The organism is Sphingomonas mollis (assembly GCF_016427505.1).
Classification (GTDB): Bacteria; Pseudomonadota; Alphaproteobacteria; order Sphingomonadales; family Sphingomonadaceae; genus Sphingomonas; species Sphingomonas mollis.
Window position 1 is genome coordinate 1 of record NZ_JAELXS010000003.1, and the last position, 229554, is coordinate 229554.

General features: G+C 66.0%; 202 protein-coding genes, 3 tRNA genes and 1 pseudogene. 109 read left to right on the forward strand and 97 right to left on the reverse strand.

All coding sequences use genetic code 11. The features are described 5' to 3' along the window. Nucleotides 1–119 precede the first annotated feature (119 nt). The 3 genes from JAO74_RS05825 to JAO74_RS05835 all read right to left on the reverse strand — a co-directional run bounded on the left by JAO74_RS05825 (nucleotide 120) and on the right by JAO74_RS05835 (nucleotide 3480). Nucleotides 120–407 carry a UvrB/UvrC motif-containing protein gene (locus JAO74_RS05825; protein ID WP_199036115.1) on the reverse strand — a complete coding sequence of 96 codons (288 nt, stop codon included), beginning with the start codon at nucleotides 405–407 and terminating at the stop codon, nucleotides 120–122. A 42-nt stretch (nucleotides 408–449) separates the two neighbouring features. Then, on the reverse strand, nucleotides 450–1901 hold the full coding sequence (locus JAO74_RS05830) for a T6SS phospholipase effector Tle1-like catalytic domain-containing protein (protein ID WP_199036117.1): 1452 nt from the start codon (nucleotides 1899–1901) through the stop codon (nucleotides 450–452). Nucleotides 1902–2169: 268 nt separating this feature from the next. Further along, complete coding sequence (locus JAO74_RS05835; RefSeq protein WP_199036118.1) at nucleotides 2170–3480, reverse strand: lipopolysaccharide biosynthesis protein; 1311 nt, start codon at nucleotides 3478–3480, stop codon at nucleotides 2170–2172. A gap of 283 nt (nucleotides 3481–3763) precedes the next feature. Between JAO74_RS05835 and JAO74_RS05840 the strand changes: the two genes are divergently transcribed. Both JAO74_RS05840 and JAO74_RS05845 read left to right on the forward strand, forming a co-directional pair. Next, on the forward strand, nucleotides 3764–4792 hold the full coding sequence (locus JAO74_RS05840) for a glycosyltransferase family 2 protein (protein ID WP_199036121.1): 1029 nt from the start codon (nucleotides 3764–3766) through the stop codon (nucleotides 4790–4792). Between the two features lie 197 nt (nucleotides 4793–4989). Further along, a complete protein-coding gene (locus JAO74_RS05845) occupies nucleotides 4990–5301 on the forward strand; it encodes a nucleotidyl transferase AbiEii/AbiGii toxin family protein (protein WP_332908753.1) in 312 nt (103 codons plus the stop codon). A 352-nt stretch (nucleotides 5302–5653) separates the two neighbouring features. Here the strand turns inward: JAO74_RS05845 and JAO74_RS05850 are convergent. From JAO74_RS05850 to infA, 5 genes are all read right to left on the reverse strand, one after another. Next, nucleotides 5654–5729 (reverse strand) — tRNA-Phe (locus JAO74_RS05850). Nucleotides 5730–5758: 29 nt separating this feature from the next. Continuing rightward, complete coding sequence (locus JAO74_RS05855) at nucleotides 5759–5932, reverse strand: DNA gyrase inhibitor YacG (protein WP_416194294.1); 174 nt, start codon at nucleotides 5930–5932, stop codon at nucleotides 5759–5761. Then, on the reverse strand, nucleotides 5932–6876 hold the full coding sequence (locus JAO74_RS05860) for a ribonuclease (RefSeq protein ID WP_199036125.1): 945 nt from the start codon (nucleotides 6874–6876) through the stop codon (nucleotides 5932–5934). Before JAO74_RS05860 ends, JAO74_RS05855 begins: the two co-directional genes overlap by 1 nt. Next, nucleotides 6869–7453: a Maf family protein gene (locus tag JAO74_RS05865; RefSeq protein ID WP_233150727.1), complete on the reverse strand. Its 585-nt coding sequence runs from the start codon at nucleotides 7451–7453 to the stop codon at nucleotides 6869–6871. Before JAO74_RS05865 ends, JAO74_RS05860 begins: the two co-directional genes overlap by 8 nt. Nucleotides 7454–7521: 68 nt before the next feature. After that, nucleotides 7522–7740 carry a translation initiation factor IF-1 gene (gene infA / locus JAO74_RS05870; RefSeq protein WP_007403889.1) on the reverse strand — a complete coding sequence of 73 codons (219 nt, stop codon included), beginning with the start codon at nucleotides 7738–7740 and terminating at the stop codon, nucleotides 7522–7524. Between the two features lie 365 nt (nucleotides 7741–8105). Between infA and glmS the strand changes: the two genes are divergently transcribed. Continuing rightward, nucleotides 8106–9917, forward strand: a complete 1812-nt coding sequence (gene glmS / locus JAO74_RS05875) for a glutamine--fructose-6-phosphate transaminase (isomerizing) (protein ID WP_199036127.1) — start codon at nucleotides 8106–8108, stop codon at nucleotides 9915–9917. Nucleotides 9918–10016: 99 nt separating this feature from the next. Here glmS and JAO74_RS05880 read toward each other — a convergent pair whose 3' ends face one another. Next, nucleotides 10017–11960 carry an AI-2E family transporter gene (locus JAO74_RS05880; RefSeq protein ID WP_199036129.1) on the reverse strand — a complete coding sequence of 648 codons (1944 nt, stop codon included), beginning with the start codon at nucleotides 11958–11960 and terminating at the stop codon, nucleotides 10017–10019. A gap of 244 nt (nucleotides 11961–12204) precedes the next feature. Here JAO74_RS05880 and JAO74_RS05885 point away from each other — a divergent pair, with 244 nt between their 5' ends. Together JAO74_RS05885 and JAO74_RS05890 are read left to right on the forward strand one after the other, a co-directional pair. Next, complete coding sequence (locus JAO74_RS05885; RefSeq protein ID WP_233150728.1) at nucleotides 12205–13323, forward strand: YihY/virulence factor BrkB family protein; 1119 nt, start codon at nucleotides 12205–12207, stop codon at nucleotides 13321–13323. Between the two features lie 61 nt (nucleotides 13324–13384). Next, nucleotides 13385–16039: a porin family protein gene (locus tag JAO74_RS05890; RefSeq protein ID WP_199036133.1), complete on the forward strand. Its 2655-nt coding sequence runs from the start codon at nucleotides 13385–13387 to the stop codon at nucleotides 16037–16039. An 8-nt stretch (nucleotides 16040–16047) separates the two neighbouring features. On the opposite strand, the gene JAO74_RS05895 is transcribed toward JAO74_RS05890, so the two are convergent. After that, nucleotides 16048–16995, reverse strand: coding sequence for a phytanoyl-CoA dioxygenase family protein (locus tag JAO74_RS05895; protein ID WP_199036135.1), 948 nt, complete (start codon nucleotides 16993–16995; stop codon nucleotides 16048–16050). A 201-nt stretch (nucleotides 16996–17196) separates the two neighbouring features. On the opposite strand from JAO74_RS05895, the gene JAO74_RS05900 reads away from it, so the two are divergent. Next, nucleotides 17197–17550 (forward strand): hypothetical protein, encoded by a 354-nt coding sequence (locus JAO74_RS05900; RefSeq protein WP_199036138.1) that lies wholly within the window; start codon nucleotides 17197–17199, stop codon nucleotides 17548–17550. A gap of 30 nt (nucleotides 17551–17580) precedes the next feature. Here the strand turns inward: JAO74_RS05900 and JAO74_RS05905 are convergent, their stop codons facing one another. Next, entirely contained in the window at nucleotides 17581–19119 is a 1539-nt protein-coding gene (locus JAO74_RS05905) for an ABC transporter permease/substrate-binding protein (RefSeq protein ID WP_199036140.1), read from the reverse strand. Further along, on the reverse strand, nucleotides 19116–19868 hold the full coding sequence (locus JAO74_RS05910; protein ID WP_199036142.1) for an ATP-binding cassette domain-containing protein: 753 nt from the start codon (nucleotides 19866–19868) through the stop codon (nucleotides 19116–19118). Before JAO74_RS05910 ends, JAO74_RS05905 begins: the two co-directional genes overlap by 4 nt. A gap of 70 nt (nucleotides 19869–19938) precedes the next feature. Here JAO74_RS05910 and JAO74_RS05915 point away from each other — a divergent pair, with 70 nt between their 5' ends. Next, nucleotides 19939–20721: an SDR family oxidoreductase gene (locus JAO74_RS05915; RefSeq protein WP_199036144.1), complete on the forward strand. Its 783-nt coding sequence runs from the start codon at nucleotides 19939–19941 to the stop codon at nucleotides 20719–20721. Nucleotides 20722–20768: 47 nt separating this feature from the next. Here JAO74_RS05915 and JAO74_RS05920 read toward each other — a convergent pair whose 3' ends face one another. Together JAO74_RS05920 and JAO74_RS05925 are read right to left on the reverse strand one after the other, a co-directional pair. Next, nucleotides 20769–21461, reverse strand: a complete 693-nt coding sequence (locus tag JAO74_RS05920; protein WP_233150729.1) for a lipase family alpha/beta hydrolase — start codon at nucleotides 21459–21461, stop codon at nucleotides 20769–20771. After that, a complete protein-coding gene (locus tag JAO74_RS05925) occupies nucleotides 21446–22099 on the reverse strand; it encodes a TIGR02117 family protein (RefSeq protein WP_332908738.1) in 654 nt (217 codons plus the stop codon). The genes JAO74_RS05920 and JAO74_RS05925 overlap by 16 nt, the downstream gene beginning before the upstream one ends. A 52-nt stretch (nucleotides 22100–22151) precedes the next feature. Between JAO74_RS05925 and phhA the strand changes: the two genes are divergently transcribed. Both phhA and JAO74_RS05935 read left to right on the forward strand, forming a co-directional pair. Further along, complete coding sequence (gene phhA, locus JAO74_RS05930; protein WP_199036148.1) at nucleotides 22152–23036, forward strand: phenylalanine 4-monooxygenase; 885 nt, start codon at nucleotides 22152–22154, stop codon at nucleotides 23034–23036. Between the two features lie 226 nt (nucleotides 23037–23262). Next, nucleotides 23263–25065: a sensor domain-containing diguanylate cyclase gene (locus JAO74_RS05935; RefSeq protein ID WP_199036150.1), complete on the forward strand. Its 1803-nt coding sequence runs from the start codon at nucleotides 23263–23265 to the stop codon at nucleotides 25063–25065. 24 nt (nucleotides 25066–25089) lie between these two features. Here JAO74_RS05935 and JAO74_RS05940 read toward each other — a convergent pair whose 3' ends face one another. The 3 genes from JAO74_RS05940 to JAO74_RS05950 all read right to left on the reverse strand — a co-directional run bounded on the left by JAO74_RS05940 (nucleotide 25090) and on the right by JAO74_RS05950 (nucleotide 28332). Next, entirely contained in the window at nucleotides 25090–26028 is a 939-nt protein-coding gene (locus JAO74_RS05940; RefSeq protein ID WP_199036152.1) for a 50S ribosomal protein L11 methyltransferase, read from the reverse strand. Continuing rightward, the gene (locus JAO74_RS05945) at nucleotides 26018–26722 is read right to left on the reverse strand and encodes an SDR family NAD(P)-dependent oxidoreductase (RefSeq protein ID WP_199036154.1); all 705 of its coding nucleotides are present in this window, start codon (nucleotides 26720–26722) and stop codon (nucleotides 26018–26020) included. The genes JAO74_RS05940 and JAO74_RS05945 overlap by 11 nt, the downstream gene beginning before the upstream one ends. A gap of 263 nt (nucleotides 26723–26985) precedes the next feature. Further along, nucleotides 26986–28332, reverse strand: a complete 1347-nt coding sequence (locus JAO74_RS05950; RefSeq protein WP_199036702.1) for a methyl-accepting chemotaxis protein — start codon at nucleotides 28330–28332, stop codon at nucleotides 26986–26988. 182 nt (nucleotides 28333–28514) lie between these two features. On the opposite strand from JAO74_RS05950, the gene sdhC reads away from it, so the two are divergent. The 18 genes from sdhC (at nucleotide 28515) to JAO74_RS06040 (ending at nucleotide 46561) form a co-directional block, all read left to right on the forward strand. Next, nucleotides 28515–28925, forward strand: a complete 411-nt coding sequence (gene sdhC, locus JAO74_RS05955) for a succinate dehydrogenase, cytochrome b556 subunit (protein ID WP_199036156.1) — start codon at nucleotides 28515–28517, stop codon at nucleotides 28923–28925. Further along, nucleotides 28925–29308: a succinate dehydrogenase, hydrophobic membrane anchor protein gene (gene sdhD, locus JAO74_RS05960; protein WP_199036158.1), complete on the forward strand. Its 384-nt coding sequence runs from the start codon at nucleotides 28925–28927 to the stop codon at nucleotides 29306–29308. The genes sdhC and sdhD overlap by 1 nt, the downstream gene beginning before the upstream one ends. Next, nucleotides 29308–31110: a succinate dehydrogenase flavoprotein subunit gene (gene sdhA / locus JAO74_RS05965; RefSeq protein WP_199036160.1), complete on the forward strand. Its 1803-nt coding sequence runs from the start codon at nucleotides 29308–29310 to the stop codon at nucleotides 31108–31110. Before sdhD ends, sdhA begins: the two co-directional genes overlap by 1 nt. Before the next feature lie 437 nt (nucleotides 31111–31547). After that, a complete protein-coding gene (locus tag JAO74_RS05970; protein WP_199036162.1) occupies nucleotides 31548–32543 on the forward strand; it encodes a C13 family peptidase in 996 nt (331 codons plus the stop codon). Nucleotides 32544–32604: 61 nt separating this feature from the next. Then, entirely contained in the window at nucleotides 32605–33180 is a 576-nt protein-coding gene (locus JAO74_RS05975; protein WP_199036164.1) for an ATP-dependent Clp protease proteolytic subunit, read from the forward strand. 96 nt (nucleotides 33181–33276) lie between these two features. Beyond that, nucleotides 33277–34068, forward strand: coding sequence for a succinate dehydrogenase iron-sulfur subunit (locus JAO74_RS05980; protein ID WP_199036165.1), 792 nt, complete (start codon nucleotides 33277–33279; stop codon nucleotides 34066–34068). A gap of 19 nt (nucleotides 34069–34087) precedes the next feature. After that, on the forward strand, nucleotides 34088–34522 hold the full coding sequence (locus tag JAO74_RS05985) for a PaaI family thioesterase (RefSeq protein WP_199036703.1): 435 nt from the start codon (nucleotides 34088–34090) through the stop codon (nucleotides 34520–34522). Beyond that, on the forward strand, nucleotides 34519–35619 hold the full coding sequence (zapE, locus tag JAO74_RS05990; protein WP_199036166.1) for a cell division protein ZapE: 1101 nt from the start codon (nucleotides 34519–34521) through the stop codon (nucleotides 35617–35619). The genes JAO74_RS05985 and zapE overlap by 4 nt, the downstream gene beginning before the upstream one ends. A 228-nt stretch (nucleotides 35620–35847) precedes the next feature. Continuing rightward, nucleotides 35848–36810 carry a malate dehydrogenase gene (gene mdh, locus JAO74_RS05995; RefSeq protein WP_199036167.1) on the forward strand — a complete coding sequence of 321 codons (963 nt, stop codon included), beginning with the start codon at nucleotides 35848–35850 and terminating at the stop codon, nucleotides 36808–36810. A 35-nt stretch (nucleotides 36811–36845) separates the two neighbouring features. Continuing rightward, nucleotides 36846–37361, forward strand: coding sequence for a hypothetical protein (locus tag JAO74_RS06000; RefSeq protein WP_199036168.1), 516 nt, complete (start codon nucleotides 36846–36848; stop codon nucleotides 37359–37361). Further along, a complete protein-coding gene (sucD, locus tag JAO74_RS06005; protein WP_199036170.1) occupies nucleotides 37358–38242 on the forward strand; it encodes a succinate--CoA ligase subunit alpha in 885 nt (294 codons plus the stop codon). The genes JAO74_RS06000 and sucD overlap by 4 nt, the downstream gene beginning before the upstream one ends. 150 nt (nucleotides 38243–38392) lie before the next feature. Then, nucleotides 38393–41368, forward strand: coding sequence for a 2-oxoglutarate dehydrogenase E1 component (locus JAO74_RS06010; protein WP_199036172.1), 2976 nt, complete (start codon nucleotides 38393–38395; stop codon nucleotides 41366–41368). Nucleotides 41369–41445: 77 nt separating this feature from the next. Next, nucleotides 41446–42684, forward strand: a complete 1239-nt coding sequence (odhB, locus tag JAO74_RS06015; RefSeq protein WP_199036174.1) for a 2-oxoglutarate dehydrogenase complex dihydrolipoyllysine-residue succinyltransferase — start codon at nucleotides 41446–41448, stop codon at nucleotides 42682–42684. A 96-nt stretch (nucleotides 42685–42780) separates the two neighbouring features. Next, a complete protein-coding gene (locus JAO74_RS06020; protein ID WP_269845926.1) occupies nucleotides 42781–43068 on the forward strand; it encodes a GIY-YIG nuclease family protein in 288 nt (95 codons plus the stop codon). Between the two features lie 95 nt (nucleotides 43069–43163). Next, nucleotides 43164–44561, forward strand: coding sequence for a dihydrolipoyl dehydrogenase (gene lpdA, locus JAO74_RS06025; protein WP_199036176.1), 1398 nt, complete (start codon nucleotides 43164–43166; stop codon nucleotides 44559–44561). A gap of 162 nt (nucleotides 44562–44723) precedes the next feature. Continuing rightward, complete coding sequence (locus JAO74_RS06030; RefSeq protein ID WP_199036178.1) at nucleotides 44724–45026, forward strand: GCN5-related N-acetyltransferase; 303 nt, start codon at nucleotides 44724–44726, stop codon at nucleotides 45024–45026. Between the two features lie 268 nt (nucleotides 45027–45294). Then, nucleotides 45295–45858 (forward strand): sugar O-acetyltransferase, encoded by a 564-nt coding sequence (locus tag JAO74_RS06035; RefSeq protein ID WP_199036180.1) that lies wholly within the window; start codon nucleotides 45295–45297, stop codon nucleotides 45856–45858. 31 nt (nucleotides 45859–45889) lie between these two features. Next, nucleotides 45890–46561, forward strand: coding sequence for a PepSY domain-containing protein (locus JAO74_RS06040; RefSeq protein ID WP_199036182.1), 672 nt, complete (start codon nucleotides 45890–45892; stop codon nucleotides 46559–46561). Between the two features lie 3 nt (nucleotides 46562–46564). Here the strand turns inward: JAO74_RS06040 and JAO74_RS06045 are convergent, their stop codons facing one another. Together JAO74_RS06045 and JAO74_RS06050 are read right to left on the reverse strand one after the other, a co-directional pair. Then, entirely contained in the window at nucleotides 46565–48457 is a 1893-nt protein-coding gene (locus tag JAO74_RS06045; RefSeq protein WP_233150730.1) for a methyl-accepting chemotaxis protein, read from the reverse strand. Nucleotides 48458–48513: 56 nt separating this feature from the next. Further along, nucleotides 48514–48978 (reverse strand): hypothetical protein, encoded by a 465-nt coding sequence (locus tag JAO74_RS06050; RefSeq protein ID WP_233150731.1) that lies wholly within the window; start codon nucleotides 48976–48978, stop codon nucleotides 48514–48516. Nucleotides 48979–49055: 77 nt separating this feature from the next. On the opposite strand from JAO74_RS06050, the gene uvrA reads away from it, so the two are divergent. From uvrA to JAO74_RS06065, 3 genes are read left to right on the forward strand one after another with little or no spacing between them, the layout of a single operon-like run. Further along, nucleotides 49056–51968 (forward strand): excinuclease ABC subunit UvrA, encoded by a 2913-nt coding sequence (uvrA, locus tag JAO74_RS06055; RefSeq protein ID WP_199036186.1) that lies wholly within the window; start codon nucleotides 49056–49058, stop codon nucleotides 51966–51968. A 59-nt stretch (nucleotides 51969–52027) separates the two neighbouring features. Then, on the forward strand, nucleotides 52028–52516 hold the full coding sequence (locus tag JAO74_RS06060; protein ID WP_233150732.1) for a hypothetical protein: 489 nt from the start codon (nucleotides 52028–52030) through the stop codon (nucleotides 52514–52516). Beyond that, the gene (locus tag JAO74_RS06065) at nucleotides 52491–52691 is read left to right on the forward strand and encodes a hypothetical protein (protein WP_199036189.1); all 201 of its coding nucleotides are present in this window, start codon (nucleotides 52491–52493) and stop codon (nucleotides 52689–52691) included. The genes JAO74_RS06060 and JAO74_RS06065 overlap by 26 nt, the downstream gene beginning before the upstream one ends. Before the next feature lie 81 nt (nucleotides 52692–52772). On the opposite strand, the gene JAO74_RS06070 is transcribed toward JAO74_RS06065, so the two are convergent. The 3 genes from JAO74_RS06070 to JAO74_RS06080 form a co-directional block, all read right to left on the reverse strand. Continuing rightward, nucleotides 52773–53102 (reverse strand): BrnA antitoxin family protein, encoded by a 330-nt coding sequence (locus JAO74_RS06070; protein ID WP_199036190.1) that lies wholly within the window; start codon nucleotides 53100–53102, stop codon nucleotides 52773–52775. 98 nt (nucleotides 53103–53200) lie between these two features. After that, a complete protein-coding gene (locus JAO74_RS19040; RefSeq protein ID WP_269845927.1) occupies nucleotides 53201–53332 on the reverse strand; it encodes a BrnT family toxin in 132 nt (43 codons plus the stop codon). 163 nt (nucleotides 53333–53495) lie between these two features. Further along, nucleotides 53496–53837: a hypothetical protein gene (locus tag JAO74_RS06080; RefSeq protein WP_199036192.1), complete on the reverse strand. Its 342-nt coding sequence runs from the start codon at nucleotides 53835–53837 to the stop codon at nucleotides 53496–53498. A gap of 298 nt (nucleotides 53838–54135) precedes the next feature. Between JAO74_RS06080 and JAO74_RS06085 the strand changes: the two genes are divergently transcribed. The 6 genes from JAO74_RS06085 (at nucleotide 54136) to JAO74_RS06110 (ending at nucleotide 56476) form a co-directional block, all read left to right on the forward strand. Then, entirely contained in the window at nucleotides 54136–54348 is a 213-nt protein-coding gene (locus tag JAO74_RS06085) for a cold-shock protein (RefSeq protein WP_056526221.1), read from the forward strand. A gap of 88 nt (nucleotides 54349–54436) precedes the next feature. Further along, nucleotides 54437–54622, forward strand: coding sequence for a hypothetical protein (locus JAO74_RS06090; protein ID WP_199036194.1), 186 nt, complete (start codon nucleotides 54437–54439; stop codon nucleotides 54620–54622). A 104-nt stretch (nucleotides 54623–54726) separates the two neighbouring features. Next, the gene (locus JAO74_RS06095) at nucleotides 54727–55062 is read left to right on the forward strand and encodes a hypothetical protein (protein ID WP_199036195.1); all 336 of its coding nucleotides are present in this window, start codon (nucleotides 54727–54729) and stop codon (nucleotides 55060–55062) included. A 30-nt stretch (nucleotides 55063–55092) separates the two neighbouring features. Continuing rightward, the gene (locus JAO74_RS06100) at nucleotides 55093–55518 is read left to right on the forward strand and encodes an OsmC family protein (RefSeq protein WP_199036197.1); all 426 of its coding nucleotides are present in this window, start codon (nucleotides 55093–55095) and stop codon (nucleotides 55516–55518) included. A gap of 55 nt (nucleotides 55519–55573) precedes the next feature. After that, entirely contained in the window at nucleotides 55574–55987 is a 414-nt protein-coding gene (locus JAO74_RS06105; RefSeq protein ID WP_199036199.1) for a glycine zipper 2TM domain-containing protein, read from the forward strand. 159 nt (nucleotides 55988–56146) lie between these two features. Next, the gene (locus JAO74_RS06110) at nucleotides 56147–56476 is read left to right on the forward strand and encodes a hypothetical protein (RefSeq protein ID WP_199036201.1); all 330 of its coding nucleotides are present in this window, start codon (nucleotides 56147–56149) and stop codon (nucleotides 56474–56476) included. Between the two features lie 272 nt (nucleotides 56477–56748). On the opposite strand, the gene JAO74_RS06115 is transcribed toward JAO74_RS06110, so the two are convergent. Genes JAO74_RS06115 through JAO74_RS06130 form a run of 4 tightly spaced genes read right to left on the reverse strand, consistent with a single transcriptional unit; the run spans nucleotide 56749 to nucleotide 61441 of the window. Continuing rightward, nucleotides 56749–59580 carry a M16 family metallopeptidase gene (locus JAO74_RS06115; RefSeq protein WP_199036203.1) on the reverse strand — a complete coding sequence of 944 codons (2832 nt, stop codon included), beginning with the start codon at nucleotides 59578–59580 and terminating at the stop codon, nucleotides 56749–56751. Then, nucleotides 59581–59781 carry a hypothetical protein gene (locus tag JAO74_RS06120; protein ID WP_199036205.1) on the reverse strand — a complete coding sequence of 67 codons (201 nt, stop codon included), beginning with the start codon at nucleotides 59779–59781 and terminating at the stop codon, nucleotides 59581–59583. Further along, the gene (gene tgt / locus JAO74_RS06125; protein WP_199036207.1) at nucleotides 59778–60920 is read right to left on the reverse strand and encodes a tRNA guanosine(34) transglycosylase Tgt; all 1143 of its coding nucleotides are present in this window, start codon (nucleotides 60918–60920) and stop codon (nucleotides 59778–59780) included. The genes JAO74_RS06120 and tgt overlap by 4 nt, the downstream gene beginning before the upstream one ends. Further along, a complete protein-coding gene (locus JAO74_RS06130) occupies nucleotides 60917–61441 on the reverse strand; it encodes an EF-hand domain-containing protein (protein WP_233150733.1) in 525 nt (174 codons plus the stop codon). Before JAO74_RS06130 ends, tgt begins: the two co-directional genes overlap by 4 nt. A gap of 195 nt (nucleotides 61442–61636) precedes the next feature. Here JAO74_RS06130 and JAO74_RS06135 point away from each other — a divergent pair, with 195 nt between their 5' ends. Further along, nucleotides 61637–62314 carry a DsbA family protein gene (locus JAO74_RS06135; protein ID WP_332908740.1) on the forward strand — a complete coding sequence of 226 codons (678 nt, stop codon included), beginning with the start codon at nucleotides 61637–61639 and terminating at the stop codon, nucleotides 62312–62314. Here the strand turns inward: JAO74_RS06135 and JAO74_RS06140 are convergent. The 4 genes and pseudogenes from JAO74_RS06140 to JAO74_RS06155 form a co-directional block, all read right to left on the reverse strand. Then, nucleotides 62277–62714, reverse strand: coding sequence for a c-type cytochrome (locus tag JAO74_RS06140; protein WP_332908741.1), 438 nt, complete (start codon nucleotides 62712–62714; stop codon nucleotides 62277–62279). The two genes, JAO74_RS06135 and JAO74_RS06140, sit on opposite strands and share 38 nt — an antisense overlap. Nucleotides 62715–62718: 4 nt before the next feature. After that, nucleotides 62719–63471 (reverse strand): dienelactone hydrolase family protein, encoded by a 753-nt coding sequence (locus tag JAO74_RS06145; RefSeq protein ID WP_199036209.1) that lies wholly within the window; start codon nucleotides 63469–63471, stop codon nucleotides 62719–62721. Nucleotides 63472–63705: 234 nt separating this feature from the next. Next, nucleotides 63706–64860 (reverse strand): glycosyltransferase, encoded by a 1155-nt coding sequence (locus tag JAO74_RS06150; protein ID WP_199036210.1) that lies wholly within the window; start codon nucleotides 64858–64860, stop codon nucleotides 63706–63708. A 149-nt stretch (nucleotides 64861–65009) separates the two neighbouring features. After that, a pseudogene (locus JAO74_RS06155) lies at nucleotides 65010–65144 on the reverse strand (S-adenosylmethionine:tRNA ribosyltransferase-isomerase); the annotation flags it as partial. Nucleotides 65145–66023: 879 nt separating this feature from the next. Here JAO74_RS06155 and JAO74_RS06160 point away from each other — a divergent pair. Beyond that, the gene (locus tag JAO74_RS06160; protein ID WP_416194289.1) at nucleotides 66024–66827 is read left to right on the forward strand and encodes a P-loop NTPase family protein; all 804 of its coding nucleotides are present in this window, start codon (nucleotides 66024–66026) and stop codon (nucleotides 66825–66827) included. 127 nt (nucleotides 66828–66954) lie between these two features. Next, complete coding sequence (locus tag JAO74_RS06165; RefSeq protein ID WP_269845928.1) at nucleotides 66955–67932, forward strand: DUF4435 domain-containing protein; 978 nt, start codon at nucleotides 66955–66957, stop codon at nucleotides 67930–67932. A gap of 89 nt (nucleotides 67933–68021) precedes the next feature. On the opposite strand, the gene JAO74_RS06170 is transcribed toward JAO74_RS06165, so the two are convergent. The 4 genes from JAO74_RS06170 to JAO74_RS06185 form a co-directional block, all read right to left on the reverse strand. Continuing rightward, entirely contained in the window at nucleotides 68022–69182 is a 1161-nt protein-coding gene (locus JAO74_RS06170) for a tyrosine-type recombinase/integrase (RefSeq protein WP_199036212.1), read from the reverse strand. Nucleotides 69183–69411: 229 nt separating this feature from the next. Beyond that, nucleotides 69412–69855 (reverse strand): hypothetical protein, encoded by a 444-nt coding sequence (locus tag JAO74_RS06175; protein ID WP_199036213.1) that lies wholly within the window; start codon nucleotides 69853–69855, stop codon nucleotides 69412–69414. A gap of 216 nt (nucleotides 69856–70071) precedes the next feature. Further along, nucleotides 70072–71118 (reverse strand): VapE domain-containing protein, encoded by a 1047-nt coding sequence (locus JAO74_RS06180; protein WP_199036215.1) that lies wholly within the window; start codon nucleotides 71116–71118, stop codon nucleotides 70072–70074. Nucleotides 71119–71524: 406 nt separating this feature from the next. Next, on the reverse strand, nucleotides 71525–71872 hold the full coding sequence (locus JAO74_RS06185; protein WP_199036217.1) for a hypothetical protein: 348 nt from the start codon (nucleotides 71870–71872) through the stop codon (nucleotides 71525–71527). A gap of 510 nt (nucleotides 71873–72382) precedes the next feature. Between JAO74_RS06185 and JAO74_RS06190 the strand changes: the two genes are divergently transcribed. After that, entirely contained in the window at nucleotides 72383–72952 is a 570-nt protein-coding gene (locus JAO74_RS06190; RefSeq protein ID WP_199036219.1) for a hypothetical protein, read from the forward strand. Here the strand turns inward: JAO74_RS06190 and JAO74_RS06195 are convergent. The 4 genes from JAO74_RS06195 to JAO74_RS06210 all read right to left on the reverse strand — a co-directional run bounded on the left by JAO74_RS06195 (nucleotide 72947) and on the right by JAO74_RS06210 (nucleotide 74622). Further along, nucleotides 72947–73357 (reverse strand): hypothetical protein, encoded by a 411-nt coding sequence (locus tag JAO74_RS06195; protein WP_199036221.1) that lies wholly within the window; start codon nucleotides 73355–73357, stop codon nucleotides 72947–72949. The genes JAO74_RS06190 and JAO74_RS06195 overlap by 6 nt on opposite strands. 112 nt (nucleotides 73358–73469) lie before the next feature. Continuing rightward, nucleotides 73470–73850: a hypothetical protein gene (locus tag JAO74_RS06200; RefSeq protein ID WP_199036223.1), complete on the reverse strand. Its 381-nt coding sequence runs from the start codon at nucleotides 73848–73850 to the stop codon at nucleotides 73470–73472. Between the two features lie 74 nt (nucleotides 73851–73924). After that, nucleotides 73925–74155, reverse strand: coding sequence for a hypothetical protein (locus tag JAO74_RS06205; protein WP_199036225.1), 231 nt, complete (start codon nucleotides 74153–74155; stop codon nucleotides 73925–73927). Nucleotides 74156–74253: 98 nt separating this feature from the next. Further along, on the reverse strand, nucleotides 74254–74622 hold the full coding sequence (locus JAO74_RS06210; RefSeq protein ID WP_199036227.1) for a hypothetical protein: 369 nt from the start codon (nucleotides 74620–74622) through the stop codon (nucleotides 74254–74256). A 464-nt stretch (nucleotides 74623–75086) separates the two neighbouring features. Between JAO74_RS06210 and JAO74_RS06215 the strand changes: the two genes are divergently transcribed. Further along, nucleotides 75087–76049 (forward strand): toll/interleukin-1 receptor domain-containing protein, encoded by a 963-nt coding sequence (locus JAO74_RS06215; RefSeq protein WP_199036229.1) that lies wholly within the window; start codon nucleotides 75087–75089, stop codon nucleotides 76047–76049. Nucleotides 76050–76082: 33 nt separating this feature from the next. Here the strand turns inward: JAO74_RS06215 and JAO74_RS06220 are convergent, their stop codons facing one another. The 9 genes from JAO74_RS06220 to pyk all read right to left on the reverse strand — a co-directional run bounded on the left by JAO74_RS06220 (nucleotide 76083) and on the right by pyk (nucleotide 86454). Next, nucleotides 76083–77219: a reverse transcriptase domain-containing protein gene (locus tag JAO74_RS06220; protein ID WP_233150735.1), complete on the reverse strand. Its 1137-nt coding sequence runs from the start codon at nucleotides 77217–77219 to the stop codon at nucleotides 76083–76085. Nucleotides 77220–78162: 943 nt separating this feature from the next. Further along, on the reverse strand, nucleotides 78163–79188 hold the full coding sequence (gene queA, locus JAO74_RS06225) for a tRNA preQ1(34) S-adenosylmethionine ribosyltransferase-isomerase QueA (RefSeq protein WP_199036231.1): 1026 nt from the start codon (nucleotides 79186–79188) through the stop codon (nucleotides 78163–78165). Next, nucleotides 79185–79919, reverse strand: coding sequence for a peptidylprolyl isomerase (locus JAO74_RS06230; protein WP_199036232.1), 735 nt, complete (start codon nucleotides 79917–79919; stop codon nucleotides 79185–79187). The genes queA and JAO74_RS06230 overlap by 4 nt, the downstream gene beginning before the upstream one ends. Nucleotides 79920–80008: 89 nt before the next feature. Next, nucleotides 80009–80185 carry a DUF4169 family protein gene (locus JAO74_RS06235; RefSeq protein WP_199036233.1) on the reverse strand — a complete coding sequence of 59 codons (177 nt, stop codon included), beginning with the start codon at nucleotides 80183–80185 and terminating at the stop codon, nucleotides 80009–80011. Between the two features lie 10 nt (nucleotides 80186–80195). After that, nucleotides 80196–80951 carry a Crp/Fnr family transcriptional regulator gene (locus JAO74_RS06240; RefSeq protein WP_233150736.1) on the reverse strand — a complete coding sequence of 252 codons (756 nt, stop codon included), beginning with the start codon at nucleotides 80949–80951 and terminating at the stop codon, nucleotides 80196–80198. A gap of 52 nt (nucleotides 80952–81003) precedes the next feature. After that, a complete protein-coding gene (locus tag JAO74_RS06245) occupies nucleotides 81004–81186 on the reverse strand; it encodes a YbdD/YjiX family protein (protein ID WP_199036236.1) in 183 nt (60 codons plus the stop codon). Beyond that, nucleotides 81183–83225: a carbon starvation CstA family protein gene (locus tag JAO74_RS06250; protein WP_269845929.1), complete on the reverse strand. Its 2043-nt coding sequence runs from the start codon at nucleotides 83223–83225 to the stop codon at nucleotides 81183–81185. The genes JAO74_RS06245 and JAO74_RS06250 overlap by 4 nt, the downstream gene beginning before the upstream one ends. A gap of 20 nt (nucleotides 83226–83245) precedes the next feature. Further along, a complete protein-coding gene (locus tag JAO74_RS06255) occupies nucleotides 83246–84451 on the reverse strand; it encodes an MFS transporter (RefSeq protein WP_199036238.1) in 1206 nt (401 codons plus the stop codon). Nucleotides 84452–84990: 539 nt separating this feature from the next. Further along, complete coding sequence (gene pyk, locus JAO74_RS06260) at nucleotides 84991–86454, reverse strand: pyruvate kinase (protein WP_199036239.1); 1464 nt, start codon at nucleotides 86452–86454, stop codon at nucleotides 84991–84993. A 75-nt stretch (nucleotides 86455–86529) separates the two neighbouring features. Here pyk and JAO74_RS06265 point away from each other — a divergent pair, with 75 nt between their 5' ends. The 3 genes from JAO74_RS06265 (at nucleotide 86530) to JAO74_RS06275 (ending at nucleotide 88568) form a co-directional block, all read left to right on the forward strand. Beyond that, nucleotides 86530–86823: a DUF1244 domain-containing protein gene (locus JAO74_RS06265; protein WP_199036241.1), complete on the forward strand. Its 294-nt coding sequence runs from the start codon at nucleotides 86530–86532 to the stop codon at nucleotides 86821–86823. A gap of 48 nt (nucleotides 86824–86871) precedes the next feature. After that, nucleotides 86872–88173, forward strand: a complete 1302-nt coding sequence (locus JAO74_RS06270) for a metal-dependent hydrolase family protein (RefSeq protein ID WP_199036242.1) — start codon at nucleotides 86872–86874, stop codon at nucleotides 88171–88173. Nucleotides 88174–88325: 152 nt separating this feature from the next. Beyond that, a complete protein-coding gene (locus JAO74_RS06275; RefSeq protein ID WP_199036712.1) occupies nucleotides 88326–88568 on the forward strand; it encodes a DUF2312 domain-containing protein in 243 nt (80 codons plus the stop codon). Here the strand turns inward: JAO74_RS06275 and JAO74_RS06280 are convergent, their stop codons facing one another. The 3 genes from JAO74_RS06280 to JAO74_RS06290 all read right to left on the reverse strand — a co-directional run bounded on the left by JAO74_RS06280 (nucleotide 88569) and on the right by JAO74_RS06290 (nucleotide 92993). After that, entirely contained in the window at nucleotides 88569–89276 is a 708-nt protein-coding gene (locus tag JAO74_RS06280) for a hypothetical protein (protein ID WP_199036243.1), read from the reverse strand. 91 nt (nucleotides 89277–89367) lie between these two features. Further along, nucleotides 89368–91455 carry a catalase gene (locus JAO74_RS06285; RefSeq protein WP_199036244.1) on the reverse strand — a complete coding sequence of 696 codons (2088 nt, stop codon included), beginning with the start codon at nucleotides 91453–91455 and terminating at the stop codon, nucleotides 89368–89370. A gap of 80 nt (nucleotides 91456–91535) precedes the next feature. Continuing rightward, nucleotides 91536–92993 (reverse strand): helicase HerA domain-containing protein, encoded by a 1458-nt coding sequence (locus JAO74_RS06290; protein ID WP_199036245.1) that lies wholly within the window; start codon nucleotides 92991–92993, stop codon nucleotides 91536–91538. Nucleotides 92994–93078: 85 nt separating this feature from the next. On the opposite strand from JAO74_RS06290, the gene JAO74_RS06295 reads away from it, so the two are divergent. The 6 genes from JAO74_RS06295 (at nucleotide 93079) to ruvB (ending at nucleotide 97505) form a co-directional block, all read left to right on the forward strand. Beyond that, complete coding sequence (locus tag JAO74_RS06295; RefSeq protein WP_199036247.1) at nucleotides 93079–93825, forward strand: YebC/PmpR family DNA-binding transcriptional regulator; 747 nt, start codon at nucleotides 93079–93081, stop codon at nucleotides 93823–93825. Between the two features lie 193 nt (nucleotides 93826–94018). Then, nucleotides 94019–94525 (forward strand): crossover junction endodeoxyribonuclease RuvC, encoded by a 507-nt coding sequence (ruvC, locus tag JAO74_RS06300; RefSeq protein ID WP_056524387.1) that lies wholly within the window; start codon nucleotides 94019–94021, stop codon nucleotides 94523–94525. After that, complete coding sequence (ruvA, locus tag JAO74_RS06305; protein ID WP_199036249.1) at nucleotides 94522–95118, forward strand: Holliday junction branch migration protein RuvA; 597 nt, start codon at nucleotides 94522–94524, stop codon at nucleotides 95116–95118. Before ruvC ends, ruvA begins: the two co-directional genes overlap by 4 nt. A gap of 29 nt (nucleotides 95119–95147) precedes the next feature. Next, entirely contained in the window at nucleotides 95148–95876 is a 729-nt protein-coding gene (locus tag JAO74_RS06310) for a ParA family protein (RefSeq protein ID WP_199036251.1), read from the forward strand. 73 nt (nucleotides 95877–95949) lie between these two features. Next, the gene (locus JAO74_RS06315) at nucleotides 95950–96408 is read left to right on the forward strand and encodes a hypothetical protein (RefSeq protein ID WP_233150738.1); all 459 of its coding nucleotides are present in this window, start codon (nucleotides 95950–95952) and stop codon (nucleotides 96406–96408) included. A gap of 77 nt (nucleotides 96409–96485) precedes the next feature. Further along, nucleotides 96486–97505, forward strand: coding sequence for a Holliday junction branch migration DNA helicase RuvB (gene ruvB, locus JAO74_RS06320; protein WP_199036256.1), 1020 nt, complete (start codon nucleotides 96486–96488; stop codon nucleotides 97503–97505). Between the two features lie 54 nt (nucleotides 97506–97559). Here the strand turns inward: ruvB and JAO74_RS06325 are convergent, their stop codons facing one another. Both JAO74_RS06325 and JAO74_RS06330 read right to left on the reverse strand, forming a co-directional pair. Continuing rightward, nucleotides 97560–97841 carry a CsbD family protein gene (locus JAO74_RS06325; protein ID WP_199036258.1) on the reverse strand — a complete coding sequence of 94 codons (282 nt, stop codon included), beginning with the start codon at nucleotides 97839–97841 and terminating at the stop codon, nucleotides 97560–97562. A 90-nt stretch (nucleotides 97842–97931) separates the two neighbouring features. Further along, a complete protein-coding gene (locus JAO74_RS06330; protein ID WP_199036259.1) occupies nucleotides 97932–98954 on the reverse strand; it encodes a spore coat protein U domain-containing protein in 1023 nt (340 codons plus the stop codon). A 182-nt stretch (nucleotides 98955–99136) separates the two neighbouring features. Here JAO74_RS06330 and ptsP point away from each other — a divergent pair, with 182 nt between their 5' ends. From ptsP to JAO74_RS06360, 6 genes are all read left to right on the forward strand, one after another. Continuing rightward, the gene (gene ptsP / locus JAO74_RS06335; RefSeq protein ID WP_199036260.1) at nucleotides 99137–101410 is read left to right on the forward strand and encodes a phosphoenolpyruvate--protein phosphotransferase; all 2274 of its coding nucleotides are present in this window, start codon (nucleotides 99137–99139) and stop codon (nucleotides 101408–101410) included. 119 nt (nucleotides 101411–101529) lie between these two features. Then, complete coding sequence (locus JAO74_RS06340; RefSeq protein ID WP_199036261.1) at nucleotides 101530–102459, forward strand: helix-turn-helix domain-containing protein; 930 nt, start codon at nucleotides 101530–101532, stop codon at nucleotides 102457–102459. Nucleotides 102460–102510: 51 nt separating this feature from the next. Further along, complete coding sequence (locus JAO74_RS06345; protein ID WP_199036262.1) at nucleotides 102511–103476, forward strand: tol-pal system YbgF family protein; 966 nt, start codon at nucleotides 102511–102513, stop codon at nucleotides 103474–103476. Further along, the gene (gene tilS, locus JAO74_RS06350) at nucleotides 103448–104470 is read left to right on the forward strand and encodes a tRNA lysidine(34) synthetase TilS (protein WP_199036263.1); all 1023 of its coding nucleotides are present in this window, start codon (nucleotides 103448–103450) and stop codon (nucleotides 104468–104470) included. The genes JAO74_RS06345 and tilS overlap by 29 nt, the downstream gene beginning before the upstream one ends. Before the next feature lie 82 nt (nucleotides 104471–104552). Continuing rightward, nucleotides 104553–106517, forward strand: coding sequence for an ATP-dependent zinc metalloprotease FtsH (gene ftsH, locus JAO74_RS06355; protein ID WP_199036265.1), 1965 nt, complete (start codon nucleotides 104553–104555; stop codon nucleotides 106515–106517). Between the two features lie 71 nt (nucleotides 106518–106588). Then, nucleotides 106589–106972, forward strand: coding sequence for a hypothetical protein (locus JAO74_RS06360; RefSeq protein WP_233150739.1), 384 nt, complete (start codon nucleotides 106589–106591; stop codon nucleotides 106970–106972). Between the two features lie 9 nt (nucleotides 106973–106981). On the opposite strand, the gene JAO74_RS06365 is transcribed toward JAO74_RS06360, so the two are convergent. Next, on the reverse strand, nucleotides 106982–108019 hold the full coding sequence (locus tag JAO74_RS06365) for a DUF3667 domain-containing protein (RefSeq protein ID WP_199036266.1): 1038 nt from the start codon (nucleotides 108017–108019) through the stop codon (nucleotides 106982–106984). An 88-nt stretch (nucleotides 108020–108107) separates the two neighbouring features. Between JAO74_RS06365 and JAO74_RS06370 the strand changes: the two genes are divergently transcribed. The 13 genes from JAO74_RS06370 to JAO74_RS06430 all read left to right on the forward strand — a co-directional run bounded on the left by JAO74_RS06370 (nucleotide 108108) and on the right by JAO74_RS06430 (nucleotide 117518). Beyond that, on the forward strand, nucleotides 108108–109367 hold the full coding sequence (locus JAO74_RS06370) for a glutamate-5-semialdehyde dehydrogenase (protein WP_416194290.1): 1260 nt from the start codon (nucleotides 108108–108110) through the stop codon (nucleotides 109365–109367). Between the two features lie 31 nt (nucleotides 109368–109398). Continuing rightward, nucleotides 109399–109665: a CopG family ribbon-helix-helix protein gene (locus tag JAO74_RS06375; protein WP_199036267.1), complete on the forward strand. Its 267-nt coding sequence runs from the start codon at nucleotides 109399–109401 to the stop codon at nucleotides 109663–109665. Then, nucleotides 109650–109940, forward strand: coding sequence for a type II toxin-antitoxin system RelE/ParE family toxin (locus tag JAO74_RS19240; protein ID WP_199036268.1), 291 nt, complete (start codon nucleotides 109650–109652; stop codon nucleotides 109938–109940). The genes JAO74_RS06375 and JAO74_RS19240 overlap by 16 nt, the downstream gene beginning before the upstream one ends. Further along, nucleotides 109937–110524, forward strand: a complete 588-nt coding sequence (locus JAO74_RS06385; RefSeq protein ID WP_199036269.1) for a nicotinate-nucleotide adenylyltransferase — start codon at nucleotides 109937–109939, stop codon at nucleotides 110522–110524. The genes JAO74_RS19240 and JAO74_RS06385 overlap by 4 nt, the downstream gene beginning before the upstream one ends. Continuing rightward, the gene (gene rsfS / locus JAO74_RS06390; RefSeq protein WP_416194291.1) at nucleotides 110517–110945 is read left to right on the forward strand and encodes a ribosome silencing factor; all 429 of its coding nucleotides are present in this window, start codon (nucleotides 110517–110519) and stop codon (nucleotides 110943–110945) included. Before JAO74_RS06385 ends, rsfS begins: the two co-directional genes overlap by 8 nt. Nucleotides 110946–110950: 5 nt before the next feature. Continuing rightward, nucleotides 110951–111373, forward strand: a complete 423-nt coding sequence (locus JAO74_RS06395) for a 23S rRNA (pseudouridine(1915)-N(3))-methyltransferase RlmH (protein WP_199036270.1) — start codon at nucleotides 110951–110953, stop codon at nucleotides 111371–111373. Between the two features lie 5 nt (nucleotides 111374–111378). Beyond that, nucleotides 111379–112536 (forward strand): murein hydrolase activator EnvC family protein, encoded by a 1158-nt coding sequence (locus JAO74_RS06400; protein WP_199036271.1) that lies wholly within the window; start codon nucleotides 111379–111381, stop codon nucleotides 112534–112536. Nucleotides 112537–112639: 103 nt separating this feature from the next. Further along, nucleotides 112640–113992, forward strand: a complete 1353-nt coding sequence (locus tag JAO74_RS06405) for a S41 family peptidase (protein WP_199036272.1) — start codon at nucleotides 112640–112642, stop codon at nucleotides 113990–113992. Nucleotides 113993–114002: 10 nt separating this feature from the next. Continuing rightward, nucleotides 114003–114485, forward strand: coding sequence for a disulfide bond formation protein B (locus JAO74_RS06410; protein ID WP_199036274.1), 483 nt, complete (start codon nucleotides 114003–114005; stop codon nucleotides 114483–114485). Beyond that, entirely contained in the window at nucleotides 114482–115015 is a 534-nt protein-coding gene (locus tag JAO74_RS06415; RefSeq protein WP_199036276.1) for a demethoxyubiquinone hydroxylase family protein, read from the forward strand. Before JAO74_RS06410 ends, JAO74_RS06415 begins: the two co-directional genes overlap by 4 nt. 14 nt (nucleotides 115016–115029) lie before the next feature. Then, entirely contained in the window at nucleotides 115030–115536 is a 507-nt protein-coding gene (locus JAO74_RS06420) for a hypothetical protein (RefSeq protein ID WP_199036278.1), read from the forward strand. Nucleotides 115537–115608: 72 nt separating this feature from the next. Continuing rightward, nucleotides 115609–116112 (forward strand): DUF2306 domain-containing protein, encoded by a 504-nt coding sequence (locus JAO74_RS06425; protein ID WP_199036280.1) that lies wholly within the window; start codon nucleotides 115609–115611, stop codon nucleotides 116110–116112. Further along, entirely contained in the window at nucleotides 116109–117518 is a 1410-nt protein-coding gene (locus JAO74_RS06430) for a glycosyltransferase family 39 protein (protein WP_233150740.1), read from the forward strand. The genes JAO74_RS06425 and JAO74_RS06430 overlap by 4 nt, the downstream gene beginning before the upstream one ends. Here the strand turns inward: JAO74_RS06430 and JAO74_RS06435 are convergent. Then, entirely contained in the window at nucleotides 117499–118134 is a 636-nt protein-coding gene (locus JAO74_RS06435) for a DedA family protein (protein WP_199036282.1), read from the reverse strand. The two genes, JAO74_RS06430 and JAO74_RS06435, sit on opposite strands and share 20 nt — an antisense overlap. Nucleotides 118135–118209: 75 nt before the next feature. On the opposite strand from JAO74_RS06435, the gene JAO74_RS06440 reads away from it, so the two are divergent. After that, nucleotides 118210–119004, forward strand: coding sequence for an aldo/keto reductase (locus tag JAO74_RS06440; protein ID WP_199036284.1), 795 nt, complete (start codon nucleotides 118210–118212; stop codon nucleotides 119002–119004). 243 nt (nucleotides 119005–119247) lie between these two features. Here the strand turns inward: JAO74_RS06440 and JAO74_RS06445 are convergent, their stop codons facing one another. The 3 genes from JAO74_RS06445 to JAO74_RS06455 are packed head-to-tail and all read right to left on the reverse strand — an operon-like array spanning nucleotide 119248 to nucleotide 124901. Further along, entirely contained in the window at nucleotides 119248–120717 is a 1470-nt protein-coding gene (locus tag JAO74_RS06445) for a carboxylesterase/lipase family protein (RefSeq protein ID WP_199036286.1), read from the reverse strand. Beyond that, a complete protein-coding gene (locus JAO74_RS06450; protein WP_233150741.1) occupies nucleotides 120714–121466 on the reverse strand; it encodes an SGNH/GDSL hydrolase family protein in 753 nt (250 codons plus the stop codon). The genes JAO74_RS06445 and JAO74_RS06450 overlap by 4 nt, the downstream gene beginning before the upstream one ends. Before the next feature lie 6 nt (nucleotides 121467–121472). Then, complete coding sequence (locus JAO74_RS06455) at nucleotides 121473–124901, reverse strand: glycosyl hydrolase 2 galactose-binding domain-containing protein (RefSeq protein ID WP_199036288.1); 3429 nt, start codon at nucleotides 124899–124901, stop codon at nucleotides 121473–121475. A gap of 168 nt (nucleotides 124902–125069) precedes the next feature. Here JAO74_RS06455 and JAO74_RS06460 point away from each other — a divergent pair, with 168 nt between their 5' ends. Beyond that, nucleotides 125070–127559, forward strand: coding sequence for a glycoside hydrolase family 3 protein (locus JAO74_RS06460; RefSeq protein WP_416194292.1), 2490 nt, complete (start codon nucleotides 125070–125072; stop codon nucleotides 127557–127559). 379 nt (nucleotides 127560–127938) lie between these two features. Here JAO74_RS06460 and JAO74_RS06465 read toward each other — a convergent pair whose 3' ends face one another. Together JAO74_RS06465 and JAO74_RS19045 are read right to left on the reverse strand one after the other, a co-directional pair. After that, entirely contained in the window at nucleotides 127939–128487 is a 549-nt protein-coding gene (locus JAO74_RS06465; RefSeq protein WP_199036290.1) for an NUDIX domain-containing protein, read from the reverse strand. Then, the gene (locus JAO74_RS19045; protein WP_269845930.1) at nucleotides 128484–130835 is read right to left on the reverse strand and encodes a hypothetical protein; all 2352 of its coding nucleotides are present in this window, start codon (nucleotides 130833–130835) and stop codon (nucleotides 128484–128486) included. The genes JAO74_RS06465 and JAO74_RS19045 overlap by 4 nt, the downstream gene beginning before the upstream one ends. A 91-nt stretch (nucleotides 130836–130926) precedes the next feature. On the opposite strand from JAO74_RS19045, the gene JAO74_RS06475 reads away from it, so the two are divergent. The 5 genes from JAO74_RS06475 to JAO74_RS06495 all read left to right on the forward strand — a co-directional run bounded on the left by JAO74_RS06475 (nucleotide 130927) and on the right by JAO74_RS06495 (nucleotide 134003). Further along, nucleotides 130927–131661 (forward strand): TlyA family RNA methyltransferase, encoded by a 735-nt coding sequence (locus JAO74_RS06475; RefSeq protein WP_199036292.1) that lies wholly within the window; start codon nucleotides 130927–130929, stop codon nucleotides 131659–131661. 96 nt (nucleotides 131662–131757) lie between these two features. After that, nucleotides 131758–132309, forward strand: coding sequence for a TspO/MBR family protein (locus JAO74_RS06480; protein ID WP_332908742.1), 552 nt, complete (start codon nucleotides 131758–131760; stop codon nucleotides 132307–132309). Between the two features lie 29 nt (nucleotides 132310–132338). Then, complete coding sequence (locus tag JAO74_RS06485; RefSeq protein ID WP_199036293.1) at nucleotides 132339–132602, forward strand: accessory factor UbiK family protein; 264 nt, start codon at nucleotides 132339–132341, stop codon at nucleotides 132600–132602. 91 nt (nucleotides 132603–132693) lie between these two features. Continuing rightward, complete coding sequence (locus tag JAO74_RS06490) at nucleotides 132694–133197, forward strand: type III secretion system chaperone family protein (RefSeq protein ID WP_199036294.1); 504 nt, start codon at nucleotides 132694–132696, stop codon at nucleotides 133195–133197. Continuing rightward, the gene (locus JAO74_RS06495; protein WP_233150742.1) at nucleotides 133194–134003 is read left to right on the forward strand and encodes a pyrroline-5-carboxylate reductase family protein; all 810 of its coding nucleotides are present in this window, start codon (nucleotides 133194–133196) and stop codon (nucleotides 134001–134003) included. The genes JAO74_RS06490 and JAO74_RS06495 overlap by 4 nt, the downstream gene beginning before the upstream one ends. Before the next feature lie 15 nt (nucleotides 134004–134018). Here the strand turns inward: JAO74_RS06495 and JAO74_RS06500 are convergent, their stop codons facing one another. Beyond that, nucleotides 134019–134507: a MarR family winged helix-turn-helix transcriptional regulator gene (locus JAO74_RS06500; protein WP_199036295.1), complete on the reverse strand. Its 489-nt coding sequence runs from the start codon at nucleotides 134505–134507 to the stop codon at nucleotides 134019–134021. Nucleotides 134508–134569: 62 nt separating this feature from the next. On the opposite strand from JAO74_RS06500, the gene JAO74_RS06505 reads away from it, so the two are divergent. The 3 genes from JAO74_RS06505 (at nucleotide 134570) to JAO74_RS06515 (ending at nucleotide 136226) form a co-directional block, all read left to right on the forward strand. Continuing rightward, the gene (locus JAO74_RS06505; RefSeq protein ID WP_199036296.1) at nucleotides 134570–135664 is read left to right on the forward strand and encodes a branched-chain amino acid aminotransferase; all 1095 of its coding nucleotides are present in this window, start codon (nucleotides 134570–134572) and stop codon (nucleotides 135662–135664) included. 70 nt (nucleotides 135665–135734) lie between these two features. Continuing rightward, a tRNA-Gln gene (locus tag JAO74_RS06510) sits at nucleotides 135735–135809 on the forward strand. Between the two features lie 96 nt (nucleotides 135810–135905). Then, nucleotides 135906–136226 carry a hypothetical protein gene (locus tag JAO74_RS06515; RefSeq protein ID WP_199036297.1) on the forward strand — a complete coding sequence of 107 codons (321 nt, stop codon included), beginning with the start codon at nucleotides 135906–135908 and terminating at the stop codon, nucleotides 136224–136226. 29 nt (nucleotides 136227–136255) lie between these two features. Here the strand turns inward: JAO74_RS06515 and JAO74_RS06520 are convergent, their stop codons facing one another. The 9 genes from JAO74_RS06520 to JAO74_RS06560 all read right to left on the reverse strand — a co-directional run bounded on the left by JAO74_RS06520 (nucleotide 136256) and on the right by JAO74_RS06560 (nucleotide 144642). Then, the gene (locus JAO74_RS06520; RefSeq protein ID WP_199036299.1) at nucleotides 136256–137284 is read right to left on the reverse strand and encodes a glycoside hydrolase family 43 protein; all 1029 of its coding nucleotides are present in this window, start codon (nucleotides 137282–137284) and stop codon (nucleotides 136256–136258) included. A 70-nt stretch (nucleotides 137285–137354) separates the two neighbouring features. Continuing rightward, the gene (locus JAO74_RS06525) at nucleotides 137355–137894 is read right to left on the reverse strand and encodes a hypothetical protein (protein WP_199036300.1); all 540 of its coding nucleotides are present in this window, start codon (nucleotides 137892–137894) and stop codon (nucleotides 137355–137357) included. Nucleotides 137895–137951: 57 nt separating this feature from the next. Further along, nucleotides 137952–139256, reverse strand: coding sequence for a nicotinate phosphoribosyltransferase (gene pncB, locus JAO74_RS06530; protein WP_199036301.1), 1305 nt, complete (start codon nucleotides 139254–139256; stop codon nucleotides 137952–137954). Nucleotides 139257–139362: 106 nt separating this feature from the next. Continuing rightward, on the reverse strand, nucleotides 139363–139959 hold the full coding sequence (locus tag JAO74_RS06535; protein WP_199036302.1) for a DedA family protein: 597 nt from the start codon (nucleotides 139957–139959) through the stop codon (nucleotides 139363–139365). Next, nucleotides 139956–140300, reverse strand: coding sequence for a hypothetical protein (locus JAO74_RS06540; protein ID WP_233150743.1), 345 nt, complete (start codon nucleotides 140298–140300; stop codon nucleotides 139956–139958). The genes JAO74_RS06535 and JAO74_RS06540 overlap by 4 nt, the downstream gene beginning before the upstream one ends. Nucleotides 140301–140329: 29 nt before the next feature. Beyond that, nucleotides 140330–141580 (reverse strand): arsenic transporter, encoded by a 1251-nt coding sequence (locus tag JAO74_RS06545; RefSeq protein ID WP_199036304.1) that lies wholly within the window; start codon nucleotides 141578–141580, stop codon nucleotides 140330–140332. Continuing rightward, on the reverse strand, nucleotides 141577–142704 hold the full coding sequence (locus JAO74_RS06550; protein WP_332908743.1) for a metallophosphoesterase family protein: 1128 nt from the start codon (nucleotides 142702–142704) through the stop codon (nucleotides 141577–141579). The genes JAO74_RS06545 and JAO74_RS06550 overlap by 4 nt, the downstream gene beginning before the upstream one ends. Then, entirely contained in the window at nucleotides 142701–143951 is a 1251-nt protein-coding gene (locus tag JAO74_RS06555) for an MFS transporter (protein WP_199036305.1), read from the reverse strand. The genes JAO74_RS06550 and JAO74_RS06555 overlap by 4 nt, the downstream gene beginning before the upstream one ends. Before the next feature lie 352 nt (nucleotides 143952–144303). Then, nucleotides 144304–144642, reverse strand: a complete 339-nt coding sequence (locus JAO74_RS06560; RefSeq protein WP_199036307.1) for a hypothetical protein — start codon at nucleotides 144640–144642, stop codon at nucleotides 144304–144306. 159 nt (nucleotides 144643–144801) lie between these two features. Here JAO74_RS06560 and JAO74_RS06565 point away from each other — a divergent pair, with 159 nt between their 5' ends. The 5 genes from JAO74_RS06565 to JAO74_RS06585 are packed head-to-tail and all read left to right on the forward strand — an operon-like array spanning nucleotide 144802 to nucleotide 149923. Continuing rightward, nucleotides 144802–145308 carry a 2Fe-2S iron-sulfur cluster-binding protein gene (locus tag JAO74_RS06565; protein WP_199036309.1) on the forward strand — a complete coding sequence of 169 codons (507 nt, stop codon included), beginning with the start codon at nucleotides 144802–144804 and terminating at the stop codon, nucleotides 145306–145308. After that, a complete protein-coding gene (locus tag JAO74_RS06570) occupies nucleotides 145305–146291 on the forward strand; it encodes an FAD binding domain-containing protein (protein ID WP_199036311.1) in 987 nt (328 codons plus the stop codon). The genes JAO74_RS06565 and JAO74_RS06570 overlap by 4 nt, the downstream gene beginning before the upstream one ends. Beyond that, complete coding sequence (locus JAO74_RS06575; protein WP_199036313.1) at nucleotides 146288–148621, forward strand: xanthine dehydrogenase family protein molybdopterin-binding subunit; 2334 nt, start codon at nucleotides 146288–146290, stop codon at nucleotides 148619–148621. The genes JAO74_RS06570 and JAO74_RS06575 overlap by 4 nt, the downstream gene beginning before the upstream one ends. A gap of 52 nt (nucleotides 148622–148673) precedes the next feature. Next, nucleotides 148674–149111 carry a GNAT family N-acetyltransferase gene (locus JAO74_RS06580; RefSeq protein WP_233150745.1) on the forward strand — a complete coding sequence of 146 codons (438 nt, stop codon included), beginning with the start codon at nucleotides 148674–148676 and terminating at the stop codon, nucleotides 149109–149111. Further along, nucleotides 149108–149923 carry an APH(3')-I family aminoglycoside O-phosphotransferase gene (locus JAO74_RS06585; protein ID WP_199036318.1) on the forward strand — a complete coding sequence of 272 codons (816 nt, stop codon included), beginning with the start codon at nucleotides 149108–149110 and terminating at the stop codon, nucleotides 149921–149923. Before JAO74_RS06580 ends, JAO74_RS06585 begins: the two co-directional genes overlap by 4 nt. Nucleotides 149924–149946: 23 nt before the next feature. Here JAO74_RS06585 and JAO74_RS06590 read toward each other — a convergent pair whose 3' ends face one another. The 3 genes from JAO74_RS06590 to JAO74_RS06600 form a co-directional block, all read right to left on the reverse strand. Further along, on the reverse strand, nucleotides 149947–150555 hold the full coding sequence (locus JAO74_RS06590) for a peptidylprolyl isomerase (RefSeq protein ID WP_199036320.1): 609 nt from the start codon (nucleotides 150553–150555) through the stop codon (nucleotides 149947–149949). Nucleotides 150556–150628: 73 nt separating this feature from the next. Next, the gene (locus JAO74_RS06595) at nucleotides 150629–152005 is read right to left on the reverse strand and encodes an aldehyde dehydrogenase family protein (protein ID WP_199036322.1); all 1377 of its coding nucleotides are present in this window, start codon (nucleotides 152003–152005) and stop codon (nucleotides 150629–150631) included. Beyond that, complete coding sequence (locus JAO74_RS06600; protein WP_332908744.1) at nucleotides 152002–153129, reverse strand: zinc-dependent alcohol dehydrogenase family protein; 1128 nt, start codon at nucleotides 153127–153129, stop codon at nucleotides 152002–152004. Before JAO74_RS06600 ends, JAO74_RS06595 begins: the two co-directional genes overlap by 4 nt. A 104-nt stretch (nucleotides 153130–153233) precedes the next feature. On the opposite strand from JAO74_RS06600, the gene JAO74_RS06605 reads away from it, so the two are divergent. Continuing rightward, on the forward strand, nucleotides 153234–153665 hold the full coding sequence (locus JAO74_RS06605) for an acyl-CoA thioesterase (protein ID WP_199036326.1): 432 nt from the start codon (nucleotides 153234–153236) through the stop codon (nucleotides 153663–153665). A 7-nt stretch (nucleotides 153666–153672) separates the two neighbouring features. Here the strand turns inward: JAO74_RS06605 and JAO74_RS06610 are convergent, their stop codons facing one another. The 6 genes from JAO74_RS06610 to JAO74_RS06635 all read right to left on the reverse strand — a co-directional run bounded on the left by JAO74_RS06610 (nucleotide 153673) and on the right by JAO74_RS06635 (nucleotide 159552). Next, complete coding sequence (locus JAO74_RS06610) at nucleotides 153673–154473, reverse strand: MetQ/NlpA family ABC transporter substrate-binding protein (RefSeq protein WP_199036328.1); 801 nt, start codon at nucleotides 154471–154473, stop codon at nucleotides 153673–153675. Nucleotides 154474–154482: 9 nt separating this feature from the next. Next, nucleotides 154483–155148, reverse strand: a complete 666-nt coding sequence (locus tag JAO74_RS06615) for a methionine ABC transporter permease (RefSeq protein WP_199036330.1) — start codon at nucleotides 155146–155148, stop codon at nucleotides 154483–154485. Next, the gene (locus JAO74_RS06620; RefSeq protein WP_199036332.1) at nucleotides 155145–155873 is read right to left on the reverse strand and encodes a methionine ABC transporter ATP-binding protein; all 729 of its coding nucleotides are present in this window, start codon (nucleotides 155871–155873) and stop codon (nucleotides 155145–155147) included. Before JAO74_RS06620 ends, JAO74_RS06615 begins: the two co-directional genes overlap by 4 nt. Continuing rightward, nucleotides 155870–156886, reverse strand: coding sequence for an LLM class flavin-dependent oxidoreductase (locus JAO74_RS06625; RefSeq protein WP_199036334.1), 1017 nt, complete (start codon nucleotides 156884–156886; stop codon nucleotides 155870–155872). Before JAO74_RS06625 ends, JAO74_RS06620 begins: the two co-directional genes overlap by 4 nt. Beyond that, entirely contained in the window at nucleotides 156886–157791 is a 906-nt protein-coding gene (locus JAO74_RS06630; protein WP_199036336.1) for an ATP-grasp domain-containing protein, read from the reverse strand. The genes JAO74_RS06625 and JAO74_RS06630 overlap by 1 nt, the downstream gene beginning before the upstream one ends. Before the next feature lie 120 nt (nucleotides 157792–157911). Next, nucleotides 157912–159552: a Na+/H+ antiporter gene (locus tag JAO74_RS06635; RefSeq protein WP_199036338.1), complete on the reverse strand. Its 1641-nt coding sequence runs from the start codon at nucleotides 159550–159552 to the stop codon at nucleotides 157912–157914. Between the two features lie 217 nt (nucleotides 159553–159769). On the opposite strand from JAO74_RS06635, the gene JAO74_RS06640 reads away from it, so the two are divergent. Beyond that, a complete protein-coding gene (locus JAO74_RS06640) occupies nucleotides 159770–162178 on the forward strand; it encodes a TonB-dependent receptor plug domain-containing protein (RefSeq protein WP_199036340.1) in 2409 nt (802 codons plus the stop codon). A gap of 97 nt (nucleotides 162179–162275) precedes the next feature. On the opposite strand, the gene JAO74_RS06645 is transcribed toward JAO74_RS06640, so the two are convergent. Then, nucleotides 162276–162368, reverse strand: a tRNA-Ser gene (locus tag JAO74_RS06645). Nucleotides 162369–162522: 154 nt separating this feature from the next. On the opposite strand from JAO74_RS06645, the gene JAO74_RS06650 reads away from it, so the two are divergent. After that, complete coding sequence (locus tag JAO74_RS06650) at nucleotides 162523–163266, forward strand: DUF1134 domain-containing protein (protein WP_199036342.1); 744 nt, start codon at nucleotides 162523–162525, stop codon at nucleotides 163264–163266. A gap of 296 nt (nucleotides 163267–163562) precedes the next feature. Here JAO74_RS06650 and JAO74_RS06655 read toward each other — a convergent pair whose 3' ends face one another. Further along, a complete protein-coding gene (locus JAO74_RS06655) occupies nucleotides 163563–164504 on the reverse strand; it encodes a glycoside hydrolase family 43 protein (protein ID WP_199036344.1) in 942 nt (313 codons plus the stop codon). Nucleotides 164505–164640: 136 nt separating this feature from the next. Further along, complete coding sequence (locus JAO74_RS06660) at nucleotides 164641–166839, reverse strand: GH92 family glycosyl hydrolase (protein WP_199036346.1); 2199 nt, start codon at nucleotides 166837–166839, stop codon at nucleotides 164641–164643. A 126-nt stretch (nucleotides 166840–166965) separates the two neighbouring features. Between JAO74_RS06660 and JAO74_RS19050 the strand changes: the two genes are divergently transcribed. Beyond that, nucleotides 166966–169752, forward strand: a complete 2787-nt coding sequence (locus tag JAO74_RS19050; RefSeq protein ID WP_199036348.1) for a glycosyl hydrolase 115 family protein — start codon at nucleotides 166966–166968, stop codon at nucleotides 169750–169752. Between the two features lie 239 nt (nucleotides 169753–169991). Here the strand turns inward: JAO74_RS19050 and JAO74_RS06670 are convergent, their stop codons facing one another. Next, nucleotides 169992–170786: a FadR/GntR family transcriptional regulator gene (locus JAO74_RS06670; protein ID WP_199036350.1), complete on the reverse strand. Its 795-nt coding sequence runs from the start codon at nucleotides 170784–170786 to the stop codon at nucleotides 169992–169994. Between the two features lie 83 nt (nucleotides 170787–170869). On the opposite strand from JAO74_RS06670, the gene manD reads away from it, so the two are divergent. The 3 genes from manD (at nucleotide 170870) to JAO74_RS06685 (ending at nucleotide 177264) form a co-directional block, all read left to right on the forward strand. After that, entirely contained in the window at nucleotides 170870–172081 is a 1212-nt protein-coding gene (gene manD / locus JAO74_RS06675) for a D-mannonate dehydratase ManD (RefSeq protein WP_199036352.1), read from the forward strand. Nucleotides 172082–172146: 65 nt separating this feature from the next. Next, nucleotides 172147–175182: a TonB-dependent receptor gene (locus JAO74_RS06680; protein ID WP_199036353.1), complete on the forward strand. Its 3036-nt coding sequence runs from the start codon at nucleotides 172147–172149 to the stop codon at nucleotides 175180–175182. Between the two features lie 135 nt (nucleotides 175183–175317). Beyond that, nucleotides 175318–177264 (forward strand): CocE/NonD family hydrolase, encoded by a 1947-nt coding sequence (locus JAO74_RS06685; RefSeq protein WP_199036354.1) that lies wholly within the window; start codon nucleotides 175318–175320, stop codon nucleotides 177262–177264. Between the two features lie 113 nt (nucleotides 177265–177377). Here the strand turns inward: JAO74_RS06685 and JAO74_RS06690 are convergent, their stop codons facing one another. The 5 genes from JAO74_RS06690 to JAO74_RS06710 form a co-directional block, all read right to left on the reverse strand. Next, nucleotides 177378–178688 carry a BNR repeat-containing protein gene (locus JAO74_RS06690; protein WP_199036355.1) on the reverse strand — a complete coding sequence of 437 codons (1311 nt, stop codon included), beginning with the start codon at nucleotides 178686–178688 and terminating at the stop codon, nucleotides 177378–177380. Between the two features lie 174 nt (nucleotides 178689–178862). Continuing rightward, nucleotides 178863–181796: a TonB-dependent receptor gene (locus tag JAO74_RS06695; RefSeq protein ID WP_199036356.1), complete on the reverse strand. Its 2934-nt coding sequence runs from the start codon at nucleotides 181794–181796 to the stop codon at nucleotides 178863–178865. A gap of 132 nt (nucleotides 181797–181928) precedes the next feature. Then, the gene (locus JAO74_RS06700; RefSeq protein WP_199036357.1) at nucleotides 181929–183314 is read right to left on the reverse strand and encodes an efflux transporter outer membrane subunit; all 1386 of its coding nucleotides are present in this window, start codon (nucleotides 183312–183314) and stop codon (nucleotides 181929–181931) included. Continuing rightward, the gene (locus JAO74_RS06705; protein ID WP_199036358.1) at nucleotides 183311–184471 is read right to left on the reverse strand and encodes an HlyD family secretion protein; all 1161 of its coding nucleotides are present in this window, start codon (nucleotides 184469–184471) and stop codon (nucleotides 183311–183313) included. Before JAO74_RS06705 ends, JAO74_RS06700 begins: the two co-directional genes overlap by 4 nt. A gap of 8 nt (nucleotides 184472–184479) precedes the next feature. Next, nucleotides 184480–186126, reverse strand: a complete 1647-nt coding sequence (locus tag JAO74_RS06710) for an MFS transporter (RefSeq protein ID WP_199036360.1) — start codon at nucleotides 186124–186126, stop codon at nucleotides 184480–184482. Between the two features lie 101 nt (nucleotides 186127–186227). On the opposite strand from JAO74_RS06710, the gene JAO74_RS06715 reads away from it, so the two are divergent. Continuing rightward, nucleotides 186228–186974: an SDR family oxidoreductase gene (locus JAO74_RS06715; protein WP_199036362.1), complete on the forward strand. Its 747-nt coding sequence runs from the start codon at nucleotides 186228–186230 to the stop codon at nucleotides 186972–186974. Nucleotides 186975–187128: 154 nt separating this feature from the next. Here the strand turns inward: JAO74_RS06715 and JAO74_RS06720 are convergent, their stop codons facing one another. From JAO74_RS06720 to JAO74_RS06740, 5 genes are all read right to left on the reverse strand, one after another. Further along, nucleotides 187129–189750, reverse strand: a complete 2622-nt coding sequence (locus JAO74_RS06720; protein WP_233150746.1) for a glycoside hydrolase family 2 TIM barrel-domain containing protein — start codon at nucleotides 189748–189750, stop codon at nucleotides 187129–187131. 57 nt (nucleotides 189751–189807) lie between these two features. After that, the gene (kduI, locus tag JAO74_RS06725) at nucleotides 189808–190644 is read right to left on the reverse strand and encodes a 5-dehydro-4-deoxy-D-glucuronate isomerase (protein ID WP_199036366.1); all 837 of its coding nucleotides are present in this window, start codon (nucleotides 190642–190644) and stop codon (nucleotides 189808–189810) included. Then, a complete protein-coding gene (locus JAO74_RS06730) occupies nucleotides 190644–191807 on the reverse strand; it encodes a glycoside hydrolase family 88/105 protein (protein WP_199036368.1) in 1164 nt (387 codons plus the stop codon). The genes kduI and JAO74_RS06730 overlap by 1 nt, the downstream gene beginning before the upstream one ends. Next, a complete protein-coding gene (locus JAO74_RS06735; RefSeq protein ID WP_199036370.1) occupies nucleotides 191804–193132 on the reverse strand; it encodes an MFS transporter in 1329 nt (442 codons plus the stop codon). Before JAO74_RS06735 ends, JAO74_RS06730 begins: the two co-directional genes overlap by 4 nt. A gap of 268 nt (nucleotides 193133–193400) precedes the next feature. Then, nucleotides 193401–194141 (reverse strand): FadR/GntR family transcriptional regulator, encoded by a 741-nt coding sequence (locus JAO74_RS06740; protein ID WP_199036373.1) that lies wholly within the window; start codon nucleotides 194139–194141, stop codon nucleotides 193401–193403. Between the two features lie 106 nt (nucleotides 194142–194247). Between JAO74_RS06740 and JAO74_RS06745 the strand changes: the two genes are divergently transcribed. Next, entirely contained in the window at nucleotides 194248–195177 is a 930-nt protein-coding gene (locus JAO74_RS06745) for a DUF4861 family protein (protein ID WP_332908745.1), read from the forward strand. Between the two features lies 1 nt (nucleotide 195178). Continuing rightward, entirely contained in the window at nucleotides 195179–196441 is a 1263-nt protein-coding gene (locus JAO74_RS06750) for a DUF2264 domain-containing protein (protein WP_199036374.1), read from the forward strand. A 38-nt stretch (nucleotides 196442–196479) separates the two neighbouring features. On the opposite strand, the gene JAO74_RS06755 is transcribed toward JAO74_RS06750, so the two are convergent. Further along, nucleotides 196480–196773: a hypothetical protein gene (locus tag JAO74_RS06755; protein WP_199036375.1), complete on the reverse strand. Its 294-nt coding sequence runs from the start codon at nucleotides 196771–196773 to the stop codon at nucleotides 196480–196482. 91 nt (nucleotides 196774–196864) lie between these two features. After that, nucleotides 196865–197194 carry a DMT family transporter gene (locus tag JAO74_RS06760; protein WP_199036376.1) on the reverse strand — a complete coding sequence of 110 codons (330 nt, stop codon included), beginning with the start codon at nucleotides 197192–197194 and terminating at the stop codon, nucleotides 196865–196867. Nucleotides 197195–197458: 264 nt separating this feature from the next. On the opposite strand from JAO74_RS06760, the gene JAO74_RS06765 reads away from it, so the two are divergent. From JAO74_RS06765 to JAO74_RS06780, 4 genes are all read left to right on the forward strand, one after another. Then, nucleotides 197459–198805, forward strand: coding sequence for a 2OG-Fe(II) oxygenase family protein (locus tag JAO74_RS06765; RefSeq protein WP_332908755.1), 1347 nt, complete (start codon nucleotides 197459–197461; stop codon nucleotides 198803–198805). A 103-nt stretch (nucleotides 198806–198908) separates the two neighbouring features. Further along, nucleotides 198909–201695: a M14 family metallopeptidase gene (locus tag JAO74_RS06770; RefSeq protein WP_233150747.1), complete on the forward strand. Its 2787-nt coding sequence runs from the start codon at nucleotides 198909–198911 to the stop codon at nucleotides 201693–201695. A gap of 249 nt (nucleotides 201696–201944) precedes the next feature. Beyond that, nucleotides 201945–204983, forward strand: a complete 3039-nt coding sequence (locus tag JAO74_RS06775) for a TonB-dependent receptor domain-containing protein (RefSeq protein WP_199036378.1) — start codon at nucleotides 201945–201947, stop codon at nucleotides 204981–204983. Between the two features lie 21 nt (nucleotides 204984–205004). After that, nucleotides 205005–206462, forward strand: a complete 1458-nt coding sequence (locus JAO74_RS06780) for an amidohydrolase (protein ID WP_199036735.1) — start codon at nucleotides 205005–205007, stop codon at nucleotides 206460–206462. Nucleotides 206463–206496: 34 nt separating this feature from the next. Here JAO74_RS06780 and JAO74_RS06785 read toward each other — a convergent pair whose 3' ends face one another. Both JAO74_RS06785 and JAO74_RS06790 read right to left on the reverse strand, forming a co-directional pair. Next, entirely contained in the window at nucleotides 206497–207480 is a 984-nt protein-coding gene (locus JAO74_RS06785) for a FecR family protein (RefSeq protein WP_199036379.1), read from the reverse strand. A gap of 1 nt (nucleotide 207481) precedes the next feature. Next, on the reverse strand, nucleotides 207482–208024 hold the full coding sequence (locus tag JAO74_RS06790; RefSeq protein WP_233150748.1) for an RNA polymerase sigma factor: 543 nt from the start codon (nucleotides 208022–208024) through the stop codon (nucleotides 207482–207484). Between the two features lie 350 nt (nucleotides 208025–208374). Between JAO74_RS06790 and JAO74_RS06795 the strand changes: the two genes are divergently transcribed. After that, complete coding sequence (locus JAO74_RS06795) at nucleotides 208375–210792, forward strand: TonB-dependent receptor (RefSeq protein WP_199036381.1); 2418 nt, start codon at nucleotides 208375–208377, stop codon at nucleotides 210790–210792. Here JAO74_RS06795 and JAO74_RS06800 read toward each other — a convergent pair. Continuing rightward, a complete protein-coding gene (locus JAO74_RS06800) occupies nucleotides 210764–211447 on the reverse strand; it encodes an arylesterase (RefSeq protein ID WP_332908746.1) in 684 nt (227 codons plus the stop codon). The two genes, JAO74_RS06795 and JAO74_RS06800, sit on opposite strands and share 29 nt — an antisense overlap. 52 nt (nucleotides 211448–211499) lie before the next feature. Between JAO74_RS06800 and JAO74_RS06805 the strand changes: the two genes are divergently transcribed. The 10 genes from JAO74_RS06805 to treY all read left to right on the forward strand — a co-directional run bounded on the left by JAO74_RS06805 (nucleotide 211500) and on the right by treY (nucleotide 229389). Next, nucleotides 211500–212183, forward strand: a complete 684-nt coding sequence (locus JAO74_RS06805; protein WP_233150749.1) for an ABC transporter ATP-binding protein — start codon at nucleotides 211500–211502, stop codon at nucleotides 212181–212183. Beyond that, complete coding sequence (locus tag JAO74_RS06810) at nucleotides 212180–214690, forward strand: ABC transporter permease (RefSeq protein WP_199036385.1); 2511 nt, start codon at nucleotides 212180–212182, stop codon at nucleotides 214688–214690. Before JAO74_RS06805 ends, JAO74_RS06810 begins: the two co-directional genes overlap by 4 nt. Before the next feature lie 62 nt (nucleotides 214691–214752). Beyond that, nucleotides 214753–215124 (forward strand): DUF4440 domain-containing protein, encoded by a 372-nt coding sequence (locus JAO74_RS06815; protein ID WP_233150750.1) that lies wholly within the window; start codon nucleotides 214753–214755, stop codon nucleotides 215122–215124. 121 nt (nucleotides 215125–215245) lie between these two features. Further along, nucleotides 215246–215611, forward strand: a complete 366-nt coding sequence (locus tag JAO74_RS06820; protein WP_199036389.1) for a DUF2934 domain-containing protein — start codon at nucleotides 215246–215248, stop codon at nucleotides 215609–215611. An 18-nt stretch (nucleotides 215612–215629) separates the two neighbouring features. Continuing rightward, the gene (locus tag JAO74_RS06825) at nucleotides 215630–217657 is read left to right on the forward strand and encodes an alpha-1,4-glucan--maltose-1-phosphate maltosyltransferase (RefSeq protein ID WP_199036392.1); all 2028 of its coding nucleotides are present in this window, start codon (nucleotides 215630–215632) and stop codon (nucleotides 217655–217657) included. Further along, on the forward strand, nucleotides 217654–220875 hold the full coding sequence (gene treS / locus JAO74_RS06830; protein WP_199036394.1) for a maltose alpha-D-glucosyltransferase: 3222 nt from the start codon (nucleotides 217654–217656) through the stop codon (nucleotides 220873–220875). The genes JAO74_RS06825 and treS overlap by 4 nt, the downstream gene beginning before the upstream one ends. A 351-nt stretch (nucleotides 220876–221226) precedes the next feature. Continuing rightward, a complete protein-coding gene (glgX, locus tag JAO74_RS06835; protein ID WP_233150751.1) occupies nucleotides 221227–223326 on the forward strand; it encodes a glycogen debranching protein GlgX in 2100 nt (699 codons plus the stop codon). After that, a complete protein-coding gene (gene treZ, locus JAO74_RS06840) occupies nucleotides 223305–225026 on the forward strand; it encodes a malto-oligosyltrehalose trehalohydrolase (RefSeq protein WP_233150752.1) in 1722 nt (573 codons plus the stop codon). Before glgX ends, treZ begins: the two co-directional genes overlap by 22 nt. Beyond that, the gene (gene malQ, locus JAO74_RS06845) at nucleotides 225023–227005 is read left to right on the forward strand and encodes a 4-alpha-glucanotransferase (protein ID WP_199036399.1); all 1983 of its coding nucleotides are present in this window, start codon (nucleotides 225023–225025) and stop codon (nucleotides 227003–227005) included. Before treZ ends, malQ begins: the two co-directional genes overlap by 4 nt. Beyond that, nucleotides 227002–229389, forward strand: coding sequence for a malto-oligosyltrehalose synthase (gene treY, locus JAO74_RS06850; RefSeq protein ID WP_199036401.1), 2388 nt, complete (start codon nucleotides 227002–227004; stop codon nucleotides 229387–229389). Before malQ ends, treY begins: the two co-directional genes overlap by 4 nt. Nucleotides 229390–229554 lie beyond the last annotated feature (165 nt).

The following is a 229554-nucleotide window of genomic DNA, read 5'->3' on the forward strand; positions in this document are numbered from 1 at the left end:
AAAGTCACACCCTCCTACGCGTGCGCGATCGTGCGCGGGGGTGGGTGGCGGGCGGTCTACGGTTAGAAAGAGCGGTTTCTTGACGGGATACCTTAGGGCCTCTCTGTAGGACATCCTTCCTAACGCCGTTCCGCCTTCGTCCGCCGGCGACCGGTGGTCATCAGGTCGGGTTTGGGCGGCGGTGTCCAGCCGGCGGGCGGGGCGACTTGCTGGCGGCTGGAGCCGAGCCCCATCGATCCGGGTTGCTGGCGGCGGATGCCGGCGGTTTCTGCGGTGGCCGCTTCGGTCATCGAGGCGCCGCCGCGGATCAGGTTGATCTGGTCGCGTAGGCGGCCGGCTTCCTCGAAGTCCATCGCCCGGGCGGCGGCCTCCATGCGGGCCTGAAGTTCCTCAATATTCTGCGCCATGGGGTAACAACGACCCGTGCCGCGAGTCCGATCCGGATGGCATCAGCCCGTATAATAGCTGGCGACGGTCTTGTGGTCGCGCAGGCTGGCGGGGCGGTAGGGTTTCATCTCGCCCATTTGCGGCACGGGGCCGGCGGCGAACCGTTCGAGCACGCTGGGGTGCAAAGGCGCGGCGGGATCGACCTTCCGCACCGTGCGCCGCCATGTCAGGCGGTCGCCGGTCACTCGCCGCAGCCATCGCGGCTGGCTGTCGAGCATCCGCTGCACCTCGTCATGCTGCAGGCCGGTGGCATCCGGGCTGGTGACCAGCAGATCGGCGCGGATCTTCACGCTGCCGGCCATGGCGGTGGTGAATTCGTCGACCATCCAGCGGAGCGCGATGTCGGACAGGCGCGATTCATCCTCCGGATAACTGCCGCCGATGTCGGAGTGATTGCCGGCGAACCAGCGCGGTCGCAGCCAGTCGGTGCGGCCTTCGGCCTCGTTCAGTCTGAGGTCCTGCGGACGCGCCCAGGGGACGAAGGGGAAGCGTGTCCGTTCCTCGTCCAGCGACAGGGCGTGGCGGAGATAGCGAACCTCGCGATCGACATAGCGGTCGTAATGCTTCCCGCTCCACCATGCGAGATGGCCGACGCGGATCGCGGCGATCCAGTCGAACGGGTTCCACCACCGCACGCGCCGGTTCGGATCGGCGAAGAAATACTTAAATTGGTCCGCCCATATACGCAGCAGCCATAACAGCGCCGCCGCCGGTACAAGTGCAGCGAGGCTGGTAAGCCACCACGGCGCGATCGATCCGATCGCCAAAGTCAGGCCGATCATCACCACGAAGCCCAGCGTCGCGATCAGCGTGGCGGTGCGGCTGCCGAGTGCGGCGACCGTGTCGAAGACGCCGATGAAATAGGGCTGCACATTGGCCTGCTTCTCGCCATCGATACCTATGCCTTCCGAGCCATAGGTCGTGCGGAAGCGTTCGGCCTTCGTCTCGCGCTGCCTTTCATATTGCGCGCGTTTCGCGCCGGCGCCGTGATTGTACACGTCTTTCACCGCCACGCTGGCGATGCGGCGCAGGGCTGCGCCGTAGCGCGGCACCGGCGTGCCATCGGCGGTTCTGGTCGGCACGCCGCACAGGTTCAGCACGTTCGCCAGCGCCCGGACGGTATAGGCGCCCCGGCTGAACCCGAACAGGCAGATGCGGTCGCCGGGCCGGTAATTGGCGATGATCGCGGCGTAACAGTCGATCACATTTTCATCGATGCCGGTGCCGACCGCCGCCGCCAGCATGTTGTGCAGCCGGCGAAAGGTCAGCCCGCCGACCTCGCCCGCGCCCAGACCGGGATCGTAAAAGGCATATTGTTCGTCCCAGCCCATCGGTGAATCGGGGCCGGGCCGCATCGCGCGATAGAGCTTGTAGATGTTGGACAGGCGCTGGTCCGGTCGCAACCCGCCGATCTGGCCGGTGCCGTCCGAAAAGATGAGCACGTTCTTCGCCATGTCGGCTCCGCCCCCCGATCCCGTCCCCGATCATTGCCGTCGCGATCCGCGAGTCGGTGATGCCAGGCCGGGGAGGATATTGTCGCTTCGGAAGGAAGAAGTCATTTCCCGGTCGGGCCTTCCCGGGTTCAGGCCCGCGAGCGGCAACTCGGTACGCATGTGGTCGCGCATCCCCTTCGCAGCATTCCAACGATGCTGCGCATCGCTGAAACCTTGGCCGGTTCCGCCCCGCTAAGGTCGGTCGATTCGATGCCGACGAGCACGTCGTTCAGCTCGGCTGTCTCGTCCTGCTGAGCAGCATCATGCCGGTAACGGTCAGCGATCCGGTCAATATGGCAGCGGCCATGCCGATTTCTCCCATAGAGGGAAGAAGGAGAATGGCTGTCGCGAACATCAACCCGGCGCCCAGAATTCTTATGAGAAACACACGGCCCGCCTCGCCGCGGGCAGTCATCAGGGTATCCAGGCCGATGGCGACCAGATCGACCGACCCGGCCGCCGCCATCCAGACGATGATCGACGATCCATGGACGAAATCGCGGCCTCCGACGAGCCGTAGCACCGGTTCTCCCAGCATGATGGCCAGAACCGTCGTGATCGTTCCGACGAGAATGCTGGCGGCGACCGTTCGGAGCGTGAGCCGGCGGATGACATCTTCCCGCTCCGTCCTTACGGCAAGCACGACCTGCGGCAATGCGGCTCTCGACATCATCTGCCCGAGCTTGGTCAGCGCCTGGGCCAGCTGCGATGCGAGGCGGAACGCGCCAGCCGCCGCCACGCCCAGTTCGCTTCCGACGATCAGCAGAGGTATCTGCTTGGTCGCCATCCCCAACGTCGCGCTCGCGTTCGTGCTGATCGCGAACTGGATGAACCGGGGATGCTCACGGATGCCCCTCGTAATGCTGCGTTCGCGCAGGATCAGGCGTAGATCTCCGGTTCGATGGACCATGTACCAGTACACCGCGCTGGTGGCGATCTCACCGGCCGCCCAGACGGCGAGGAAACCCTGGATCGTCGGATGGAACACCATGACCAGGACCGATCCGATGACCCTCACTACGGGCATCGTGCTGTCCGCCATGCTCGCCAGCGCGAACCGGTCCCGCAGCCGCAGGATGCCGACGGCCGAAGACCTTATCGCGAAGACCTGGATGACGCAGTAGATCAGCGCCGCCCTTTTGAGGGTCGGCCCGATGCCGAGCTGTTCGCTCCAGATTTCCAGGATCGCGAAGGCGAGCAGCGAGCCGATCACCGCACTGAAGACGTCGAGGAACACGCACGACCGGAACAGCCTGCCGAGCCTGGCCTCCGACTTCGGACTGATGGCCGTTCCGAACTGGATGACCACCTGCCAGCTCTGGAATGCGACGAGCGCCGAAAGAGCTTGCGCTGCACCCGATATGAGTGAGAACCGGCCGAACCCGGCGATGCCGAGGGAGCGAGCCGCGATCCCGAGATAAACGAGCGACAGAACTGCGACGAGACCTCGGCTGGCCAGCATCCAGCCGAGGTTCTGACCGATCGACCGCCAGATGCCGGCACGCGATTCCAGTTCGGCTGAGGGGCGCATCAGGTCCATTGCATCCCGCGATTAGAGTAGATCGGTCACGCGGCGCAACAACGGGCCTCGGCGTTACCGTCCGTTCGAGGCGGTCCGAAGCAGGACGGGGGGCGAAGCGGGTCACGGACATGCGAGGTTGGCCTTCCTGGCATAGGCTGCTCAGCATCCGCCTGCCCATGCCCGTCTTATGCGCTGTCATTGCGCGCCAACCCAGCCATCGTCATTCGTCCAACCCGTATCCGGATGCAGATGCCCGACCCGCATGGTCTGTCACCCGGTACTCGTGTAGGACGACGAGGACATGACCAGGCCGCTCGTCTCCGTTCTCATTCCCACCTACAATCGCGCTCAGTACGTCGCGGCCGCCATCGAAAGCGTGCTGACGCAGACCCTTCGCGACATCGAAGTCGTCGTCGTCGACGACGGATCGACCGACCAGACCGGCGACCTGCTGGCAGCGATCGGCGACCCAAGGCTCCGCGTCGTGCGACACGAGCAGAACCGGGGTATTCCGACCACGCGCAACACGGCGCTGACAGAGGCGCGGGGACGCTACATCGCCTGGCTGGACAGCGACGATGTCTCGCGTCCGACGCGGCTGGCGGAGCAGATGGCGTTCCTCGACCGGCATCCTGACATCGCGATGACGGGTTCGTGCGCGGGCAAGCTGCGCGCCGACGGCACACGCAGAGCCGGTACACGGGTGCCGCCGCTCGAACCGGACCTTATCGCGGCGTGGATGCTCTTCCGATCCGCCTTCCAGCAGTCCTCGGTGATGGGACGGGCGGAGGTCCTCCAGCGCTACAGGTACGATCCCGCCTATCCCGTATGCGAGGACGCGGACATGTTCCTCCAGCTCCAGCGAGAGCATCGGCTGGCAAACATGCCGCGTGTGCTGGTCGACCGTCGGATCCATCCGGACCAGTGTGTTCGACAATGCCAGGACGAAATCCGGGCACGGAAGATGGCCTTGGCCGCACCCATGCTGGACGAACTGCAGGTGGATGCCAGCGAGGGCGATCTGAAGAGGCACGTGCTGCTGGGTCAGGCGAATCTGCCACCGGAGGCCGTGGATTCCGATTTCCTTGCGTGGACGCACGACTGGCTGCGGAGGCTGATGACGGCGAACCAGCGGGTGCGGATGGTCGAGAAGCACGCGCTGGCGATGGCCAGCAGCTACTTCTGGATACTGGCGGCGAGCGCGGCGGCGTCGAGGTTCGGCAGGTTAGTGGTGGCGCGTACCTTCGTGGCCGGGCCGCTCGGCGGGCTCATGAACCGTTCGACGATCGTTTGGGCGAAGCGTGCTCTTCCAGCCTATATTGCTCGCTAGTCACGAGTGCGAGACCCGCCGCGAAAGACGCTGAGACTCCTGGTAACTCGCGAGCGTGCATAGGCTTTCATTGGGAAGCGTGTCGGCGGGATTGTGCATCGAGCAAAATCTGGCAGCGGCATTGACTGGCAGGTAGGAACTGGAAGAAAAAGCGTAACAACTGCTTCGGATGTGCATGCATCCCGATTTGACCGCACATTCCGGTAACCGTGGATATAGGCTGCGATGACGCAGTCGCGTCAAAAGTGGAACCGATGAATCACCCCTCGCTTCTCGGGATGGAGGAGCCAAGCATTCAGGCCTATCCGCCGGCGGCCGTCATAGCAGAGAAGTTTCAGGCCATGGTTGTCATCGGCATGATCAACGGGCGGATGAGGGACCATCATGACCTCTGGGTCATTCCGAACGCAATCAATGTCCGGCTTGCCGATCTTTGCGGCCATCGCAGCAATGTTAGCACGCAGAAAAACGATTATTCCATCGGATCGGCCGGAGGGCCTGTCGCGTGAATAGGCCTCGCTTTCGTTACGCTCGCCGACGTCGTGGAGACCGTTTGGTTGGGCCATCATGCTTGCGAATCGCCTCCGCGGCACGTCCTCACCGAGCCGGATGCGGCCCAGCCAGGCCGCAATTTCACGTTCGTTCAGGGACGGAGCCATCGAATCGCTGAACTGACAATTCCGATGTCTTCGCGTCGACGGCATCGGCTGCGCTATCTTCACCCATAAGCCGTAATTCCGCGGCCCCGGCGAGTTTGATCGATCCACGAAGTAAAAAGCGGAGTTGACCGTTTATGGGGGCGAACTTCACGTCTGATTGGCGAAACGACAAGGTAGCGCCGACAAAGCATCTATGAAGGCGTGGTGCCCGGGGACGGATTCGAACCGCCGACACTGCGATTTTCAGTCGCATGCTCTACCAACTGAGCTACCCGGGCTTGTCCGACCAGCGATCGGAAGCGCGTCCCTAGTCGTGCTCCTCGGGGTTGTCCAGCCCCTCCGGTGCGGCCGGGCCGCCCGGGATGCGATAGCCTTCGCCCAGCCATTGCAGCAGGTCGCGGTCTCGGTGGCGCGCGGAGCAGAAGGGGCGATAGGCGGGGTCGGTCGCATCGCCGCAGATCGGGCAGGTCGGTTTGGCCATCATATGTCCCATTCCATCACGACACCCGTACGCCGGGTGAGTTCCGCCAGCCAGTCCGGCCGGGCCGTCAGCCGGGCATGGACCGCGGGCGATACGCGGTGGCGGCGCGGGCCGCCGGGGGGTGTCCGTTCGATCTGGCGCAGCAGCGCGCGGGTGGCGGCGCCGACCGGATCGGCGCGCAGCCGTTCGGGCAGCGAGGCGCGCGGGCGAGGACGGATGATCTGGAGGAAGCCGAAGCCGTTCATCGCGGTGCGCTCGAACGGCGGCGGCAGATGCTCGTCGATCGCCATCGCAACGGCGTGGCGACCCGCCTTGCCCTCGACGGTGGGAAAATCGATGCCGATCGATCCGCCGATCGCATGCCGCCGGATCGCCGCCGCCACGACGGGCGCGGCGGCGAGGGCAAGTGCATCGGCGGGCGGCGCTCCGTCGACGTCGAACAGCGTCATCGCCGGGGTGGGCGTCATGCGGAGCGTGCCGCCGGTGAAATCGATGTCGCCGGTGCGCGCTTCCTCCAGCACCTCCGACCAGCCGGCCTGTTCGAGCAGGTCGGGTTCATGCGCGCGCACGGCGCGGACCGGATGGCCGGTCGCGTGGAGCCGGGCGAGCAGGTCCGGGCCGGCGGTGGGGGCGTCGTCAGTGGGGATCGCCTTGGCAGGCTTCAGGCGGACGGCTTCCCACATCTGTTCGCGGGTGATCGCCACGGTCAGCGCTGACCCTTGCGTGATCCCCGGCGGCAGGGTGCCGACCAACACCTCGGCACCGCCATCGAGCGTGACGCGGCCACGGCGGACGGGGATCAGTTCGACCAGCCGCGCGCGGTGGATCGCGCCGACGAGCGGGCCGGTATCGTCGGTTTCGACCAATGCCTCGACGATGCGGCCGTCATCGACCAGCGCGGCGCGCGCCTCGCCGATCCCGGCTTCGTAGAGCCATTCAGGCAAGCGGCAGGCCGGCGGTCTTCAACAGGGCGCGGGTTTCGAACAGCGGCAGGCCGACGACGCCCGAATGGCTGCCCGACAGGAAGCGGACGAACGCCTCGGCCCGGCCCTGGATGGCATAGCCGCCCGCCTTGCCCAGCCCCTCGCCGCACGCGACATAATCGTCGATCTCGGCGGGGGTCAGCGGCTTGAACGCGACGATGGTGTCGGCGAGGCGGGTGCGCTCCTTGCCGCTGCGGTCGATGACGCAGACCGCGGACAGCGCGTGGTGGCGACGGCCCGAGAGCAGCGCGAGCAACCGGCGCTGCACCGTCTCGGTGTCGGCGGGGGGCAGGATGCGGCGGCCGACCGCGATGGTGGTGTCGCCGGCGATCACGATCTCCCCCGCCGCCCGGTCCACCGCGCGCGCCTTTTCCACCGCGAGGCGCAGCGCATAGACGCGTGGCACCTCGGCGGGGAAGGGTGTCTCGTCGATATCGGGAGCGGCGACGCGCACGGGTACGACGCCGATGCGCGCGAGCAGATCGCGGCGGCGGGGAGAGGAGGAGGCGAGGACCAGATTGACGGTATCACCCATCATCGAACCGGGGTCATCGGACGGGGAGCCTCGCGGATAGCGACATCACAGGGGACGTCCCGCGAAACGGCTTACTTGAACCGATACGTGATCCGTCCCTTGGTCAGATCATACGGGGTCAGTTCGACCAGCACCTCGTCACCGACGAGCACGCGAATGCGGTTCTTGCGCATCTTGCCGGCCGTGTGACCCAGAATCTCGTGATCGTTCTCGAGCTGCACGCGGAACATCGCGTTGGGGAGCAATTCCACCACGCGGCCGCGCATTTCGAGCAGTTCTTCCTTGGCCAAACAAAATCCTCAACTTGTCGTGAAAGCGCGCCGCCTTAGCGGAGCGGCGCCCGAAAGGGAAGGTGGGAAGGCCGGCATGGTGCCACAAGGCCGTGGTGATAGCCTTGATCGCCGCCCGACCTGCCCCACAGCGGGACGTTATATCGAGGGGAAGCCGACGGCGGACTTGCGGTTCGAAGAGTTCATGATCGGGCAACGCTTCGTCCATGAGGTGCGGCATATGGTGCGCACCGTGCCGATGATGGCATGTTCCGCCACCTTATAGGTCGCTTCAAGGTTCCATATTGGTGCCGTTGTGCCGGTTACGCGGCACTGCCATGGCGCGCCCGATCCATTCTTCCTGCCTTTCACCGGAGATCGCCCGCATGTGCGGTATCGTTGCCTTCGTCGCCGACCATTCCATCGAGGAGCGTACCGTCCATGCGCTCGAAAAGCTGGAATATCGCGGTTATGACTCGTTCGGCTTCGCCTTTGCGGGTGACGACGGGTTCGAGATCGTGCGCGGCGTCGGGCCGCTGTCGGAATCGACCGCGCGGCTGATCGCGGGCGGGTTGCCGCCGACAGGAACGGCGATCGCCCACACCCGCTGGGCGACGCATGGCAAGGTGTCGGTACCCAACGCGCATCCGCACCGCTCGTTCGACGGCAAGTTCGCGGTCGTCCACAACGGGGTCATCGAGAATTATCTGGAGCTGAAGCGCGACCTGACCGCCGGCGGCGTCGTCTTCGCCTCGGAGACGGATACCGAGGTGATCGCGCATCTGCTCGCCCGGCATTACGCGGCGGGCGGCGATCTGGATGCGGCGTTGTTCGCGACGCTGGGCGAATTGTCGGGCGAGTTCGGGCTGGCGATCACCTGCGTCGATCGGCCGGGCCTGTTGATCGGGGTGCGGCGGCTCAGCCCGATCGCGGTCGGGATCGCCGATGACGCGGGATATATCTGTTCGGACCCGGTCGCGGTCGCCGGTCAGGACGGGTGGATCACCTATCTGGAAGAGGACGAGATCGCGTTCGTCACGCATGATGCGGTGCGCGTGGTATCCTTCACCGCACCCGATTTTCCCGGGCGGACGCCGGAACGCCTGCCGCTGGATACCGTGGCGGAGGCGTCCGATCTGGGCGCTTGGCCGCATTACATGATAAAGGAGATCAACGAGGCGGCCGACGCGGTGCGCAACGTGGCGGCCATGTCGCACGAGACGTTCGCGCCGGCGGTGGAGCGGCTGGCGGACAGCGACATCGCGCTCGTGGGTGCAGGCAGCTCGCATTATGTCTGCATGCTCGGCCAGTATTTCTTTCACCAGATCGCCGGCCGCCGCGCGACCTGCCATTCCGCCGACGAGTTCATGAACCTCGCCCGGCTGGATGCGGACAGCATTTTGATCTCGATCTCGCAGTCGGGGGAAACCTACGATACCTTGCGGGTGATGGAGTATGCGCAGGCCGATGGCGCGAAGCTGGTGTCGATCAACAACGTCGCCGGATCGACCGCGCAGCGCATGTCGGACTTCCCGATCCTGCAAGGGGCAGGACGCGAAGTGTGCGTGCTGTCGACCAAGTCGGTCGTCAGCCAGACGGCGATCGCCTGGCGTCTCGCCGCCGAGCTGGCCGCCAACGGTCGACCGGCGGACATGGGGGATCTGACCGCCCTGGCCGCGCAACTCGATCTGCTGGTACAGGGGCTGTCACCGACCATCCGCGATGTCGCCGAACGCTATCGCTGGATCGAACACTGGTTCTTCCTGGGGCGCGGTATCCACTGGCCGGTGGCGGCGGAATCGGCGCTGAAGTTCAAGGAGGTGTCGTACATCCATGCCGAGGCGATGCCGGCCGGCTTCCTGAAACACGGCACGATCTCGCTGATCGACGAGAAGTTCTTCACCGTCGCGTTCATCCCGAACGCGCAGCATGATCCCGAGTCGTTCGCGCATGTCGTGTCGAGCCTGCACGAGATCGCGGCGCGGGGGGGCAACATCATCGGCTTCGGCCATGATCTGCCATCGACGTTCCCGGAAGGATTGCTGGAGGCGTATATCGAACTGCCCAGCGTGTCGAAGTTCATGGACCCGATCATCCAGCTCGTGGCGGGCGAGCTGTTCGCCTATCACGGCGCGGTCAAGCTCGGCCGCAACATCGACCGGCCGCGTGCGCTGGCCAAGGCGGTGACGGTTCGCTGACCGGAACCACCCTCACCCTTCGCCGCCTTCGGCGGCTTTTCCCTCTCCCGGCGGGAGAGGGAGGGAGCGGCGAAGCCGCGGAAGGGTGAGGGTGAGTTCCTAGGCTGCCGCCTGTTCCACCGGCCGGCCGGCAAAGGCCAGTGCCTCTTCCACCGCCGTCCCCAGCGTGCCGACATAGATGTCCGCGCCCAGCGCCCGCTGGATCTGTTCCTCGGTCAGCGCAGCCTCGCCCTCCGGCCACAGGCCGACCATGATCTGCGCGCCCGGCGCATCGCGGCGCAGGCGGCGGACCAGATAGCGCAGGTGGCTGGGGCTGCCGCCGATCTCCAGATAGGACAGGCAGATCAGCTTCGTGCCGGTGTAGTCGATCCGCTCCAGCGCATCGCGACCCACCGCCGCATGCGTGACCCGGCGTACGCCGAAGCCGCGCTTGCCAAGCAACTGCGCCAGCATCGCCGTCACCGCATCGTCCAGCACACCGCGTCCGGCGATGCAGGTAATCGTGTTGTCGCCGCGCCAGTCGTCGGGAGCGACGGGCATCGGCTCGCTGGCGGTTTCCTCGATCGTCTGACTGCCCTGCGGCATCGGGTTGAGCGAGCGGTTCGGCGTGGCGGTGGCGGTGGCGCCGTCATCGACATGCGTTTCGAGTTCGTCGATCACCGTCAGCATCGATCCCACGATCCGCCGGGCGCCGTCATGATCGATCGCGCCGCGCCGCGTGTCCTCCGCCGCCAGCTTCAGTCCGCCGAGTGCGACGACATCGTAATAGGCGGTGATCGACCGGTCCTCCAGCAACGCCTCCGCCTGTTCCAATGCCTCTTCGGGATCGGCGGCGAGCATGCGTTGGTAGAAGCTCTCGACCGGGGTCAGCGCCGGCTGGTCGCCCAGCAGGATATCGACAAACTCCATCGCCGGCACGTGGCGGCCCAGCACGACGAGGCACAAAGTCAGCGGCATCGACAGGACGAGGCCGACCGGCCCCCATATCCATGTCCAGAACACCGCCGCGACCACCACCGACAGCGGCGAAAGGCCGGTGGAATGGCCGTACAGCAATGGCTCCACGACATAGCCGACCAGCGGCTCGACCACCGCGAACAGGATCGCGACCGAGATCACCATGCCCCAGCCGGGATCGACACCCGCCGCCAGCGCCAGCGGCAGCGCGGCACCGAGCAACGCGCCGATATAGGGCACGAAGCGCAGGATACCGGCGAGGATGCCCCATAGCGCCGGCACCGGCACGCCGATCGCCCACAGGCCGATCGCGATGACGGTGCCGAAACTGGCGTTCACCGCCAGTTGCGACAGGAAATACTTGCTCAGGCGAACGCCGGCATCGTCCATCGCCAGCGTCGTGCGGTGCAGGTCCGACGATCCGAACACGCGGATCAGGCGGTCGCGCAGATCCTCCTTCTGCATCAGGATGAAGATCGCGACGACCAGCACGATCACGAACGTCTCGAACGGCGCCAGTACCGGCGTCAGGATCGATCCGGCCATCGACAGCGCGTCGGGTTCGGTTTCGGCGATGCGGACGGGCACCGGCTCACGGCCACGGCTGGCGAGGATGCGTTCGGTGTTGGTGCGCGGCGGGCCGGCGACGGCGGGGGCCGGCGCGGCACGGTCCTGCGCGAAGAACGCGACCCGGTCGGCGGCGAATTTCTTGGTGTTGTCGATCTTGTCCTCGATCGTGCGGGCATAACCCGGCGCGTCGTCGGCAAGCGAGGCGGCCTGCATGCCGACGATCGTGCCGATCCCGCCGAGGATGCCGAGCGCCACCAGCACCGACACCATCACCGCCAGCCCCTTCGGCGCGCGCCAGCGGCGGAGCGTAGCGACGATCGGCGACAGCACGAACGACAACAGGATCGCCAGCGTGATCGGGATCAACACATCCTTGGCGAAGAACAGCCCGGCGATGACGACGACGCCGACGGCGAGGCCCAGCAGGCCGGACACGCCCGGCACCTGGGCCGGGGCGACCTGCGCCGGCCCCGGGCGGCGTGTGATGTTGACCAATTTCCGGTCGGCAGTATCCACGCGGCGTTCCCCTTGTTGTCCGGCCGTAACGTGTCGATCGCTGCTTGTGTCCGGAACGGCGGCACGCCTGCGCTCGTTCGGATGATTAAGGTGGTTCTGGTCGGGCGGCGCGCTCCTGCGAAGGCAGGAGTCCAAGGGTCAGCAGCGATGCGGTTCGTGGCTCTGGGTTCCTGCCTTCGCAGGAACACGGGCGGGTGCGAATTGATCGACCATGGCTGGAATCCGGAAAAAAAGGGCGAACGAGATGGCCGACACATCGGCAACGAACACGGACATGGGCAGCATGGCGCGCAGCCCCTTTGCCATCCCGCCCGCCGGCTGGAAGCAGATATTGCTGCGCACGTGGAAAGAGGCGGGCGATGACAATATAGGACTGATCGCGGCGGGCGTCGCTTTCTACGCGTTCCTGTCGATCGTGCCGCTGCTGGGCGCGATCGTGCTGATCTATGGCATCGTCGCCGATCCATCGACGGTGAACGCCAATGTCGCGGCCCTGACCGGGGTGATGCCGCGTCAGGTGGCCGAACTGATCGGCCAGCAATTGTTGCAGGTCGTGACCACATCGGCCGATGCGAAGGGGTGGGGGCTGCTCTTCGCGCTGGCCATCGCGCTGTACGGGGCGATGAACGGCGCGGGGGCGGTCATCACCGCGCTCAACATCGCGTATGAGGAGCATGAGGACCGCGGCTTCGTGATGCAGAAGCTGTTGGCGCTGGCCGTCACGGTCGGTGCGGTGATGGTCGCGCTGGGGGCGATGCTGTCGGTCGCGGCGATGGCGTTTCTCGACTCGCTGATCCCCGATGCGCCGCGGATCGTGCTGACGCTGTTGCGGTTGCTGTCTTACGTGATCCTGGCCGGCATGGGCGCGGCGGCGGCGGCGACGCTGTATCGTTATGGCCCGGACCGGCGCCATGCGAAATGGGTGTGGCTGACGCCGGGATCGCTGGGGGCGACGCTGATCTGGCTGGCGATGACGGTGGGCTTCGGGTTCTACGTCGCCAATTTCGGCAGTTATGACGCGACGTACGGATCGCTGGGGGCGATCGTCGTGATGCTGACCTGGCTGTCGCTGTCGGCTTACGTCTTCCTGCTCGGTGCCGAACTGAACGCGGAACTGGAGCATCATACCGAGGCCGATACGACGGTCGGCGCCGACCGCCCCGTCGGACAGCGGGGCGCGGCCGCCGCCGACAGCCGGCGCATCACGCCGCCGACCGATGCCGCACCGGTGGTCGAGGGGCCGGCGAAGATCGCGCTGGTGCCGACTCTGATCGCCGCGACCGGGCTGGCCGTCGGTCGTCGCCGTAAATTGCTGGGTACGGCCCTGATGGGTACGGCCTATGCGCTGACCAGACGGCGCTGATCCGGCATACTTGTGCGACAAATGGCTGATAGCGCGATGCCGTCAGGGAGTGAGGAACGGCATGAAATTGGGTCGGTGGATGATGGCGGCGGGCGCGTGGCCGGCGGCGGCGATGGCGCAACAGGCCGAGCCGGCGAGTACGGTGGCGCAGTCGGCAACGCCCGCTACACCGCAACAGACCACCGATGAGGGTGGCGGCACCGACACCGGCGCGGACGAAGAGATTCTCGTCACCGGATCGCGCAACCAGCCGGGATCGGTGATCGGCGACATTCCGCCCGATCAGGTGCTGGGGGCGGCGGACATCCGATCCTACGGCGTCAGCAGCGTCGCCGACCTGTTGACCGAACTGGAACCGCAGACGCGCAGCGGCCGGGGCGGGGCGCCGGTGGTGCTGCTCAACGGCCGGCGCATTTCGGGCTTTCAGGAAATTCGCGACCTGCCGACCGAGGCGATCGCCCGCGTCGAAATCCTGCCGGAGGAAGTGGCGCTGAAATACGGCTATCGCGCCGATCAGCGTGTGGTGAATTTCGTGCTGCGTCGCCGGTTCCGTGCCGCCACCGTCGAGCTGACCGACCGGCAGGCGACCGAGGGCGGGCGCAACACGCCCGAGGGCGATCTGGACCTGCTGAATATCCAGCGTGACCGGCGGACCAGCCTGCATCTGGAGTATCAGCAAAGCTCGCCGCTGTTCGAATCGGAACGCGGCATCCTGCCCGCCGCCAGCGACGATCCCGCCAATCCCGGTTTCGACCAGCGCGCGTATCGCACGCTGTTGCCGTCGAGCCGCAATTTCAGCGCCAACGGCGTCTATGCGCGGCCGTTGCTGGGCACGTCGGCGACGATCAACGGCCAGATCGAGACGACCAATTCCACCGGCCGCCTCGGTTTGCCGGTAATCGCACTGACCGTGCCGGACGGCAGTCCGTTCGCGGCCGGCCGGGTCACGCGGCTGCTCGACGGCGATGGCTTCAATCCGCTGGCGCAGCGGCGTGAGGGCGTGACCGCGCATGTCGGCACCACGCTGAACGGCGATATCGGGCGCTGGCGCTGGTCGTTCACCGGCAATTACGACCGCGACGAACAGCGGACGCGAACCGATACCGGCGTCGACACCAGCGGCTATCAGGCGCGGCTGGACGCGCTCGACCCGACCGCCGATCCGCGCGGTGCCCTGACCCCGGCGCTGTTCGGGCCGCTCACCGTCAATCGCGCGCGGTCGATCAGTTCCTCGGCCGGCGGCGACATGCTGGTGAACGGCACGTTGTTCTCGCTGCCGGCGGGATCGGTCGCGACGTCGGTGAAATTCGGGGTGAGCACCAGCGAACTGGATTCGCGCTCGATCCGGCTGGGATCGACGCAGACGGGCAGCATCTCGCGCGATATCGCCAATGCGCAGGCCAATATCGACCTGCCGATCGCCAACCGCACGCGGGGCGGCCTGAGCGCGCTCGGCTCGCTGTCGGCGAACCTGAACATCGGCGTCGATAATCTGTCGGACTTCGGCACGCTCGTCACGCTGGGGTACGGGATCAACTGGTCGCCGATCGAGGGGGTGCGCCTGATCGGGTCGATCACCGATCAGGACGAGGCACCGAGCGCGCAGCAACTGGGCGCGGCGACCGTCGTCACGCCCAATGCCCGCGTGTTCGATTACGTCCGCGGCACCACCGCGACCGTCACCACGATCAGCGGCGGCAATCCCGACCTGACCGGCGACCAGCGCCATGTCCAGAAACTGGGCCTGACGCTGAAACCATGGACCGAACGCGACCTGACGTTGACCGCCAATTACGTCCGCACCAGCATCGACGATCCGGTGCGCAACTTTCCGGCGGCGGTCGCCGCGATCGAGGCGGTGTTCCCCGACCGGGTGATCCGCGATGCCGATGGGCAGTTGTTGCGGCTGGACGCGCGGCCGATCAATTTCGCGCGCTCGGAACGGTCGGAACTGCGCTGGGGCATCAATTTCTCCAAGCCGATCCGGTCGAAGATCCAGCAACAGCTTGCCGCCTTCCGCGCCGGCACCGGTCCCAATCCGTTCGAGGGGATGACGCCGCCCGGTGGCCGTCGCCCCGACGGCGCGGCCCCGCCGGGCGGCGGCGAGGGTGCGCGGCCACCGTCGGGTGATGGCCCGCGTGGCGATGGTCCCCGCGCCGGCGGCCCCGGCGGCGGTGGCCCCGGTGGTGGTTTCGGCGGCGGTGGCTTTGGTGGCGGCGGGCGCGGGCAGGGCGGAGGGCGGCTGCAATTCGCGGTCTATCACACGCTGCACCTGACCGACCGGGTGCTGATCGCCGATGGCGGCCCCGCGCTCGACCTGTTGAACGGCGACGCCATATCCAACAGCGGCGGCCAGCCCCGCCATGAGGTGGAGGGGCAGGCCGGCTATACCAACAACGGTCTCGGCACGCGCCTGTCGGTCAATTATCTGAGCGGCACCCGTGCCAATGGCGTGACGAGCGCGCAGGACCTGCGCTTTTCCGGCCTGACGACGGCGAACCTGCGGATGTTCGTGGATTTCGGCGGGCGGATCGACTGGGTTCGGGCGCATCCGTGGTTGCGGGGATCGCGGGTCAGCTTCTCGATCGATAACCTGTTCAACCAGCGTCAGGACGTCACCGATGCGAACGGCACGACGCCGGTCAGCTATCAGCCGGACTATCTGAACCCGCTCGGCCGCACCGTGCGACTGTCTGTGCGGAAACTGTTCTTCTAGACCGCAAGTCAGACAGCGGCGGGCCGGATGTACCGCCAGCGCCGGGGCAGCCGGTCGTGCCATAGGGCGGCGCGGCGCTGGCGGTCGCTCAGACCATCGACCAGCGACCGCACGTCCGCTCGGGTCAGGCCGCTGCGGTCGCAATAGAAGGGGCGTTGCGGCTGGCTGGAAAAATAGCTGAAGAAGATCGCGGCGCGGTCGCGGCCGGTGGCGGGCTTGCCGCGGTGGAAGAAGCGCCCGGTATCGGCCAGCACGACGGTGCCGGCCGGTCCCTCGCAACTGATCGGCGCGGCGATCCCGGCGTCGTCGGCCAGCGCGATCACCGCGTCATGGTCGAGCAGGAAGGGATCGGCGCGCTTCGGCCCGGCGGGTTCGGGGATGGGGAGCAGTTCGAACGGGCCGCCATCGCCATCGACGTCGTTCAGATAGACCGCGATCTTCACCATCCGCCGATCCTCACGGTCGCGGTGCCAGCACCGCGTCGCGACCTCGCGGCCATCGGCGACGGTGTACTGGATCGTCACTCCGTCATAGGCGACGGGCAGGCCGAGATACCGCTCGACGAAATCGAGCAATCGTGGGTCGAGGCCCAGGCGATAGATGTCGGGCCGGCGCATCAGCTCTGCGGTCGGCAGCAACAGGAAGTCGCGTCCCCTGGCGGCGCTGCGGCGGAAATGGTCGAGATTGTCCGCGACCAAGGCCGTGGCCTGCGCGATCACCGCCGCCGCACCGGGAATCGCCAGCGCATCGAAATCGGTCGTCGCGACGCCGTGCCGCGAGAGGGCGTCGAACGCCACCGCCTGTGCGTCGTCGGCGGGGGGCAGATGGTCGTGATGGCGTTCCAGCGCGGCGCGATAGCGTCGTTCGCGCAGGCCATCGACCGCGGGCAACGCGGTGGCGCGCGCGACGAGGCGGTACGGCATTTCGGACAGACGACGGGCGACGCGGGCATACATCAAACGATTCTCCCATCGTCTAAAGGTAGCGTCCTCCAACACATCCTGTAGCGAGGACAGTATCTACATTTCCGGACTGCCGATTGCAATCGATCGACTGTCGCGCAATTCACGGTCGCGACCGGCCATTTCCCGGTTCGGGACTGGTTAACAGATCAGCGATGCATGGCGTTGCCGCATCGTTTCAGGAATAGACGAGCGATGAAGTCCACCGAACTTGCCCTGTTGCTGGCCGGCCATGCGCTGGCGGACGGGCCGTTGCAGCCGGCGGCCCTGTCGCGCGCCAAGCGCCGCCGCCGCGCCCCGTCGCGGGTCCGCTGGTGGCAGGCGCTGGGGGCGCATGCCGGCGTGCATGGCCTGATGGTCGCGGGCATCACCGGCCTGCCGCTGCTCGGGCTGGCGGAGGCGACGGCGCACGCGCTGACCGATGGATTGAAGGGGCGGGGGAAGCTGACGCGTGAGCAGGATCAGGCGATCCATATCGCGTGCAAGGTGATGTGGGCGGTGCTGGCCGACCGGCACCGGGCGCGGCGGGCGGTGGAGGCGGTCGACTGACCTGTTCCCCCGGCCTCCGCCGGGGTCCAGCTAAAGGCCGATCTTCGTCGCCAGCCACCTTGCCGCCTGATCGGGCGTCCGTTTGTCCGCCTCGCGATCGACCTGCAAATTCGCCTCCCGCATCGCGGCCACGTCGATGCGCCCCGCCAGCGGACGCAGCGCCGTGAGGAAGCGGTCGTCCTTCGCCCGGTCCGGCGCGACCAGCATGATCGCGTCGTAACCGGGGATGGCGTGTTTCGGATCGGTCAGCACACGCAGTTTTTCCGCCGCGATCCGGCCGTCGGAGGAAAAGGCGGTGATCGCATCGACCCGGTCGCTGGCTAGCGCCTGATACATGAAGGTCGGGCTGTACGGCGTCGTCGCGGCGAAGCGGAACGGATAGGCGCGCTTCACCGCCGCCCATTCCGGCCGTTCGAGAAATTCCAGATCGCTGCCCAGCCGCAGGGACGGCGACTGGGCGGCGAGATCGGCCAGCGTCGCGATGCCCTTCGCCCGCGCGTCGCCCTCTTTCATCGCAAAGGCATAAGCGTTCTCGAACCCCAGCGACGCCAGCAGCCTGACGCCGTGCGTCGTCGCGCTCCACTCGCCGATCGCGCGCAGCATCGCGGCCCGGTCCGGCACGTCGTCGCGGTGCATCTCGTTGGTCCAGATCGTGCCGGCATAATCGACATAGACGTCGATCGCCCCTTGCGCGACCGCACCGAAGATCACCGCCGAACCCAGTCCGTCGCGATACTCGACCCGGTATCCTGCATGCTCCAGCCGCTCGCCGATCAGGCGCGCAAGGATATATTGCTCGGCGAAGTTCTTCGCGCCGACCACCACCGTCCGCCGGTCGTCGCCGCGCGGCCAGAGCGGCGCGGTCGCGGCTGCCAGCCCCATGGCCAGCGCCACCAGCGCACCGATCCACAACCCCTGCCGCCGCGTCGCGATACCGCGCTCGACCAGCCCGACGCCGGCATCGACCGCCAGCGCCAGCAACGCGGCGGCGAAGCACCCGGCCAGCACCAGCGACCAGCTTTGCGTCTGGAGCCCGGCGAAGATCAGGTCGCCCAGACTTGGCTGCCCCACCGTGGTCGACAGCGTCGCCGCGCCGATCGTCCACACCGCCGCCGTCCGCAGGCCCGCGATCGCGACCGGCGCGGCGAGCGGTGCCTCGACCAGCCGCAGCTTCTGCGCGGGCGTCATTCCGACCGCGTCCGCCGCCTCGATCACCGCCGGATCGATGCCGTTGATCCCGGCGACCCCGTTCCGCAGCAACGGCAACAACGCATAGAGCGTGAGCGCCAGCAGTGAGGGCAGGAACCCCAGCGCCGGGATACCGCCGCCGACCAGTGCCGACAGGCTGAGCAGCAACGGGAAGAACAGCGCGAGCAACGCCAGCGACGGGATCGTCTGGACCAGGCTGGCGAAACCCAGCGCCACGCGCGCCACACGGGGATTGCGTGCCGACCAGATCGCGAGCGGCGTCGCGATCAGCACCGCCAGCGCCAGCGCCGATATCGCCAGCAGCACATGCGCGGCCAGCAATAGCGGCACGCGGGTGAGCGCGTCGAGGAAGCCGCTCACACCGTCATTCCCGCCAGCCGTTCGGCCTGCGCACGCGGCACGCCGACCAGCGCCTGTGCCTCCGGTCCGCCGGCGCCGTGCAGCAGCGCCGCCGGCGTCTCGTCCGCCACGACGCGGCCCGCCGCCATCACCACGACGCGGGTGGCGAGCAGCAATGCCTCGGCCATGTCGTGCGTCACCAGCACCGTCGTCAGCCCCAGTTCGTCATGCAGGCCGCGCAATCGCTGCCCCAGCGCGTCGCGGGTGACGGGATCGAGCGCGCCGAACGCCTCGTCCAGCAGCAACAGCTTCGCCCCCGGCGCGAGCGCGCGGGCGAGGCCGACGCGCTGGCGTTGCCCGCCCGACAGTTCCGCCGGCATCCGCGTCGCCAGCGCGCGCGGCAGTTCCACGCGTTCCAGCAAGCCGCCGACATCGGCCGGCGGATCGCTCGCCAGTCGTGGGCCGATCGCGATGTTCTCCGCCACGCTCAGATGCGGGAACAGGCCGATATTCTGGAAGACATAGCCGATCCGCCGCCGGAGCGCGGGCGCCGGCCCAGCCGCGACATCCGCGCCGTCGATCGTGACGCGGCCGGCGCTCGGTTCGACCAGCCGGTTGACCATCTTGAGCAGCGTCGACTTGCCCGATCCCGACGCGCCGACCAGCGCGACGAAACTGCCCGGCGCGATCGACAGCGTAACGTCGTCGACCGCCGTCGTGCCGGCATAATGTTTGCTGACCTGCTCCCAGGCGATGGCGGATGATTGCATCGCCACGGACGATGGGGGATGGGGAGGAAACGGTCAAACCGGGAAACGGTGAATCGGGAGAGGCATTTCGATGGCTAGACAACGGGCTATCCTGATTACCGGCGGCGGTTCCGGCATCGGTCGCGCGACCGCGATCCTGTTTGCCGCGCGCGGCTGGCGGGTAGGGCTGGCCGATATCGATGCCGGGGCGCTGGACGCGACGCTCGCGTTGCTGCCCGAGGGGGCGGCGACCTATGTCATGGATGTACGCGACCGGGCGGCGTGGACGGCGATGCTGGCGGATTTCGCCGATCGCCATGGCGGCATCGACGTGCTGTTCAACAATGCCGGGATCGCCGCCGGTGGCCCGATCGCGGCGATCAGCGGCGAGGAGGTGGACCGGGTGGTCGCGATCAATCTGGTGGCGATGATCGACGGCGCCCGGCTGGCGCATCCGCATCTGAAGGCGACGCCGGGATCGTGCCTGCTCAACACGGCGTCCGCCGCCGGCATCTATGGCTCGCCCGGTCTGGCGACCTATTCGGCGACGAAGTTCGCGGTGCGCGGGCTGACCGAGGCGCTGGATGCGGAATGGGCGGCTGATGGCATCCGGGTGCGCGCGCTGATGCCCGGTTTCATCGACACGCCGCTGTTGAATGCGCCGCTGGCCGGATCGAACCGCACCGCGCGCGACGGCGTGGTCGCGGCGGGGCTGGAGTTCACGCCCGTCGAACGCGTGGCGGAGGCGGCATGGGATGCGGTGCACGGCGACCGGTTGCTGTGGCCGGTCGGCCCGACCGCGCGGCGGCTGACCTTCGCGGCGCGCTGGTTGCCGGGCCGGTTGCGGGCAAGGCTGCGGGCGGCGGGGCGGTAGAAAGGGGTTGATGATCGGGCGGGGGTGACGGGCTGAAGATCATTGTCCTACCCGCCCAATACCCCCGCGATGGCCAGCAACACTTCGGGCTTCAGCTGCACCCCCAGATGGCTGCTCCGCACTTCGATGGCGCGGCAGCGGTCGTCGTGGCAGATCTGGCCGGCGACAAGTCCGTCGCTGCGGCTCCAGATCGCGGTGGCCGGCACCGGCAGGTCGCCGGCGATGCGTTCGGAGCGGGCGATCACCGCCGGGTTGTCCAGCCGCTCGCCGGTGAACCACTGGAACGCGCGCCACACGTTGGTCGACCGCCCGTCGCCGGCAAAGGGCGAACTGACGGTGATGACCTCGCGCACCAGATCGGGCCGTTCGTGCGCCACCAGCCGCGCCATGATGCCGCCGAGACTGACGCCGATCAGCGTCACCGGCCCCGCCGCCGCCGCCAGCGCCCCGACCCGCGCGATCAGGTGTTCCGCGTCCGCCCCGACGCTGCGCACGCCCAGATTGCGGCCGAGGCCCCACCCGACCGCGCGATAACCGATGCGGTTCAGGAAACCGCGCATCACCGCGTTCGACCGGTCGCTGTTGAAAAGGCCGGGCAGCAGCATCACCGGCCGGCCGTCACCCTGCGGCGCCCTGGCAAGGGCGGCCCGATGGCGCGGCCATGTCGCGACCATCCACGCCGCGCGCGGCAGTTCGGCGGCCCACAGGGTCTTGGAGGGCGGGGCTATTCGGGGAACCATTGCATCACCGTCGCTGGAAAGGGCGTCCACATGCCGACCCGAACGCCCGCGACCGCCAAGGCGTTGCCGGTCCAGGCGTTGCAGGTGCGGATCGCGTCGTAATGGCCGGTCGCGGTATAGAAGGCGTCATAACCGGCATAGCCCGGCCGATGCCCGCCGCCGGGCGCGAAACCGGCGGCGATGAAGGCGGCGAGGCGACGGTATTCCGCCACGCTCAGCACCACCGCGCGCACGTTCCTGCCGGGCACCGGGCGCGGCAGATGTTCGACATGGACCAGCGTGTCGTCGCTGCCGATCGCCGCCGCCACGATGGTCGAGGGGCGGACATCGGCCCAGGTCGGCGTCTCCAGATAGAATGTCCGCTCGCCCCAGCCGAACGCCAGATGATCGAAGTGGGCATAGCGCGGGTCCGCCAGATGTTCGGGCCGCGCGATGGGTCGCCAGTCGATGCCGGCCGCCATCTTCGGCACGATGATGCCGGTGTGGATGCCGTTGGTTTCGATGAAGATCGTCACGCCGTCGGCGGCTGGACGCCAGTCGCGATTGATCGGGATCGCGCCGCCGATCGCGCCCGCCACCAGATAGGCGGCCAGTACCCCGCCGATGGCCAGAAACAGACGGCCGACCCACTTCGTCACCCATTTTACGACCGCGTTTCTTCTAAGCATCGCATCATGCTAGACCGCCGGCATGGAAGAGGAAACGCACGTTCCGGGCATCCCACCCGCCGAAGCCGCCGCCGACTGGACCATCGACCAGCGCTGGGATCATTACACGCCCGAGGAACACGCGACCTGGGACACGCTGTTCGCGCGTCAGGCTAAGCTGCTGCCCGGTCGCGCGTCGGAGGCGTGGCTGCGCGGGCTGGACGTGTTGAAGCTGGAAAAGCCCGGCATCCCCGACTTCGCCGAACTGTCCGACCGGCTGATGAAACTGACCGGGTGGCAGGTCGTGGCAGTGCCCGGCCTCGTCCCCGACGACGTGTTCTTCGATCACATGGCCAACCGCCGCTTCGTGGCGGGCAACTTCATCCGCCGGCCGGACCAGCTGGATTATCTGGAGGAGCCGGACGTCTTCCATGACGTGTTCGGGCATGTGCCGATGCTCGCCGACCCGGTGTTCGCCGATTACCTTGCCGCCTATGGCCGGGGCGGGCAGCGGGCGCTGGGGTTGGATGCGCTGAAATATCTCAGCCGATTATATTGGTATACGGTCGAATTCGGTTTGATCGCGGAGCCGGAGGGCCTGCGCATCTATGGATCGGGCATCGTGTCCAGCTTTTCGGAAAGCCGGTTCGCGCTCGACGATCCCAGTCCGAATCGCATCGTCCTCGACCTCGCCCGCGTGATGCGGACGGAATATCGGATCGACGATTTCCAGCAAAATTACTTCGTGGTGCCGAGCTTCGACGAACTCCTGCGCCTGACCGTCGAGACGGATTTCGCACCGTTGTACAACTCGTTGAAACAACAGGAAGACATCCCGGTCGCGGCGCTCGTCGAGGGTGATGAGATCCTGACCCGCGGTACGCAGGAATACGCCCGCGATCGTGGCTGGCACGGCGAGCGAGCATGATCGACACGCCTTCATCGCAATGTTAGCTACATTTCTTTAGCATCTGCATTTGAACCGGCGGCCGGTCAGGCATAGCATACCGAACCAGAACGGATTCGAGGGCAGTCGTTTATGCGTCAGATCGGGGGACAACCCACGGGATCGTCCGGCGATCCCGGTCGATCGACCGGCGCATCGTCCGTCCCCGTGCCCTGCGTGCCGATGATATGGCCTCGGGGCTGATCCGGTGTTTCCGCCCTTCCTCGCACGCGCCGCCCGACGATGGGTATGGCCGCTTCTGGCGGGGTGGGGGTATTTTCTGGCGGCGGTCGCCGGGCTGGTCCTGACCCGCCAGACCGAGGGGATCGCGACGATCTGGCCGGCGAGCGGCGTGTTGCTCGCGGCCCTGTTGCTGGCCGATCGCCGTGACGCATGGCGCTTCGTCGCCACGGCGGTGGTGGCCAGCATGGCGGCCAATATGATGTGGTACGGCGGCATCGGCACCTCGCTGGGCTTCAGCGTCGCCAACAGCATCGATGCGCTGATGGCCGCGACGATCTTCGCCGGTCGGCGACGCGAGCAGGTTTCATTCCTCATCCCCCGGCGGCTCAGGATATTCTGTCTGGCCGCCACCATCGGTGCGGTGGTCAGCGCCGGGGTGGCGACGATGGCGTCGCCGGACGGATCGGCGACCTTCTTCCTGTCATGGGCATGTACCGATCTGCTCGGCATGCTGATCGTGACGCCGATGATCGTCATCGCGGCCGAACTGATGCGCGACCGCCATCGGTCCCGCCCGCGACCGGCACAGGTGGCGGAGGCGATCGTCCTGCTGTCGGGAATCGGCGGCGCGGCGGCGCTGGTCTTTTTCCAGACCACCTATCCGCTGTTGTACCTGCCGTTCGTCGGGGTGCTGTTCGTCGTGTTCCGGCTCGGTGCGTTCGGGGCGGCGGCGAGCGTCCTGATCGTCACGCTGGTCAGCAGTCTGGCGACCGCGGCGAATCACGGGCCGCTGGCGATGCTGCCCGGCGGCCCGGTGTTCGGCATCCTGTTCCTGCAGATATACCTGTTGCTGATGTTCGCGGCGGCGCTGCCGACCGCCTCGTTGCTGGGGTGGCGCGACCGGTTGATCCGGCAACTGGCCGAAAAGAACGAGATGCTGGAACTGGCCGAGCGCACCGCCCATGTCGGCCATTGGCGGCTGGACATCCGGTCGGGCGACATGTTCTGTTCGGACGAGATATTCGCGATCTACGGCCGCGAAAAGGTCGAACGACCATCGACGGACATCGCGATCAGGGCATACCATATCGACGACCGCGCGTTCGTCCTTGCGCAGATCAAGGCATCGGTCACCACCACCTCGCCCTTCGATTTCCGGGCGCGGATCATCCGGGCAAGTGGTGAGATACGCCATGTCATCTCCAAGGGCTGGGCGACGCTGGGCGCGGATGGCAGGACGTCGGGCATCTTCGGCACGATGCAGGACATCACCGATCAGGTGACCGCCGAGCTGGCGCTGGACGAGGCGCGCAGCGCGGCGGAGCGGATGGCGTGGGATGCCACGCGGATGGCGGAGACCGATTATCTGACCGGCGTGTTCAGCCGCCGCAAGATCCTGCAGATCCTCGACCAGTCGATCGATTCCGCCAGTCTGGGGGGCGGGGCGCTGACCGTGGTCACCTTCGATATCGATCACTTCAAGCGGGTGAACGACGAACATGGCCATGCCGCCGGCGACCGGGTGCTGCAACGCGTCGCCTCCGCCGTCGCGTCGTCGATCCGACCGCAGGATTTCGTCGGCCGGGTCGGCGGCGAGGAATTCATCATCGTCCTGCCGGGCGCGTCGATCGACGTCGCGGAGGCGGTGGGCGAGCGGGTGCGCAGCGTCGTCTTCCACGGCGCGGAAGGGCCGCTGATCGTCACCATCAGCCTGGGCGTCGCGGCGTGGGAGCCGGCCAGCACCGCCGAACAACTGCTCGGCCGCGCCGATGCGGCGCTGTACGATGCCAAACATGCCGGCCGGAACATGCTGCGCGTCGCGGCGTAGCGTGCCGAATCAGATATCCAGCGATCAGATATCCAGCGCCCAGCCGTCCCGGCCCTTGGGATCGAACGGCGCGGTCGGGACATAGCGCTCGGCCCCGGCCGCCAGCCGCAGCACGCTCCAGTCGCCCCGGCGATCGACCGCCTCGACGGTGCATCCGCACGCGGCATAGGCGGCGGTCACCGCCTCGCGCTGCGTTTCCAGCAACCCCGCCAGCAGGATCGTGGCGCCCGCATCGGCGATCGCCGCCAGTTCCGGCGCCATCGACACCAGCGGTCCCGCCAGGATGTTGGCGATGACCAGGTCATAGGGGCCGGCGGCGACGATCGTATCGGCCAGCGCGCCGTCCGCGACGATCAGCTCGATCCCCGGCACCCCGTTCGTCGTCGCATTCTCGCGCGTCACGTCGATCGCGACGGGATCGATATCGGTCGCCACCACCGTCGCCGCCGGCCACAGATGCGCGGCGGCAAAGGCGAGCAGGCCGGTGCCGGTGCCGACATCGATGACGTTGCCGAACCGCCGGCCCGCCATGCCGTCGAGCATCGCCAGACACCCGCTGGTCGTTTCGTGATGGCCGGTGCCGAACGCGCGCCCGGCGGCGATATGGAACGACCGCGCGCCCGGCGGTGGCGTCATCCCGCCGGTATGGACGAAGAACCGCCCGACCGTCAGCGGCGCGAGCCCCGCCTGACTGAGCGTCACCCAGTCCTCGTCGTCCAGCCGCTCGATCGTCGGCTCGATGCCGACCGCGCCCGGCACCAGCGCGACGATCGCCGCCAGCATCGCCGTGTCCGGCTCCTGCTCGACATAGGCATCCAGCCGCCACGCCTCGGCGTCGTCCAGCACGACCTCGGTCGTCATCAGCACCGCGTCGATCGCGATCTCGCCGCCCGCATCGATCGCCTCCGCCTCGGCCCGCGTGCAGGGCAGGCTGATCTTCCAGCTGGTGCCGTCAGCGGACATAGCTGGCCCCGTTCACGTCGATCACCGCCCCGGTCATCGACGGCGGCGCATCCAGCGCCAGGAAACGGACCGCCTCGGCGACCTCCTCGGGCTGCGCGACGCGGCCGAGCGGGATGTCGGCGAGCAGCTTGTCACCGCCGCGGCTGGCAAGATAATCATCCGCCATCCCCGTCATCGTAAAGCCGGGGCACACGGCAAAGGCGAGGATGCCGTCACGGGCATAGCCGCGCGCGATCGTCTTGGTCATCGCGACCATGCCGGCCTTCGACGCGGCGTAATGCCAGTGGGCGGGGCTGTCGCCGCGATAGGCGGCGCGGCTGGCGACGTTGACGATGCGGCCGCCGCGAAAGCCGGGGGTGGCGCTGCGAGCCTGCCAGTGCAGCACCGCCAGCCGGCACAGTTCGGCGGCGGCGGTCAGGTTGATCCGCATCGTGCGTTCCCAGCCGGCGGTCCAGTCGTCCGCGTCGATCGGATTCGCCTCGAACACGCCGGCGTTGTTCACCAGCACGTCGATCTCGCCATCCGCGCGGTCCAGCGCCTCGTGCCACAGCGCGCGCGCCGCGCCCGGTTCGTCGAAGTCGGCGGGGATGCCGCTGGCGGTGCCGTGGCCGATCACGACATGGCCGGCGGCGGTCAGGGACTGGGCGACGGCGGCGCCGATGCCGCGGCTGGAACCGGTGAGCAGGATGGTCATGACCGCGTCCTTAGCGGCCACGCCCCCTTGCCGTCACCCCCGGCCGGTCGAGCCGGTCCGGCGCGGCGGTCGGTCGCCGCTTCCCTATCACCTCACTCACTCCGTCATCCCGGCGAAAGCCGGGACCCATGGACACCGAAGGCCAATGTACGTTGCGTGCGCCATCCATCGTCATCGCGACCATGGGCCCCGGCTTTCGCCGGGATGACGGTAAGGGGAGGGGCGTGGTGCGATCCTTGCGTGGGTGGAAGCGAACGCCTGCCTCAGGCGGCGACCTTGCCCACGAAATCGCCGGCGCTGGTCTTCAGCGCGCCCAGTCGTCCATCGAGCGCGTCGAAGCCGTGGCCGACGCCGTCGATCTGCGATGCGACCATCTCGGTATCCTCGCGGATCGCGGCGATCGTGCTGGACATCGAATCGGCGGCCAGCGCAGTTTCGTCGACGGCGGCGGTGATCGCGGTGACGGTTTGTGCCTGCGCCTCCATCGCATAACGGATGCGCTCCGCCGATTCCTGTACCTCGGCGACGGTCGACTTGATCGACGCATTGGTCTCCACCGTCGATCGGGTGGCGGACTGGATCGCGGCGATCTTGGCGGCGATGTCGTCGGTGGCGCGCGCGGTCTGGTTCGCCAGGCTCTTCACCTCCTGCGCCACCACCGCGAAACCGCGACCGGCATCGCCCGCGCGGGCGGCCTCGATCGTGGCGTTCAGGGCCAGCAGGTTGGTCTGGCCGGCGATGTCGCGGATCAGGCCAAGGATCGATTCGATCGACTTGGCATGGTCCGACAGCGTTTCCGACATGCCGACCGCCTGACCCGCCTGCGCGGAGGCGCGGGTGGCGATCTCGGCGGCGGCCTCCACCTCGTTCCGGGCATCCTCGATCGCGCGGATCAGGCCGGCGGAGGTCTGCGCCGCCTCGCGCATCGCGACCGCCGACTGTTCGGCGGCGGCGGCGACTTCGGATGCCTTGCCCAGCATGCCGCGCGCGAAGCTCGACGCGCGGTTGCTCTGCCCGCGCAACTGCACGCCGTCTTCCATCGCATCGTCGACGGTGGCGGCGATCCGGGCGCGGAAATCGGATGCCAGATGTTCGCGCGCGCCCAGCGCCGTGAACGCGGTGAAGCCCGCGAACAGCTCGACGGTCAGTTCGGTTTCCAGTCCGAACATCCGCAGCAGCGTATCGACATGCGTCGCATATCCCGGCGCGCCGGCCGGCACCGCCTTCATCAGCGTCTTCAGCAACGCACGGTCGCTCGCGCACGACATGGCCAGCACCGCCATGGTCGGTACGCCCGCGACATAGGCGGATGCGACCGCGCGTTCGAGCGATTCGATCCACGCCCGGCCCGACAGGTCGGTGAAACGGTTGTGCAGATACGCCCGCCCCGCCTCTACCCGGCGCTGCCGGTCGAGCGGGGTCCATTCCGCCGCGTCCGGATTGGCCATCCGCCAGTGGTTCCAATACGCCTCGACGATGATGTCGGCGTCGTCCCTGATGATGTCCCACAGGGCCGCCGCGGCGGCGACCAGCGTCCGCTCGCCGCCGTCGAACGCCCGGATTCGCGCCTCGATGTCGATCCCGGCTGCGATCAGGCCGGGCGTGGGGATCTCGATGCTGCTCACGGCGTTCCCTTGGATGGTCCGGGGTCGGGCCCGGCAATGATCTGTGTTGCCCGATGCTAGGATAGAGACGTTAAGAGTTGGTTAGGCACGGGGGCCGGGTTGCATCGTCCGGCCCCACGTTTAATAGGGCGGCCTGCACTCATTTTCCCCGTGACGAGGAAACCGTCTTGGCATCCCGCAATCCCGCCCGGCCACTCAGCCCGCATCTCACGATCTGGCGCTGGGGTCCGCACATGCTGGTCTCGATCCTTCACCGCGCCACCGGCGACGGGCTGGCGACGGTCGGCACCCTGTTGTTCGTCTGGTGGCTGGCCGCGCTCGCCGGCGGGGCGGAAAGCTATGCGACCTTCGTCGACACGTTCACGACCGATACCGGCAAGCTGAACATTCTCGGCTGGATCGTCGGCGTCGGGCTGACGCTGTCGCTGTTCCAGCACATGATGACGGGCATCCGCCACTTCTTCCTCGACATCGGCGCGGGGTACGAACTGCGCACCAACAAGACATGGGCGATGATGACGATGGTCGGCGCGGTCGTGCTGTCGATCGGCTACTGGCTCTACATGGGGATGAACTGATGGGTTCGGGCACGCAACTCGGCCGCGTCCGCGGTCTCGGTTCCGCCAAGGAAGGCGCGCATCACTGGCTGTGGCAGCGGTTCACCGCCGCGTCCAACCTGTTCCTGATGCTGTGGCTGCTGATCGCGGTCGCGCGCCAGCCCGCCTATGATTACGCCTCGATGCGCCTGTGGGTGCAGAGCGCGTGGGTCGCGGTGCCGATGCTGCTGCTGATCGCGTCGGTCTTCTATCATTTCCGCCTGGGGCTTCAGGTGCTGATCGAGGATTACACGCACAACGAAAGCCGCGTCGTCAGCATGCTGGCGCTCAACCTGTTCGTGCTGGTCACCGCCGGCATCGCCATCTTCTCGATCCTCAAGATCGCGTTCGGAGCCGCCGCGTAATGACCGCAGCCTACAAGATCATCGACCATACCTATGACGCGGTCGTCGTCGGCGCGGGCGGTTCCGGCCTGCGCGCCACGATGGGCATCGCCGAGGCGGGTCTGAAGACCGCCTGCATCACCAAGGTGTTCCCGACCCGCTCGCACACCGTCGCGGCACAGGGCGGCATCGCCGCCTCGCTCGGCAACAATTCGCCCGATCACTGGTCGTGGCACATGTACGACACCGTCAAGGGGTCCGACTGGCTCGGCGACCAGGACGCGATCGAGTATCTCTGTCGCGAGGCGCCGCAGGCGGTGTACGAGCTGGAACATGCCGGCGTGCCGTTCAGCCGCAATCAGGACGGCACGATCTATCAGCGGCCGTTCGGCGGCCATATGCAGAACATGGGCGAGGGTCCGCCGGTGCAGCGCACCTGCGCCGCCGCCGACCGTACCGGCCACGCCATGCTGCACGCGCTGTACCAGCAGTCGCTGAAGTACGACGCCGACTTCTACGTCGAATATTTCGCGCTCGACCTCATCATGGAAAACGGCGTCTGCCGCGGCGTGATCGCGCTGTGCATGGAAGACGGATCGATCCACCGTTTCCGTGCGCATAACGTGGTGCTGGCGACCGGCGGTTACGGCCGCTGCTATTTCTCCGCCACCTCGGCGCACACCTGCACCGGTGACGGCAACGCGATGGTGCTGCGCGCCGGCCTGCCGCTGCAGGACATGGAGTTCGTGCAGTTCCACCCGACCGGCATCTACGGCGCCGGCGTCCTCATCACCGAGGGTGCGCGCGGCGAGGGCGGCTATCTGACCAATTCCGAGGGCGAGCGCTTCATGGAACGCTATGCCCCGTCGGCGAAGGACCTTGCCAGCCGCGACGTCGTGTCGCGGTCGATGGCGATGGAGATGCGGGAAGGTCGCGGCGTCGGCGAGCACAAGGACCACATCTTCCTGCACCTCGATCACATCGATCCCAAGGTGCTGGCGGAGCGGCTGCCGGGCATCACCGAAACCGGCAAGATCTTCGCCGGTGTCGACCTGACGCGTCAGGCGCTGCCGGTCACGCCGACCGTCCATTACAACATGGGCGGCATCCCGACGAACTATCACGGCGAAGTCGTGCGCCTGCGCGACGGCGATCCCGACAGCGTCGTCCCCGGCCTGTTCGCGGTGGGTGAGGCGGCGTGCGTCTCGGTCCACGGCGCCAACCGCCTCGGCTCGAACTCGCTGATCGATCTGGTCGTGTTCGGCCGTGCCACGGGTCTGCGGATCAAGGACCAGCTGAAGCCCAACACGCCGCACAATCCGCTGCCCAAGGGGTCGGAAGACCTCGCGATCGGCCGCCTCGACAAGTTCCGCAACGCCGCCGGCGGCACGCCCACCGCGCAACTGCGCACGCAGATGCAGCGCACCATGCAGAAGCATTGCGCGGTGTTCCGCGATTCGGCGTTGCTGACGGAGGGCGTCAGCCAGATGGAGTCGATCTATCGCGGGTTGCAGGATGTCGGCGTCAAGGATCGCTCGCTGATCTGGAACACCGACATGGTCGAGACGCTGGAACTCGACAATCTGATGGCGCAGGCGTCCGTCACCATCAAGGCCGCCGAAAACCGCAAGGAATCACGCGGCGCTCACATGCACGAGGATTTCCCGGAGCGCGACGACGCGAACTGGATGAAGCACACGCTGACCACGTTCGACGGCTGGGGCGGCAATGGCGGCGACGTCGCGATCGATTACCGCCCGGTCCACGACTACACGATGACCGACGACATCGAGTACATCAAGCCGAAGAAGCGGGTGTACTGAGCGGCTGATTACGGAAGGATCTGGCCTATCTCGATCCGTTCATGCTGAGCGAAGTCGAAGCACCTTGTGGAGAGGTGGCCCCTTCGGCGTAGCTCAGGACAGGCTTCGAGATCGCTCAGGCCAAACGGTAACTCCATTTTGGTGCGGGGGTGGGTTTTGCAGAACCCATACCACCCCGGCGGAGGCCGGGGTCTAGATGGGAAGGCCGTCTTGAGTCATCATGATGGTTCGCCCAACTGGACCCCGGCCTCCGCCGGGGTGGCGGCTTTGGCGGGATAGTCCGTGGCCTTGTGAATGTCTTGCGGACCTGAAAGCTCGAAGCCACAGGCGACATCACTGCGCGCCTGCCCGAGGCGGGAACATAGTGCGGCGATCCCCGACGCCCTTCACCCGTCACATCGCTTGACCGAAAACCAAATGCGCCGGACAATCCCATTATGATGGCACGGATCGGCTGGTTGATAGCGGTATTGCTGACGGCCTCCGCGCCGTTGCCGCCGCCGCAGGCGCGACCGGCCGCGCCCGAATCGCCGCCCGTCCACGCCGCCGACCCACCGCTGTTCGACGACGCGACACCGGAACAGGCCGTGGCGCTCGCCGATGGTGGTGCGGCGATCGAGCATGATCGGACCGCCGCCAGCCGCCTTGCCCAGCATCGCCGGCTGGAACAGGCGCTGGGCGGGCTGGCGCCGCAGCGGCCGGGGGTGGTCGATGCCTATGTCGTGACGATCGCGCTCGACAGCGATCCGGTGTTCGCGCGGGAGGCACGGGAAGCCGGCGCGGTCCTCGCCCGCCGTTACGACGCGGCGAACCGTACGATCGTCCTTGCCGGCGCCGATGGCCGCGGTGGCCCACCGCTCGCGATGGGATCGCCCGCCAGCCTCGACATCGCGCTCGCCCGTATCGCCGAGGTGATGGATGTGCGCGAGGATGTGCTGGTGCTCTACGTCACCAGCCACGGCGCGCCGATCGGTCTGGTCTATAACGACGGCGATCAGGGGTATGGCGTGATCTCGCCGACGCGGCTGTGGACGACGTTTTCCCAACTGGGGATCGGCCGGCGACTGGTGTTGGTCAGCGCCTGTTTTTCGGGCGTGTTCGTGCCGATGCTGCAATCGGCGGACAGCGCGATCGTGACGGCATCATCGGCGGATCGCACCTCGTTCGGGTGTCAGGCCGACAGCGACTGGACGTTCTTCGGCGACGCATTGGTCAACCACGCCCTGCGCAAGGTCCAGCCGCTCAATCGCGCCGCGAGCGAAGCGCAGGGGCTGATCGCGACATGGGAGCGGCAGGGCGAGCTGGAGCCATCCGGCCCGCAGGTCGCGATCGGGGCAGGGGCGGCCCGCTGGCTCGCCGCCCTCGATGCGCGCGGTCCACGGGTCGCGACATCGCCGGTCGGGCGCCCGGCGGTGAGTATGCTGGACGATTAAAAAGGTTGGTAAAAGTCGGGCCGGACCGGAACCGTTGGCGGGAAAGACGGTTGGCCGCGCCATGACAGACAAACCCGGCAACGCCGCCAATTATCCGCTCCTCGCCGTGCCCCATGTCCAGTTGTACGGGACGGTGGACGAGGCGATGTACACCAACTTCAAGGCACAGGTGATCAATGCCCCGACCGAGGGGCCGCTGGTCGTGTCGATCACCACGCTGGGCGGCGACCCCGAAATGGCGCGCGCGATGGGCGACGGTATCCGCCTGATCCGCGAATATACCGGCCGCGACACGCTGTTCCTCGGCAAGGTGGCGGTGTATTCGGCCGGCGCGACCTTCATGTCTGCCTTCCCGGTCGACAGCCGTTTCCTGACCCGCGGCACCCGCCTGATGATCCACGAGCGTAAGATGAAGGCGACGGTGGAGCTGGACGGCCCGCTCAACACGCTGGCCTATGCGCTGAAGGCCAAGCTGCACGAGATCGAACATTCGATCGACATCCAGAACGAGGGGTTCGAGGCGCTGGTCCGGGGTTCGGACGTGCCGCTCGACGAGTTGCTCGAAAAGGCACCGTCCAACTGGTATATCGAGGCCGAAGAGGCCAAGCGCCTCCGCCTCGTCCTCGACGTGATCTGAGTCGTCATGATCTGAGTTACCGCGTCGCACCACAGGATTTGCCCGCGCCGTGCCCATGATGTAACGGCTCGGGCAATCACCTGACGGGAACCCTCCATGGCCGAATTCGCCCTCCCCAAGAACAGCAAGATCAAGCAGGGCGTCACCCATGCCGCGGCGACCGCGCCGGCGGGGAAGGACCGGCTGAAGAAGTTCAAGGTCTATCGCTACGATCCCGACAGCGGTGAGAATCCCCGTTACGACACGTTCGAGATCAATCTCGACGAATGCGGCCCGATGGTGCTCGACGCGCTCATCAAGATGAAGGGCGAACAGGACAGCTCGCTCACCTTCCGCCGTTCGTGCCGCGAAGGCATCTGCGGGTCGTGCTCGATGAACATCGACGGCAAGAACGGCCTCGCCTGCACAACCGCGATCGAGGATGTGAAGGGCGATATCCGCATCACCCCGCTGCCGCATATGGACGTGGTGAAGGATCTGGTGCCCGACTTTACGCACTTCTACGCGCAGTACAGCTCGATCAAGCCGTGGTTGCAGACGGTCACGCCGCCGCCCTCGGGCAAGGAGCGGCTGCAGTCGCCGGAGGATCGCAACAAGCTGGACGGTCTGTACGAGTGCATCCTGTGCGCCTGCTGCTCGACCAGCTGCCCCAGTTACTGGTGGAACAGCGACAAGTTCCTGGGGCCGGCGATCCTGTTGCAGGCGTATCGCTGGTTGGCCGACAGCCGCGACGAGATGACCGGCGAGCGGCTGGACGAGCTGGAGGATCCGTTCCGCCTGTATCGTTGCCACACGATCATGAACTGCGCGAACGTCTGCCCCAAGGGCCTGAACCCCGCCAAGGCGATCGCCGAGATCAAGAAGATGGAAGCCGAGCGGATCGTCTGATCCGTTGACGCCGCCTTTCATGGAGATCGATGCCGCCGGCCATCCGGGCTGGCGGCAATGGGAACCGATCGACCCGACCCGGTTCAATTCGCTGCTCGGCCCGATCCTGTTCCGGGTCGAGGGGTCATCGGTGCGCGTCCGCATGACGCCCGAGCATCGCCATTCCAACGTCCGCGACGCGGTGCATGGCGGCGTGATCCTCGCCTTCATCGACATTGCGCTGTTCGCCGCCGCGCGCGGGTTCGGCGTGATCGAGGCGGGAACGGCGGTGACGTTGGGCCTCGACACGCAATTTATCGGTGCCGGCGCGATCGGCCGGCCGATCGAGGCGCAGGTCGATCTGCTCAAGGAGACCGGGCGGCTGCTGTTCCTGCGCGGCCTCGTCGTCCAGGGCGATGACGAAACCCGCATCGCCGCCTTTTCCGGCACCATCCGAAAGTCGTTACCGAAATGAGCGCCGTCCTCGCCGTCTATGACGCGCTGATCGCCGCGGGCGAATTGCGCCCGGATCCGGAACAGGCCGCCGCCGCCCGCCGCCTCGATGCGCTCGCCACCGAACTGGAGCATCCCCGCAAGTCCGGCTTCTTTCGGCGCAAGACGGTGGCGCCGCGTGGCGTCTATGCGTGGGGCGATGTCGGCCGCGGCAAGTCGATGCTGATGGACCTGTTCTACGATCACCTCGCGATCGACCGGAAGCGCCGCGTCCATTTCGCCGAATTCATGCTGGAGGTGCACGGCCGCATCGCGGTGGAGCGCCGCAAGGAACAGGGCGACCCGATCCTGCCCGTCGCCGCCGCGCTGGCCGAAGAAGCGCGGCTGCTCGCCTTCGACGAGATGATGGTCACGAACAGCCCCGATGCGATGATCCTGTCGCGGCTGTTCACCGCGCTGATCGAGGCGGGGGTGACGATCGTCACCACGTCGAACCGCGCGCCCGCCGATCTCTACAAGAACGGCCTGAACCGCGAGCATTTCCTGCCCTTCATCGCGCTGATCCAGCAGACGCTGGACGTCGTGACGCTGAACGGCCCGATCGATTACCGCCGCGACCGGCTGGGCAGCCAGGATACGTGGCTGGTCCCCAACGGCGCCGAGGCAACCGACAACCTGTCCGCCGCGTTTTTCCGCCTGACCGATCATGAGGTGACGGAGCCGATCCCGTCGGAGGAACTGAAGGTACAGGGCCGGACGCTGCACGTGCCCAAGGCGCTGAAGGGCGTGGCCGTCTTCTCGTTCAGGAAATTATGCGGCGAGGCTCGCGGCGCGGCGGATTACCTCGCCGTCGCCCGCCGCTTCCACACCGTCATCCTCGTCGGTATCCCCCGCCTGGGTCCGGAGAACCGCAACGAGGCGGCGCGGTTCGTGGCGCTGATCGATGCGCTGTACGAGCATAAGGTGAAGCTGCTCGCGGCGGCCAATGCGGAGCCGGGCGATCTCTATGCAAGCGGAGACGGCGTGTTCGAATTCCAGCGGACGGTGAGTCGGCTGGAGGAGATGCGGTCGGATGAGTATCTGGCGCAGGGGCACGGCGCAGACGGCGAGACGCGCTAGCGAAGCTGACGCGCACGCCGACCAGCCCGGCCAGCGCAACAAAGCCCGCCACAAGGCGCGGCTTTGCCGCGTCTGACGGCGGGCGGCGAGGGACAGCTAACACTGGACCGAACCCTGATCCCGTTATTGCACTTGCGAACCAACTGCAATAACGCCATTTAAAGGTTGCCTCCGGCCTATAATCCGCGTACCCGCCGCTTCCAATCACCGCTTCGGAGAAGGATTGGAATGGCCCGCAAGAAGATCGCGCTGATCGGCGCCGGTAACATCGGTGGCACGCTCGCGCACCTCGCCGCCTTGAAGGGCTTGGGCGACATCGTCCTGTTCGACGTGGCGGAGGGTATTCCGCAGGGCAAGGCGCTCGATCTGTCGCAGTGCGCTCCGGTCGAGGGCTTCGATGCCACGATCACCGGCTCGAACGATTATGCCGACATCGCCGGTGCCGACGTCATCATCGTCACCGCCGGTGTCGCCCGCAAGCCGGGCATGAGTCGCGACGACCTGCTCGGCATCAACCTGAAGGTGATGAAGGCGGTCGGCGAGGGCATCAGGAACAACGCTCCTGATGCATTCGTCATCTGCATCACCAACCCGCTCGACGCGATGGTGTGGGCGCTGCGCGAATTCTCCGGCCTGCCGCACAACAAGGTCGTCGGCATGGCCGGCGTGCTTGATTCGGCGCGGTTCAGCCACTTCCTCGCCGACGAATTCAAGGTATCGGTGAAGGACGTGACCAGCTTCGTGCTGGGCGGCCACGGCGACACGATGGTCCCCGTCATCAGCTATTCGACCGTGTCGGGCATCCCCATTCCCGACCTGATCGAAATGGGCATGTCGACGCAGGAGAAGATCGACGCGATCGTCAAGCGCACGCGCGGCGGCGGCGGCGAGATCGTCGGCTTGCTGAAGACCGGGAGCGCCTATTACGCCCCCGCCACCAGCGGCATCGCGATGGCCGAGGCGTATCTGTACGACCAGAAGCGCGTCCTGCCCGCCGCGGCCTATGTGAACGGCGAATATGGCGTGACCGACCTGTATGTCGGCGTGCCGGTGGTGATCGGTGCCGGTGGCGTCGAGAAGATCGTCGAGATCAAGCTGGACGACGAGGCGAAGGCCAACCTCACGGTGTCGGTCGACGCGGTCAAGGAACTGCTGGTCGCCTGCAAGGGCATCGACGGTTCGTTGAACTGAGCTGAGCGGCAAGGAACCGGTGGAGTGATTGAATAATGGCGTACCGGGCATGGAAGGGCATTACGGGTGGCGTGCTGCTCGCAACTGTTTGCGCCGTGCCCGTCGCTGCTGCGCCACGGGCGGCTGCATCGCAGAGCGAAATTTTGGAAGGTGTGCAGTCGTGCGCAGCAAGCTTGGCATCGACGGGCATCGACGAAGCATCGCTTGTTTCTGATGGCTGGTCCAAAGGTGTGATGTCGGAAAGTGGTAAGCCTTTAGCATCAGACGTAATCTTTTACGGCAAAGGCAATCTTATGCTGATGTCTGTAAGAACATCGGCCGGTCAAACGCCAATCTGCAGCATATTGGCGCGCATCGGTTCGGTTGATGACTATCCCGCTCTTCAGGATGCAATGGCTGCCGCGTACGGCAAGCCGATAAAAGATGATGGCAAGGGCGAGCAAATGTTTATCGCACGGGATCATCGTGTGATCGACCTCGCATCGACCGGCAGCAATAAAAACCCTTCGGTGCGCATCGCCGTCGGCCCGGTATTTCAGGAGACAAAATGAGCATCCTCGTCGACAAGAACACCAAGGTCATCACGCAAGGCATGACCGGCGAAACCGGCAGCTTCCATACCAAGGCGGCGCTGGAATACGGCACGCAGATGGTCGGTGGCGTCACGCCGGGCAAGGGCGGCACCACGCACCTCGACCTGCCGGTGTACAACACGGTGGCCGAGGCCAAGGCGAAGACCGGCGCGACCGCGTCGGTGATCTATGTGCCGCCGCCCTTCGCCGCCGATTCGATCCTTGAGGCGATCGACGCCGATATCGAGCTGATCGTCGCGATCACCGAGGGCATTCCGGTGCTCGACATGGTCAAGGTGAAGCGCGCGCTGTCGGGTTCGAAGTCGCGGCTGATCGGCCCGAACTGCCCCGGCGTGTTGACGCCCGGCCAGTGCAAGATCGGCATCATGCCCGGTTCGATCTTCAAGCAGGGTTCGGTCGGCGTCGTCTCGCGCTCCGGCACGCTGACCTATGAGGCGGTGTTCCAGACCTCGAACGCCGGCCTTGGCCAGACCACGGCGGTCGGCATCGGTGGCGATCCCGTCAACGGCACGAACTTCATCGATGTGCTGGAACTGTTCCTGGCCGACGACGCGACCACATCGATCATCATGATCGGCGAGATCGGCGGCGACGCCGAGGAGCAGGCCGCGCAGTTCCTGATCGACGAGGCCAAGCGTGGCCGCAAGAAGCCGATGGCCGGCTTCATCGCCGGTCGCACGGCGCCCCCGGGCCGTCGCATGGGCCATGCCGGCGCGATCGTGTCGGGCGGCAAGGGCGATGCCGAGAGCAAGATCGCGGCGATGGAGGCGGCCGGCATCAAGGTCGCGGCCAGCCCGTCGGAGTTGGGCTCGACGCTGCTGTCGGTGCTGAACGGCTGATAAAATCCTTCTCCCCCTGTGGGAGAAGGTGGCGTCCGCAGGACGTCGGATGAGGGGGAGTGGGGACGCGACGTCCCCCTCACCCTCCCAAGCCTCCGGTTTGGGCCCCTCCCTCTCCCACAAGGGGAGAGGGATTAAAGGAAGAAGACGATGGGCTACGAAGGCCAGGATTTCAACGACATCGCGCAGGGCGTCAGCCCCGCGTTCATCGAGGCGCTGTACGAGAAGTACGGCACCGATCCCGGTTCGATCGAGCCCGGCTGGCGCACCTTCTTCGAGGGGCTCGAAGGCTCCGCCCAGGGCCCGAGCTGGGAAAGCGACCGCTGGCCGCTGACCACGACGGACGACCTGACGTCGGCGCTCGACCCCACCCAGATGGAGCCCGCGCCCAAGCCCGCGCGCGGGGGCAAGCCCGCCGCCGCGCCGGCCGCCGCTGCCCCGTCGAAGGACGACATCATCAAGGCGGCCGGCGACGCGATCCGCGCGCAGCTGTTGATCCGCACCTACCGCGTGCGCGGTCACCTCGCCGCCAATCTCGATCCGCTGGGCCTGTCCAAGCGCGAGATGCCCGAGGATCTGAAGACCGAATATTACGGCTTCACCGATGCCGACATCGATCGCCCCGTCTATCTGGGCGGCACGATGGGGTATGAATGGGCGACGATCCGCCAGCTCGTCGACACCCTGCGTCGCAACTATTGCGGCAATGTCGGCCTCGAATTCATGCACATCGTCGATGTCGAGGAGCGCCGCTTCCTGCAGGAGCGCATGGAGGGGCAGGACAAGGCGATCGAGTTCACCGCCGACGGCAAGAAGGCGATCCTGAACAAGGTGATCGAGGCCGAACAGTGGGAGAAGTTCCTCGGCCGCAAATATGTCGGCACGAAGCGCTTCGGCCTCGACGGCGGCGAATCGATGATCCCCGCGCTCGAAAGCGTCATCAAGTATGGCGGTCAGTACGGCGTGCGCGAGATCGTGTTCGGCATGGCCCATCGCGGCCGGCTGAACGTGCTGGCCAACGTGATGTCGAAGCCGCTGCGCATCATCTTCCACGAATTCGCCGGCGGATCGGCCAATCCCGACGATATCGGCGGGTCGGGCGACGTGAAGTACCATCTGGGCACCAGCCACGATCGCGACTTCGATGGCCACAAGGTTCATATGAGCCTCGTCGCGAACCCGTCGCATCTGGAGGCCGCCGATCCCGTCGTGCTGGGCAAGACCCGCGCGATCCAGACGATCGCCGGCGACTTGAAGGAGCACAGCGCCTCGCTGCCCGTGCTGATCCACGGCGACGCGGCGTTCGCCGGGCAGGGGATCGTGTGGGAATGCCTCGGCTTCTCCGGCATCCGTGGCTACAACACGGGCGGCTGCGTCCACTTCATCATCAACAACCAGGTCGGCTTCACCACCAGCCCGCAATTCGCGCGCAGCTCGCCCTATCCGTCGGATGTGGCCAAGGGCGTGCAGGCGCCGGTGTTCCACGTGAACGGCGACGACCCAGAGGCGGTGACCTTCGCCACCAAGATGGCGATGGAATTCCGCCAGAAGTTCCACCGCGACATCGTGATCGACATGTGGTGCTATCGCCGCTTCGGCCATAACGAGGGCGACGAGCCGAGCTTCACCCAGCCGCTGATGTACAAGGTCATCAAGGACCATCCCGCGGTCAGCGACATCTATTCGAAGCGCCTCGTCGGTGAAGGCGTGATCGATCAGGCGTGGGTGGACGAGAACGTCAAGCAGTACGTCACCCGACTGGAAGGCGAGTTCGAGGCGGGCGCCAGCTACAAGCCGAACAAGGCGGACTGGTTCGCCGGCCGCTGGACCGGCCTGTCGGCGCCGACCGATGGCGAGACCGCGCGTCGCACCGCCGACACCGGCATTGCGCAGAAGCTGTTCGACAGCCTCGGCCGCACGCTGACGACGATCCCCGAGGGGCTGGCCGTTCACAAGACGCTGTCCCGCGTGCTCGACGCCAAGCGCCAGATGTTCACGACCGGCGCGAACTTCGACTGGGCGACCGGCGAGGCACTGGCCTTCGGTGCGCTGCTGTCGGAGGGTTACGGTGTCCGTCTGTCCGGCCAAGATTCGGGTCGCGGTACCTTCAGCCAGCGTCACGCGGTGTGGATCGACCAGACCGACGAGCACAAGTTCGTGCCGTTGCAGGGCATCGAACATGGCCGCTTCGAGGTGCTCGATAGCCCGCTGTCCGAATATGGCGTGCTGGGGTTCGAGTACGGCTATGCACTCGCCGATCCGAAGACGCTGGTGCTGTGGGAGGCGCAGTTCGGCGACTTCGTGAACGGCGCGCAGATCATGATCGACCAGTTCATCGCATCGGGCGAGGCCAAGTGGCTGCGCGCCAACGGCCTCGTGATGCTGCTGCCGCACGGGTATGAAGGGCAGGGGCCCGAGCACAGCTCGGCACGGCCGGAGCGTTTCCTGCAACTATGCGCGGGCGACAATATGCAGGTCGCCAACTGCACCACGCCGGCGAACTACTATCACCTGCTGCGTCGGCAGATGCATCGCAGCTTCCGCAAGCCGCTGATCGTGATGACGCCGAAATCGTTGCTCCGCCACAAGCTGGCGGTCAGCAAGGCGGAGGATTTCCTCGGCGATACGCATTTCCAGCGGATGCTGTCGGACACCAACGGTGCGCCCGAGGCGGAAACGACGCGTCTCGTCCTGTGCACCGGCAAGGTCGCGTACGACCTGATGGAGGCCCGCGACGCGGCGGGCGACACGGGCACGCAGATCGTGCGTGTCGAACAGCTCTATCCCTTCCCCGGCGAACCGCTGGCCAAGCGCATCGCGAGGATGCCGAACCTGCGCGAAGTCGTCTGGGCACAGGAAGAGCCGAAGAATCAGGGTTACTGGTTCTTCGTCGAGCCGCTGATCGAGGAATCGCTCGCCGCCGCGAACGCCACCGTGAAGCGCGCGCGCTTCGCCGGCCGCACCGCCGCCGCGTCGCCCGCCACCGGCCTGATGAAGCGGCATACCGCCGAACAGGGTGCGCTGGTCGCCGACGCGCTGGGGCATAACGTCCGCGAGGAAATTCGCCGCACGCGCGCCGAAGACAGCACCACCACCGCCCGGCCCGCCCAGGCACCGAGCAGCTAGAACATTCATCACGGACGACCGCCGCCGGTCGTCCGGGCAACTGGTCCCGGCTTCCGGCGGGGTAAAAGGATAGAAACATGGCAACCGAAGTCACCGTCCCGGTCCTGGGCGAATCGATCACCGAAGCGACGCTGGGCGAATGGCTGAAGCAGCCCGGCGACGCGGTCGCGCTCGACGAGCCGATCGCCAGCCTCGAAACCGACAAGGTGTCGGTCGAGGTGCCCAGCCCCGTCGCGGGTGTGATGGGCCAGCATGCCGTCGCGGTCGGCGATACGGTGCAGGTCGGCGCGATGATCGCGACGATCGACGCCGCCGGTGGTGCGCCTGCCCAGGCCGCCGCGCCGCAGCCCGCCGTGACGCAGGCGCCTGCCGCCGCACCGACGCCCGCCCCGGCGCCTGCCCCCGCGGACGAGCCGCAGGGTGACGGCCCCGCCGCGCTCAGCCCATCGGTCCGCCGTGCAGTGCTGGAACACGGCGTCGATCCCGCCACGATCAAGGGCACCGGCAAGGACGGTCGCATCACCAAGGAAGACGTCGAGGCCGCGGCGAGCGCGAAGCCGGCCGCTTCTCCCGCTCCGGCGGCGGCGCCGGCCGCCGCACCGGCCGCGACCGGTGGGCGCAAGGAAGAGCGCGTCCGCATGACGCGCCTGCGCCAGACGATCGCCAAGCGCCTGAAGGAAGCACAGAATACCGCCGCGATGCTGACGACGTTCAACGACGTCGACATGACCGCGGTGATCGAGGCGCGCGCCAAGTACAAGGACCTGTTCGAAAAGAAGCACGGCGTCCGCCTGGGCTTCATGGGCTTCTTCGTGAAGGCCGCGACGATGGCGCTGAAGGACATTCCGTCGGTCAACGCGTCGATCAACGGTGACGACATCGTCTATCACGATTATGCCGACATCTCGGTCGCAGTGTCCTCGCCCGGCGGTCTCGTCGTGCCGGTGATCCGCGATGCGCAGGACCTGACGGTCGCCGGCATCGAAAAGACGATCGGCGATTTCGGCAAGCGCGCCAAGGAAGGCACGCTGAAGATGGACGAGATGAAGGGCGGCACCTTCACCATCTCGAACGGCGGCGTGTTCGGATCGCTGATGTCGACCCCGATCATCAACCCGCCGCAGTCGGCGGTTCTGGGTCTCCACCGCATCGAGGACCGCCCGGTCGTCCGCGACGGGCAGGTCGTGGTGCGCCCGATGATGTACCTCGCCCTCAGCTACGACCACCGCCTGATCGACGGTCGCGAGGCCGTGACCTTCCTCGTCGCGCTGAAGAACGCGATCGAGGACCCGACGCGCATCCTGATCGACCTGTAACCAGGTGCTCCTGCGAACGCAGGAGCCTGGAGCCGCAGAGCGCATCGCTCGTTGCTCTGGGTTCCTGCGTTCGCAGGAATGCGAAGGGCGCGAAGAATGAAGCCCGGCTACGTCTACCTAATGGCGAGCAAGTGTAACGGCACCCTCTACCTCGGCGTCACCAGCGATCTACCAGCCCGCGCCTATCAAAATCGCAATCGCCTGATCGACGGCTTCTCGAAGGAACATGGCTGCACGCTGCTTGTCTGGTACGAGGCGAGCGACGACATACAAGCGGCAAGGCAGCGCGAGTTGCAGATGAAGAAGTGGAGGCGGGCGTGGAAGATCGGTCTGATCGAACACGACAACCCGCGTTGGAATGATTTGTACGAGACACTGTTCTAGCCCGTGTTCCTGCGCACGCAGGAACCCAGAGCCAAGTATGGTGTCACCCGTAACCCTGGGCTCCTGCCTGCGCAGGAGCACGATGGAGCAGAGCGATGGCTGAATACGACTATGACGTCCTTGTGATCGGCGCCGGCCCGGGCGGCTATGTCGCCGCGATCCGCGCCGCGCAGCTGGGCCTGCGCACCGCGTGCGTCGAGGCGCGCGAGACGCTCGGCGGCACCTGCCTGAACGTCGGCTGCATCCCGTCCAAGGCGCTGCTCCACGCGTCCGAACTGTATGCGGAGGCGACCGGCGGTCATCTCGCCAAGTTCGGTGTCGATATCCAGGGCGTCACGCTCAACCTCGACCAGATGCACGCCGAAAAGGCGAAGGCGGTCGGCGAGCTGACCGGCGGCATCGAATATCTGTTCAAGAAGAACAAGGTGACGTGGCTGAAGGGCAAGGCCGCGTTCAAGGATCACACCACCGTCACGGTGGGCGATCAGACCGTCACCGCCCGCGACATCGTGATCGCGACCGGCTCGTCCGTCACGCCGCTGCCCGGTGTCGAGATCGACCAGAAGATCATCGTCGATTCGACCGGCGCGCTGGCCCTGCCGAAGGTGCCGGAGCATCTCGTCGTGATCGGCGGCGGCGTCATCGGCCTCGAACTCGGCAGCGTGTGGAAGCGGCTGGGCGCGAAGGTCACGGTCGTCGAATATGTCGACCAGATCCTCCCCGGCTTCGATGGCGAGGTTCGCCGTGAGAGCGCGAAGCTGTTCAAGAAGCAGGGCTTCGAGCTGATGACCTCGACCAAGGTCACCGGCGTGACGGTCGATGGCGCGACCGCGACCGTCTCGATCGAACCCGCCGCCGGTGGTGAGGGCAAGACGCTCACCACCGACGCCGTGCTCGTCGCGATCGGCCGCAAGCCGAACATCGATGGCCTGAACCTGGAGGCTGCCGGGGTGAAGCTGACCGATCGCGGGCAGGTGGGCATCGACCATGATTTCCGCACCAATGTCGACGGCATCTGGGCGATCGGCGACGTCGCCCCCGGCCTGATGCTCGCGCACAAGGCGGAAGACGAGGGCGTCGCGGTGGCGGAGAACATCGCTGGCCAGACCGGCATCGTGAACCACGACGTGATCCCGAGCGTCGTCTACACGATGCCCGAAATCGCCGGTGTCGGCCTGACCGAGGAAGCCGCCAAGGAAAAGGCGGGCGAGATCAAGGTCGGCAAATTCCCCTTCGCTGCCAACAGCCGTGCCAAGACCAACCGCGACACCGATGGCTTCGTGAAGATCATTGCCGATGCCAAGAGCGACCGGGTGCTGGGCGTGTGGATCATCTCGTCGCTGGCGGGCACGATGATCGCACAGGCGGCGCAGGCGATGGAGTTCGGCGCGACCAGCGAGGACATCGCCTATACCTGCCATGCGCATCCGACCCATGCCGAGGCGATGAAGGAAGCCGCGATGGCGGTGCAGGGCAAGCCCATTCACATTTGATGTGAACGGGCTTGCGCGCCGCCACCGCGGCCGGCCGGCGGCGCCAAAGCGCCGTTCGACGTCACGGGACTTGCTCCCGTGACGGCCCCCGTTCTGGGAAAACCACCTCCCCCGATACAGAGTCTGACCCCGTCGGGAAGGGAAGAAAGCCCAGCATCCCCCATGCCCGACCAGACCCGCGCCGCGCTGGAAGCCGAATGGCTCCACCTCACCCGGGTCGAGCTTCCCGCACTCGCCGTCACCCGCCGCTGGCCGGTACGCGCCGACCATTGTTTCCAGCGCATCCTGCTGGATAACGCCTGCGGGGGGTGCTGGTACGACCACATCGTCCGCCGTCCCGCCTATGCCCATGCTCCCGCCGACATGCTGGCACACGCCATCACCATCGGCCGCGCGGCGATTGCCGGCCAAGCGGACATGGATGATCTGAACCGTCGCTCGCTGGCATGGCGTGGCAAAAGATGACGTAGCCACGCCGCCCGCCGCAGCCGCTTCCCTTTCCACGCGCAAACCTTGCGCATAGCGCCGTGCGGACAGCGCCTCGCCGCCTCAGCGACACAATCCGTTATTGCGAGCGCAGCGAAGCAACCCAGGGCAGCGCGCGGAACACTGGGTTCGCTGCGCTCGCAATGACGGATCGCAGAGCCGACCGGCAACCGAAGCACCGGGCCGTTCCCTCCCTTGTCTGACCCATCCCGATGGAACACCCTCCCGCCCCGCGCGCTCCCCCTTCATGACCGACCCCCGCACCCAGAAACAGCGTATGCTCACAGGCGATCTATATACCGCCGACGACCCCGAACTCGCCGCCGACGCATCCGCGATCGCGCACTGGATGGACCGCTACAACGCAGCGCAGGCCCGCACCGCCGACCACCGTCTCTCGCTATTGCGCGAGGCATTCGCCAGCGTCGGCGGCGGCGCTACGATCCGGCCGCCCTTCCACTGCGACTATGGCTACAACATCACGCTGGGCGAGGGCGTGTTCCTCAATTTCGGCTGCACGATCCTCGATGTCGTCGCGGTCCGCATCGGCGACCGGACGCAGATCGGTCCCTGCGTCCAGATCCTGACCGCCGACCACCCGCGCGACCCGGCAGCGCGGGCGACGATGCTGGAATTCGGGCGGCCGGTGACGATCGGCGCCGATGTCTGGATCGGCGGTGGCGCGCTGATCCTGCCGGGCGTCACCATCGGCGATGGTGCGATCGTCGGGGCCGGCAGTGTCGTGACCCGCGACGTGTCGGCAGGGGCCACGGTGGTGGGTAATCCGGCCCGCGTCCTGCCACCGCGTTGATACCCGTCGAACCGTTCGGTATCGGCCGGTCATGACCGCCCGCCGCACGCTCCGCCGCCTTCACCTGTGGCTGGCCTGGATAGCGGGCGTGCCGATCCTGTTCTGGATGGTCAGCGGCCTGTGGATGGTCGCCCGCCCGATCGAGGAGGTCCGCGGTACCGCGCTCCGCGCACCCGCCGCCGCGCTGGTCCTGCCATCGCGGCTGACGCCGCCGGTGGGTGCACGTGCCCTGACGCTGGAGATGCAGGCCGCCCGCCCGGTGTGGATCGCCACCCTGACCGACGGCGCCATCGTCCGCGCGGATGCCACCACCGGCCGGTCGCTACCCGGCCCGGACGAAGGGGAGGCGCGCATGCTGGCCAATGCCGCCCGCATCGCGCCGCCGGCGATCACCGGCGTCACCCGCACCACCGCCGCTGCGCCGCCGCTGGAACTGCGGCGACCGCGCCCGGCCTGGCAGGTCCGCTTCGCCGACGAAACGCATGTCTATATCGATGCGCAGAGCGGCGCGGTGCTGGCGCTCAGGACCGCGCAGTGGCGCTGGTTCGACTGGATGTGGGGCCTGCACATCATGGATCTGGGCGGGCGTGAGGATACGCATCACGCGTTGCTGATCGGGTTCGCTGCGCTGGCGCTGGCCGGCACGATCGTCGGCCTCGTCCTGCTGCCGCTGTCGGTCCGTCGCCGCCGACCGCGCGGATAGGGGTCAGGCGGCGCGCAGGGTCGCGATGATGCGCCCGCATTCGGCTTGCAGCGTTTCGGCGCGGTGGCGCACCTCGGCACCGATCTCGCGCGTCAGGTTCGCGGTTTCGGTCGATCCCTGAAACGACCGGGCGATCGCGGCGATCGCGTCGTTCAGGCTGGCGGTGCTGTCGTCGATCGATCCGATCACGTCGCGGATGTCGCCGCTCGCCCGCTGCTGGCGGGCGACCATCGCCGATGTCTCGCGCGCCGAATCCGCCAGCGTGCCGATGGCGCGGTGGAGATCGTCGACCAGCACGACGGCGGAGCCTGTCGCCGCCTCGATCCCGTCGATCCGCGTGGCGATATCGCCGGTCGTCCGCTTGGTTTCGGCGGCCAGACTCTTCACCTCCTGCGCCACCACCGCGAAGCCGCGGCCGGCATCGCCCGCCCGCGCCGCCTCGATCGTGGCGTTCAGCGCGAGCAGGTTGGTCTGACGGCTGAGATCGGCGATCCGCTGGGCCGCATGATCGATCGCATCGACGCTCATCGCCAGCGTCTCGTTCGCAGTGCGCGCGGCGGCGGATTGCGCGGCGGCGCCCAGCGTCAGGTCGGCGGCCCGTTGCGCCTCGGTGCCGATGCGTTGGATCGTGTCGGCCAGATCGCCCATCGTATCGACAATCGCGTGGACGGCGGTGGCGGTCGCCTGGGCACGGTCGCGTGCTGTCTCCGCCTCGGATTGCTGGCCGCGCACGGTCGACAGCGTGCGGTCGGCGCTGGTGTCCAGATCGGTCGCCGCATCAAGCAGGCGCGTCGCCAGTGCGGCGATCGATCGTTCCAGCGTCGCCGCAACCTGATGCGCGGCGGTCCGCATCTGGATGCGGTGACGGGTTTCCTCGTCCGCGCGCGCCTGCGCCAGCTTTTCGGTATCGCGGCGCGCCTGTTGCGCCTCGGCCAGCGCATCCTCGGCGGTGCGGCGCGCCGCCTGTTGCGCCTCCGCCGCGCCCAGCGCGCTGGCGCTCGCCGCCTCCAGCGTGGCACCGGTGCGCACGACGCGGGCGATCAGGATGCCGGCGATCAACAGGAAACAGCCGGCACAGGCCAGCGTGATCGGCAGGATGCGGCCGAACGACATGCGCCCCGGCAACACCTGCGGCCAGACGAGGGTGCCGATGCGGCCGCCATGGGCATCGGCGATAATCAGGCTGTCCAGCCCCCCGGCGATCGCCCCCGCCCGTTGCCACCGGATCGGCGGCAGGGTGAAGGCGGTCGCCCAGTTGCGCAGGACGCGCTCGTCTAGCCGGTCGATGTTGACGATGGCCCGCCATTGCTCGTCCGGCCCGACGCGATCGAAGCGTTCGGACACGATCGGCATCGCCGCGATCAGCATGGGTTGGCCCCGCACCAGTCCCGGCAGGATCGCTGCCGTCCGCGCGGCGCGCGCCGCCGCCTCGGTGGCCGGCATCCGCGCCAGCAGCGCCCGGATCGTCGCCACCGGCACCAACTGGTCGAGCGGCGGTGCCGGCGCCCCGCCGGCAAAGCGCGCGAACAGCGTCCGGCCGCGGCGATCGATCACGAAGCTGTGCTGTTGGTGGCCGACCAGATTGGACGCCGCCCACCGATGATCGAATACGCCGTACACATGGTCGGCGGCATCATCCCAATGCGCGGTCGCCAACGTCGATTCGCTCAGGTTGCCGCGTTCATGCTCCAGCGCCCCGACCACCGTGGCGCGGGTCCGTGCCACGGCGTCCTGATCCATCTGGCCGATCAGGAACGTGATGACCGCTACGCAACTGACGATGGCCGTGACGATCAGCGCGATCAGCAGGCGCAACATCGACCGGCTCGTCGCGGTCAGCCGCCACGGCATCCAGTCGGTCGGCCGGCGAAACACCGATAGGATCTGCCCCTGCATGGCTGACGTGTATTGCCGGCCATGCTGAACATCCCGTTAAACAACCATAGCGACGTTTAAACGCCGGGTTTGCGATTGCCGAACAGCCGGCCGAGCAGTTGTTCGGCCGCCTGCCCGATCGCCTGCGCCACCGCCTGCGGATCGGGATCGCCCGTCGCACCCGGCGGCGGCGGGGGAGGGGGCGGCGTATCCGGCCGGGGCGGTACGGGAGGAACCGGCGGCACAGGCGGCACGGGCGCCGGCCGGGTCAGCGCCGCGCTGGCCGCCGCCGCCGCCATCGTCAGGCCCGCCGCCAGCATCTGCCGTCCCTCCGGGCTGGCCGCGTGACGCACCAATGCCGCGGCGATCCCCGCCGCCTGACCGGCGTTGCTCTTCATGCCCTCGCCGCACGCCTCGTACGCCGCCCGTGCCTCGCGCTCTTTCCGCTTCTGCTTCTTCTTGCCCATATCCGCCTCACGTGCCGTATTCAGGTAATACACATGGGCGTCGCCATCGCCGGCGACAAGAGGGCACGATCGCATCGGAACCTCGCAACCGTCACCATGCGTTCCTATCTGGCACTCTGGTTTCCCGTTCGGAACGGAAGTAGAACACCTTCATGCTGACCCACATCACCGTCCGCGGCGCGCGCGAGCACAATCTCAAGGACGTCGACATCGACATCCCCCGCGACACGTTGACGGTCATCACCGGCCTGTCCGGCTCCGGCAAGTCGTCGCTCGCCTTCGACACGATCTATGCCGAGGGTCAGCGCCGCTACGTCGAATCGCTCTCCGCCTATGCCCGCCAGTTCCTCGAACTGATGCAGAAGCCCGACGTGGATCATATCGAGGGATTGTCGCCGGCGATCTCGATCGAGCAGAAGACCACCAGCCGCAATCCGCGCTCCACCGTCGCGACGGTCACCGAAATCTACGATTACATGCGCCTGTTATGGGCGCGCGTCGGCGTACCCTACAGCCCCGCGACCGGCCTGCCGATCGCCGCGCAGACGGTCAGCCAGATGGTCGACCGCGTGCTGGCCCTGCCCGAAGGCACCCGCCTGTTCCTGCTCGCCCCCGTCGTGCGCGGCCGCAAGGGCGAGTACCGGAAGGAGATGCTGGAATGGCAGAAGGCTGGCTTCACCCGCGTCCGCATCGACGGCACGATCCATGAGATCGACGAAGCCCCCGCGCTCGACAAGAAGTACAAGCACGACATCGAGGTCGTCGTCGATCGCCTCGTGGTGAAGGGCGATATCGGCTCCCGTCTCGCCGAATCCTTCGAAACCGCGCTGAAGCTCGCCGAGGGCCTGGCCTATGTCGACCCCGCCGATCCGGTCGAACCGCACACCCCCAAATCCGAAATTCTCGGCAACAACGCGCCCCCCGGCCGCATCGTCTTTTCCGAAAAATTCGCCTGCCCGGTCAGCGGCTTCACGATCAGCGAGATCGAACCCCGCCTGTTCTCGTTCAACGCGCCGCAGGGTGCGTGCCCCGCGTGCGACGGCCTGGGCGAGAAGATGATCTTCGACGAGGACCTCGTCGTCCCCAACCACAGCCTGACGATCAAGAAGGGCGCGGTCGTGCCCTGGGCCAAGTCCAACCCGCCCAGTCCCTATTACATGCAGGTGCTGGGTTCGCTGGCGAAGGCGTACGAGTTCAGCCTCGACACCCCGTGGAGCGATCTGCCGCAGGAAGTGCAGGGCATCATCCTCCACGGGACGAAGGGCAAGCCCGTCACCCTGACCTTCATCGACGGCAAGAAGAAGTACGATGTGTCGAAGCCGTTCGAGGGCGTCATGGGCAACCTCAACCGCCGCCTGCTCCAGACCGAAAGCGCCTGGATGCGCGAGGAGCTGGTGAAGTACCAGTCCGCGCAGCCGTGCGAGACGTGCAACGGCGCGCGCCTGAAACCAGAGGCGCTGGCGGTCAAGATCGCGATGCAGGACATCAGCCACGCGACGCATCTGTCCGTGGTCGATGCGCTCGCCTTCTTCACCGACATGCCCAACCATCTCGGCGACCAGCAGCGCGCCATCGCCGAGCGCATCCTGAAGGAGATCGTCGAGCGGCTCGGCTTCCTCAACAATGTCGGCCTCGATTACCTGAACCTCAACCGCACGTCGGGCACGCTGTCCGGCGGCGAGAGCCAGCGCATCCGCCTCGCGTCGCAGATCGGCAGCGGCCTGTCGGGCGTCCTGTACGTCCTCGACGAACCCTCGATCGGCCTGCACCAGCGCGACAACGACATGTTGCTCAAGACGCTGCGCCGCCTCCGCGATCTCGGCAACACCGTGCTGGTGGTCGAACATGACGAGGATGCGATCCGCACCGCCGATTACGTGATCGACATGGGGCCGGGCGCCGGCGTCCATGGCGGTCAGGTCGTGGCGAAGGGGACGCTGAAGCAACTGCTGAAGTCCAAGACCAGCATCACCGCCGATTACCTGAACGGCACCCGCGAGGTGCCCGTGCCGGCCAAACGACGCAAGGGCAACGGCAAGAAGCTGACCGTCCACAACGCGACCGCTAACAACCTGACCGGCGTCACCGCCAGCATCCCGCTCGGCACCTTCACCTGCGTGACGGGCGTCTCGGGCAGCGGCAAGTCCAGCTTCACCATCGACACGCTCTACGCCGCCGCCGCGCGCGAACTGAACGGCGCGCGCATCCTCGCCGGCAAGCATGACAAGGTCACGGGCCTCAACCATCTCGACAAGGTCATCGACATCGACCAGTCGCCGATCGGCCGCACCCCGCGATCGAACCCGGCGACCTATACCGGCGCCTTCACCCAGATCCGCGACTGGTTCGCCGGCCTGCCGGAATCACTGGCGCGCGGGTACAAGCCCGGCCGCTTCAGCTTCAACGTGAAGGGCGGCCGGTGCGAGGCGTGCCAGGGCGACGGCGTGCTGAAGATCGAGATGCACTTCCTCCCCGACGTCTATGTCGAATGCGACGTCTGCCACGGCGCCCGCTACAACCGCGAGACGCTGGAGGTGAAGTTCAAGGGCCACAGCATCGCCGACGTGCTCGACATGAACGTCGAGGACGCCGCCGCCTTCTTCGCCAACGTCCCCCCGATCCGCGACAAGATGGCGATGCTGGTCGAAGTGGGCCTCGGCTACGTCAAGGTTGGGCAACAGGCCACCACCCTGTCCGGCGGCGAGGCCCAGCGCGTCAAGCTCGCCAAGGAACTCGCCCGCCGCGCCACCGGCAACACGCTCTACATCCTCGACGAACCCACCACCGGCCTGCATTTCGAGGACGTCCGCAAACTGCTCGAAGTCCTCCACGCGCTGGTCGAACAGGGCAACACCGTGGTCGTGATCGAACACAATCTCGACGTCATCAAGACCGCCGACTGGGTGCTGGACCTGGGGCCTGAAGGCGGCGTCAAGGGCGGCGAGATCGTCGCCGAAGGCACGCCTGAGGTTGTGGCAAAGGAACCGCGCAGCTTCACGGGGAAGTATCTGGCACCGTTGTTGAAGGGGCGGGGACAGGCGGCGGAGACGGTGGCGGCCGAGTGACGCCACATCGCCCCTAACTGCTCGGCGCGCTGGAACTGCTCGCCCGGCTGAACGAGGCGATGCTGCGTCGTGGACTGCCCCGCCCCATTCTGGTCGGCGGGGCCGCTGCGGAATATTTCTCCGGCAGTGCCTTGATGACGGGAGACATAGATCTGACCTCGCCCGTCCAGCCGGAGCTAGAAGAAGAGTTGATCCGTCTGGGCTTCACCAAGCCCGATGGAATCGGTCACACCACCCTCGGCTGGATTCACCCCGAGTTACGGCTGGGGTTCGAGGTGGTTGCGGGCACGCCGATGGATGGAACGGTGGATTACCGCCGGCTGTTGCTCGTGGAGGGGATCGCCGGGGATGCCGGCTTTGCCGTCATCCCGATCGAAGACCTGATTGCCGACCGCATGGGTCAATATGCATCGGGCACCGCGCCGGAGATGCGCGAACAGGCCCGCATCCTGTTCCAGCTTCACCCCGATCTCGACATGGAGTATCTGGAGCGCCGTATCCGGCAGGAAACGGGAAACGATCATGGCATCGCCGACCTCGACGACTGAAGAGCATCAGCCCTGGGCCGGTCGCGTGATCCGGCACGACGATTTTGCGAAAACATTGCAGGCGCGTCGTGAAACCCTTGGTGAACCCAATATGCCCCGTAATGCCGGCAGCCGCCGCACCCTGAGTAAGGTGGCCCTGCTAACTGCGATCAAGGATGTGGGCGGGGATTGGTAAGGCGAAAGTAAAAAGGACGAGCCTGTAGTTAAGGTTGAATGAGCATCGCTAGTTCTTTTGCGGTATCGCTTGGGCGTTTGATTATGTCCGAATGCACGTGAAGGTTGCGCCGCTTACGGCAGTCGTGCCATTTTCCGCAACGCTTTGTGATCCGCCCCTACCACCCCTGCCACCCTCGCGAAACTTCACGAGCACGTCGGGGTCCAGCCGCAACGTCACCTGACTTTTCGCTCGCTCACACAACGGCGGACTTCCACGAACGACGCCATTCGGCCCCAGATAACCGGTGGCAGGACGGATTACCTTGCTGCCGACCGCCAACGCCGCAACGTCTAGCATCTCGTCGGTCAGTTCCGGCGCACCATCAGGGTCAACCCAATCGCTGCCGGTAGCGCGCTCGCTCTCTGCCATTGGCCTTCCTCATCGATATCACGCGACGGCCGATCCGTTTCCGTCCAGATCACCGCTAACAGTCGGTTGTGCAGCGATCCGTATGTGGTGAAGCGGGGTTACGGATACGCAAACCGGCCATCTTCGAACGTGAACATCGGCCCGGCGAACACCATGTCGGCATCCGCAAAATCCAGTCTGCGTCCCTTCAGTTTCTGGTCACGCTGGACGGGATCGAAGCTGATTTCCACGCCAATAATACGTAACTACCAAAAAGGGGGCGTAAACGGCTCTCGCGCCGGGCATAATTGACCCTGAAGAAAAAGGGCGCAGCCACCTTATGGCAGCCGCGCCCTCGCTATTCAGTCCAATAACGACATCCGCGTCGACCGCGTCGTGCCACCGGTCAGCCGGTTACATCGCCCGCGGTGGCGCCTGCATCTCCGGATGCATCTCGGCCATCTTTGCGCATTTCTTGTCCTTGGCCATTCGGTCCGCCGGCATCGCCTGACACTTCTTCATCGCGGCCATGTCCTTCTCCGACATCGGCGGCGCATCGGGCGTCGTCGCGGCGGGCGGGGTCATCGCGGCGGGGTCGGTGGCGGGCGTGGCGGGGTCGGGCATCTGGCCCGGCATCGGCTCGGCCGGGGCCGGCGGGGTGTTCGTCGGGGGCGGAGCGCCGGGGGCAGTCGTCTGCGCCATCGCGGCCGTTGTCGACAGCGCGAACGCCACCATCATCAGGGTCTTGCCGATCATGTCATTCTCTCCTGTACGGGACCAGGAGCAGCGCTCGATGCAGTCGCGGTATCGCTCATGCGGCCGGATCGGGCGATTACCCGGTCTAGTGGTGGCAGAACCACCGGACGGCGGGCGGAGTTCCACGTCCGGCGCGGGCCGCACCTTGTGTTTATGGCCGTCTGCGCCCATATCGGGGGTGCTACAGTCGCATATCGACGGTCTACGGCGCTTTGCGGCACCATCTTCCTTCTTTCCCTGCAGTTGGACGCAAGCGCGCGTCTCCACGTCGGGGATGCGCCAGAAGAAGGAATATCCCATGAGCCAGCTAGGCACCGTCAAGTTCTTCAACGCCGACAAGGGCTATGGCTTCATCGCGCCGGACAATGGCGGCACCGACGCCTTCGTCCACATCTCGGCCGTCGAGCGCGCCGGCATGGTCACGCTGAACCAGAACCAGCGCGTCGGCTATGAGCTGGAAGAGGATCGCCGGGGCAAGATGGCCGCGGTGAACCTGCAGCCCGCCGAATAATCGATCTGCGGCGGCCCTTACCGGGGCCGCCGTTTTTCGTTGGGGCTTCGCCAGCCCGTCACCTGCCAGCCTCCCCAAGGAGTCGCTCATGTCCGAAGCCGCCCTCTTCCGCGCCCGTGCCGACCAGGAATCCGCCAACGCCGCGGCTGCCTCGCTCGAAAACGTCCGTGACCGCGCCGAGCGTGCCGCCAAGGCATGGAGCGCGATGGCCGACCGGGCCGAACAGACACTCGCGATGCGCGAACGTCGCGAAGCCGCCCGCACCGCCGCCTGAACCCTGTCGGGGAGGGGGCAGCGATCACGCGCCCCCTGCCACGACCCACACCGCCCGCGGGAACGCGAGGCGCGCCGCACCGTTAAGCCCGTTCTTCCCATCTGGTGAAAGTTCAGGTCATGGCCGCCAAGCGCAAACCCAAGAAACAACCGCCCAGGACGCTCGGCGTCTCGCTGCTGTCGGCCGGCGCCGCCGCGATCGGCCTGGGGGCCGCCGCCGTCGCGATCCTGTTCGCCGCCCGCAAGCGCCCCAATCCGGCCGAACACGCCGCCCCCGATCTCGCTGTCGACGCGCCGCCCGTCACCATCCACACCCGCGCGCCCGAGGCGTTTCGCCCCGATCCCACTGAGCCCGTGCCGGCCGACGAGCGCGAATCACTGCGTCCCGCGACCGGTCACGCCCCCGGCTTCGCCGCCGATCGCGGCACCACCGTCAACTAATCAGCATCCAATAACCGGAGTTACGAATTCATGATTACCCGCACCGCGTCCGCCCGCTACGAAGGTCTTGGCAAGGACGGCAAGGGTCATGTCAGCACCCAGTCCGGCGTGCTGAAGGACAACCAGTACGGCTTCAATACCCGCTTCGAAGACGGCGCCGGCACCAACCCGGAAGAACTCGTCGCCGCTGCCCATGCAAGCTGCTTCACCATGGCACTGTCCTTCGCGCTGGCCGGCGCCGGTTACAACGAAGGCACGCTCGACACGACCGCCGCCGTGAAGCTCGACAAGGAAGGTGAAGGCTTCAAGGTCTCGCGCTCCGATCTGAAACTGACCGCGACGATCCCCGGCATCGAGGAAGACGAGTTCCAGCGCATCGCCGCCGATGCCAAGGCGAACTGCCCCATCTCGAAGCTGCTCACCGCCGAGATCTCGCTGGAAGCGACGCTGAACTAAGGCAACCGAACGGGCGGTCGCGCATTGGACAGCCACCATAACAGGAGAGGCCATCATGCGTACCGCCCCGTTCACCCTGGCAACCCTTGCCGCCGCCACGCTCCTAAGCGGTTGTGCCGGTGGCAATTACGGCCCCGACCGCCGGTACGCCAATTATCGCCAATACGATTATAACCGGGCCGACCCTGCCTATGGCGGCTATTATGCCGACCGCTATTACGCCGATGGCCCCCGTTATCGCGAACGCCGCCTGTCGCAGCGCGACCGCGTCTATCGCGGCCAGAACGGCAATTATTACTGCCGCCGCCCGGATGGCACGACCGGTCTGCTCGTCGGTGCCGCCGCCGGCGGCGTCCTCGGCAACATCATCGCACCGGGTGGCTCGGAACTGCTCGGCACGCTGCTGGGGGCAGGCGCGGGTGCGCTGGTGGGTCGCTCGATCGACCGCAACAACGTGCGCTGCCGCTGACGATCGTCGTTCAGGATTGGGCGATCGTTCGTTCCTGAACGAACCTTCCGGCCGTGCGACACGCCGCGACACTTTCGCGGGGAAGTCGGGACAGGCCCGTTACAGACCGCTCCCATATCGGTGTCAGGCCGGCATCGGCCGACACCGGGAGCAATTATCATGAAGATCATCGCCATCACCGCCGCCGCCCTCGGGCTGGCTACCGCGATCGTCCCCGCCGCTGCCAGCGCGCAAGGCAACTGGCGCCCGATCGTCCAGCGTCAGGCGAATCTCGACCAGCGGATCGATCAGGGCATCCGCAGCGGCCGGCTGAACCGCCCCGAAGCGCGCCGTATCCAGATGGAGTTCCGCCAGCTGAACCAGCTGGAGAACCGCTATCGCCGATCGAATGGCCTCAGCATCAGCGAACGCCGCGATCTCGACCGCCGCTACGACGCGCTCAGCGCCCGCGTGCGGTACGAGAAGAACGACCGCCAGCATCGCCGGTGAGGGTAGATGGGAATCGATCCTAACCCCGTTCGGCCTGAGCGGAGTCGAAGGCTGTCCTGAGCTACGCCGAAGGGGCTACCTCTCCATTTGGTGCTTCGACTTCGCTCAGCACGAACGGGTAAGGACGGGAGTAACGCCTGATTAACTCAACCCGTCGTTGCGAGCGTAGCGAAGCAATCCAGTGCCCCACGCGCGGCCCTGGATTGCTTCGCTACGCTCGCAACGACGAACTCGCTCAGTATTTACCGAAACGGTCTGAGGTAATCCTCACATCACGGCCGCCGCAGCGACGCCGCGTCCAGATCGAGCGCAGCCGCCGGGATCACCTCGACATTCGGATACAGCGCCCTGAGCGGTGCGATGAACTGCTTGGCGTCCCCCACGACCACCACACTGGCGGCCTTGGGATCGAGCAACGCCTGCGCCGCCTTCTGCACCGCTGCCGGATCGACGCCCTCCACCTTGGCGGTGTAGCGGCCGATTTCGGTCAGCGGCACATCCTGCACTACATAATCGCCGATGATGTCGGCCACGCCGTCGGTCGTTTCGATCGCCCGGCCGAAGCCGCCGACCAGCACCGCCTTGCGCGTGTCGAGTTCGTCCGCCGGCACCGCCGTGGCGCCCATCCGTGTCATCTCCGCCGCGATCAGTTGCACCGCTTCGGCCGCGGTCGGGTTTTTGGTCTGTGTGCGGGCGGAGATGCTGCCGCCCAGTCGCCGCGCCGTCACACTGCTGCCCGCGCCATATGCCAGGCCACGCTTGATGCGGATTTCCTGATTCAGCCGTGACGAGAAGCCGCCGCCCAGCACCGTATTGCCGACATTGAGCGGATAATAACGCTCGTCACCGCGCATGATGCCCGGCCGCGCCACCACGACGCCCGCCTGTCCGGCATCGGGCATGTCGACCACGATCACCCGCGGCGCCGGCGGGGCTGCCAGCATGACGGCGGGGGGCAGTGGCGTCGCCTTCCACGCGCCGAACTGCGCCTCGGCCAGCGCGCGGGCGGCGGCGGGCGTGACGTCGCCCACCATTACCAGTGCGGTGCGATTCGGAGACCAGGTGCCGGCATAGGAGTGCGTGATGTCGTCGCGCGTGATCGCCTTCAGCGAGGTCGGCGTACCGTCCAGCGGCGGTGCATATGGTCCCTTGCCGAACACCGCCCGCGTCGCGACCAGTGCGGCGAGCTGGGCCGGGTCCTTCAGCGTCACCTCGATCCCGTCGATCGTCTGCGCCCGCGCGCGTTCGATCTCCTCGGGCGCAAAGGCGGGGCGGATCGCGACATCGGCCAGGATCGGCATCGCCTTGGCCAGCTGGTCCGACTTCACGGTCAGCGACACCGACGATCCGTCGCGATCGGCGCTGCTGCCGATCGATCCGCCCAGCGCCTCCACCGCCCGCGCGATCTCGGTCGCGGAGCGGGTGGCGGTGCCCTTGGTCATCAACCCGGCGGTCAGGTTCGCCACGCCCGACCGCGTCGCGGGATCGGTCGCGCCGCCGCCGATCGCAACCAGCGCGGCGGTGACGATCGGCAGGCCGTGCCGCTCGACGGTAATCAGGCGCATGCCGTTGGCCAGCTTCGTCTCCACCGGCTGCGGCAACACCGCCGCGATCGGCGCGGTGGGGGTGGGCGGCAGGATACGCGCGGACCCGATCGCCGCCGTCACCACCGGAATATTGGCGGGCGGCGTCAGCGCGGCGACCTTCACGGTCGGCGCCACCGTGATCGGCATCAGCCGGACGTTGGCCGGCGGTTGCCCGGGCAGATAGCGGATGATCGCCGCCTGATCGTCGCCCAGATATTGCCGCGCGACCCGCTGCACATCGGCGGCGGTCACGGTGGCGATCGCGGCGAGCTGGCGGTCGGCGGCACGGGGGTCGCCATCGATGATGACGGACGAGGCGATGACGCGCGCCTTGCCCTCCGCCGTCTCGCGTTCCTTGATCGCCGACGTCAGGATCTGGTTCTTCGCCTCGGTCAGCTCCGCCGCCGACACCGTTGCATCGCGGAACCGGGCGATCTCGCGCTTCAACGCCGCCTCGCCCTGATCCACCGTCTTGCCGCCCGCCATGATGGCATAGGCGATCAGATTGCCGGTGCCTTTCTTGGTATCGAGGAACGCCTCGGCACTCTGCGCCAGCTGGTCGCGATAGACGACATTCTCGTACAGGCGCGAGCTTTCGCCCGTCGCCAGCACGGTCTGCAACACGGTCAGCGCGGGAATGTCGGCGGCGTTGTCAGGCGGCACGTGCCACGTCATCACCACGGCGGGCAGCGGCGTGTTCGGCTCGTACGTCGTGTAGGTGACGGCCTTGGTCCGCGCGGGTTCGGTCACGGTGACGCGGGGGATCGGCCCGGCCGGGCGCTTGATCGGCGCGAAATACCGGTCGATCCAGGCGTTCAGCTGCGCCGGATCGAAATTGCCCGACACGACCAGGATCGCATTGTCCGGCCGGTAATAGGTCGCATGGAACGCACGCACATCGTCGATCGACGCAGCCTGCAATTCGTCGATGCTGCCGATCGTCGACCGGGCATAGGGATGCGTCGTATAGGACGCCGCCGACAGATAGGTGGAGAACAGCTTGCCGTACGGCCGCGCCATCGTCGACTGGCGCAGTTCCTCCTTCACCACGTCGCGCTCGGACGCGAACGTCACCGGCTCGACGATCAGGCTCGCCATCCGGTCCGCCTCCGCGAACAACAGCCGTTGCAGGTGATTGGCCGGCACCACCTCGAAATAATTGGTGTAATCGTCGTTGGTGGAGGCGTTGTTGTACCCGCCGACGTCCTCGGTCAGGCGATCCATCTGCTCGGGCACCAGATTGCGCGTCGCCTTGAACATCAGATGTTCGAACATGTGCGCGAAGCCCGACCGGCCGGCGGGATCGTCCTTCGACCCGACATCGTACCACACCTGCACCGACACGTTGGGCGTGCCGGTGTCGCGCAAGGCATAGATGCGCAGCCCGTTGGGCAGCGTGCGTTGGGTGAACGCGATCGGCTTCACCGCCGACGAAGCCGGGGGAACAGGGGCAACCGTCTGCGCCACCACGCCGGTCGGCAGGGCGGCGGCGAGCAGCAGCGCGAGACGGAGCTTCATCTACTTGTCCTTGTTGCGGTTGGCGAACAGCACCGCGGCGGCGACCGCGGCAGATCCGATGCCGACACCCAGACCGATACGGGCCAGCGGCCAGTTCTTGGTCTTCTCCGCCACCAGCGCGGCGGTGGCCTCCGCCTGCGCCTTGGCCTCGGCGGCGGCGGCTAGGATTTCATTCGGCTGGTCGTCTGTGTGGTCGGTCACTTGCTCTCTCCTGATTGGTCGCCGGCATACAACGCACGAAAATCGTCGGCGAAGGCGGTCAGCCGTCCGCCCTCGATCGCCGCGCGCAGATCGGCCATCATGGTCTCGTAGAACCAGATATTGTGCTCGGTCATCAACATCGCGCCGAGAATTTCGCCCGCGCGGACCAGATGATGCAGATACGCCCGGCTCCACGTCGCGCAGACGGGGCAGGGGCAGGCGGGGTCGATCGGCCCCTGATCCTCGGCATGGCGGGCGTTGCGGATGTTGACCGGCCCGGCGCGCGTAAACGCCTGTCCCGTCCGCCCCGACCGGGTCGGCAGCACGCAATCGAACATGTCGATGCCGCGTTCCACCGCGCCCACGATATCGGTCGGCTTGCCCACCCCCATCAGGTAACGCGGCTTGTCCGCCGGCAACTGGCCCGGCGCGAAATCGAGACAGCCGAACATCGCCTCCTGCCCCTCGCCGACCGCGAGGCCGCCGACCGCATAGCCGTCGAACCCGATATCGATCAGCGCATCCGCCGATGCCTTGCGCAATCCCTCGTCCAGCGCGCCCTGCTGGATGCCGAACAGCGCCGCCCCCTCGGCATGGGCGCCGCCCGCGTCGAAGCCGGCGCGCGACCGTTTGGCCCAGCGCATCGACCGCTCCATCGCCGCCGCCTGCACCTCGCGCGTCGAGGTCGTCGGCACCAGCTCGTCGAACGCCATCACGATGTCGGAGCCGAGCAGCCGCTGGATTTCCATCGACCGCTCCGGGCTGAGCAGATGCCGCGTGCCATCGAGATGCGACCGGAACGCCACGCCCTCCTCCGACCGCTTGGTCAGGTCCGACAGGCTCATGACCTGATACCCGCCGGAATCGGTCAGGATCGGCCGCTTCCACCCCATGAAGCCGTGCAGGCCGCCCAGCCGCGCGACCCGCTCCGCGCCGGGGCGCAGCATCAGATGGTACGTATTTCCCAGGATGATGTCCGCGCCCGCCGCCTCGACGTCGCCGGGCTTCATCGCCTTCACCGTGGCGGCGGTGCCGACCGGCATGAAGGCGGGGGTGCGGATCGTGCCGCGTTGCATCGCGATCGTGCCGCTGCGCGCACGGCCATCGGTCGCGTGGATGTTAAAGGCGAAGCGGGTCATGGCCGGTCCGGCTTCGGCTTGTCGGCATCGGCCGGTTTGCCGTCCTTCTTCTTCGGGATGCCGGGGCGGGTGGGGCCGTTGGCGTCGATCGGCCCGGTCTTGAACGTCAGCAGTTCGGCGCGGCTGATCCCGTCCTGCCCGTCGCGATTGAACCGCGAATAGAGTTTCGAGAATTGCGTCTGCAACTCGGCCAGCGTCACCTGATTGTCGCCGTCCTTGTCGACATCGAACGGGCTGGGCAGCGCGTTGCGATCGCCCAGATAGCGCAATGCCCAGTCGGCAAAGGCGAAATAGCGCATCGTGCCGGTATGGCCGGTATCGATCGCCGCGAACGAGCGCGCGACGCATTCCTGCAACTCGCTGCGCGTGGTGATGCCGTCGCCATCCGTGTCGCAGGCGGCGACGAACATCGCGACCGGTTCGACCACCATCGTCGCCGGCGTCTGGGCAGAGGGGCGGGCGGGGCCGGGGACGATGATCTCCGGCGCTTCCTGCGGCGCGGTCTGCGCTAGCAGCATCATTGAGGCAGATAAGGAAGAAAAGCTGAACGCAAACAAGGCTATGGTCCGATCGATGCCGGCGGTCGCCGCACGGCGCCCGCCAACGTCCCTATACTGTATCGCCCTATCGGCGATGGCGCCTGCCCGCGCAAAGCATTTTGACGGCGCGGTCCCACCGTATATCGGCGCGATGCCGCCATGGAGGGGCAAGCCCGCGTGAACCAGCCCTTCGGTGCCAAACGACTGTTGCAACTGCTCGGTATAGTCCTGCTCGGCTGGGCGGTGGGGCATCTGTTCCAGAGCGCCCGGCCCATCGGCCGCGATGTCGGCGACAATCCGGTCGCCCGATCGCTGCTGCTCGATCGGCAGGGGCCGTCGTCCGGCGCGACCGATTCCACGCTGACGCTGGTCCTCTTCACCGATTACCAATGCCCCGCCTGCCGGCTGGCCGCGCCCGCGATGGAAGCGGCGGTGGCGAGCGACGGGCATGTCCGCATCCTCTATCGCGACTGGCCGATCTTCGGCCCGGCGTCCGAGCGCGCCGCCCGCCTCGCCCTCGCCGCCGACCGGCAGGGCATCTATCCGCCGCTCCACCGCCTGTTGATGGGCGAACGCCGCCCCCTCGACGATCGCGTGCTGGCGGAGGCGGTCGTCGCGGCCGGCGGCGACTGGGACCGGGTGCAGGCCGACCTGCGCCGATACGACGCCGCGATCACCGCGCAACTGGGCCGCACCCTCGATGCCGCGCGCCGGCTGGGTCTGGCCGGCACGCCGTCCTACCTCGTCGGCCCGCTGCTGGTCGAAGGGGCGATGGACGAGGCCGGCTTCCGCCGTGCCTTCGCCGCCGCCCGCGACGCTATCGCGTCGGTCCCTGGCTCGACAGGAACGCGATGACGTCCGCCCGTTCCAGCGGATCGGCGATCCCGGCAAAGGCCATGCGCGTTCCCGGCGCGAACGCCGCCGGTGATCGCAGCCAGCGGTCCATCCGCGCCGGCGTCCACACCCCGCCGACCGATTGCAGCGCCGCGGTATAGGCGAACCGCGCACTCGCTCCGGTCACGGTCTTGCCCATCACGCCGTACAGGTTCGGGCCACCCGCATCGGGCGCCTGCTGCCGCACGGTGTGGCACGCCGCACAGGCCGCAAAGCTGCGTCCGCCCGCCCCGGCATCCGCCACCCGCAGATAATCGGCCAGCACCGCATTCGCCCCCGCCGCGCGCCGCCGCGCCTCGCGATCGTCACGCGCGCATCCCGCCAGCAACAGCATCACGCCAAGGGCGATGCGTCGGATCACGCCATCAAACCGCCGCGCTCAACACCCGCTGGAACAGCGCCAGCATCCACCCCGTCGCCTGCACGAACAGCGCCGGATCATATCGCGGCCCCTCGTCGCGCAGGAAGGCATGCGCCGCATTCACCTCATGCCACTCATACCGCGCGCCGACCGCCTCCAGCCGCGCCCGGATCGCCTCGCGCCCGGCAAAGGGCACATGCGGGTCCTGCCGCCCCCACACGAACAGCGTCTCCGCCGTCAGTTCGTCCATCCGCGCCAGACTGTCGTCGCATCGCCCCTCGCCCAGCGAGCCGGCATGGATATCGGTCGGATAGAAGCACGCCGCCGCCGACACGCGGGGGTCGAGCGCGGCGCGGTACGCCAGATGCCCGCCCAGACACACGCCCGCCGTCGCCAGCCGCCCGCTGCACGCCGGATGCGCCGCCAGCCAGTCGAGCGCGGCGGTCGCATCCGCATCATACGCCGCCACCGGCTTGGCGAACTTCAGCGCGTTGCCCCGATCGGTCCCCGCCTGATCGTAGCGCAGCACCGTCCCCGGCGCCTCATATTCGTGATACACTTCCGGCACCGCCACGCAGTATCCATGCCCCGCGATGAACGCCGCCAGCCGCCGGATCGGGTCGGTCACCTGATAGATTTCCGAATACAGCACCACCCCCGGATACCGCCCGTCGGCCGCCGGCCGAAACACATGCGTCCGCATCACCCCGCCATCGGCGGCGGGCAGGTCGGCATATTCGTCGCTGTGGATAATCATCGTCGCTTCTTGCGCGCGATCGGCGGGGGAGGGCAACAGCAACAGGGCGCGGAGGCGATCGGGAAACGGTATCGATGGGCGACAACAGACGCTGACCCGTCTGTATCCATTGCCTATCGAACGGACCCCGCACTGAAACGGACCACGGCGCTGTGAAAGGCTTGCGATGCCGCCTTCCAGTCGGGCCACGCAAACGGCGCTGCTTCGAGAGAAGCGGGCGTCTTGGAAATGAAGTCATTCAGCGTTCGCAGAAGATCGTCCGCATCGCCCGTCTTGAAATAAATGCCGTGCTGACCTGCGATTTCCCGGAATATCGGTATTTCGCTTGCGATAACTGGTCCCCCCCCGATTGAGCGATTCGACGATCGGCAGGCCGAAACCTTCGATGGAGGATGCGACAATTACCGCATCTGCGTCAGCGTATAGCGATTCCAGCACTTCGTCAGACGCGGAAGTGTTTAGGGTAAAATAATTATTGGACGTAGCCAAACTGGAAAGGCGTTGTGACAGGTCCTGTTCGATCCAGCCTATCTTTCCCACAAAGGTAAGTTTGGCATCGACGCCATTTTCCCAAAATTTCTCGAATGCGTCCAATATGATCGCATGCCCTTTTCGCGGTTCGATCGTTCCGACGACCAAAAAATTTGGTGAAATGTCGGTCGCCCTTGTGGGTTTCCTGAAGTCACGGGGTATATCCGCTCCCAAGTGGAAATAGTCCGTGGGACGCGACATCTGCCAGATCCCCATCTGTTTCTGAACGACGTCAAGGTTGGTGCGTGCCGTCGCTAATATGGCGTCCGACAATTCAAAGGCTTTCCGCATTTCGTACGGAAAGGACGACGCGACATCTGCGGGAACTTGGTCGGGGTGTGTGATGGGAATCGTATCATGGACGACCGTGATGATCTCGGCGCCGGATGATCGTACTCGCGCTGCGGCAGGCAAGACGCCGCATCCATTCCAGAACGTGTCGAGCAACACGAGTTTGTCGCCGTGCTTGAATCGAATCGGTGATCCCGACCGCCATTTTTCAGTTTCGGCCGTGAACCATCTGCCAACAGTGCGCTGCTGGATTGCGACATGGATGGACGGAAATCGGATGATACCCGATTTGACGAAATCCTTTACGATCCTGCTCGGCGAGGGCGGCAGCTTTCCGAGTTCACCACTGGGCCGTGGACTCAACAAAGCATTCAGGGCGGCGGTGTCCAATTTGTGGAAATCCGTGCCATCGGAAAAAACGAGAACGACGTCGGGAAAATCTCCCGCATTCTGCGCGATTTTTCTGACTACACGCTGAATACCGGTTCCAAGTCCGCGCACCAACGTGTCCGTCACATCTATGGCGACAATGGCGTCGGCAGCGCTCGGCGGTCCATTCGGCATCATCACCTATATCCTGCAATAATGTTGTCGGCTTCACACGACATTAGCTATCACCTGACTTCGACGTGGCAACCATGCCGTTGCCCGGTTGGCGATCCGCTGGCTTTAAGGTGTCGAGAGTAAAGGCCTTGCGGTGACCGACCGATTGCCGCTCACGGCAGCAGCAACGACGCATCACCATAGGAATAGAACCGATACCCATGCGCGATGGCATGGGCATAGCCCGCCTGCATCCGCTCCCGCCCCATCAGCGCCGATACCAGCATGAACAGATTTAGCTTAGGCATCAAAATATCTCATCGTTTTCAAGGTATATGCGTGAAAAGCGACTGCTCAACGAACCTTCACCCACCAACGTCATAAATTCAGGCGACTTGCCGGACATGCGGCTATCCCACGCAATGCACTTTGGCCGGCCGGCTTCCGCGAAATTGGCCTACAACCCGCCACCCAGGCATGAACAAGCGGACTGTCTGGCAGGGGCATTCGGACATACATATCGCGCTTATGCGATTGACTGAAATTTCAGGCCATGGGACCACGGATAAGTGATTGTGACCCAGCCTGCATTAACAACTGCTAGTTCCGAGCGATACGCGAAATTCCGCTGGCGGTTAGCTGCCGACGTTCGGACGAGTGGTTGCCTCCTAAAACAACCTAGAATGTACCGTTATTTTGGTTAGGTCGGTTTGTCGCGAGGACCATGATCGCGAAATTAAGTGGTTTTAGCGTCCGCAAGCATTGTGAGGCTACAAAATGAACGACATACCAGTCAGTAATTACGTGTTGGAATACTTCAAAATCGAAGGGTTGCATAACCGACAGGATGTCGGGCTGATGATGGTAGACTCCGTAGGTATTTTATAGCCGATAATGGGTCCGGTAAAACGACTGTCTTATATATGCTCCAATGTATATTATCAGGTAAGTTTGCTAAATTAACAAAATTTACCTATTCGAAAATATATATCAAGTTCTCGAATGTTGATGTTTTCGTGCTATCTCCCGGCGATTACGCGATAAGTAAAACAGGGGCATTTTTTAAGAATCTAGCATCTAGAGCCAGGCTAGATGTTGATCAAATCTGGCGGCTCGCGATGATGGCGCAGAAATTCCCGCTAAGTCGTCTAAGGGAAGACATAATTTTCCGAAAGGCTGCGCACGACATGCGCATTCCAACCAGTGTGTTCGCAAATCGGTTGATTCGCATTGCTGCGCCCGAAGATAGAGATTTATTATCGGATTTAGAAAACTCACCATTTGGAATGCTAAAATCCTTTTTAGAACAAAACTTTTGTCATTCCGTTCTTTATTTGCCGACTTATCGAAGGGTTGAGCAGGATGTTGAAGAACTACTGGATTTTGACAAGGACGAGCGAGGTATAACATCCACAGATATTCATTTTGGTATGAAAGACGTGGACGAACGAATTAATAGAGCAACTCGAAATATTAGAGATCATTTTATAGCGTCGTATGGAATGATTAGTGGCCAAATGCTTGGTCAGTTAGCGGAAAATCCGCCAATTTCTGCTGAAACACTCGATTCGCTGAAAGATAAGAGTCAAATCGAGCTTGTGCTTGGGCGTGTAGCCGAAAATGTCTCGCAAACACAAAAGGAGCTTATACTTAAGCTATATGATGACGGAGAGTTAGAAAAAAACGTTCATTTGTCGTTTTTCCTGTTTAGTTTAATAAAGGCATATGATCAAGTTCGCCAAGTTGACGCGGCTTTACAGCGGTATGCGAAAGTTTGTAACGGATATTTAATAAATAAAGAGATGAGATATGATAGCCTGAATGCGACTGTTGCGGTTTACGAAACTATCGGCGGAAATGAGTTAAAACTCGATACGCTTTCGTCAGGCGAGAAGCAAATTTTAGGCGTCATGTCCGAGTTGTATTTAGGCGAGAGCGAATCGTATATCGTAATATTTGATGAACCTGAGCTATCTTTGTCTATGGAATGACAGAAGAAAATTCTCGTTGATATATCGGCATCCGAAAAGACGCATACTTTAGTTGCAGTGACGCATTCGCCATTTGTATTCGAGAATGGTCTAGACATGTATGCTAGATCTTTAGAAGTTAGCTTTCATGCCCCTAAGGGTGAGGTCCCGAATAGTTTCGCCTGAGTCATTGCGATCAGGCCGCGAGTCTTACTCTGTTGCCCTATATCGCATAATAAAAGATTTCGCTAAACTTCCAGCAAAGGTTTTTCTTTTAGTCGAAGGTAAAGACGCGGACTATTACCGTCCGAGGGCTTCGATGATTTTAGCTGACCTCGATTTATCATTCAGGAACCTAAAAGGTAAGCAGAATATAAAGGAATTAATCAATGCATTACTTAATAATTTATCATTAAAAAATTTGAGATTTGCAGTATTTTATGATCGAGCTTACGAAGCTGATATTGCTGAGATAACTAGATCGTTCGCCTACGTGACAGACAGCTATTATATAGAGAACTATTACATCGGATCCGAGGCAGTTGGCTCGGCAATTGCGTCGTTACTTTATGACGATGCTGTGCATTCCGACGAGTTAGATAATATTATCTTCGGACTATCCGACAATTACTGTAAGTTACAAACAAATTTTCACTCCTGCGTTAGGCTTTTCAACGAGTGGGCTTGGGTGCAGCGGCACATGCCAAGGCCCGGAAAAATAAGTCTCGATAAATTTGACGTGGGGAAGATGCTGACTATCGACAAGATGACGTGGATCGTAACATCAAACTATAAGTTGGACGATTTAAACGCGCTTGCGCCGGAACGAAAGCCCGTAACCCCAAGCGAAATAGCCATTGCCTCTGAGTGGTTTTCGCATAAAAGTTGGACTGATTCCTTTCGAGGAAAGCAAGAGATAGACATGTTATTTTTGTATTTAACTGAAGTAATCAAATTGGCGAATGATGGGGCTTCACCATTTTCCAAAAAAACTAAAGTTGGAAAGCGTCTGTCGCGACAAGAAATAATATCTGAGCTTTCCGCTTATGCAAAATCACCCCAGTCGCTGATTGATTTTTTGCATAAATTAAAGAGTGATTGGGGCGATACGGTAATCGTAGCATAATATGTGGCTACGTTTAGTGTTTTCGGGTAGCCATTTGCGTGGCAACTAGACCTAACGACAAGTTGCGGGGCTCATTAATTTTCTGCTTTCTATTCCCAAGTTGTGCCTGTTGCTTTTGAGGCGGCATTGACCGCGTTGAGCAATACGTTAGCATCGAGATGGGCATATCGTTCGGTGGTCCGCGTCTGGGTATGCCCCAGCACCTTGGCAACCACGTATAGCGACTGTCCCGAGTTCACGAGGTTGCTCGCCGCCGAATGCCGCAGATCATGAACGCGTACATCAGGCAGGTCGGCGGCGCGCCGTGCGCTGTCCCAGCTGTTATAGAACGACTGAAATGGCTTCAGCGTCTTGGGGTTGGGGACGATGAAGTCACACTTCTCGAACCGTGGTACCTGTTCCAGCACCGCGATCGCATCGTCAGACAACGGGACATGGCGAGGCTTCCCGGTCTTGGTCGTCGGGATACGCCAAACCTTGCGATCGATGTTGATCTCGTTCCACTTGGCATCGAGCAGTTCGCGTTTGCGGCACCCCGTCAGGAGCAGCAGCGCGACGATGTAGCGCAGCATCGGGTTTGGGCTTTCCTCGACCGCCTGCTTCAATCGCTTGGTCTCGGCGGCATCCAGGAAGCGTTCGATGCGGTTGTTGGCATCTTTCTGCCGCACCCCCTCCAACGGATTGGTTTCTGCGCCGGGAATACCCCACTGCTTGGCGAGCCGCATCATGTAACCAAGGATGACCTGCCAGCGGTTAACGGTGGCCTGCTTATAACCGTCCTTAACCTTAAGGGTTAGCCACTCGACGATATCGTCCTGCTTCAGTTGATCGAGGTGGAGTTTGCCGAAACGGGGCAGGAGATGGAGGCGTAGATAGCGTTCATCGATGTCGTGGCTTTTCTTGTTGGCCTTTACGAAGGCTAGATAGCGTTTGGATAATTCTTGTACGGTAGGGATGCGACGATCGGCTTGTCGCTTCTTGACCGGGTCCTCACCGATGGAGACGCGGGCCTTGACGCGGATGGCCTCTTTCTTGGCTTCGGCAAAGGAGATATCGGCGACGTTGGCGATCTTGTACTGGCACTGGCGGTTGTACTGGTTTTTGTACCGCAAGGCATAGGTAGCTGACCCGCTGGGCTGGGCCTCCACGACGAAGCCGGTAATGGCCTCATCGAAGAACGTCTCTTTCTTCAGGCGCGTCGTGATCCGAATGGCCTGAACGGCGGCGGCGCATAAGGCGATGGTAGGCATGGAAGTATCCTTCTTTCTGAGGGGCGCATGGCACCGCCGCCCGCCGCCGATGGGCTCGGGGTCGGTCAAAGGCGGAACGGTGCCGGATGGGGCTCCTGAGGGGCAGGAGCGGCAATTGCTGGATGAGGGGCGATCTGGCCGCGACTGAGGGTGTCGCTATTAGACTGATCGTCGTGGATGGGTCGCTTTCAGGCGGACCGCAGAGAACTCTCCAAGCGGGGACCGACCGTCAATGCGGATTATCATTGGCATCGTTATCGGGATGGAGCCGGTAGCGGTGGTCTTCAGTAAGGTGCCAGCGATAACGATCAGGGTCGGCCCCGTTGTTCTCGGCAAGGACCTGGACAACGTGGGCGCGGTGCAGGCCGATGGTATGTAGCGCCCCCACAATACGGACGCCGGTGTCCCAGCCTTCCCAGATGCAGACGGTGATCAGGTTTATCGCCAGATCATGCTTGTTCGGCTTGTTGCCAAAGTCTCGTATCATCGCTCGCATCCGGCGAAAGATCACGGCGTCGTCATTCTGCCGCACAACGCCTGCCGCATTGGAAGTGGGCGACGCAGCGACATTCTTGATCGTAACGCAGATATCTATCGGCGACAGCTTGGCAGGCATCGTTCGAATCACGGGCGTGGAAGCTGGCAGTTCCATATCGGGGGCAGGGTTCGTCATGATCTATTCCTTTCAAATGGATGATGATGAGGCCGCAAAGGTCCGTTCGACGCGCGCTGAGCGGTCGAAAGCAGGCAGTCTCGGTCGAGTTTGGAGCTGGTGGGGGGAGGGGGCGGCAAAAGCCGCTAATCTGCCCGGTCGTCAGTCATTCGGTCGCAGGTCGGCGCAAAAGCTTCCGGAAAACTCCCGCCCCCTCCCCCCACCGGGAGGAGGACTTCAGTATTTGGCTTCAGGTAGAGGTTCAGCGCGCTTGATAATGTTGGCCATCGGGCGAACGTGCATCCGCCATTTGTCACGACCCTGTATCCGCTTCGGTGGCCCGAATAGCTCGCGTAGGACCGCCCCACACTCTTTGCATTGGGTGTTGGACGGGTTCGGGATACCGAGGTCCTGCAATACCTCGATAGCGGTCTTCACCTCGCCGCCGTCGTAGCCAATCATCTCGTGATCGATATACCCGTGTACCCGCTCAGCTATCGCACTGACACTGCGATGACGGATGTTATAAGCGCCAAGAGCCTTCGCCTCCGTGGGCGTCAGCCAGTGTTGTTCACCCCGCTCAAAATCGACAGCCAGCTGGGCGAACACCTGCTGCATGTCGATATCATGTTTGAACTCCAGTTCCTTGACCGCGATCGTCCACCAACGCCGATTGCCGGTCGCGTCGACCAAAAAGCGGTCGTCATTGACGGTTGCCGCGAACACCGTCTTACGCGGATATTCAGCTTCCTCACGACCGTACGGCCGACGAATCTTGTCGCAGTCGTTGGTCAGGAAGCCTTTGATCCGGGCAATGTCTTTTTTGAACGAGCTATCGAGCTCGCCAAGTTCGACGATGAAATGGGTGATGCAGCCAAGGATCGAATCCTTGTCGGCGCCGTCGAGGTGGTGGTCCAGCTTGATATAGTCCTTCCGCATGGCCGGCGGCATCAGCTTGGCAATCCAGGACGTCTTACCAATACCTTGATCGCCTTGCAGCGTCAGCACGCCGTGGATCGGAACGGGCCCGTCTTTCAGTGCCGCCGTCGTGGCGCCCAGCAACCAGCGATAGAGCAAGGTGGATTTCAATGTGTCGGGGTAATCTTCCACGGTAACGACGGTGTCGTACATCGGCTGCAGACGATCAGTGCTGTCCCACGGCTTGCTAAGCATCCAGTCCTTCACTGGATTGTATGGGTTTCGTTGTCCGATTTCGTCGACGAAAGGGAAAAGCCAACCGGTGCTCATGCCGTTGACCATGGCAGCGCTGGCGATCTGGTTCATGCTAGCGGACGAGCCATCGAGCTGACGGAGATGCAGTTTTTTCTTGATCACGTTGAATTGCGCTGTGAACCCGAGACCGTTCAACAAGTGGGTAACGTTCTCGATCGTGGGCGAGAAGTAATTGCTTCCGGGACGGGGAGGGTGGGGAAATGATTGGGCGTCTAGTCGGCCGACAGGCAGGCCGTCGTCGGCATTGTCTAGGTCATTTTTTCGGTTTGGTATTGTTATAGTTTCTCAAAGTTATGAAGGTTTCTAGCAGCGGTGAGCTTTGATCAGTCCATCTGAGGCTGTCGTCTGTTTCCAGCGTTTGCGGGATGCTGGCGGGAGTAAAACGGTGATTGAGTTGTCTAATGCCAGTCAGAGGGGCCGCCGCCGCCATTGATGTTTGGCAGCGGCGGTGGGTAGTTCATCCAATGGTGTGTGTGTCGTCAGACAGGCGATTGGCAGGATAGTTCTTCTGAAGCGCGTGGTTCGTAAAGCGGAAATCACCGTTAGAGCTCCGAACCCACAATCCTCGATCCTGAGCAAAGTCGAAATACGAAAGTGTTTCCGCTGCTCGCTTTCCAAGTGCGGGGTCGAGAAGATCGGTTAGGTCTTGCTCCATCGTGGTCCACGGACGGCCGCTGCCAACATATGCTGCAACGATGCCGATCATGTCCCTCACGGCGAACGGCTGATCATGGGTTTCTCGCGACAGGGCATAATCGACGATGGCGCGACCACGGATGAGGGCGGATTGATGGACGATATTCATTTAGCTTGTCCTTGAAGGTGGACCTGAACCAAAACGTGATGGCCAAGGGCGCTGCCGGTTGACCAACGCCGGCTCCTAATACGAGTATGATTATCTGGCTGAAAAGACGCGTGATTTTCACGTTTCGCAGGTGATGGCTTTTTTAGGGGGCGCCTTGGACGCCGGGTGAGTCAAGCGTTACGAACTTGACACCGCGATGAGCATCAATGTTGGTGCCTTACACATGGGCAAGGAATTAAAGGGGTATTATGCCGGTCTCAAATAGTGCTTCGGAACTCTCGACGATACGATTCGAATGGTTACTGATATTTCTTCAAGTCATCGAGGGTTCGAGCTATAAAGAGATCGGGGCTGTTGTTGGTGTTGATGCAACAAATATTTCGAGAAGATTAAGTAATATCGAAGATTCTTTTTTGCGCCAGTCTTTATAAAAAAGTTGTGAAAGTTGAAAATGTGAACCCGGTGTTTCTAGATATAGCAAACGCAGTTATATTAGAGTTAGTTAATCTGATGAAAGACCTAGATGCTTTGTCGGAGATTGATAATTCTGAGACAATACTAAAATTATCTGTCAGAGATTTCCAGATTTTTAATGAACTTTACCAAAGTAGAGGTCAAAAAATAGTGGCGTATAATCTCAATATAAGCCGAGCGACCATTCATCGTTCAATAAACAACATTGAGAATGCATTTAAATCTCAGAATTTGTTCGGGGTCAGAGGTTCGAATTCACTATCGGCCATCACTAGGCGTATATATGAAAGCTCATCTAAAATCGTTCGTCTGCTGGAGGGTTTCGTTCCTGTGATGAAGGTTGTCTATAATCATCCGGATTTTGAGAAATTGACGATGATTGAACTTTTACGAGCGGTAGAAATATTCTATCGTTCCCAGCTAAGAGCTTGGTCTTTAGCTAAGGAAAGACGAGCGCTTGAAAAGCGATCTAAACTTGAAAAGCAAGATAAGATAGCTGAGGCGGATTCAAATATTCATTTCTATCAAGAAAGACGTGAATTAGCCCGTATATATCTCGATGATATGTGTGCCCTATCACCAATGATGACTACCGTGCCCTCATGAGTTGCTTAGCAGGCCAGTATAGAGGCGAAGCATATGTGTTAAATTACTGGCTGAAAGATGACTGTATTCGAAAAACATAATGAGGGCGAAGCCGCTATTGCCAACCGTGACGATCATCTCGAACCATCCGTCATGCCGAACCAGCCAATCCCAGAACGGATGAAAGCCGTCGTCGCCAAAGCGGATGCCATCAATCGGCTCGGTCAGTGGCGAGAAGCCTACGTGACGAATGATATCGGCTTCGGTGTCACCCGCCTCTACGACGAGGTATTCGGTATAGTCGGTCAGGTCATAATCGGGCGTAACGAGGGTAGCTATATGATCGGTCAACAGCTTACGTAACTGAGGTTCGAGGTCGAGCGTCAGGGCATGCGCCATCGTGGCGGCATCGTAGAGGTGCATCATGGTGAGGCCTTTCGGACATGAAAAACCCGCCAAGACGGAAGTGTCTCGCGGGCTGCGGTTTCATCGGATTTGCTGCGTTTCGACGTCCAAGACGTCCTGCAGGTATGGGAGGCTAGAACGGGACTGGGGTCACCACCTGTTGATCGATCGGGTCTGAGTGTTCGGGTTGCTGGGCATGGTCGCGGAGGACCGTCATCAACCGTGGACTGATGCCATCATCGTCGGGGACAATAAGAATCACACCCGATCCGTCATCGCTGAGGATGTACGGTGCTTCATAGGCGCCGCCGTGATCGATGACCCACTCGAAGGAGTCCGTCAGCGGTAAGCCGACCGCGCGTTCGATGGCGTCAAAGGTATCGCCTGCCTCTGGAACGATAAAAGTCGCCAGCTCGATCAGGTCGCCGCGTAACAGGAGAATGCGCTTGATGGTGTCGGCTATCGGTAGGGTGAGCGTACGCGTCAGCGCCGCCGCATCGGTGATGATGAGCATGATGTTCTCCGGGCAATAAAAAAGCCCCCGGCGGGATGCCGAGGGCTGCGTGTCGTGGTGATTTGGTCGGAAAGTTATCCCGGATCAGGCGCTGGCGATGCCGCGACCTGTTCGACCTTCTTCGGCTTCTTGATGAAGAACCCGAGGACGATCAGACCGAGCAATCCGAAGCCGATGATCGGATGGGTGCTTATCAAGGTGATGAAGCCGCCAACGGCGAGCAACGATACTGTCTCCTTGGTTCGGAAGATGAGGCCTGCGATGATGAGGCCGATGATCGCAAACTTGATGACGGCCAGCGCCATCGTGAACACGATCAAGGCCAGGATGAGCTTGCCCATCGCCTAGCTGCCGCCGATCGCAGAGTGGTGCATTGGCGCCCCATCCGACTTCGCCCAGTCGATCATAGTTTCCACCGTGCTTCAGCGAACGCGCGGCAGGAGGTGCGGGCATTGAGGATATTCCGTCCGGTGGATACGCGGATGGTCTGCTCGTTGATCGGCTCGATCTCCTTACCCCGCTGCTTCGCCTCGTCATAAGCGCGTGAGGTCGCCAGCGAACGACAGGCAACCAGCAAGGCGCCGGCTTCCGGGACGAATTGATAACGGCTGTAACGCACCTCGACGGTGAAGCCGGCGGCAGTGTCCTTGACGGCGAAGTGAGCGTTCTTGTCGGCAACCTCGGTAAGAGGATGGGACACGTCGGCTGGATGGGTGCAGGCGGCGGCGGCGAGCGCTGCGCTGAGGACGAGCGTCTTCGTTTTCAGAATCATAATATTCTCCCTGTTGATGTGATGCGGACGCGACAAAGGGCGTCAGGACGCAGGTGCGCTTACGTATAACTTTGATGCGTTCATTGGACTGCCCCCTCGCGGGGCGACGTGCGGCTCAGACCTTGCGCCACCCCTATGTTCCTCTCGGGGCGACGGCCGAAGCCGGATGTTAGGAACCTGATCAGAGAGCAGGCGCATGCGCCTTTATCGGCCGAAACCGACTGGACATACGCGCATGCCACCCGGCCCCGCTTGAAGCAGTGACCGAGTTCTCTGAAAGGGGTTCCTACGCCCCACCTCCCGGCTTTCACGGGGGGGCACGGCGATCATGGAAGGCTGGCGGGCGGATCGCAATAGCCCTTTGCGGGCTATCGAGGCATGCTAGTCAGCCTTCCTATATAAGATGGCATTCGTTCCGCATATGTTCTATAATGCGTTTCTAGCAATAGCTAAGGATAGAAGCGATGTCATTGGCCACCGATCGATCCTCGCTCATTCGCATAAACAAAGAAATTGGAGATATGCGCGCGAAAGAAGCTGCGGAGGTTAAGAGGTCCGCAGAAGCGCAGAAAAAGATGTTTGCTGCTCAAGCTAGTGCCACCAAGGCAAGTTCGGCTAGCTCGCGCGCCTCATATGCGTCGGCAGCCGAACGGGAGAGCAAGAACATGATAGCTGCTCAATCTAATCAAAGTCGATACTCCGATCAGGTTGCTTCTAAATCAAAGGAGGCAGCCCGCCTTCAGGAGCGGATTGTCAACGAGGAGGAACGTGAGCGAAAGAGCACGCAGGCCGTTGATGAAAAGCGACGTCGGGACGACGCAACGCGGCAACGCGCAGATGTTGAGCGCGAAAAGAAGGCAGCGGTTGCGCGTCAGAAGGTTGACCGTGTTCTTCAGCAGCGGATTTCAGATTTGGAGGCCCAGCTTGCGGAGCAACTTAAGGCTTCGGCGGATGCGACCCCCAGCTTCAGCTTATCTCCTCCTGAAGGCGAGCAGGCGGTGTACGACGTGTTTATTTCGCATGCTTGGGAGGACAAAGCCGAATTTGTCGACGAATTTGCGCAGAAAGCGCGCGATGCAGGATTGCGTGTTTGGTACGATCGCTTTTCTCTGCGGTGGGGTGACAGTCTTCGACAGGGGATCGACGCCGGTTTGCGCGGTTCGTATTTCGGCGTTGCCGTTCTGTCTCCCAACTTTTTTGCCAAAGAATGGACTAACTATGAACTTGATGGCCTGATTGAGCGCGCATTAGACGGATCGGGACGATTGTTGCCAATATGGCACCGATTGACCAAAGATGATGTGCGCAAGTACGCGCCATCACTCGCTGGCCGATTGGCATTGAACACAAGCTTACTGTCAGCTGACGATATTGTGGCAGAACTCGTTACTCTTCGAGACAGCTACCGGGACAGTTCGGAAGCTTAATAGAGTAAAAATTAGCTGGTCGCGTTGGTAGCATCAGCTAGATGCCTTAGGCGAGGGCTTGTATTCCTTGATACGGTCAAGGCTTCGAAGCGCAAATCTATGCAGCTTTTTCGCCTGGGCCTTCATGGACTTGCTTCCAAGTTCATCAGCTGATCGCCCGACGTACGCAATGAAATTCCGCACGCCGACATGGGTCAGCTTGCCGCGCAAGTTGCGCGTGTAGATTTTATCTGCCTTGCCGTTGTCGATGCGAAGCTTGCCTTCGCGTTCAGCCTTTCGGACCGCGCGCTTGGCGCTGCGCCATTGCTTTGACATGGAGCCAGGACGTACCTTCGCGTCTACATAGCCCATGTTATAGCCGAGGTACTGGTACGTCTCGCGTTCATCACCCTCAAGGTGACAGCGATCCGTCTTGGCTGGCTGAATTTCCAGAGCCTCGTCGGCAATCGCCGCCATGACTACGGCTTCCAACTCAGCCGCCTGATCGGGATGGCAGGCGACGAGCATGTCATCGGAATACCGCTGATAAAGCGCTCCACGCTTCTCTGCCTCGGCCTTCAGCTTCTGGTCGAATTCGACCATGTAAAGGTTGGACATGCTGGCGCTGATCGGCGTGCCTTGCGGGATACCGAAGGCATTGGGGTTTTTATGAATCTTGATACCAGCGGCGTTCAGCTCTTCCAGCGTTGCAACTGGCGCACGCACTTTCCTCGTTGCCATGCGGGCAGCAAAGATAGAGTTTGCCTTTAGGTCCTCCTGCTCAACACGTCTAAACTTGGTGATAGATCGAAATACCTTAAACCAGTCACTTGGCAGGTCATCCACCTTGAGCAGCCACTTGAGCCGCCTCTTCAATTTAGCGTGATTGATGTTGTCGAAGAAACCGGATACGTCGAAGCAAAGAATCGTGACCGGATCATGCGCGCGGACGAACTCCTGCACGACAGCGGCAAAATGATAGTTGGACTTGCCTAGTGAACGGTAGGCTATCACCGTGTCCTCTAGCCTCACCTCCTTGTACCAAGTGTCTAGGCGTTCAACGAGATCAGCGGAGTATCGGGCCAAAATGCAGGCGTCGCGGTGCGAGGCGAACATGATATCTCGCTTCTTCGAAACCGTCTTGTGGTCTTTGGGCTTGTAGCGCTTCGTCTCTTTGATCCGATGGATCAATGGCGACCAAGAGTGCTGGGAAACGAACGCGGGCTCAACCGCATTTGCGAGGGCCCATTCAACACCAATTGGTGCATCAAAGTGGGGATAGCCTCGGGGGCGGAACCAAGATGGCCTCTTCATGATCGGGAATCCTAGCAGTAGCAGAGTCCGGGAGCCAGTTCTGACTCGGAACCCCAGAATTAACTAGATGCTCCCGGACGCACGCCACCATCCACAGGTAGGTTATCTCGCAATAGTCTACCTGCGCGAGTCTGAAACGCTAGGTGGTATATTATGATCGAGGAGGTCCAAGTCATGCAACTTGAAGTCTCGTATCTGCAACTCGCCGTATGGCTGGCTCGCGGCGCGGCCGTGATCCTGACAATTCTGCGGGTTGACAGTTGCAACAATCGTACCCGTCAGCCGATCCTGGGGGCCCAACTTGAATAGCGCCGTGCAGCGAAGGAGACAAGGACACCGTTAACAACGTACTAAATTTGTTCCTCACTGTGGCGCGAACGTCACGGCGGCGCAGATTACCTGAATGACAGGTCAGGCGCCAATGGCCACGTCGACTTTGCCAAACGACGTTCGTTCTCACGGCATATTTAGTTAGGGCTTGATCAACGATGCACAGGTTACGCATTCCATCTGCGGGGACCGGCCCTTTCCAAATATCAGCCAATGCCTGCCCAAAGCACCCCAAGTAGGACCCAGCCGTCTCCCAAGCTGAAGGTCCGTTTAGCAGGGCGCTGCCGCGTTCCGTTGTGGAAGTGCCTTAAAGGAGGTGGTGCCGCCTACAGGATTCGAATCTGTGACCCCCGCATTACGAATGCAAAAGGCCCTTCGGGCCATATTCCCACTTACCACCTACCGAACGTGATCCTGAAAAGCATTTGGGCCGTTCCATGCTAAAGACGCCTTCCGAAAGAACGCGCCCACCGCTCCTACCAAAGGTACTTTAAGGAAGAAGCAGCGACGCGTCCCCGTAAGAGTAAAATCGGTAATGATTTCCAACGGCATAAGCGTAGGCGTCTTTCATCCGCTCCCGCCCCATCAGCGCCGATACCAGCATGAACAGGGTCGATCGCGGCAGGTGGAAATTGGTCATCAGGCCGTCGATCGCGCGAAATCGGTATCCCGGCGTGATGAAGATTGCCGTGTCGCCCTCGAACGCCGCGATCGGGCCGCCCTCCGGCGTGGCGCTTTCCAGCAGGCGGAGCGAGGTGGTGCCGACCGCGATCACCCGGCCGCCGCGGTCGCGCACCGCGTTCAGGCGGGCAGCGGTGGCGGCGTCGATGCGGCCCCATTCGGCGTGCATCCGGTGGTCGGCGGTATCCTCCGCCTTCACCGGCAGGAACGTGCCCGCGCCGACATGCAGCGTCAGCGTCTCGTGCCCGATCCCCGCCGCCGCCAGCGCCGCCATCAGCGCCGGCGTGAAGTGCAGCGCCGCCGTCGGCGCGGCGACGGCGCCGGGATCGGCGGCGAACATCGTCTGGTAATCCTCGGCATCGCGCGCCTCGATACCGCGCTTGCCGGCGATATAGGGGGGCAGGGGCATCCGGCCCGCGCGCGCCAGCAGCAGTTCGACCGGCTCGTCACCCGCGAAGTCCAGCGCCCAGCTGCCATCCTCGCCGCGCGTCGTCGCGGTCGCGGACACGTCATGGCCGAAATCGATCGCATCGCCCTCACGCAGCCGCTTGGCGCCCTTCACGAAGGCCCGCCAGCGGCGTGGCCCCTCGCGCTTGTGCAGGGTCGCGCCGATCCGCGCCTCGCCCCGGCGGCCGTCCAGCTGCGCCGGGATCACCCGCGTATCGTTGAAGACCAGGCAGTCGCCCGGCCGCAGCGACGCCGGCAGGTCGCGCACGCCGCGATCATGCGTTCCCGCGCCGTCCAGCACCAGCATCCGCGCCGCATCGCGCGGACTGGCGGGGTGCAGCGCGATGCGGTCGGTCGGCAGGTCGAAATCGAAGAGGTCGATCTTCAACGACGGGCTGCCGACTTTCGTGCGGGCGTCGGGGCGGGGGCCTTTTTCGGCGCGGCGACGCCGGCCGGCTTGGTGGTGCCGGGCCCCGTACCCGGCAACGTCACCGGCGCACCCAGGCCGACCGGCGGCGGCGGCGGCGCGGCGACATAGGCGGGGGGACTGTCCGCCGCGATATAGGCATGGACGATCTTGCTGGGGTTCTGGGGCGGCTCGCCGCGTTCGATCGCGTCGACATATTGCATGCCGTCGATCACCCGGCCGAAGATCGTGTATTTCTTGTCGAGCGCGAGGCGCGGCTGGAAGACGATGAAGAACTGGCTGTTCGCCGAATCCTTGTCGTCCGCGCGTGCCGCCGACACCGCGCCGCGCACATGCGGCAGGTAATTGAACTCGGCCGGGATGTTCGGCATGTCCGACCCGCCGGTGCCGTCGCCCTTGGGATCGCCGCCCTGCGCCATGAAGCCGTCGATCACCCGGTGGAACGCCAGCCCGTCATAGAAGTGCTTGCGCGTCAGCGTCTTGATCTGCGCCACCGTCTTGGGCGCGACGTCGGGCCGCAGCCAGATCGTCACCCGCCCGCCGGTCGACAGGTCGAGCAGCAACAGGTTTTCCTTGTCCGTCATGGCGGGCGGGGTCGCCCGGCCGGCGACGCCCGGTTCGGCCGGCTGCTGCGCGGCGAGGGGGGAGGACAGGCAGGCGGCGAACGCGAAGAAACCGGCGAAAAAGCGCATGGAATTCCACTCTAGGGAGGTTGCCGGAGCCTTAGAACATATCCCGGCTTGCGCCAAACTGAACCTTGCACCCGGGTCGGGACAGCCCGTCAATCGTCCAGCTTCGCCCCGTCGAGCAACCGGCGCGCACGGTCCGCCTCGATCCGGGCGGCCTGCTTCTCCGCCTTGGTCCGGCCATGCGCGATCCGGTTGGCGTCGGCCGTCGCGGCGGCGGCATCGCGCGCCTTCGCCTTGCGGACGGTGCGCAGGTTGACGATCTCGGCCATGTGGGTGGTGTCAGGCGGCGGCCGGCAGCCACTCGGTCGCGATCACCGCATAGCGATCGACGAAGCCGGTGAACGCGATCAGCGCCTTCTCGTCGACGATATGCACGCGGCGGCCATTGCGGGTAACCATCCCGCGCGCCTCCATCTCGCGGAACGTGCGGTTCACATGCACCTTGGTCAGGCCCAGCGCGTCGCCCAGATCGGCCTGCGTCAACGGCAGGTCGAACGAATCGATCACGCCCCCCGCCGTCACCCGCAACCGCGCCATGATATCGAGCAGCAACGTAGCCAGCCGCTCGATCGCGTTCATCCGCCCGATCGACGTCAGCCGGTCGGCCAGCGCGACGCTCTCCGCCGCCGCGATCGCATAGAGCAGCCCGCCGATCCGGCCATGCGTCGCAAACAGCCGGCCCAGATTGGCCTTCGGCACCTCGGTCACGATGCAATCGCTCACCGCCGTCAACGCGGTCGCCGCCTGCGACCACGCGATCGACGACGTGCCGATCAGGTCGCCGGGATAATGAAAGCGCAGGATCTGCCGCGCGCCGTTCGCCAGCGTCACCGACGAATGCAGCCAGCCCTGCTGCACCACGAACAGCGAATCGATCGGCGCCGACACGCCGACCAACAGCGCACCGGCCACCAGCCGGCGTTCCTGCTGTTCCGCCTGTTCCAGCGCGCCGCGTTCCTCGGCCGTCAGGTGGGTATAATGCGACAGGCGCGCGGGAAGGGCGCTACGACGGATATTGACGGGGTTGGCGGACATCATAACGGGTCGAGCATGACACGCCGGCTCGCCGGCGGCAACGGCCCGTCATTCAGCAACATCGCCCGCCGCCCTTGCCGCCGTACCGCGCCTGTTGCCGGTCGCGGAAGAACGCCACCTGATCCATCGGTGCCGCGTCGGGATGATGTTCGGCCATATGCGCGCGGTACGCGGCATAGGACGGGACGCCGACCATCGACCGCGCCGTCTCCGCGATCAGCGCGAACAGGCTCATGCGACGGCCTCCGTCATCGGCGTCTCGGTGACCGTCGGCGTCGAGACCGCGTTCGCCGCGATGCAGGCGCGGATGCCATAGATCACGATCGCCGCCACCACGCCCAGGAACAGCGCGCACAGCCCGGCGTCGATCCGGTCGTTCATCACCACCCGCGCCATCTGGTCGAGCGATTTGGCCGGCGCCAGCACGCGCCCTTCGGCCAGCGCCGCGCCGAACTTCGACGCATGCGCCAGGAAACCGATCGCCGGATCGGGATGGAACAGCTTCTGGAACCCCGCCGTCCCCGTACACGCGACCAGCCACGCGGCCGGCAGCGTCGTCACCCACGCGTACCGCGCCCGTTTCATCCGGAACAGCACCACCGTCGCCAGCACCAGCGCCACCGCTGCCAGCATCTGGTTCGAAATGCCGAACAGCGGCCACAGCGTGTTCACCCCGCCCAGCGGATCGGTGACGCCCTGATACAGGAAGAATCCCCACGCGCCGACGCACAGGAACGTCGCGACCAGTCCCGGTCCCCACGCCTCGCCATCACGGAACCGCGGTGAGACAAGGCCCAGCAGGTCCTGCAACATGAACCGCCCGGCGCGGGTGCCGGCATCGACCGCGGTCAGGATGAACAGCGCCTCGAACAGGATCGCGAAATGATACCAGAACGCCTTCATCGCCGGCCCGCCGACGACATGGCTGAAGATTTCGGCCATCGCCACCGCCAGCGTCGGCGCACCGCCGGTGCGGCTGATGACGGTATGCTCGCCCACGTCGCGCGCGGTCTGCACCAGCGTGGCGGCATCGATCGGAAAGCCCATCGCCGTCACCGCCGCCGCCGCGCTGTCCGGCGTCACGCCGACGATCGCGGCCGGGCTGTTCATCGCGAAATACAGGCCGGGGTCGAGGATCGACGCGCCCACCAGCGCCATGATCGCCACGAAACTCTCCGCCAGCATCGCGCCATATCCGATGAACGGTGCATCGCCCTCGCTCGCGATCAGCTTGGGCGTCGTGCCGCTGGCGATCAGCGCGTGGAAACCGGATACCGCGCCGCACGCGATGGTGATGAACAGGAACGGGAACAGCGTGCCCGACCACACCGGCCCGCCGCCATGGATGAACGGCGTCAGCGCCGGCATCCGGAGCGGCGGCGCCATGATCGCGATGCCCAGCGCCAGCGCGACGATCGCGCCGATCTTCAGAAAGGTCGACAGGTAATCGCGCGGCGCCAGCAACAGCCACACCGGCAGCAACGCCGCCACCGCGCCATATCCGATCAGCGCGAAGCACAGTTGCACCGGCGTCAACGTAAAGAACGGTGCCCACGAAGACGCCGCCACCTGTCCGCCCAGCACGATCGCCGCCAGCAGACCGATGATGCCCAGCACCGATACCTCGCCGACCCGCCCCGGCCGCAGCCAGCGGGTGTAACAGCCCATCAGGATCGCCAGCGGGATCGTCATCGTCACCGTGAACAGCCCCCACGGGCTTTCCGCCAGCGCCCGCACGACGATCAGCGCCAGCACCGCCAGGATGATGACCATGATCGCAAAGGCACCGATCAGCGCGATGATGCCGGGCACCACGCCCATCTCCATCCGCACCAGCTCGCCCAGCGACCGGCCGTCGCGCCGCATCGAAATGAACAGGACGCAGAAATCCTGCACCGCGCCCGCCAGCACGACGCCCGCCAGAATCCACAGCGTCCCCGGCAGATAGCCCATCTGCGCCGCCAGCACCGGCCCGACCAGCGGCCCCGCCCCGGCGATCGCCGCGAAGTGATGGCCGAACAGTACCCGCCGATCGGTCGCGACATAATCCAGCCCGTCGGCGCGTCGCACCGCCGGCGTCGGCCGGCCTGGGTCGATCCCCAGCACCTTCGTCGCGATGAACCGGCCATAGAATCGATAGGCGATGAAATAGGTGCAGAGCGCCGCCGTGACGATCCACAGCGCGTTCACATGCTCGCCGCGCGTGGTCGCCACCACCCCCAGCGCCGTGGCCCCCAGAAGCGCCAGCGCGCCCCACCCGATCATGTCCCGCATCCTCATGGACGCGGGGCATATCAGCGGCGGCGCGCACTCACCATAGAGATACCGGAGATCGAGATGCCCCAGATCGCCAGACCGCCCAGCGCCAGCGCCGCGCCGACCAGTCCGGTCGATCCAAGACCGAGGCCGGCAGCGATGGCGAGGCCGCCCGCCCATGGCCCGATCGCGTTCGCGACGTTGAACGCCGAATGGTTCAGCGCCGCCGCCAGCGCCTGCGCATCGCCGGCCACGTCCATCAATCGCGTCTGCAATACGGTGCCGAGTGCCCCGCCGATGCCGATCGCCAGCACGTCGACCGTGATCCAGAACGGGCTGTGTGCCGCCAGCGGATACAGCGCCAGCGCCGCCGCCGACCACAACAGCAATGCCCCCGCCGTCGGCATCAATGCCCGGTCGGCAAAGCGTGGCACGAACAGGTTGCCCAGCGTCATGCCGATCCCGAACACCGCGAACACGAACGGTGAAAACGCCGGCCCGACCCGCGTCACCTCGGCCAAGGTGGAGGCCAGATAGGTATAGACCGCGAACAACCCCCCGAACCCGATCGCGCCGGTGCCCAGCGTCAGCCACACCTGCGACCGCTTCAGCGCGCTCAGTTCCTTCAGCGGGCTGGCGGTCCGGTTCGCCACGTCGCGTGGCGCGAACATCGCAACCAGCCCGGCGGTCGTCAGCGCCAGCACCGCCACCGCGGCCAGCGCCCAGCGCCAGTTGAGGAACTGCCCCGTCAGGCTGGCGAGCGGCACGCCGACGACGGTGGCGATCGTCAGCCCCAGCATGATCCGCCCGACCGCTTCCGTCCGCCGCTCCACCGGCACCAGCGATGCCGCGACCAGCGCCGCGATCCCGAAATAGGCGCCGTGCGGCAGGCCGCTCAGGAACCGGCACACCAGCATCGCCTGATAGGATGGCGCCATCGCCGACGCCGCATTGCCGACCGCGAACAACAGCATCAGCGCGATCAGCAACGTCCGTCGCGACATCCGCGCCGATGCGACGGCAATCGTCGGCGCACCGATCACCACGCCCAGCGCATAGGCGCTGATGACATGCCCCGCGGTCGGTTCGTCGACGTGCAGATCCTGCGCCATCAGCGGCAACAGGCTCATCGTCGCGAATTCGGTCGTGCCGATCGCAAAACCGCCGACGGCGAGCGCAAGATGGACGATGCCGGGTCGCACAAGCGCGACATCCGGCCGCGCGGCGGCGGCGATGCTGGTCATGTCACCCGCGGTTGCCGCTTCCGCCCGACGGGTCAACCGCATTGTCCTTCATCGCGGATGCACGGGGTGCAATCGTGGGGGGCGGGGATGCCAATCCTTAAACCCGTTCGCCCTGAGCGAAGTCGAAGGGTCTGACAGGCGCTGGTACAGATGCTTCGACTTTGCTCAGCACGAACGGGCGTGGTGGCATATGGTCGGCCAGTCGAAGGGGCCTCCCCGGAAAAGCGCTGTCCTACAGCACGACGGTCACGTATCGCGTTTGGAACAGCCGCTCTTTCTCAACCCCGAATATAATCGCCCGTCATGCGCGCGCAGGCGCGGGCGCGCGTGCCAGCGCGCGATGCGCAGGTGTGACTTTAGAGACTTTCCGGCCGCACGTATCCGCACCTGCCGTTCCCCGGCGAAGGCCGGGGTCCAGTTGGGAAGGCCGTCGTGGGTTAGTTGCTACCCGTCACCCGACTGGACCCCGGCCTTCGCCGGGGAACAGGCAGATCGTCGGCGGTCAGCCCCCGCCGTAACCGACGGGCGGAAGCCCCACTTCACAACTCGTTGGTGTAATTCTTCAGCTCATCACCCGTCAGCCGCACGACATGCAGCACATTGGTCGATCCCGGCGTCCGGAACGGCACGCCCGCCATCACGATGATCTGCTCGCCCGCCTTGGCAATCCCGTGGCGCAGCGCCATCCGCTTCGATTTGGCGACCATGTCCTCGAACGATTCGACGTCGCGGGTGTGAACCGCGTGCGTACCCCAGAGCAGGCCCAGCCGCCGCGCCGTCTCCAGCTTCGGCGTCAGCACCAGGATCGGCACCGCCGGCCGCTCGCGCGCCACGCGGCGGGCGGTGGAACCGGATGTGGTGAAGCAGATGATCGCCACCGCCGACGTCGTCCGCGCGATTCCCTTGGCCGCCTCGGCCATGGCGTCCGCGGTCGTCGGATCGGGCTTCATCACGGTGAAGTGGACACGGTCGCCGTGGGCGGGATCGCGCTCGACCGCCTCGCCGATCGCGTTCATCATCGCCACCGATTCGATCGGCCAGTCGCCCGCGGCGCTTTCCGCCGACAGCATGATCGCATCCGCGCCGTCGTAGATCGCCGTCGCCACGTCCGACACTTCGGCGCGGGTGGGCGAGGGGCTCTTGATCATCGATTCGAGCATCTGCGTCGCGACCACCACCGGGCGGCCCATCCGGCGCGACACCTCGACGATGCGCTTCTGGAGCGGCGGCACCTGCTCGGGCGGCATCTCGACGCCCAGATCGCCGCGCGCGACCATCACGCCGTCGCACTGCTCGACGATCTCCTCCAGCCGCTCGATCGCCGCCGGCTTCTCGATCTTGGCGAGCAGCGCCGCCTGACCCTTGATGAGGCCGCGGGCCTCCATCAGGTCTTCGGGACGCTGCACGAACGACAGCGCGATCCAGTCGACGCCCTGTTCGACCGCGAAGGTCAGGTCGCTGCGATCCTTCTCCGTCAGCGCCGCCATCGGCAGCACCACGTCGGGGACGTTCAGGCCCTTGTTGTTCGACAGCGCACCGCCCACCGCGACCTTCGTGACGATGCGATCGGCGTCATGCTCGGTCACATGGACGACCAGCTTGCCGTCATCGAGCAACAGGCGCGCGCCTGGTTCGATCGCGGCGAAGATTTCGGGGTGCTGCAATTCCACGCGGGTCGCATCGCCCGGCGTCGAATCGCGATCGAAGGTGAAGGTCTGGCCCTTCACCAGTTCGATCTTGCCCTCGGCGAAGCGACCGACGCGCAGCTTGGGCCCTTGCAGATCGGCGAGGATCGTCGTCGCGCGGCCGTATTGCTTTTCCATGGCCCGGATCGCCTGGATCACCGGCACTTTCGATTGCTGGTCGCCATGGCTCATGTTGATGCGGAATGCGTCCGCACCCGCCTCGAACAGGGCGGCGATCATGTCGGGAGAATTGCTGGCGGGCCCGAGGGTCGCGAGCACACGCACTTTCCGCGAGCGGGGGGCGATGGCCTGGGTCATGCAATATGTCTTTCTGGGGGATGCCGCCTTGCCCTCTAACCCCTATTTGGTGGCGATCAACCTCGGAGCATACGAATGGATTCGATCGACCGCCTTGACGACGCCACCGCCGCGGCCGCTTTTCGCCGGCTGGTGCGGCATCTGCGCCACAGGACGGATGCGCAGAATGTCGACCTGATGGGACTGGCCGGCTTCTGCCGCAACTGCCTGTCCGACTGGACGGCGGAGGCCGGGAACCTCGACAAGGATACCGCGCGCGAGGCGATCTACGGCATGCCCTATGCGCAGTGGAAGGCGGAGCATCAGGGCGATGCGACGCCCGAGCAACTGGAACGGATGAAGGAAAGCGTCGCCCGCAACGCCGCTTGACCCGGTCCTCCCCGCAAGCGACGCTGTGCCTACAAGGGGGAGAAGATCATGAAGACGATGATGGCGGCCGCACTGGCCGGATTGGCGACCACCGCCGTTACAGCGCAGACGCCGGTACGGGTCACCTATATCCAGGCCGGCACGCTGCTCGATCGTCCCGGCGAGCGGCCACGCGGCAACAGCACTATCATCGTCCGCGACGGCAAGATCGCCGAAATCCGCGACGGCTTCGTCCCGGCAGAGGCCGGCGCGACGCTGGTCGACCTGCGCGATCGCTTCGTGTTGCCCGGCCTGATCGACATGCACGTCCATCTGCTCGGCATCGGCGGCGATCCGATGCGGTCGCGGCTGACCGCGCTCAACACCGAACTGGCCGACGACATACTCTATGGCGCCGGCAACGCCCGTGCGACGCTTCGGGCCGGGTTCACCACCGTCCGCGATCTGGGCGGCGATCCACGTGGTATTCGGGCGCTGCGCGATGCGATCGATCGCGGCGATGTCGAGGGGCCGACGATCATCAACGCCGGCGCACCGATTTCGGTGACGGGCGGGCATGGCGATCCGACCAACGGCCTCGCCGAACCCTTCGCCCATGCGGTGGCGGCGACGATCGACAACACCTGCGACGGTGCTGACGATTGCCGCCGGGCGGTGCGCCGGCAGGTCGGGCTGGGCGCGCAGGTCATCAAGTTCACCGCGACCGGCGGCGTGCTGTCGAACGTGTCGGGCGGTCTCGGCCGCGCCTTCACGCCGGAGGAGATGCGGTCGATCGTCGACACCGCCCACGGCCTCGGCCGCAAGGTCGCCGCGCACAGCCATGCCGCCGACGGCACGAAGGCCGCGCTGACCGCCGGCGCCGATTCGATCGAACATGCCAGCTTCCTCGACGACGAGGCGGTTGCGCTGTTCAGGAAGACCGGCGCCTATCTGGTCCCGACCGAGATCGCCCCCGTCGCCGCGCTGGCCCAGGCCCGCGCCGGCGCGCTGCCCCCCGCGACGATCCCCAAGGCAGAGGCCGCCGCCGCGGCGATGGTGACCAGCCACCGCAAGGCATTTCAGGCGGGGGTGAAGTTCGCCTTCGGCACCGATAGCGGCGTCTCGAAGCACGGGCAAAATGCGCAGGAATTCGCGTTGCTGGTCGACAAGGTGGGGATGACCCCGGCGCAGGCGATCCGTACCGCGACGGTCGCGGCGGCCGATCTGCTCGGCCAGTCCGACCGGATCGGCACGCTGGCGCCGGGCAAGGCGGCGGACCTCATCGCCGTCACCGGATCGCCGCTGGACGATGTGACCCGGCTGGAAAAGGTGAACTTCGTGATGCACGGCGGGGTCGTCGTCGGCGACTGATCCGGCAGGCCGTCGCAGAACCATTGAGCGAACGCCGCGAACCGCCTAGACGGCCGCCATATCCTTACTGAATCAACCCTGCCGCCCCGCACTTTGCGGGCCGCGCGGCGCATCATATGGACAAGAACATGGCTGAAGAACGCGGCGAAGGCATGGGCGGCGGACACGTGGCGGCAGACGAACTGCGCCTGCTGATCGAGCGCGCCGAGCGACTGGAAGAAGAGAAGAAGGGCATCGCCGACGACATCAAGGATGTCTTTGCGGAAGCAAAAGGACGTGGATACGATGCCAAAACGATCAAAAAAGTAATGAGCATTCGTAAAAAGAAGAAAGAGGAATATCAGGAGGAAGAGGCTATTTTGGAAGTGTACATGCAAGCCTTGGGAATGATTTGATTAGTCGCTATTAGAAATTCTGGCCCTACTCTTTGTCCTGTCGCAATGCGTGTTGATAAGCGCGCATGCGACGGGGTCGCCTGCATCAAGCCTTTTCATGATTTCTGCCATATCAGTATTGTGTTGCAACAGTCGGGCATTCATCATCTCCATGATATATGTAGTGGTGGAAGCAATCCACTGGAACGAGGTTCTCACAGTTGAGAGGTCATGGATCGTGACAGTGAGATCGTCGAGTGATTTCGGATGAGTAACCCTGTTCCGAATCGCCATTGCCGTTTTCAGCGCGGCCCAGCCCGGTCCCCCAAAATCGACTGATAATTCCGTCGCAAGCGACTGTGCCTGCCTCGTTACTAACCGTAGCATTGCGGGAAGCGTGATGAACCGAACTTGTTCGAGCAACAGCCCTTGTTCCGTGACGGTGTAGGTCATCTCACGAAGGGCAAGATTTGCCAGCGGTGTGAGTTCGTCAAGCGAAGCGGCGGTATCGCGGACATGCTCGCGACAGGTCCATACCAGACCTTCGATAGCAACAAAAACGGAACGAATGACATTGCGCCGATTTGGCGCGTCTTTCTGCTGGTCGAGCGACGCATAGGCGCGGATGACATCGTCAGCGAGGATCGATGCGAAGCCATGATGGGTCGGTACCGGTATTGTCTCGCTGTTTTCTGCCATGTCCGTGACTTGCTCGCCCGTAGATTTCACGGGGCATTAAGATAGCACAATCTTCCCGTCTATCGTCATGACGACGCGCATCATCCGGGGCGGCAACCGCCCCGGATGATGTCAGACGGGCTTACGCCAGCGTGCGAACGTTCGGCTCGCGGTCCCAGTACCGCTTCTTCGCCGCTTCGACGAAACCGTCCAGATCGGTCACCCCCTCGTCCGGTTCCACACCGGCCTTGTCGAGCAGCGGCTTGGCGGCGGCGTTATGGCCGATCGCCTTCAGATGCCCGAACGCGTCCATGACCCATTGAACGGCGGCGCCTTCCTTCACCAGCTTGGCGCATGCCTCCTTCGACAGGATCACCGCGCAGGCATCGACCGTGACCGAAGGCTGGCCGAACAGCTGCGCATCCGCCTGAACGGCCGAACCGTCCGACAGCGGCACCTTGCCGACCTTGGGCGCGATCGTCAGCGGCGTGCCGCCGGCGGCCTTGACCGCGTCCTTCACCGCCTTCAGTTCACCGGCGTCGGTGCCATCGGCGAACAGGATACCGACCGTGCGGCCTTCCAGCGTGTGCTTCTCCAGCGGGCCGCGAATGATGCGAAGTGCCGGCGACAGGTCCATGTCGAGCACGGGGGCTGCGGTCTTCGACGCGGCCGGTAGGTCCATCGCGAGGCCATCGGCCACGCGCTGCGCCAGCGTCTCGTCCACGTTGCGCAGGTTCGCCATCATCGCCGTGCGGATATGCGGCAGCGATACCTTGGACAGTTCGAACACCAGCGCGGAAGCAAGATGCGCCTGCTCCGCCGGGTCGATCGACCGGAAGAACAATCGCGCCTGGCTGTAATGATCGGCGAAGCTCTCCGGCCGGATACGCAGCTTCTGGCCTTCCTCATCAGACGGGAAGGTCTTGTAACCCTTGTCCGGATCTTCCCGCGCGCCCGCTTCCTCGCCAGCCTTCGCCAGACTGTTGGGCTCGTAATTGGCGCGGCCCTTGGGCACCGCCATCTGCATATGGCCGTCACGCTGCTGGTTCATGAACGGACAGCCCGCCGCCTCGGCGCGGCCCTTGGCGGAATTGATCGGCAGTTGGTGAAAATTGACCGATCCGAGCCGCGACAATTGCGTGTCGGTGTAGCTGAACAACCGCCCCTGCAGCAGCGGATCGTTGGAGAAACCGATGCCCGGCACGACATGGCTCGGCACGAACGCCGCCTGCTCTGTCTCGGCAAAGAAATTGTCGGGATAGCGATCGAGGACCATGCGGCCGACGATCTTCACCGGCAGGACTTCCTCCGGAATGATCTTGGTCGCGTCGAGTACGTCATAGGGCTGGCTGGCGGCAAATTCCTCGTCGAACAGCTGCAAGCCCAGCTCCCAGGTGGGGAAGTCGCCGCGATCGATGCTCTCGAACAGGTTGCGGCGCTGGAAATCGGGATCGGCGCCGGCGATCTTCACCGTCTCGTCCCAGATCGTCGAAGCCAGACCTGCCTTCGGCTTCCAGTGGAACTTCACGAAGGTCGATTTGCCTTCCTTGTTGATAAACCGGAACGTGTGGACGCCGAACCCCTCCATGTTGGCGAAAGTGCGCGGCAGGGTGCGGTCCGACATCGCCCACATGATCATGTGCGTCGATTCGGGCATCAGGCTGATGAAATCCCAGAACGTGTCATGCGCGGTTGCCGCCTGAGGATAGCCACGATCGGCCTCCATCTTGGCGGCGTGGATCAGGTCGGGGAACTTGATCGCGTCCTGGATGAAGAAAACGGGGATGTTGTTGCCGACGAGGTCCCAATTACCCTCGCGGGTATAGAACTTGACCGCAAAGCCACGCACGTCGCGCGGGGTGTCGACCGATCCGGCACCGCCTGCGACGGTGGAGAAGCGGGTGAACACCTCGGTGCGCTGGCCCTTCTTCTGGAACATGTCCGCGACGGTGATATCGGCGAGGCTCTCGGTGCATTCGAAATAGCCATGTGCGGCCGAGCCGCGGGCATGGACGATACGCTCCGGAATACGCTCATGATCGAAATGGTTCATCTTCTCGCGGAAGACTTCGTCCTCGATCAGCACGGGGCCTCGCGCACCCGCCTTCAGCTGGTTCTGGTTGTCGCTGATCGGCGTGCCGTGATTGGTGGTCAGCACCGGATGGTCGGCATCCGTCACCTGATGCGTTTCGCCACCGTTGCCGGGGTTGAGTTCGATCGTGTCGCTCATGGGTAGTCCTTCGATGCAGGTATCCCTGCGACAACGAAGCACTCCCGCGGATAGGTCCGCTTAAATCACCTTGCCTTGTATCAAGCAGCCTCCGCCGGCTCCGTCGTCCAGCCGAGGTGGGGAATGGTGATCGACCGCTTCCCCGACAGGTCGATGCGGGTCACGAACAGCTCGCGGCTTTCGATATAACCAATCAGTCGGCGGACGCGACCAAGCGAGCTGGTGCCATAGGTGTGCGCCAGTTCGGTGTCGGACGGGCAGGGGCGTGCTTCCTTGGCCGCGCGGGCGACCAGCAGGAACGCGCCCATCATGTCGTCGGGCAGCGTGCCGGCCAGCGCCAGCGCCTCCGCCCATTCCTCGTCATGCACGTCGAAGATACCGGCGCGGGCACAACTGAGCCGACGGGTGAAACCGGGCAAGTCGAGCGGCGGTCTGGCGAGGCCGGCCATCCGGCACCGCACCTGAAAATCCTGAAACAGGACGGACGGCGGGCGGAGCGCCGCGTCCGCATCGGCGACGATGGCGCGCAGCGTGTCGGCATAGATCGCCTCCACCTCGTCCGCGTCCTTCGCCGGGGCGGGGGCCATCGGCGCGGGCGCGGGACGGCCGATATCGGCGACCAGCTCGTCGGCGGGGACGAGACGGGGGCGGGCTTCGAACGTCATCGGCAGCATCGGCGCCTCGACCACCGGTTCGGCGAGCATGTCGGCCAAGTCATATGCCTTGGCGGCGGGCAGGGGCGTCAGCTTGGGGCTGCCCGATCGCGCCGAGGTGTCGACGGTGCCGATCCTGACCGAGATCGGCCGCCGCGACACCGCTGGCCCCAGCGCCATGAAGGTGCCGCGCGGGAGATCGCGAATCGCCTCCGCCTGACGCCGCTCCATGCCCAGCAGATCGGCGGCGCGCGCCATGTCGATGTCGAGAAAGGTGCGACCCATCAGGAAGTTCGATGCTTCCGCCGCGACGTTCTTGGCCAGTTTCGCCAGCCGCTGAGTCGCGATCACGCCGGCCAGACCACGTTTGCGCCCGCGGCACATCAGGTTGGTCATCGCCGACAGCGACGCACGGCGGACATCCTCCGCCACCTCACCGCCGGTGGTGGGAGCGAACAATTGCGCCTCGTCCACCACCACCAGCGCGGGATACCAGTGTTCGCGCGGGGCATCGAACAGCGCCATCAGGAACGCGGCGGCGCAGCGCATCTGGCCCTCCGCCTCCAGCCCCTCGAGGCTGAGAACGACGGAGGCACGGTGTTCACGAATGCGGGTCGCGAATCGGGCGACTTCGGGGATCGAATAATCCGCCGCCTCGATCACGACATGGCCGTATGCTGGGCCGAGCGTGACGAAATCGCCTTCTGGATCGATGATGACCTGTTGCACCTGACCGGCGGATTTTTCGAGCAGGCGGCGCAGCAGATGCGACTTTCCCGACCCCGAATTGCCCTGCACCAGCAGGCGGGTCGCGAGCAATTCCTCCAGGTCCATGCCGACCGCGCCGCCGCGGTCGTCCAATCCCATATCCACGCTGACTGTCATGATCGCGCCCATTTGGCCCAAGGGCGGCATTGGCGAAAGCCCCTATCGGGCGCTAAGGGCTTCGCAACCATTCCAAGAGGCACCGATGGCAGGCCATTCCAAGTTCAAGAACATCATGCACCGCAAGGGTGCACAGGATAAGAAGCGCAGCTCGCTTTTCTCCAAGCTGAGCCGCGAGATCACGGTGGCGGCCAAGATGGGCCTGCCCGATCCCGACATGAACCCGCGCCTGCGCGCGGCGGTGGCGGCGGCCAAGGCCGCGTCGCTGCCCAAGGACAATATCCAGCGCTCGATCGACAAGGCGAGCCGCGGCGATGCCGAGAATTACGAGGAAATCCGCTACGAGGGCTTCGGCCCCGGCGGCGTGTCGCTCATCATCGAGGCGCTGACCGACAACCGCAACCGCACCGCGACCAACGTCCGCACCGCGGTGGCGAAGAACGGCGGCAATCTCGGTGCCAGCGGCTCGGTGAGCCATGCGTTCGACCGCATGGGTCTCATCAATTATCCCGTCAGCGCCGGCGATGCCGAGAAGGTGTTCGAGGCGGCACTGGAAGCCGGCGCCGAGGATGTTTCCTCGTCCGAGGACGGCCATGAAATCTGGACCGCGCAGGGCGACCTGCACGAAGTCGCCAAGGCGCTGGAGCCGGTGCTGGGCGAGGCCGAGGGCGCCAAGCTGGCATGGCGCCCGCAGACGATGGTCGATGTGAACGAGGACGATGCCGCGACGCTGTTCAAGCTGATCGACGTGCTGGACGACGATGACGACGTGCAGACGGTGTGGGGCAATTACGAGGTGTCCGACGAGGTAATGGAGAAGATGGGCGGATGATGGCGGGGGAGGCAGCTTTGCCTGTCCCCCTCCCGCTTGCGGGAGGGGTTAGGGAAGGGCTTGTCCTCCCGCGCCTCGGTTGTGGACAGACCCTCCCCCGACCCAGTTTGGGATCGACTGCGCCCCCGGCCCAGTCTGAACAGCGCGGGGCGCTGTTCACCCCAAACTCGCAAGCGGGAGGGGAGAGGAAGGCATGATTATCCTCGGCCTCGACCCCGGTCTCGGCACCACCGGCTGGGGCGTGATCCGCGCCGATGGCAACAGGTTGAGCCACGTCGCCAACGGCCAGATCAAGACAGAGCCATCGATGCTGCTTCCCCGTCGCCTGTCGAACCTGTTCGAGGCGCTGGGTCAGGTGATCCGCGCCGAACGCCCCGACAGCGCGGCGGTGGAGGAAGTGCTGGGCAATTCCAACGCGCAGTCGACACTGAAGCTGGGGCAGGCGCGCGGCGTCGTGCTGCTCGCGGCGGCGACGGCGGGGCTGCATATCGGCGAATATCACCCGTCGACCGTCAAGAAGGCGGTGGTCGGCACCGGCGGTGCGGAGAAGCGGCAGATTCAGGCGATGATGGCGGTGTTGTTGCCGGGGGCAAAGCTGGCCGGGCCGGATGCGGCGGATGCGCTGGCGGTGGCGATCACCCATGCGCACCATCTTGCCAGTGCCGAGGGCCTCGCTCGCCGTGCGAGGGTGATGGCATGATCGCGCATCTGAAGGGCCGGCTCGATTCGACCGGCGTCGACCATGCGGTGATCGATGTCGGCGGCGTCGGCTATCTGGTCGGCGCGTCCGCCCGCACGCTGGCGGCGATCGGGCCGGTGGGTGAGGCGGCGACGCTGTTCACCGAGATGCTGGTCGCGGAGGACTTCATCCGGCTGGTCGGCTTCGCCAATGCCGCCGAGCGCGACTGGTTCCGGTTGCTGACCGGCGTGCAGGGCGTCGGCGCGCGGGTGGCGCTGGCGATCCTGTCGGCGCTGGAGCCGAACGAGCTGGCCCGCGCGATCGCGTCGCAGGACAAGGCGATGGTGGCCCGCGCCAACGGCGTCGGGCCCAAACTGGCCGAACGCATCGTGCGTGAACTGAAGGACAAGGTCGGCGCGGTGCCGCTGGGGCCGGGTGCGGTCGCTCAGGCGATGCCCGTGGGCGCGAGTGCGGATGCGGTGTCGGCGCTGCTCAATCTGGGCTTCCGCCCCGCCGAGGCGGCGACGGCGGTCGCGGCGGCGGAGGAGGAACTGGGCGATACCGCCAGCCTCGACGCGCTGGTCCGGCTGGCGCTGCGCAAGGCGTCGCGATAGCGTCATCCGCACATGCAAAGGGCCCGGCCATGACGACGATCGCGGTGTACAGTCTGAAGGGCGGCGTGGGGAAGACGACGCTGGCGGTTAACCTGGCCTGGGCGGCAGCGACCCTGTCGTCCCGGCGGACCTTATTGTGGGATCTCGATGCGCAGGCAGCGGCGAGTTGGGTGATGGGCGTCGATGGGCCGGGCCGGGTCGAGGCGCAGGCGGCGATCATGAAGGATGCCGATCCCGACAAGCTGATCCGCGCGACGGCCGTGGATCGCCTGTCGTTGCTGCCGGCCGATGCCTCCCTCCGGCATCTCGACCGCCTGTTTCACGATCTCGACAAGAAGAAGCGGCTGGCGAAGCTGGCCGACGGCTTCGCGCGCGACTTCGACCGGATCGTGGTCGACTGCCCGCCGGGGCTGACGGACACGTCGGACCAGATACTGCGCGCCGCCGATCTGGTGGTGGTGCCGGTGATTCCCGCGCCGCTCGCCAGACGCGCGTTCGAGACGGTGGCGGCGCATGTCTCGGCCCGCAAAGGGGCGGGAACGCCCTTGATGCCTGTCTTCACGATGGTCGATCGCCGCCGCGCGCTGCATCAGGCGGCGCTGGCCGAGCATCCCGACTGGCCCGTCATTCCGATGGCCAGCGCCATCGAGGCGATGACCTCCGCCCGTGCCCCGGTCGGCGCCTATGCGCCGAGGTCGCCGGGAGCGAAGGCGATCGGGGAATTGTGGCGGGCGGTGGAGAGGGCGCTGGCGCGGTAGGCGCATTGCCCGACGTCCGACGCGCTCTATATTCCGGCGGCACAGAGCGGGGGTGGGGCGAATGACGGCGGCAATGGTGTTTCTGATGTGCTGGGCAGCCTTGACGGTGGCCAGTGATACGCCGATCGGTCGTTTTCTGACCCGTGTCATGGTTGAGCTGCCGGCCGTTGCCGCCAATCGCCTCACCCGGGGTAACATCGTGCTGGCGATGATCGTCTTCATGCTGGTCGTTCTTCATCTGCACGCTGGCGACGGCGATCCGGTTCGCATGGTGAGCCTGATGGCGCCGGACGTTGCCGTATGGCTGACCAGTTTCGAGATTAGTGCCCTTGTCGAAGCCTCGGCCGCGTTTGCTGCGGCATGGACGGCGATGCGGCGGGGAAGTGTGTCGAATATCCTTTCGGTCCTGTCCCACCGCCTTGGGCAGCGTTCCACAAAGAATAATAAGCGCGCGCGTCGCGGTCAGCGCCCATCCGGGCTGCCTGCCGCGAATGATGACGAAGACGGGGCCGGATTCGCGCTAGCTTGCTAAGCCGCCTGTTGTCGTAGCGGTGACCATCAACCATCCGCTCTCGACTTGCCCGCCCCGCTGCCGCTACGGAACGTATCGTGACCGACGACCGCTTCATGACCGCGCAAAAGCGCCCCGAGGATGTCGATGCCGCGCTCCGCCCCAAGAGCCTCGACGATTTCGTCGGGCAGAAGGCCGCGCGGGAGAATCTGCGCATCTTCATTCAGGCGGCGAAACAGCGGGGCGATGCGCTGGACCATGTGCTGTTCTTCGGTCCGCCCGGCCTCGGCAAGACCACGCTGGCGCAGATCATCGCGCGCGAGATGGGGGTGGGGTTCCGTGCCACGTCCGGTCCGGTCATCGCCAAGTCGGGCGATCTGGCGGCGCTGTTGACCAATCTGGAGGACGGCGACGTCCTGTTCATCGATGAAATCCACCGCCTGCAACCGGCGGTGGAGGAAGTGCTGTATCCGGCGATGGAGGACCGCGCGCTCGACCTGATGATCGGCGAGGGGCCGTCGGCGCGATCGGTGCGGATCGACCTGCCGCGCTTCACGCTGGTCGGTGCGACGACGCGGCAGGGGTTGTTGACGACGCCGCTACGCGATCGCTTCGGCATCCCGGTGCGACTGCAATTCTACACGGTCGAGGAACTGACGCGGGTGGTGACGCGCGCCGCCGGCCTGCTCGGCCTCGCCATCGCGCCCGATGGTGCCACTGAAGTCGCGCGCCGCGCGCGGGGGACGCCACGGATCGCCGGGCGCCTGTTGCGTCGCGTGCGCGATTTCGCAGACGTGGCGGGGGAGCCGATCGTGGACAAGCGCAGCGCCGATGCCGCGCTGACCCGGCTGGAGGTCGACTCGCTGGGGCTGGATGCGATGGACCGACGCTACCTGCACATGATCGCCGACATCTATCGCGGCGGCCCGGTGGGGGTGGAGACGCTGGCGGCGGGTCTGTCGGAACCGCGCGATACGATCGAGGAGGTGATCGAACCCTATCTGATCCAGCTCGGTCTCGTAGCGCGAACGGCGCGGGGGCGGGTACTGAACGCGGGCGGCTGGAAACATCTGGGACTTAATCCGCCGGTCGGCACCGAGGGTGGATTGTTCGACTGATCCGTAACGGCCCGGTAACGGCGTCGTGGGCCGTTGCCGGCCCACGACGAACGATCACTTGCCGCGCAGCGTGTTGAGCAGCGCCAGACCGACCACGCCGAACAGTGCGGCGGTGGCATAGGGGCGCGCCTGCGCGAAACCCTTGGCCTTTTCGATCGTCGGACCGGGGTTGGCGAACACGTCCTTGGCTGCACCGGCCAGTTGCTTCGCGTTGCCCGCGAGCTGATCGGCGATGCCCTCGTTCTGCAACGACTTGTCGCCGGTCGCCTTGCCCAGCGTTTCCTTCACATTGCCGCCGAAATCCTGGCCTTCGCCCTTCAGGGTGGTGGTGTTCATGTCGTTTGCTCCTTCGAATACATTCATGGTGAACGCTTTCAGGGGCGTAACGATCGAACACGACGTAGGTGCCAACCGATTTTCAGCCGATCATCGCACCAGATACGGCACCGATACCGAAAAGTTCGATTGCCGCGCCATCGGTCCTTGCGGCCGGATGCGAACATGGGTGACGGCGGATTGCGACGCGGTGTTGCCGGCGACCGGCGCATAGGTCCAGGTCGCGCCGCCATCGGCGGAGAAATCGACATTGTCGGTGGCGTCGGCGGGGGTGCCGTACCGGGCGGAGACGCCGGACGCGGGTGAGCCGTCGGTCAACACGATCGCCGCGCCGCCGGACGCCCCGTCTCCATCCAGCGCGACATAGGTGCCGGCCGGTGTCGGCAGGATGACGTTCAGCGATCCACTGTCCAGCGGGACCAGATCGGGATTGGCCAGATTGGCGGCGATGCGTCGTCGGCTGCCGGGCAGGGTCTTGGGATAGCTGGTGCCGTTCACCGGATCCCAGGTCGTGGTCGATGTCATCGAGATAGTCGCATCGCGGGGCGTCACCGTCAGCGTCACATCGATCGTCGAGGTGCCAGTGCCGAAATCACGCGTGCCGATGCACAGGCCCGCCAGACTGACCCCGCCGGGGCAAAGCGACCAGTTCCAGTTGATCGTGATCCGATCGGTATAGGTGCCGACCGGGGGCAGGGTGCCGCCGGTCGGTTTGACGTAGAAGGGCAGGTCGACGTTGCTGGCGCCCAGTAGCCCCAGCACGTTCAGCAGGTTGTTCTGCATGAAATCGAATGCGACGCCGGGTTTGATTTCATACGTCGTGGCGGTGGCGTCGGCCCATAGCTTGTATGGGATGCTGCCGCCGCCCGATCGTACCAGCGTCGATCCGTTCAGCGTGCTGATCGTCGCGCCGATATAGTTGCTGCCGAGCAGGACGATGACCGAACTGGGGCAACTCAGCCCGCCCCGACTCTGTAATCCCGGCACCGCCGCCGCCTTCACCGCCGCCGGGGAATAGGTGCCGAGACTGGTCGTGACCGACGTGCTGAGCGTACACGCGGCGGCGGGGGTTGCGACCAGGAACGCCGCGGCCGCGGCGATGACGGCACGCATCAGGTGTCCGGCGGATAGGCGGAATCGATCGGGGCGAACCATCTGCATGAACGAAGGAGTCGCCGCGAATCGATGAACGATCGGTAAGTGAACCACGATGGTTGTAATTTTATGTGACGATGCCGCGTTTCGGCGCGATGGACCGCTACCCCGTCGCGATGAAATGCGGTAGCGATGCTTCCATGCCCGCTACGGCCGCCGCCTCCGCCCGCGAAATCCTCGTCCGTCTTCACGATGTGATGGCGGCGCGCACGCCTGCCCAGGCCAAGCTGAACCAGGTGGTCGGCATCATCGGCGAGGCGACCGACAGCGAGGTCTGTTCGATCTATCTGCTCCGCGAAGGCGTGCTGGAATTGTTCGCGACGCGCGGATTGGCGCAGGAGGCGGTTCACGTCACCAAGCTGGCGCTGGGCGAGGGGCTGGTCGGCACGATCGCCGAACGCGGCGAAGTGTTGAACCTCGACGAAGCGGCCAGCCACCCCGATTTCGCCTACAAGCCGGAAACCGGCGAGGAACGCTTCCACAGCTTCGCCGGCGTGCCGATCATCCGGCGTGAGCGGGTGGTGGGCGTGCTGGCGGTTCAGCATGTCGAACAGCGCCGCTATGCCGATATCGAGATCGAGGCATTGCAGACGGTGGCGATGGTGCTGTCCGAACTGATCGCCAATGCCGGCCTGATCGACGTGGCGGGCGGCGGGCGCGACCGCATCCAGTCGACGGCGGCGGTGAACCTGCCCGGCCAGAAACTGGTCGACGGCATGGCATCGGGCGCGGCGGTCTTTCACCAGCCGCGCATCGTCGTCGAACATACCGTGGCGGAGGATACCGATGCCGAACGCCACCGCGTCTATGCCGCGTTCGACAAGATGCGCGAACAGATCGACCGGATCGCGCGTGAGGCGGAATTCGGCGTCGGCGGCGAGCATCTGGAGGTCATCGAGACCTACAAGATGTTCGCCTATGACGAGGGTTGGGCACGGCGGATCAACGAGGCGATCGACAGCGGCCTGACCGCCGAGGCCGCGATCGAGCGCGTGCAGCAACGCACCCGCCAGCGGATGCGCCAGATCGACGACCCGTTGCTCGCCGACCGGATGCACGATCTGGAGGACCTGTCTAACCGCTTGCTCCGTATCGTCTCCGGTCAGGTCGGCACCGCCGCGCAACTGGGTCTGCGGCAGGACACGATCCTGATCGCGCGAAATCTGGGGCCGGCGGAACTGCTGGAATATGACCGGCGGCGGCTGAAGGGCGTGATTCTGGAGGAAGGGTCGCTGACCGCGCACGTCACCATCGTCGCCCGCGCGATGGGGGTGCCGGTGCTCGGTCGGGTGCGCAACGTGCGTCGGACGATCGCGGAGGGTGACATGCTCCTTCTCGACGTGACCGGCGGCACCGTGTTCGTGCGGCCATCGACGGCGATGGAGGGGGCGTTCGACGCCCAGCTGCAACTGCGCCAGAAGCGCAAGGCCGCTTTCGCCGCACTGCGCGATCTGCCGCCGGAGACGAAGGACGGCCACCGCATCACGCTGATGGTGAATGCCGGCCTGCGCGACGACGTCGCCGCGCTCGATCTGACGGGGGCGGACGGGATCGGCCTGTTCCGCACCGAATTCCAGTTCCTCGTTTCCGCCACGCTGCCGCAGCGCGAACGTCAGCAACGGCTGTATCGCGAGGTGCTGGACGCGGCGGGCGGGCGGCCCGTGGTGTTCCGCACCGTCGATATCGGCGGCGACAAGGCGTTGCCCTATCTGACGGTCGAGGCGGAGGGCGAGGAGAACCCGGCGATGGGCTGGCGCGCGCTGCGGCTGGCACTGGAACGCAGCGGCCTGATGAAGGCACAGGCGCGCGCCTTGCTGGAAGCGGGTGCGGGCCGGACGCTGAACGTGATGTTCCCGATGGTATCGGAAGCATGGGAGTTCGACGAGGCGAAGGCCCTGTTCGAGGCGCAGCGCGACTGGCTGGTCCAGCGTGGCAAGCGCCTGCCGAACGAGGTCCGTTATGGCGCGATGCTGGAGGTGCCGGCGCTGGCCGAACAGCTCGACCTGTTGCTGCCGGCGATCGATTTCCTGTCGATCGGTACCAACGACCTGACCCAGTTCCTGTTCGCCGCCGATCGCGCCAATCCGAAACTGGCGGAGCGATACGACTGGCTGTCGTCGTCGATCCTGCGCTTCCTGCGCCGGGTGGTCGAGCCGGCACGCGCCGCGAATGTGCCGGTGGCGGTGTGCGGCGAGATGGGCGGGCGGCCGCTGGAGGCGATGGCGCTGATCGGCATCGGCATCGACCGGCTGTCGATCACCCCGGCCGCCGTCGGGCCGGTGAAGGCGATGATCCGGTCGCTCGACCGGGCGGCGCTGACCGCCTTCATGACCGGCCTGCTGGCGACACCGCCGCGTGACATGCGCGGTGCGTTGACGGCATGGGCCGAAGCGCAGCGCGTCGAACTGGCGTAGGGCGCGCGCGACTGGCCGCGGCATATGGCAACTTAGGTCAACCTTGCGTTGACAGCGCGCGGGTGCTCTGGAACATCAGGAACGACATGCCGTGTGTCGGCATGCGTCGGAGTAGCTGAATGAACGATGTCGAGCCCGGCGACACGCCTGCAGTCGAGCGGGTCGGCGAGCGATTGCGGTTGGCGCGGGAGGCTCATGGCCTCTCCCTGGCAGAGGTGGGACAGCGCACGCGCGTGCCGTTGCGTCATCTCGAAGCGATCGAGGCCACGGATTTCTCGTTGTTGCCGTCGCCCACCTATGCGGTCGGTTTCGCGCGCGCCTATGCCCGTGCCGTCGGCGCGGACGAGGTTGCGGCGGCGCAGGACGTGCGCCGCGAACTGGCCCGCCTGCCGCGTGCGCCCGAATATGAGCCGTATCAGGCTGCCGATCCCACACGCGTTCCGTCGCGCGGGGTGGCGATCGTCGGACTGGGCCTTGCCCTGGCGATCATGATTCTGGTCGGCCTGTGGTACGCGACCGACCTGTTCCGGCCGGGGACGACCGCGCAGGCGGACGTCGCCAGCACGACGCCGGCGGTCGGTCCGGTCGTCACGGTTCCCGTTCCGTCGCCGACGCCGCAGGTCGCGCAGGTGCGGCTGGCGGCGGGTGACAGCGACGTATGGCTGCGCGTGTACGATGCCGCCAACGCGACCTTGTTCCTGGGCACGCTGCAACCCGGGCAGGGCTTCGACGTCCCGCCGGCCGCCGATCGACCGATGGTGAATGTCGGGCGCCCGGATCAGTTGCGGATCACCGTCAATGGATCGTCCATCCCGGCACTGGGCGACGGATCGCGGGCGATCAAGGATGTGCCGGTCGACGGCCCGTCGCTGCTGGCACGGGCGAGCGGCAAGCCGCTACCGGCGGCGTCGCCCACGGTCGGCGCGCCGATCGACCCGGCCACCGCGCCGCTGGTACCGGACGCCGAGACTCGTCGATCGACCGATACGCTACCTACGAGCCGCGCGACGGCCAGCGAGCCGTCGCCTCCTGCCGATCCCAACGATTGATAAGTGACGGTGACGATGTGTAACGCTTTCCCCGTACCTACGCCGACATCCATGCCGACGCGTCCCGGCCGATCGGTCGTCACCCTGCTGGCCGGCATCGCCGCCCTGTCGGTGCCGGCGCTGGCCAGCGCCCAGTCGGGCAATGTCGAAGGACGCGTCGGCCGGCTGGAAAGCGAGATGCGCGCGGTGCAGCGCAAGGTCTTCCCGTCGGGCGATCAGTTGCTCCAGCCCGAAGTAACGGCGCCGGCGCCGACCACCGAAATTCCCGGCAGCCCCGCCTCCAGCGCGATGATCGATCTGGGTGCCCGCGTGTCGTCGCTGGAACAGCAGATGTCCAGCCTGACCGGGCAGGCGGAGCAGAACGGATACCAGCTCCGCCAGTTGCGCGAGCAATTCGACGTCTACAAGACCGCGACCGACGCCAAACTGGCGACGCTGATCGCTCCGCCGGTCGCGGCCGCCGCACCCGCGATGGGCGGCGGTGACGACGAGCCTGCGCCGATCGCATCCACGCGCCCGTCGCGTCCGGTGTCTGGGAAGCCCACCGCCGACACGGACGCGAGCCCTGCAAAGGCCGAACCCGGTCGCGCTGCCCGTCTGGCGGCCGTCGCACGACCGACCGGCGGCGAGCCGGTCGAGGATGCCTATCTATATGGCTACCGTCTCTGGGAGGCGAAGCTCTATCCCGAGGCGCAGGCGCAGTTGAAGAAGACCGTCGCCGATTATCCCAAGAGCCGTCGGGCCAGTTTCGCGCAGAATCTGCTCGGTCGATCCTATCTGGACGACGGCAAGCCCAGCCTCGCCTCGATGGCCTTTTACGACAATTACAAGAAGATGCCGGATGGCGAGCGCGCACCCGACAGCCTGCTGTATCTGGGGCAGGCACTGGTGAAGCTCGGCAAGCCGGCGGATGCGTGCAAGGTCTATGACGAGCTGAGCGACGTCTATGCCGGCAAATTGTCGTCGGCGATGAAAGCGGACATCACGCGTGGCCGCACCACCGCCAAGTGCAAGTGAGCCGCTGACCGATCCCGCGCCGCTCGCGGCGGCGGCGGCCCGTTTCGCGCGCGACCTGATCGCGACGCTCGGCCGGACGCCGGGTGATGACGAGATACTGGCGCTCGCCGTATCGGGCGGCCCCGACAGCATGGCGATGCTGTCGCTGGCGCAGGCGGCGCGGCCGGGCAGGATCGCGGCGGCGACCTTCGATCACCGGCTCCGCGCCGCATCGGCGGGCGAGGCGGCGATGGTCGCGGACTGGTGCGCCGATCACGATATTCCCCATGCGATCCTGACCCCCGCCACACCGCTCGCGATGGCCAATGTACAGGCGACGGCCCGCGCGGCGCGGTATGAGGCACTGACGGCCTGGGCGACGAACATCGGCGCTACCATGCTCGCGACCGCGCATCATGCCGACGATCAGGCGGAAACCTTTCTGATGCGGGCCAATCGCGGCTGCGGCCCGGCAGGACTGGCCGGTATCCGCGCGCGGCGACCGCTGGCGCCGGGCGTCGAACTGGTCAGGCCGTTGGTCGGCTGGCGGCGCGCCGATCTGGCGACCATCGCAGCCGGTATGCCGACCGTCGACGATCCCTCCAACCGCGACACCCGGTTCGATCGGGCACGGATGCGGCACTGGCTAGCCGGTCAGGAATTGCTCGACCCCGCCAGGCTCGCCCGCACCGCCACCTATGTCGCCGAGGCGCAGGCCGATCTGGTGGCGTTGAGCGACTGGTTCTGGCTCAGTCGCCGCCGGCCGGGCGCGGACATGGCGATCGACGTCGCCGGCTTGCCGCGCGTCCTGTGCCGGATGCTGGCCCGGCGGGCCGTCGCTCAGGTCAGGCACGACCACGCGCTCGCCACACCCCTCTTCACCGATTCGTCCAATGTCGAGCCGCTGATCGACGCGCTGTCGGCCGGCAAAAGCGCGACGCAGGGTGCGGTGATGGCGACCGCGAAAGGCATGATCTGGCATTTTCGCCCGGCTCCACCGCGTAAAGGCGCCTGAACATCGCATTCCGCGCGGTTTGTTCCATTGCCATTAACCCTTGCCGGCTTATCTTGTGGTCACGAAAGGTAGCCCTGTGCCCATGAACGACAACGACAAGCAGCCCGGCCCCGACAACAACGGGAGCAATCCCTGGATGAAGAGCCTGCTGATCTGGGTAGGTATCCTGCTCGGTTTGGCGTTGTTCGTGACCATGGTCGATGGGCGCAGCACTACGGCATCGGGTAACCAGATCGCCTATTCGACCTTCCTCGACAAGGTCGACGAAGGCACGGTGCGCGATGTGAACATCAGCCGTGATATCATCACCGGCACGATGACCAGTGGCGAGAAGTTCCGCGCCTATCCGCTGCAGGATGCCACGCTGGTAGCAAAGTTGCGCGAAAAGGGCGTGACGATCACGGCGAAGCCGGAAGACGGCCCGTCGATCTGGATGGTTTTGCTATACCAGTCGCTGCCGTTCCTCCTGTTCCTCGGCATCGCGTTCTTCGTCTTGCGCCAGATGCAGAAGGGCGGCGGCGCCAATGGTGCGATGGGCTTCGGCAAGAGCCGCGCGAAAATCCTGACGCAGAAGGAAGGCAAGGTCACGTTCGACGACGTCGCCGGCATCGACGAGGCCCGCGAGGAACTGGTCGAGATCGTCGACTTCCTGAAGGACCCGACGAAGTTCGCGCGCCTCGGCGGCAAGATTCCCAAGGGCGCGTTGCTGGTCGGCTCGCCCGGCACCGGCAAGACGCTGCTTGCCCGTGCCATTGCGGGTGAGGCAGGCGTGCCGTTCTTCACCATTTCGGGTTCCGACTTCGTCGAGATGTTCGTCGGCGTCGGCGCGAGTCGTGTGCGTGACATGTTCGAACAGGCCAAGAAATCGGCGCCGTGCATCGTGTTCATCGACGAAATCGATGCGGTCGGTCGCCATCGCGGCGCTGGTCTCGGCAACGGTAACGACGAACGCGAGCAGACGCTAAACCAGCTGCTGGTCGAAATGGACGGCTTCGAGGCGAACGAGGGCATCATCATCGTCGCGGCGACCAATCGTCCCGACGTGCTCGACCCCGCGTTGTTGCGTCCCGGCCGCTTCGATCGTCAGGTCGTCGTGCCTCGTCCGGATATCGAAGGCCGGATCAAGATCCTCGAAGTGCACATGAAGAAGGTGCCGCTGGCGCCCGACGTCGATGCCCGCACGATCGCCCGCGGTACGCCCGGTTTCTCGGGCGCCGATCTCGCCAACCTCGTCAACGAGGCGGCGCTGACCGCGGCGCGCAAGGGCAAGCGTCTGGTCGCGATGGGCGAGTTCGAGGAGGCCAAGGACAAGGTCATGATGGGCGCCGAGCGTCGCAGCATGGTCATGACCGAGGATGAGAAGCGGATGACCGCCTATCACGAGGCCGGCCATGCCATCGTCTCGATCCACGAGCCGGCCTCGGATCCGATCCACAAGGCGACGATCATCCCGCGCGGTCGCGCGTTGGGCATGGTGATGCGCCTGCCGGAGCGGGACAGCTACAGCTATCACCGCGACAAGATGTACGCGAACCTCGCTGTCGCCATGGGTGGCCGCGTGGCCGAGGAAGTGATCTTCGGCTATGACAAGGTGTCCTCTGGCGCCTCGGGCGACATCCAGTATGCGACGGGTCTGGCCCGCGACATGGTCACCAAATGGGGCATGTCGGACAAGGTCGGTCCGGTCGAATACGCGCAGCCGGAGGGTGAGAGCTTTCTCGGTTATTCGTCTTCGCAACCGGTGCGCATGTCGAACTCGACCGCGCAGTTGATCGACGACGAGATCAAGGCGATAGTCGAGGGTGGCCTGACCAAGGCGAAGCAGGTGCTGACCGATCATCTCGATCAGTTGCATCTGCTCGCCGGTGCGCTGCTCGAATATGAGACGCTGTCGGGCGACGAGATCAAGAAGCTGATCGCCGGTGAAGAGATCGGCCGGATGGATCAGGGGCCGAAGGCGGCGTCGGTGCCCGCCGCCGGCACGTCGATCCCCAAGACGCGCCGGCCATCGGGTCCGTTCGGCAATCCGAGTCCGATGGGCGCGTGACAAAACTCCGTTAAGCCTCGGGAAAGCCGGGGTTCGGCATGGGCCGGTCTTCCTGACAGGAAGGCTGGCCCATGTCGTTTCATACTCCCCTCGCTGCCCGGATCGCAGTACCGCTCCTTGCCCTCGCGATGGCGGCGCCGGCCGATGCGGCGATGACCGTCGGCACGTTCCTCACTCGCGCCAACGCGCTTCGTTATCAGGGCATCGGCGCGATGCTGTCCCCCGATTTTCAGGTGCTCCGCGAAGAAGCCCGTCAGGCGAAGAACCAGTTGAAGGCGGAGAATGCCGCCCGCCTGGCCGCGCACAAGCCTGCGCTGGCGTGCGTACCCGAAGGCGAGTCGATCGGGATCGAGGAGATGCTCGACGGCCTCGCCGCGCTGCCCGCCGCGGACAAGCGCCGCCCGCTCAAGGATGGATATGGCAAGGTGCTGGCGAGGCGCTTCCCCTGCCGTTGACCCGGTTGGTCAGCCGACCAGCCCCAGTCCCATCAACAGCGTGACGAAGCCGGCCAGCGCGACATTGGCGGCGATGAACATCAGGACCATGCGCAACGCCGCGCCGACCCGCCCGATCAGGTAGGTGCCACGCAATTGCTTGTACATGTGGATCGGGATGACGATCGACGCGCACGTCATCAACAGCCCGGTAGCGATCCCGCTCATTCCCACCAGACTCAGCACGACGCCGACCAGACTGACGAAGCACAATGAATAGGTGACGAAAATCGCGTGGTCGTACATCGTGAAGCGGCGGCTGAACGGAAACAACAGCCACATGAAGGGCAGCGACAGCGGGATCAGCACCCAGGCGAATTTATACGCGTTGGATTGCAGCTTGTAGAGCATGAGGTTGGGGTTCTCGGCCGCCTTCGCCAATCCCTTGTCGAGCCGCTTCCAGCCGGTGCGGACCTTCTCCAGCCCGGAAAGCTTGCCGGGTTCCATAGTGGCGAGGACGGTCTGCGTCGCAGCGGTCTCACGCTGCCGCTCGGCGATGCGCGCGTCGATCGCGTCGCGGGCGGCGGGCGTGGTGGCGCGGGCGCGTTCGGCAGTCAGGCTGGCGATCTGCTCGCCGTTTCGGGCGATCGACTGTTCGATCTTCACCCGCGCGCTGCGCGCTTCTTTCTCCTCCAGTTCGGGCAGTTCCAGATGCGCGCCGACCACGCTCAACATCGCGAACAGCACGAAGACGATGAACAGGAACAGCGCCAGCGGCGACACGAACCGCGCCCGCTCACCATCGATGTACCGACGGGTGAGGGCACCGGGATGGAACAGCAGCATCGGCAGCGTCCGCCAGATCTTGCCCTCGAAATGAAAGACGCCGTGCGCCAGTTCGTGGCCGATCGCGCCCATAGTGCGATGGACATGGCCGCATTGACCGCAATCGTGGCAGAAATCGCCGACTCGCACCGCGCCGCAGTTCAGACAGTGTCCACCCGCGCCGTCATGATGCGGAGCCACGGCGTCCGCGCTCGTCGTATCGAAATGTCCGATCGTCGCCATGTGTCTGTCGTACCCCCCGGTCGCTGGCGCCGGTCATAACGGACGATGCCCTATCGTGCGAGGGCGCTTCGCATGCTAGCGGGCGGACATGGCCGATATGCAGAATCCGACCGACCTGATCGCCACGATGGGCGCCCGCGCCCGTCTCGCCGCCGCTGCATTGGCGGCATTGCCGACCGGGACGAAACGGGCCGGGCTGTGCGCTGCATCGGCCGCCATCCGCGCGCAATCGGCGGCGATCCTGGCTGCCAATGCGGAGGATATGGAGCGGGCCACGGCAGCGGGGTTAAGCGGCGCGTTGCTCGACCGATTGCGTCTGGACGAGGTCAGGCTGGCGAGCGTAGCGGACTCGATTGCGGCGGTGGCGGCACTGGACGATCCCGTCGGCGCGACGATCGACACGCGCGAACGACCGAACGGCCTGACGCTCACGCGGGTGCGCGTGCCGATCGGCGTGATCGGCATCATCTTCGAAAGCCGGCCGAACGTCACCGCGGATGCCGCCGCGCTTTGCGTGATGAGCGGCAACGCCGCGATCCTGCGCGGCGGATCGGAAGCACGCGCCAGCAACCGCGCGCTGCACGCGGCGTTCGCGGATGGTCTGGCCGCAGCAGGTGTGCCGCGCGACGCCGTGCAACTGGTACCGACGACCGACCGTGCGGTGGTGGGGGCGATGCTGACGGCGGCGGGCTTGATCGACCTGATCGTGCCGCGCGGCGGCAAAAGCCTCGTGGCACGCGTCCAGGCGGATGCGCGCGTGCCCGTGCTCGCGCATCTCGACGGCATCAACCACATCTTCGTCCACGCCTCCGCCGATCCGGCAATGGCGGCGGCAGTGGTGGTCGACGCCAAGATGCGCCGTACCGGCGTCTGCGGCGCGATGGAGACGCTGCTGATCGATCGCGCCTATCCGCACGCGGCAACGCTGGTCGAGGCGCTTGCGGCAGCCGGCTGCGACGTACGCGGCGACGACGCTGTCCAGCGACTGACGTCAGTCGCGCCAGCCACGGCGGCGGACTGGGATACCGAATATCTCGACGCCATCGCCTCGGTCGCGCTGGTCGATGGCCTCGACGGCGCCATCGACCATATCGCCGCGCACGGGTCGCACCACACCGACGCGATCGTCGCGGCGGACGCTGGCGTGGCCGAGCAGTTTTTGGCGCGGGTCGACTCGGCGATCGTCCTGTGGAACGCCTCCACCCAGTTCGCCGATGGCGGTGAGTTCGGCATGGGCGCGGAGATCGGCATCGCCACCGGCCGGCTGCACGCGCGCGGCCCCGTCGCGCTGGAAGGGCTGACAACGTACAAATGGGTCGGCCGCGGCACCGGGCAGGTGCGTGGTTGAAGCAGCGCGCCGGCGGGCGTAGATTGCCCCTGTGAACGCGCCCGCCTCCATCACCGCCGCCCTCGACGCCGATACGATCGCGATGGTCGAGGAACTGGCGCGCGCGCGGGGCATCACCGGTGCGCAATTCGCGGCCGAGGCGATCCGCCGCGTAGCCGAGAGCGAAAAGGATTACCGCGCCTTCGTACAGCAGGGGATCAACGCCGCCGATCGGGGCGATTTGATCCCGCATAACGAGGTGATGGCTGAACTCGATGCGATGATCGAGAAACAGCGGACACGATGCCAGCATCCATAGAGTGGTCCCGCCCGGCGCTGATCGATCTGAGGAATATCGGCAGTTGGCTGAACGATCAGGCTTCAGGCGAGGTGGCCCTTCGGACGCTATCGGCGATCAGGCGGCGGGCGACGTTTCTAGAAACCCATCCTCATGGTGGTCGACCGGAAGCGGACGGCCTCCGTGTCCTGCTTGTCCGGGGCACTCCATACCTTATCATCTACCGGATTTTCGCTGATTCCGTGCAGGTACTGCGCATCCGGCATGAGCGCGAAGACTGGCAGGTTGTACCGTGATCCGCACCGGCCTGTTCGGCGGATCGTTCAACCCCGCGCATCGGGGGCATCGCGGCATCACGCTGGCCGCGATGCGCGCGCTGGCGCTGGACGAGGCGTGGTGGCTGGTGTCGCCGGGCAACCCGTTGAAACCCGTCGCCGGTATGGCGCCGCTGCCCGCCCGACTCGCGTCCGCACGCGCGATGGCCCGCCGCGCGCCGATCCGCGCGACCGCGATCGAGGCGCGTCTGGGCACGCGCTATACCGTCGATACGATCCGCCAATTGCAACGTCGCTATCCCAAGCGCCGGTTCGTCTGGATCATGGGTGCCGACAATCTCGCCCAGTTTCACCGCTGGCGCGACTGGCGCGGCATCGCGCGTGCGATCCCGATTGCGGTCGTGGCGCGTCCGGGATATGACGGGCGCGCCCTCGCGGCACCCGCGATGGCCTGGCTGCGGCGCCATGTCAGACCGCGGTCGGCCGCGAAGACCTGGACGATGTGGAGTTTGCCGGCATTGGTGCTCTTGCGCTTTCGCCCCGATCCGACGTCCGCAACCGGCCTGCGTGCCGGTGACCCCGACTGGCACCGCCGCTATGATTAGCGGACGGCCGGTTTCTCAAGGAACTCTCTTGGCCACTTCCTCTACCACGCCCCGTCCCTCCGATCCCGCCGAAGTTGCGGCGCTGCATCAGTTGATCCTGTCGTCGCTGGACGACGATCAGGCGGTGGAAACGATCTCGATCCCGCTCGCCGGCAAATCGAGCATCGCCGATTTCATGGTGATCGCCAGCGGTCGCTCGACCCGTCAGGTCGCGTCGATGGCCGCCAAGCTGTCCGAGCGGATCAAGGCCGAGCAGGGCCGCAGCCCCCGGATCGAGGGTTTGCCGACCGCCGACTGGGTGCTGATCGATGCCGGCGACGTGATCGTCCACCTGTTCCGGCCGGAAGTGCGCTCGTTCTACAATCTGGAGCGGATGTGGTCGTTCGGTGACGCGCCACCGCCGGAGCCGACGCGCGGCTGACGCCGTTGCTGCTGCATATCGTCGCCCGCGGACGGATCGCCCGTTCGCCCGAGGCCGAGCTGGTCGACCGCTACATGAAGCGGATCGCCTGGCCGACCCGGATCACCGAACTGCCCGACACCGGCGGTCGCGAACCCATGGCCGTGGCGCAGGGCAAGCGCATCCTGCTGGACGAGAAGGGCGAAATGCTGGGATCGATGGCCTTCGCCGAACGGCTGGGCCGCTGGCGCGACGATGGCGTGCGCGAGGCGCGGTTCCTGCTGGGTGCGGCGGATGGCTTCGACGAGCCTGCCCGCGCCGAGGCCGACCTGTTGCTGTCGTTCGGCCGCGCCACCTGGCCGCACCTGCTGGCCCGCGCGATGCTCGCCGAACAGCTGTTCCGCGCGACCAGCATCCTCGCCAACCACCCCTATCACCGCGAAGGTTAGGGCGGATGTTGCGCCTGTCCGTCCGCGCGATACTGGCGATGTCGCTGACGGCCAGCGTCGCCGCGCAAGCCCCTGCCGACGCCAATGATCCTCTATTACGCGCGCAGCAGGAGGCCGCCGCCGCCACCGCTCGTGCCGACCGGCTGACGGCGGCCGCGGCGGCGGAAAGCGATGCGGCGGCGCGAGCGGCGGTCGAACGGCGTGGCCTTACCGCACGGGTCGCGGTCGCGGCGGCGGGTCTGCGCAGCGCGGCGGCCAAAGCGGTCATCGTCGATCGCCGGCTGGCCGAGCGTCGCGCCCGGCTGGCGGCCGAACAGGCGCCCGTCGCGCGGTTACTTGCCGCCCTGCAATCACTGGCGCGTCAGCCGGCGGCGGTGACGGTGATGCAACCGGGGTCAATCGACGATCTGGTGCATGTCCGCGCGGTGCTCGGCACCGTGATGCCGGCGGTCCGCGCTCGCACCACCGCGGTTCGCGGCGATCTCAATGAGACACGAGAACTGTTCGCGCAGGCGACGCAGGCCCGCGACGCACTGGATGCGGCGCGGGCGCGGCTGGACCGTGAACGCGGCGCGCTGGCGCAACTGGAAACGCAGCACCGGGAACGCGCCGCCGTGCTGGGCCGGGGTGCGCTTTCCGAACAGGACCGCGCGCTGGCGCTGGGCGAGCGCGCCCGCGATCTGGTCGACCGGCTGGCCGAGGAGGGTGAGGGGCAGGCCATCGTCGCCGGACTCATGGCGCTGACCGGTCCCGTGCCGCGTCCCGTGGCGGCGGGCAGCGTCGGGCCATCGCGCCAGACCGGCGTCTATCGCCTGCCGGTCGCGGGACGGCTGGTGACGGGGTTCGGCGAGATTTCGGCCGCTGGCGTCCGCTCGCGCGGGCTGACCTTCGCGGTGCCGGCGGGCACGCCCGTCGTCGCCCCCGCCGGCGGTACGGTGCGGTACGCGCAGGGGTTTCGCGGCTATGGTGGCATCGTGATCGTCGATCATGGCGATGGCTGGACCAGCCTGGTCACGGGCCTCGCCAAGCCGCTGGTCGCGGTGGGAGGCACCGTGCGGATGGGCGATCCGATCGGCCGCGCGGCGGCGGGCGATTACCCCCGCGTCACTGTCGAATTGCGTCGGCGCGGCCAGCCGATGGAGATGGTGGCGCTGATCGGATGATACGCCGCCGGCCAGTCAGGCGACATTAACCGCGACGTTGCTTTGATCGTGCCGCGATCCTCGCTACGATGGCTGGATTCACTTTTGCTCGTCAGGGACATAGATGCGCCGTCCGCTTCTCACCGCCACCGCGATCGTCGCCGCGATGTCCGCCATTCCGCTGGCGACCGCGGCGATGGCGGCGGCGGACACCGACACTTTCCGTGAGTTCGACCAGTTTCTCGACGTCTTCAACCGCGTGAAGGCCAACTATGTCGACAAGGTCGATGACAAGACGCTGATAAAGGGCGCCATTCAGGGGATGCTCGCCTCGCTCGACCCGCATTCGGTGTACGAGACGGGAATCGAGTACGACAATCTGCGCATCATGACCGACGGCGCCTATGGCGGCCTCGGCCTGACGGTCGGCATGGATGACGGCGCGGTGAAGATCATCTCGCCGCAAGAGGATACGCCGGGCGACCGTGCCGGGATCAAGGCCGGCGACCTGATCCTGCGCATCAACGGCGAACTCGCCTATGGCCTGACGCTCGATCAGGCGGTGACGAAGATGCGGGGACCGGCGGGCAGCAAGGTGACGCTGTCGCTGGTCCGTGCCGGCCGCGACAAGCCGATTGACGTGACGATGGTGCGCGAACGCATCGTGCAGAAGCCCGTAAAATGGGAAGTGCGCGGCGATGTGGGTTATATCAACATCAACACCTTCTCGAAGGATACCGGCGCCGAGACGCGGGCCGCGATCGCCGCGATCACCGCGGCGCTGGGTCACAAGCCGCTCGGTTACGTCGTCGATCTGCGTAACAACGGCGGCGGCTTGCTGACCGAGGCGATCGCGGTGTCCGACCTGTTCCTCGACCATGGCGAGATCGTGTCGCAGCGCGGACGCGGCACCGACATCGATCGCTATTATGCCGAAAGCATGTTCCCCGGTGACGCCGCCAAGGGGCTGCCCGTCGTGGTGCTGACCGATGCCGGCACTGCTTCGGCGTCGGAGATCGTCGCCGGCGCGTTGCAGGATCATCATCGCGGGCTGGTGATGGGTGAGCGCAGCTTCGGCAAGGGTTCGGTCCAGTCGGTGATCGAACTGGGGCCGCAGCGCGCGCTGAAGATCACGACCGCGCGGTATTACACGCCGTCGGGCCATTCGGTGCAGGAGGGCGGGATCGAACCCGACATCCGCGTGCCGCAGTTGTCCGACCCCGATTACAAGGACCGGCCGGTGGTGCGCGAGGCCGATCTGCGCCAGCACCTGATGAACGAGGTGAAGCTGGATAACGGCAAGCTGGAAGAGGACAGCAAGGACGATCCCCGCTTCACCGCCACCGCCGAGGAATTGAAGAAGCAGGGCGTCGAGGATTTCCAGCTGAACTATGCGCTGAAGACGGTCGCCCGGCTCGGCGGCCCGGCACAGGTCGCGGCGGCGACGAAGCCCGTCGTAAAGACGCCTGCGAAGTGATGCACGCCGCATGAGGAAGCCGACCACGGCGCACTGGCTCGCGTTCCTGCTCCCCGCCGCGCTGCTGGCGGGCGCATGGGGGGCGCAGTTGCTGGGCGGCCTTTATCCGTGCCAGCTGTGTCACTGGCAACGCTGGCCGCATTATGCGGCGCTGGTGCTGGCGGGCCTCGCCTTTCTCGTTCCCGCCGGTCGCGCTCGCGGCGCGCTGGTGCTGCTGGCGGCGCTGGCGATCGCCGCGTCGGGCGCGATCGCCGTGGCGCATGCCGGGGTGGAATATGGCTGGTGGCCGGGCTTCACCGCCTGCACCTCGACGATCGACTTCACGAATCTCGATCCGTCGCAGCGGCTGGACGCGATCATGAAGGCGCCGCTGGTCCGTTGTGACCATGCGCCGTGGACATTGGCGGGCATATCGCTGGCCGGGTTCAACGCCATCTTTTCGATCGCCGGCGCGATCACCATCTTGGCCCTGATGACGAGGGAACGGGCATGAGCTGGAAACCGGGTGACCGTCGCGAGGCGACGAAGGCGATGATCCGCGTCGATCAGGCCGGCGAATTCGGCGCAACGCGTATCTATGCCGGGCAACTGGCGGTGCTGGGCGACCGGCATCCTGCATCCCGCGCGATCCACCACATGGCGGTGCAGGAGGAGCGGCATCAGGCGTTCTTCGACCGCATGATCGTCGAACGTGGCGTACGGCCGACGCTGTTCCAGCCATTCTGGAACGCCGCCGGCTTCGCCTTGGGCGCGGTGACGGCGGCGATGGGGCCGGATGCGGCGATGGCCTGCACGGCGGCGGTGGAGACCGAGATCGACAAGCATTATGCCGATCAGCTCGTCGAACTGGGCGACAGCGACCCGGAGTTGTCGGCGGCGATCGCCGATTTTCAGGCGGAAGAACTGGAACACCGCGACCACGCGCTGGCGTCGGGCGCGGAGAACGCGTTCGGCTATCCGGTGCTCAGCGGCATGATCCGGCTGGGGTGCAAGGTCGCGATTGCGGCGGCGAAGAGGATTTGATGGGAGTGGCAGCGATGAAGACGGCGATCCTGGCCCTGATGGCGCTGACCGCGCCGGCGATGGCGCAACAGGCAGCGACGACGGGTGGCGAGACGCCCGCCCGTCCGGTTGCCGCGCCCCAGCCCGCACAACCCGCGCTGCCCGGTCTCGAACGACCCCGGCCGGTCCAGCAACAGGCCAGCGTCGGTCGCGGTGCGCCGGTCAACGGCGTGCTGGTGCTGTACGGCAACGAACGCTGTCCCACCAACGCGGACGGCGACGAGATCGTGATCTGCGAACGCCGGTCGCAGGAGGAACAGTTCCGCGTTCCCAAGGAACTGCGCAATTTCGAGGTCACGCCCCAGAACCAGAGCTGGGCCACCCGGGCACAGGACACGATGAACACCGGCAGCGGCGTGAACACGATCGGCAGTTGTTCGCCCGTCGGCCCCGGCGGCGCCACCGGCTGCTTCGCGCAATCGGTCCGCGCCAACCGCGCCGCCAACCGTGCGCGCAATGCAGCGGCCAACGACGCGCCCTGATCGCACCCGCGCCTTGCCGCTTTACCGCCGCCGGTCCCTCGCCTAGCCATTGGCGGCATTTCGGGGGGCGACATGGCGACGACGATCGGTCGGATACGGGCAAGTGGGGGCATCGCGCCAACCCTTTATGACAGGATATTGGCAGCGGCGTCGGTCGTGCTCGCCGGGTTTGCGATCCTCGCGATCGGTCGCGGCTTTCGCGAATGGTATGCGGTGCCGGCGATCATCTGGGCGCATCTCGCGACCATCCTGATCGCACTTCTCCTTACGCCGTTCATGCTGTTGCGGCCACGCGGTGACGCAAGCCACCGGCGATGGGGCATGGTATGGCTGGCGGCGATGTTCGCGACCGCGATCCTGTCGTTCGGCATCCGCACTGGCGGGGGCTTCAGCCCGATCCACATCCTGTCGGCGGTGACCGCAATCCAGGTGCCGCTGATCTGGCGATCCGCGCGGCAGCATCGCATCGCCGCTCATCGTCGCGGCATCCGCATTCTGGTGACGGGCGGACTGCTGATCGCCGGGTTCTTCACCTTTCCGTTCGGGCGCCTGCTGGGCCATTGGCTGTTCGCATGACCCGTATGCGCGGCACGCCTGTCCTGCTGTTCCTGCTCGTCTGGATGTCGGCGGCGTGGTTCGGATCGTGGGAGTTCAACCCCAACAACGCCACCCGCCTGTTCGCGGCGATCAGTCTGGTCGAGGACGGCGACGCCGTGATCGACGAGTTCGCGCCGATGACGATCGACAAGGCCGAATTCGACGGACACGTCTATCTGGACAAGGCACCGGGTATGACCCTGATGGCGTTGCCCGCCGTGGCGCTGGCGACATGGGCCACGGGCGAGCGGTCGGCCGGTATCGAGAAGTCGATGATCGATCCACGGATGGGGCCGTTCCTGCGCCTCCGGCTGAGACTGGCCGCCGCGTCGGGGCCGGCGCTGCTGACCGCCATCGCGGCGGTCCTGCTCTACGATCTGGCACTGGGGCTGACCGGGAGCGCCGCCGCCGCGCTGTTCGCCGCGCTGGGCTACGCGCTCGGCACACCGATCTGGGGCTGGTCCACCACGATCACCGGTCATTCCCCGGTCGCGGCGCTGTATGTCATCGCCGTCTGGGCTTTTCACCGTGCGGCGGCGAGCGGGCGAGGCGGGCCGATGCTGCTGGGCGGCCTCGCCCTCGGCTGGGCGGTCGTGGTAGAATATCAGGCGGTGCTGGCCGGATCGGCCATCGCGATCTGGGCGGCGTGGAACATCCGGTCGCACCCGAACCGCACGCGGCTGCTCGCGCTGGCGATCGCGGGCGGCGTGGCCGGCCTGTTGCCGCTGCTCGCCTATAACCTGATCGCGTTCGGCACCCCCTTCCGCATCGCCTATGCCGGCGTGAAGGGGTTCGAGGGGATGCATCAGGGGCTATTCGGCCTGACTATGCCGAAGGTGCCGGTGCTGTTCGAGATCCTGTTCGGCGACCGGCGCGGCCTGTTCTGGGTGGCGCCGGTGCTGCTGTTCGCGCCGCTGGGGTTGGCGGCGCTGGCGGATGTGCGCCGGACGCGGGCGATCGGCCTGATGGCGATGGCGGTCGTGACGATCGCGCTGCTGGTGAATGCCGCCTATGTCTATTGGGATGGCGGCAACGCCACCGGGCCGCGCCACGCGATGCCGCTGGCGGGCCTGTTCTCGCTGGGCCTCGCGACGTTCTGGTCCGAACTGAAGCACGAATGGCAGCGATGGGCGTCGGCGGCGCTGCTCGGCCTGTCGATGGCGATCAACCTGATCGTCGCCGCGGCCGAGATTTTCGCCCCGCCCGAATACCGCTTCCCCCTATGGTCGGCGGTGTTCGATCTGCGCTTCCGGCGCGGCGACATGCGGACCTGGCCCAGCGAGTGGTTGGGCTGGACGACGTGGCACGGATTCGAACTCTACCTCGCCTGCGCGCTGCCGCTGCTTTCCCTCCTTATCTGGCGTATCAGACGCGGTTTTTCCTGATCCCGCGCACGCGGTGCCAGACATAGAAACCGATCGCCGCGACCAGCACCAGCCCGATCGCCAGATCGGCCTGATGGAATGCCGCCTTCAGCCGCGGATCGCTGTTCCACTTGTCGCCCAGCGTCATACCGATCCACGCCAGCCCCAGGCAGAAGGGCCATGACCCCAGAAACGTGTACAGGTGGAACGGGATCAGCGGCATCCGCGCGACGCCTGCCGGAAACGCGATGAAGGTGCGGATCACCGGCAGCAGCCGCCCGACCAGCACCGCCATGTTGCCCCAGCGCGCGAAAAAACGATCCGCCGCATCCAGTTCGTCCGCGCCGATCAGCAGATACCGGCCCCATCGTTCCGCCATCGGCCGCCCGCCGCGCTTGCCCACCTCATACGCGACGATCGAGCCGAGATTGCACCCCAGCGCCCCCGCCGTCGCCGCCAGAAACAGGTCGAACCGGCCGGTCGACACCAGATAGCCGGCGAACGGCATGATGATTTCCGACGGCAGGGGGATGCAGGCGCTTTCGATCGCCATCAACAGCGCGATGCCGACATAGCCGCCGGAGGAGATCACCCAGATGGTGAAGCCGGCCAGTGCGGCGAGGATCTTTTCGAACATGGGCCGGGGGATTGGCCGATGCGGCCCCGCCGGTCAATCGCCGGAACCGGCCGGGGCGGCGACGGTTGGACGAATATGGACATGACCCTGAACGATGGACGCTCGATGCCGCAACTCGGCCTCGGCACGTGGCAAATCCCCGATGCGCAGGCGGCGATGGTGGTGCGGCGTGGCCTCGATACCGGTTTCCGGCTGGTCGATACCGCCGCGATCTATGGCAACGAACTGGGTGTGGGGGGCGGCATCGCCAACGAGGACGTCTTCATCACCACGAAATTATGGAACGACCGCCAGGACGATGTCGATGCCGCGATGGACGAAAGCCTCGCGTTGCTGGGCGTCGATGCGGTCGACCTGTATCTGATCCACTGGCCATCGCCGGCGCAGAATCTGTACGTCGATGCGTGGAAATCGCTGATTTCGCTGCGAGAGGCGGGCAAGGCGAAGTCGATCGGTGTCTGCAATTTCCAGCCCGAGCATCTCGACGCGCTGATCGCCGCGACGGGCGTGACGCCGGCGGTCAACCAGATCGAACTACACCCGCATTTCCAGCAGCGCGACCTGCGTTCCTATCACGAGGCGCATGGCATCGTGACGCAAAGCTGGAGTCCGATCGGGCAGGGCAAGGACCTGCTCACCGATCCGACAATCACCGCCATCGCCGATCGCCACAGCCGCAGCGCCGCGCAGGTCGTGATCGCCTGGCACCTCGCCAAGGGGCTGTCGGTCATCCCCAAGGCATCAAGCGCCGATCACCTGAGCGACAACTACGCCGCGCTGGACCTGATGCTCGACGATGACGACATCGCGCGGATCGACGCGCTGGACCGGCCGGACGGACGGCTGGGGCCTGACCCGCTGTCGATGTGAATGGCCGGGGCGCTGCCGCTTTCGTCATTGCGAGCGTAGCGAAGCAACCCAGCGCGTCACGCGCGACCTCTGATTGCTTCGCTACGCTCGCAATGACAGACAAGTTGGTGTTTTCCGGCGAAAGCGGAACCCAGGACCAAGTAAAACAACGGCTCGTATTATTCGTGACTTTGGACTCCTGCGTCCGCAGGAGCACGGTCGCGGACTATGCGGTCGGTCTGTCTCTAAGGAAGTGCCGACCGATCAAGGCGTATCGCGCAATCCGCAAATATCGCCCCGCAGATCACGCGTCGCGACCGGACCATCCTGCCCGAACGACAGATACCCGCGCTCCTTCACGTCATATCGCGGCCAGTTCGGCAGGCCGGCACCGTTCGGATCGCCGGTGCGGACGAAGTTGGTCCAATACGCCCTCAGCGGTGCGCCCGGCACGACATTGAACACCGACGACAGTTCGCCGCCATGCGTCACGCCGCCACCCGGCGCGGCGTGGTCGAACTGATATTGCCACACCGGCAGGCCATGCGCCGTCAGCCGCTGCGACACCGCGACGGTGGGGCAGCGAAAGGTCAGGTCGTTCGCCAGTTGCGCGGTCACGTCGCCCAGCCGTGGATCGGCAACCGGCGTGCCGCCCGGTTGCAGACCATAGAGCACCAGCGCGCGATCCGCCTGCGATCCGAACTCCCGCGCCACGGTGGCGCGGGCGGCGGGCAGGCCGCCGTGCAGCGACAATTCGATCGCGTTGACGCCGCTGATCGTGCGGGCGGGGTTGATGCGTCCGGCGGCCAGTGCCGCCGCCGGCGTCTCGCGCAACACGCGGCCATCGACCACCGCCTGCAACCAGATGAAGCTGTCATCGTCCAGATCGGGTACATCGACCGCCTCCTGCGCGGCGAGCAGACGCTCGACCGGTACCGCCCGCAATCCGGCGGCGGATACGGCGGGGGGCAGCCCGGCCTTGCTGGCGATCAGCGTGCCGACGCCCTCGTTCTGTGCCAACGTCCGCGGCGCGACGCCGAAACCGGCCGTCCCGCTCTGTTCGATCGCCTGCGCGAACAGGCCGCGCGCGCCGGGCGACAGCATCTGCAAGCCGACATCCTGCGCCCCCGCCGATCCGCCCGCGATCGTCACCTTCGCCGGGTCGCCGCCGAAGCGGGCGATGTTGCGGCGGACCCAGTCCAACGCCGCCTGCTGGTCCATCAACCCGTAATTGCCCGACGGGCCGCCCTGTTCCGCCGACAAGGCCGGATGCGACATGAAGCCGAGCGCACCCAGCCGATACTGGATGCTGACCAGCACGATCCCGCCATCGGTGATCGTCGATTCCACCGTGCCACCGCCCGCGCCACCGCGATTGGCGCCACCGTGAATCCACACCAGCACCGGCAGTTTCGCCGACGCCGCCAATCGCGGCGTCCGGATGTCGAGAAACAGGCAGTCTTCCTTGCCCGACTCCGACGCCGCCCGGTTCCACTCGCCATAATCGGGCTGCGGGCAGGCGGCGTGCGGCCGAATGGCATCGACGGCTGCGGTCCAGCGCGCTGGCCGCCGCGGCGCGCGCCAGCGAAGCGGCCCGTCGGGTGCGGCGGCGAAGCGGATACCGCGAAACACCGCGCTACCCCCCGCCAGCGTCTCGCCGCGCACCGGCCCGTCGTCGGTCCTGACAACGGGTGACGGCTGGGCGACGGCGGCCGCCAGCGCCAGCAGGATCATCGCGCGATCGGCTTCGGCGCGGGCTTGGCGAGCGCCGCCTTGATCGCCGCCTCGGCGACCGGTGCCATCACCCGGTATCCCGGCTCGTTGGGATGCACCCCGTCATAGGTATATTCGGCCTTCAGCGCCTGACCGTCATGCAGCGCGCCCCAGTAATCGGCATAGACCGCCCCGGTCCGCGCGGCATAATCCTTCAGCCACGCATTGGTCTGCGCGATGCGTGGCGCGGTGGCGAGGCCGGGCCTCCACGGGAAATGATCGGCCGGCGGAATCGACGCCAGGATCACGCGGATGCCGTGCGCGCGTGCCAGCTCGGCCATCGTCATGATGTTGGCGTGCGTCTGCTCGATCGTCATCGGCCCGGTATTGCCGGCGATGTCGTTGGTGCCCGCCATGATCTGCACCACCGCCGGGTGCAGGTCGATCACGTCCTGCCGGAATCGCAGCACCATCTGCGGCGTCGTCTGGCCGCCGATGCCGCGATCGAGGCGACCGGGGGTGAAGAAGCCCGGCACCTTGTCGATCCACCCCTGCGTAATCGAATCGCCCATGAACACAATCCGTGGCGCCTTCGCATCCGGCGCCGGCAGCGTGGCATTCGCGGCGCGATACCGCTCCAGCCACGGCCAGTCCTGATGCAACCGCACCTCCGCTTCCTGGTCGGCAGCGTTCGGCTTGGGCGTCTGCGCGAACAGCGCGGCGAAGGGGAGCGAGATCATCAGCGTGGCGGCCAGCATCTTCATCGTCATATCCCCTTATCGTACCGTCGCGGGCGCGACATTCCAGCCACGCAGAGCGACCGTCTCGCCGCGCGCCTTCGCGCTCGGATAGCGGATCGTCACCACCCGGCTTTCGCCCGGCAGCAGCGAGACATAATTGTCGGAAAAATACGCCGGCAGCACCTGCGTGCCGTCCGCGTTCATCACCGTCAGCTTCGTCTCGATTGCCGGCACCGCGCCCGGATTGCGCACCGTGACGCGCATCTCCGTCTCGTCGCCCACCGTCGTCCGCGCGGCGCTCGTTTCCAGCGTCACCGGCGCCAGCGCGTTCATCGCCCGGAACTGCGCATCGGTCGCCGCCTGCCAATAGAAGTTGTTCGACAGCTCGACGCCCTTCGCATCCGTCGCCTTCAACGCGATCAGCGCGACGCCGCCCGCGGTCAGGCGCGGCAGGTCTAGCGTGAACGCCGCGCTCGCCGCCTCATGCGCGCCCGTGATCGTCGCGGTGCGATCCGCGAGCGGCTTGCCCGCCAGATCGACGACCTTCGCCGACACCGTCACGCCGCGCAGGTCGGCCAGCCGGTTGTTGACCAGCACGACCTCGCCACCCGGCAGGTTCATCTGGACATGCACCGGCTCCGACGCCTTCTTCACGCCATAGAAGCTGGCCTGCGTGTCGTAATCCGACGAGAATATCTGCCATGCCGACGACGGCCAGGCCGGCTGCGTCATCCACAGCATCCGCCCGGAATGCTCGGTCCACAGGCCCGCATTCATCCCCTCGAAGATGGCGCGGTACGACTCGTACTGCATCATCTGCGCCTTGCGCTCGAAATCCTCCAGCGAGGTGCCCGCGCCGAACCGCGTCGCCAGCGCATCCATGTACGTCTTCACCGCGCCGTTCCCGGTCTGGTGCCAGTCGTGATAGGCCCACGCATCGCTGATCGGCCATTGATCGGCCGCCGGGATCGCCCGCTTCCACGCCTCCAGCGTCGGCAGCGACGGCGTGCCGCTCTCGACCGAGAAGCCCTTGGCATGGGTGGTGAAATACTCGACCGGCGGCCGCCAGTTGTATGGACCGGAATTCTGCAGGTTCACCCGGTTGGACGACCCCATGTACAGGCGCGTGCCGTCTTGGCTGTGGATCAGGTCTTCCAGCGCTTCGTTCAGGATCGGCTGCGGCACGCCCTCGTTGCGCCCGAACCACACGACGATCGACGGGTGGTTGCGATAGCGCTTCACCACGTCGGTCGCGTTCTTCACGAACAGCACCGGGTCCTGCGCCTCGATATTATAGTCCTGCGTCGATTCCCAGAAGTCGCTCAGCACCATCAGGCCATATTCGTCGGCCAGATCGAAGAAACTGTCTTCGGTATTCTGTCCCACCCAGTTGCGGATGATGTTCTGATGCGCGTCCTTGTGCAGCCGGAACATCGGCTCCAGATGCGCCCGGTCGATGCGCTTCATGAAGTCGTCCATGCCGATATTGCCGCCGCGCGCCGCGATCTTCACGCCGTTGACACGGATCGTCAGATAGGGCGACAGGCGCGGATCGTCCTTCGCCGGCGTGACCGCTGGCGAGCGTTCCGCTCCCGGCTCCAGACTCGCTGCCCAGCCGCCCGCGACCTTGCGGATGCCGGTATGCGATCCGTCGACGATCTTCTGCCCCAGCGCCCGCGCCTTGGTCAGGTCGACCGTCACGCGCTCCAGCTCGTCTTTCTGATCCATCAGCGACAGGTCGTACGTCACCTGTCGCATCCCGAAGCGCAGTTTCCTCTCGTCGCTCGCCCGGCCATCGACCGTCGCGGTCAGCGTCAGGTCGTGCAGCGCCTGCTCGCCGTAACCGTTCGGCCACCACAGCTTCGGATTGCGCACCGACAGTTGCCGGAATTCGGACGGCTTCATCACCACATCGGCGCTCTGCCCGGCGGCTAGCTGCACCTGCTTCTCGACCGTCACGTCGTCGAACGTCGCGCGCACCGTGGCGGTGACGGGGGTCGTGCCGCTGTTCGTCATCGGCGTCGTGATCTCCACCTCCGCCACCGAATTGTCTGCGCGTGGCAGCGCGGTCACGACATGCGCGTCGCCGATCGTCGCCGCGCCCGTCGCCTCCAGCGTCACGCCCTGCCACAGGCCGGTGTTGCGATCGCGGATGCTGGGAATCCAGTCCCACCCCTCGGTCGCGACGAAAGTCGGGCCGTCCAGCATCATCATGCCGCCATTCTCGCCGACGCCGGCGGTCAGCGATTCCTCATGCGCGATGCCGGGGTGCGGCGGCGGCGACACCTTCACCGCCACCGCGTTGCGCCCGGCCGCCAGCGTCACCGGGAAGCGGCCCCGGATGAACGCGCCCTTCATCGTGCCGACCATCACGCCGTTCACCCACACCTCGGCCGCATAGTTCACGCCTTTGAAGGTCAGCCACTGGCGCTTGCCGGCGGCGTCGGCGGGCACGTCGAACTCGCTGCGATACCAGTAATCCTGCCGCGCGAGGCTTTCGGGGATCACGGTGTTGTTCAGGCCGTACGCGGGATCGGGATAAACGCCGCGATCGACCAGCGTCGTCAGCACCGTGCCCGGCACCGTCGCCGCATACCAGCGGCTCGCATCGAAACCGGCGCGGCTTAGGACAGCCCCCGCTGCCGTCACCTTCGGCGCCTCGGCCAGCCGCCAGCCGGCGATGTCCCACTTGCCCGGTGCGGTCGCGACCAGCGCGGGGCCGGTCGGCAGCGGCTTGGCGACGGGAGCGGGGATCGGCGCCTTCGACCGGGGCAGCGTCCACGCGTCCTGCGGCACCTTCTGCCCGTACATCTGCTGCACCTGCACCGGCCAGTGCGGGCTGCCGGTCTGGAAGGTGATGGCGGCGACATCGGGCTGCGTCGCGGCCCGGCCGCGCAGGTCTGCGGCGGTCAACGCCCCCTGTTCCAGCTGGAACCCGGCGACCCGTCCGGCAAACGCCGTGGCGCCGATACGCGGCGCCAGCGTCGCCACGGGGGCGACCGGCGCGGCGGCAACGCGGCCCTGCGCCACCTGCCGCCCATCGACGAACAACCGCGCGACACCGGCATCCACCGTCGCCGCGACATAGCGCCAGCGCCCGGCCACCAGCCGCGCCGGCGCGGTCAGCGTGCCACTATCGGTGACGAGGGCGGGGCGGCCATCGGTCAGTGCCAGATACCGCCTTGGCCCCGTCGCCGCCTCGCCGAAACCCGCCACCAGTACGGTGCCGGTCGCGATGGCGCGCGGCTCGACCCAGCCGGACAGCGTCCAGGCCGGTGCCGCCACCGCCGCCGCACCATCGCCGCCGATCGCGCGGACATAGCTGTCGCCGCCGGGGGGCAGGTCCGCATTGATCGGGCCATAGGTCTGCGCCGTCGCGATCGCGGGCAGGGTGCCCGCCAGTATCGTCACCAAAATTCCCAGTCTTGCCGAGCGCGATACCGCCGCCGTCCGTGCCTTGCGCATGTCATCCTCCCGTATCGCGGTCGTTGCCGCCGCCCGCGCGGCATCAAGCACAGCGTCCGGAAAAAGCCAAATTGAAATACGAATTATTGACAGGTAGCGCTAACCAGTCTTTGGTCCGGTCATGGCCGCATAGTAGACGGCAATTACGGTTGAGGATGCGAAGGGCAGATGACGATGCGCAACACGATATGGGCCGCCGGTGCGGCGATGGGTCTGGTGCTGACGACGGTGGCCGCCGCGCCCCTGATGGCGCAGCAGACGATGGCGCAGCAATTGTCGCCCTTAGCCCACCCTGCGCAGTGGCCACTCCTGAACCTGAAGCGCAAGCCGGACCCGAAGGTCGAGGCGCGCGTCGATGCCATGCTGAAACGCATGTCGATCGAGGACAAGGTCGGCCAGTTGCTTCAGGTCGACATCGCCAGCATCACGCCGAAGGATCTGGAAACCTACAAGCTCGGCTCGATCCTGAACGGCGGCAACTCCGCGCCGAACAATGACGAACTCGCCCCCGCGCCCGAATGGCTGAAGCTGTTCGACGCGTTCTACGACGCATCGGTGAAGCGCACCGATGACCGCCCCGTCGTCCCCGTCATCTGGGGGACCGATGCGGTCCACGGCGCCAACAATATCGTCGGCGCCACGCTCTTCCCACACAACATCGGCCTCGGCGCGATGCGCGATCCCGCGCTCATCAAGCGGATCGGCGCGGCCACCGCCGCCGAAACCGCCGCCACCGGCATCGACTGGAGCTTCGCCCCCACCGTCGCCGTCGTGCAGGACGACCGCTGGGGTCGCACCTTTGAAAGCTATTCCGAGGACCCCGCGATCGTCGCCTCCTATGCCGGCCAGATGGTCGAGGGCATTCAGGGAGCGGTCGGCGCCGACTTCATGAAGCCTGGTCACGTCATCTCGTCGGTGAAGCATTTCCTTGGCGACGGCGGCACCGGCGGCCGCGATCAGGGCGACACCCGCGTCCCCGAAGCGGTGCTGCGCGACGTCCACGCGGCCGGCTATCGCACCTCGCTGGAGGCCGGGGCGCTGACCGTGATGCCCAGCTTCTCCAGCTGGAACGGCGAGAAGATGACCGGCAACAAGAGCCTGCTGACCGGCGTGCTGAAGGAGCGTTGGGGCTTCGACGGCTTCACCATCGGCGACTGGAACGCGCATGGTCAGGTGCAGGGCTGCACCAACGAGGATTGCCCGGCGGCGATCAACGCCGGCCTCGACATGTTCATGTATTCCGGCCCCGGCTGGAAGCAGCTGTACGACAACACCCTGCGTGAGGCGAAGTCGGGCCAGATCACGCCCGCGCGCCTCGACGATGCGGTCCGCCGCATCCTGCGCGTCAAGGTGCTGGCCGGCACGTTCGAGGCGGGTCGCCCCTCGTCGCGCCCGACCGCCGGCAAGTTCGACCTGCTCGGCAGTCCCGAACACCGCGCCATCGCGCGTCAGGCGGTCGCCGAATCGCTCGTCCTGCTGAAGAACAACGGCAGCGTCCTGCCGCTGAAGGCTGGCGCCAACATCCTCGTCGCCGGTCGCGCAGCGGACGATATCGGCATGCAGTCCGGCGGCTGGTCGATCACGTGGCAGGGCACCGACGTCAGGAACAAGGATTTCCCCAACGGCCAGTCGATCTGGTCCGGCATGGATCAGGCGATCCGCGCCGCCGGGGGCAAGGCGACGCTGTCGGCGGACGGCAGCTATGCCGCGAAGCCCGATGTCGCCGTCGTCGTGTTCGGCGAGACGCCCTATGCCGAATTCACCGGCGATCGCCCGACGCTGGAATACAGTCCTGAGGACAAGTCCGATATCGCGCTGCTCAAGAAGCTGAAGGCGGCGGGCATTCCCACCGTCGCGGTGTTCCTGTCCGGCCGACCGCTCTGGGTGAACCCGGAGATGAACGTCGCCGACGCCTTCGTCGCAGCGTTTCTGCCGGGTACCGAGGGTGGCGGCGTCGCCGACGTGCTGGTCGCGGCAAAGAACGGCCGGCCGCAGCGCGATTTCCACGGCAAGCTCAGCTTCAGCTGGCCGAAGCGGCTCGACCAGTATGTCCTTAACAGGCGTGATCCGAATTATGACCCGCTGTTCCCGATCGGTTACGGCCTGACCTATGCCGCGCCCGCGACGGTGGCGACGCTGGACGAGACGCGCCCGGCCGTGACCGGCGGCGATCAGAACGCGCTGTTCACCCGTGGCCGCGCCGCCGCCGGTGCCCGTCTGGAAACGACCGGCGCCGTCCTCCTGACCCGCACCGATCGCAATGCGCAGGAGGATACGCTGCGCCTTGCGTGGAGCGGCACCGGCAAGGGCCGCCTCGCCGTCGAACAGGCGATGCCGATCGACGTCAGCCGCGAAAGCAATGGCCAGCTCAGCATCGTGGTCGATTACCGCCTGCGCGCCAAGCCGACCGGCCCGGTGACGATCGGGATGGAGGGCGGCAAGACCGCCACCGTGCCGGTCGGCGGCGCACTCACGGCGGCGGCGAACAGCTGGGGCACGATGGCCGTGCCGCTCCATTGCTTCGCCGATGGCGGTGTCGACATGAAGAAAATGACGCGCAGCTTCATGATGGAGACCGCCGGCAAGCTCGACATCGACATCTCGGGCATCCGCATCGCCAGCGCCCCGCCGGGGCCGGTCAGCTGCGGCGCGAACTGATTCCGACAACCGATTGCAATCTTTGCATGCTGAAGATTGCATAAAGCAATTGATTTAATCTTCGCTGCACTGCAAAAGGAAATCGCCTTTCAGGCATCCTCTCCTAAAAACTTTTGGCCGGGCTAGTCCCGGCCTTTTTTTGTCCGATCGCCTCGTGATCGAACAAATTGCGAGAAGTGGACCCATCCCCTAACCGTTCGGCCTGAGCGAAGTCGAAGGCTCCCTCTCCGAAAAGTGCTTCGACTTCGCTCAGCACGAACGGGTTGGACTAAGCGCTCGATGCTCTAGAGAAGGTGGCAGGGCAAAGCCGTCCGAGCGGCAACGAAATAGCTTCTTGAGTGCGAACTTCTGTGAACTTCGATTCGCAATAACCCGGGGTTCAGCGGACTCCCATCAGGTCGATCAGTCCCAACGCAGCGACCGTCGTCGCGTCCTTGATCGTCCCGTCGCGGATCATCGCGACCACCGCCTCGCGCGTGAAAGTGCCGGTGACGAGGCCCTGTTCCTCCACCTCCAGCGCCGTCTCCGTCCGGGTCAGTTCCTCCGCCAGGAACACATGGCATCCTTGCGTCGAGTAACCCACCGCCGTGAACAGATGGCCGATCCGCGTCATCCGCCCCGCGACCAAGCCCGTCTCCTCACGCAGCTCGCCGCGCGCCAGCTCGACCGGATCGGCGTCCGGCGCATGTTCCCATGCCCCTTGTGGAAACTCCCAGTACCGCCCCTTCACCGGATACCGGTACTGCTCCACCAGATGCAGCGACCCGTCCGCATCCACCGGCACGATCACCGCGAAGTCGGGCTTCTCGACCACGCCGTAGATGCCCGTCGACCCATCCGCCCGCCGTACCTGATCCTCGCGGACATGCATCCATCGGTTGCGATAGGCGGTGCGGCTCTCGATCGTCTCGATCTCATGGGTCGTCATCGGGTCACCTCGATACTGGCCGCCACATCGGGCGCATCGCGCAGGCTGACGGGCAGGGGGCCGCTCGCCGGCTTCGGCGCGGACAGGCTGTCGCCGGTAAAGCCCTCCGGCATCGCCGCGCCGCCCACCGACCGCAGCAGGAACAGGTCGCTGCCGGTCACCGTACAGCTATCCTTGCACGCCGCCGTCCGCAGCGTCGGTACCCGGGCCAGTGTCCCCAGCGGCTGCCAGTCGCTCGCCACGCCACCCTGCACCAACCGGAACCGCAACGGCCCCGCCGCCCCGACACCCAGCACCGCCCCCGGCGTCAGGCTGACGACCGCGACCTGCGGGTCCTGCAAACTGACACCGACCGTCGTCGTCGCGTCGTCGGCGGTCGCCACCTCCACCCGGTCATCCGTCGCGAACCGCGTGCCGCCCGCCGCCCGTAATGAAAAGGTCAGGCGGCCATATTGCGACACGACCCCCTCGGGCAGCGCGATCGCGACGGGCGTCGCCGGCACCGTCACGCTCCGCCCGATCAGCGTCGCGGCCGGTCGCGGCGGGGCCACCGTCACCCGCGCGTTCACGATCCGCTTGTCGATCAGCGTCACCTTGCCCGTCTTCGCATCGCCCACCGCCAGCGCCGGCGCCGCCTCGGCAGTCAGCGTCAGCCGGTCGCCCCCCTCCACGCGTGCCAGCGCGCCCGGCACGAAGCGACTGCCGTCGATCGTCAGCGCCGCCACCTTGTCCAGCCGCGCCCCCGTCAGCACGCCCGACCGGTCGTCCGCATGCAGCGTGAACGAATCGATCCGGCTCGCTTCGGCATAGGCAGTCAGCTTGAACTCGATCGGATCGGCCACGCCATATTGCCCGATCCGCACCGTGACGTCGCCCGGCGGCACGTCGCCGAGCGGCAGTTTGGCCGTTAGCCCGTTGGCGCCACGCTGCTCCCACGTCACCGCCCGCGTGTTGCCGCCCGGCAGCTTTATCTCGATGTTCGCGACACAGGCCGGTGCCGCGCCGGTCAGCGCCAGCGCATTGTCGCGCCCCGCCACCAGCGTCGCGCCGTCGCCATCGTCGGGATGCCATGACGGCCCTTGCGGACTTTGCAGCGCAAAGCGGGGACCATCGAAGGGTACGAAGCCCCACTCGCCATGCAGCCGCCCGGTAAGTTCCGGTTCGAACGCCGATGCCCTCGGCAGATCGCCCTTCACCACGAAGCCGCCCTTTTCCGCATCCGCCACCACCGGCAGGTCGATCTCGCGCCCGTCCCGCCCCGCCACGCGCAGCGCGACGTTGCGGGCATAGCGGGTGGCATAGATCAGCGGCGCCCCCTCCACCGGCAACGCCAGTCCCGGTCGCGCCAGACAGTATCGCGCCGCCGGCTCCGTCGCGCGCAGCGGCGGCAATGACGCCGGGCCGACCGGCGGCAGGGCCGTCACCAGTACCGATAGCGGTTTGCTGAACGAGGGGGCCGCATTCAACAGTAGGGCGAGCGCATCGCCGTCATGCGTCGCCAGTGCCGGGATATACTGATAATTGGCCGTCCGGAATGCACCCAGCAGGCGCGCCACGTCGCGCACCACGCCGATATACGGACTGTAATAGCCCAGGCCGCCCTGCGGCGTCGCCGCCAGCTGGAACGCCAGATCGGTCGGCGTGCCGGTCAACGCCTCCGCCAGCGAACTGCTATGCCCGTCGCTCAACACCAGCGAGTCCCGCCCCGCGGTCAAGCACCCCGCCTGCAACTCGGCCGGTTTCGCCAGGCAATCCGCCTTCAACTGGATCGCCAGACTGCGCGCCAGCAAGGGGGAGGCGACCTCGACCCGGCTACCCCCCTCCGCATCGCGGCGGTTGACGCCGGCGACATAGGTATCGAGCCGCGCCCGGTCGAGCGCCGCCTGGTTCAGGTCCTGAGACGCCCGCACGAACGCGCCCGGTCGGCCCCGCACCGCGCCGGTCAGCGTCCCGAAATCGCCCCCCGTCTCCGGCGCCAGAAACGCGACGACCTGTTGCGCGCCCTTCGGCACGGTCAGCCGCAGGTCTCGATTCTTGGGCTTCCACGTCTCGGCCTTGAAGAACCAGTTCTTGGGCGGCGGATTGGTCGCGCCGCGCAGGAAGCCGACGACCAGCAGATACCGCGCACCCTGATCGACCGGCAGGTCGGCGCGCACCAGCACCTCGTCGCCCGCCGACAGATTGGGCACCTGCGTGATCGGCAGAGTGACGCCGCCATGCTTCACCGTCACCGTCAGGCGCGGCCCGGCCAGATCGAACGCCGCGATCTCCGCCCGGCCATCGCCGGTCGATATCAGGGCGCAGGCCGCAGCCGCGATGCCGCCGACCATCCGTCTCGTCATCATCATGTCTTTCGCCTTACCCGCCGGACATCGCATCGCAAACCCGGCGGCGTCGCTCTCCTTGCACCGGGACATGTGTTCGCCGTAGGGCCGTCGCATGGCCAAGATGCGCGCAGACCAGATGCTCGTCGACCGGGGCCTCGTCGAATCGCGGGCACGGGCGCAGGCGCTCATCATGGCCGGGCTGGTCTTCGCGGGCGATCGCAAGATCGACAAGCCGGGCCAGCAACTGGCCGACGGTGTCCTGCTGGACGTCCGGGGCCGCGACCATCCCTGGGTGTCGCGGGGCGGTATCAAGCTGGCGCATGGCCTCGACCATTTCGGCTGGGACGTTACCGATGCGGTCGCGATCGATGTCGGCTCGTCCACCGGCGGCTTCACCGACGTGATGCTCCAGCGCGGGGCAGCCCGCGTCTATGCGATCGACAGCGGCACCAACCAACTGGCGTGGAAGCTGCGCCAGGACCCGCGCGTCGTGGTCCACGAACAGACCAGCGCCCGTATCCTTACCGCCGCGCACATCCCCGAACCGATCGACCTGATCGTCTGCGATGCCAGCTTCATCGGTCTGGCCAAGGTGCTGGAACGCCCCCTCAGTTTCGCCGGCCCGAAGGCCCGTCTATGCGCGCTCATCAAGCCCCAGTTCGAGGCGGGGCGCGAGGAGGTGGGCAAGGGCGGCGTCGTCCGCGATCCCGCCGTGCATGCCCGCGTCTGCGCAGCCGTGACGGACTGGCTCACCCAACAGGGTTGGCATGTCATGGGTGTGGTGCCCAGCCCGATCACCGGCCCGGAAGGTAATGTCGAGTTCCTGATCGGCGCCATCCGCGGCTGACCCCGGCGGACATTTCGTCCGCAAGGTTTACCGATCGATATCGTTGCGGCAGGAAGATGCGGAAGCGCCCCGGCGGGCGGCAATGACGGAGGTAATGTGGGCGCGATCGCATCGAAGGGGCAACTCCGCATGTCGTTGCTGCGCTGGGCGGTGGTCACGGTGCCGCTCGTCCTGCTGTTGGGTTTCGCGTCGGGCAGGACGGCGCCTGCGGGTTCGGACAATATCTGGTATCAGGCGCTGGCCAAGCCGGCCCAGACGCCACCCGACTGGGCTTTCCCGGTCGCCTGGACGACGATCTACATCCTGATGGGCGTGGCGCTGGCGATCGTGCTGAACGCGCGCGGGGCGCGGGGGCGGGCGCTGGCGACGGGGTTGTTCATGCTGGGGTTCGCGCTGTCGCTCGGCTGGATGCCGCTGTTCTTCGGCGCCCACCGCGTCACGGCGGCGATCGGCCTGATCGCGGCGATGGTCGTCGTCGGGATCGCCACCACCATCGCCTTCGCCCGCGTACGGACGATCGCGGCATGGTTGATGGTGCCGTATCTGGTGTGGATCAGTTTTGCCGGCGTGCTGACATGGAGCATCGACCGGATGAACCCCGACGCCGAAACCCTTGTGCCGTCGGCCCGCACATCCCAAATGTTGTGACGATACCGATCTGTAGCAGGAATACCGCCATGCAATCCGACAATCGCATTTTCGATGACCTGTCCAAGTTCGTCAACGGGGCAGCGGGCACCATCGCCGGCATGGGTCGCGAGGCGGAGTCGAGCGCCCGCACGCGTGCCCGCGAATGGATCGGCGGTCTCGATTTCGTCAGCCGCGAGGAATTCGACGCGGTGAAGGCGATGGCAGCGGCGGCGCGTGACGAAGCCGTCGTCCTGCGCGCCCGGCTCGATGCGCTGGAAGCCAGGTCGAGCGATCCGATCCCCACCGTGTAAAGACGGCAGGGCCGCTTTTGCTGCCCCATCTAACCCCGGATATCACGCGCCACCGCTTCCCCGCGGTGCGCACACGTGCGAAAAGGAGCCGATGCTCAATCAAGCCGATCATGACGAGGACGATGCCGCCCCCATCGATATGCTCGAAGCCTATTATGCCGCGCATAGCTGGGAGCATGAACGTCAGGACGACGAGATCGTCGCGTCGGTAAAGGGCAGTTGGGCGACGTACGAGTTGCGCGCCTTGTGGCGCGAGGACGACAGCGTGCTGCAGTTCCTCGCCTTCCCCGATATCAAGGTGACGGATGATCGTCGGGCCGCGATCTACGAGACGATCGGGCTGGTCAACGAGCAACTGTGGATCGGTCATTTCGAGCTTTGGTCGTCGAGCGGCATCCTGCTGTTCCGCCATGCCGCAATGATCGATGGCGATGAGGATCGCACGCTGACGCTGAGCGGTGCGGAGCTGCTGGTCGAATCGGCGATCGAGGAATGCGAACGCTTCTATCCAGTGTTCCAGTTCGTCCTCTGGGGCGGCAAAAGCCCCAAGGAAGCACTGGCGGCGGCGCTGGTCGAGACGCAGGGCGAGGCATGAGCATCCCCGCGTTCCCCTCCGGCCCGCTGTGGTCGATCGGTTGCGGCAATATGGGCGGCGCGATGCTGCGGCGCTGGATCGCGGCCGGACTCGATCCGGCGAGCGTGACGGTCGTAACCCGTAGCGGCGCAAGCGCGCCGGCCGGCGTTCGCTCGCTGACGGCCATTCCTGCCGACGAACGCCCCGCCACGCTGATGCTGGCGGTAAAGCCGCAACAACTCGACATCGTCGCACCGATGCTGGCCGGGTTGCGGCCCACGATGCTGGTGTCGATCCTGGCCGGGGTCGAGGTGGCGGCACTGGCCCGGCGCATCCCGGCGGATGCGATCGTGCGGGCGATGCCGAACCTGCCCGTGGCGATCGGGCATGGGGTGACGGCGCTCTATACGGATACGTCCAATGCCGCCGTCCGCGATGCCGCCTATGCGCTGGCCGCCGCGCTCGGCCATGCCGAATGGGTGGCGGACGAAAGCGCGTTCGATGCGGTGACGGCGCTGGCGGGCTGCGGCCCGGGCTTCGTGTTTCGCTTTGCGGATGCGCTGGCGGAGGCGGGTGCGGCACTGGGTTTGTCCGCCGAACAGGCCCAACGGCTGGCGCTGGCGACGCTGGCGGGCTCTGCCGCGATGGCAGTGGCGGCGGACGATTCGCCTGCGACGCTGGCCGATCGCGTCGCCAGCCCGGGTGGATCGACGCGCGAGGGGCTCAACGTACTGGACTCGGATCAGGCCTTGATCCGGTTGATGACGGCCACATTGGCGGCGTCTGCCCGGCGTAATGCGGAGATGGCGTCGGCCGCGAGGGGCTGACGCTTACGAACGAACTCAGCGGCGTAGTGCCTCGACCTGCGGGCGGCCGGGTTCCGGGATTAGCCCCTCCAGCACTGCCCAGAATCCCGCCACTGCGGCGGGGCCGGCGCTGGAATAGGCCTCGGATATCTTCAGCCGGGCCTGTTCGAACAACTCGCTTTCCAGCTTGCGACCCGATTCGGTTAGCCGCAGCAACCGCTGGCGCCGGTCGCGATCGCCGGGTCGGTTCTCTACCAGACCGCGGTCGGTCAACTCATTCAGCACGCGGCCCAGCGATTGTTTGGTGATCGCCAGCAACGACAACAGCTCGCTCACGGTCAGGTCGGGCTTGCGGCTGATGAAATACAGCGCACGGTGATGCGCCCGGCCCAGTCCCTGGGTCGCCAGATCCTGATCGATTGACCGGTTGAGGTAGCTATGACCGAAGTATAAGAGTTCCAGGCCGCGGCGCAGTTCGGGCTCGCGGAGGAATTGGGCGGGTGCGGAGTGTGCTGGGGCAGCCATGTTGACCCGTCTAACCAGCCCTCATACGCGTCCGCAACCCATCACGAACGAGATCGTCGCGAATGTCTGTTCTTCAACCTTCCGTTTTCCGCCTCGATGCCCATGCCGCGCCCGTCGCGGCGGCGGAGCGTGCCGAGCGTCTGATCGATCCCGGTTTCGGTCGGGTCTTCACCGATCACATGGCCGTCATCCGCTTCTCGGATGCCAAGGGATGGCATGACGCGCATGTCACCGCCCGCGTGCCGCTGACGATCGATCCGGCCTCGTCCGTGCTGCATTACGCGCAGGAGATTTTCGAGGGGATGAAGGCGTACCGGCTGGCCGATGGCGGCACGGCGCTGTTCCGCCCCGAAGCGAACGCTGCCCGTTTCCGTGATTCGGCGCGCCGGATGGCGATGGCCGAACTGCCCGAGGATATGTTCATCGAATCGATCGAGCGGCTGGTCGCGGTCGATCGCGACTGGATCCCGGACGGCGACGGCGCGCTGTATCTGCGCCCGTTCATGTTCGCGTCCGAGGTGTTCCTGGGCGTCAAACCGTCAGCGGAATATCTCTACATGGTCATCGCTTCGTCGGTCGGCGCCTATTGGAAGGGCGGCGTACGGGCGATCAAGGTCTGGGTCAGCCGCGAACATACCCGCGCCGCGGCCGGTGGCACCGGGGCGGCCAAGTGCGGCGGCAACTACGCCGCCAGCCTGATCGCGCAAAAGGATGCGATCGCGCGTGGTTGCGACCAGGTGGTGTTTCTCGATGCGGCCGAGCGCCGGTGGATCGAGGAACTGGGCGGCATGAACCTGTTCTTCGTCCATGCAGACGGCAGCCTGCGCACCCCGCCGCTGACGGGCACCATCTTGCCGGGCATCACCCGCGATTCGATTCTGACGCTGGCCCGCGATGCGGGCATGACCGTGTATGAGCAGCCCTATTCGATCGACCAATGGCGCGACGATGCCAAAAGCGGCCAGTTGATCGAGGCGTTCGCCTGCGGCACCGCCGCGGTCGTGACGCCGATCGGTCAGGTAGCGGATCGTGACGGCGACTTCACGATCGGCAACGGCGCCGGCGGCTCGGTGACGGATCGCCTGCATCAGGCGCTGGTCGCGATCCAGCGTGGTACGGCGCCCGATCCGCATGGCTGGCTGCACCGGCTGGACTGAAGTGATTTGGTCCCCGATGCTTATCGGGGTTTCCAACGCCGCTGACGCCGGTATAAGCCCGGCCGGTTGCTGGGGCGTCGCCAAGCGGTAAGGCAGCGGCTTTTGGTGCCGCCATGCGCAGGTTCGAATCCTGCCGCCCCAGCCAACGATAATCTTAAGTGGTCGTTGATGAAGCATGGTGGTGCGCCGCGGAAGCGATGGGGCCATGGCTTGGCACCATCGGCATGCTACGGCCGATCACATGTCGAACTCCCGAAGCAATAATGGCGCCGTCGATGTGGATGGCGAGACGTACGACTGGCAACTTCAGCGTGAGCCGCAATGGTCGGATGACGATGGCTGGAAAGGCATGATCGTTTCCCTTCGGCAGCGGGATACCCAACGCGAGGCGTTGCTGGAGTTCCCGCCGCCCAAACGCTTGTTGAAGGGGTTGCAGCGGGGGCGTCTTCAACTCGATGACGCAACGGTTTCCCGCGGGATACGAGCGGCACTGGCGGCGGGATGGGAGCCCATGTCGCGCGGCAAGCCGATGGTTTTTACGGTGGATGCCGAGGGCCGCTGAAGCGTCCACCCGCTTCAGCGAATTATTCCTCAATCGGTGGAGGCACCGGCCAGGTCGCCATCCAGTTCGGTGGCTTCCCGCACCACCTCGATCCGATCGCCAGCGTCGTGCATCTGGTACAGCTTGCCGCGGGCGTTGTTGAAGGGGCGGTGCAGGACCATCATCAGTGTCCCGTCCAGTCGGCGGAACAACATACCGTGCCCGCTGTCGCCGCGGACCAGCGGCGGCAATTGCTCCCACGGTCCCTCGATCCCGCCACTCTTCGATCGCGCGATACCCTGGACATAGCCCTGCTTGTCGTAACTGGACCACAGCATCAGCAGCACGCCCGTCCGCGTCCGGAATAGTTCGGGCCCGTCGGTGACGTAGATCGTATCGCCTTCCTTCTGCAGCTTGCCATCCGCCCATTCGGCCTCGGACGCCTTGAACAACACCTTCGGCGGGCCGGCGGCGGCGAGGTCGTCGGTCAGCGGCAGCGCCTCGATCGTCCCGTCGCCGACCTGTACCCACTCATGGGCATAGACCATCCACGGCTTGCCCGCCGGATCGACATAGAGCGTCCCGTCCAGCGTCATCTGCCCTTCATCGACCACCGGCGCGCCACCGCGCACCAGCCGGAAAGGCCCACCCAGCTGATCCGCCACCGCCAGGATCGTGCTGCGACGGACCGGCTGGCGTTTACCTTCGGCCGGCAGCCTGGCGTTATCGTTGTAAAAGGTCGCGAACAGATACCAGCGGTTCTTCCACCGGTGGACCTCCGGTGCCCAGCCACCGTCGTTCGCCCAAGTACCCGGCGGCAGCGTGAAGATCATGCGCGGTCTGGTCCAGTGTTTCAGGTCGCGGCTGGTGTAGGCCATGATCCCGAGCCTTCCGTCGCCCGTCATCCGTCGCTCGTTACGGGTGAACAGGTGGTAGGTCCCGGTTGCGCTATCCACGACGATCCAAGGATCGTGAAGCGGCATGTCCGGCATCAGCAGCGGCGCGGGCGCGATCGCGCGGGTGTCCCCCGGTGTCGACATGACCATCATCAGGGCCAGTGCGATCAATGGTCGAAACATGGGTTCTCCTTCTCCCGCCCGTGGGTCGGCACCTTCGGCACCGCAGAATGAACATCTTGTTTGCTGATGACTACGGCACCGAGAGTGGTCCCGGCAACGGTCGAGGAAACCGCGCGAACAGTGCCTCGGACAAGGCGGCTGCAACAGTGGCGGGCGCACCAGCCCGGGTTCCATCGACACGCGCCGTGGTCGCCGTGCCGGACCAGACTATTTGGCCATCGCTGCGGAGCGTGACGATCACGTCGAGGCGGGTCACGACGAGCCCGTGCAACTGACGTTTTCCCGACGGAAGGCTTAGGGACAGACCGGAACCCTGATAATTCACACCGGGTGCCGACGCCGATCCATTGCCGGAGGACGTGACGACGCCGCGCGATGTCTGCGACACTTCCACCTTGGCGACGTAACGGCTGTGACCCGTATCGGGTAGGGGGGCGAAACCGGTCTGAAGGACGGCATGGCTGACAGCACCCACGAACGTCGCCACCACCGGATCGGTCGCCGTCTGGGTACCGCCGGCCACGATGGTGATCGTGCCGGGTTTCGGGGCCGGCGCGTCCGATACCACCGGCATCAGGGTAACGGCTGTGGCCAGAAGGGCAGGGTGCATGCGAGGACCTTTTCTGATTCAGTCGGCTGGCGGTATCGTTCGAACCGGTCTTCAGGGCTAGACCGTGACGGGCAGGGACGATCTACCTTCTTCGCCGAAGATGCGCAGATAGCGCGCGATTTCCGCAGGCTCGCCGGTCGCCTTGGCGGGATTGTCGGATAGCTTGACGGCGGGGCGGCCGTCGACCGTCACGACCTTGGCGACCAGCGAAATGGGCTCCAGCCCGCCGGTGGCATCAGGCGCGCAGCCGCGGAAGTCGTTGGTGAGATTGGTGCCCCAGCCGAAGCTCATTCGCACCCGACCGTGGAAGTGGCGATAGGTCGCCTCGATGGAATCCACGTCCATGCCGTCCGAAAAGATCAGCAGCTTGGTCGCCGGATCACGGCCATGCGCCTGCCACCAGCGGATGATCTGCTCGCCGCCAACGATCGGTGGCGCGCTGTCGGGGCGAAAGCCTGTCCAGTCCGCGACCCAGTCAGGTGCCTGCGCCAGAAAGGACGCGGTGCCGAACGCATCTGGCAGAACGATCAGCAGGTTGCCGGCATAATGTCGCCGCCAGTCGTCGAGAACGCGATACGGGGCCGCGGCGACACCTTCGTCGCTGTCGGCCAGCGCGGCGAGCACCATCGGCAGTTCATGCGCATTGGTGCCGATCGCCTCAAGGTCGTTGTCCATCGCCAGCAGGACATTGGACGTGCCGATGAAACGACTTCCCAATCCCTCCTTCAAGGCCTCGACGCACCAGCGTTGCCACAGGAAGCCATGGCGCCGACGCGTGCCGAAGTCGGAAATGACGAGATCGGGCAAGGCGCGCAATCGCTCCACCTTGTCCCAAAGCTTCGCCTTGGCGCGGGCATAGAGGACGTCGAGGGTGAAGCGGCCCATGTCCCGCGTAGCGGCGCGCGAGCGGAGTTCGTTGATGATCGTCAGCGCCGGGATTTCCCACATCGTCGTGTGCGCCCACGGTCCCGCAAAGCGAAGTTCAAACTGCCCCTCGACGCGACGCAGGTCATAGTCGGGCAGTTGGAAACCAGCGAGCCAGGCGATGAAATCGGGCTCGAAAATCCGTGCCTGTCCCGCAAAGCTGTTGCCCGCGAGCCAGATCAACTCCTTCTTGGTGAAGCGCACCGTGCGCGCATGGTCGAGTTGGGCGCGTAACTCGCCCTCGTCGATGTCGTCGGCCAGGCGCACGGCCTTCGTCCGGTTGATAAGAGCGAAAGTCGCCTGCACATCCGGGTAGAGGTGCCGGATCATCTGCAGCATCAACAGCTTGTAGAAGTCCGTGTCCAGCAGGCTGCGGACGATCGGATCGAGGCGGAAACCGTGGTCGTAGGTGCGGGTCGCGATGTCGGTGACGGCCATGATGCTCCCGGTGCCGAACTGATGATCTCGCCATCAATGCACAAGATCGCGGGCGGCGTCCCTTCGTTTCACGAGGCGGCGCGGATCAGCATCGATGAGCGGCCAATTACACCGCTTCTACGCGTTGCTTGCCGAACAGCTTCCATCCAAGGAATCCGGCAACGAGCAGACCAACGACGACCCAGGTGAGATTTCCAAGCAGGCTCGCCACGGTCTGCACCTGATCGCTGAAGGCGCGACCGAGCGAGACGTAGATCAGCAGCCAGAGCAGCTCTCCGGCGACATCAAGCACGACGAACCACCGCCAGGGATATTCCGTCAGACCACTGGTGACGTTGATCCAGGGACCCAGCGGACCGATCAACCAGCGGCTGAAGAAAATGCCCCAGCCTGCCCATTTGCGCGAATACGCCTCGGCCTGTGCGACCTTGTCGGCGCCGCCAATCCGCTTCGTCACCGCCGCTAGCAGAGGGCGCCCCCCGTATCGGCCGAAGGCGTAACCGATCTGGTCACCCAGCACGGCACCGGCTGCGCCCGACAGCACGACAGGCCAGAAGTCGAGCTCACCCTGCGCGACGAATGATCCCATCGCGATCAGCGTCAGCGAACTTGGGAAGGGCATGCCCGCCGCCGCCAGCACCATCGCACCAAAGAGCGCGGGCAAGCCATAGGTCGTCAGCAATTCGAGAAGCTGCTCGGTCACGATTTCGGCATTGCCGGCCGCGAGATATTCTCAGGCGGCGCGGGAGGCGGGTAAGGCGGCCTCGCATGGACGATGGCATAGGTCAGCCTTGCCTCGATCTCCGTCATCGATCGCCCGCTGTCGTGCGCGATACGGCCCAGCGGGCGTCGGTCGGGTTCCGGCGGCAAGCCCAATGCGCGGTGCAGGATGTGCGGAGGGACGTGGTAGGAATGCGCGACATAGCCGATCGTCATCCAGCGTTCGATCGGCTCGTCCCGGTGCGCATTCCAGTAGATCGCATCACCGACGGTACGCACCGCGTGATAGCCGGTGAATGCCAGCACGGCGACGAACAGCGCCATTAACACGCGTCGCCACAATAGTTCCCGCGTCATCCGAGGGCGATCCGTGCGCCGAGTGCGGCGATCAGCGCCAGCGGCATCGCCACCGCGCCAACCTTCAGGAACCGCCAGAAGCGGATATCCTCGCCCTCCCGCCGGATCGCCTGCAACCACAGGATCGTCGCCAGGCTGCCGGTGATGGACAGATTGGGGCCGAGATCGACGCCGATCAGCAGGCCGTCGACGACCAGTCGCGGCGGCTGAGCCTGTGCCACGGCGGTGCTGGCAACGAGGCCGGCGGGCAGATTGTTCATCAGGTTCGATGCGAAGGCCAGGATCGTTCCGGACACTGCCGATGCCTGTGCCGGATCGGCCGACGCGGCGCGGATCATCTGCGCGACCCAGCCGATCACGCCGGTCAGGTCCAGCGCCTCGACCAGCACGAACAGTCCGGCGACCAGCGGCAACACGCTCCACGAGATATCCCGCAGCAGCGTGACCGGCGACGACCGGGCGATCGCGCAAACCGCCAGCGTCGTGAAGATACCGGCGATCGCGGTCGGCAATCCCAGTTCGATATCGAGGGCGGACACGACCAGCAGTACGATCGCAGTGGCGACGATCCCGACGAACGCAGCCTTGCCGCCCGCGGTCAGCGGCGTGCGCTCGACCTCGCTGATGCAGTTACCCGCCAGCCGCTTGCGCTCAAGCCAGCGCAGCACGAGGAAGGTGACCACGATCGACGCCACCGACGGCAGCGCGAATGAAGCGAACCATTGGGCGAGCGGCGGCATCTTGCCACCGTACAGCACCAGATTGGCCGGATTGGAGATCGGCAACACGAAACTCGCCGCATTGGCGATCAGGGCGCACGCGAACAGCAGGGGCAGCGGATCGGCCTTGGCCTTCTTGGCCGCTGCATAGACCGCCGGGGTCAGCACCACCGCGGTCGCGTCGTTCGACAGGAAGGTCGTGGTGACGATGCCGGTGACATAGACGAGCGCAAACAGTCGTGCCGTCGATCCCTTCGCATGGATGGCGGCGGTGGCGGCGACCCAATCGAACAGCCCTTCCGCCCGCGCGACTTCACTGAGCAGCATCATGCCGATCAGGAACAGATAGACGTCCAGCCCCTTGGCCACCGCGCCGACCGCCGCGGGGAAAGGCATCAGGCCGAACAGCAACAGCAGCGCCGCGCCCGCCACCGCCCAGATCGCTTCCGGCCATCGGAACGGGCGCGCGATCACTGCCGCGGTGGAGGCGGCACAGATTCCCCAGGTCGCACCCGTCGCAAGGATCACCAATGCTTCCCGTTCTTGTTGGGGCCAAGTTGCGTGCCGGCGATGCCGTGTTTCGGCCACGCACCGATACTGTGGATATCGCGACCCGGCGCGACGGGAATGCCACGCCGGGGAATATCCTTCTCGTCGCGCACCAGTACCTCGATGACGTCGCGATCGGTGCCGGCGCTGGCGGCAATGCGGTGAAGCCCGGCGCCGAGGACGATACGGAGCGACCAATAGGTAGTGCCGGACATGGACGTCATCGGTTGGGCGACGCCATCGTCGATCGACAGCATGACGGGTTGTGCCGTGTTCCCGAACAGCTTGGCGACGATCTCGACCTCGCCCGGACGTGGGACCTGCGTTGCATCGGCGGGTCGCGTCACCAGCCGGACGTCGGCCGGCGCGATGATCTGGACGAATGGCCAGTCGCCGCCCGTCTCCTTGAACCGCCAGCTCGGCACGCGACCGTGGATCGTCGTGATCGAAAAACCGGGTTTGCCCCCACCCTCCTCGATCTCGCCGGTCGAACGGGTAGCGCCATAGATGACGCGGCCGTCGTTGAGCAATTCGCTGTAATGGGTATGCCCGGTATCGACGAAGGCAACGCGCGCGTCGGCGAAAATGCGGGCGATATCCTCGCCGTCCGCTGCGAGATCGCCGGGATAGGCGTGCATGAACACGACGGGCGTTTGTCCCTCCGCCTCTGCTCGTGCCAGTTCCTCGAGCAGTCGATTGCGGTGGTGCGTCGTCAGCCGGAAATCGGGTCCGCCGGCGCCTGCGGAAATGATATCGAGGAAGATGCAGCGATGGCCGGCGATGACTTCCGCCTCCGGCCGGTTCGCCTCGGGAAAGGCGGCGTCGTAATGGGCAAGGTTGCCCAATTCGAAATCGTGATCGCCCGGAATGACCCGGTAGGGCAGGCGCAGCGGAGCGAGGGTTTCGGTGATGACGCGATATTGTTCGACCGTCGCGTGATTGGCGTTGTCGCCGGGCAGAAACACAAAATCCGCCGCGTCACCGATCTGATCGTTGATCTCGACGATGATCGCCGCAAGCCGGTCACGGCTTTGCCAGCCATTCGCTTCGTCCATATGCAGATCGCCGATATGGACCCAGCTCAGGCAGGGAACACCGGTCACTTATGCGTCTCCGGCATGGCGGTGAGATAGAGGACGAAACCGGCGGCCGCGATGCCTGCAAGCGTCAGGAAGCTGGCGCTGTATCCCGCCCAGACGATGATCGATCCCGCCAGCGTCGCCGACAGGGCCGCACCCAACCCGAATACGCTCGATACCACGCCCTGGCTGACGTTGAACCGACCCGATCCCTTGGTCAGGTCGGCGACGATTACGGGGAACAACGCGCCGAATATTCCCGCGCCGATACCATCCAGTGCCTGCACACCGACCAGCCACCATGGATCGTTGGATACCGTGTAGAGGGCACCACGCGCGGCCAGGAAGCCGAACGCGACGAGAAAAATCGGCTTGGTCCCCCAACGCTCGGTGTTCCGCCCGACCACGATCGCGACCGGCACCATCACCAGCTGCGCCGCGACGATGCAGGCGGCGGTCAGCGAAGTCGCCTTGTCGGTGCCCACGGTCCGGCCCAGCAACTGGCTGACCGACGTCAGCATTGCCGCATTGGCCAGATGAAACGTGAAGGTCGCGGCAGCGAAGATCATCAGCGGCCGGTTTTCGATCAGCGTCTTCCAGCCGCTCGGCTCCTCGCATCCCTCCTCTGGTTCGCAGTCGAGACCGCGCGCGACGGCATTGTCGATGTCGTCGTTGTTCAGCCTTGCCGATACGATGACGCTGGCGACGGTCAGCACCGCCATCAACCAGAAGACCACGACGGGACCGAACGACCAGGCGAGCACGCCGGCGAGCGCAGCGGATACCGCATTGCCGGCATGGTTGAACGCCTCGTTACGGCCGACCCGTTTGGCGAACAGCTTCGGCCCGACCAGACCCAGCGTGATGGCCGAGATCGCCGGCGCGAACACCGCCCCCGCCGCCGCGGCGATCGATTGGGTGATCGTCACCATCGTGAAGCCCGATACGATCGGTAGCGAGAGGCTGCTCAACGTGACCAGCAACGCGGCAGCGATGACGATCCGTGGCTTGTTCTTCGCCCGGTCGATCAGGCCGCCGGCGGGCGTCTGCGACAGCAGGCCGACGATACCGGCGATAGTGAGCACAAGCCCGACGGTCGCCTCGTTCCAGCCATGCGACGGGCCGCGAACGACCAGCAGATAGATGGCAAGGTAGGGTCCGAGCCCATCGCGCACGTCCGCCAGGAAGAAGTTGAGCGCATCAAGCGTGCCGGTGGGCGTGTGGCCTTTGGGCGACCCCGTCGTTTCAGGCATGGCTGCCGCAGATGCCATCATGTGTCTCCAGAATTCGCGCGAAGAAGTGCGAAGCGCTCGGTAGAGCGCTCCGACGAAAGCAGACTGAACGACGCCGTTCAGGTTCGGTTTATAATGGGCTGAGGTCGCAGTGAATGACTGCGCGGTATCGCTTCACCGAGCACATCAGTTCCGGATCGGAATGAAAATAGCTCCGAAGCGGCATAAGAATTGTACCGGCCAACGCGGGTATCGCGTTGGTGACACAGCCAGCGTTGCCAAGGCGGAAGGAATGAAAGCGTTTAAGCGTGGGAAAGAGGGGGGGGCTTGGAAGTACCATATCGTGCTGCAATCCACTGCGCTCAAAGCCACGCCGAACCTCGCAGTCCGCTTAGCGCTGCTTCTTCGTCGTGGTGGCGGTGAAGTCGGGGTCCTTGTTCGCCACCCAATCCACGAATTTGCGCACGGCGGGGTTGGCCAGCAGGGCCTCCATGTCCATCGCGTGGCGCTGCAGTTCGGAATTGGTGAAGTTCGCGGTCAGCGTCTGTTGGCAGATGGGATGCATGGGAACCACATCGCGACCGCCCCGGCTCTTGGGAACGGGATGATGCCAGACGATGGTCTTGCCCGTCGGCCGGCCGCAGAGCCAGCATGAGATGATTTCCGCCGGGGCTTCGTCGTCGCGCTGCACATCCTCATAGGGACCATGTTTCGAATGTTTGCGGGCCATGACGTTACCTTAATCCCTCTGTCGCCGCTTCATTAGCGGGGTGGAGCCGGCCGCGCCATTCGCCGCTTGGCAGATCGGGCACGACCCGAGTATACCGGTCGGTAGTTAAATAAAGGCCCGGCGGACCATCCGATATCGCCGGCGTATCTGGAGATGACGATGCCGATACTCGTCAACGGTTCCGCGGTCGCGCTGCCCAATGATCCCCGCGTTTCTCTGCTCGACCTGTTGCGGGAGGGTTTGCATCTTTCCGGCACGAAGAAGGGCTGCAATCAGGGCGCATGTGGCGCCTGCACGGTGCTGGTAGACGGCGAGCGCATCCTTTCCTGCCTGGCACTGGCGGTGCAGTACGAGGGGCGCTCCGTCACCACGATCGAGGGGCTGAGCGACGGCGACGGACTGCATCCGTTGCAGCAGGCGTTCATCGATCATGACGGCTTCCAGTGCGGTTATTGCACGCCCGGCCAAATCTGTTCCGCGATCGGCATGGCGGCCGAGGCGAAGCGCGGCGTGCCGAGCCACGTCAGCGCGGATCTCTCCACCGATGTCAGGTTGACACGCGAGGAGCTACAGGAGCGGATGAGCGGCAATCTATGTCGATGCGGCGCGCATAACGGGATCATCGACGCGATCCGCGATACGGTTGCCGCGGAGCTGGCGGCATGACCCCGTTCTCCTATGCACGCGCGAACAACGCCGCGGAAGCGCTGCAACTGGGACGGGGCGGCGCGGCAAACTATCTGGGCGGCGGCACCAATCTGGTCGACCTGATGCGCGAGACGATCGCGAAGCCGGACAGGCTGGTCGACGTCACCGGATTGTCGGACGCGATCACCGACACAGCGGACGACGGTCTGTTGATCGGGGCGGCGGTGCGCAACACCGCGCTGGCCGAGCACCCGGCGGTGCGGACGCGTTATCCGATGCTGTCGCGCGCGATCCTGGCGGGTGCGTCGGCGCAGATTCGCAACATGGCGACGGTTGGCGGCAACCTGCTCCAGCGGACACGATGCACCTATTTCTACGACACGGATGGATCGCGGTGTAACAAGCGCGTCCCCGGTTCGGGTTGCGACGCGGTCGGCGGGTTCACCCGAATCCATGCGGTCCTCGGCGCGTCGCCGGCGTGCGTGGCGACGCATCCGTCGGACATGTGCGTGGCGCTCGCGGCGCTGGATGCGGTCGTGCATGTCGAGGGTGCGGGCGGCGCGCGTACGCTGTCGTTCGGCGATCTGCACCGTCTTCCGGGCGATCGTCCCGAACTCGATACAGTTCTAGAGGTCGGCGAATTGATTACCGCGATCGAGCTGCCACCGCTGCCGTTCGCGGCATCCTCGACCTATCGAAAGGTGCGGGACCGGGCGAGTTATGCCTTTGCGCTGATCTCGGTCGCTGCGGCGATCGATGTGGTCGATGGCGAGATCAGGGACGTGCGCCTCGCGCTGGGCGGGGTAGCGCACAAGCCGTGGCGTGCGACGACGGCGGAGGCACTGTTGCGCGGACGGCCGGCGACCGAGGCTGCGTTCCGCGACGCCGCCATCGCCGAACTCGCCGATGCCAGGCCGTTGCGCGACAATGGTTTCAAGATCGAACTCGCCAAACGCACGATCGTCGCCGTTCTTGGCGACCTGTCGGGAGCCACCGCATGAGCATCCTCGATACCGCCAGGGAAGCCGCACAGGGTCTGGTGCAGGGCGCGATGGCAAAGTTGGTGCCGCTGGCGCCGGACAGCTGGATTCCGGGTGGCGTCCCCGATCCGTTGATCGCGCGGAAGCATGGGTTGATCGGCACGTCGGTGTCGCGGCTCGACGGAGCGCTGAAGGTGAAGGGCGCGGCACGGTTCGCGGCCGAATTCGCGCTCGACGACATGGTCTATGCCGCGCTTGCCTTCGCGACGATCCCGCGCGGACGGATCGCGACGCTAGACGTGGCGGCAGCCGAGGCCGCGTCCGGCGTCGTGGTGGTGATGACGCACCGGAATGCGCCGCGTATGAAGCAACCAGCCGTGTTCGGATCGTCACCGACCGCCGCCGGTCCGGCCGACCTGCCGATCATGCAGGACGATCGTATTCATTGGAACGGGCAGCCGATCGCGGTCGTGCTGGCCGGGACTCAGGAACAGGCGGACCATGCCGTTTCTCTGATCGTCACGACCTACGACGTCGAGGAGTCGGTCACGTCATTTGCTGCGGCCAAGGAGAAAGGCGCGGCCCCGGCGTCCTTCATGGGGCAGCCGTTATTGAACGAGATCGGCGATGCCGATGCGATGCTGGCGGCGGCACCGCACAAGGTCGATCAGGTCTATCGTACGCCCCGGCACAATCACAACGCGATCGAACCGCATGCGGCGACGATCGCCTGGGTCGGTGGCGATCTGGTCGTCCACGACGCCAGCCAGCTCGTCTCGATGGAAGCGGCGACGATCGCCGGCGTGTTCGACCTGAAGGTTGAGCAGGTTCGCGTGACCTCTCCCTATGTCGGCGGTGGCTTCGGAGGCAAATGCCTGTGGGATCACCAGATACTGGGCGCGGCGGCGGCGAAGCTGGCGGGGCGCCCGGTGCGGATCGTGCTGACCCGCGAAGGGGTCTATCGCGGCGTCGGCGGGCGGACGTTGACCGAACAGCGGGTTGCCATCGGTGCGGCCGCCGGCGGACATTTCCAAGCGCTGATCCATGCCGGCACGACAGCGACGACGCCGCACAACAATATGCCCGAACCGTTTATTCTCGGCACGCGGGCGGGTTATGCGGCGGATAGCTTCAAGCTGTCGGTCGATGTCGTGCGGATGAACATGCTCGCCAACACGTTCATGCGCGCGCCCGGGGAGTCGGTCGGTACGTTCGCGCTGGAGTCGGCGATCGACGAACTGGCGGCCGATCTGGGTATCGACCCAATCGAACTGCGCATTCGTAACGAGCCGGAGGTGGATCCAACCTCCGGTCTGCCCTTCTCGTCGCGGCATATCGTCGAGGCATGGCGCGCAGGCGCAGCGAAATTCGGCTGGGACAAGCGTGGACTGCCGGGTGCGCGGCGGGAGGGTGAGTGGCTGATTGGCATGGGCTGTGCGACCGGCACCTATCCCTATTACCGGATGCCGGGCGCGGCGGCGCGGATCACGCTGGATCGGGCCGGCACCGCACTGGTCGAGGTCGCCGCGCACGAAATGGGCATGGGGACGTCGACGACGACGACGATGGTCGCCGCCGAACGGCTCGGATTGCCGCTGGAGGCAGTCGAGGTCCGCTATGGCGATTCGATCATTCCCGGCGCGATCCTGGCGGGGGGATCGCAACAGACGGCCGCGATCGGTGCCGCGGTGATCGCGGCACATAACGCGCTCGTCGCGGAACTACTGAAGCTGGCGGGCAATGACTCGCCGCTGGCGGGGCTATCACCCGACGAGGTCGGCAGCGAGGATGGTGGGCTCGCCAAGCTGGACGATCCGGCACGACGCGAAAGCTATGCCTCTATCCTCCACCGGGCGCAGCGCGATCATGTCAGCGTATCGGCGGAAGGATCGCCACCGCTGGAACTGATGCATTGGTCGATGCACTCGCACAGTGCGATCTTCTGCGAGGCGCGCGTTAACGCCGTAACGCGCGAGGTCCGCGTCAGCCGCTTCCTCGGCTCGTTCGATTGCGGCCGCATCCTCAACCCGAAGACCGCGCGCAGTCAGTTCCGGGGCGGTATGATCATGGGCCTGGGCCTCGCGTTGATGGAGGAGACCGAATTTGACGAGCGCAACGGCCGGATCATGAATCCCAGCCTCGCCGAATATCACGTGCCGGTGCATCTCGACGTGCCCGAGATTGATGTGATCTGGACCGATATCGCCGATCCACATACGCCGATGGGCGCACACGGGGTCGGCGAAATCGGCATCACCGGTGTCGCGGCGGCCGTCGCGAACGCTGTCTACAACGCGACCGGCACCCGCGTCCGCGACCTGCCGATCACGCTGGACAAGTTGCTGGTGTAGCGCGCGAGGGAATGTGGACATACGATCGGCGTCTCTGGACGATGCGGCAGGCATGAGCCGTGTCTTGCGGGAGATCATCGCGCTGACCGGACGCGAGCGCCCCAACGATGCCGCCTTCATCACCGCGCACTACATCGCCAATCCGGCAAGCATCCGGTGCAGTATTGCCGCCGATGAGGCGGGCAATATTCTGGGATTTCAGTCCCTGGTCGAGGCCATTGCGGGCAATCGATATGGCGTGCCCATGGGTTGGGGAATCATCGGCACGCACATCGGTCCGCGCGCGCATCGACGAGGTGTCGGGACGGCACTGTTTGCAGCCAGCAGGGCGGCGGCAATGCAGGCTAGGTTGGAGAAGATCGACGCGTATATCGGTGCCGACAATGTTTCGGGGCTGCGCTATTATGAGGCGATGGGTTTCCGTACCTACCGCGAGACAGATGGCATCGTTCAGAAGATGTTCGTGGTCGGTCGAGAGAATGTTGCATGAGCGGCGGTGAACGGGAGCGAGCATGTACCGCCGCACTCGTCCCCGAATCCATGGCAGCCGCAGTGGAGGGATATGAATGGGCGCGGGATATTGTCGGTGAATCCGGCGGGGTCGTTTATCGGCTTCACGGAAAATCGGACGCGCCCGACCTGTTCCTGAAGCACGGGACCGATGCCGTGGCCGATGAGGTGACCGACGAGATGGTCAGGATGCGCTGGCTGGCGGCGTACCTTCCCGTTCCACGGGTGACGCACTTCGTCCGGACGCACGATCAGGCGTGGTTGTTGATGACGGCGATGCACGGTCGGACGGCGTATCAGTTGTTGCGGTCGGATGAGCAAGCGCGGTTTGCGATCGTCGATGCGCTGGTCGCATTCCTGCGCCGGTTGCATGCTATCCCGGTAAGCGAATGTCCCTTCAACAGCGATCACCTGTTCCGGTTGTCCCGCGCTCGCACGCGGATCGATGCCGGTCTGATCGAGATCGATGACTTCGACGATGAGCGGCAGGGTTGGACGGCCGAACAGGTGTGGACGGCCATGCAGGGGCTTTTGCCGATGGCACTCGATCCCGTGGTGACGCACGGCGATTTCTCGCTCGACAATCTGTTGATCCATGACGGCGAGGTCGTCGGCGTTATCGACCTGGGGCGGGTGGGTATCGCCGATCGCTATCAGGATCTCGCGATCCTTTGGAACTGCCTCGATGAATTTGACCCGTCGCTGCAGGATCGGCTCTGGCAGCAATATGGCATCGCCGATCCCGATCGAAGCAAGCTGCAATTCCACCTGATGCTGGACGAGCTTTTCTGAACGACCGGGCCGCTCGCGTGTATCTATTCCGCGGGCACCGCGCGGCGGATGGTGAGGATGCGAACGGGTGGCCGCAGCATTTGGCCCTTCATCGCGCCTTCGCCGGCATTGGGATCGGTCGGCGCGGACCAGATGCGTCGCACGACGTCCATTCCCTCCACGATCCGGCCGAATACCGCATAGCCCGCATTGTCGCCTGGACCGCCGGGCTTGGCATCGAGCCCGGTCATGTCGCCGATCGTGATCGACCAGTCGCCCTGCGCAGTGCCGGGCTCCCGCCGGGCCATCGACAGCATGCCCTCGACATGGCTCAGCCCGCTCGTACTTGTCGGTTCGTGGGCGATCGCCGGATAGAGCTTCTTCGCATCATGCTGTCCCGCCTGAATGATGCCGGCGTTCCACGGCAGTTTCATCGACCGGAAGAACGTGATGCCGTCGAACCGCTTGGCATCGACGTAGCGCAGGAAATTGGCCGTCGAGACAGGCGCGTGCACGGCGTCCAGTTCAGCGACGATCGGTCCGTCGGCGGTCGTGATCGTCACACGCACTGGTGGCGGCACGACGGCCGGCTGCTGCGCTACGGCGGGAAGCGCCATCAGGGTGAGGAAGAGGGCGAGAAGCGGACGGATCATGGCCGATACGATAGCGCCGTGCCGGTGAGAGGCAACCGGGGCCGTCATGTATCGACGGCACATGGAGTCGGCATCATCGCGTCCAGATCAGCTTGGCATTGGCGAACTCGCGCACGCCGAACCAGGACAGTTCACGGCCATAACCCGATCGCTTGATGCCGCCGATCGGCACGCGGGGATCGGAGGCGGAGATGCCGTTGACGAACACCGCGCCCGCCTCGATCCGGCGGGCGAGTTTGTCGGCGCGGACGGCATCGCCTGACCAGAGCGCGGCGGACAGGCCGTATTCGGTGGCATTGGCCAGCGCGATCGCGTGATCGGCATCGTCGGCGGTCATGATCGCGGCGACCGGTCCGAACAACTCGTTGCAGCCCGCCGCCATCGTCGGCGTCACATCGGCAAGGATGGTGGGAGCATAGAAATTGCCGGGGCCGGGCAGGGGCTCGCCGCCGAGCAACAGTCGCGCCCCCGCATCGATGCTGGCGACGACATGCGCGTGGAGTTCGTCGCGGCCGCGCGGGCGGGCGAGCGGGCCGATGAATGTCGCCTCGTCCATCGGATCGCCGATTACCAACCGGCGGGTCGCCGCCACGAAGCGTTCGGTGAACGCCGCCAGCACGGGTGCCTCCACGATCAGGCGCTTGGCCGCGATGCAGACCTGCCCGGCGTTGGCGAAGCGCGACGTCACCGCCGCCGCGACCGCCGCATCCAGATCGGCATCGGCCAGCACGATGAACGGATCGACGCCGCCCAGTTCGAGTACCGATTTCTTCAGATGCCGGCCCGCCTCCGCCGCGATCGCAGCACCCGCCGCCGGACCGGCGGTGACGGTGACGGCGGCGATGCGTGGATCGCCGACGACGCCGATGCTGGCTTCCTGCGCGATGGCGATGTTGGTGAAGGCGCCGACGGGTATACCCGCCGCCACCGCCGTCTCCGCCAGCAGCGTGGCGCACCCTTGCACATTGTCGGCATGTTTCAGGACGAACCCGTTGCCGGCCAGCATGATCGGCACCGCCGCGCGCAGCGCCTGCCAGATCGGGAAATTCCACGGCATGACCGCGAAGACGATGCCGATCGGCTGCCAGTAGACGATCGCCCGACCGTCGTCGGTGACCGGCAGCGGTTCGTCGGCGAGCAGGGCGGGGCCGTTGGCGGCATACCAGTCGCACAGGCCGGCGCATTTCTCGACCTCGGCACGGGCCTGCGCGATCGGCTTGCCCATCTCGGCGGTGATCAGCCGCGCAAAGCGATCTGCGCGATCGCGCAAGGCGGCGCCGAGCGCGGCCAGCGTGGCGGCGCGGTCGGGCAGCGGCCGGTCCCGCCATGTGATCCATCCGGCATGGGCTGTGTCGATCGCCGCATTCAGCGCGGCCGCATCCATCAGCACGTGGCGGGCGATGACCTCACCGGTGGCGGGATTGATCGATTCGACGAAATCACGGCTCATTGTGGAAACCTCACGATCTGGCGCACGGCGGTACCGGCGTGGAGTGCATCGAACCCTTCGTTGATCCGGTCGAGCGTCAGATAGCCGCTGACCAGCCGGTCGATCGGCAGTCGCCCGGCCCGATACAACGCGACATATCGCGGAATGTCGCGGGTGGGTACGCAGGTGCCGATATAGCTGCCCTTCAACGTCCGCTCCTCGGCGACCAGCGCGACGACGTTGACCGGCAGCGTGGCATCCGGTGGCGGCAGGCCGGCGGTGACGGTGGTGCCGCCGCGCCGCGTCATCGCCACCGCGCTTTCCAGCGCACGGATCGCGCCGGCCATCTCCAGCACCACGTCGCAGCCACCATCGGTCAGCGCCCGCACCTCGGCGGCGGCGTCCGGCCCGGCTAGGACGGTGGCCGTCGCACCCAGATCGCGGGCGAGCGCCAGCTTGTCGGGCGACAGGTCGACCGCGATCACCTGTGCCGCGCCCGCCGCGATCGCCCCCAGCACCGCCGCCAATCCGACACCGCCCAGCCCGATCACCGCCACGGTCTGCCCGGCCTGCACCTTCGCCGTATTCACGACCGCGCCGACCCCGGTCAAGACGGCGCACCCGAACAGCGCCGCTTCCTCCAATGGCAGATCGGCGTCGATCTTCACCAGCGAACGCCGCGAAACGACGGCATGGCTGGCAAAGGCGGAACAGCCGAGGTGATGATGCACCGCCGCTTCACCGTCATGCAGCCGCAGCCCGCCGCCCAGCAAAGTACCCGCGCCGTTCGCCGCCGCGCCGGGCGCGCACAGCGCCGGCCGCCCCTCCGCGCACGGCAGGCAATGGCCGCAACTGGGCATGAAGACCATCACGACATGATCGCCCACCGCCAGATCGTCGACATCCGGGCCGAGCGCCTCGACCACGCCGGCCGCCTCATGCCCCAGCGCCATCGGTACCGGGCGGGCGCGATCGCCGTTGATGACGGACAGGTCGGAATGGCACAGCCCGGCGGCGGCGATGCGGACCAGCACCTCGCCTTTGCCCGGCGGATCGAGGTCCAGCGTCTCGATGACCAGCGGGCGGCTGTCCGCATAGGGAAGCGCCGCGCCGCGGTGGCGCAGGACGGCGGCCTCGATCTTCATGGGCATTCCTCTCCCGTCGACGATATCCGCCTTTGCGGTTTTGCGAACCCGCTTTCACGTCCGTCGTTCGTCATGCTAGCCGATGATCGACCGATGGAGGGATGATGGCGCGGGAAGCATTACGACCACGCGACGCGTATCGCTGGTGGCAACCGATCGTGACACGGTGGAGCGACAACGACGCCTATGGCCACGTCAACAATGCGGTCTATTACCATTGGTTCGATACGGCGGTGAACGGATGGCTGATCGAGGCCGGGCTGCTGGATGTTGCGGCGGGCGATCCGATCGGCCTCGTGGTCGAGACGGGCTGCCGCTACGCTCATTCCGTCACCTATCCAAAGCCCGTCGAGATCGGGCTTGCGCTGGGGCGACTGGGCGGTTCCAGCGTCACCTATCATTTCGGTGTGTTCACGGCCGGTGAAAAGGCGGCAGCGGCAGAGGCGCATTTCACGCATGTCTATGTCGGACGCGACAGCCGCCGCCCGGTGCCGCTCCCGGCCATGTGGCGGGAGCGGCTGATGACGCTCGGTTGAGCAGGTTTCAGAAGGCAGGGAGGACCGCACCCATGTACGTCGTCTCGATGTAGTTCTTGATTGCCGGGCTGCGGAGAGCGGCGATCAGTTTCACGACGCGAGGGTCGGTCGCCGCGCCTGGGCGGCCGACCACGTAATTGACGTAGGGCGAATCCTTGTCCTCGATCGCCAATGCGTCGCGGACGGGATTCAGCTTCGCATCCAGCGCGTAATTGGTGTTGATAAGCGCCAGATCGACCTCCCCCAGCACGCGCGGCAAGGTGGCGGCTTCCAGTTCGCGGAATTGTAGGCTCTTCGGATTGGCGGTGATGTCGCGCAGGGACGACAGCGGATTGGCCGGATTCTTCAGCCGGATCAGCCCGGCCTTTTGCAAGAGCAACAGCGCGCGACCGCCATTGCTCGGCTCGTTGGGGATGGCGACGCTGGCGCCGTTCGGCAGCGCGGCGATGGTCTTCCACTTGCGTGAATAGGCGCCCAGCGGCTCGACATGGATGCCCGCGATCGGCACCAGCTTCGTGCCGCGCGAGGCGTTGAAGTCGTCGAGATACGGCTTGGTCTGGAAATAATTCACGTCGATCTGCCCCTGATCGACCTGCATGTTGGGCTGCACATAATCGTTGAACACGCGGATATCGAGCGTCAGGCCCTCCTTCGCCAGCACCGGCTTCACCTGTTCCAGTATCTCGGCATGCGGCACCGCGGTCGCGGCCACCGACAGGTGGTTGGCGTCGGATTTTGCGCCACCGCTACCGCAGGCGGCCAGCAACAGCGCGGGGGCGAGGGTCAGGAGAAGGCGGCGGTCGATCATGGGATACCTCTAACGATGGTCGACCCGGCGCGCGAGCCAGTCGCCGCCGAGCTGAATGATCTGGACGAGCAGCACCATCAACGCGACGGTGACCAGCATCACGTCGATCTGGAATCGCTGATAGCCGTAGCGGATGGCGAGATCGCCCAGCCCGCCCGCACCGACGACACCGGCCATTGCGGTGAACGACACCAGCGCGACGGCGGTAACGGTGGCGCCGGAGACGAGACCCGGCAAGGCCTCAGGCAACAGCGCCCTCGTCACGATCTGCCACCGGCTGGCACCCATCGCCTGTGTCGCCTCGATCGTCGCACGTGGCACGTCGCGCAGCGCCTGTTCGACCAGCCGCGCATAGAAGGGGGCAGCGCCGACGACCAGCGGCGGGATTGCCCCCGCTACGCCCAGCGACGTGCCGACGATCAGCAACGTCAGCGGGATCATCACGATCAGCAGGATGACGAACGGAATCGATCGCAGGATATTAACCACGACGCCCAGCGTCCGGTTGATCCAGCCGCTCTGCGCCAATTGCCCCCGGTCGGTCAGGAACAGCAGCACGCCCAGCGGCACACCCAGCAGGATAGTGAGCGCCAGCGAGGCGCCGAGCATGACGAGCGTGTCGAGCGTCGCCTGCCCGATATCGCCCCACACGATGTTGGCGAACCAGCCGGTCATGCCGGCTCGCCCAGCAGCGACAGCGTCGCGGCATGGCCGGTCGTGCCGAATACCGCCTCAACCGGCCCGTGTTCGATCAGTCGACCACGGTCGAGCACCGCAACGCGGTCGCAGATTTCGCGGACCACCGACATTTCGTGGGTGATGAGAACGATCGTCAGCCCCAGTTCGCGGTTGAGTTCGCCGAGCAGCGCCAGCACCGATCGCGTCGTTTCCGGGTCGAGCGCGCTGGTCGCCTCGTCGCACAGCAGGATGTCGGGGCGGGTGGCGAGTGCGCGGGCGATGCCGACGCGCTGACGCTGCCCGCCCGACAGGCGTGCGGGATACGCATCTGCCTTGTCCGACAGCCCGACGCGGTCGAGCAGTTCGGCGACACGAGCATCCCGCTCGCTGCGGCCGATACCGGCGAGTTCCAGCGGCAGGGCGACGTTGCCCGCTACGGTGCGGTTGGCGAGCAGTCCGAACGACTGGAAGATCATGCCCACCCGCCGACGCAGTGCTGTCAGGCCAGCCCGGTCGAGCGACGACAACGCGACGCCATCGACGCTGACCTCACCCTCGCTCGGCTGTTCCAGACCGTTGACGATCCTGAGCAGCGTCGATTTGCCCGCCCCGGACCGTCCGATCACCCCGAACAACGATCCGCGCGGGATGTCGAGCAACACACCATCCAGCGCGGCGGTGCCGTCAGGGAACCGCTTGGATACGCGATCGATCTTGATCATGCGGTGCCCATCACCTGCACGGCGAAACGCTCCATCTCTTCATGTTGCGGGCTCATCTGCAACAGGAGCAGGTCCAGCCCGGCGGCTTCATATTCGGCGATGCGTTCCTTCAACTGCTCGGGCGTGCCGACCAGATGCGGGCGCAGGCCGCGGTTCGAGACCGAATATTCCTGCAGCTTCAACTCGCGCTCCAACTGCGTGCCGGACAGCCACTGGTCGAAATTGGCGAAGCCGGGAGGCAGGTCGGTGACGGTGGTGATCCGCTCCAGCTCGCGTTTCGCCTCCGCCTCGCTGTCGCGGACGATGGCATAGGCGGCCATACCGAACTGCATCGGCGCACCACCCGTGGCCTCACGCCGCACCGCCATATCCGCGATCTTCGGGGCAATCGCCGCGACGGGATCGCCGTGCATGACATAGGCGTCGCACTGCGCCGCAATCATCGTCTTCGCCTTCTCGCTCTCGCCACCGGCGTAGACGGTGGGGCGGCTGGCCGGCTTGGGTGCGCAGATCGCGCCTTGCGTGCGATAAAATTGACCGTCGAAGCTGAACCGGTCCTCGGTCCACAGCCCGTCGACCACGGTCAGCCATTCCTGCGTGCGGGCGTAGCGATCGTCATGCTGGTCGAATTGCAGGCCATATTGCGTCGCCTCGTCCGCCCACCAACTCGACACGACGTTCAGCGCCAGCCGGCCGCCGGCGATACGATCGATATTGGCCGCCGCCTTGGCGAACAGTGCCGGATGGTGGAAATTGGGCCGCACCGCGACCATCAGCTCCAGCCGCTCTGTCACCGCCGCCATCGCCGCCGCGGTCGACCATGCATCGAGCGCGGGCTGATCGATGCCCTTGATGTCGTTCAGGTTCAGCTCTGCGATCAGCGTCAGGTCGTAACCCCAGTGCTCCGCGTCCTGCGTCAGCCGCTTCGTATAGTCCCAGCTGGCCTCCATCCCCTCGTCCGGGACATTGCGCAGCCAGCCGCCGAACACCGGCGTCCAATATCCATAACGCATCAGCGTGCTTTCCCGATCTGTTCGACCAGATAATCGACGAGGCGGTCATGCGGGTCCCAGCCCAGAACGTCGAGCGGCCGTGCAACGAAATTCGACAGCGCATTGATGTCGTAGAAGCGCGCCACGCCGTCGCGGTCGTCGATCATCACCTCGACCCCGCCGACGTCGAGATCGATGGCGTCGGCGATCCGCTCTGCCGCAACGCTCAACTCGGTTGCCGGGTCGACCGCCGTCATGCCGATGCCCGACCCCGGCACCACGCACGCGTCCGCCGGGCACAGGTCGAATGCGCCGCCACCCGCGACCTCGATCGCATAGAGCAGGCGGCGATCGAGCGTTTCGATCCGGGTGATGATGCCATCGCGGGCAGGAACATAATCCTGTACCAGCAGCACGCCATCGACACTGGTCGGCAGGCCGCCATCGGCAACCGCAGCGCGCAACGCGTCGAGGCTGTCGAACTTGACGATGCCGGCACCGGAGCCGCCGATATTGGCCTTCACCACCAGCGGGAAGGGCAGTGTACGCGCCGCCTCCACCACGTCGGCGGCACGGTGGACGACCCGCGTGTCGGGGACGGCGAGGCCGAGCGAGGCGATCAGCGACAATTGCCGTGCCTTGGACGCATCGATCGCCAGCACGTCGGCGCCATTGATGACGTGCGCGCCGGCCCGTCGCCAGTGATCGAGCATCGCCATCGCATGGAAAATGGGATGCTCGTCCGATCGCAGGAAGCTCGACATGGCGATCCGGTTGAACACCACGCGGGCCGGTGGTGTCAGATCGGCCGGGTTCCAGTCGCCATCAGGCGAGCATTTGGCGACATCGATCCCGCGCTTCTCCAACGCGGCGAACAGCGGCGCGAACCAGAGCGGGTGTTCGTAGAGGACGGCGAGATCGGTCATGAAGCCTCGAATGCGTGAGGGCGGCTTTTGCCATCGTCGGAGTGTCGCCACCACCGACCAAGCCCTTGTGGAAGGGAAAGCTTTGGTTTCGCGTCCGGGAGTCGTTCCGGATGCGGGATGTCAGACGCGATAGCGCGCTTCGAGCAGGTCGAGTTCCCGCATCAGCTTCTGCGCCGTCGTACTGCCGACGCGGCGGTCGCGGACCAGATCGATCATCGATGCGCGTTCGGCCTGAATGCCGGCCAACCGAAAATCGCGTTCCAGGCGATCCTGCAACCGGGCCTCGGCGGTGGCCTTGGCCGATCCGCTGCGGCTGTCGATCCGCTCGCGGTACAGGTCCATCACCCTCGTCCCGGCAGCGGCATAGAAATCTGCATTGCCCTCACGCTCCGCCAGATCATGTTGCGATCGTTCTATGGCACGGATCGCCGCCTCGGCTGCCAGCACTCGGGCGGCGTCCTCCTCGGCCTGCAACGATGGCTCGGGCGGCATGGTCAGGCCCTTCAGCAGGATCGGCAGGGCGACGCTGGCGATGACCAGCGACACGATGATGACGCCGGCCGCCAGAAAGATCGCCAGATCGCGCGCCGGAAACGGGGCGCCGTCGTTCAGGGTCAGTGGAATGGTCAGCACGCCCGCCAGCGTGATCGCCCCCCGGACACCGGCCAGCGACATCGCCGCGACCAGTCGCCAGTCGGGACTGTGCAGCGTCGCACCATCGCGGTGCCGCCGGCGCAACAGCGTCAGCCGGAGCGACACCCATACCCAGCCGAACCGAAGCGCGATCAGGCTGCCGACGATCGCCAGCACGTAGAGGCCGAGCCAGCCGGTGCCGTGATGCCCCGTCAGCAGGACGGTTGCCTTGGCGCCAGCGAGAATAGCGGGAAGCTGTTCGCCCAGCAGCACGAAGATAATGCCGTTCAGCGCGAACTGGATCGTGTCCCACACCGAATTGCGGCGCATCCGGGTCGTCGCCAGTGCCTGACGCGAGATCTCGGCGAACGTCATCGTCACCCCGGCCGACACGGCCGCCAGAATGCCGGACGCATGGATATGCTCGGCCAGCAGATAGGAGCCGAACGGGATCAGCAGGCTGACGAGGATCTGCGATCCGGACTCCTCCCCGAACCGCTTCGACACCCATGCCTTGGCTCGCGTGGCGGCAATCGTCACGCCGACGCCGACCGCCAGACCGATGCCGGCCACCCACAGGAAACTGGTCGCCGCCGCCGAGGCCGAGAAGGTGCCGGTCAGCGCCGCCGTGATGGCGAAGCGCAGGCAGACGAGGCCGGAGGCATCGTTCAGCAACGATTCTCCCTCCAGAATATGCATCATCCGCTTCGGGATCGGCACGCGGGCGGCGATCGCGGACACCGCGATCGGATCGGTCGGCGACACCACCGCCGCCAGCGCGAACGCCACCGCCAGCGGCATCGCCGGGATCATCCAGTGGATGAACAGCCCCATGCCGATCACCGTCAGCAGGACAAGACCCAGCGCCAGCTCGACGACGGTGGACAGATCCTTGAGCAATTCGTCCTTGGGAATGCGCCACCCGTCTAGGAACAGCAGCGGCGGCAGGAACAGCAGCAGGAACAGCTCGGGATCGAGTTCCACCCGGTACGAGGTCGACAGACCGATGACCGCGCCGAGCATGATCTGCACCAGCGGTGTCGGGACCGACAGCGGCAACATGCGGGAAAGCGATCCGCTCACCACGACGGCGAGCAGGAGAAACAGAACGATCGATACGGCTTCCAAACGACACTCCCGAACCAGGCATTGCGGGTTCTATCGGGCGTGGGCCGGTCGGAACAGGGCATATGACCACTGCAACGTATGAAGCAGCCCTCACCCGCCCCCGATCCTTCCTGCGGCCGGCCAAGATTTTCTTGCCTGTCGAGGACCGCCAGAGCGGATAGTTGGGGAAGAAAGGCTGCACGATCATGTCGGTGCCAGCGATCAAAAGGGACCTGCCATGATTATCATCCCCCACGCGCTGGCGGCCGCGGCTTCGCTGATGGCTCCCACGGTGCAGGAGGCAGCGCCGCAGCAACCGGCCGAGGCGGCCCCTACCGCCGGTGCCGCGACGGTCGCGGACGAGGGCGACGACATCATCGTTACCGGCACCCGCGTCGAGGGGCGAACGCGCCTCGACAGCGCTTCGCCCGTCGATGTCCTGAGCGGCGCCAGCCTGCAACGACAGGGTATGACCGAACTGGGCACGGCACTGTCCGCCGTAGCACCGTCGATCACCTTCCCGCGCCCCTCCGCCACCGACGGTACCGACGCGATCCGGCCGGCGACGCTGCGCGGTCTGTCGCCGGATCAGACGCTGGTGCTCATCAACGGCGTGCGCGGCCACACCTCGGCGCTGCTCAACACCAACGGATCGGTGGGGCGCGGATCGGCGGCGGTCGATCTCAACACCATCCCCACGGTCGCGCTCGACCGGATCGAGGTGCTGCGCGACGGTGCGTCGGCGCAATATGGGTCGGACGCGATCGCCGGCGTCGTCAACCTGCGGCTGCGCCAGGCGCGGTCGGGCGGCGGCGCGCAGGTGAATTACGGTTTCTACAACACCGACGTCGATACCGCGCGGGGCAGCCGCGACGTGACCGGCGAGCATAGCGTCACCGCCTCGCTCTGGCAGGGTATCGGCTTCGGCCAGGACGGTTACATCACCGTGTCGGGCGAATATCTGAATCGTCAGCCGACCAACCGTGCGGATTTCGATCCGCGCGTCACGCCCACCCGCGTGACGGGTCGCTTCGGTGATCCCAAGGTCGAGCAATATACCGGCTTCATCAACGCGGGCACCTCGCTGACCGATACGTGGAGCCTGTATGGCTGGGTCGGTTATCAGGATCGCGACACGCGCGGCGCCGCCTTCCCGCGCCTCGCCAGCGCGACGACGGCGCTCGCCGGCTATCCCAATGGTTTCCTGCCGATCATCAATACCAAGTCGAAGGACCTGAACTCTGCACTCGGACTGCGCGGCGCGGTGGCGGGGTTCGATGTCGATCTGAACGTCAGCTATGGCCGCAACAAGATCGATTTCCGCACGCTGAATTCGGCGAACTACGCGTTCGGCGCGGCCACGCCCAAGCAGTTCGACGACGGGTCGCTGATCTATGACCAGTATGTCGCCGGACTGGACGTGACGCGCAAGTTCGACGTCTTCCAGTCGCTGAACGTCGCCTTCGGTATCGAAGGCCGACGCGAGGGCTTCAAGATCGAGGCCGGCGAGCCTGCCTCCTACGGCTATCCCGCCACCGGGGCGGTGGCGGGTGCGGCGCCGGGCGCGCAGGGCTTTGGCGGCTTCTCGCCCCTGAACCAGATCGAGCGCAGCCGGCGCAGCGGCAGCGTCTATCTCGATCTGGACGCGCAGATCACCGACAAGCTGCTGCTCGGCATCGCCGGGCGGGGCGAGCATTATTCCGATTTCGGCACCACCGGCACCGGCAAGATATCCGCCCGCTACGACTTCGCGCCGTGGTTCGCGCTGCGCGCCACCGCCTCGACCGGTTTTCGCGCGCCGGCGTTGCAGCAGCAGTTCTTCACCTCGATCGCCTCGGTCATCCAGAACGGATTGCCGATCCTGACCGGCACCTTCCCCTCGACCAGCGCGGTCGGTGCGGCGCTGGGCGGCCTGCCGCTGGAGCCGGAGCGGTCGACCAATCTGTCGGCGGGCGCCGTGTTGCGGTTCGGCGGCTTCGACCTGACGGTGGACGCCTATCGCATTCGCATCCGCGACCAGATCGGCCTATCGGAGAATATCCAGGCCAGCTTCAGCCCGCAGGTCGCCGCCATTCTGGCGCCGTTCAACGTGTCGGCCGGGCGCTTCTTCATCAACGGTCTCGCATCCACCACCAAGGGGATCGACGCGGTCGCGCATTACCGGTTGCGGACCGACGCGGCCGGCGCGTTCGACTTCACGATCGCGGGCAACATCAACGACGTGAACGTGACGCGCGTGCCGACATCGACCGCGACGATCAATCCCGCCCCCGTCCTGTTCGCCCGCAGCCGCATCCTGACGCTTGAGGATGGCACGCCGCCGCAGAAGGTGACGGGGACGATCGACTGGTCGCTGGACGAACTCGGCGCGCTGGCCCGCGTCACCTATTATGGCGACGTCAACCAGCCCGGCACCACGCCCGCCGCCGACATCCACACCGGCCGCAAGGCGATCACCGATCTCGAATTGCGATACGGCGCGTTCAAGGGCGGTCAGATCGGCCTGGGCGTCAGCAACCTGTTCGACGTCTATCCCGATCGGACGATCCCGGCGAACAACACGACCGGCGTGGTCGGTTTCCCCTATTACTCGCCATTCGGGTTCAACGGCCGGTATCTCTACGCCCGCATCGGTCTGAACTGGTAAGGGCGATCACCGATGGCGGCCCGCAATTTTGCGGCCGTCATCGGCGATGAGGGCCGTTCGCTAAGGCGAGGGGAATAGCCGAAAGGGCTTGCCATACTGGCGGAGACGGAGGGATTCGAACCCTCGGTACCAGTAATCCCGGTACGGCGGTTTAGCAAACCGCTGGTTTCAGCCGCTCACCCACGTCTCCGGCTCGGCAGAGGGCGGCTATAGCCAGCGGTGGGGCCGGGATCAACGGCCTTGTCGCGATTGTTTGTCGATGATCGATCATTGCCATCGTTCATTGCACGGCAAGGCGGGAATTGCTTAACGGGGCGCGGTCGAACAATCGGGGTGAACGGGTCATGCGCAGTATCTGGACGGGTCTGGTCGTCGCCATGACGGTGGCGACGGCGCCGGTGGGTGCGCAGGTGCGGACGATCGACCCCAACCGGGCGGTCGATGGCGATCTGGCCGGGCCGCCGCCGGCCTCCACCCCCGCCCCACGGCAGTCGGTGCCGGCGTCCGAGCCGGTGCCGGTCGATCCGGTTCCCTCGCAGGAGCCGGCACGCTCCCCCGCCGATCAGGCGGCCGCCACGCGGGCGGAGAATACGACGCAGGCGGCCGACACCTATCAGCGCGATGACCTGATGGCGGCGGGCGAGGGCGTGTTCGGCAAGGGGGCCGAGGGTCTTGCCGGCATATTGGAGAAGATCCTGAAGGAGCAGGGGCGCCCCAACGCCTATATCGCCGGGCGTGAGGCGTCGGGCGCGTTCATCGTCGGCCTGCGGTACGGCTCGGGCGTGATGACGCACAAGGTCGAGGGGCAGCAGCCGGTGTACTGGACGGGGCCGTCGGTGGGCTTCGACGTCGGCGGCGATGCCAACAAGGTCTTCGTGCTGGTGTACAACCTTTATGATACGGCGGACCTGTTCCACCGGTTTCCGGGGGCGGAGGGGCGGCTATATCTGGTCGGCGGGTTCGCCGCGACGTATCTGCGGCGGGGGAATGTGGTGCTGATCCCGATCCGTCTGGGCGTCGGCTGGCGGGCGGGCGTGAACGTCGGTTACATGAATTTCACCCACAAGACGCGCTGGCTGCCGTTCTGATCTCTACCGCGGAAAGTCTCTAAAGTCACACTCACGCACGTGCGCGGGGGCATGCGTGCATACGCGCGGGCGCGCGAGGCCTGATTATAATCCGGCTGGCCGGTGAGAAGGAGCGGGCGAGAAGATCGTCATAATCTACCGCGGCTGTGTAGGACATGGTGTTTTGGGGCGGCTATCGGCCATCGGTATCGCACCTGCCTTGCTGCGGGGGCAGGAAGCTGAAATCGTCAACGGTATCGCTTCCGGCTCTGGGCTCCTGCCTTCGCAGGAGCACGGATGCTTGATCGAAGGTCGTTTCAGCCCAGCGCGGCGAGAGCATTGTAGCGGGCGGGGTCGATCGGGATGATCGTGCCGTGGTTGGCGCCGGGCGGCATGGTGATGCGATCGGACACGTCGCGCCAGGTCTTCAGATCGCGCGAAGCGACGGCAGCGTAGCGTTTGTCGATGTAGCGGTCGAAGAAGACGACGGTCTCGCCATCCACCTGGATCGCGGTGGGGCCTTCGCTCCACGCCGGGGTGATGGGGGGTGACAGCGGGCCGAACGGGCCGGTCGGCGATTTCGCCTCGCACCACTGGATCACCTTGCGCAGCGGTTCCTTGCGCTCGTCTTTCACGAACATGATGAGGCGGTGGCCGATGCGCTGGAAGGTGGCGTCGATCACGCTGAAACCGGGGTCGTAGATCTTGCGCGTCGGGGTGAAGGTGCGGAAATCGGTGGTCGTGGTGGCATAGAGGCGGTGATCGCCCTCCTTGCCTGCCGCGCCCACGGTGCTCGACCAGAAGATGACGAAATGGCGTTTGGTGTCGTCCCAGATCAGCTCTGGCGCCCAGCTGTTGCGGGTGCCGGGGAAGGCCGCCATCACCGGCACCGCCTGTTGCGCGGACCAGTCGATCAGGTCGCGAGACGAGGCATGGCCGATCGTCTGGCCGGTCCAGCTTGTGGTCCAGACCATGTGATAGAGGCCGGTGCGCGGATCGCGGGCGACGCAAGGGTCGCGCATCAGCTTGTTCTCGCCGACCTGCGGCACGACCACCGGCGCGCCACCGCGGACGGGGCGATAGGTGAAGCCGTCGTCGCTGATCGCCAGCCGCATCCCCGCGCCGCCGTCATCGGCGTTGCGGAAATAGGTGAAGGCGAAATGACGGTCCTTCGCTGCGGCCAGCGCGGGCGCGGCGGCGGTGGCGGCGGTGGCGGCGAGGCCGGCGCAGAACAGGCGGCGGGTGGGCTGCATCGTCATATCCCCATGGTCGCCGATCGGCGACATCAGCAAAATCGTTCCCCGGCGGAGGCCGGGGTCCAGTGGGGTGAAGGGCCGTGATGACCTACCATGGCCTACCCAAATGGACCCCGGCTTCTGCCGGGGAACGGTGTCGTCATCGCCCCCATGTCGTCGGCTTGTCGGCGAGCGTCAACGCCAGCGTGCCGCCGCCGGTGATGTCGGCCTGACGCACGAAGGGGGTAGTCAGCGGCCGGCCGTCGAGCGTGGCGGACGCGATGTAGATGCGGCCGGGCTTCCAGTTGCGGGCGGTGATGGTGAAGGTCTTGCCGTCCTCCAGCATGATCGTGCTGCGCGGCTGGTGGGGGGCGTGGAGGTAGAACAGGTCGGTCGTCAGCTTGGGGAACAGGCCGATGCGGTTGAAGACATAGTGCGAACTCATCGCGCCATTGTCCTCGTCACCCGGATAGGCGTCGGGCGTGAAGCGCTGGTAGATGCGGTTCGCCCAATAGCTGGCGAGATCGGGGCGGCCAACATCGCTGAACAGCCACGGCGTTGCGAAGCTGGGTTCGTTGGTGATGTCGATCAGGTTGGTGTCGAGCGCATGGCGGAGGCGTTCGACGAACCGGTCGCGACCGCCCATCGCGGCGATCATGCCGGGCAGGTCGTGCAGCATGGTGTAGGAATAGACCCACGCCGTGCCCTCGTAAAATCCGACATTCTCGTATTTCTTGCCGTCCCAGCCGATCTTGGGATCGAGGTTCTGGAAGCGGCCATCGGGGTAACGCGGGATGATGAAGCCGGTATAGCCGTCGCTGGCGGCGTCCTTGTTCCACACGTTGCGCCAGTTGCCGGCGCGTTTGAGCAGGGCGGCGGCATCGTCGGGCTTGCCGGCGGCGGCGGCGAGTTTGCCAGCGTAGAAATCGTTGAGCGCGAAGGCGGGGGTGGACGAGCCGGAGCGGGCGCGCTGGTTGTCCGGTTCGGGGCTCTTGTCGCCGACGCCGAAATATCCGTCGATCAGATAGCGCGGGCGGCGTTCTTCATAGGCGTTGTGCAGCGATACCTCGGCGGCCTTTTTCCAGTCGATATTGGGGACACCGCGGATCAGTCCTTCGCCCAGCACATTGTCCACCTCGTCGCCGCCCTGACCGACATGATAGTTGCGGCCGGCGATGAAGGCGGTGTGGGCGGCGCCGAACCGTTCGAACGTGCGGATGATCGAGGCGGCGTTGCCGGCATAGACGCTGGGGCGCAGCAGCGACATCAGCGGGAAGCCGGTGTGGTACGTATCCCACAGCGTGTAGTAATCGTCCCAATGCGGTGTCGCGCGATCGGCGGGTGCCTGATCGCGGGTGCGGTCGCGCGGCTGGATCGTGGTGTGGTAGAGCGCGGTATAGAAACGCCGCTTGTCCGCCGCGCCCACGCCGTCGATCGTGACGCGGGACAGTTCGCGATTCCATGTGGTTTGCGCGTTCCGGCGGACGGCGTCGAAGTCCCAGCCGGGAATATCCTCGGCCAGCAGTTCGGCTGCGCGTTCGGCGCTGGTGAACGAGACCGCCATCTTCATCATCACCGGCTTGCCGGCGTCGAATTGCCACCACGCGGCCAGTTTGGTGTCGGCGGGGACGCTGGCGCTGGTGGCGCCGGCCTGCACCGTGTCGCCGTTACGGATGCCCCATTTGGTCGGCGTACGATCGAGCTGGGCGACGAACCAGATGTCGACGTTGGCGGGGTTCCAGTAATCCTTGGTCCGGACGCGGCCGACGATGCGGCCACGCACGGGATCGAGCGTGACGTCGGCCCCCGCGCTGCCGAGTTCGCCGCGAATCTTGCGGGTGATGTCGAACACCATCGTCGCGGGGGCGCCGGCGGGCGTGCCGGTGGGGTAGGCGAACCGATAGAGCGCGGCGTTGGCGGCGGGCGTTACCTCTGCCTTGATACCGTAGCGGGACAGGGTGACGGCGTAGCGATCCGCCGCCGCCGCCTCGTCCGCCTTGGGCGACAGGTGCTGCGCTTCGTCGAACTGCGGCTCGCCGGTCTGGGGCGAGACGAGGAAGGTGCCATAGGTGGTGCGGCCGCCGGACCCTTGGGTGTGCAACTGAGCGAAGCCGCTGAGTGGGGCGGCGGGGTCGTAACCGGCGTTGCTGCCAGTCAGGGTTTCGGGGCTGGGGTGGATCGAACCGGCGGGCAGGGTCGGGCCGGGGACGGTATCGCCCTGATCGTCGTTGCCGGTGCCGACCAGCGGATCGACATAGCGATAGAGTGGGGTATCGGCGGGGGCGGCGACGCCGCTGGCCGACAGGAGCAGACCGGCCAGCGCGGCGGCACGGAGCGACGGGATAGACGCGCGGGACATGAACCCTCCTGAAACGGCCGCGGCTGACGGACCCCGCGGTTCTGCACTCGACGTAGCGCGAAGCAGGTGGCATGACCAGCCTGTCAAACCGGCGACAGACTGGCCAATCCAATATCGGAGGGATCGATGACATACGGGCGTCGGATGATCGTGGCGACCTGCGCGGCAACGACCCTTGCGGCACCGGCGACGGCGGCGCCGGTCGATCTGGGCCGGGCGACGATCGTGGCGGGTGACGATGCGACGATGCGGCTGGCGGCCGACATGCTGGCGGGCGATCTGGCCGATCTGGGCGCGCGGCGGCCGGCGATCGTGGCGCGGCTGGCCGATTGCGCGGCGACGTGCATCGTCATCGGGGTCCGGGGTACGCCGTTGGTGGCCGAGGTCGCGCGGGCGGGCCGGGTCGATCTGTCGATGCTGGCGGGGGCTTGGGAACGGCATGTGCGCGCGGTCGTGACGATGGGTGATCGCCGCGTGCTCTTGATCGCGGGGTCCGACCGGCGCGGGGCGATCTATGGTGCGGTCGATCTGTCGCGGGGCCTGGGGATTTCGCCATGGCGCTGGTGGGCTGATGTGACGCCGCGGCGGCGGGCGAGCGTGACCGTGGACGATGCGACCTTCGTGTCGAAAGCGCCGTCGGTGAAGTATCGCGGCATCTTCCTGAACGACGAGGATTGGGGGCTGAAGCAATGGGCGGCCAAGACCCATGATCGGGCGAAGGGGAACATCGGGCCGCGCACCTACGAGCGCGTCTACGAACTGATGTGGCGGCTGAAGGCGAATACGCTGTGGCCGGCCATGCATTCGATCTCGACGCCCTTTTACGGCGACCCCGACAATGCGCCGCTGGCGGATCGCTATGCGATCGTCGTCGGGACCAGCCATGCCGAACCGATGATGCGCAACAATCTGCGCGAATGGGACGAGGCGACGCGGGGTGCGTTCGACTTCACCCGGCGGCCCGATGCGCTGGTCGATTACTGGCGCGAGCGGGTGACGGCGACGCGGGGGCAGGAGGATATCTATACGCTCGGCCTGCGTGGCATTCACGATGGGCCGATGCAGGGGGCGACCAGTACCGCGGCACGGCAGGCGATCCTGGAGCGGGTGATCGGGCTGCAACAGGATCTGCTGGCGAAGACGTTGCAGCGGCCGATCGGCGATATTCCGCAGGTGTTCGTGGCGTATCACGAATTGCAGGAGGCGTATGACGCCGGGCTGACCGTGCCCAACGACGTGACGCTGATGTGGACGGACGACAATTACGGCTATCTGCGGCGGCTGAGTACGCCCCAGGAACAGAAACGGCCGGGCGGGGCGGGGGTGTATTACCATCTGTCATACTGGGGTCGGCCGCATGACTATCTGTGGCTGGGGACGACGCACCCGGCGCTGATCCGCGAGCAGATGGAGCGCGCCTGGAATACCGACGCGCGGCGGATGTGGATCGTCAATGTCGGCGACATCAAGCCGATCGAATATCTGTCGCACTATTTCGTCGATCTCGCCTTCGATGCCGATCTGTTGCGTGCCGATCCGGTGGCGCATCTGCGCGGGTTTATGGGCGAGCAGTTCGGCGCGGGCGAAGCGGACGGGATCGCGGCGATCATGATGCGCTTTTATACGCTGGCGTGGGATCGACGGCCGGAGTTCATGGGCTTCGGCCAGACCGAATGGGTGACGCCGAACCGGCCGACTGATTACGTCCAGTCCGATGGCGAGGAGGCGCAGGCGCGGCTGGCGGCCTATGCCGATATCGTGCGGCAGGCGGAGGCGATCGCGGCGCGGATGCCGGCGGATCGCCGCGACGCGTTTTTCGAGCTGGTGCTGTATCCGGTGCGGGCGGCGGCGAAACTGAACGAGCGTATTCTCTCGCTCGATCTGGCGCAGCTTTATGCGCGGCAACAGCGGGCGAGCGCCAATGTCTGGGTCACGCGGGCGCAGGCGGCGCACGGGGTGCTGGTCGCCGATACCGCCGCCTATAACGGGCTGGCGAACGGCAAGTGGCGATACATGATGGACATGGCGCCACGCCGGTTGCCGGTGTTCGACGAGCCGATGTGGCCGGGCTGGGCGGCCTCCACGAAAACGGGCTGCGACAGCGCGCTGTGGGGCGGGTGGATCAACGACGAGAACACGCTGACCTTTGCCGCCGGTCAGCCAGCCACGCGCACGGCGACGGTGTACGGGCATCAGCCGCGCGACGTGGCGTGGAAGGTCGCGCGCGGGGCGGGGGGCGTGTCGCTGTCCGCGTCGTCGGGCACGCTGTCCGCCGGCAATGGATATGAGCAGCGGTTGACGGTCAGCTATGACGGCCGGGGGGCGGGCGGTACGGTCGATCTGGTTTGCGACGGCCGTGCGCTGCCGCTGCATACCGCGGTGGTGACGGCGCCGGTCGCGGCGGCGGGTGTCGTGGCCGAGCGGGAGCGGCGGGTGGTGGTGCCGGCGCTGGCCGGGGTGGCCGGTGCGGACTGGCAGGCGGTGGCGGGGCTGGGCAGCCAAAGCGGGGCGCTGCGGTCGCGGCTCGATCTGCCGAGCCGTTCGCCGGCGCAGGTGGCGGGCCTGACGCCGGCCGTGTTCCGGGTGGCGACCGTCACCGCGACGGGGGCCGTGCTGCGCATCGTCGGCCTGCCGGTGCATCCGCGCGATCCGCAGCATGGATTGCGGGTGATGGTCGGCATCGATGGCGGCACACCGGTGATGGTCGATCTGGCTACGACGGGGCGGAGCGATCAGTGGCGGCTGAACGTGCTGGCGAACACCGCGACGGGGACGATCGCGCTGAAGTCTTTGCGGCCGGGCGAGCATGTCGTCAGGGTCTATGCGCTCGATCCGGGGGTGGTGCTGGACCGGATCGAACTCGTGTTCGATGGGGCGCGGCCGTTGTACGGGGCGACGACGCCGGGCGGGTAGGGCGGCGGAAAGTCACTAAAGTCACACTCACGGCCGCGCGCGCTTGCGCGGGCGCGCGCGAGTATATCGCGGTACGTCGGGATGGACGTTTGAGAAAGAGCCGTTTCGATCCGGGTATGCGAGTTTGGTGGTGTAGGACAGCCCTTGCGGAAGGCCGGGCTGCGATTGCCTCTTTAGCAATCCCACCGCTGCGCTCGCAACGACGGACAGGGACCCCCCGGCCTTCGGCAGGAAACGCCTCAGCCAGCCGTCGCGCGCGGCCGTTCGTTCGTGTCGCTATGGCCGATGCCCAGCCGGCGGGCCACCTGGACGCGGCGCTGGTGAATCTCGCTGCGGGCGCGTTCCATCACGTCGAGTTCGGTGGCGGAGAGCAGGTCCTCGACCACGCGGCGCAGGTGCAGGTGCATCGTCCGGCGGGCCTGTTCGGGATCGCGGGCGCGCAGGGCATCGACGATCAGTTGATGTTCGTCGACGCGCGGATTGACGCCCTCGCCCCGCGCCTCGGCGAACATGTGCGCACAGAGCGGCGAGTGTTCGCGGATATTCCACAGATTCTCGACGACCGAGCTGATGACGGTGTTGCCCGTCGATTCGGCGATCAGCGTGTGGAACCGGCGATCCGCGTGCAACGCCTCGGCGCTGGCGGGGTCGAAGGCGGTCATGTCGGCCAGTGCCCTGTCCAGTTCGGCGAGCGTCGCATCGTCGATCACGGTGGCGGCGACGGCGCAGGCCTCGCCCTCGAACAGGATGCGGGCCTCGATCAGTTCGAAGGCGCCGACATCGAGTTCGGGTGCCGCCTCGCTCTGGTTCGGCAGGCTGGTGACATAGAGGCCTGACCCATGTCGCGCCTCGACCAGGCCACGTATCTCCAGCGCGATCATCGCTTCGCGTACGGTGGGGCGACTCACCGAGAAGTCCTCCGCCAGCTCGCGTTCGCCCGGCAGGCGGGTGCCGATCGCGTACTGGCCCTCACCGATGGCGGTGGCGATGGCGTTCGCGACCTTCTGGTACAGTTTTTCTACACGGGGTTTCACGAGCGCATGGTTCCCACATCGACGCGATTGACACAATAGGCCAATCGGATCATATTGGCCTTACCAAAACAGGGAGGGGTCATTTGCCACGGATCGTGTCCGCGCGCGTCATCGTCACATGTCCGGGGCGGAACTTCGTCACGCTCAGGATCGAGTGCGACGATGGTACCACCGGCGTCGGCGACGCGACGCTGAACGGGCGCGAACTGTCGGTGGCGAGCTATCTGGCCGACCATGTCGTCCCCCTGCTGATCGGACGCGATGCCCACCGGATCGAGGATATCTGGCAGTATCTGTACCGCGGGGCCTATTGGCGGCGCGGACCGGTGACGATGACCGCGATCGCGGCGGTCGACATGGCGCTGTGGGATATCAAGGGGAAGGTCGCGGGCCTGCCCGTCTATCAGTTATTGGGCGGCGCCAGTCGCGAAGGCGTGATGGTGTATGGTCATGCCAATGGCGCGACGATCGACGACACGATCGAGGCGGCGCTGGATTACCAGCGGCAGGGATACAAGGCGATCCGCCTGCAATGCGGCGTGCCGGGGATGGCATCGACCTATGGCGTCAGCAAGGATCGCTATTTCTACGAGCCCGCCGATGCCGACCTGCCGAGCGAGAATGTGTGGTCGACCAGTAAATATCTACGCGTCGTGCCGGAATTGTTCGAGCGGGCGCGCGAGGCACTGGGGTGGGACGTCCATCTGCTTCACGACATCCATCACCGGTTGACCCCGATCGAGGCGGGACGGCTGGGCAAGGACCTGGAACCGTATCGCCCGTTCTGGCTGGAGGATGCGACGCCGGCCGAGAATCAGGAGGCGTTCAGGCTGATCCGCCAGCACACCACCGCGCCGCTGGCGGTGGGCGAGATATTCAATTCGATCTGGGACGCCAAGGAGCTGATCGAGAACCAGCTGATCGATTACATCCGCGCGACCGTGGTCCATGCCGGCGGCATCACGCACCTGCGCCGGATCGCGGCGCTGGCGGATCTGTATCAGGTGCGCACCGGTTGCCACGGCGCGACCGATCTGTCGCCGGTGTGCATGGCCGCGGCGCTGCATTTCGACCTGTCGGTGCCCAATTTCGGCATTCAGGAATATATGCGCCACACGGCCGAGACCGATGCGGTCTTCCCGCACGCGTACACTTTTTCCGATGGGATGATGCATCCGGGCGACGCGCCCGGCCTGGGCGTCGACATCGATGAAGAACTTGCCAAGGGGTATGAATATCGACGCGCCTACCTGCCGGTGAACCGGCTGGAGGACGGCACCCTGTGGAACTGGTGAGCGACCGGGAGCGACGACGACGCGCCTGAAAAGGCGTGCAAACAACGACAAGAGGGGATGAGATGATGAAGACGATCTACGAGGCACGTCGGGTGGCGATGGCGACGGCGTTGCTGGGGGCGACGATGCTGACGGCGGTGCCGGCCTTCGCGCAGGACACGCAGACGACGGCGCCGGCCGATGCGCCGGCCGAAGCGCCAATCGTCAGTACGCCGACGCCCACCGTCGCCACGCCGGCCAATCCGTCGCAGACGACCGCCGCCGATCCGCAGTCGCAGCCCGAGGCGATCGAACAGCCCGGCGCCGACATCGTCGTCACCGGTTTCCGCCAGAGCTATGCCGATGCGATCCGGTCGAAGAAGAACGAGATCGCGATCACCGACGGCATCTCGTCGGACGGTCTGGGCCGCTTTCCCGACCTGAACGTCGGCGAGGCGTTGCAGCGGGTGCCGGGCGTTCAGATCAACCGCGAGGCCGAAGGCCGCAACGCGACGATCAACCTGCGCGGCCTGCCCGGCGAATATGCCCGCCTGACCATCAACGGCGTCGCCTTTGCAGAGCCGGTGCTGGCGGAAGCGGCGCCGCTGGGCGCATTCAACGCCGACATCTTCAGCGCGATCGTGATCGACAAGTCGCCGCTCGCCAATGCGCAATCGGGTGGCCTGTCGGGCAATGTCGACCTCCAGATCGCGCCCGCGCTCAGCCGCAAGGAAGGCGGTTTCGTCAAGGCCGCGCTGGAATTCAACCAGCTCGGCGATCGCTTCGCACCGGGCGCGACGGTCGGTTACAATCACCTGTTTTCCGACAGCTTCGCGATCTTCGGCGTGCTGGCGTACAAGAAGGAGAATTTCCGCCGCGATACGCTGCAATTCAACAGCTATTCGGCGTTCTCGCCCGCACAGGCGCAGGCCAATGCCTCGACGCTCGGCGCCTATTACCCGACATCGGCCGCGTGCCCGTCCTGCACCGGAGCGACGACCACGGCCGGCGTCCTCTACAATTCGCAGCTGCGCCAATATTCGCGCATCAATCCCGGCGACCTCTATACCGGCGCGGCGGGGGCGGAATGGAAGCCGAACGACCGGACGCGCATCGGCGTCACCGGCTTCTACACCGATCGCCGGCTGCCCAAGACGATGCAGTATCTCTCGATCGTCGGGAACAACAATGTCAGCACGCTGACGCCGCGGTCGCAGCCGATCGCGCTGGACGACGGGCGTTATGTCGTCACCGACATCGATTTCACCAACGCCGCCGATCCGCGCGCCTCGACCCGTCGGCTGGGCATCGTCCAGCGCGCCTGGGGCATCAACGGCAAGGCGGAATATAGCGACGATGTCTGGCGGTTGAGCACGGTGCTGACCGCGTCCAAGGCACGCAACGAATCGGCGGAGCTTTCGCTCGATTTCGACCGGCTTCAGACGGCGAACGGCAATGGCGGGTCCGGCACGCTGCGTACCGGTGCCGGCAATCTGAACGATTTCTATTATTCGCTCAGCCCCGACCCCCTCATCAGCAGCGCGGTGCCGACCTGGTACTGGGGTGGCGTCGCCGATCCCACGCAATATTACAACTCGCCCACCGCCGCCGGTCGCACCAATCGCCTGCAGCTGACCGGCACCGAAAGCTATGTCACGACCGAAGTGCTGGCGTATCAGGGGGATGTCGAGCGCAGCTTCGCCGACAGCGTGCTGACCGGCATCCAGGCGGGTTTCCGCTTCGAGCATAACGATTTCCGGTCCGAGGGCTATCGCATCTCGGCGTTCGGCATCCAGACCCAGAACATCAACGGCAGCTTCCTGCAGCAGTCGCCGACTGCCAACGATTTCTTCGGCGGCAAGGCGGGTACGTACACCACCAACTGGCAGACGTCGCGGTTCCAGTATGCGATCGACCAGTTGCAGCCTGTCACGGTCTTTCCGGGCGGGGCGCTGTCGCCGCAGGGTTTCAACATCCGCTACAACGACAACAACTACTCGCTCTATAATTTCGACAACACGACCGATCTGGCGATCGGTTATGGACAGCTGAAGTATAGTTTCGACGTCGGTGGCATCCGCATCCGTGGCAATGGCGGTTTGCGGTATGAATATGCCCGCAACACGATCGACGCGCTGAACCGCGTATCGCTGACCGGCACGATCGGTTCGCCCGCCGATTTCCGGACGGTCACCTATGAGAACAAATACGGCAAGCTGTTGCCGTCGTTCATCCTGGTGGCGGACCTCAGCGACAAGCTGTTGCTGCGCGGTGCGGCGTATCGCACCTATGTCCGTCCGCAGCCGCGCCAGTTCACGCCGGTCACGATCGTCGGCAATCCGGTCAACGGCGTCTATTCGCTGACGCTCGGCAATCCCGATCTGAAGCCGTATGACTCGACGTCGCTCGATCTGTCGCTGGAATGGTACAACCGGCCCAACGGCATCATCTCGGTCGCCGGTTTCCAGAAGCGGATCACCGGGCTGATCGCCACCATCTCCGACCCGCGCCAGCTCTGCCCGCCGAACGCGACCGCACTCGGTTTGGGTACGCTGACCGTGAACGGCGACCGGTGCGAAAGCAGCCTGATCTATACGGGCGGCGCGGTGCCGACGCCGTTCCTCGTCGCGGCCAGCGGTTTCGTCAATCAGGACAGCCCGATCACGGTGCGCGGCCTGGAATTCAACCTCCAGCAGACGCTCGATTTCCTGCCGGGCGCGCTGCGTCACCTGGGCGGCGGCTTCAACTATGCCTTCACCGACATCAGCGGCAAGACCGCGTCGGGCGCACAGGCGACGTTGCCGGGCGTGTCGCGGCACAACGCCAACGTCATCGGCTATTATGAAACCGACGAATACGGCCTTCGCCTGGTTTACAATGTGCGCAGCAAGTACGACCTCGCCTCGGCCGGCACCTTCACCGGCGCGGCGCGTCAGGTGCGGTCGCGCGGTCAGCTCGATCTGTCCGCGTCGTACAATGTCAGCGAGACGGTATCGCTGTCGTTCGACGCCTATAACCTGACCAATGCGATCCGCGTCGAATATGAAGGTGATCCGCGCCTGATCCGTCGTGCGGATTATGACGGGCGGACGTTCACGGTCACGGCGCGCGCCACGTTCTAGGACGGATAGCGGACTGTCGAAGGAGGCGTGGGCGGGAGCCTGCGCCTCTTTTCGTGCGATATTGTATCACGGATTGATCTTGGGCGTGATGGGCGTCACGATGCCGGCATGTCCCTTTCGGTGCGAGATCGTTTCATGGTGAAGTCCGTCCTGTTTGCCGCTGCCGCGTCGTTGGTGGTGGCGCCCGTCTTCGCGCAGCAGGGGCCGGCGCCCAAGGCGGCCACCGCGCCGGCGGGCGGCGATATCCCGGCCGGTTTCACGCCGCCGACCGCGCAGAACGATTACGACAAGCGCGTGGTGATGGTGCCGATGCGCGACGGCACCAAGTTGTACACCGTCATCGTCGTAAAGAAGGGCGCGACGAATGCGCCGATCGTGCTGACGCGTACGCCGTACAACGCCAAGGGCCGCGCGAGCCGCAGCGACAGCTCGTCCATGCTCGCCACGCTGCCGCTGGCGGACGAGATGTTCGTGAAGGGCGGGTACATCCGCGTGTATCAGGACGTGCGCGGCAAATACGGGTCGGAGGGCGATTACGTCGTGACGCGCCCCGTCATCGGGCCGCTGAACCAGACCAAGGTCGATCACGTCACCGATGCGTACGACACGATCGACTGGCTGGTGAACAAGGCGAATCTGCCAGAATCGAACGGCAAGGTCGGGATGATCGGATCGTCGTACGAGGGCTTCACCGTCGTCATGGCGCTGCTCAATCCGCATCCGGCGTTGAAGGTGGCGGCCCCGGAAAGCCCGATGATCGACGGCTGGATGGGCGACGACTGGTTCCATTACGGCGCCTTCCGCCTCGCCAATATCGCGTGGCTGGGATCGCAGACCGGATACAAGGGCGCCGGCTCCGCGCCGCCGACCGGCGGCTGGGACGATTACGAGAATTTCCGCGACATCGGATCGGCGGGCGATTGGGCGAAGAAATCGGGATACGACCAGTTGCCGTACTGGCAGCGGATGGTGTCGCACCCCGCCTATGACGGGTTCTGGTCCGGGCAGGCGCTCGACAAGCTGCTCGCGGCCAATCCATCGAACGTGCCGACGATCTGGGAACAGGGGCTGTGGGATCAGGAGGACATGTATGGCGCGATCACCGCGTGGGAGGCGCTGAAGGCGAAGGGGAAGACGGGCAACAACTTCCTAGTGATGGGGCCGTGGCGGCATAGCCAGGTGAACCGCGACGGCCGCTCGCTGGGGCCGTTCCAGTGGAATGGCGACACCGCCGCGCAGTTCCGCGAACAGATGGTGCTGCCGTTGTTCGACCAGTATCTGAAGGACGGGCCGGCGGCGAACCTGCCCGCCGCCGCGATCTATAACACCGGCGAGAATCACTGGGACAAGCTGACCAGCTGGCCGCTGGCGTGCGAGCAGGGCTGCGCCGCGCCGCTGACCGCGATCAATTTCGGTGCGGACGGCAGTCTGGGGTTCGGCAAGCAGGCGGCGGGGGATGACAGCTACGTCTCCGATCCTGCCAAGCCGGTGCCGCATCTGCCGCGACCGGTGAATTTCGGCGATGGCCGCTGGGGCGACTGGCTGGTCAGCGACCAGCGCGGCGTCGATGGGCGGACCGATGTGATGACGTACAGCACGCCGGTACTGACCGCGCCGGTCCGCGTATCGGGCGCGCCGATCGCCGACCTGTTCGCGCGGACGACGGGGACGGACGGCGATTTCGTGGTGAAGGTGATCGACGTCTATCCGGCGGAGAACGCGACCGATCCCAAGATGGGCGGGTATCAACTGCCGATCAGTCTCGACATCTTTCGCGGGCGGTATCGCCAGAGTTTCGCCAAACCATCGGCGATTCCGGCGGGCAAGGTGCAGGAGTATAAGTTCCGCCTGCCGACGGTGAACCATGTTTTCCAGCCGGGACACCGGATCATGGTGCAGGTGCAGTCGAGCTTGTTTCCGCTCTATGACCGCAACCCGCAAAAATACGTGCCCAACATCTTCCTGGCGAAGAAGGCGGATTACCAGAAGGCGACGGTGACGATCGAACGCGGCGGCACGACGCCGAGCCGGGTGTGGTTGCCGGTGGTGCCGGTGGATCAGGCGGCGGTGACGGCGCGGTAGCCCTGTTCCCCGGCGGAGGCCGGGGTCCAGTTGGGGGACGTTGCCGAACGAGCGCTGCGCTCCGTTACGACGACCTTTCCAACTGGGCCCCGGCCTCCGCCGGGGAACGGTATTTACCGCGGCATCACCAGCCGCAACACGGTGGGGTCGGGGATATCCTCGCTCGGCAGGTCGCGATGCGGGGGGCGGGTGGGCCAGGCCAGCGCAATGCCGCTGGTGTCCTCGACCGTGTTGAGCATCATCCCCGCCGGCGTCGCGATCGATCCGGCCAGCTTTTCGGCCAGCAGCACGCCCGGTTTCTCCTCCAGCCGCTTCAGCGTCCTGGCATCGAGCAGGAAGTCGATCGGCTTGCCGTCGCGGATCACCGATACGCGGATGCGGTCGCGGCCGACGGGCTCGGCGCCCTTCACGAACAACCGGCTTTCCAGCGAGCCGCCGCCCCGGAAATCCCAGCGGAAGCCCTGCCAGTCACTGACCTGCGCGATCCGCCAGCCCTTCGCCTCGTGCCGGGCGACGTAGATCTGGGTGTTCCCCTTGGCATCGAACTTGTGGAAGGTAATCATCGCGGTGCCGGCGGGGTCGAAGCCGATGATCGTGTTGTTGTTTATCATCCCGCCCTCGACCGGCACGGGATCGACGATCTCGGCGGTGGACAGCTTGATCGGCAGCGGCAGGGGGGTGCCGTCCGCGCGTTCCCAGTGCACCAGATCGCGGCTGCGGGCATAGGACAGGTCGTGGTTGGTTTCCGCCATCGGCGTCTCGCGCCAGACCCAGGCGATGTGGAAATATTTGTCCGGCCCGAGCACCGGCCCCATGAAATACGCGTTCCGCTGACCCTCGCCATCGGTCAGCGGGGTCTGGAGCAGGTGCGTCCACGTCTTCGTCGCGGTGTCGTAGACATTGTAGATCTCGTTGCCGTTGCCGCTGCTGCCGTCGCGATATTTATAGACCAGCCGGCCGGCGCCATCGCGCAGGAAGATGGGATAGGTCATCTTCGCCTCGACCGCGGGATCGACCATCACGCGTACGCGCGCCAGCGTGCGAACGTCGCCCGCCACCGTGCTGCGGTAATAGACCATCGGGTCGCCGTGCATGTTGGCGGCGACGTGGATCTGGCCGGTCGAATCCAGCGCCATCGCGGTGTAGTTGTGGCTGTCCCACCCCAGCCAGCTGTCGAGCTTTTGATACACCCACGCCGCCGACCGGCGCGGGCGTGAGGCGACGGTCAGTTGCCGGTTGGCGTCGTAATAGGCGACGATGATCGCGTCGGCCGTCACCTGCAACGCGAAGCGGGCGCTGTGGCCGGACCAGACGCGGTCGATCGCCGACAGTTCGGGACCGGCCGGTACTTCGGCGCTGGCGCCCGCCGGCCGCTGCGCGGCGATGGCTGGCAGGGCACAGGCGGCCAGCAGGGCGGTTATCAACGGGCGGTGAAACATCGGGCGGCACTTTCCGTCAAAGGAGTATGTGAAACCCTGTTCCCCGGCGGAGGCCGGGGTCCAGTCGGGATAGCGTTGGTGACCGACCATCGACGCCCCCCAACTGGATCCCGGCCTACGCCGGGGAACGGGGGGTGTCGGGGAAGAGGGGGTATCAAATTACAGCGCGAACCGTACCCCGATCTGGTACGTCCGGCCGTCATAATCGGCGCGGCGCGGTTTCAGCGCCGAATTCTCGAACTCGATGCGCTTGGCGTTGGTCAGGTTGAACGCGTCGGCGGTCAGCGAGATGCTGTCGTTGATGTTGAGCGAGGCGGAGGCATCGACCTGGCCACGCGCCTTCACCTGCCGTGCCGCGCCGGCAAAGGTGCCGCCGGCCGCCAGATCATATTTGCTGCGGTAGTTGTACGTGCCGCGGATGCCGAACAGCTTGGTTTCGTAATAGCCGATGACGTTGACGACATGCTTCGACACGCCGGGCAGGATCGCGTCGGTGCCGTTCGATGCGCGGCCGCTGACGTCGGTGAGCGAATAGTTCACCTGCCCGCCCAGACCCGACAGGACGCCGGGCAGGAAGTCGAAATTCTGCTGGACCGAGAATTCCAGGCCACGGACGGTGATCGGGCTGTCCGAATTGATGTTGCCGCCCACCACGACCTGCACCGGCTGGCCCGCCGACACGAGCGTCGTCGACTGGCAACTGTCGCCGACGAGGCGCAGCGGGCCGAGGCCGAAGCCGCCGCCATCCGCCGGGCAGAGCAGCGAGCGATCGGTGATCGGCGCGATCAGGCCGTCGATCTTTTTCGAGAAGGCCGCCACCGAGAACACGCCGCCCGGCCGGTTGTAGAATTCCAGCGAGGCGTCGAACGAATTGGCGGTGAACGGCTTGATGCCGACATTGCCCAGCGTGACGTTGAACAGCGCGCCGCCGCCGCTGATGACGGTGGAGGGCGATACCTGACGCGGCTGGGGCCGGACGAACGAGCGGTAATAGGCGCCGCGCAGCACCAGCCTGTCGGTCAGGTCGGCGGCGATCAGGATCGACGGCAACCACTCGCCGTAACTGCTGCTGCGTTCCACCGTCGAGGGCTGGCCGAGCAGCAACTGCGTGGAATCGGTCTGTTGCCGAGTGTGTTCGTAGCGCAGGCCGACATTGCTGCGGATGTTGATGCCGAGCAACGTCGTGTCGAGCTTCGCCATCGCATAGCTGGATACGATGTCGTTGGTCAGGTTGAAGTTGAGCGAGCCGACGCCGCCATCGGCGGTGTTGTTGACGAAGCCGTTCGCGGTCAGCGTCTGGCCCGGCGCCAGCGTCACCGGTTTCAGCGCGGCATTGACGGCGGCGAAGTCGAGTGTCTGCCAGTTGGTGCTGTAGCCGGCGAGGTTGCCGCCGAAGAAGTCGCCGGCGAACGGGCTTTGCTTGATAAGGCCGGCGTTGATGTTCTGCTGCTGCACGCCGAACACGGTCGACCGGTATTGCTGCGACGTGAACTTGGTCTTTTCGAACCGTGCGCCGATCTGGATGCTTTTCAGCAGGTTACCGTCGAAATAGCGTTCGAGGTCGGTCTGGCCGGCGTACAGGTTGTTCTTGGCGATGCTCTCGCTGCCCGCGACGATGAACACGTCGCCCGATGCGTTGCGCAACTGGTTGGCGTCGAGCACCGCGAACGGGCCCGGCGTGAAGGTGACGGCGGGCGAGGGGTTCAGCAGGAAGCGGAAATCCTCGATATCGCTGCCGCCCGAAAATGCCGAACCGCTGGTGCCGTTACCGGCGGCGCTGGGCAGTTTGCGGTAATCGAACTGCGTCTGGATGACCGAGTTGCTGGCATCCGAATAGGAGAAGGTGGTCAGCGACCGCCACTCGTCGGTCTTGTACCCGATATCGCCATAGATGCCGTATGACTGGATCTTCGACGGTTCGGCACGGGCGGAGGCGAAGACGCGCGCATTGCGGAAGTCGTACGAATTCACATAGCGGTTGCCGTCGGGCAGCGTGAAGGCGTCGCCGGTCGGGTTCACGACCGTGTTCGCATCGCGCATGTCGTAATCGATGATGTCGGTATTCGCGTCGCTGTAGTTGCGGCGGGTGTAGAGGCCGTTCAGGCCGAAGGTCAGCTCGTCCGTCGCCGCCCATTCCGCGCCCGAGGCGATGGTGAAGCGATCGCCCTTGTTGGTCTTCACGAACTGGCGGATGTCGGACGGGAACAGCACATTCGGGGTGCCGGCGGCACCGAAGCGGGTGACGTAATCGGGCGTCGTGGTGCGCGACAGCGGCGTGTACTGCGCGAAGGTGATCGAATCGCGGCGGAAATTCTGCTTCGAATAGGCGCCGACGAAATACACGCCGAGCGTGTCGTTCAGCAGATGTTTGGAATAGGAGAGCGAGCCGGCGGGATTGAACTTCTCGGTCAATTCCTCGTACGCGCCGGCCAGTTTCACCGACAGCGCGCCGTCCTTGCGGGCGAGCGCGCGCTGGATCTGGAGATCGACATTGCCGCTGATGCCGCCGGGTTGGTCGGCGGCGGAGGGCGACTTGATGATCTGGAACGCGCTGAACACGTCCGATTCGAATGCGCCGAGCGGGCTGGAGCCGTCGAGCACGGGATCGGCGAAGGTACTGCCGTTCAGCGTGGTGCGGGCATAGGTGCCGGGCAGGCCGCGCAGGTTGATCGTGGCGTCGCGGCTTTCCGCCTCGCGGTTGATCTGAACGCCGGGGATACGCTGCAACGCCTCGCCGACGTTCAGGTCGGGGAAGCGACCGATGCCGTCGGACGAGATGCCGTCGGTGACACCGACCGCGTTGCGCTTGGCGGCGAGCGCGTTGGCGTAGCTCTGGCGGATGCCGGTGACGACGATGAGGTTGTCGTCGACCGGGGCGTTGCCCTCTACCTGCGCCTGTACGGCGGCGTCGGCCTGCGCGGGCGGGGCGGTGTCGGTCTGGGGATCGGTGCCGGTGACGGGGGTCGGCGGGCGGTTGGTGGCCGAGGTCGCGGGCTGATCGCGGGCGATCGACTGGCTCTGTGCCATCGCCGGCTGCACTGCGAACGCTGCGGCGGTGGCCATCAGCGTGACGTACACATTCCCCTTCATCATCCATCCCCTTGGATCGGGGCGGGCCGTATTCTCGGACCGTCCTCCCGCTGAGGCCGGATATGTACTATCAATTTCGGGATTGCAACCGGTATTCTAAACCTCCGACACCCATCCCATATAATGGAATTGTCGCTATCGGTTGACGTCGGTGATGTCGGCGCTCGACCAGCCGCCCCCTAGCGCCTGATAGAGAGAGACATAGGCGTTCAGGCGATCGGTGCGGGCCTGGATCAGCGTCAGTTCGGCGGTCAGCAGGCCGCGCTGGGCATCTAGCTGGTCGATGTACGACGAATATCCGGCGCGGTAGCGGTTCGATGCGTTGCGCAGCGCGCCGGCCAGCGCCTCACGTTGCGCGGCCAGCGCGGTCGCCTGTTCGCCGGCGCGCAGGACACCGGCAAGGCTGTCGTCGACCTCGCGGAAGGCGGTCAGCGCGCTGCGGCGATAGGCGAAGGCGGCGGCGTCGCGGCGGGCGGCGGCGGCGCTGGCCTGTGCGCGCAACCGGCCGCCATCGAACAGCGGCGACAGGATGCTGCCGCCAAGCGAGAAGACGCCGATCGGGTTGGCCAGCGCGGTCGACAGGACGACGCCGGCCGAGCCGGTGAGCGAGATGCCGGGCAGCAGCGCGGCGCGGGCGCTGTCGAGGCTGCGGTCGGTGGCGACCAATGTCTGTTCCGCCTGGAAAAGGTCGGGGCGGCGGCGGAGCAGGTCGGCAGGCAGGCCATCGGGGATAGCGGGGGCGGTGAGGCGGTCGAGTGCCAAGCCACGCGTGATCGGGCCGGGCGGATCGCCGATCAGGACGCTGAGCGCATTTTCCTGCCGCGCGATCAGTAACTGCGCCTGTGGCACCAGTTGTTCGGCGGCGTGATATTCGCCCTCCGCCTGACGCAGTTCGAGGTTCGACGTGTAGCCGGTCTCCGCGCGGCGGCGAGCGATGCGTAGCGATTCCGCGCGCGCCGCCAGCGTCTGGCGCGCGACCAGCAACCGGTGGTCGAGCGCGCGGAGCGTGATGTAGCCGGTGGCAACACCGCTGGCGATCGCGAGGCGCACGGTGTCGCGCGCGCCCTCGCTGGCCAACGCCTGCGCGCGGGCGGCGGCGCTGGCCGATTTCAGCCGGTCGAACAGGTCGAGGTCGTAACTGGCCTGCACCAGTGGCTGCGCGCCGATCGCGGTGCTAGGGGTGCCGAGCGGGCTGACGGTCTGGCCATCGGTCAGGGGTACGCCGGCGGTGACGAGCGGCGATTGCTGCGCGCGTGCGAGGCGCTCGGCAGCGCGCGCTTCCTCGACACGGGCGGCGGCGGCACCGAGATCGGGACTGTTGGCGAGCGCGCGGACGACATAGCCGGTCAGCACCGGGTCGCCGAACGCGTTCCACCAGTCGGTCCGGATCGGCGCGCCGGGGCCGAGCGCGGTGCGCCATGCCGGCGGCGCGACCACCGCGACCCCGACGGGCGGCGCCGGGCGCGGGCCGGCACAGGCGGCGAGGGCCAGCAAAAACGTCAGCGAGCCGGGCTTCCTCACCGGACGGCGGGTCCGCCCGCGGTGTCGACACGCGCCTGCACCGACATGCCGGGACGCAGCCGGTCGATCAGCGACTGGCCGGGATCGATGCGGATACGGACCGCGATGCGTTGCGGCACCTTGGTGAAATTGCCGGTCGCATTGTCCGATTTCAGCACCGCGAATTCCGATCCGGCGGCGGGCGACAGCCGCTCGACATGGCCGGTCAGGCGAGCATTGGCGAGGCCATCGACGGTGAACGACGCCGGCTGGCCCACCGCCATCCGCGCGGTCTGCGCTTCCTTGAAATTGGCGATCACCCAGGTTTCGGGGGGCACGAGGAACATCAGTTGCGACCCGGCGGTGACATATTGCCCCAGCCGCACGCCGACTTCGCTGAGACGGCCGGTTTCCGGCGCGCGGATCAGCGTATTGGCGAGATCGATCTGGGCGAGGCGACGGGCAGCCTCCGCGCCGGATACGCCGGCCTGTTGACCGCCGCGACCGACCTCGACGGTGCGGATGTCCTGACGGGCGATCTCGCGCGCGGCCTGCGCCTGACGGACGCCGGCTTGTGCCTGACGCAGCGCGGCCAGCGTCTGGTCACGTTCGCGCAGACTGACCGATCCGTCGGTGACGAGGTCGTTGACGCGGTTCATGTCGGCCTGCGCGCGCATCAACTGCGCCTCGGCATTGGCGACGGCGGCGGTCTGGGCGGCGAGGCTGGCCTGACGGCTGCGCGCGGATTGCAACGCATTGTCGAGCGTGGCGGACTGGGCGGCGACCTGCGCCTCGGCCTGCTCGACGCGCTGGCGATAGATGCGGTCGTCGATCTGGACCAGCGGCGTGCCGGCGGTGACGGTGGCGAAGTCGCGGACCAGCACCTTCGTCACATAACCCGACACCTGCGGGCTGATGACGGTGGTGCGACCACGGACATAGGCGTTGTCGGTCGATTCATAGTCCGAGGTGAACGGCGGCAAGCGCCACGCCGCCAGCACCGCCAGCACGCCGGCGATGGCGATCAGGGTGATGACGGTGAGCGCGGTGCGGCTGGGGCGGGCGGGGCGCCAGCCGGAACCGACCGGCGCGGCGACCGGGGCAGCCGTCGGCGCAACTTCGGCGGCGCGTTCTTCGGTAACGGGGCCGGGGGAAACGGGGGATCGGGTATCGGTCATGCGGGACCCTACATGGCCACCGCACGCCGTTCGCGCCAGCGCCGACGTGCGAGGATGAAGGCGAGATAGGCGGACGTCGCCGCCGCCAGGATCGCGACGAGGCGGAACACGTCGTCATAGGCGAGCACGTTCGCCTCGCGCGTCGCGGTCTGGGCCAGGATCGCGGCGCCCTCCGCCGATCGCAGCGCGGGATCGCCGACGACGCGACCCACCGCCGCGCCGCCCGCCTGGATACGCTGCGTCACGATCGGGTTGCTGGCGTCGAACTGTTCGACGATGGCGGCGCTGTTCTCCTTCTCGCGCACCACCTGATAGGTGCCGAGCAGCGCGGTGCCGCCGAGGCCGCCGATCGAATTGATGATGCCGAACAGCGCGATGAAGCTGATGATGTGGCCGCTGCCCTCCTTCAACGCGCGCGTCATGCCGAACAGGAGCGATGGCCCGAGGAAGAAGGTGGCGGAGAAGGCGATCAGTCCTTGCGTCAGGTATAGCTGCGGCGCGCGGGTCAGGCTGGTCGAATATGAATCGATCCAGGCGGCGACCGCGACGAGGCCGATCGACAGCATCACCGGATGCGCCAGCCTGTTCACGTCGAGCATCACCGCGCTTAGCACGACGCCCGCCACCGAGGCGGCGAAGATGATCGAGAAGAACGGCACGAGCTGGTCGTTGTTCTGCCCCAGCGTGGTCAACAGGCCGACCGCGGCATAGGTCTGTTCGGACAGGACGATGCGCGCCATGATCGTGACGATGGTGAAGCGGACGATGTCGGCGCTGCCCAGCCAGCGGGTGTTGAGCAGCGGATTGGCGCGGTGATGCTCGATCATCAGCGCCGCCGCCAGCATCGGGATGGCGGCGATCAGCGCCCAGCCGATCCACCCGGCCTCCGTCCACCAGACGATCCGGCCGAGGCCGAGGACGGCGGAAAACAGCGCCATCGATCCCGCGAACAGGACGAAGGTGAGGAAATCGAGCGGCTCGAACGCCTTTTGTCTGGTCGTCGGCGGCAGGCGCAGCGTCGCGACGGCGGCGAGGCTGAGCAGCGCCAGCCCGAGTTCGAACAGGTACAAGGTCCGCCACTGCGACATCGCCAGCAGATCGGGCGAGAACAGCCGCGCCAGCGGCGTCGCGCATTGCGGCACGCCGATGCCCAGCACCACCGCCTTCAGCCGCCATTTCGCGGGCAGCGACTGCATCATGTAATAAAGGCACAGGCTGGACACGGCGGCGCCCGCCATGCCGCTGGCCGCGCGCACCGCAATGGCGGAGGCGAAGCCGTGGACGAACAGATGTGCGAAGGTGAGCAGCGCATAGATACCGAGGAAGATCATCGCGAACGGGCGCAGGCCGAATTGCTGCCTGAACTTTATCATGATGAGGTTGATCGACACGTTGGTCATCACATAGACCGTCGGCAACCACGCGATCTGGGCGGGATCGAGGCCCAGCGCGCCCTGCAGCGTATAGGTGTTCGCCGAGATCAGCGCGTTGCCGAACCCGGCGGTCAGGCCAAGGAGGACGGCGATCAGGCCGTAAGCGAGGCGACGATGATGCGGATGATCGGGCGAGCCGGGGGAGCCGGGCATCACCGGCACCTCGTGCGGGGCGAAGGTCCACTGCTCCTCCGAGAGGAATCGGCGCGCGCGGCTTATCATCGCCGTCCCGCTTAATCCTCCGGCGGGGCAGCGGAAAGCCACGATCGCGTCGCTGGTGCGTTGGGCGGCATGACTGACCTTTTTTGACGGAGTGACCGACGATGAAACCGACGGGCAATACGATCCTGATGACCGGCGGCGGCTCCGGCATCGGCCAGGCGCTGGCCCACCGGCTGCACGCCGATGGCAACCGGGTGATCGTGGCGGGACGCCGCCGGGCGGCGCTGGACGAGACGATCGCGGGGCGCGACGGGATGGCGGCGGCGGTGCTGGATATCGAGGACCCGGCCGCGATCGCCGATTTCGCCGCGACGCTGATCGCCGATCATCCGGCGCTGAACGTCGTCATCAACAATGCCGGCATCATGCGGATGGAGGACCTGACCACGGCGCGCGATCTGGCGGCGGCGGAGGCGATGATCGTCACCAACCTGCTGGGGCCGATCCGGCTGACCAATGCGCTGGTCGATCATCTCATGGCGCAACCGGATGCGGCGATCGTCAACGTGACGTCGGGGCTGGCGTTCGTGCCGCTGGTGGCGGGGCCGACCTATTCGGCGACCAAGGCGGCGATGCATTCCTACACGCTGTCGCTGCGTCATCAGTTGCATGGCCGGGTCGAGGTGATCGAGCTGGCGCCGCCGGGGGTGCAGACCGACCTGACACCGGGGCAGGCGGTGCGCGACGGGTATATGCCGCTGAAGGATTATATCGACGAGGTGATGGGCCTGTTCGGACAGCGCCCGACGCCGGCGGAGATACTGGTCGATCGGGTGAAGATGCTGCGCCATGCCGAGGCGGACGGGCAGTTCGATCAGGTGATGGCGGGGTTGAACGGGGCGGTTTGATGGTCGCCGGGTAAGGGTGAAACGCGCGTTGCTTTGGCCGTTTCGCCTCCCCGGCGGAGGCCGGGGTCCAGTTGGGAAGGTAGTCGTAACGAAGCGTTGTGCGTGGTCATGATCGTCCCCCAACTGGGCCCCGGCCTCCGCCGGGGAAAGGATTTTATAGCGGCTCCACCTCGATGCCAGACACCAGCGCCTCGCCGGTCTGCCCCGCAAAGCCCAGATCGAGCATTCCGTCACGGACATCGACCGTGAAGCGCCGGGTCAGCGCGGTCATCGCGCCGCCGGCCTCGCGCACCACGTCGATCGGTTTGCCCATCGCCTTGCCCTCCGCCGCGACGGTGAACACGCGCTGGCCGGGGCGCTTGTCAGCGACCGGTTCGAACAGGTGCAGCTTCACCCGGTAGCGGCCATGGGCGACGGGGATCGCATAGGCGAAGCTTCCCTCGCGCCAGCTTTCGTACGGCGCCTGATCCATGGTGCCGGCGACCGGTCGGACCGGGCCGGGCTGGCCGCCCCGCGATGCGGAGGGCTGGTCGCGGAAATGGCCGGTGCCGCCGGTCATGAAGACGTCCGATCCCCATCGCTTGCCGTCCTTGCCCGTCGCACCGGTAAGGGTACCGGCGCGGATGGCGTAGGCGTTGGCGCGGCCGGCGAAGCGCCAGGTCATCGTGTCCGCCACGCCGTCGCCCGACGCCTCGAACCGGTTGTCGCCGGGGGTCAGCGCGACGTTCGGCCAGCGGCAGATGCCCAGCGCACACGTCGCCGTACCGATCGCGCGACCGTTCAGCGTCAGGCGCATCGTCGGCTGGTTGCTGTACGCCTTCACCTCGGCGAGCGGATAGGGGCGGTCGGCGTGACGGCTGCCGGTCAGGTGGACGAAGGGATCGGCGGACCAGTTCGCCTTGTAGAAATAATAGGCGTCTTTCTTCGTCCGGCGGTCGAACGTCACCAGCCCCTTGTCGTTGGTGTCGGTCAGGTCGCCTTCCAGCCGCAGTTCGTTCGAGAAATCGAACATGTTCCACACCCAGCTCGCCCAGACGAACGGCACGGCGGCGATCTGGCGCCAGCTTTCCTCCAGAATGTAATTCTGGAATTCCTCCGGATGAGGGCGGCCGAAGGCGGCGATCGGGCCGCCGCGGGGATCGTCGCTATGCTGGGTCAGCGCGCCGCCTGCGCCATATTCGCTGATCGAGATCGGCTGGCGCGGATAGAGCGCGTGCAGGCGGGCGAGATCGGGGCCGAGCAGGTTGACGTCGTTCGCGTACCAGCCGTGATAGCGGTTATAGCCGATGACGTCGGTGATCCCCGCTACCGTATCGAGGCCGGCCCGCGCCTCCGCCGGGATCGAGCCGCAGCAATCGGCCAGCGTGGCGGGGCGCGACGGGTCTTCCTCATGAACGACGCGCTGCAGGCGTTCGAGCAGCGGCCGGGCGTTGGATGTGCCGCGACCCTTGGCGGCTTCCAGATTCACCTCGTTGGCGATCGACCAGACGGCGATCGAGGGGTGGTTGTACGTCTGGCGGATCAGTTCGCGCAGTTGCTGTTCGGCGTTGGCGGCGAAGCCAGGCGTGGTCGCGGCGCTGGCCCAGGGGGCGGAGCGATCGACCAGCGGTATCTCCGCCCATGTCACCAGCCCGGCGGTGTCGGCGGCGGCATAGGCGGCGTCGGCATGCTGGTAATGGGCGAGGCGGAGCGTGTTGGCGCCGATGTCCCTGATGATCGCCATGTCCTCGGCGATGTCGGCGGCGTCGATCGCCCAGCCCTTTACCGGCCGGTCCTGATGCCGGGAAACGCCGCGCAAGGGCAGCGCGCGGCCGTTCAGGTGAAAGCCGGTGTTCGGATCGATGCGGAAGGTGCGGATGCCGAGCGGCTGTTCGACGCGGTCGAGCACCCGGCCGTCCTTGCCGACGATCTCGACGCGCAGGGTGTAGAGATAGGGGTCGGCGACGCCGTTCCACAGGTGCGGGGTGGGGACGGCAATCGTCCGGGTGGTGGTGCCCGATCCGGTGGCGGCGATGGTCGCGGGGGTGGCGGCGGTCGCGACCGTCCGGCCGGTGGCGTCCAGCACGATCGCCTGCACGCGCACGGCGGCGTCGCGGCGGCGGTCGTTTTCGAGGCGGGTCGTCACCGACACTTCGGCGCGGTTCGCATCGGCGGTCAGCGTGCGGGCATAGATGCCGGGGCCGCCGAAATCGCGCATCGCGACGCGGACCGGATCGGTCACGACCAGCGAGACGCCGCGATACAGGCCGCCATACATCGGCCAGTCGCCGTTCATCGGCGGGACCTCCGCGGTCGGTGAGCCGGGATCGCGCGGCGAGCTGTTGTCGACGCGGATCACCAATATGTTGTCGCCGGCCGGCTTCAGCGCCGCCGTCGCGTCGAAGCGGAAACGAGCGAAGGCGCCGGCATGGCGACCGAGATGGACGCCGTTGACCCAGACATCGGCGATGATGCTGGCGGCGTCGATCTCGATCCACGCGCGACGATCACCGAATTTGGCGGGGGTGGCGAAGGTGCGGCGATACCAGCCGGCGCCGTGGACGTTCTGGTAATCGGCGCGGCGTTCGGCGGTGCCGCCCATCCGGTTCCAGTTGTGCGGCAGCGAGACGCGCGACCAGCCGGCATCGTCGAACGTCGCGGCCCGCGCGTCCGCAGGCTGGTCGCCGAGCCGGAAACGCCAGTCCGCCGTCAGCGGCACCGTGTCGCGCGGTGCCGCCTGAACCGCCGACGCCGCCAGCATCGATACCACAAGCAGAAGTTCACGATATGGGATCATGGTCCGCATCCTCTTCGATCCGACATCTAATCGAAGCGTCGGCGAAGGGGAAGCGGGTCAGCGCAGCTGGCAGATGTCGAGCACGTCCATGTCGTTGTAATCGAGATTCTCGCCCGCCATCGCCCAGATGAAGCTGTAGTTGCTGGTGCCGGCCCCCATGTGGACGGACCAGGGGGGCGAGATCACCACCTCCTCGTTGTCCATCACGATATGGCGCAGGTCGTCGGGTTGGCCCATATAATGGAAGACGCGATTGTCGTCCTCCAGATCGAAATACAGATAGATTTCGGAGCGTCGCTCATGAACGTGCGGCGGCATTGTGTTCCAGACGCTGCCGGGTTTCAGGATGGTGAGGCCCAGACACAGCGACGCGCTCTGGCAGGTATGCGGCAAGAGCAACTGGAAGATGCTCCGCTCGTTCGAGGTCCTGAGACTCCCGCGCTCCATCGGATTGGCCTCGTCGCGGACCAGCTTGCGCAATGGGAACGCGGCATGGGCGGGGACGCTGAGCAGGTAGAAGCGCGCGCCGTCGCCCGCGAAGGTCACGTCGGCCGACCCCATCGGCACGTACAGCGCCTCGTATCTGGCGATCGTGATCGCCTCGCCATCGACGGTGACGATGCCGTCGCTATGGCCGATGTTGACGACGCCCATCTCGCGGCGTTCGAGCAGGGGATGCCCCGCCGCGCTGGCCGGCTCGGTCTGGCGGGGCAGGGCGATCGGGTCGCCCGCGGGCACCGCGCCGCCAATGATGAAGCGTTCGCCATGCGAATAGGTGAGGACGATCTCACCCGCCCGGAACAGCCCGCTAACCAGATACCGGTCGCGCAGGTCCTGCCCCGACGCGGTGTCCATCATATCGGGATGGCTGGCGTAATAGGTGCGCTCGAACATCAGCGGAGATTCAGGTCGGCGACGGCGGTGGCGGCGAGCAGGAAGGCGCCGACGCCGTAATATTGCGTATCGGCCGCCTCCACCTTTTCCGGGCGGTCGCTGACCTGTTGCACCCAGCCTAGCCGACCATCGGGCTGGACCGCGCGGACGAGGCCAGCCCAGCCGCGCCGCACGACGGGTTCATAGGTCGGGCGGTCGAGCAAACCGGCCTTGATCCCCCATGCCATGCCATAGGTGAAGAAGCCGGTGCCGCTCGATTCCGGCGGTGCGTTCTCGGGCGCGAGCAGCGAGGGCGCCCAATAGCCGTCGGGCTTTTGCAGACCCTTCAGCCGGACCGCCATCTGGGTGAACAGGCGTTCCATGCGGACGCGGTCGGCGCTGCCCCTGGGTAACAGCGGGATGATGCGGGCCATGCCGGCGAAGACCCAGCCGTTGCCGCGGCTCCAGAACTGCTTGCGACCCTTGTCGTCGCGGCGTTCGAAGAAGCGGCTGTCGCGGTAATAAAGATGCTCGGCGGGATCGAACAGGAAGTCGGTGGTCGCCCAGAACTCGCTCGTTGCGAAGTCGCGGTAACGGGGGGCGCCGGTCTGCTGCGTCAGCGCAACGAGCGCGGGCGGGGCCATGAACAGCGCGTCGCACCAGCACCAGCGGGTCAGGCATTCGGTGTCGCCATAACCGGACGGCGGCACCGCGAAGGCGAGGGTGGTGACGGCGGGCTTTGCAAGGATACGGTCGAAGGTGGCTTTGGTGGGGGCCATCGCCGCCGGGCCGGCGCCGTTGCGGGCGGCCCAGAGATAGGATTGGGTGATGGCGTGGTCGTCGGCGAAATAGGGTTTCGCGCCCGGTTGCCAGTCGTTCGCGCGCCCCATCGCCATGATCGCCTGCTTGATCCTGGGCGACTGGCCGGCATCGGCGAGGGCGGTCATGCCGACCCAGAACACGGCCTGTTCCCAAGCGCGCGGATTCTTCGTTTCGTGCGTGGCGCGCGACACGGTGGCGGTGTCGGACATCCGGCCGAGCTGCCATTCCGCCAGCCGGGTGGCGGCGGCGATTGCGGCGCGGGGGCTGGCGATGTCGGCGGCCGCGCTGGTCGGAGCCTGCGCGGCAAGGGGCAGGGCAAGGGCCTGCGCCGCCATCAGCGCGACGAGGGGGCGGACGATCATGCGGATGTCTCCGGAGAAGCAAGGGGAAGGCCCGCGCGCGTCGGCGTCAGGCGGGGACTGAGCAGGTGAAGCGCGATCAGGCCGAGGAAATACGACCCGCCCGCCACCGCGAAGATCGGGCCGTAACTGCCCGAAATGTCGAGGACATAGCCGATGAACTTGGCGATCAGCATGCCGCCGATCGCGCCCGCCGTGCCGCCGATGCCGACCACCGATCCCACCGCCGCGCGCGGGAACAGGTCGGACGGCAGCGTGAGCAGGTTGGCGGAGAATGCCTGATGCCCGGCGGTGGCGAGGCCGATCAGCAGCACCGCCGTCCACAACGAATCGATGTACTGCACGGTGACGATCGGCAGGATCAGGAACGCGCAGGCGAGCATCGTCAGCTTGCGCGCGGCGTTGACGCTGTATCCCGCCTTCATCAACCGCGACGATGTCCAGCCGCCGGCCACGCTGCCCAGATCGGAGATGACGTAGATGACGACCAGCGGCGGTCCGAAGCTCTTCAGATCGAGGCCGTATCGCTTGCCGAGGAAATCGGGCAGCCAGAACAGGAACATCCACCAGATCGGGTCGGTGAAGAACTTCGGCAGCGCATAGGCCCATGTCTCGCGCACCGCGAACAGCTTGCGCCATGGCAGATGGCCGGCGGGGGGCATGGGATCGCTGCGGATGAACGCCAGTTCTTCCGCGCCGACGCGGGTATGTTCCTCGGGCCGGCGATAGATGGCGATCCAGGCGATCAGCCAGACGACACTGAACGCGCCCGTCGCGATGAACGCCATCCGCCAGCCATAGGCGAGCGCGATGGCGGGGACGAGCAGCGGCGTGACGATCGCGCCGACATTCGCCCCGGCGTTGAACAACCCGACCGCAAAGGCGCGCTCGCGTTGCGGAAACCAGTCGCTGACGACCTTCAGCCCGGCGGGGAAGTTGCCGGATTCGCCCAGCCCCAGCGCGAAGCGGACGACGGCGAACTGGACGACGCTGTTCACCAGCCCGTGCGCCATGTGCGCCAGCGTCCAGAAGGTGAAGGCGACGGCATAGCCGACGCGCGCGCCGGCGACGTCCATGAACCGGCCGACGCACAGGAAGCCGATCGCATAGGCGGCCTGAAACCAGAACACGATGTCCGCATACTGACTCTCGCGCCAGCCGAGATCGGCCTGCAACAGCGGTTTCAGCACGCCGATCATCTGCCGATCGACATAGTTGATCGCGGTGGCGGCGAAGAGCAGGCCGCAGATAACCCAGCGATAGGACCCGGCGCGCGTCGCCGCGCCGGCGATCGTGGTATCGGCGGTGGTGTCGGCGGGATCGGTCATGATGTCGCGGATCGGTTGGGGGTGGGCATCCGCGATATCATCCTCACTGGCGCAGGCTGATGCTGCGTTTCGGTATTGTTGTCATATAAATCGGGGTGGCGTCAACCGGAGGTGCGATGAATCAATCCTCCCCGGGAAGGGGAGGTGGCGGGCCGAAGGGCCGACGGAGGGGTAGCTCTCCGCAATCGAGCGCTCTCCTTATTACCGCGCTACCCCTCCGTCACGCTACGCGTGCCACCTCCCCCTCCGGGGAAGGATTAGGGTGATTTCAGGCAGCCCGGTCGCGCAGGCGTTTCGTTTCGCTCAGTTGCGAATGGCGGCTGAGGCTTTCCTGCATGTGGTGGCGGGCGGCGGCGCGGGCGCGGTCGGAATCCATCCGGACGATCGCGTCGAGGATCGCTTCGTGTTCGGCGCGGACCAGCGCGGCATAGGCACGGTGCGCTTCGTCCGACTGCCCTTGCAGATACAGGTTGCGCGGCGGGACGAGGCGCAGGCCGAGGAAATCGATCAGCCGGACGAAATAATCGTTCTGCGTCGCGCGCGCGATGGCGAGGTGGAAGGCGATGTCGGCGCGGGCGGCGGCGGCGGGATCGTCGCTGACATCCGCCATCTCCTGCAACGCCTCGCGGATCGCGCCGATATCGGCGGTGGTGCGGCGGGCGGCGGCGAGCGAGGCCATCTCGGTTTCCACCGCCAGCCGCATTTCGAGCAGCTTGATGACATCGGTCAGTTCGCTCAGTTCGTCGCGCGTGACCTGAAAGGCGCGATAGGCGGCGGTGTCGGCGACGAACACGCCCGACCCCTGCCGCGAATTGGTCAGCCCCTGCGCGGACAGGCGAGCCACCGCTTCGCGCACCACCGTGCGGCTGACGTTTTCGGCGATGCAGATGTCCTTCTGCGTCGGGAAGCGCGATCCCGGCGGCATTTCACCCGACCTGATGCGCGCCTCCAGCTTCACGAACAGGTCGTCGGTCAGCGACGAGGGGCGATCGGTCACGGTCTTCTCCATGTGGCCCTTATCCTTGCGGGTTGCGTAGCGGCCATGCTCTTGTACTATCAATCTATCATCGTTCATACGGAGCGTCGATCCCGATAACGGGTGAAGAGGAGAGAGCGTGAAACGTCCCCGCCTGATCGCGATGCTGTCGGCGCTGATCGCCGCTCCCCTGCTGTCCGCGCAATCCGCGCCGCCTTCAGCCAAGCCGCTCGCCCCGCCGACCGGGGCGGCGCGCCAGCCGCGCGCGGCGGTGATGCTGGCGGATTATCGCTATGACGACCTGCTGTGGGAAAACGACCGTACCGCGCACCGCATCTATGGCCATGCGCTGGAGGCGGCCGAGCCGCCGTCCGGCTCCGGCATCGACGCCTGGGGCAAGAACGTCGCCTGGCCGTTCATGGACCGTCAGTTGCGCACCGGCGACCAGCACGCATTCCATGGCGAGGGGCTGGATTTCTACAATGTCGGCAGCGCGCGCGGCGATGGTGGTCTGGGCATCTGGTACGACAACAAGCTGTGGACCTCGCGCAATTTCGTCCGCCACCGCATCCTGAAGAACGGACCCGACGCGGCGGATTTCGAGGTGGATTACGCGCCCTGGCCGGTCGATGTCGGCCGGCGGGTATGGGAGACGCGGCGCTTCACCCTGCCGCTGGGCACTGCCTTCACGCGGCAGGTATCGACGATCTCGTCCGACCGGCCGGGGCCGTTGCTGGTCGGGATCGGCATCGGCAAGCGCGCGACGGGCGATGGCGGCAAGCTGACCGTCGACCGGGCACGGGGCGCGCTGTCGTTCTGGGGGCCGGACGATCCGGGGCATGGCGCGATGGGGATCGCGATCCGCGTCGATCCGGCGATGATCGCCGAAATCCGCGACGATGCCGATAATCATCTGGTGCTGTTGCGCGTCGTGCCGGGCAAGCCGTTCGTCTATTACAGCGGCGCGGCGTGGAGCCGGGGGGTCGGCGATATCCGCAGCCGGGCGGACTGGGACAAGTATGTGATGGCGGCCCGGCTCGACTTCACCGTGCCGGCGGGCGGCCGATAGGATGGAACGGCGCGAATTCCTGACGACGGCGGGGCTGGGTGCGCTCGCGGCACCGGCGATGGCGCAGGGCGGTGGCGCAACCAGTCAGGCGGGGGGCGATGGCGCCGACGACCGTCGCTACATGCTCGACCTGCTGGTGCGCATGGCGACGCCGGTGCTGGAACCGATGGCAAAGGGTCGGTTGCAGACCCGCTTCGATCCCGAACTCAGCCCGACATGGGACAAGCGTGACAAGCGGGTGGCGTATCTGGAATGTTTCGGCCGGCTGATGGCGGGGATCGCGCCATGGCTGGCGCTGCCGGATAGCGACGGCGCGGAGGCGCGGGTGCGCGCGACGCTGCGTGCGCAGGCGGTGGCCGCTTACGCGCACTCCGTCGATCCGAAGAGCCCGGATTGCCTGTTGTGGCAGGGCGCGGGACAGGCGCTGGTCGATTCCGCCTATTTCACCAACGCGCTGATGCGCGCGCCGAAACAATTGTGGGAGCCGCTCGACAAGGCGACGAAGGCGCGGATCGTGACGGTCATCAAAGGCCTGCGCGACGTATCGCCGCCGTACACCAACTGGCTGTTGTTCGCGGCGATGAACGAGGCGTTCCTGCTGTCGATCGGCGAGCAATGGGACCCGGTGCGCATCGATCTGGCGATCCGCAAGTTCAACGAATGGTATGTCGGCGATGGCTGGTATGCCGACGGGCCGCATTTCCATTACGATTACTATAATTCCTACGTCATCCATCCGATGATCGTCGAAATCCTCGAAGTGCTGGTCGCCACGGGGGCGAAGTTCAACAGCCTGCCCGCGAAGGACCTGCTGGATCAGGCGTACAAGCGGATGCAGCGCTGCGGCGAAAGTCTGGAACGGATGATCGGCCCCGATGGCAGTTATCCGCCGATCGGCCGATCGCTGACCTATCGCACCGCCGCCTTCCAGCCGCTGGGTCTGCTCGCATGGCGCAAGCGATTGCCGAAGAGCCTGCCGGAGGGACAGGCGCGCGCGGCGACGGTGGCGGCGCAACGCGCGATCTTCCGCCATCCGTCGAATTTCGATGCGAAGGGATATCTGACGATCGGGTTCGCCGGGCATCAGCCGACGCTGGGCGACTGGTATTCGAACGCGGGCAGCATGTATCTCGCCTCGCTCAGCCTGCTGGCGCTGGGCCTGCCGGCGGCGGACAGCTACTGGACCGCGCCGCCGCAGGACTGGACGATGAAACGCGCATTTGCGGGCGAGCGGTTCGCGAAGGATTACTACGTGGATTATTGAGGGGATGGTCTGGTTTTGGTGGGGAACTGCTATTAAGATCAGGCGCGCGGCAGCTTCCCAGCGATGCGCTCGAACTCGGCCGCTGTGAAGCCAGTCAAGGTTGGCATCTCCCAATCGAAGAACTGCGCGTTTGATATGGCGTGAAGGATAAGGCTGCGCACGCCCACAAGCTCGCCGAATGACAACTCCGTGCTGGGGACCACGTTCAGCGCCGCTTCGGCTAACCGATCCGCCAAAGGCTCAATGCTTGGCGAGGTAACGACGATCTCACCGTCGCGCTCAAGCTCGCTTACCGCGTCGGCCATCACACGGCTCAACTGCTGATCGATCACGTCTTGCCCTCCGGTTGAGTGCTGGTGATGGCAGAGGCCCGTTACGACAACAATTGGGCACTAGCCGTCCCATAGCCCTCACTCGCTTCTGCTAATGCGCCCCCACCTTCGAAAACACGTTCATCACGATCACCCCGATCATGATGAACCCCATGCCGATCATCGCCGGCGCATCCAGTTTCTGACCCTGGAACATCCATGCGACGGCGGTGATGAGGACGATGCCGACGCCGGACCAGATGGCATAGGCGATGCCGGTGGGAATATCGCGCAGCGTCAGCGACAGGAAATAGAAGGCGACGACATAGCCCGCGCCGGTGACCAGCGACGGCAGCAGCTTCGTGAAGCCGTCGGATTGCTTCATCGAGGAGGTGGCCGTCACCTCGGCGACGATGGCGATCAGCAGGTAGAGATAGGGCATGGCCACTCGCTAGAGCAAATTGCGTGAAATCGGACCTACTCTTGACCGTTCGGCCTGAGCGAAGTCGAAGGTCAACCTCTCCCCAAAGTGCTTCGACTGCGCTCAGCACGAGCGGGTTTAAATAAGCGCTGGATACTCTACGGCGGGCGATGCGGCGTGTCACGCGGCGGCGGTGATGACTTGCCGGCGACGGACGGATAGGTTCGGGCATCCAGCCGGAGACCCGTAATCGCCGCTCCCCCATCCCCGACCGAGCGTGGCCGCCTGTTGAAGGCGCAGGGTGACCTGCGCGGGGCGGCGGCGTGCTATGCGCAGGCCGTGGCGGCGCGGCCGGACAGTGCGGTGGCGGAGCATAATCTGGCGTCGGTGCTGGGCGACCTGAACGACTTCGCGGGCGCGGCGGCGGCGGCGGCGCGGGCGATCGCCAAGGGCGGCGATGCGCCGGAGACATGGCTGGTGCGCGGGCGGGCGTTGCAGGGTCTGGGCGAACTCGACGCGGCGGACGATGCGCTGGCGACGGCGGTGGCGCGGCGGCCGGATTATGCCGTGGCGCACCGCGATCTGGCGCAGTTGCGCTGGATGCGGAGCGCGGATGTGGGCCACGCGCTGACGGCGATCGAACGGGCGCCGTCCACCGCTGCCCTGACGCAGGTGAAGGCGACGGTGCTGATGGAGGCGGGCGACGACGATCGCGCGGCGGCGGTGCTCCGCGCGGCGCTGGCGAGCGAGCCGGGGCATGTCGGGCTGCGATTGCTCGCCGCGCAGGTGGCGGCGCGGCTGGGCGATGCGGAGGGGCAACTGGCGCAGGCGAGCGCGGCATTGCGGGCGGCGTCTGCCTCGATCGAGGCGGCGAAGGCGGTGGCGGAGGCGCTGCTCCACGCCGGCCGTGCGGGCGAGGCGGCGGCGTTGGCGGCGCGGATCGTGGCGGCGGTGCCGGACGATCAGGGCGCGATCGCGGTGCAGGCGACGGCGTGGCGGCTGATCGGCGATCCGCGCTATGTCGCGCTGTGCGAGGACCCGGCGCTGGTGTCGGTGACGACGATCGAGACGCCGGCGGGGTGGGCGGACCTTGGCGCGTTCCTGACCGATCTGACGTCCGAACTGGCGACGCGGCATCGCTGGCGCACGCATCCGCTGGAACAATCGGTGCGGCATGGCAGCCAGACGCAGGAGGATCTGGCGCAACTCGACGTGCCGGTCGTGCGGGCACTGTTCGCCGCGCTCGATGCGCCGATCCGGGCGCATATCGCGGGGCTGGGTAGCGGCACCGATCCCGTGCGGCGGCGCGTGGCGGCGGATTATCGCTTTGCGGGTGCGTGGTCGGTGCGGTTGTCGCCGGGGGGCTTTCACAGTGACCATGTCCATCCGCGCGGCTGGTTGTCGTCGGCGTTCTACGTCGCGTTGCCCGAGGCGGTGGAGCGGGAGCCGGAGGGGTGGCTGGCGCTGGGGCGGCCGGGCATCACGACGCAGCCGGCGCTGGGGCCGGTGCGGCATATCCGGCCGCGACCGGGGCAACTGGTGCTGTTCCCATCCTATCTGTGGCACGGGACCGAGCCGTTCGCGGGCGAGGCGTCGCGATTGAGCGTGGCGTTCGATCTGTTGCCGGCGTGATTATTTGCCGGGCGGGGTGTGGTCGGCCGCCGGGGTTGCGTCATGATGGTTGACCGGTCGTACGTCATGGGGCGGCGACCGCACAAAATCGGGGGACGCGATGATGAAGATCGGTTTGCTGTTGGGCACCACGTTGCTGGCGAGCGCGCAGATGCTGCCGGCGCAGGTCATCACCCCGCCGGTGGCGGGCGTCACCGCGCCCTCGCAAGGTTTCCCGACCGAGCCGGGGAGCGATTATTATCTGGCGAACTACGATGCGTATGAGGCGTATCTGAAGAAGCTCGCCAGCCAGTCCGACCGGATGAAGCTGGTCGATATCGGCAAGTCGGCCGAGGGGCGGACGATGTGGATGGCGATCGTCTCGTCGCCCGCAAATCTGGCGAACCTCGACCGCTATCGCGCCATCGCGCAGCGGCTGGCCAAGGCGGAGGGCGTAAAGGAGGCCGAGGCGAAGGCGCTGGCGGCCGAGGGCAAGGCGGTGGTGTGGATCGATGCCGGCCTGCACGCGACCGAGACGGTGACGACGCAGAGTCAGATCCACGTCCTCTACCGGATGCTGACCGGCACCGATGCCGAGACGATGCGGATACTGGACGAGACGATCGTCCTGTTCGCGCACGACAATCCGGACGGCCTGCAACTCGTCGCCGACTGGTACATGCGGAACAAGGACCCCAAGGACCGCGAGTTCCGCACGATCCCGCGGCTGTACCAGAAATATGTCGGCCACGATAACAACCGCGACAGCTTTATGGCGCAGATGCCCGAGACGGTAGCGATCAACCGCGTGCTGTTCCGCGAATGGTTTCCACAGATCGTGTTCAACCAGCATCAGACCGGGCCGGCGGGCATGGTGGTGTTCGTGCCGCCGTTCCGCGACCCGTTCAATTACAACTACAACCCGATCGTCATGACCGAGCTGAACGAGGTCGGCGCGGCGATGCACAGCCGGCTGGTGTCGGAGGAAAAGGGCGGATCGGGCATGCGCAGCGCCGCGCCCTATTCGACGTGGCACAACGGCATGGTGCGATCGATCGCGTATTTCCACAACTCGATCGGTTTGCTGACCGAGATCATCGGCGGGCCGACGCCGGAGAAGATTCCGCTGATCGCCGACACGCAACTGGCGCGCAGTGACGAGCCGCTGCCGATCGGGCCGCGCGACTGGCACTTACGCGATAGTCTGGAATATCAATGGTCGCTCGACCGGGCCGTGATGGATTACGCCGCGCGCAACCGCGAACGGTTGCTGCTGAACATCTGGCGGATGGGCGATCAGGCGATCCAGCGCGGCAATCGCGATAGCTGGACGACGACCCCGGCAGAGGTCGATGCGCTGAAGGAAGCGGGCAAGTCGAAAAAGGCGGACGAGGGCTTCGTCGGCTATAACAGCCGTGCCCGCGAAGGCATGGTCGCGCCGGACCTGTACAAGACGGTGCTGCAGGACCCCGCGAAGCGCGATCCGCGCGGATACATCCTGTCCGCCGACCAGCGCGACCTGCCGACGACGGTGGCGTTCCTGAACACGCTCATCAAGAACGGCGTCGATGTTCAGCGTTCGACGGCGGCGTTCACGGTCGGCGGCAAACGCTATCCGGCCGGGTCGTATGTGGTGAAGACGGCGCAGGCCTATCGCCCGCATGTGCTCGACATGTTCGAACCGCAGGATCATCCGCACGATCTGGAATATCCGGGCGGGCCGCCCAAGGCGCCGTACGACATCACCGGCTATACGCTGGCGTACCAGATGGGCGTCGGCTTCGACCGGGTGCTGGAGGGCTTCGACGGGCCGTTCGCCAGGGTGACGGACATGATCGCGCCGCCGCCGGGCCGGATCGTCGGGTCGGGCCGCGCCGGCTGGCTGGTCGGGCATGAGACGAACAACGGCTTCATCCTGACCAATCGCCTGTTGAAGGCGGGGGTGCCGGTGTCGTGGGTGAAGGCGGAGACGAAGGCCGGGGGCAAGACGCTGGCGCCGGGCGCGATCTGGATTCCGGCATCGGCAGGCGCGCGTGAGGTACTGGCGCGCGGCGTCGCCGAATTGGGGATCGACGCCTATGCCGCCGGTCGCGCGCCGGCGGGCGGCACGATGGCGCTGAAGCCGGTCCGCGTCGGACTGGTCGATCGATATGGCGGGATCATGCCGGCGGGGTGGACGCGGTGGCTGCTGGAGGAGTTCGAGTTCCCGTTCTCGGTCGTCTATCCGCAGGAGCTGGACGCCGGCAATCTGAACGGGAAATACGATGTGCTGCTGTTCGCGGACGGCACGGTGCCGACGGTGCGGGGCGGGCCATATCCCGGTGGTTACCGGTTCGAGATGCCCAAGCCGGAAAGTATCCCGGCCGAATATCGCAGCTGGCTGGGCGATGTGACGACCGACAGGACGGTGCCGGCGGTGAAGGCGTTCGCGGAGGCGGGCGGCACCGTGTTGACGGTGGGCAGCGCCAATCGGCTCGCCACGCTGCTGGCGCCGCAATTGCAGCCGGCGTTGGTGACGAAGAAGGCGGACGGAACGCTGGCGGCGCTCGATACGAAGGAGTTCTACATTCCCGGCGCGGTTCTGTCGGCCAGCGTCGATACGCGCCAGCCGCTGGGATATGGGATGACGCCGCGGGTCGATATCTTCTTCGACGACAGCCAGCCGTTCCGGCTGGATGCCGGGGCGGGGGCACGGGTGGCGTGGTTCGACAGCGCGAAACCGCTGCGCAGCGGCTGGGCGGTCGGGCAGGAGAAGCTGCAGGGCACCATCGCGGTCGCCGACCTCGATCTCGGGCGCGGCAAGCTGTTCGCGATGGGGCCGGAGGTAACGCAGCGGGCGCAGCCCTATGCGACGTTCAAGCTGCTGTTCAACGGGTTGCTATATGGTCCTTCGGTGGCGGCGACGCGGTAGGACACCCACCCTTACCCTTCCGCGGCTTTGCCGCTCCCTCCCTCTCCCGGTGGGAGAGGGAAAAAACCCCGAAGGCGGCAAAGGGTGAGGGTGGTTGTTTCGCGATACGAGATATCAGAACACTAAAGTTTCATATTTAAATAATTTTTCGGAACTTTTTTACGAAACGCGGGTGAGGGAATGTGACAGCCCTGCGTCTTTCCCGATGAAGCCGCCAACGAAGCGGCCGCAAATCGGGGACACTTCCATATGGTTCGACGCACCGTTCGCCGTTCGTTGCTGGCTGCCAGCTGCGCTTCCTTCGCCCTGATCGCCGCCAGTGCGCAGGCGCAGATCGGCGTGCCGACCCCGGAAAATCCGCCGGAATCGGCGATCGACGCACAGGAACCCGACGCCGCGCCTGCGCCGTCCGAGGAAATCCTCATCACCGGATCGCGCATCGCGCGTCAGGATTATGCCGCGAACAGCCCGATCGTATCGCTGTCGCAGGACACGCTGGAGAACACCGGCCGCGTCACCGTGGAAAGCGCGCTGACCCAGTTGCCGCAGTTCAGCGGCGCGTTCGGGCAGGCGAATGGCGGCAGCACATCGACCGGCCTGAACGGCGGGCAGGCATATGCGTCACTGCGTGGCCTGGGATCGAAGCGCACGCTGTTACTGCTCGATGGCCGGCGCATCCAGCCGTCGAACCCCGATGGCTCGGTCGATCTGAACATCATCCCCGATGCGCTGATCGAGAATATCGAGGTCATCACCGGCGGTGCGTCGGCGACCTATGGATCGGATGCGACGGCGGGTGTCGTCAACTTCCGCCTGCGCCGCAATTTCAAGGGGCTGGAGCTGAACGGCCAGACCGGGGTCAGCGATTATGGCGACGGCAATACGTATCGCATCACCGGCACCGCCGGCGCGCCCTTTGCGGAGGGTCGCGGCCGGGCAGTGATTTCGATCGATTACACCAAGCGCGAACGCGCGTTGCAGAGCGCCCGCGATTACTACACCGCGCGCCAGACGACGCCGGGCCTCGCCACCATTCCGCAGGGCACCGTGCTGTTCGGCGCGAACCTGCCGACGCTGGCGTCGGTCAACGGCGTGTTCAGCGGGTACGGCGTGCCCGCGCTGACGGGCAACGCGGCGGGGCGTTATACCGGCCAGATCGGCTTCAACACCGACCAGACATTGTTCTCGACCGTCGGCGTGCCGGTGCTGAACTTCCGCGATCCGCAGACCGACGAGGCGTATATCGTCAACAGCGGCACCAACAGCCAGCAGGTCAATTTCGGCTTCAACGGCAGCTCGCTGCAATCCGATCTCAGCCGGTACAACGTGTTCGGCAAGGTCGATTACGACGTGACGGAATCCATCAAGGCGTTCGTGCAGTTCAGCTACACCAGCTATTCGTCGCTGGGCATCACGAACCCGACGCTGGCATCGAACGTGTACGGCCTGACGGTGCCGGTGACGAACCCGTTCATCCCGGCCGCGTTCCGCACGATCCTGGCATCGCGGCCGACGCCGAACGGGGCGTTCACCTTTTACAAGGCGCTCAACATTCTGGGGCCACGGTATCAGACCTATGATTACGACGTGTACCAGATCACGACCGGCCTGTCGGGCAAGATCGGCATCAGGGACTGGACCTGGGACCTGTACGGCAGCGTCAGCAAGGCCAAGTTCGTCAACGCGCAGACCGGCGGCGCCAGCGCCAGCGCGACCGCGCGGCTGCTCAACAGCCCGACCGGCGGCACCGAATTGTGCGCGGGCGGCTTCAACCCGTTCGGCAACCTGACCCCGTCGCAGGCGTGCATCGATTACATCTCGCGCCGCACCGTCAATTCCAACGAGCTGAAGCAGCGGACGGTGGAGGGCAATATCCAGGGGGGCCTGGTCAACCTGCCCGCCGGCGAGGTGCGCTTCGCGGTCGGTGCCGATTACCGGTTCAACGGATATGGCTTCAACCCGGATGCGGCACTGGCGCAGCCGGACGGGACCAGCGACATTCTGGGGTACAGCGTGCTGCGCCCCGCCGGCGGATCGATCGACACGGGTGAGGCCTATGCCGAACTGCTGGTGCCGTTGCTGCACGACATTCCGCTGATCCAGCAGCTCGATCTCGACCTCGGCTATCGATATTCCAACTACAACACGGTCGGTGGCGTCCATACGTACAAGGCGGACGCGTCATGGACGGTATTCGAGGGGCTGCGCCTGCGTGGCGGATATAACCGCGCGATCCGGGCGCCCAGTGTCGGCGAGTTGTTCGCACCCGTATCCACCGGGTCGGTGGCGATCGGTACGGCGTCGGCGACGACGACGAATGGCGATCCGTGCGACACGCGATCGTCCTATCGTCGCGGCACCGCCGCCGCGCAGGTGCGGTCGCTGTGTCTGGCGCAGGGCATACCGACGACGATCATCGACAGCTATCAACTCGGCACCGCGCAGGTGTTCGCGCTGACCGGGGGCAATCCCGAGCTGGAGGAGGAAACCGCCGATACCTATTCGGTCGGCGGCGTCATCCAGTCGCCGTTCGATTCGGCGATGCTGAAGAACATGTCGCTGTCGGTCGATGCGTATCAGATCAAGATCCGCGACGCGGTGGGACCGCTGTCGATCGCGCAGGCTTTCCAGTTCTGCTTCAATTCGGGCGGCAACAATCCCTCTTACAGCGCGACCAATTATTACTGCTCGCTCATCACCCGCAGCACGGCGAGCGGCGTGCCGGTCAACCCGCTCCAGCCGCTGCTCAATCTGGGTACGTTCCAGGTGCGCGGGATCGACGTGCAGTTCGATTGGCGGTTCCCGCTGAACGGCCTTGGCTTCAATGGCGACGCCGGCCTGATCGCGCTCAATTCGGCGGTCAGCTACACCGACTCGTTCAAGATCCAGGCGCTGCCGGGGGCACCCACCTATGACTATGCGGGCAGTATCGGCACCGGTGTCGAGAGCGTGGCGGGGACGGCGCATCCGCGCTGGAAGTCGATCACGTCGCTCACCTATTCGCTGGGTGGGGCGAGCCTTGGCATGCGGTGGCGGTACATCAGCAGCATGAAGGCATCGGCGCGGGTGGTGTCGCCGACCAGCACGACACGCGGCGTCGACAAGTACAACGTGTTCGACCTGAATGCCCGGTTCGAGGCGGGGGAGACGACCGAGTTCCGGCTGGGCGCGACGAACCTGTTCAACAAGAAGCCGCCACAGGTCGGCGATATCGAGGGTACGTTCGATGCCCAGAACTACGACGTCATGGGCCGGTATTTCTTCATCGGCATCACCAAGCGCTTTTGACCTGACGGGAACCGGATCATGATGAAGACACTGACGATCGCCGCGCTGATGACGGGTGCGGCCATGCCCGCCGCCGCGCAGGAACTGGCACCGGCCGACCGGCAACAGATACTGGCGACGGTGGAGGCGGCGCAGAAGCCGATCGCCGACACCGCGCTGCAGATCTGGAAATTCGCCGAGGTCGGGTATCAGGAGCAGCAAAGCTCCACCCTGTTGCAATCGAAGCTGAAGGCGGCGGGCTTCGCGGTGAAGCCGGGCGTGGCGGGCGAGCCGACCGCCTTCGTCGCCAGCTTCAAGAACGGTGCAGGGCCGGTGATCGGCGTGCTGGCCGAATATGATGCGCTGCCGGGCCTGTCGCAGGCGGCGTCGCCCACCAAGCAGTCGATCGGTGGCGACGCGGGCCATGGCTGCGGCCACAATCTGTTCGGCACCGCCAGCACCTATGCCGCGATCGCGGTGAAGGAGTGGATGGTCCGCAACAAGGTGGCGGGCGAAATCCGCGTCTATGGCACCCCGGCCGAAGAGGGCGGGTCGGGCAAGGTGTATATGGTCCGCGACGGCCTGTTCAACGATGTCGATACCGTGCTGCACTGGCACCCCGGCAACACGAACAGCGCGTCGCAGGGGCCGTCGATGGCCAATATCAGCGGCAAGTTCCGCTTCCACGGCATCTCCGCCCATGCGGCCGGCAACCCCGACAAGGGGCGGTCGGCGCTGGACGGGGTGGAGGCGCTGGACGCGATGGTGAACCTGATGCGCGAGCATATCCCCGACCGCACCCGCATCCATTACGTCATCACCAATGGCGGCAAGGCGCCCAACGTCGTGCCGGACGAGGCAGAGGTCTATTATTACGTCCGCCACGTCGATCCGAAGGTGGTCGTGTCGGTGATGGACCGGGTGAAGAAGGCGGCCGAGGGCGCGGCGCTCGGCACCGAGACGAAGGTCGATTTCGAGGTGACGGGCGGCGTGTACAGCCTGTTGCCGAACGAAGCGCTGATGAAGGTGATGGACCGCAGCCTGCGCTCAGCGGGCGCGATCAGCTGGACGCCGGAGGAGACGACGTTTGCTCAGGGCATCCAGAAGACGCTGGCACCCGGCGCACCGCCGCTGTCGAGCGTCGGCGAAATCCAGACGGCGGTGATGGAGGACGATGCGCTGGGCGGATCGACCGACGTGTCCGACGTCAGCTGGGTGACGCCGACGGTGGGCCTGTCGACGGCCACGTTCGTGCCGGGATCGGCCGGGCACAGCTGGCAGAATGTCGCCGCGGCGGGCAGCAGCATCGGTGCCAAGGGCGCGGTGCTGGCGACCAAGACGCTGGCGCTGGCGGCAGCCGACCTGTTCCGCAACCCGACGACGATCGCGGCGGCAAAGGCGGAGTTCGAGAAGAAGCGCGGCCCAGGCTTCACGTACAAGGCGATGCTGGGCGACCGGAAGCCGCCGCTCGATTACCGCAAGGCACCGGCGGCGGAGTAAGGACGATGCCCGTGCCGCCATCCGGGCGGCACGGCTATTGCGGCATCAGCACGATCTGGTCGCGCGTGGTCCGCGCGACGCGGGCGGTGCCATAGGCGTCGAGGGCGGCGACCAGCGCATCGGCGCCGTCACGGGTCAGCAGCACGCCACTGAACGGCCGGCGGGCCAGCGCAGGGTCGCCGATCACGATCTGGCGGGTGGCATAGCGGTTCAGCTGCGCCGCCACTTCGCCCAGCGGCATGGCGTCGAACGTCAGCGTGCCGTTGCGCCATTCGGTGTCGATCGTCGCCGCGCCCGCCCGCACCGTGCCACGCCCGTTCGCGATCGTCAGGACATCGCCCGGCGACAGCAGGCGCGTGGCATCGGGCGAGGCGACGCGCACCGATCCCTCGATCAGCGCGACGGTCATGCCATCCGGGGCCAGCTCGACCGAAAACTCGGTGCCGACCGCAGTGACGGTGTTGTCGCCGGCCGTCACGATGAAGGGGTGTGCGGCGTCCTTGGCGACGGCGAACAGCGCCCGGCCCCGCTGCAACGTGACCCGCCGCTCGTCGCCCGGCGCCTGGACCATCGCGGTCGATGCGGTGTCGAGCGTCATCACGCTGCCGTCCGCCAGCCGCAGATGCCGCATCTGGCCGGTGGCGGAGGCGATCCGTTCCTCGCGCACCGGCGGCGCGCGACCGGCGATCAGCCAGGTGGCGGACGTTCCCACCGTCAACATGATCGCGGCCGCCGCGGCATAGGACCGCCATGGGCGCGCGGATGTGGCGTCGGCGCGTGGGCGGACCCGGTCCCGCATCGCGCGGATGGCGGGATCGTCCCGCATCGCATTCAAGCGGCTGTCGGCCTGCGATACCGCATCCCACGCGCGCGCGTTGGCCGGGTCGGCCACGCGCCAGCGGCGCATGGCCAGACGATCGGCATCGGTCGCATCGTCGGCCCGCAGCCGCGCATACCAGCGCGCCGCCGTACCGCCCGCGTCGCGCCGCAGGTCGTCTGACAGATCGGGGCCGCTCATGTCAGGCGATCGCGTCAGCAAGCCGGCGGATCGCCCGCATGATATGTTTTTCGACCGCGCTCACCGATATTCCCATGTGTCCAGCGATGGCCGCATACTGCATCTCCTCGAACCGGTGAAGGACGAAAGCCTCACGCGTACGCGCGGGCAGATCCTCCATGGCGGCGAGCAGCATCGACCACTGCTCCTTTCCTTCCAGGACGCGTTCCGGCGAGCGGTCCTCAACCGGATGGTGAAATTCTTCCAGACTGTCGTGGCTCGACCGACACCGCGTCGAATCGCGGCGACCCCGATCGGCGAGCACGCTGTGCGCGGTCTGGAACAGATATCCTTCCACATTGGCGATCGGATCGTCGGCGCGGCGGGTGTGCATCCGCATCGCGACATCCTGCACCAGGTCGTCGACATCGGCGACCGGCGCGCGTTTCAGGAAGAAACGGCGGATCGCGCCCAGATGCTGGGTGAAGCCCTGGCGCACCTCGTCCGTCCGCGCTGGCCCCTCGGCGCCCCGTTCCATATCAATGGATGCATAAAGTCCCAGCATGACCACGTCCGTCGCCTATCAAAGCAGCCGCCGGCATCCCCCGTTTATGGCAGCAATCGATCATGTTGCCAGCGACGCGTCAAGCGTGGACATTGGCCCATGACGATCGGATGACGGATCGAACGCCGGGAGAGGGTGACGGAAGCGCAAAAGGGACGAAGGACGTCGATTCGCCGTTGCCCGATCCTTGACCTGGAGTAGCCGACGAGCCTGCCATGCGCCGCGACACGGAAATGACGCATCAGCGAACGGGGCGGTGGGCGCTTGCGGCCTGTCGGTGTCCGTTGTGGATCGCCGTCGCTCTTTGTTCGCCGGTCGCGGCGCAGCGCGCGCCGCCGTCTGCCACCGTCATGTCGATCCCTGCCGGCCGACTCGATTCGGCGTTGCGGCGGCTGGCGGTGGCGACCGGGCGGCAGGTGCTGTTCGATCCGGCCGTCGTCGGCGCTCGCCGGACGCGCGGCGTGAGGGGGCCGGTCGACCGCGACCGGGCGCTGCGCCGGATGCTGGCGGGCAGTGGCCTTGCCGCCCGTACCCTGCCGGGCGGGGTCGTCATCATCGTCGCCGCTGCGCCTGCGCCCAAGACCGCCTGGCCACTGCCGATGTCGGTCGAGGACGAGATCGTCGTGACCGCCCTGAAACGGCCGACGCCGCTGGTCGATACCGAAATGAGCATCGCCACCGTGTCGGCGGCCGAGATCGACGCGCGCGGCACTTACGACCTTCGATCGGTGGCCCGGCAGTTGCCGGGGCTGGTCGCGTTCAACACCGGGCCGCTGCAGCAGCGGCTGGCCATCCGCGGCGTCTCCGGCACCGGTGAGGCGACGGTGGGCGTCTATTTCGGCGAAACGCCGATCAACGGCCCATCGGGCACCACCGGCGATCCCGGCGCCTTTGCGCCCGATATCGATCTGGTCGATATCGAGCGGATCGAGTTGCTGAAGGGGCCGCAGGGAACGCTCTATGGCGCCAGTTCGATGGGCGGCACGCTGCGCATCCTGCCGCAACCCGTCGATCTGGCGCGGGCGAGCGCCAGCGTGGAAAGCCGTGTCGACGCGGTCGATGGCGGTGGTTGGGGCGGATCGATCGCGGCGGTCGCCAATGTGCCGTTGGTCGACGACCGGCTGGCGGTGCGGATCGTCGCGCATCGCCGGTCGCTGGGCGGGTATATCGACAATGACCGGCTTGGCATCGCCGATACGGGTGGTCTGGTGCGCGAGGGCGCTCGCCTGCGCGTGGCATGGGCGCCGGTGGGGGACGTGCGGGTGGAGGGGCTGTACCTGCACCAGCATACGCGGATCGACGATGGTGGCGCGTGGGACCCGGCACTGGGCCGGTATCGCGACGTTCCGGCGACGCGGACGCCCAATACCGATCGCATCGATCTGACCAGCGCCACCGTGCATGCCGGCATCGCGGGCATGACGCTGACCGCGACGGGGTCGCACGTCCGCTGGTCGCTGATCCGGCAGCTCGATTACACCAATGTGCTGGCCCGCCAGCGCGACAGCATGGCGGGGTGCCTGCGGCTGGCCGGCCTGCCGGTCGGGGCGCGTTGTTCGGCCGATCAGATGGCGGTGTTCCGCGCCTATGTCGATGCGCGGCTGCCGTCGATCCTCTATCAGCCGACCCGGATGCGCAGCAGCAATGCGGAGGTGCGGCTGGCCTCCCCCGCCGGTGCGGCGCTGACCTGGACGATCGGGGCGTTCATGGAGCATCGGCGCGATGCGGTGGCCAGCTATGCCGCGGGCGCCGATGCGGCGACGGGCCTGTTGATCCAGCCGCTGGACGTCATCGGCCTGCGCACGATCGCCACCGGGATCGACCAGCAGGCGGTGTTCGCGGAGGGGACATACGAAGTGGTGCCCCGCCTGTCGGCGACGCTGGGCGCGCGCCATTACCGGTATCAGCGTCGGGCCGCCGGCGCGGTGCCGATCCCCAACATCATCACCGGCACCGCTGGCCTGGCCGAACAGTCCTATGCCGGCCGGGCGCGGGGCAGCAACCTGAAGAGCGAACTGGCGTACCGGGTGCCGGACGGGCCGCTATTCTATGCGCTGATATCCGAGGGGTATCGCCCCGGCGGGATCAATGTGACGCCGAACCTGACCGATGCCGAACGCTTCTATGACGCCGATCACCTGTGGAATTACGAGTTTGGCATGAAAGCGGCGCGGCGCGGCTGGTCGGTCGAGGGGGCGGTGTACCGGATCGAATGGCGCAACACGATTTTCGCGGCGAGCAGCCCGAACGGGGCGTTCAACTACAACGCCAACCTGACCAATGTCGGCATCACCGGGGCCGAGCTGCGATCGACGGTTACCGCCGGACCGCTGCGCCTGATCGCCGCCGCCAGCCTGAGCGATGCGCGGCTGGGTGCGGACACCGTGCTGGGCACCAGCGAGGGCATGGGGCGAAAGGGCGATCGCCTGCCCAACGTACCCCGGATCGCCTATCTGCTGTCGGCGGAGGCGACGCTGCCGCCGCCGGCGCCGGGCGATCGGCTGATCGCGGGCATCGACGTCAGCGGCAACGATGCGTCGCCGACCGGTTTCAACGCCGGCAATCCCTATTTCGCGCACACCGCGTCGCGGACCGAGGTCGCATTGCGGGCGGGGTATGAACACGGGAGCTGGCAGGTCGACCTGAACATCGACAACGCCCTGAACGCGGTCGCGCCGGTGCGCCTGTTCTCCAGCGCGTTCGGCGAGCGGCAATTGTACAGCGCGCGGCCGCGGACGATCAGCCTGCGATCGACGGTGCGGCTTTGAGCCGTTCCTGCACCAGCGGCGTCACCCGGTCGGCGATGCGCGCGACGCCGCGCACATTGGGATGGACGCGGTCCGCCTGCATCAGCGCCGGATCGCCGATCACCCCGTCGAGGATGAACGGATAGAGCGTGTTGCGATAGCGCGCCGCCAGATCGGGCCAGATCGCATCGAACTGCGCGACATAGTCCGGCCCCAGATTGGGCGGTGCCTTCATGCCCGTCAGCAGCACCGGGATTCCGCGCCGGTCCAGCTCGGCCAGCATCGCGGTCATATTGGCGCGCGTCTCCGCCGGCGAAATCTGGCGCAGCACGTCGTTGCCGCCCAGTCCCAGCAGCACGAGGTCGGGCTTGCGCTTCAGATTGTCGAGCGCGAAGGCCAGCCGTTGCCGCCCCGCCGCGCTGGTATCACCCGACACGCCGGCATTGACGATCGTCGCGTTGACGCCCGCCCCGCGCAGCTTCGCCTCGATCGCATCGGGCAGGCTCTGGCCCCGGTCGAGGCCATAGCCCGCATACAGGCTGTCGCCGAACGCCAGCACCAGCCGTTCCGGCCCCGCCGGCCGCGCAATCGATGCGGGCGTCGGGGCGGCCGTGGGTGCGGGGGCAGGTGCGGGCGATCGATCGCATCCGGCGACCGCAAGGGCTTGGAGAAGCACGACCCCTGCCGCATAGCGCCCTATCCGTCCCGCCAATGCGATACTCCCATTCATGACCGATCCTGATGCTTCTATGGTGATCGACGCGCGCGAAGTCACGCTGGCGCTCGGCACCACCACCATCCTGCGCGGGATCGACCTGCGCGTCGGGCAGGGCGAAAGCGTCGCGCTGCTCGGCGCATCGGGATCGGGCAAGTCGTCGCTGCTCGCGGTGCTGACCGGGCTGGAACGCGCGAGCGGCGGGCGGGTGACGGTCGCCGGCCTCGATCTGGGAGCGCTGGACGAGGATGCGCTGGCGCGGGCGCGGCGGGGGCGGATCGGCATCGTGTTGCAGGCATTCCATCTGTTGCCGACGATGACCGCGCACGAGAATGTCGCGGTGCCGATGGAACTGGCCGGCATGGCCGACGCGTTTGAGCGGGCGGCGGCGGAGCTGACGGCGGTCGGCCTCGGCCATCGCTTGGACCATTATCCCACGCAATTGTCGGGTGGCGAGCAGCAACGCGTCGCCATCGCCCGCGCGCTGGGGCCGCGCCCGCCGCTGGTGTTCGCCGACGAGCCGACCGGCAATCTCGACGCGGCGACCGGCCATTCGATCATGGACCTGCTGTTCGATCGCCGCGCCGCGACCGGCGCGACGCTGGTGATCGTGACGCACGATCCGGCGCTGGCCGAACGATGCGACCGGATCGTCACGCTGGCGGACGGGCGCATCCTGTCCGACAGCGCCGCATGAGCGGCTGGCCGCTCGCCTGGCGACTGGCCCGGCGGGAACTGGACTGGCGGTTCCGTGGCCTGCGGCTGCTGGTCGTCTGCCTGTTTCTCGGCGTCGCGGCGCTGGCGGCGATCGGCAGTCTCGCCGATGCGATCGGCCGCGAACTGGCGGATCGTGGCGCGGCCATTCTGGGCGGCGACGTGGAATTCGCGGTGTCGCAACGAACCGCGACGCCCGCCGAACTCGCGTACATGGCGCGTCTCGGCACCGTATCGGCGACGGTGCGGATGCAGTCCAGCGCGGTCGGCGGCACGCCCGCCGCGCCGATCGTGGTGCCGATCCAGTTGAAGGCGGTCGATGATCGCTATCCGCTTTATGGACGGGTGACGTTGGCCGACGGTCGGTCGGTCGGGCCGCCGCCGACGGGACAGGCATGGATCGCGCCCGCGCTGGCGGATCGCCTCGGCGTCGGCCGCGGCGGGGCGGTGCGGATCGGCAGCGCCCGGCTGACGATCGGCGGCATCATCGCCGACGAGCCGGACCGGTTGGGTGAGGGCTTCACGCTCGGCCCCGTCGCGATCGTCGCGCCGGCCTCGCTGGCGACGACCGGGCTGGTCCAGCCGGGCAGCCTGTACGATTACCGATACCGGATCAGGATGGCGCCGGGCCGCAATCCCGCGAGGGCAATCGACGCATTCCGCGATGCCTTTCCCGCCGGTGGCTGGGAAGCGAAGACCCGTGACCGCGCCTCGCCCGGTGCGTCGCGCTTCGTCGATCGCATGGGGCAGTTTTTGACGCTGGTCGGGCTGGCGGCGCTGGCGATCGCCGGCATCGGCGTCGGCGGCGGCGTGTCGTCGTTCCTCGCCCAGCGTCGGGGGGCGCTGGCAACCTTGAAGGTGCTGGGCGCGACCGGTGGCGATGTGGCGCGGATCGTCGCGATCGAGGTTGGCGCGGCGGCATTGGTCGGGATCGGCGCGGGCCTGATCGTCGGCGCGGCGGCGGTGCCGTTGCTGGTGGTGGCCGCACGCAGCGTGTTGCCGGTGGCGCCGGGGTTTGTGCTGGAGCCGTGGCCGCTCGCGCGGGCGGCGGCATACGGCCTGCTGGTGGCGATTGCCTTTGCCGCGCCGCCGCTGGCGAGTGCGGGGGCGACGCCGGCGGCGGGGCTGTTGCGCGGGGCGCTGGCGCCGATGCGCGGCGGTGGCCGGCGTGGCTGGGTGCCGACGCTGGCGGCGGGTGGCGCGGCGTTGCTGCTGGCGATCGGCACGTCCGACCAGCCGTGGCTGGCGGCGGGGTTTCTGGCCGCGGTGGCGGCGACGTTGCTGCTGCTGGCGGGGCTGGGCTGGGCGATCCGGCGCGGCGTGGCGAGACTGCCCCGGCCAAGCCGGCCGTTATTGCGGCTGGCGCTCGCGGCGCTGCACCGGCCGGGCGCGCGGACCGAGGCGCTGGTCGTCGCGCTGGGGCTGGGGCTGACGCTGTTCGTCCTGCTGGCCGGCATCCGCACCAGCATCGATTCCGCCGTCGCCACCACCGTGCCGGCCCGCGCGCCCGCCCTGTTCGCGCTCGACGTGCCGCGCGACCGCGAGGCGGCGTTCCGCGCGACCGTGCGGTCAGCGGCGCCCGACGCCACGATCCGCACCGTGCCGCTGATGCGCGGCACGATCACCGGCTATCGCGACATCCGCGTCGCCGACCTGAAGCAATTGCCCGAGGGCGCATGGGCGCTGCGCGGCGAGCGCGGACTGACCTATGCGACCACGGTGCCGGAGGGCAGCAAGCTGATCGCCGGCCGTTGGTGGCCGCAGGGTTACACGGGCGAGCCGCTGGTGTCGGTCGACGAGCGGCTGGCGCAGGCGCTAGACCTGAAGATCGGCGACCGGCTGACGATCGCGCTGCTGGGCGTCGAGCGGACCGCGCGGGTCGCGTCGTTCCGGCGGATCGAATGGGATACGCTGGGCTTCAACTTCGTGATGGTCTTCTCGCCCAACGCGATCGCCGATGCGCCGCATAATCTGGCGGCGACGATCGACATGGCCAAGGGCCGCGAGGGCGCGGTGACGCGGGCGTTGCTGGCGCCGTTTCCGTCGGTGTCCGTGATCGAGGTGCGCGGCGTATTGGCGCAGGTGCAGGGCATCGTCGGTCAGGTCGCCGCCGCCATCGCCGCCGCCGCCGGGGTGGCGGTGGCGGCCGGGATCGCGGTGCTGATCGGCGCGATCGCCGCGGCGCGCGAGGCGCGGACGTATGACGCGGTGGTGCTGCGCATGCTGGGCGCGACGCGGTGGCAATTGCTGGCGGGGCAGGCGATCGAATATGCGCTGCTCGGACTGGTGCTGGCGGTCGTCGCGCTGGCGCTCGGGCTGGGAGGTGCGTGGTATGTCGTCACGCAGTTGTTCGCCTTCCCCTGGGCGCCCGATCCGGTGGTCGTCGCGATGACGCTGGTGGTGGGGCTGGTCGCGGTCGTCGGCGTGGGGCTGGCCGGGGCATGGCCAATCCTGGGGGTCCGTCCGGCGCGTGCCCTGCGGCAGCTTTGATGTCGTCAGGGAACGATCGGCCCGGCCCGGCGCTATCCGCTGCAACTGATCGTGGGAGAGTGATGATGGACGACAACCGGGTATGGACGTTCGAGGAAAGCCTGTGGACGGGCGATGCGGAGCATTACCGCGCCTCGATCGACGACGAATGCCTGATGGTCCTGCCGCAGCCGCCCTTCGTCATGAGCGGCGGCGAGGCGATCGAGGCGGTGGCGGCCACGCCGCGCTGGTCGTCGGTCGAGATCACCGACCGGCGGATCGCCCGGCCGGAAGAAGGCCTGATCGTCGTCGCCTATCACGCCCGCGCGACGAAGGACGACGGCCCCGGATACGAGGCGCACTGCACCTCCACCTATCGCCGCCGCGCGCATGAGGACTGGCTGGTCGTGCAACACCAGCAGACGCCGCCGCTCGCCATCACCGCCGCGGCCTGATGGATGGTCGCCGACCGAGTGTCCGATGCAACCGGACGCGCGGTCGGCGGTTTTCATTCGACTTGCCCCATGGGGTCAGTTGAGGAAAACAGTGTCCGTTCATCTGAAGGAGAAACTGGCAATGTCCGACGATCGTCATGAATCCATCAGCCGCCGCGCCTATGAATTATGGGAAAAGGAGGGTGGCAGCCACGGACGCGACACGGATCATTGGCATCAGGCGGCCGGCGAGGTCGATCAGGGCGGCACGCAGGTAGCGCCGGACGGCACGACCATCGGCGAGGGCAGCAGCATCGCCGATGCGGAGGCGACCTCGTCCGCGACGCGCGAGGCGCCGGCCGGATCGACGGACGAAGCGGAACCGGCAGATTCGCCGGCCGTGGCGACCCCCCGCGCCAAGGCACCGCCGAAGCGCAAGGCGCCGGCCGAACCCGCCGACACGCCAGCCCCGGCCGCGCCCAAGCCGCGCAAGACCAAAACCAAGTAAACAGCGAGCGACAATTCCATGGCCGATGCCCTTTCCGCCGCGCCCCGCGCGGCTTCTTCCGCGTCGGCCATCATCGCCGCGTCGCCCGGACCGGCCGATCAGGCAGCCAGCGCCAGCCCACGGCTGGTCGTCGAAGAGGTGTCGCCGCACGTCGATGGCGGCGACTTCGCGGTCCGCCGCGTCGTCGGCGAGACGGTGACGGTCGAGGCCACCGTCTATACCGACGGGCATGAGCAACTGGCGGTCCATCTGTTGTGGCGCGCGGTCGATGAGGACGAATGGCACCGGGTGCCAATGGCCGCGCTGCCGACCGATCGCTGGACCGCCGACTTCACGCTGGAACGGCTGGGTCGGCATGAGTTTCTGGTCGAGGGCTGGCTCGACGTGTTCGGCGGGTTCCGCCGCGATTTCCGCAAGAAGCTGGATGCCGGCGTCGCGCAGCCGGTCGATTTCATGGAAGGGCGCGGGTTCGTCACGGCCGCAGCCAAGAGCGCATCGGGCAAGGCACTGGCCGCTTGGCCGGCCAAGCTGGAGGCGTCGGGCGACGATATGGCCGGCGCGGCGCTGCTGTTGTCGGACGAACTGGCCGGGTTGATGGCGGCGGCGGATCAGCGGCCTTTTGTACTGCGCTCGCCCCGCCAGTTGCTGGATGCCGAGCGGATCGCGGCGCGGTTCTCGTCATGGTACGAGTTGTTTCCCCGTTCGATCACGCCCGATGCCGGCCGGCACGGCACGTTCGACGACGTCGTCACGCGCCTGCCCCAGATCCGCGACATGGGCTTCGACACACTGTATTTCCCGCCGATCCATCCGATCGGGCGCACCAACCGCAAGGGGCCGAACAACACGCTGATTGCCGGCCCCGATGATCCCGGCAGCCCCTATGCGATCGGCGCGGCCGAGGGCGGGCATGATGCGGTGCATCCCGATCTCGGCGGGTTCGAGGCGTTCGCTCGGCTGGTCGAGGCGGCGCGCGCGCACGGGCTGGAGATCGCGCTGGATTTCGCGATCCAGTGCTCGCCCGACCATCCGTGGCTGACCGATCATCCCGGCTGGTTCGCGTGGCGGCCGGACGGATCGATGAAATATGCGGAAAACCCGCCGAAGAAATATCAGGATATCGTCAACGTCGATTTCTATGGCCCCGATGCCGTTCCCGGCCTCTGGGTGGCGCTGCGCGATGTCGTGCTGCTGTGGGTCGAACACGGCGTGAAGACGTTCCGCGTCGATAATCCGCACACCAAGCCGCTGCCGTTCTGGGAGTGGATGATCGCCGACGTCCGCGCGCAGCATCCCGACGTCATCTTTCTGGCGGAGGCGTTCACGCGCCCGACGATGATGTACCGGCTCGCCAAGGTCGGCTTCTCGCAATCCTATACCTATTTCACGTGGCGGGACGGCAAGCAGGAACTGACCGATTACATCACCGAGCTGACGACGACGGCACCGCAGGAGTTCTATCGTCCGCATTTCTTCGTCAACACGCCGGACATCAATCCGGTCTTTCTCCAGACGTCCGGCCGCCCCGGCTTCCGCATCCGCGCCGTGCTCGCCGCGACGCTGTCCGGCCTGTTCGGCGTCTATTCGGGGTTCGAGCTGTGCGAAGCCGATCCGGTGCCGGGCAAGGAAGAATATAACGATTCCGAGAAATACATCGTAAAGCCGCGCGACTGGAACGCGCCGGGCAACATCATTCAGGATATCGCGATGCTGAATCGCATCCGGCGGCAATATCCGGCGCTCCAGACGCACCTGAACACGAAGTTCTTCGTTGCCGGCGACGACAACATCATCTGGTACGGCAAGCCCGATCCCGATGGTGCCGGCATGATCTGCGTCATGGTGAACATGGACCCGCATGAAGGCCATGACTGCGCGTTTCAGGTACCGCTGTGGGAATTCGGTCTTGACGACAATGCCAGCATCGCCGTCGAGGATCTGGCCGAAGGCTATCGTTTCAACTGGTATGGCAAGGATCAGACGATCCGGATCGAACCCGACCAGCCCTATCGCATCTGGCGCCTGACGGCGGGGAATCTTGCATGAACGCGACGAACGACGTGACGACGACTGCGGATGCCGGCGTGGGTCACGATCCGCTGTGGTACAAGGACGCGGTCATCTATCAGGTGCACGTCAAATCCTTCTTCGATTCGAACAATGACGGCATCGGCGATTTCAAGGGCCTGATCCAGAAGCTGGATTACATCGCCGATCTGGGCGTGACGTGCATCTGGCTGCTGCCCTTCTATCCCTCGCCGCGCCGCGACGACGGATACGACATCGCCGCCTATCGCGACGTGTCGGAGGATTACGGCACGATGGCGGAAGCGACCGCCTTTATCGCGGCGGCACACGCGCGCGGCATCCGCGTCGTCACCGAACTGGTCATCAACCACACGTCGGACCAGCACCCCTGGTTCCAGGCCGCGCGCAAGGCGCCGCCGGGATCGCCGGAGCGCGATTTCTACGTCTGGTCGGACGACGACAAGCTGTACAGCGGCACCCGCATCATCTTTCTCGACACCGAAAAGTCGAACTGGACATGGGATGAAGAAGCCGGCGCCTATTTCTGGCACCGCTTCTATTCGCACCAGCCCGACCTGAACTTCGACAACCCGGCGGTGCTGGAAGAGGTGCTGGACGTCATGCGCTTCTGGCTCGACCTCGGCGTCGATGGCCTGCGGCTGGATGCGATCCCTTATCTGATCGAACGCGACGGCACCTCGAACGAGAATCTGTCCGAAACGCACGACGTGCTGAAGAAAATCCGCGCCGCGCTGGACGCCGAATATCCCGACCGGATGCTGCTCGCCGAAGCGAACATGTGGCCCGAGGATACGCAGCAATATTTCGGCGACACGGCGGCGGTGGGCGAGGCGGGCGACGAATGCCACATGGCGTTCCACTTTCCGCTGATGCCGCGCATGTACATGGCCGTGGCGCAGGAGGATCGGTTCCCGATCACCGACATCATGCGTCAGACGCCGGACATTCCAGCCAACTGCCAATGGGCCATCTTCCTGCGCAACCATGACGAGTTGACGCTGGAAATGGTGACCGACGCCGAGCGCGATTATTTGTGGAACACCTATGCCGCCGATCGGCGCGCCCGGATCAATCTGGGCATCCGGCGCCGTCTCGCGCCTCTGATGCAGCGCGACCGGCGGCGGGTCGAATTGATGAACGCGTTGCTGCTGACGATGCCGGGTACGCCCGTCCTCTATTATGGCGACGAGATCGGGATGGGCGACAACATCCATCTCGGCGACCGCGACGGTGTTCGCACGCCGATGCAATGGTCGCCCGACCGCAACGGCGGCTTCAGCCGCGCCGATCCGCCCAACCTGACGCTGCCGGTGATCCAGGACCCGCTTTACGGATTCGAGGCGGTCAACGTCGAGGCGCAGGAGCGTGACGGCCATTCGCTGCTGAACGCGGTCAAGCGCATGCTGGCGGTGCGGCGCGAGCATCCCGCCTTCGGGCGCGGCACGCAGCGTTTCCTGCGGCCCGCCAACCGCAAGATACTGGCCTATGTGCGCGAGCATGAGGGCGATACCATCCTGTGCGTGTTCAACCTCGGCCGCACCGCGCAGGCGGTGGAGCTGGATCTGGCAGAATTTGACGGCCGCACGCCGATCGAATTGACTGGCGGCACGCCGTTTCCGGCGGTCGGTCCGAACCCCTATGTCCTGACGCTGCCGCCCTATGGCTTTTTGTGGTTCGCGCTGTCGGCGGACGCGGATGCACCCAACTGGGCGACGCCGCCGGCCGCGCTGGAGGCGGAGCGCTTCACTTTCGTGTTGCGGCCGGGCTTCGGCGATATCGCGGTGGGGGCGAACCGGTCGGTGCTGGAGCGCGACGTGCTGCCCGCCTATATCGCCGCGCGCCGCTGGTTCGGGGCGAAGGACGAGCAGGTGCGGGCGGTACGCATCCTGCATCTCGATCCGATGCCGGACGTCGACGACCTGCTACTCGCCGAGATCGAGGTGGAGACCGATCGATCGACCTATCGTTATGCCATGCCGTTCGGCATCGCGTGGGAGGGTGACGCCCAAGGCCGCTTCGCCGGCGCGCTGGCGCTGGCCCGCGTGCGCCGCGGCCGGCAGGTCGGGTTGCTGACCGATGGCTTCGCGGTCAACGAATTCGCCCGCAGCGTGATCGGTGGCATGACCGCGAACACCGTGACGGGCGAGGGTGATACCGCGCTCTCCTTCACGTCCGACGGCCTCGATGTCGGCACCGACGCCGAACTCGAATGGCTGACCGCCGAACAGTCGAACAGCTCGATGGTGCTGGGCCAGTCGGTGGTGCTGAAACTGCTCCGCAAGCTGGAATCCGGCATCCACCCCGATGCCGAGATGGTACGTTACCTGACGGCGCGGGGTTTCGAGGCGGTGCCGCCGGTGCTGGGCGAAGTGCGCCGTGCCTCGGACGGCACGCTTCTGATGCTGGCGCAGCGGTTCGTCCATAATCAGGGCGATGCGTGGAGCTGGACGCTGGGCGTGCTGGAACGGCTGGCGAGCGCCGACGATGCCACCTTCTCCAACTATGCCAGCTTCGCCGAAACGCTGGGGCGGCGGCTGGCGGAGATGCACGCGGTACTGGCATTGCCGACCGACGATCCCGCCTTCGCCGCCGATATCCTGTCGGCGGACGGGGCGGCGCGTCTGGGCACGGACATCCTCGGCGATGTCGACACCGCCATCCGCCATGTGACGGCGGCGGGGCTTGAGGGCGAGGCGGCCGGATGGCTCGTCGCGAACCGCGACGCGCTGGCCGACCGCATTCGTCAGGTCGCGACCGCCGCGGCCGGGCAGCGACTGACACGCATCCATGGCGATCTGCATCTGGGGCAGGTGCTGGTGACCGCTGGCGACGTGATGCTGATCGATTTCGAGGGGCAGCCCGCGAAACCGCTCGCCGAGCGCCGCGCCAAGGATCTGGCGATGCGCGACGTCGCCGGCATCCTGCGCTCGTTCGATTACGCCACCGCCGTCGCCGACCGGTCACGCCCGCCGGGGCCGGACACGGAAGCATTGCGCGCCGAGCATCGCTACGCCCGCTTCTGCCACCGCGCGCGCGAGACGTTCCTCGACGCGTATCAGGCGGCCAGCGACAGCCAGCCCGACGTCGCGCTCCTCGACCTGCTGCTGGTCGCCAAAGCAGCGTACGAGGTCGGATACGAGGCAGCGAACCGGCCCGACTGGATCGAGGTGCCGGTCGACGGCCTGTTCCGCGCGGCGCGGCGACTGGTGGGCTGAGAGGAGCCGACAGAATAAGAGGGTTCACGCGGAGGCGCGGAGACGCGGAGAAGAAGTGCGACGAAGGTCGATCGTGATGTAACAGGATCGACGTCCTACGAGTGTATGGTTGATCGACAGGGGCCTGCGGCCGTGGTTCCGGCCGCGCGCAGCGCCCTGATCTCTCTTTTCTTCTCCGCGTCTCCGCGCCTCCGCGCGAACCATTCAGACATCTGAAGGTCGCGCACGCTCTGCAAAAGTCCACCATCCCGCAGACGCATGAGATTCGCTCATCAATAAATGCCCGCAACGGGAACATCATCCGCCGGGAACGGGTTCTCGCGGGCATATCCACCAACGGGGGTTACTGCCTTGAGTTCTTTGCCCGACCGGCTGGAAGCCGGATCGCCTTATCCGCTCGGCGCGACCTGCGTAGGCGAAGGCGTGAATTTCGCGGTCTTCTCCGCCAACGCCGAAAAGATCGAGCTGTGCGTCTTCGACAGCGCCGGCAAGCGTGAGTTGAAACGCTATCCGCTGACCGAGTGGACCGACGAGGTCTGGCACGGCTACCTGCCCGATGCCGGCCCCGGTCTGGTCTATGGCTACCGCGCCTATGGCCCGTACGAGCCGGAACAGGGTCATCGCTTCAACCCCAACAAGCTGCTGCTCGATCCGTATGCGCGCAAGCTGGTCGGCCAGATCAAATGGAACGACGCGCTCCACGGCTATCAGGTGAAGGGCAAGCGCGAAGACCTGAGCTTCGACAAGCGCGACAGCGCGATGGCGATGCCCAAGGCGATGGTGGTCGACGATCATTTCGACTGGTCGGGCGATCGCAAGCCCAACACGTCATGGTCCGACACGGTCGTCTATGAAGCGCACGTCAAGGGCCTGACCAAGCTGTTCGAACTGGTGCCACCACAGGAGCGCGGCACGTACAAGGCACTGGGCCATCCGAAGGTCATCGATCACCTGAAGCGGCTGGGCGTCACCGCGCTTGAGTTGATGCCGATCCATGCCTTCACGCAGGACCGGTTCCTGCAGGAAAAGGGCTTACGCAATTACTGGGGCTACAACACCCTCGCCTTCTTCGCGCCCGAGCAGAGCTATTTCGCGACCGACAGCCAGGACGAACTGCGCCGCGCGGTGCGCAAGCTGCACGCAGCCGGGATCGAGGTGATCCTGGACGTCGTGTACAACCACACCGCCGAAGGATCGGAGAAGGGCCCGACGCTGTCGTGGCGTGGGCTGGACAACGCCACCTATTACCGGCTGGTGCAGGGCGATCCGCGCTACGCGATCAACGACACCGGCACCGGCAACACGCTGAACACCGACAAGGCGCGCGTCATCCAGATGATCGCCGATTCGCTGCGATACTGGGCGACCAGTTTCGGTATCGACGGCTTCCGTTTCGATCTCGGCCTCACGCTGGGGCGGACGGCGGAGGGGTTCGACCCCGGCCATGCGTTCTTCGACGTGCTGCGGCAGGACCCGGTGCTGGGCCGCCTGAAGCTGTCGACCGAGCCGTGGGACATCGGCCCTGGCGGCTATCAGCTCGGCAATTTCCCGCCCGGTTTCGCCGAATGGAACGACAAGTATCGCGACACGGTGCGCAAGTTCTGGCGCGGCGACCCCTCGCAGCGGGGCGATCTGGCCGCGCGCCTGTCGGGATCGGGCGACCTGTTCGACCGCCGCGCCCGCCGGCCATGGGCAAGCGTCAACCTGCTCGCCGCACATGACGGCTTCACGCTCGCCGATACGGTCGCTTACGAAGAACGCCACAACGAGGCGAACAAGGAAGACAACAAGGACGGTCATTCCGAAAACTACTCGCGCAACTGGGGCGCGGAGGGGGAGACGGAGGACGAAGGCATCCTGACGACGCGCGGCAATGTGCAGCGGTCGATGCTGACCACCTTGTTCGCCTCGCTCGGCACGCCGATGCTGGTCGCGGGCGACGAGTTCGGCCGGTCGCAGGGCGGCAACAACAACGCCTATTGCCATGACGACGAGATCAGCTGGCTCGACTGGTCGAAGATGGACACGCCGGAGGGCAAGTCGCTGTTCGACTTCACGTCGCGCCTAACCGAACTACGTCGGCGTTATCCGATGCTACGCGCGGCATCCTTTCTCTACGGTCAGGACGATGCCGGGCACGGCATCAACGACATCGAATGGTGGGACGAGCGTGGCGAGCAATTGTCGGGTGACGACTGGAACAACCCGGAGGGCCGCGCCCTGCTGATGCGGCGGGCGATCAAGCTGGACAGCGGCGAGATCGAGGCGGTGTCGCTCCTGCTGAATGCTTCGGACGATCCGATCACCTTCCACGTGCCATCGCCACAGGCCGACCGCACCGTCCTGATCGACAGCGCGAAACCCGATCAGGGCGAAACCGCGATGACCGACGAATATGAGCTGGGCGCACACGGCGCCGCGCTCGTCACATGGAAGCTGGCGGCGGCCTGATGCGCTGGGGACCGGTACTGGCGGCGACGGGCACGACCTTTCGTCTGTGGGCGCCTGATCGCGCGGCGGTGACGCTGGAAATCGATGGCGGCGATCCGGTGGCGATGACGGTGGGCGAGGGCGGCTGGTTCACGGCCGACGCGCCCGTCGGGGCGGGAGCTCGCTATCGCTTCCGCCTGTCGGACGATCTGGCGGTGCCGGACCCGGCATCGCGGGCGCAGGACGGCGGCGTCAACGGCTGGAGCGTGGTCGTCGACCTCGCAGCCCGGCCGTGGCGCAGCGCCGACTGGCGCGGGCGGCCATGGGAGGACATGGTGATCCAGGAAGTCCATGTCGGCCTGCTGGGCGGTTTCGACGGCGTCGCCGCGCATCTGCCGGCGATGGCCGATCTGGGCATCACCGCCATCGAACTGATGCCGGTCAATGCGTTCGGCGGCACACGCAACTGGGGCTATGACGGGGTGCTGCCCTATGCCCCGGCGGAAAGCTGTGGCTCGCCCGAAGCGCTACAGGCGTTGGTCGATCACGCGCATGAACTGGGCATCTCGGTCTTCCTCGACGTGGTCTATAATCATTTCGGCCCGGACGGGAATTATCTTGGCGAGTATGCCAAGGGCTTCTTCCATCCCGAAGTGAAGACGCCGTGGGGTGGTGCGGTGGCGGTGGATGAGGAGCCGGTGAAACGCTTCTTCATCGACAACGCGCTGATGTGGCTGACCGATTATCGCCTCGATGGCCTGCGCTTCGATGCGGTCCATGCGATCAACGACGACGCGTTCCTCGACACGATGGCGGCGGAAATTCGAGCCAAGGTGGATCGTCCGGTGCATTTGGTGCTGGAAAACGAGAAGAACGACGCGGATCGTCTCTCCCCCGGCAAATACGACGCGCAGTGGAACGACGATTTCCACAACGTCCTCCACGTTCTGCTGACCGGCGAGGAAGACGCCTATTACAGCGACTTCGCCGATCGCCCGGCCGAACGGCTGGCGCGGTGCCTGAGCGAAGGCTTCATCTATCAGGGTGAGGGATCGGCCAATCACGACGGCAAGACGCGCGGCAAGCCGTCCGCGCGCCTGCCGCCGACCGCGTTCGTATCGTTCCTCCAGAACCACGACCAGATCGGCAACCGCGCGCTGGGCGAGCGCCTGACGCTGCTGACCGATCCCGCGAAGCTGCGTGCGGCGACGCTGCTGTTGCTGCTGGGGCCGCAGATACCGCTGCTGTTCATGGGTGACGAGAGCGGAGCGCAGACGCCGTTCCTGTTCTTCACCGATTTCCACGACGAGCTGGCCGATGCCGTGCGCGAAGGCCGGCGCGGCGAATTCGCAAAATTCGCTGCCTTCGCCGATCCAGACAAGCGTGAAGCGATCCCCGATCCCAACGACCGGGCGACGTTCGACCGGTCGCGTGCGGAACCCGGTCCCGATGCCGATGCGTGGCGCACGTTCTATCGCGACATGCTCGCCTTGCGTCGCGAGCATATCGCCCCGCATCTGGCCGGCGCGACGTCGCTGGGCGCGGAGGCGGTGGGGGAGGCCGCCGTCGTGGCGCTGTGGCGCTTGGCGAACGACACGGTGCTGACGATCGCGCTGAACCTCGGCGATACGGCCATCCCGGTGCCGGGCGGGAAGCCACTCGCCGTCACCGGCACGCCGGGCGCGCCCGCCAGCGCGGCGGCATGGATCGACCCGGCATGAGCGGCCTGCACGATCTCGCCCGCGCGGCCGGACTCCAGATCGACTGGACCGATGCCGGCGGACAGGCGCAACGCGTCAGTGACGAGGCGCTGGCCGGCGTGTTGGACGCGCTCGGCTATCGCAGCGACAGCGAGGCGGCGATCGCGGATGCGCAAGCACGGATCGCAGCGGAGCGGCGCGATCAGGCGACGGCCTTCGTCTCGGGCGATGTCGGCACGCCGATCGCGATCGACGACGTGTCGGGCGAGGGTGAGCTGATCCTCGACAATGGCGAGCATCGCACCGTCACGATCGACGGCGAACTGCCGGCAATCGACCGGCCGGGCTATCACCGGCTGGTCGTCGGCGACCGCGCCATCACCGTCGCGGTGGCACCGGCCCGATGCTTCATGGTCGGCGATGTCGCACCGGGCCGCAAGCTGTGGGGGCCGGCGGTGCAGATTCCGGCATTGCGCGATCACCGCGCCACCGCCTTCGGCGATTTCGGCACGCTCGCCCGGACCGCGGCGGCCTTCGGTGCGATCGGTGCGGATGCGATCGGCATCAGCCCCGTCCACTCGCTGTTCCCGGCCGATGCCGGTCGGTTCAGCCCCTATGCGCCGTCCAGCCGGCTGTTCCTCAACATCCTGCTTGCCGATCTGGCAATCGTCGGGCTGCCAGCGGGGGGCGAGGCGGCACCCGACCTGATCGACTGGTCCGATGCCATCCCGCAGCGACTGGCGCATCTGCGCGCCGCGTTCGAGGGCCGCACCGATGCGATCCGCGACGCCGTGGCCGCTTTCGTGGCGGAGGGCGGCGACGAACTCGTCCGCCATGCCCGCTTCGATGCGCTGCACGCGCATTTCTTCGCGGATGGCGCGCATGGCTGGCAGGATTGGCCGGCCGCGTTCCACGATCCCGCCGGCGAGGCCGTCGCCGCGTTTGCGCGTGAACGGAAGGGCGAGGTCGACTTCTATCTCTTCTGCCAATGGCTCGCCGATCGCAGCCTGTCCGAGGCGCAGAAGGCGGGCAAGGACGCCGGTATGGCGCTCGGCCTGATCGCCGATCTGGCGGTCGGCATGGACGCCGGCGGCAGCCACGCATGGAGCCGTCCGCAGGACCTCATCACCGGCCTGTCGATCGGCGCGCCGCCCGACTTGCTGGGGCCGGAGGGCCAGAATTGGGGCATCACCGGCTTCTCGCCCGGCGCGCTTCGGCGACTGGGGTTCGAACCGTTCATCGCCACGATCCGCGCGGCGCTGCGCCATGCCGGCGGCATCCGCATCGACCATGCGATGGGTTTGCAGCGCCTGTGGGTCGTACCCGATGGCAAACCGGCCAGCGAGGGTGCGTATCTGTCCTATCCGATCGACGACATGCTGCGCGTGCTGGCGATCGAATCGCAGGCGGCGCAGGCGATCGTCATCGGGGAGGACCTGGGCACGGTGCCTGAAGGCTTCCGGCCGAAGGCGGACGCGCGCGGGATGCTCGGCATGCGGGTCATGCCGTTCGAGACGGAGGGCGACCGGCTGAAGCCGCCGGCGAGCTACGATGCGCAGGCGGCGGCGATGACCGGCACGCACGACCTGCCGACGATCGCCGGCTGGTGGCGGGGCCGCGATCTCGACCTGATCTACGATCTCGGTCGCGCCACCCGCAACGAAAGCCGCGCCCATGCCGATGCGCAGCGCGCGCGCGAGCGGACAGGCTGGTGGGACAGCTTCACCGACGCCGGCGTCGCATCGGGCGTACAACCCGAACCCGATGACGGCGGCGCGGTGGTCGATGCCGCCCTCGGCTTCGTCGGCCGCACACCGTGCACGATCGCGATCGTGCCGATGGAGGATGTCGTCGGCCTGATCGAACAGCCCAACCTGCCCGGCACCACCGACGAACACCCCAACTGGCGTCGTCGCATGCCCGACGACACCGCTACGCTCCTCGCCCGCGACGATGTCGCCCCCCATGTCGCAACGATCAACGAAGCGAGAACCGCATGACCCCGCGCGCCACGTACCGGCTGCAATTGCACAAGGACTTCACCTTCGCCGATGCGGTGAAGATCGTCCCCTATCTCGACCGGCTGGGCATCAGCCACGCCTATCTGTCGCCGATCACCACCGCGACGAAGGGATCGACCCACGGATACGACGTGATCGATCCGACCGCGATCAACCCGGAGTTGGGCGGCGAGCAGGGCTATCGCGCGCTGGTGTCGGCGCTGCGCGATCGCGGCATGGGCGTCGTGATCGACATCGTCCCCAACCACATGGGCGTCGCGGGCGGTGAGAATGCGTGGTGGAACGACGTGCTGGCGCATGGCCAGGCGAGCGAATTCGCCGACGTGTTCGACATCGACTGGTCGCGCCCCGTCGTGCTGCCGGTGCTGGGCGATCCGCTGCCCAAGGCACTGGCCGACGACGCGATCGCGATCGAGGGCAATGCAGTGGTCGCGTACGGCGAGCACCGCTTCCCGCTGCGGCCCGAGGATCACGGCACCACTGCGACCGGCGACGAACTGGAGGCGTTGCTCGAACGCCAGCATTATCGCCTCGCCTGGTGGCGCACCGCCGATGACGAGTTGAACTGGCGACGGTTCTTCACCGTCAACGATCTCGCCGGTGTCCGCGTCGGGCAGGAATCGGTGTTCGAACGGACCCACGCGCTCTACTTCCGGCTGTGGCAGGAGGGACTGATCGACGGCGTCCGCATCGACCATGTCGACGGCCTGACCGATCCCGCCGGCTATTGCCGCCGCCTGCGCGCCCGCTTCGACGAGATGCCGCGCGACGGCGCGCAGGCGATCATCTGGATCGAGAAGATCCTAGGCGCGGGCGAACCGCTGGCGACCGATTGGGGCGTCGACGGCACCAGCGGCTACGACTTCATGGAGGACGTCGCCGCGCTGCTCCACGATCCCGCGGGCGAGGCGCCGCTGGCGACCGCCTGGGCCGATCTCAGCGGTCGTTCGGCCACCTTCGGGCCGGAGGAACTGCAGGCGCGACAGGATGAACTCGCCTGGCAGTTCGAGGGCCAGTTGAAGGGCTGCGTCCGCGCCTTCGCCACGCTGGCGGAGAGCGATCCCGACAACGTCCTGACGCCGGCGATGCTGCGCCGCGCGATCGAGCGATTGCTGTGGGTCTTCCCGGTCTATCGCACCTATGGCCTCGGCGACACCGCCCCCGCCGGCGATGCCGCGATCCGCGAACAGGCACGCGAGCGGGTCGCGCCGCTGATCCCGCCGGGCGAGGATTTCGTGGTCGACGCGGTGCTCGCGTGGCTGGCGGGCGAGGGGCCGGGCGATACCGCGCTGGCGGCCGATGCCGTGCGTCGCTTCCAGCAGTTGTCGGCGCCCGTCGCGGCGAAGGGGGTCGAGGACACTGCCTTCTATCGTTATGGCCGGCTGCTCTCGCGCAACGATGTCGGCTTCGACGCCGACCGGTTCGCGCGGACGATCGACGAATTCCACGACGCCATGGCGATCCGGGCAAAGGCATGGCCGCTGGCCCTGCTCGCCACCGCCACGCACGACCACAAGCGCGGCGAGGATGTCCGCGCGCGCCTTGCCGTGCTGAGCGAGATGCCCGATCGGTGGCTGGCGCATGTCGCGCGCTGGAACGAACTGGCGGCCGCGCCGCTTGAGGGTGTCGATCCCGCCGACGCCTATATGCTCTACCAGACGCTCTATGGCGCTTGGCCGGACGGGCTGGCGATCGACGATGCCGACGGCCTCGCCACCTTCGCCGAACGCGTCAACAGTTGGCAGGAAAAGGCGCTGCGCGAAGGCAAGCTGCGATCCTCGTGGGAGGCACCGCAGGAAGACTATGAGACGCTGTGCAAGGCGCTGACCGACACGTTGCTCGACCCTGCGCGATCGGCCGCCTTCCTCGCCGATCTGGCCGACTTGCGGGGGACGACGGCACAGCCAGCCATGGCGGGTATTCTAGCCCAGACCGCGCTGCGGCTGACCGTGCCGGGGGTGCCGGACACCTATCAGGGCACCGAATTCCTCGACCTCAGTCTGGTCGATCCCGACAACCGGCGGCCCGTCGACTACACCGCCCGCGCGTACGAACTGGCCGGCGACCGGTCGCCCAAGCTGGCGCTGATCGCCGATCTGCTCGCGCTTCGCCGGGAGCATCCGGCGCTTTTCGCGCAGGGCGACTACACCCCGGTCGCGGCCACGGGCACGCGCGCCGCGCATGTGCTGGCGTTCACGCGGCAGGCGGGGGGCAAGCGCCTGTTCGTCACGGTCGGCCTTCATCTGGCGGAACTGTGCGGTGACGACTGGTGGGGCGATACCGCCGTGGTGGTGGATGGCGTGGCGGTGTCTGTTGCGGAGCTATTCGCCGATCGGACGGCGGTAGCGCGGGTATCGGGCTGACGCTGCCGATCTTCAGTCTGACCGTTCATCGGAAATTTAAGGCGTGATAACCTCCGTCTACATCGTCATTGCGAGCGTAGCGAAGCAACCCAGGGCGTCATGTGCTGCTCTGGGTTGCTTCGCTACGCTCGCAATGACGGAGGGGCTTGTACACGCTGACCTGCG

What these genes read in the sequence shown, in the direction of transcription:
- ftsH (WP_199036265.1), top strand. Translation starts at nt 104,553, where the DNA reads ATGAACGACAACGACAAGCAGCCCGGCCCCGACAACAACGGGAGCAAT.
- JAO74_RS06490 (WP_199036294.1), top strand. Translation starts at nt 132,694, where the DNA reads ATGCTCAATCAAGCCGATCATGACGAGGACGATGCCGCCCCCATCGAT.
- JAO74_RS06040 (WP_199036182.1), top strand. Translation starts at nt 45,890, where the DNA reads ATGACCGCCCGCCGCACGCTCCGCCGCCTTCACCTGTGGCTGGCCTGG.
- zapE (WP_199036166.1), top strand. Translation starts at nt 34,519, where the DNA reads ATGAGCGCCGTCCTCGCCGTCTATGACGCGCTGATCGCCGCGGGCGAA.
- JAO74_RS05885 (WP_233150728.1), top strand. Translation starts at nt 12,205, where the DNA reads ATGGCCGACACATCGGCAACGAACACGGACATGGGCAGCATGGCGCGC.
- JAO74_RS06730 (WP_199036368.1), bottom strand. Translation starts at nt 191,807, where the DNA reads ATGATCGTCCGCCCCCTCGTCGCGCTGATGGCGGCGCAGGCCCTTGCC.
- JAO74_RS06825 (WP_199036392.1), top strand. Translation starts at nt 215,630, where the DNA reads ATGGCCGATGCCCTTTCCGCCGCGCCCCGCGCGGCTTCTTCCGCGTCG.
- JAO74_RS06715 (WP_199036362.1), top strand. Translation starts at nt 186,228, where the DNA reads ATGAAACCGACGGGCAATACGATCCTGATGACCGGCGGCGGCTCCGGC.
- JAO74_RS06555 (WP_199036305.1), bottom strand. Translation starts at nt 143,951, where the DNA reads ATGGCATCTGCGGCAGCCATGCCTGAAACGACGGGGTCGCCCAAAGGC.
- treS (WP_199036394.1), top strand. Translation starts at nt 217,654, where the DNA reads ATGAACGCGACGAACGACGTGACGACGACTGCGGATGCCGGCGTGGGT.
- JAO74_RS06370 (WP_416194290.1), top strand. Translation starts at nt 108,108, where the DNA reads ATGGCCGATATGCAGAATCCGACCGACCTGATCGCCACGATGGGCGCC.
- JAO74_RS06610 (WP_199036328.1), bottom strand. Translation starts at nt 154,473, where the DNA reads ATGATCGACCGCCGCCTTCTCCTGACCCTCGCCCCCGCGCTGTTGCTG.
- JAO74_RS06165 (WP_269845928.1), top strand. Translation starts at nt 66,955, where the DNA reads ATGCCCCTAAGGGTGAGGTCCCGAATAGTTTCGCCTGAGTCATTGCGA.
- JAO74_RS06160 (WP_416194289.1), top strand. Translation starts at nt 66,024, where the DNA reads ATGCGCATTCCAACCAGTGTGTTCGCAAATCGGTTGATTCGCATTGCT.
- JAO74_RS06240 (WP_233150736.1), bottom strand. Translation starts at nt 80,951, where the DNA reads ATGTCCGCCAACCCCGTCAATATCCGTCGTAGCGCCCTTCCCGCGCGC.
- treZ (WP_233150752.1), top strand. Translation starts at nt 223,305, where the DNA reads ATGGAAGCTGGCGGCGGCCTGATGCGCTGGGGACCGGTACTGGCGGCG.
- JAO74_RS05835 (WP_199036118.1), bottom strand. Translation starts at nt 3,480, where the DNA reads ATGGACCTGATGCGCCCCTCAGCCGAACTGGAATCGCGTGCCGGCATC.
- JAO74_RS05830 (WP_199036117.1), bottom strand. Translation starts at nt 1,901, where the DNA reads ATGGCGAAGAACGTGCTCATCTTTTCGGACGGCACCGGCCAGATCGGC.
- JAO74_RS06780 (WP_199036735.1), top strand. Translation starts at nt 205,005, where the DNA reads ATGAAGACACTGACGATCGCCGCGCTGATGACGGGTGCGGCCATGCCC.
- JAO74_RS06315 (WP_233150738.1), top strand. Translation starts at nt 95,950, where the DNA reads ATGGTGTTTCTGATGTGCTGGGCAGCCTTGACGGTGGCCAGTGATACG.
- JAO74_RS06695 (WP_199036356.1), bottom strand. Translation starts at nt 181,796, where the DNA reads ATGATGAAGGGGAATGTGTACGTCACGCTGATGGCCACCGCCGCAGCG.
- JAO74_RS06445 (WP_199036286.1), bottom strand. Translation starts at nt 120,717, where the DNA reads ATGATCCTGCTGGCGCTGGCGGCCGCCGTCGCCCAGCCGTCACCCGTT.
- JAO74_RS06410 (WP_199036274.1), top strand. Translation starts at nt 114,003, where the DNA reads ATGAGGAAGCCGACCACGGCGCACTGGCTCGCGTTCCTGCTCCCCGCC.
- JAO74_RS06085 (WP_056526221.1), top strand. Translation starts at nt 54,136, where the DNA reads ATGAGCCAGCTAGGCACCGTCAAGTTCTTCAACGCCGACAAGGGCTAT.
- JAO74_RS06630 (WP_199036336.1), bottom strand. Translation starts at nt 157,791, where the DNA reads ATGACCGATCTCGCCGTCCTCTACGAACACCCGCTCTGGTTCGCGCCG.
- JAO74_RS06625 (WP_199036334.1), bottom strand. Translation starts at nt 156,886, where the DNA reads ATGCGTTATGGATATTGGACGCCGGTGTTCGGCGGCTGGCTGCGCAAT.
- JAO74_RS06685 (WP_199036354.1), top strand. Translation starts at nt 175,318, where the DNA reads ATGGTGAAGTCCGTCCTGTTTGCCGCTGCCGCGTCGTTGGTGGTGGCG.
- JAO74_RS05840 (WP_199036121.1), top strand. Translation starts at nt 3,764, where the DNA reads ATGACCAGGCCGCTCGTCTCCGTTCTCATTCCCACCTACAATCGCGCT.
- sdhD (WP_199036158.1), top strand. Translation starts at nt 28,925, where the DNA reads ATGGGTTCGGGCACGCAACTCGGCCGCGTCCGCGGTCTCGGTTCCGCC.
- JAO74_RS06425 (WP_199036280.1), top strand. Translation starts at nt 115,609, where the DNA reads ATGGCGACGACGATCGGTCGGATACGGGCAAGTGGGGGCATCGCGCCA.
- JAO74_RS06180 (WP_199036215.1), bottom strand. Translation starts at nt 71,118, where the DNA reads ATGAACCAGATCGCCAGCGCTGCCATGGTCAACGGCATGAGCACCGGT.
- JAO74_RS06325 (WP_199036258.1), bottom strand. Translation starts at nt 97,841, where the DNA reads ATGAACACCACCACCCTGAAGGGCGAAGGCCAGGATTTCGGCGGCAAT.
- JAO74_RS06190 (WP_199036219.1), top strand. Translation starts at nt 72,383, where the DNA reads ATGAAAGACCTAGATGCTTTGTCGGAGATTGATAATTCTGAGACAATA.
- JAO74_RS06275 (WP_199036712.1), top strand. Translation starts at nt 88,326, where the DNA reads ATGGGCGGCGGACACGTGGCGGCAGACGAACTGCGCCTGCTGATCGAG.
- JAO74_RS06105 (WP_199036199.1), top strand. Translation starts at nt 55,574, where the DNA reads ATGCGTACCGCCCCGTTCACCCTGGCAACCCTTGCCGCCGCCACGCTC.
- JAO74_RS19045 (WP_269845930.1), bottom strand. Translation starts at nt 130,835, where the DNA reads ATGATGATGACGAGACGGATGGTCGGCGGCATCGCGGCTGCGGCCTGC.
- JAO74_RS06365 (WP_199036266.1), bottom strand. Translation starts at nt 108,019, where the DNA reads ATGGCGACGATCGGACATTTCGATACGACGAGCGCGGACGCCGTGGCT.
- uvrA (WP_199036186.1), top strand. Translation starts at nt 49,056, where the DNA reads ATGCTGACCCACATCACCGTCCGCGGCGCGCGCGAGCACAATCTCAAG.
- JAO74_RS06585 (WP_199036318.1), top strand. Translation starts at nt 149,108, where the DNA reads ATGAGCGGCGGTGAACGGGAGCGAGCATGTACCGCCGCACTCGTCCCC.
- JAO74_RS06430 (WP_233150740.1), top strand. Translation starts at nt 116,109, where the DNA reads ATGACCCGTATGCGCGGCACGCCTGTCCTGCTGTTCCTGCTCGTCTGG.
- JAO74_RS06600 (WP_332908744.1), bottom strand. Translation starts at nt 153,129, where the DNA reads ATGAAGATCGAGGCCGCCGTCCTGCGCCACCGCGGCGCGGCGCTTCCC.
- JAO74_RS06540 (WP_233150743.1), bottom strand. Translation starts at nt 140,300, where the DNA reads ATGGCGCTGTTCGTCGCCGTGCTGGCATTCACCGGCTATCACGCGGTG.
- JAO74_RS06310 (WP_199036251.1), top strand. Translation starts at nt 95,148, where the DNA reads ATGACGACGATCGCGGTGTACAGTCTGAAGGGCGGCGTGGGGAAGACG.
- JAO74_RS06030 (WP_199036178.1), top strand. Translation starts at nt 44,724, where the DNA reads ATGCCCGACCAGACCCGCGCCGCGCTGGAAGCCGAATGGCTCCACCTC.
- JAO74_RS05980 (WP_199036165.1), top strand. Translation starts at nt 33,277, where the DNA reads ATGGCCGAATTCGCCCTCCCCAAGAACAGCAAGATCAAGCAGGGCGTC.
- JAO74_RS05985 (WP_199036703.1), top strand. Translation starts at nt 34,088, where the DNA reads ATGGAGATCGATGCCGCCGGCCATCCGGGCTGGCGGCAATGGGAACCG.
- JAO74_RS06750 (WP_199036374.1), top strand. Translation starts at nt 195,179, where the DNA reads ATGGAACGGCGCGAATTCCTGACGACGGCGGGGCTGGGTGCGCTCGCG.
- JAO74_RS06330 (WP_199036259.1), bottom strand. Translation starts at nt 98,954, where the DNA reads ATGCGTGCCGTCATCGCCGCGGCCGCGGCGTTCCTGGTCGCAACCCCC.
- JAO74_RS06575 (WP_199036313.1), top strand. Translation starts at nt 146,288, where the DNA reads ATGAGCATCCTCGATACCGCCAGGGAAGCCGCACAGGGTCTGGTGCAG.
- mdh (WP_199036167.1), top strand. Translation starts at nt 35,848, where the DNA reads ATGGCCCGCAAGAAGATCGCGCTGATCGGCGCCGGTAACATCGGTGGC.
- JAO74_RS06080 (WP_199036192.1), bottom strand. Translation starts at nt 53,837, where the DNA reads ATGATCGGCAAGACCCTGATGATGGTGGCGTTCGCGCTGTCGACAACG.
- JAO74_RS06590 (WP_199036320.1), bottom strand. Translation starts at nt 150,555, where the DNA reads ATGATCCGTCCGCTTCTCGCCCTCTTCCTCACCCTGATGGCGCTTCCC.
- JAO74_RS05890 (WP_199036133.1), top strand. Translation starts at nt 13,385, where the DNA reads ATGAAATTGGGTCGGTGGATGATGGCGGCGGGCGCGTGGCCGGCGGCG.
- JAO74_RS06050 (WP_233150731.1), bottom strand. Translation starts at nt 48,978, where the DNA reads ATGCGATCGTGCCCTCTTGTCGCCGGCGATGGCGACGCCCATGTGTAT.
- JAO74_RS06270 (WP_199036242.1), top strand. Translation starts at nt 86,872, where the DNA reads ATGAAGACGATGATGGCGGCCGCACTGGCCGGATTGGCGACCACCGCC.
- JAO74_RS06525 (WP_199036300.1), bottom strand. Translation starts at nt 137,894, where the DNA reads ATGCACCCTGCCCTTCTGGCCACAGCCGTTACCCTGATGCCGGTGGTA.
- sucD (WP_199036170.1), top strand. Translation starts at nt 37,358, where the DNA reads ATGAGCATCCTCGTCGACAAGAACACCAAGGTCATCACGCAAGGCATG.
- JAO74_RS19240 (WP_199036268.1), top strand. Translation starts at nt 109,650, where the DNA reads ATGCCAGCATCCATAGAGTGGTCCCGCCCGGCGCTGATCGATCTGAGG.
- JAO74_RS06205 (WP_199036225.1), bottom strand. Translation starts at nt 74,155, where the DNA reads ATGGCGCTGGCCGTCATCAAGTTTGCGATCATCGGCCTCATCATCGCA.
- JAO74_RS06650 (WP_199036342.1), top strand. Translation starts at nt 162,523, where the DNA reads ATGCGCAGTATCTGGACGGGTCTGGTCGTCGCCATGACGGTGGCGACG.
- rsfS (WP_416194291.1), top strand. Translation starts at nt 110,517, where the DNA reads ATGATTAGCGGACGGCCGGTTTCTCAAGGAACTCTCTTGGCCACTTCC.
- JAO74_RS05895 (WP_199036135.1), bottom strand. Translation starts at nt 16,995, where the DNA reads ATGTATGCCCGCGTCGCCCGTCGTCTGTCCGAAATGCCGTACCGCCTC.
- JAO74_RS05825 (WP_199036115.1), bottom strand. Translation starts at nt 407, where the DNA reads ATGGCGCAGAATATTGAGGAACTTCAGGCCCGCATGGAGGCCGCCGCC.
- JAO74_RS06795 (WP_199036381.1), top strand. Translation starts at nt 208,375, where the DNA reads ATGTCGATCCCTGCCGGCCGACTCGATTCGGCGTTGCGGCGGCTGGCG.
- JAO74_RS06420 (WP_199036278.1), top strand. Translation starts at nt 115,030, where the DNA reads ATGAAGACGGCGATCCTGGCCCTGATGGCGCTGACCGCGCCGGCGATG.
- JAO74_RS06045 (WP_233150730.1), bottom strand. Translation starts at nt 48,457, where the DNA reads ATGCAGGGGCAGATCCTATCGGTGTTTCGCCGGCCGACCGACTGGATG.
- JAO74_RS06360 (WP_233150739.1), top strand. Translation starts at nt 106,589, where the DNA reads ATGTCGTTTCATACTCCCCTCGCTGCCCGGATCGCAGTACCGCTCCTT.
- JAO74_RS06010 (WP_199036172.1), top strand. Translation starts at nt 38,393, where the DNA reads ATGGGCTACGAAGGCCAGGATTTCAACGACATCGCGCAGGGCGTCAGC.
- JAO74_RS06235 (WP_199036233.1), bottom strand. Translation starts at nt 80,185, where the DNA reads ATGGCCGAGATCGTCAACCTGCGCACCGTCCGCAAGGCGAAGGCGCGC.
- JAO74_RS06200 (WP_199036223.1), bottom strand. Translation starts at nt 73,850, where the DNA reads ATGCTCATCATCACCGATGCGGCGGCGCTGACGCGTACGCTCACCCTA.
- JAO74_RS06100 (WP_199036197.1), top strand. Translation starts at nt 55,093, where the DNA reads ATGATTACCCGCACCGCGTCCGCCCGCTACGAAGGTCTTGGCAAGGAC.
- malQ (WP_199036399.1), top strand. Translation starts at nt 225,023, where the DNA reads ATGAGCGGCCTGCACGATCTCGCCCGCGCGGCCGGACTCCAGATCGAC.
- JAO74_RS05945 (WP_199036154.1), bottom strand. Translation starts at nt 26,722, where the DNA reads ATGACCATCCTGCTCACCGGTTCCAGCCGCGGCATCGGCGCCGCCGTC.
- JAO74_RS06345 (WP_199036262.1), top strand. Translation starts at nt 102,511, where the DNA reads ATGCCGACGCGTCCCGGCCGATCGGTCGTCACCCTGCTGGCCGGCATC.
- phhA (WP_199036148.1), top strand. Translation starts at nt 22,152, where the DNA reads ATGGAAGAGGAAACGCACGTTCCGGGCATCCCACCCGCCGAAGCCGCC.
- JAO74_RS06250 (WP_269845929.1), bottom strand. Translation starts at nt 83,225, where the DNA reads ATGCGGGACATGATCGGGTGGGGCGCGCTGGCGCTTCTGGGGGCCACG.
- JAO74_RS05910 (WP_199036142.1), bottom strand. Translation starts at nt 19,868, where the DNA reads ATGCAATCATCCGCCATCGCCTGGGAGCAGGTCAGCAAACATTATGCC.
- JAO74_RS06290 (WP_199036245.1), bottom strand. Translation starts at nt 92,993, where the DNA reads ATGACAGTCAGCGTGGATATGGGATTGGACGACCGCGGCGGCGCGGTC.
- JAO74_RS06295 (WP_199036247.1), top strand. Translation starts at nt 93,079, where the DNA reads ATGGCAGGCCATTCCAAGTTCAAGAACATCATGCACCGCAAGGGTGCA.
- JAO74_RS06090 (WP_199036194.1), top strand. Translation starts at nt 54,437, where the DNA reads ATGTCCGAAGCCGCCCTCTTCCGCGCCCGTGCCGACCAGGAATCCGCC.
- JAO74_RS06720 (WP_233150746.1), bottom strand. Translation starts at nt 189,750, where the DNA reads ATGATCCCATATCGTGAACTTCTGCTTGTGGTATCGATGCTGGCGGCG.
- JAO74_RS06620 (WP_199036332.1), bottom strand. Translation starts at nt 155,873, where the DNA reads ATGATCAAGATCGATCGCGTATCCAAGCGGTTCCCTGACGGCACCGCC.
- JAO74_RS06655 (WP_199036344.1), bottom strand. Translation starts at nt 164,504, where the DNA reads ATGACGATGCAGCCCACCCGCCGCCTGTTCTGCGCCGGCCTCGCCGCC.
- JAO74_RS05855 (WP_416194294.1), bottom strand. Translation starts at nt 5,932, where the DNA reads ATGGCCAAACCGACCTGCCCGATCTGCGGCGATGCGACCGACCCCGCC.
- JAO74_RS06485 (WP_199036293.1), top strand. Translation starts at nt 132,339, where the DNA reads ATGCAATCCGACAATCGCATTTTCGATGACCTGTCCAAGTTCGTCAAC.
- JAO74_RS06760 (WP_199036376.1), bottom strand. Translation starts at nt 197,194, where the DNA reads ATGCCCTATCTCTACCTGCTGATCGCCATCGTCGCCGAGGTGACGGCC.
- JAO74_RS06255 (WP_199036238.1), bottom strand. Translation starts at nt 84,451, where the DNA reads ATGACCAGCATCGCCGCCGCCGCGCGGCCGGATGTCGCGCTTGTGCGA.
- glmS (WP_199036127.1), top strand. Translation starts at nt 8,106, where the DNA reads ATGTGCGGTATCGTTGCCTTCGTCGCCGACCATTCCATCGAGGAGCGT.
- JAO74_RS06195 (WP_199036221.1), bottom strand. Translation starts at nt 73,357, where the DNA reads ATGATGCACCTCTACGATGCCGCCACGATGGCGCATGCCCTGACGCTC.
- JAO74_RS06605 (WP_199036326.1), top strand. Translation starts at nt 153,234, where the DNA reads ATGGCGCGGGAAGCATTACGACCACGCGACGCGTATCGCTGGTGGCAA.
- JAO74_RS06460 (WP_416194292.1), top strand. Translation starts at nt 125,070, where the DNA reads ATGACGATGCGCAACACGATATGGGCCGCCGGTGCGGCGATGGGTCTG.
- JAO74_RS06455 (WP_199036288.1), bottom strand. Translation starts at nt 124,901, where the DNA reads ATGCGCAAGGCACGGACGGCGGCGGTATCGCGCTCGGCAAGACTGGGA.
- JAO74_RS06805 (WP_233150749.1), top strand. Translation starts at nt 211,500, where the DNA reads ATGACCGATCCTGATGCTTCTATGGTGATCGACGCGCGCGAAGTCACG.
- ruvC (WP_056524387.1), top strand. Translation starts at nt 94,019, where the DNA reads ATGATTATCCTCGGCCTCGACCCCGGTCTCGGCACCACCGGCTGGGGC.
- JAO74_RS06145 (WP_199036209.1), bottom strand. Translation starts at nt 63,471, where the DNA reads ATGATTATCCACAGCGACGAATATGCCGACCTGCCCGCCGCCGATGGC.
- JAO74_RS05970 (WP_199036162.1), top strand. Translation starts at nt 31,548, where the DNA reads ATGATGGCACGGATCGGCTGGTTGATAGCGGTATTGCTGACGGCCTCC.
- pncB (WP_199036301.1), bottom strand. Translation starts at nt 139,256, where the DNA reads ATGGCCGTCACCGACATCGCGACCCGCACCTACGACCACGGTTTCCGC.
- JAO74_RS06245 (WP_199036236.1), bottom strand. Translation starts at nt 81,186, where the DNA reads ATGAGCCTGTTCGCGCTGATCGCGGAGACGGCGCGGTCGATGGTCGGC.
- JAO74_RS06770 (WP_233150747.1), top strand. Translation starts at nt 198,909, where the DNA reads ATGAAGATCGGTTTGCTGTTGGGCACCACGTTGCTGGCGAGCGCGCAG.
- JAO74_RS06175 (WP_199036213.1), bottom strand. Translation starts at nt 69,855, where the DNA reads ATGACGAACCCTGCCCCCGATATGGAACTGCCAGCTTCCACGCCCGTG.
- JAO74_RS06660 (WP_199036346.1), bottom strand. Translation starts at nt 166,839, where the DNA reads ATGTCCCGCGCGTCTATCCCGTCGCTCCGTGCCGCCGCGCTGGCCGGT.
- JAO74_RS06560 (WP_199036307.1), bottom strand. Translation starts at nt 144,642, where the DNA reads ATGGCCCGCAAACATTCGAAACATGGTCCCTATGAGGATGTGCAGCGC.
- JAO74_RS06065 (WP_199036189.1), top strand. Translation starts at nt 52,491, where the DNA reads ATGGCATCGCCGACCTCGACGACTGAAGAGCATCAGCCCTGGGCCGGT.
- JAO74_RS06775 (WP_199036378.1), top strand. Translation starts at nt 201,945, where the DNA reads ATGGTTCGACGCACCGTTCGCCGTTCGTTGCTGGCTGCCAGCTGCGCT.
- JAO74_RS19050 (WP_199036348.1), top strand. Translation starts at nt 166,966, where the DNA reads ATGACATACGGGCGTCGGATGATCGTGGCGACCTGCGCGGCAACGACC.
- treY (WP_199036401.1), top strand. Translation starts at nt 227,002, where the DNA reads ATGACCCCGCGCGCCACGTACCGGCTGCAATTGCACAAGGACTTCACC.
- JAO74_RS06680 (WP_199036353.1), top strand. Translation starts at nt 172,147, where the DNA reads ATGAAGACGATCTACGAGGCACGTCGGGTGGCGATGGCGACGGCGTTG.
- JAO74_RS06435 (WP_199036282.1), bottom strand. Translation starts at nt 118,134, where the DNA reads ATGTTCGAAAAGATCCTCGCCGCACTGGCCGGCTTCACCATCTGGGTG.
- JAO74_RS06475 (WP_199036292.1), top strand. Translation starts at nt 130,927, where the DNA reads ATGGCCAAGATGCGCGCAGACCAGATGCTCGTCGACCGGGGCCTCGTC.
- JAO74_RS05920 (WP_233150729.1), bottom strand. Translation starts at nt 21,461, where the DNA reads ATGGTTCCCCGAATAGCCCCGCCCTCCAAGACCCTGTGGGCCGCCGAA.
- JAO74_RS06210 (WP_199036227.1), bottom strand. Translation starts at nt 74,622, where the DNA reads ATGATTCTGAAAACGAAGACGCTCGTCCTCAGCGCAGCGCTCGCCGCC.
- JAO74_RS06595 (WP_199036322.1), bottom strand. Translation starts at nt 152,005, where the DNA reads ATGAGCCGTGATTTCGTCGAATCGATCAATCCCGCCACCGGTGAGGTC.
- JAO74_RS06570 (WP_199036311.1), top strand. Translation starts at nt 145,305, where the DNA reads ATGACCCCGTTCTCCTATGCACGCGCGAACAACGCCGCGGAAGCGCTG.
- JAO74_RS06740 (WP_199036373.1), bottom strand. Translation starts at nt 194,141, where the DNA reads ATGGAGAAGACCGTGACCGATCGCCCCTCGTCGCTGACCGACGACCTG.
- JAO74_RS05975 (WP_199036164.1), top strand. Translation starts at nt 32,605, where the DNA reads ATGACAGACAAACCCGGCAACGCCGCCAATTATCCGCTCCTCGCCGTG.
- odhB (WP_199036174.1), top strand. Translation starts at nt 41,446, where the DNA reads ATGGCAACCGAAGTCACCGTCCCGGTCCTGGGCGAATCGATCACCGAA.
- JAO74_RS06735 (WP_199036370.1), bottom strand. Translation starts at nt 193,132, where the DNA reads ATGACCGATCCCGCCGACACCACCGCCGATACCACGATCGCCGGCGCG.
- JAO74_RS06810 (WP_199036385.1), top strand. Translation starts at nt 212,180, where the DNA reads ATGAGCGGCTGGCCGCTCGCCTGGCGACTGGCCCGGCGGGAACTGGAC.
- tgt (WP_199036207.1), bottom strand. Translation starts at nt 60,920, where the DNA reads ATGACCCGCTTCGCCTTTAACATCCACGCGACCGATGGCCGTGCGCGC.
- JAO74_RS06405 (WP_199036272.1), top strand. Translation starts at nt 112,640, where the DNA reads ATGCGCCGTCCGCTTCTCACCGCCACCGCGATCGTCGCCGCGATGTCC.
- JAO74_RS06110 (WP_199036201.1), top strand. Translation starts at nt 56,147, where the DNA reads ATGAAGATCATCGCCATCACCGCCGCCGCCCTCGGGCTGGCTACCGCG.
- JAO74_RS06230 (WP_199036232.1), bottom strand. Translation starts at nt 79,919, where the DNA reads ATGCGCTTTTTCGCCGGTTTCTTCGCGTTCGCCGCCTGCCTGTCCTCC.
- JAO74_RS06265 (WP_199036241.1), top strand. Translation starts at nt 86,530, where the DNA reads ATGGATTCGATCGACCGCCTTGACGACGCCACCGCCGCGGCCGCTTTT.
- JAO74_RS06000 (WP_199036168.1), top strand. Translation starts at nt 36,846, where the DNA reads ATGGCGTACCGGGCATGGAAGGGCATTACGGGTGGCGTGCTGCTCGCA.
- JAO74_RS06705 (WP_199036358.1), bottom strand. Translation starts at nt 184,471, where the DNA reads ATGACCGATACCCGATCCCCCGTTTCCCCCGGCCCCGTTACCGAAGAA.
- pyk (WP_199036239.1), bottom strand. Translation starts at nt 86,454, where the DNA reads ATGACCCAGGCCATCGCCCCCCGCTCGCGGAAAGTGCGTGTGCTCGCG.
- sdhA (WP_199036160.1), top strand. Translation starts at nt 29,308, where the DNA reads ATGACCGCAGCCTACAAGATCATCGACCATACCTATGACGCGGTCGTC.
- JAO74_RS06130 (WP_233150733.1), bottom strand. Translation starts at nt 61,441, where the DNA reads ATGATGCTGCTAGCGCAGACCGCGCCGCAGGAAGCGCCGGAGATCATC.
- JAO74_RS06440 (WP_199036284.1), top strand. Translation starts at nt 118,210, where the DNA reads ATGGACATGACCCTGAACGATGGACGCTCGATGCCGCAACTCGGCCTC.
- JAO74_RS06070 (WP_199036190.1), bottom strand. Translation starts at nt 53,102, where the DNA reads ATGGCAGAGAGCGAGCGCGCTACCGGCAGCGATTGGGTTGACCCTGAT.
- JAO74_RS06465 (WP_199036290.1), bottom strand. Translation starts at nt 128,487, where the DNA reads ATGACGACCCATGAGATCGAGACGATCGAGAGCCGCACCGCCTATCGC.
- JAO74_RS06820 (WP_199036389.1), top strand. Translation starts at nt 215,246, where the DNA reads ATGTCCGACGATCGTCATGAATCCATCAGCCGCCGCGCCTATGAATTA.
- JAO74_RS06150 (WP_199036210.1), bottom strand. Translation starts at nt 64,860, where the DNA reads ATGATGCCGAATGGACCGCCGAGCGCTGCCGACGCCATTGTCGCCATA.
- JAO74_RS06815 (WP_233150750.1), top strand. Translation starts at nt 214,753, where the DNA reads ATGATGGACGACAACCGGGTATGGACGTTCGAGGAAAGCCTGTGGACG.
- JAO74_RS06505 (WP_199036296.1), top strand. Translation starts at nt 134,570, where the DNA reads ATGTCTGTTCTTCAACCTTCCGTTTTCCGCCTCGATGCCCATGCCGCG.
- JAO74_RS06500 (WP_199036295.1), bottom strand. Translation starts at nt 134,507, where the DNA reads ATGGCTGCCCCAGCACACTCCGCACCCGCCCAATTCCTCCGCGAGCCC.
- JAO74_RS06565 (WP_199036309.1), top strand. Translation starts at nt 144,802, where the DNA reads ATGCCGATACTCGTCAACGGTTCCGCGGTCGCGCTGCCCAATGATCCC.
- JAO74_RS06415 (WP_199036276.1), top strand. Translation starts at nt 114,482, where the DNA reads ATGAGCTGGAAACCGGGTGACCGTCGCGAGGCGACGAAGGCGATGATC.
- JAO74_RS06285 (WP_199036244.1), bottom strand. Translation starts at nt 91,455, where the DNA reads ATGAGCGACACGATCGAACTCAACCCCGGCAACGGTGGCGAAACGCAT.
- JAO74_RS05940 (WP_199036152.1), bottom strand. Translation starts at nt 26,028, where the DNA reads ATGTCCGCTGACGGCACCAGCTGGAAGATCAGCCTGCCCTGCACGCGG.
- kduI (WP_199036366.1), bottom strand. Translation starts at nt 190,644, where the DNA reads ATGTTCGAGCGCACCTATTACGCCAGCCATCCCGATATGATGGACACC.
- lpdA (WP_199036176.1), top strand. Translation starts at nt 43,164, where the DNA reads ATGGCTGAATACGACTATGACGTCCTTGTGATCGGCGCCGGCCCGGGC.
- JAO74_RS06450 (WP_233150741.1), bottom strand. Translation starts at nt 121,466, where the DNA reads ATGACGATGAAGATGCTGGCCGCCACGCTGATGATCTCGCTCCCCTTC.
- ptsP (WP_199036260.1), top strand. Translation starts at nt 99,137, where the DNA reads ATGCCCGCTACGGCCGCCGCCTCCGCCCGCGAAATCCTCGTCCGTCTT.
- JAO74_RS06710 (WP_199036360.1), bottom strand. Translation starts at nt 186,126, where the DNA reads ATGATAAGCCGCGCGCGCCGATTCCTCTCGGAGGAGCAGTGGACCTTC.
- JAO74_RS05900 (WP_199036138.1), top strand. Translation starts at nt 17,197, where the DNA reads ATGAAGTCCACCGAACTTGCCCTGTTGCTGGCCGGCCATGCGCTGGCG.
- JAO74_RS06170 (WP_199036212.1), bottom strand. Translation starts at nt 69,182, where the DNA reads ATGCCTACCATCGCCTTATGCGCCGCCGCCGTTCAGGCCATTCGGATC.
- JAO74_RS06615 (WP_199036330.1), bottom strand. Translation starts at nt 155,148, where the DNA reads ATGACCGGCTGGTTCGCCAACATCGTGTGGGGCGATATCGGGCAGGCG.
- JAO74_RS06215 (WP_199036229.1), top strand. Translation starts at nt 75,087, where the DNA reads ATGTCATTGGCCACCGATCGATCCTCGCTCATTCGCATAAACAAAGAA.
- JAO74_RS06580 (WP_233150745.1), top strand. Translation starts at nt 148,674, where the DNA reads ATGAGCCGTGTCTTGCGGGAGATCATCGCGCTGACCGGACGCGAGCGC.
- JAO74_RS06035 (WP_199036180.1), top strand. Translation starts at nt 45,295, where the DNA reads ATGACCGACCCCCGCACCCAGAAACAGCGTATGCTCACAGGCGATCTA.
- JAO74_RS06520 (WP_199036299.1), bottom strand. Translation starts at nt 137,284, where the DNA reads ATGTTTCGACCATTGATCGCACTGGCCCTGATGATGGTCATGTCGACA.
- JAO74_RS05915 (WP_199036144.1), top strand. Translation starts at nt 19,939, where the DNA reads ATGGCTAGACAACGGGCTATCCTGATTACCGGCGGCGGTTCCGGCATC.
- JAO74_RS06400 (WP_199036271.1), top strand. Translation starts at nt 111,379, where the DNA reads ATGTTGCGCCTGTCCGTCCGCGCGATACTGGCGATGTCGCTGACGGCC.
- JAO74_RS06785 (WP_199036379.1), bottom strand. Translation starts at nt 207,480, where the DNA reads ATGAGCGGCCCCGATCTGTCAGACGACCTGCGGCGCGACGCGGGCGGT.
- JAO74_RS05865 (WP_233150727.1), bottom strand. Translation starts at nt 7,453, where the DNA reads ATGATGGGTGATACCGTCAATCTGGTCCTCGCCTCCTCCTCTCCCCGC.
- JAO74_RS06020 (WP_269845926.1), top strand. Translation starts at nt 42,781, where the DNA reads ATGAAGCCCGGCTACGTCTACCTAATGGCGAGCAAGTGTAACGGCACC.
- JAO74_RS06495 (WP_233150742.1), top strand. Translation starts at nt 133,194, where the DNA reads ATGAGCATCCCCGCGTTCCCCTCCGGCCCGCTGTGGTCGATCGGTTGC.
- JAO74_RS06115 (WP_199036203.1), bottom strand. Translation starts at nt 59,580, where the DNA reads ATGAAGCTCCGTCTCGCGCTGCTGCTCGCCGCCGCCCTGCCGACCGGC.
- ruvA (WP_199036249.1), top strand. Translation starts at nt 94,522, where the DNA reads ATGATCGCGCATCTGAAGGGCCGGCTCGATTCGACCGGCGTCGACCAT.
- JAO74_RS06790 (WP_233150748.1), bottom strand. Translation starts at nt 208,024, where the DNA reads ATGCTGGGACTTTATGCATCCATTGATATGGAACGGGGCGCCGAGGGG.
- JAO74_RS06060 (WP_233150732.1), top strand. Translation starts at nt 52,028, where the DNA reads ATGCTGCGTCGTGGACTGCCCCGCCCCATTCTGGTCGGCGGGGCCGCT.
- JAO74_RS06640 (WP_199036340.1), top strand. Translation starts at nt 159,770, where the DNA reads ATGATTATCATCCCCCACGCGCTGGCGGCCGCGGCTTCGCTGATGGCT.
- JAO74_RS06185 (WP_199036217.1), bottom strand. Translation starts at nt 71,872, where the DNA reads ATGAATATCGTCCATCAATCCGCCCTCATCCGTGGTCGCGCCATCGTC.
- JAO74_RS06340 (WP_199036261.1), top strand. Translation starts at nt 101,530, where the DNA reads ATGAACGATGTCGAGCCCGGCGACACGCCTGCAGTCGAGCGGGTCGGC.
- JAO74_RS06515 (WP_199036297.1), top strand. Translation starts at nt 135,906, where the DNA reads ATGTCGAACTCCCGAAGCAATAATGGCGCCGTCGATGTGGATGGCGAG.